This window comes from Lachnoanaerobaculum sp. OBRC5-5, from assembly GCF_000296385.1.
Lineage (GTDB): Bacteria > Bacillota > Clostridia > Lachnospirales > Lachnospiraceae > Lachnoanaerobaculum.
This window is the reverse complement of the sequence record NZ_JH815185.1, coordinates 758,370-950,316: the sequence shown is the minus strand read 5'-3', so window position 1 is coordinate 950,316 and position 191,947 is coordinate 758,370. Positions and strand designations below refer to the sequence as shown.

181 protein-coding genes, 5 tRNA genes, 4 pseudogenes, 3 riboswitches and 1 other annotated feature (1 of these 194 running past the window's edge) are annotated in these 191,947 nt (G+C 36.2%); of the genes and pseudogenes, 169 read left to right on the top strand and 21 right to left on the bottom strand.

What is annotated here, in order from left to right; all coding sequences use genetic code 11:
* The 24 genes from HMPREF1135_RS04375 to HMPREF1135_RS04260 form a co-directional block, all read left to right on the top strand.
* Positions 1 to 2,663: FMN-binding protein (locus HMPREF1135_RS04375; RefSeq protein WP_007592416.1), on the top strand; the 2,663-nt coding region annotated here is incomplete at its 5' end.
* 289 nt (positions 2,664 to 2,952) lie between these two features.
* On the top strand, positions 2,953 to 5,610 hold the full coding sequence (gene alaS / locus HMPREF1135_RS04370; RefSeq protein ID WP_007592413.1) for an alanine--tRNA ligase: 2,658 nt from the start codon (positions 2,953 to 2,955) through the stop codon (positions 5,608 to 5,610).
* A 13-nt stretch (positions 5,611 to 5,623) separates the two neighbouring features.
* Complete coding sequence (gene nagB, locus HMPREF1135_RS04365) at positions 5,624 to 6,349, top strand: glucosamine-6-phosphate deaminase (RefSeq protein ID WP_007592411.1); 726 nt, start codon at positions 5,624 to 5,626, stop codon at positions 6,347 to 6,349.
* On the top strand, positions 6,340 to 7,491 hold the full coding sequence (nagA, locus tag HMPREF1135_RS04360) for an N-acetylglucosamine-6-phosphate deacetylase (protein WP_007592409.1): 1,152 nt from the start codon (positions 6,340 to 6,342) through the stop codon (positions 7,489 to 7,491). Before nagB ends, nagA begins: the two co-directional genes overlap by 10 nt.
* A 254-nt stretch (positions 7,492 to 7,745) precedes the next feature.
* Positions 7,746 to 8,531, top strand: coding sequence for a GTP-sensing pleiotropic transcriptional regulator CodY (codY, locus tag HMPREF1135_RS04355; protein WP_007592407.1), 786 nt, complete (start codon positions 7,746 to 7,748; stop codon positions 8,529 to 8,531).
* Between the two features lie 112 nt (positions 8,532 to 8,643).
* Positions 8,644 to 8,961, top strand: coding sequence for a hypothetical protein (locus HMPREF1135_RS04350; RefSeq protein ID WP_007592404.1), 318 nt, complete (start codon positions 8,644 to 8,646; stop codon positions 8,959 to 8,961).
* Between the two features lie 33 nt (positions 8,962 to 8,994).
* Positions 8,995 to 9,447, top strand: a complete 453-nt coding sequence (locus tag HMPREF1135_RS04345; protein WP_007592402.1) for a hypothetical protein — start codon at positions 8,995 to 8,997, stop codon at positions 9,445 to 9,447.
* Positions 9,448 to 9,463: 16 nt separating this feature from the next.
* A complete protein-coding gene (locus tag HMPREF1135_RS04340; protein ID WP_007592400.1) occupies positions 9,464 to 9,790 on the top strand; it encodes a hypothetical protein in 327 nt (108 codons plus the stop codon).
* Between the two features lie 26 nt (positions 9,791 to 9,816).
* Positions 9,817 to 10,668, top strand: coding sequence for a CbrC family protein (locus tag HMPREF1135_RS04335; RefSeq protein ID WP_007592398.1), 852 nt, complete (start codon positions 9,817 to 9,819; stop codon positions 10,666 to 10,668).
* 54 nt (positions 10,669 to 10,722) lie between these two features.
* Positions 10,723 to 11,172: a hypothetical protein gene (locus HMPREF1135_RS04330; protein ID WP_007592396.1), complete on the top strand. Its 450-nt coding sequence runs from the start codon at positions 10,723 to 10,725 to the stop codon at positions 11,170 to 11,172.
* A 15-nt stretch (positions 11,173 to 11,187) separates the two neighbouring features.
* Positions 11,188 to 11,736 (top strand): hypothetical protein, encoded by a 549-nt coding sequence (locus HMPREF1135_RS04325; protein ID WP_007592395.1) that lies wholly within the window; start codon positions 11,188 to 11,190, stop codon positions 11,734 to 11,736.
* A complete protein-coding gene (locus tag HMPREF1135_RS04320) occupies positions 11,736 to 12,593 on the top strand; it encodes a DUF2262 domain-containing protein (RefSeq protein WP_007592392.1) in 858 nt (285 codons plus the stop codon). Before HMPREF1135_RS04325 ends, HMPREF1135_RS04320 begins: the two co-directional genes overlap by 1 nt.
* Positions 12,594 to 12,611: 18 nt before the next feature.
* Positions 12,612 to 13,046 carry a GNAT family N-acetyltransferase gene (locus HMPREF1135_RS04315; RefSeq protein WP_007592390.1) on the top strand — a complete coding sequence of 145 codons (435 nt, stop codon included), beginning with the start codon at positions 12,612 to 12,614 and terminating at the stop codon, positions 13,044 to 13,046.
* A gap of 20 nt (positions 13,047 to 13,066) precedes the next feature.
* Positions 13,067 to 13,570 carry a YfbM family protein gene (locus HMPREF1135_RS04310; protein WP_007592389.1) on the top strand — a complete coding sequence of 168 codons (504 nt, stop codon included), beginning with the start codon at positions 13,067 to 13,069 and terminating at the stop codon, positions 13,568 to 13,570.
* Positions 13,548 to 14,108, top strand: a complete 561-nt coding sequence (locus HMPREF1135_RS04305; protein ID WP_007592386.1) for a hypothetical protein — start codon at positions 13,548 to 13,550, stop codon at positions 14,106 to 14,108. The genes HMPREF1135_RS04310 and HMPREF1135_RS04305 overlap by 23 nt, the downstream gene beginning before the upstream one ends.
* A gap of 10 nt (positions 14,109 to 14,118) precedes the next feature.
* The gene (locus HMPREF1135_RS04300) at positions 14,119 to 14,472 is read left to right on the top strand and encodes a hypothetical protein (RefSeq protein ID WP_034242906.1); all 354 of its coding nucleotides are present in this window, start codon (positions 14,119 to 14,121) and stop codon (positions 14,470 to 14,472) included.
* 2 nt (positions 14,473 to 14,474) lie between these two features.
* On the top strand, positions 14,475 to 14,714 hold the full coding sequence (locus tag HMPREF1135_RS04295; RefSeq protein ID WP_007592383.1) for a hypothetical protein: 240 nt from the start codon (positions 14,475 to 14,477) through the stop codon (positions 14,712 to 14,714).
* Between the two features lie 12 nt (positions 14,715 to 14,726).
* Positions 14,727 to 15,218, top strand: coding sequence for an SF0329 family protein (locus HMPREF1135_RS04290; RefSeq protein ID WP_007592381.1), 492 nt, complete (start codon positions 14,727 to 14,729; stop codon positions 15,216 to 15,218).
* Between the two features lie 17 nt (positions 15,219 to 15,235).
* Entirely contained in the window at positions 15,236 to 15,661 is a 426-nt protein-coding gene (locus tag HMPREF1135_RS04285) for a hypothetical protein (RefSeq protein ID WP_007592379.1), read from the top strand.
* 280 nt (positions 15,662 to 15,941) lie between these two features.
* Positions 15,942 to 16,781, top strand: coding sequence for a TRAFAC clade GTPase domain-containing protein (locus HMPREF1135_RS04280; RefSeq protein WP_007592377.1), 840 nt, complete (start codon positions 15,942 to 15,944; stop codon positions 16,779 to 16,781).
* Between the two features lie 179 nt (positions 16,782 to 16,960).
* Positions 16,961 to 17,788: a hypothetical protein gene (locus tag HMPREF1135_RS04275; RefSeq protein ID WP_007592374.1), complete on the top strand. Its 828-nt coding sequence runs from the start codon at positions 16,961 to 16,963 to the stop codon at positions 17,786 to 17,788.
* Positions 17,789 to 17,913: 125 nt separating this feature from the next.
* The gene (locus HMPREF1135_RS04270) at positions 17,914 to 18,336 is read left to right on the top strand and encodes a hypothetical protein (RefSeq protein WP_007592371.1); all 423 of its coding nucleotides are present in this window, start codon (positions 17,914 to 17,916) and stop codon (positions 18,334 to 18,336) included.
* Positions 18,314 to 18,790 carry a hypothetical protein gene (locus HMPREF1135_RS04265; RefSeq protein WP_007592369.1) on the top strand — a complete coding sequence of 159 codons (477 nt, stop codon included), beginning with the start codon at positions 18,314 to 18,316 and terminating at the stop codon, positions 18,788 to 18,790. The genes HMPREF1135_RS04270 and HMPREF1135_RS04265 overlap by 23 nt, the downstream gene beginning before the upstream one ends.
* Position 18,791: 1 nt before the next feature.
* Positions 18,792 to 19,529 (top strand): hypothetical protein, encoded by a 738-nt coding sequence (locus HMPREF1135_RS04260; RefSeq protein WP_007592366.1) that lies wholly within the window; start codon positions 18,792 to 18,794, stop codon positions 19,527 to 19,529.
* A 150-nt stretch (positions 19,530 to 19,679) separates the two neighbouring features.
* On the opposite strand, the gene HMPREF1135_RS04255 is transcribed toward HMPREF1135_RS04260, so the two are convergent.
* Complete coding sequence (locus tag HMPREF1135_RS04255) at positions 19,680 to 21,038, bottom strand: MATE family efflux transporter (protein WP_007592365.1); 1,359 nt, start codon at positions 21,036 to 21,038, stop codon at positions 19,680 to 19,682.
* 194 nt (positions 21,039 to 21,232) lie between these two features.
* Between HMPREF1135_RS04255 and HMPREF1135_RS04250 the strand changes: the two genes are divergently transcribed.
* From HMPREF1135_RS04250 to HMPREF1135_RS04135, 24 genes are all read left to right on the top strand, one after another.
* A complete protein-coding gene (locus HMPREF1135_RS04250; protein WP_007592363.1) occupies positions 21,233 to 21,964 on the top strand; it encodes a TraX family protein in 732 nt (243 codons plus the stop codon).
* Between the two features lie 76 nt (positions 21,965 to 22,040).
* Positions 22,041 to 22,114 (top strand) — tRNA-Arg (locus HMPREF1135_RS04245).
* 63 nt (positions 22,115 to 22,177) lie between these two features.
* On the top strand, positions 22,178 to 23,032 hold the full coding sequence (locus HMPREF1135_RS04240; protein ID WP_007592361.1) for an energy-coupling factor transporter ATPase: 855 nt from the start codon (positions 22,178 to 22,180) through the stop codon (positions 23,030 to 23,032).
* 18 nt (positions 23,033 to 23,050) lie between these two features.
* Positions 23,051 to 23,926, top strand: coding sequence for an energy-coupling factor transporter ATPase (locus HMPREF1135_RS04235; protein ID WP_007592359.1), 876 nt, complete (start codon positions 23,051 to 23,053; stop codon positions 23,924 to 23,926).
* Entirely contained in the window at positions 23,919 to 24,725 is an 807-nt protein-coding gene (locus HMPREF1135_RS04230) for an energy-coupling factor transporter transmembrane component T family protein (protein WP_007592358.1), read from the top strand. Before HMPREF1135_RS04235 ends, HMPREF1135_RS04230 begins: the two co-directional genes overlap by 8 nt.
* 4 nt (positions 24,726 to 24,729) lie before the next feature.
* Positions 24,730 to 25,467, top strand: a complete 738-nt coding sequence (gene truA / locus HMPREF1135_RS04225; protein WP_007592355.1) for a tRNA pseudouridine(38-40) synthase TruA — start codon at positions 24,730 to 24,732, stop codon at positions 25,465 to 25,467.
* A gap of 252 nt (positions 25,468 to 25,719) precedes the next feature.
* Complete coding sequence (ahpC, locus tag HMPREF1135_RS04220; RefSeq protein ID WP_007592352.1) at positions 25,720 to 26,283, top strand: alkyl hydroperoxide reductase subunit C; 564 nt, start codon at positions 25,720 to 25,722, stop codon at positions 26,281 to 26,283.
* 14 nt (positions 26,284 to 26,297) lie between these two features.
* Positions 26,298 to 27,908, top strand: a complete 1,611-nt coding sequence (locus HMPREF1135_RS04215; RefSeq protein WP_007592350.1) for an FAD-dependent oxidoreductase — start codon at positions 26,298 to 26,300, stop codon at positions 27,906 to 27,908.
* A gap of 200 nt (positions 27,909 to 28,108) precedes the next feature.
* Complete coding sequence (locus HMPREF1135_RS04210; RefSeq protein ID WP_007592348.1) at positions 28,109 to 29,719, top strand: mannitol dehydrogenase family protein; 1,611 nt, start codon at positions 28,109 to 28,111, stop codon at positions 29,717 to 29,719.
* A gap of 53 nt (positions 29,720 to 29,772) precedes the next feature.
* Positions 29,773 to 30,840 carry a mannonate dehydratase gene (gene uxuA, locus HMPREF1135_RS04205; RefSeq protein WP_007592346.1) on the top strand — a complete coding sequence of 356 codons (1,068 nt, stop codon included), beginning with the start codon at positions 29,773 to 29,775 and terminating at the stop codon, positions 30,838 to 30,840.
* A 243-nt stretch (positions 30,841 to 31,083) separates the two neighbouring features.
* Positions 31,084 to 31,662: a cell wall-binding protein gene (locus HMPREF1135_RS04200; protein ID WP_007592344.1), complete on the top strand. Its 579-nt coding sequence runs from the start codon at positions 31,084 to 31,086 to the stop codon at positions 31,660 to 31,662.
* A 197-nt stretch (positions 31,663 to 31,859) separates the two neighbouring features.
* Entirely contained in the window at positions 31,860 to 33,416 is a 1,557-nt protein-coding gene (locus HMPREF1135_RS04195) for a carbohydrate-binding domain-containing protein (RefSeq protein WP_007592343.1), read from the top strand.
* An 83-nt stretch (positions 33,417 to 33,499) separates the two neighbouring features.
* Positions 33,500 to 34,429 carry a tRNA dihydrouridine synthase gene (locus HMPREF1135_RS04190; RefSeq protein ID WP_007592340.1) on the top strand — a complete coding sequence of 310 codons (930 nt, stop codon included), beginning with the start codon at positions 33,500 to 33,502 and terminating at the stop codon, positions 34,427 to 34,429.
* A gap of 179 nt (positions 34,430 to 34,608) precedes the next feature.
* A complete protein-coding gene (locus HMPREF1135_RS04185; protein WP_007592337.1) occupies positions 34,609 to 35,061 on the top strand; it encodes a DUF5684 domain-containing protein in 453 nt (150 codons plus the stop codon).
* 129 nt (positions 35,062 to 35,190) lie between these two features.
* A complete protein-coding gene (locus HMPREF1135_RS04180; protein WP_007592335.1) occupies positions 35,191 to 35,877 on the top strand; it encodes a GntR family transcriptional regulator in 687 nt (228 codons plus the stop codon).
* A gap of 318 nt (positions 35,878 to 36,195) precedes the next feature.
* Complete coding sequence (locus tag HMPREF1135_RS04175) at positions 36,196 to 36,966, top strand: acyl-CoA dehydratase activase (RefSeq protein WP_007592334.1); 771 nt, start codon at positions 36,196 to 36,198, stop codon at positions 36,964 to 36,966.
* A gap of 30 nt (positions 36,967 to 36,996) precedes the next feature.
* The gene (locus HMPREF1135_RS04170; RefSeq protein WP_007592332.1) at positions 36,997 to 38,226 is read left to right on the top strand and encodes a 2-hydroxyacyl-CoA dehydratase subunit D; all 1,230 of its coding nucleotides are present in this window, start codon (positions 36,997 to 36,999) and stop codon (positions 38,224 to 38,226) included.
* 10 nt (positions 38,227 to 38,236) lie between these two features.
* Positions 38,237 to 39,343 (top strand): 2-hydroxyacyl-CoA dehydratase subunit D, encoded by a 1,107-nt coding sequence (locus HMPREF1135_RS04165; RefSeq protein ID WP_007592330.1) that lies wholly within the window; start codon positions 38,237 to 38,239, stop codon positions 39,341 to 39,343.
* Positions 39,344 to 39,353: 10 nt separating this feature from the next.
* Entirely contained in the window at positions 39,354 to 40,508 is a 1,155-nt protein-coding gene (locus HMPREF1135_RS04160; protein WP_007592327.1) for a YkvI family membrane protein, read from the top strand.
* Between the two features lie 19 nt (positions 40,509 to 40,527).
* On the top strand, positions 40,528 to 41,760 hold the full coding sequence (locus HMPREF1135_RS04155) for a CaiB/BaiF CoA transferase family protein (protein ID WP_007592325.1): 1,233 nt from the start codon (positions 40,528 to 40,530) through the stop codon (positions 41,758 to 41,760).
* A gap of 83 nt (positions 41,761 to 41,843) precedes the next feature.
* On the top strand, positions 41,844 to 43,391 hold the full coding sequence (locus tag HMPREF1135_RS04150) for a class I adenylate-forming enzyme family protein (protein ID WP_007592323.1): 1,548 nt from the start codon (positions 41,844 to 41,846) through the stop codon (positions 43,389 to 43,391).
* Positions 43,355 to 44,503, top strand: coding sequence for an acyl-CoA dehydrogenase family protein (locus HMPREF1135_RS04145; protein ID WP_007592321.1), 1,149 nt, complete (start codon positions 43,355 to 43,357; stop codon positions 44,501 to 44,503). The genes HMPREF1135_RS04150 and HMPREF1135_RS04145 overlap by 37 nt, the downstream gene beginning before the upstream one ends.
* 12 nt (positions 44,504 to 44,515) lie before the next feature.
* Entirely contained in the window at positions 44,516 to 45,304 is a 789-nt protein-coding gene (etfB, locus tag HMPREF1135_RS04140; RefSeq protein ID WP_007592319.1) for an electron transfer flavoprotein subunit beta, read from the top strand.
* A gap of 10 nt (positions 45,305 to 45,314) precedes the next feature.
* Positions 45,315 to 46,496: an electron transfer flavoprotein subunit alpha gene (locus HMPREF1135_RS04135; RefSeq protein ID WP_007592317.1), complete on the top strand. Its 1,182-nt coding sequence runs from the start codon at positions 45,315 to 45,317 to the stop codon at positions 46,494 to 46,496.
* A gap of 439 nt (positions 46,497 to 46,935) precedes the next feature.
* Here the strand turns inward: HMPREF1135_RS04135 and ymfI are convergent, their stop codons facing one another.
* A complete protein-coding gene (gene ymfI, locus HMPREF1135_RS04130; RefSeq protein ID WP_007592315.1) occupies positions 46,936 to 47,655 on the bottom strand; it encodes an elongation factor P 5-aminopentanone reductase in 720 nt (239 codons plus the stop codon).
* Between the two features lie 343 nt (positions 47,656 to 47,998).
* On the opposite strand from ymfI, the pseudogene HMPREF1135_RS14425 reads away from it, so the two are divergent.
* Positions 47,999 to 49,714 (top strand): annotated as a pseudogene (locus tag HMPREF1135_RS14425) (IS1634 family transposase).
* A gap of 708 nt (positions 49,715 to 50,422) precedes the next feature.
* The gene (locus tag HMPREF1135_RS13900; RefSeq protein ID WP_007592308.1) at positions 50,423 to 50,596 is read left to right on the top strand and encodes a hypothetical protein; all 174 of its coding nucleotides are present in this window, start codon (positions 50,423 to 50,425) and stop codon (positions 50,594 to 50,596) included.
* Between the two features lie 21 nt (positions 50,597 to 50,617).
* Here HMPREF1135_RS13900 and HMPREF1135_RS04120 read toward each other — a convergent pair whose 3' ends face one another.
* Entirely contained in the window at positions 50,618 to 51,085 is a 468-nt protein-coding gene (locus tag HMPREF1135_RS04120) for an RrF2 family transcriptional regulator (protein ID WP_007592306.1), read from the bottom strand.
* Positions 51,086 to 51,331: 246 nt separating this feature from the next.
* On the opposite strand from HMPREF1135_RS04120, the gene HMPREF1135_RS04115 reads away from it, so the two are divergent.
* The 9 genes from HMPREF1135_RS04115 (at position 51,332) to rsfS (ending at position 55,952) form a co-directional block, all read left to right on the top strand.
* Complete coding sequence (locus HMPREF1135_RS04115) at positions 51,332 to 51,739, top strand: GerW family sporulation protein (protein ID WP_034213615.1); 408 nt, start codon at positions 51,332 to 51,334, stop codon at positions 51,737 to 51,739.
* A gap of 108 nt (positions 51,740 to 51,847) precedes the next feature.
* Positions 51,848 to 52,156, top strand: coding sequence for a 50S ribosomal protein L21 (gene rplU, locus HMPREF1135_RS04110; RefSeq protein WP_007592302.1), 309 nt, complete (start codon positions 51,848 to 51,850; stop codon positions 52,154 to 52,156).
* A gap of 5 nt (positions 52,157 to 52,161) precedes the next feature.
* Positions 52,162 to 52,479 (top strand): ribosomal-processing cysteine protease Prp, encoded by a 318-nt coding sequence (locus HMPREF1135_RS04105; RefSeq protein WP_007592299.1) that lies wholly within the window; start codon positions 52,162 to 52,164, stop codon positions 52,477 to 52,479.
* A complete protein-coding gene (gene rpmA / locus HMPREF1135_RS04100; RefSeq protein WP_007592297.1) occupies positions 52,480 to 52,770 on the top strand; it encodes a 50S ribosomal protein L27 in 291 nt (96 codons plus the stop codon).
* A 61-nt stretch (positions 52,771 to 52,831) separates the two neighbouring features.
* The gene (gene obgE, locus HMPREF1135_RS04095) at positions 52,832 to 54,109 is read left to right on the top strand and encodes a GTPase ObgE (protein ID WP_007592296.1); all 1,278 of its coding nucleotides are present in this window, start codon (positions 52,832 to 52,834) and stop codon (positions 54,107 to 54,109) included.
* An 11-nt stretch (positions 54,110 to 54,120) separates the two neighbouring features.
* On the top strand, positions 54,121 to 54,417 hold the full coding sequence (gene yhbY, locus HMPREF1135_RS04090) for a ribosome assembly RNA-binding protein YhbY (protein ID WP_007592294.1): 297 nt from the start codon (positions 54,121 to 54,123) through the stop codon (positions 54,415 to 54,417).
* A 1-nt stretch (position 54,418) separates the two neighbouring features.
* Complete coding sequence (nadD, locus tag HMPREF1135_RS04085) at positions 54,419 to 55,027, top strand: nicotinate-nucleotide adenylyltransferase (RefSeq protein ID WP_007592293.1); 609 nt, start codon at positions 54,419 to 54,421, stop codon at positions 55,025 to 55,027.
* Positions 55,020 to 55,613 carry a bis(5'-nucleosyl)-tetraphosphatase (symmetrical) YqeK gene (gene yqeK / locus HMPREF1135_RS04080; protein ID WP_007592291.1) on the top strand — a complete coding sequence of 198 codons (594 nt, stop codon included), beginning with the start codon at positions 55,020 to 55,022 and terminating at the stop codon, positions 55,611 to 55,613. Before nadD ends, yqeK begins: the two co-directional genes overlap by 8 nt.
* Entirely contained in the window at positions 55,614 to 55,952 is a 339-nt protein-coding gene (gene rsfS / locus HMPREF1135_RS04075) for a ribosome silencing factor (RefSeq protein ID WP_007592288.1), read from the top strand.
* A 27-nt stretch (positions 55,953 to 55,979) separates the two neighbouring features.
* Here the strand turns inward: rsfS and HMPREF1135_RS04070 are convergent.
* The 4 genes from HMPREF1135_RS04070 to HMPREF1135_RS04055 form a co-directional block, all read right to left on the bottom strand.
* Positions 55,980 to 56,052, bottom strand: a tRNA-Thr gene (locus HMPREF1135_RS04070).
* A gap of 39 nt (positions 56,053 to 56,091) precedes the next feature.
* A tRNA-Glu gene (locus tag HMPREF1135_RS04065) sits at positions 56,092 to 56,163 on the bottom strand.
* A 7-nt stretch (positions 56,164 to 56,170) separates the two neighbouring features.
* Positions 56,171 to 56,244 (bottom strand) — tRNA-Pro (locus tag HMPREF1135_RS04060).
* 10 nt (positions 56,245 to 56,254) lie between these two features.
* A tRNA-Trp gene (locus tag HMPREF1135_RS04055) sits at positions 56,255 to 56,325 on the bottom strand.
* A gap of 112 nt (positions 56,326 to 56,437) precedes the next feature.
* Positions 56,438 to 56,537, top strand: a riboswitch (TPP riboswitch).
* Positions 56,538 to 56,561: 24 nt separating this feature from the next.
* On the opposite strand from HMPREF1135_RS04055, the gene HMPREF1135_RS04050 reads away from it, so the two are divergent.
* The 4 genes from HMPREF1135_RS04050 to HMPREF1135_RS04035 are packed head-to-tail and all read left to right on the top strand — an operon-like array spanning position 56,562 to position 59,351.
* Entirely contained in the window at positions 56,562 to 56,867 is a 306-nt protein-coding gene (locus tag HMPREF1135_RS04050) for a thiamine-binding protein (RefSeq protein WP_007592285.1), read from the top strand.
* Complete coding sequence (locus HMPREF1135_RS04045; protein ID WP_034242901.1) at positions 56,857 to 57,621, top strand: ABC transporter permease; 765 nt, start codon at positions 56,857 to 56,859, stop codon at positions 57,619 to 57,621. The genes HMPREF1135_RS04050 and HMPREF1135_RS04045 overlap by 11 nt, the downstream gene beginning before the upstream one ends.
* The gene (locus HMPREF1135_RS04040) at positions 57,605 to 58,609 is read left to right on the top strand and encodes an ABC transporter substrate-binding protein (protein ID WP_007592280.1); all 1,005 of its coding nucleotides are present in this window, start codon (positions 57,605 to 57,607) and stop codon (positions 58,607 to 58,609) included. Before HMPREF1135_RS04045 ends, HMPREF1135_RS04040 begins: the two co-directional genes overlap by 17 nt.
* Positions 58,590 to 59,351, top strand: coding sequence for an ABC transporter ATP-binding protein (locus HMPREF1135_RS04035; protein ID WP_007592279.1), 762 nt, complete (start codon positions 58,590 to 58,592; stop codon positions 59,349 to 59,351). Before HMPREF1135_RS04040 ends, HMPREF1135_RS04035 begins: the two co-directional genes overlap by 20 nt.
* Before the next feature lie 52 nt (positions 59,352 to 59,403).
* Here HMPREF1135_RS04035 and HMPREF1135_RS04030 read toward each other — a convergent pair whose 3' ends face one another.
* Positions 59,404 to 60,249, bottom strand: a complete 846-nt coding sequence (locus HMPREF1135_RS04030; RefSeq protein ID WP_007592276.1) for a Rossmann-like domain-containing protein — start codon at positions 60,247 to 60,249, stop codon at positions 59,404 to 59,406.
* Positions 60,250 to 60,494: 245 nt separating this feature from the next.
* On the opposite strand from HMPREF1135_RS04030, the gene ung reads away from it, so the two are divergent.
* The 10 genes from ung (at position 60,495) to HMPREF1135_RS03980 (ending at position 72,850) form a co-directional block, all read left to right on the top strand.
* Positions 60,495 to 61,172, top strand: coding sequence for a uracil-DNA glycosylase (gene ung, locus HMPREF1135_RS04025; RefSeq protein WP_007592274.1), 678 nt, complete (start codon positions 60,495 to 60,497; stop codon positions 61,170 to 61,172).
* A gap of 24 nt (positions 61,173 to 61,196) precedes the next feature.
* Complete coding sequence (locus HMPREF1135_RS04020; protein ID WP_007592272.1) at positions 61,197 to 62,030, top strand: undecaprenyl-diphosphate phosphatase; 834 nt, start codon at positions 61,197 to 61,199, stop codon at positions 62,028 to 62,030.
* Positions 62,031 to 62,145: 115 nt separating this feature from the next.
* Entirely contained in the window at positions 62,146 to 63,870 is a 1,725-nt protein-coding gene (locus HMPREF1135_RS04015; RefSeq protein ID WP_007592269.1) for an ABC transporter ATP-binding protein, read from the top strand.
* 1 nt (position 63,871) lies between these two features.
* Entirely contained in the window at positions 63,872 to 65,602 is a 1,731-nt protein-coding gene (locus tag HMPREF1135_RS04010) for an ABC transporter ATP-binding protein (protein ID WP_007592267.1), read from the top strand.
* Between the two features lie 18 nt (positions 65,603 to 65,620).
* Positions 65,621 to 67,486, top strand: a complete 1,866-nt coding sequence (locus HMPREF1135_RS04005; RefSeq protein WP_007592264.1) for a TIGR03960 family B12-binding radical SAM protein — start codon at positions 65,621 to 65,623, stop codon at positions 67,484 to 67,486.
* Positions 67,470 to 68,195, top strand: coding sequence for a TIGR03936 family radical SAM-associated protein (locus HMPREF1135_RS04000; protein WP_007592261.1), 726 nt, complete (start codon positions 67,470 to 67,472; stop codon positions 68,193 to 68,195). The genes HMPREF1135_RS04005 and HMPREF1135_RS04000 overlap by 17 nt, the downstream gene beginning before the upstream one ends.
* On the top strand, positions 68,170 to 69,249 hold the full coding sequence (locus HMPREF1135_RS03995) for a ribonuclease E/G (RefSeq protein ID WP_007592258.1): 1,080 nt from the start codon (positions 68,170 to 68,172) through the stop codon (positions 69,247 to 69,249). Before HMPREF1135_RS04000 ends, HMPREF1135_RS03995 begins: the two co-directional genes overlap by 26 nt.
* Before the next feature lie 41 nt (positions 69,250 to 69,290).
* Positions 69,291 to 70,889: an MBL fold metallo-hydrolase RNA specificity domain-containing protein gene (locus HMPREF1135_RS03990; RefSeq protein WP_007592256.1), complete on the top strand. Its 1,599-nt coding sequence runs from the start codon at positions 69,291 to 69,293 to the stop codon at positions 70,887 to 70,889.
* A 12-nt stretch (positions 70,890 to 70,901) separates the two neighbouring features.
* Positions 70,902 to 71,969 carry an FAD:protein FMN transferase gene (locus tag HMPREF1135_RS03985; protein ID WP_007592254.1) on the top strand — a complete coding sequence of 356 codons (1,068 nt, stop codon included), beginning with the start codon at positions 70,902 to 70,904 and terminating at the stop codon, positions 71,967 to 71,969.
* Positions 71,970 to 72,055: 86 nt separating this feature from the next.
* Positions 72,056 to 72,850 (top strand): SseB family protein, encoded by a 795-nt coding sequence (locus tag HMPREF1135_RS03980; RefSeq protein WP_007592250.1) that lies wholly within the window; start codon positions 72,056 to 72,058, stop codon positions 72,848 to 72,850.
* Positions 72,851 to 72,903: 53 nt separating this feature from the next.
* On the opposite strand, the gene HMPREF1135_RS03975 is transcribed toward HMPREF1135_RS03980, so the two are convergent.
* Complete coding sequence (locus HMPREF1135_RS03975; protein WP_007592249.1) at positions 72,904 to 74,262, bottom strand: citrate/2-methylcitrate synthase; 1,359 nt, start codon at positions 74,260 to 74,262, stop codon at positions 72,904 to 72,906.
* 360 nt (positions 74,263 to 74,622) lie between these two features.
* On the opposite strand from HMPREF1135_RS03975, the gene HMPREF1135_RS03970 reads away from it, so the two are divergent.
* From HMPREF1135_RS03970 to HMPREF1135_RS03950, 5 genes are all read left to right on the top strand, one after another.
* Positions 74,623 to 75,732 carry a galactose ABC transporter substrate-binding protein gene (locus HMPREF1135_RS03970; protein WP_007592247.1) on the top strand — a complete coding sequence of 370 codons (1,110 nt, stop codon included), beginning with the start codon at positions 74,623 to 74,625 and terminating at the stop codon, positions 75,730 to 75,732.
* 70 nt (positions 75,733 to 75,802) lie between these two features.
* Positions 75,803 to 77,311 carry a sugar ABC transporter ATP-binding protein gene (locus tag HMPREF1135_RS03965; protein WP_007592244.1) on the top strand — a complete coding sequence of 503 codons (1,509 nt, stop codon included), beginning with the start codon at positions 75,803 to 75,805 and terminating at the stop codon, positions 77,309 to 77,311.
* Between the two features lie 11 nt (positions 77,312 to 77,322).
* Complete coding sequence (locus tag HMPREF1135_RS03960; RefSeq protein WP_007592242.1) at positions 77,323 to 78,309, top strand: galactose/methyl galactoside ABC transporter permease MglC; 987 nt, start codon at positions 77,323 to 77,325, stop codon at positions 78,307 to 78,309.
* A gap of 72 nt (positions 78,310 to 78,381) precedes the next feature.
* Positions 78,382 to 78,528, top strand: a complete 147-nt coding sequence (locus HMPREF1135_RS03955) for a type II toxin-antitoxin system Phd/YefM family antitoxin (RefSeq protein WP_242824841.1) — start codon at positions 78,382 to 78,384, stop codon at positions 78,526 to 78,528.
* 8 nt (positions 78,529 to 78,536) lie between these two features.
* On the top strand, positions 78,537 to 78,821 hold the full coding sequence (locus HMPREF1135_RS03950) for a hypothetical protein (protein WP_007592241.1): 285 nt from the start codon (positions 78,537 to 78,539) through the stop codon (positions 78,819 to 78,821).
* A 291-nt stretch (positions 78,822 to 79,112) separates the two neighbouring features.
* Here the strand turns inward: HMPREF1135_RS03950 and HMPREF1135_RS03945 are convergent, their stop codons facing one another.
* Positions 79,113 to 80,060 (bottom strand): AraC family transcriptional regulator, encoded by a 948-nt coding sequence (locus tag HMPREF1135_RS03945; protein WP_007592238.1) that lies wholly within the window; start codon positions 80,058 to 80,060, stop codon positions 79,113 to 79,115.
* A gap of 281 nt (positions 80,061 to 80,341) precedes the next feature.
* Between HMPREF1135_RS03945 and xylA the strand changes: the two genes are divergently transcribed.
* From xylA to HMPREF1135_RS03880, 13 genes are all read left to right on the top strand, one after another.
* On the top strand, positions 80,342 to 81,670 hold the full coding sequence (xylA, locus tag HMPREF1135_RS03940; protein ID WP_007592235.1) for a xylose isomerase: 1,329 nt from the start codon (positions 80,342 to 80,344) through the stop codon (positions 81,668 to 81,670).
* Between the two features lie 49 nt (positions 81,671 to 81,719).
* Positions 81,720 to 82,919 carry a substrate-binding domain-containing protein gene (locus HMPREF1135_RS03935; protein ID WP_007592233.1) on the top strand — a complete coding sequence of 400 codons (1,200 nt, stop codon included), beginning with the start codon at positions 81,720 to 81,722 and terminating at the stop codon, positions 82,917 to 82,919.
* 94 nt (positions 82,920 to 83,013) lie between these two features.
* Positions 83,014 to 84,567, top strand: coding sequence for a sugar ABC transporter ATP-binding protein (locus HMPREF1135_RS03930; protein WP_007592231.1), 1,554 nt, complete (start codon positions 83,014 to 83,016; stop codon positions 84,565 to 84,567).
* 9 nt (positions 84,568 to 84,576) lie between these two features.
* Positions 84,577 to 85,734 (top strand): sugar ABC transporter permease, encoded by a 1,158-nt coding sequence (locus HMPREF1135_RS03925; RefSeq protein ID WP_007592229.1) that lies wholly within the window; start codon positions 84,577 to 84,579, stop codon positions 85,732 to 85,734.
* Positions 85,735 to 85,806: 72 nt separating this feature from the next.
* Positions 85,807 to 86,976, top strand: coding sequence for a MalY/PatB family protein (locus HMPREF1135_RS03920; RefSeq protein ID WP_007592227.1), 1,170 nt, complete (start codon positions 85,807 to 85,809; stop codon positions 86,974 to 86,976).
* Positions 86,969 to 88,387, top strand: a complete 1,419-nt coding sequence (nhaC, locus tag HMPREF1135_RS03915) for a Na+/H+ antiporter NhaC (RefSeq protein WP_007592225.1) — start codon at positions 86,969 to 86,971, stop codon at positions 88,385 to 88,387. Before HMPREF1135_RS03920 ends, nhaC begins: the two co-directional genes overlap by 8 nt.
* Before the next feature lie 151 nt (positions 88,388 to 88,538).
* Complete coding sequence (locus tag HMPREF1135_RS03910) at positions 88,539 to 88,934, top strand: Asp23/Gls24 family envelope stress response protein (protein WP_007592221.1); 396 nt, start codon at positions 88,539 to 88,541, stop codon at positions 88,932 to 88,934.
* A complete protein-coding gene (locus HMPREF1135_RS03905; RefSeq protein WP_007592218.1) occupies positions 88,934 to 89,449 on the top strand; it encodes a Gx transporter family protein in 516 nt (171 codons plus the stop codon). Before HMPREF1135_RS03910 ends, HMPREF1135_RS03905 begins: the two co-directional genes overlap by 1 nt.
* A 117-nt stretch (positions 89,450 to 89,566) precedes the next feature.
* The gene (locus HMPREF1135_RS03900; protein WP_007592217.1) at positions 89,567 to 90,796 is read left to right on the top strand and encodes a CobW family GTP-binding protein; all 1,230 of its coding nucleotides are present in this window, start codon (positions 89,567 to 89,569) and stop codon (positions 90,794 to 90,796) included.
* Positions 90,797 to 90,817: 21 nt separating this feature from the next.
* On the top strand, positions 90,818 to 91,759 hold the full coding sequence (locus HMPREF1135_RS03895) for a TIGR03943 family putative permease subunit (RefSeq protein WP_007592215.1): 942 nt from the start codon (positions 90,818 to 90,820) through the stop codon (positions 91,757 to 91,759).
* Between the two features lie 7 nt (positions 91,760 to 91,766).
* Positions 91,767 to 92,177, top strand: a complete 411-nt coding sequence (gene cdd / locus HMPREF1135_RS03890; RefSeq protein ID WP_007592213.1) for a cytidine deaminase — start codon at positions 91,767 to 91,769, stop codon at positions 92,175 to 92,177.
* A 43-nt stretch (positions 92,178 to 92,220) separates the two neighbouring features.
* Entirely contained in the window at positions 92,221 to 94,158 is a 1,938-nt protein-coding gene (locus tag HMPREF1135_RS03885) for an SH3 domain-containing protein (RefSeq protein WP_007592211.1), read from the top strand.
* 44 nt (positions 94,159 to 94,202) lie between these two features.
* Positions 94,203 to 96,008: a cadherin-like beta sandwich domain-containing protein gene (locus HMPREF1135_RS03880; RefSeq protein WP_007592209.1), complete on the top strand. Its 1,806-nt coding sequence runs from the start codon at positions 94,203 to 94,205 to the stop codon at positions 96,006 to 96,008.
* A 47-nt stretch (positions 96,009 to 96,055) separates the two neighbouring features.
* Here the strand turns inward: HMPREF1135_RS03880 and HMPREF1135_RS03875 are convergent, their stop codons facing one another.
* Entirely contained in the window at positions 96,056 to 97,531 is a 1,476-nt protein-coding gene (locus tag HMPREF1135_RS03875; RefSeq protein WP_007592207.1) for a DUF1846 domain-containing protein, read from the bottom strand.
* Positions 97,532 to 97,772: 241 nt separating this feature from the next.
* Between HMPREF1135_RS03875 and HMPREF1135_RS03870 the strand changes: the two genes are divergently transcribed.
* Positions 97,773 to 98,738, top strand: coding sequence for a DUF4300 family protein (locus HMPREF1135_RS03870; protein ID WP_007592205.1), 966 nt, complete (start codon positions 97,773 to 97,775; stop codon positions 98,736 to 98,738).
* 61 nt (positions 98,739 to 98,799) lie between these two features.
* On the top strand, positions 98,800 to 99,519 hold the full coding sequence (locus HMPREF1135_RS03865) for a DUF6882 domain-containing protein (RefSeq protein WP_007592204.1): 720 nt from the start codon (positions 98,800 to 98,802) through the stop codon (positions 99,517 to 99,519).
* A gap of 36 nt (positions 99,520 to 99,555) precedes the next feature.
* Here the strand turns inward: HMPREF1135_RS03865 and HMPREF1135_RS03860 are convergent, their stop codons facing one another.
* Positions 99,556 to 100,575 (bottom strand): LacI family DNA-binding transcriptional regulator, encoded by a 1,020-nt coding sequence (locus tag HMPREF1135_RS03860; RefSeq protein WP_007592202.1) that lies wholly within the window; start codon positions 100,573 to 100,575, stop codon positions 99,556 to 99,558.
* A 229-nt stretch (positions 100,576 to 100,804) separates the two neighbouring features.
* Between HMPREF1135_RS03860 and HMPREF1135_RS03855 the strand changes: the two genes are divergently transcribed.
* The 24 genes and pseudogenes from HMPREF1135_RS03855 to HMPREF1135_RS14420 form a co-directional block, all read left to right on the top strand.
* Positions 100,805 to 102,250 carry a glycoside hydrolase family 32 protein gene (locus HMPREF1135_RS03855; RefSeq protein ID WP_007592200.1) on the top strand — a complete coding sequence of 482 codons (1,446 nt, stop codon included), beginning with the start codon at positions 100,805 to 100,807 and terminating at the stop codon, positions 102,248 to 102,250.
* 12 nt (positions 102,251 to 102,262) lie between these two features.
* Positions 102,263 to 103,564: an ABC transporter substrate-binding protein gene (locus HMPREF1135_RS03850; RefSeq protein WP_007592198.1), complete on the top strand. Its 1,302-nt coding sequence runs from the start codon at positions 102,263 to 102,265 to the stop codon at positions 103,562 to 103,564.
* Between the two features lie 6 nt (positions 103,565 to 103,570).
* Entirely contained in the window at positions 103,571 to 104,440 is an 870-nt protein-coding gene (locus tag HMPREF1135_RS03845) for a carbohydrate ABC transporter permease (protein ID WP_007592196.1), read from the top strand.
* Positions 104,441 to 104,448: 8 nt separating this feature from the next.
* A complete protein-coding gene (locus HMPREF1135_RS03840) occupies positions 104,449 to 105,276 on the top strand; it encodes a carbohydrate ABC transporter permease (protein WP_007592194.1) in 828 nt (275 codons plus the stop codon).
* Positions 105,273 to 106,685, top strand: a complete 1,413-nt coding sequence (locus HMPREF1135_RS03835) for a glycoside hydrolase family 32 protein (protein WP_007592193.1) — start codon at positions 105,273 to 105,275, stop codon at positions 106,683 to 106,685. Before HMPREF1135_RS03840 ends, HMPREF1135_RS03835 begins: the two co-directional genes overlap by 4 nt.
* A 179-nt stretch (positions 106,686 to 106,864) precedes the next feature.
* On the top strand, positions 106,865 to 107,470 hold the full coding sequence (locus HMPREF1135_RS03830) for an SMI1/KNR4 family protein (protein WP_007592191.1): 606 nt from the start codon (positions 106,865 to 106,867) through the stop codon (positions 107,468 to 107,470).
* A 15-nt stretch (positions 107,471 to 107,485) separates the two neighbouring features.
* Positions 107,486 to 108,028 (top strand): DUF1653 domain-containing protein, encoded by a 543-nt coding sequence (locus HMPREF1135_RS03825; protein ID WP_007592189.1) that lies wholly within the window; start codon positions 107,486 to 107,488, stop codon positions 108,026 to 108,028.
* Positions 108,029 to 108,031: 3 nt separating this feature from the next.
* Positions 108,032 to 109,870 carry an excinuclease ABC subunit UvrC gene (gene uvrC, locus HMPREF1135_RS03820; protein WP_007592187.1) on the top strand — a complete coding sequence of 613 codons (1,839 nt, stop codon included), beginning with the start codon at positions 108,032 to 108,034 and terminating at the stop codon, positions 109,868 to 109,870.
* A gap of 50 nt (positions 109,871 to 109,920) precedes the next feature.
* On the top strand, positions 109,921 to 110,214 hold the full coding sequence (locus HMPREF1135_RS03815; RefSeq protein ID WP_007592185.1) for a Dabb family protein: 294 nt from the start codon (positions 109,921 to 109,923) through the stop codon (positions 110,212 to 110,214).
* Between the two features lie 10 nt (positions 110,215 to 110,224).
* Complete coding sequence (locus HMPREF1135_RS03810; RefSeq protein ID WP_034242895.1) at positions 110,225 to 110,545, top strand: hypothetical protein; 321 nt, start codon at positions 110,225 to 110,227, stop codon at positions 110,543 to 110,545.
* A complete protein-coding gene (locus HMPREF1135_RS14530; protein ID WP_442852202.1) occupies positions 110,463 to 110,798 on the top strand; it encodes a DUF2326 domain-containing protein in 336 nt (111 codons plus the stop codon). Before HMPREF1135_RS03810 ends, HMPREF1135_RS14530 begins: the two co-directional genes overlap by 83 nt.
* Before the next feature lie 6 nt (positions 110,799 to 110,804).
* Positions 110,805 to 110,960, top strand: coding sequence for a helix-turn-helix domain-containing protein (locus HMPREF1135_RS03800; protein WP_007592182.1), 156 nt, complete (start codon positions 110,805 to 110,807; stop codon positions 110,958 to 110,960).
* Between the two features lie 97 nt (positions 110,961 to 111,057).
* The gene (locus tag HMPREF1135_RS03795) at positions 111,058 to 112,344 is read left to right on the top strand and encodes a DNA cytosine methyltransferase (protein ID WP_007592180.1); all 1,287 of its coding nucleotides are present in this window, start codon (positions 111,058 to 111,060) and stop codon (positions 112,342 to 112,344) included.
* Entirely contained in the window at positions 112,334 to 114,952 is a 2,619-nt protein-coding gene (drmD, locus tag HMPREF1135_RS03790; RefSeq protein WP_007592177.1) for a DISARM system SNF2-like helicase DrmD, read from the top strand. The genes HMPREF1135_RS03795 and drmD overlap by 11 nt, the downstream gene beginning before the upstream one ends.
* A gap of 11 nt (positions 114,953 to 114,963) precedes the next feature.
* Positions 114,964 to 116,661 carry a site-specific DNA-methyltransferase gene (locus HMPREF1135_RS03785; protein WP_007592175.1) on the top strand — a complete coding sequence of 566 codons (1,698 nt, stop codon included), beginning with the start codon at positions 114,964 to 114,966 and terminating at the stop codon, positions 116,659 to 116,661.
* Positions 116,661 to 119,303, top strand: coding sequence for a DEAD/DEAH box helicase (locus HMPREF1135_RS03780; RefSeq protein ID WP_007592173.1), 2,643 nt, complete (start codon positions 116,661 to 116,663; stop codon positions 119,301 to 119,303). The genes HMPREF1135_RS03785 and HMPREF1135_RS03780 overlap by 1 nt, the downstream gene beginning before the upstream one ends.
* Before the next feature lie 2 nt (positions 119,304 to 119,305).
* Positions 119,306 to 122,650 (top strand): DISARM system helicase DrmA, encoded by a 3,345-nt coding sequence (drmA, locus tag HMPREF1135_RS03775; protein ID WP_007592171.1) that lies wholly within the window; start codon positions 119,306 to 119,308, stop codon positions 122,648 to 122,650.
* Positions 122,651 to 122,653: 3 nt separating this feature from the next.
* Complete coding sequence (gene drmB, locus HMPREF1135_RS03770) at positions 122,654 to 124,408, top strand: DrmB family protein (protein ID WP_007592167.1); 1,755 nt, start codon at positions 122,654 to 122,656, stop codon at positions 124,406 to 124,408.
* Positions 124,390 to 125,055: a phospholipase D-like domain-containing protein gene (locus HMPREF1135_RS03765; RefSeq protein ID WP_007592165.1), complete on the top strand. Its 666-nt coding sequence runs from the start codon at positions 124,390 to 124,392 to the stop codon at positions 125,053 to 125,055. The genes drmB and HMPREF1135_RS03765 overlap by 19 nt, the downstream gene beginning before the upstream one ends.
* 5 nt (positions 125,056 to 125,060) lie before the next feature.
* Entirely contained in the window at positions 125,061 to 125,255 is a 195-nt protein-coding gene (locus HMPREF1135_RS03760) for a hypothetical protein (protein WP_007592164.1), read from the top strand.
* 3 nt (positions 125,256 to 125,258) lie between these two features.
* Positions 125,259 to 125,576 (top strand): hypothetical protein, encoded by a 318-nt coding sequence (locus HMPREF1135_RS03755; RefSeq protein WP_007592161.1) that lies wholly within the window; start codon positions 125,259 to 125,261, stop codon positions 125,574 to 125,576.
* Positions 125,577 to 125,776: 200 nt separating this feature from the next.
* Entirely contained in the window at positions 125,777 to 126,199 is a 423-nt protein-coding gene (locus HMPREF1135_RS03750; RefSeq protein WP_156804099.1) for a hypothetical protein, read from the top strand.
* A 5-nt stretch (positions 126,200 to 126,204) separates the two neighbouring features.
* Positions 126,205 to 126,525, top strand: coding sequence for a nucleotide pyrophosphohydrolase (locus HMPREF1135_RS03745; protein ID WP_007592156.1), 321 nt, complete (start codon positions 126,205 to 126,207; stop codon positions 126,523 to 126,525).
* A gap of 212 nt (positions 126,526 to 126,737) precedes the next feature.
* Positions 126,738 to 127,428 (top strand): annotated as a pseudogene (locus tag HMPREF1135_RS14420) (putative hydroxymethylpyrimidine transporter CytX); the annotation flags it as partial.
* Positions 127,429 to 127,621: 193 nt separating this feature from the next.
* On the opposite strand, the gene HMPREF1135_RS03735 reads toward HMPREF1135_RS14420, so the two are convergent.
* From HMPREF1135_RS03735 to HMPREF1135_RS14415, 3 genes and pseudogenes are all read right to left on the bottom strand, one after another.
* A complete protein-coding gene (locus tag HMPREF1135_RS03735; RefSeq protein ID WP_007592150.1) occupies positions 127,622 to 128,941 on the bottom strand; it encodes an IS4 family transposase in 1,320 nt (439 codons plus the stop codon).
* Positions 128,942 to 128,958: 17 nt separating this feature from the next.
* Positions 128,959 to 129,156 (bottom strand): hypothetical protein, encoded by a 198-nt coding sequence (locus HMPREF1135_RS03730; RefSeq protein WP_007592148.1) that lies wholly within the window; start codon positions 129,154 to 129,156, stop codon positions 128,959 to 128,961.
* Positions 129,157 to 129,260: 104 nt separating this feature from the next.
* Positions 129,261 to 129,533 (bottom strand): annotated as a pseudogene (locus HMPREF1135_RS14415) (IS1634 family transposase); the annotation flags it as partial.
* Positions 129,534 to 129,617: 84 nt separating this feature from the next.
* A riboswitch (TPP riboswitch) is annotated at positions 129,618 to 129,723 on the top strand.
* 180 nt (positions 129,724 to 129,903) lie between these two features.
* Between HMPREF1135_RS14415 and thiM the strand changes: the two are divergent.
* The 6 genes from thiM to pflA all read left to right on the top strand — a co-directional run bounded on the left by thiM (position 129,904) and on the right by pflA (position 136,565).
* Entirely contained in the window at positions 129,904 to 130,719 is an 816-nt protein-coding gene (thiM, locus tag HMPREF1135_RS03725; protein WP_007592146.1) for a hydroxyethylthiazole kinase, read from the top strand.
* The gene (gene thiE, locus HMPREF1135_RS03720) at positions 130,706 to 131,350 is read left to right on the top strand and encodes a thiamine phosphate synthase (protein ID WP_007592143.1); all 645 of its coding nucleotides are present in this window, start codon (positions 130,706 to 130,708) and stop codon (positions 131,348 to 131,350) included. Before thiM ends, thiE begins: the two co-directional genes overlap by 14 nt.
* Position 131,351: 1 nt before the next feature.
* Positions 131,352 to 132,164 (top strand): bifunctional hydroxymethylpyrimidine kinase/phosphomethylpyrimidine kinase, encoded by an 813-nt coding sequence (gene thiD / locus HMPREF1135_RS03715; protein WP_007592141.1) that lies wholly within the window; start codon positions 131,352 to 131,354, stop codon positions 132,162 to 132,164.
* Positions 132,157 to 133,323, top strand: a complete 1,167-nt coding sequence (cytX, locus tag HMPREF1135_RS03710; protein WP_007592140.1) for a putative hydroxymethylpyrimidine transporter CytX — start codon at positions 132,157 to 132,159, stop codon at positions 133,321 to 133,323. Before thiD ends, cytX begins: the two co-directional genes overlap by 8 nt.
* Positions 133,324 to 133,516: 193 nt before the next feature.
* Positions 133,517 to 135,757 (top strand): formate C-acetyltransferase, encoded by a 2,241-nt coding sequence (gene pflB / locus HMPREF1135_RS03705; protein ID WP_007592138.1) that lies wholly within the window; start codon positions 133,517 to 133,519, stop codon positions 135,755 to 135,757.
* Positions 135,758 to 135,824: 67 nt separating this feature from the next.
* The gene (pflA, locus tag HMPREF1135_RS03700; protein ID WP_007592135.1) at positions 135,825 to 136,565 is read left to right on the top strand and encodes a pyruvate formate-lyase-activating protein; all 741 of its coding nucleotides are present in this window, start codon (positions 135,825 to 135,827) and stop codon (positions 136,563 to 136,565) included.
* 23 nt (positions 136,566 to 136,588) lie between these two features.
* Here pflA and HMPREF1135_RS03695 read toward each other — a convergent pair whose 3' ends face one another.
* Positions 136,589 to 137,611, bottom strand: coding sequence for a LacI family DNA-binding transcriptional regulator (locus HMPREF1135_RS03695; RefSeq protein ID WP_007592133.1), 1,023 nt, complete (start codon positions 137,609 to 137,611; stop codon positions 136,589 to 136,591).
* Between the two features lie 262 nt (positions 137,612 to 137,873).
* Here HMPREF1135_RS03695 and HMPREF1135_RS03690 point away from each other — a divergent pair, with 262 nt between their 5' ends.
* From HMPREF1135_RS03690 to HMPREF1135_RS03640, 11 genes are all read left to right on the top strand, one after another.
* Positions 137,874 to 139,112 carry an extracellular solute-binding protein gene (locus tag HMPREF1135_RS03690; RefSeq protein ID WP_007592131.1) on the top strand — a complete coding sequence of 413 codons (1,239 nt, stop codon included), beginning with the start codon at positions 137,874 to 137,876 and terminating at the stop codon, positions 139,110 to 139,112.
* Positions 139,113 to 139,124: 12 nt separating this feature from the next.
* Positions 139,125 to 140,504 (top strand): carbohydrate ABC transporter permease, encoded by a 1,380-nt coding sequence (locus HMPREF1135_RS03685; protein WP_007592128.1) that lies wholly within the window; start codon positions 139,125 to 139,127, stop codon positions 140,502 to 140,504.
* A 2-nt stretch (positions 140,505 to 140,506) separates the two neighbouring features.
* A complete protein-coding gene (locus HMPREF1135_RS03680; RefSeq protein WP_007592126.1) occupies positions 140,507 to 141,376 on the top strand; it encodes a sugar ABC transporter permease in 870 nt (289 codons plus the stop codon).
* A gap of 2 nt (positions 141,377 to 141,378) precedes the next feature.
* A complete protein-coding gene (gene pulA, locus HMPREF1135_RS03675) occupies positions 141,379 to 143,322 on the top strand; it encodes a type I pullulanase (protein WP_007592123.1) in 1,944 nt (647 codons plus the stop codon).
* Positions 143,322 to 145,076, top strand: coding sequence for a glycoside hydrolase family 13 protein (locus tag HMPREF1135_RS03670; RefSeq protein WP_007592121.1), 1,755 nt, complete (start codon positions 143,322 to 143,324; stop codon positions 145,074 to 145,076). Before pulA ends, HMPREF1135_RS03670 begins: the two co-directional genes overlap by 1 nt.
* A gap of 17 nt (positions 145,077 to 145,093) precedes the next feature.
* Entirely contained in the window at positions 145,094 to 147,352 is a 2,259-nt protein-coding gene (locus tag HMPREF1135_RS03665; protein ID WP_007592120.1) for a glycogen/starch/alpha-glucan phosphorylase, read from the top strand.
* A 12-nt stretch (positions 147,353 to 147,364) separates the two neighbouring features.
* Positions 147,365 to 148,831, top strand: a complete 1,467-nt coding sequence (gene malQ / locus HMPREF1135_RS03660; RefSeq protein ID WP_007592118.1) for a 4-alpha-glucanotransferase — start codon at positions 147,365 to 147,367, stop codon at positions 148,829 to 148,831.
* 81 nt (positions 148,832 to 148,912) lie between these two features.
* On the top strand, positions 148,913 to 149,392 hold the full coding sequence (locus HMPREF1135_RS03655; protein WP_007592116.1) for an NADAR family protein: 480 nt from the start codon (positions 148,913 to 148,915) through the stop codon (positions 149,390 to 149,392).
* Positions 149,393 to 149,418: 26 nt separating this feature from the next.
* Complete coding sequence (locus tag HMPREF1135_RS03650; protein WP_007592114.1) at positions 149,419 to 149,910, top strand: imm68 putative immunity domain-containing protein; 492 nt, start codon at positions 149,419 to 149,421, stop codon at positions 149,908 to 149,910.
* 18 nt (positions 149,911 to 149,928) lie between these two features.
* Entirely contained in the window at positions 149,929 to 150,384 is a 456-nt protein-coding gene (locus HMPREF1135_RS03645; RefSeq protein ID WP_007592112.1) for a GNAT family N-acetyltransferase, read from the top strand.
* 98 nt (positions 150,385 to 150,482) lie between these two features.
* A complete protein-coding gene (locus HMPREF1135_RS03640; RefSeq protein ID WP_007592110.1) occupies positions 150,483 to 150,722 on the top strand; it encodes a hypothetical protein in 240 nt (79 codons plus the stop codon).
* 26 nt (positions 150,723 to 150,748) lie between these two features.
* On the opposite strand, the pseudogene HMPREF1135_RS13655 reads toward HMPREF1135_RS03640, so the two are convergent.
* A pseudogene (locus HMPREF1135_RS13655) lies at positions 150,749 to 150,913 on the bottom strand (type II toxin-antitoxin system YafQ family toxin); the annotation flags it as partial.
* Positions 150,906 to 151,166, bottom strand: coding sequence for a type II toxin-antitoxin system RelB/DinJ family antitoxin (locus HMPREF1135_RS03635; protein ID WP_007592109.1), 261 nt, complete (start codon positions 151,164 to 151,166; stop codon positions 150,906 to 150,908). The gene HMPREF1135_RS03635 and the pseudogene HMPREF1135_RS13655, both read right to left, overlap by 8 nt.
* A 297-nt stretch (positions 151,167 to 151,463) precedes the next feature.
* Between HMPREF1135_RS03635 and HMPREF1135_RS03630 the strand changes: the two genes are divergently transcribed.
* On the top strand, positions 151,464 to 153,221 hold the full coding sequence (locus tag HMPREF1135_RS03630) for an IS1634 family transposase (protein ID WP_007592107.1): 1,758 nt from the start codon (positions 151,464 to 151,466) through the stop codon (positions 153,219 to 153,221).
* 113 nt (positions 153,222 to 153,334) lie between these two features.
* On the opposite strand, the gene HMPREF1135_RS03625 is transcribed toward HMPREF1135_RS03630, so the two are convergent.
* Positions 153,335 to 154,180, bottom strand: coding sequence for a DUF3137 domain-containing protein (locus HMPREF1135_RS03625; RefSeq protein ID WP_007592106.1), 846 nt, complete (start codon positions 154,178 to 154,180; stop codon positions 153,335 to 153,337).
* Between the two features lie 628 nt (positions 154,181 to 154,808).
* On the opposite strand from HMPREF1135_RS03625, the gene HMPREF1135_RS03620 reads away from it, so the two are divergent.
* The 4 genes from HMPREF1135_RS03620 to HMPREF1135_RS03605 all read left to right on the top strand — a co-directional run bounded on the left by HMPREF1135_RS03620 (position 154,809) and on the right by HMPREF1135_RS03605 (position 157,319).
* Positions 154,809 to 155,096, top strand: coding sequence for a BrnT family toxin (locus HMPREF1135_RS03620; protein ID WP_007592104.1), 288 nt, complete (start codon positions 154,809 to 154,811; stop codon positions 155,094 to 155,096).
* Entirely contained in the window at positions 155,093 to 155,329 is a 237-nt protein-coding gene (locus tag HMPREF1135_RS03615; protein ID WP_007592102.1) for a BrnA antitoxin family protein, read from the top strand. The genes HMPREF1135_RS03620 and HMPREF1135_RS03615 overlap by 4 nt, the downstream gene beginning before the upstream one ends.
* 129 nt (positions 155,330 to 155,458) lie before the next feature.
* Positions 155,459 to 155,899, top strand: coding sequence for a hypothetical protein (locus tag HMPREF1135_RS03610; protein ID WP_007592100.1), 441 nt, complete (start codon positions 155,459 to 155,461; stop codon positions 155,897 to 155,899).
* A gap of 79 nt (positions 155,900 to 155,978) precedes the next feature.
* On the top strand, positions 155,979 to 157,319 hold the full coding sequence (locus HMPREF1135_RS03605; RefSeq protein WP_007592096.1) for an FAD-dependent oxidoreductase: 1,341 nt from the start codon (positions 155,979 to 155,981) through the stop codon (positions 157,317 to 157,319).
* 123 nt (positions 157,320 to 157,442) lie between these two features.
* On the opposite strand, the gene HMPREF1135_RS03600 is transcribed toward HMPREF1135_RS03605, so the two are convergent.
* Entirely contained in the window at positions 157,443 to 159,200 is a 1,758-nt protein-coding gene (locus HMPREF1135_RS03600) for an IS1634 family transposase (protein ID WP_007592098.1), read from the bottom strand.
* 298 nt (positions 159,201 to 159,498) lie between these two features.
* Here HMPREF1135_RS03600 and HMPREF1135_RS03595 point away from each other — a divergent pair, with 298 nt between their 5' ends.
* Positions 159,499 to 160,839, top strand: a complete 1,341-nt coding sequence (locus HMPREF1135_RS03595; RefSeq protein ID WP_007592096.1) for an FAD-dependent oxidoreductase — start codon at positions 159,499 to 159,501, stop codon at positions 160,837 to 160,839.
* A gap of 123 nt (positions 160,840 to 160,962) precedes the next feature.
* Here the strand turns inward: HMPREF1135_RS03595 and HMPREF1135_RS03590 are convergent, their stop codons facing one another.
* Positions 160,963 to 162,720 (bottom strand): IS1634 family transposase, encoded by a 1,758-nt coding sequence (locus HMPREF1135_RS03590; protein ID WP_007592098.1) that lies wholly within the window; start codon positions 162,718 to 162,720, stop codon positions 160,963 to 160,965.
* 298 nt (positions 162,721 to 163,018) lie between these two features.
* Between HMPREF1135_RS03590 and HMPREF1135_RS03585 the strand changes: the two genes are divergently transcribed.
* The 29 genes from HMPREF1135_RS03585 to HMPREF1135_RS03450 form a co-directional block, all read left to right on the top strand.
* The gene (locus HMPREF1135_RS03585) at positions 163,019 to 164,359 is read left to right on the top strand and encodes an FAD-dependent oxidoreductase (RefSeq protein ID WP_007592096.1); all 1,341 of its coding nucleotides are present in this window, start codon (positions 163,019 to 163,021) and stop codon (positions 164,357 to 164,359) included.
* An 88-nt stretch (positions 164,360 to 164,447) separates the two neighbouring features.
* A riboswitch (cobalamin riboswitch) is annotated at positions 164,448 to 164,629 on the top strand.
* Between the two features lie 228 nt (positions 164,630 to 164,857).
* The gene (gene cbiQ, locus HMPREF1135_RS03580) at positions 164,858 to 165,658 is read left to right on the top strand and encodes a cobalt ECF transporter T component CbiQ (protein WP_007592092.1); all 801 of its coding nucleotides are present in this window, start codon (positions 164,858 to 164,860) and stop codon (positions 165,656 to 165,658) included.
* 36 nt (positions 165,659 to 165,694) lie between these two features.
* Positions 165,695 to 166,528 (top strand): energy-coupling factor ABC transporter ATP-binding protein, encoded by an 834-nt coding sequence (locus HMPREF1135_RS03575; protein ID WP_007592090.1) that lies wholly within the window; start codon positions 165,695 to 165,697, stop codon positions 166,526 to 166,528.
* Between the two features lie 37 nt (positions 166,529 to 166,565).
* Positions 166,566 to 167,318 carry an energy-coupling factor ABC transporter permease gene (locus HMPREF1135_RS03570; RefSeq protein ID WP_007592088.1) on the top strand — a complete coding sequence of 251 codons (753 nt, stop codon included), beginning with the start codon at positions 166,566 to 166,568 and terminating at the stop codon, positions 167,316 to 167,318.
* The gene (locus HMPREF1135_RS03565) at positions 167,318 to 167,635 is read left to right on the top strand and encodes an energy-coupling factor ABC transporter substrate-binding protein (protein WP_007592086.1); all 318 of its coding nucleotides are present in this window, start codon (positions 167,318 to 167,320) and stop codon (positions 167,633 to 167,635) included. Before HMPREF1135_RS03570 ends, HMPREF1135_RS03565 begins: the two co-directional genes overlap by 1 nt.
* Before the next feature lie 228 nt (positions 167,636 to 167,863).
* Positions 167,864 to 168,847, top strand: coding sequence for a diaminopimelate dehydrogenase (locus HMPREF1135_RS03560; protein WP_034242888.1), 984 nt, complete (start codon positions 167,864 to 167,866; stop codon positions 168,845 to 168,847).
* A gap of 379 nt (positions 168,848 to 169,226) precedes the next feature.
* Positions 169,227 to 169,475: a hypothetical protein gene (locus tag HMPREF1135_RS03555; protein WP_007592083.1), complete on the top strand. Its 249-nt coding sequence runs from the start codon at positions 169,227 to 169,229 to the stop codon at positions 169,473 to 169,475.
* The gene (locus HMPREF1135_RS13525) at positions 169,454 to 170,203 is read left to right on the top strand and encodes an FMN-binding protein (RefSeq protein WP_084761715.1); all 750 of its coding nucleotides are present in this window, start codon (positions 169,454 to 169,456) and stop codon (positions 170,201 to 170,203) included. The genes HMPREF1135_RS03555 and HMPREF1135_RS13525 overlap by 22 nt, the downstream gene beginning before the upstream one ends.
* Before the next feature lie 9 nt (positions 170,204 to 170,212).
* Complete coding sequence (locus tag HMPREF1135_RS13520; RefSeq protein ID WP_007592077.1) at positions 170,213 to 171,487, top strand: bacterial Ig-like domain-containing protein; 1,275 nt, start codon at positions 170,213 to 170,215, stop codon at positions 171,485 to 171,487.
* A gap of 186 nt (positions 171,488 to 171,673) precedes the next feature.
* On the top strand, positions 171,674 to 171,940 hold the full coding sequence (gene rpsO / locus HMPREF1135_RS03545) for a 30S ribosomal protein S15 (protein WP_007592075.1): 267 nt from the start codon (positions 171,674 to 171,676) through the stop codon (positions 171,938 to 171,940).
* Positions 171,941 to 172,112: 172 nt separating this feature from the next.
* Positions 172,113 to 174,215 carry a polyribonucleotide nucleotidyltransferase gene (locus HMPREF1135_RS03540; RefSeq protein WP_007592073.1) on the top strand — a complete coding sequence of 701 codons (2,103 nt, stop codon included), beginning with the start codon at positions 172,113 to 172,115 and terminating at the stop codon, positions 174,213 to 174,215.
* A 29-nt stretch (positions 174,216 to 174,244) separates the two neighbouring features.
* Complete coding sequence (mgtE, locus tag HMPREF1135_RS03535; protein WP_007592070.1) at positions 174,245 to 175,594, top strand: magnesium transporter; 1,350 nt, start codon at positions 174,245 to 174,247, stop codon at positions 175,592 to 175,594.
* 107 nt (positions 175,595 to 175,701) lie between these two features.
* Complete coding sequence (locus HMPREF1135_RS03530; RefSeq protein WP_007592068.1) at positions 175,702 to 176,334, top strand: GTP pyrophosphokinase; 633 nt, start codon at positions 175,702 to 175,704, stop codon at positions 176,332 to 176,334.
* Complete coding sequence (locus tag HMPREF1135_RS03525) at positions 176,315 to 176,986, top strand: response regulator transcription factor (RefSeq protein WP_007592066.1); 672 nt, start codon at positions 176,315 to 176,317, stop codon at positions 176,984 to 176,986. Before HMPREF1135_RS03530 ends, HMPREF1135_RS03525 begins: the two co-directional genes overlap by 20 nt.
* A 1-nt stretch (position 176,987) precedes the next feature.
* Positions 176,988 to 178,247, top strand: coding sequence for a sensor histidine kinase (locus HMPREF1135_RS03520; protein ID WP_007592064.1), 1,260 nt, complete (start codon positions 176,988 to 176,990; stop codon positions 178,245 to 178,247).
* Between the two features lie 108 nt (positions 178,248 to 178,355).
* The gene (locus tag HMPREF1135_RS03515) at positions 178,356 to 178,988 is read left to right on the top strand and encodes a DUF421 domain-containing protein (RefSeq protein WP_007592062.1); all 633 of its coding nucleotides are present in this window, start codon (positions 178,356 to 178,358) and stop codon (positions 178,986 to 178,988) included.
* Between the two features lie 44 nt (positions 178,989 to 179,032).
* Positions 179,033 to 179,413, top strand: coding sequence for a TraX family protein (locus HMPREF1135_RS03510; protein WP_156804098.1), 381 nt, complete (start codon positions 179,033 to 179,035; stop codon positions 179,411 to 179,413).
* 128 nt (positions 179,414 to 179,541) lie between these two features.
* Positions 179,542 to 179,672, top strand: a sequence feature (ribosomal protein L10 leader region).
* A gap of 45 nt (positions 179,673 to 179,717) precedes the next feature.
* Positions 179,718 to 180,206 carry a 50S ribosomal protein L10 gene (rplJ, locus tag HMPREF1135_RS03505; RefSeq protein ID WP_007592058.1) on the top strand — a complete coding sequence of 163 codons (489 nt, stop codon included), beginning with the start codon at positions 179,718 to 179,720 and terminating at the stop codon, positions 180,204 to 180,206.
* Positions 180,207 to 180,233: 27 nt separating this feature from the next.
* The gene (gene rplL, locus HMPREF1135_RS03500) at positions 180,234 to 180,608 is read left to right on the top strand and encodes a 50S ribosomal protein L7/L12 (RefSeq protein WP_007592057.1); all 375 of its coding nucleotides are present in this window, start codon (positions 180,234 to 180,236) and stop codon (positions 180,606 to 180,608) included.
* 137 nt (positions 180,609 to 180,745) lie between these two features.
* Positions 180,746 to 182,044 (top strand): dihydroorotase, encoded by a 1,299-nt coding sequence (locus HMPREF1135_RS03495; RefSeq protein WP_007592054.1) that lies wholly within the window; start codon positions 180,746 to 180,748, stop codon positions 182,042 to 182,044.
* 22 nt (positions 182,045 to 182,066) lie between these two features.
* Entirely contained in the window at positions 182,067 to 182,498 is a 432-nt protein-coding gene (locus tag HMPREF1135_RS03490) for an HIT family protein (RefSeq protein ID WP_007592052.1), read from the top strand.
* A gap of 463 nt (positions 182,499 to 182,961) precedes the next feature.
* Positions 182,962 to 183,351: a GntR family transcriptional regulator gene (locus HMPREF1135_RS03485; RefSeq protein ID WP_007592050.1), complete on the top strand. Its 390-nt coding sequence runs from the start codon at positions 182,962 to 182,964 to the stop codon at positions 183,349 to 183,351.
* An 8-nt stretch (positions 183,352 to 183,359) separates the two neighbouring features.
* Positions 183,360 to 183,929, top strand: a complete 570-nt coding sequence (locus HMPREF1135_RS03480; RefSeq protein WP_007592048.1) for a UvrB/UvrC motif-containing protein — start codon at positions 183,360 to 183,362, stop codon at positions 183,927 to 183,929.
* On the top strand, positions 183,919 to 184,950 hold the full coding sequence (locus HMPREF1135_RS03475; RefSeq protein WP_007592046.1) for an ATP--guanido phosphotransferase: 1,032 nt from the start codon (positions 183,919 to 183,921) through the stop codon (positions 184,948 to 184,950). The genes HMPREF1135_RS03480 and HMPREF1135_RS03475 overlap by 11 nt, the downstream gene beginning before the upstream one ends.
* A gap of 12 nt (positions 184,951 to 184,962) precedes the next feature.
* Complete coding sequence (locus tag HMPREF1135_RS03470; RefSeq protein WP_007592044.1) at positions 184,963 to 187,452, top strand: ATP-dependent Clp protease ATP-binding subunit; 2,490 nt, start codon at positions 184,963 to 184,965, stop codon at positions 187,450 to 187,452.
* Positions 187,453 to 187,607: 155 nt separating this feature from the next.
* The gene (locus tag HMPREF1135_RS03465) at positions 187,608 to 188,285 is read left to right on the top strand and encodes an ABC transporter ATP-binding protein (protein WP_007592042.1); all 678 of its coding nucleotides are present in this window, start codon (positions 187,608 to 187,610) and stop codon (positions 188,283 to 188,285) included.
* 5 nt (positions 188,286 to 188,290) lie between these two features.
* Positions 188,291 to 190,033: a COG1361 S-layer family protein gene (locus HMPREF1135_RS03460; RefSeq protein ID WP_007592039.1), complete on the top strand. Its 1,743-nt coding sequence runs from the start codon at positions 188,291 to 188,293 to the stop codon at positions 190,031 to 190,033.
* Positions 190,034 to 191,395, top strand: coding sequence for an ABC transporter permease (locus HMPREF1135_RS03455; protein ID WP_007592037.1), 1,362 nt, complete (start codon positions 190,034 to 190,036; stop codon positions 191,393 to 191,395).
* Between the two features lie 8 nt (positions 191,396 to 191,403).
* A protein-coding gene (locus HMPREF1135_RS03450; protein ID WP_007592036.1) for an IMP cyclohydrolase crosses the window boundary here: on the top strand, positions 191,404 to 191,947 show its 5' portion. It continues 158 nt past the right edge of the window; only the first 544 of its 702 coding nucleotides appear in the window; the start codon lies at positions 191,404 to 191,406; the stop codon falls past the right edge of the window.

The following is a 191,947-nucleotide window of genomic DNA, read 5'->3' as shown; positions in this document are numbered from 1 at the left end:
CGAAAGAGTATGAAAAGTGGACTAAGGATACCTTCACTGTAAAAGCATACAATGAGGACGGAGTATTACTTGAGAGCAAGGTAGGAAAGAAATACAGCGTACTTACAGTGGATTTTGCCAACTACAGAGCGTTCCATGAAAGCGGCGGCTATGTATGGATAGGCTTTAAATTTGTGGAAACACCACAGAAAGAGCAGGTATTACCGGCTGCAGTTGAATTGTATGATAAGCAGGAACTTATTTACAATAAAACAGGTATTACAAAGCAGGAGTTTGAAGGAAGTAATGCACATTTAGTGCTGGATGTAACAATACCTAAAAAGTATGAGAATAAATGGAATGAGGATACATTTACAGTAAAAGTACTTGATTCCAAAGGCATACAGCTTAATTACAGCCTTACAAAGAGCGACAATATCTTAAATATCAAACTTGTAGATTATCACAGCCCGCAGTTTGGAAACGGAAGTATAGGACTAAGGTTTAAATATGAAGGTGGTGAAAGTGAAGCCGAAACTATAAAGACTGCAAAGGGAGAGGCTCAGATGGAGACTTTCTTCTATAAGGCAAAAGTTTTGGTAACATATAATGAAAAAACAGGAAAAATTATTAAGGTTGAAGATGACGGCACAAATCCGGGAAATACTCATAACAGAGTTTTCTGGAATATGTCGATTGGAATGTTTGATAAACTTGTAGGCAAAACAAAGGACAGCGTGGATACCGTTGATGCCGTTACAGGAGCAACACTTTCATCAAATGCCATTAAAAATGCGGTAAAGGATGCATTCCCTAAGCCACCCGTATCCGAAGAAACCAATATGGATAAATTGGATCTGGTAGTGGACGGAAAGACACATACTTATTATTACAAAAAGTATGATCCTAAAAATACCAATATGACATTTATTGTAAACGGCAAGGATGTAACCAATAAGGCTAATCTGGTAAGAAATCCATATGTGCCTAAGGTATACTACTATGTAGAGGATGATCAAAAACTTACAGGAAATCTATACGGTACTGCCGATTTCCCATACTCATATTTCTATTTAAGAGAGCTTTTAGCTATAAGAACCGCACCTTCATTCGGAGGTGATCCGACTATAGGTCAGGAGCCTACTCCATTGCAGATGATGAGTTTTGGAGGAAGATATGATTCTGTAAGTTCTTCGAAAATAGGAAGCTACGGCAAATTTGCGACAGCGGCTTACACTGATAAAACCGAAACAGGATATAAGATTAAGGGAGTTAAAACACCTGTTCAGGTAGATGCTGATCTGTATGCAAAAGTAAAACTTTTGGCAGCTGTAGGTGCGGAAAATCATACAGCACTTATTCCGGCAATTACAAGTATGACTGCTCCGGATTCCGTTACCGGAATAAGCAGAGAGGTTACAAAAACAGAATTGCCTACCTATAAGGTTATTAATTATGATTCTACAATCTCTGAAATGAAGGCAAGTGAGAATACTCCTGAAATAAGTGCCAATCCTTCAGATGTAAGAGTTTCACTCACAGATCAAAGTGAGTACGGAAATTATCAAATCAACCTTGAAGGTCTGCCTGAGGAAATAAAGACTGATAAGAATGTACTCGGTGTAACATTTGAGGCAGGAAGCAGTAAGAAAAATGCTAAAGTTTTCGGATTGTCACATGTTGACAATATTATTGCTGACGGTGAGCTTGCATTCTCGGTGGAGATGGGTAACTATGGCGGCAATTTAGCACATAAGCGTTTTGCTTCATTACCGGGTGATAAGATTTATAAAATTACATATTTATTAAGTGATCACAAGAAGTTTGAGATAGACGGATTGGAATTATATATTCCTAAGAGACTTCGCAGCAGTCATATACCGGCTATAGCGTCAAAAACCGAGTTCAGTGCGGAAAACGGGGCAGATGTAACATTTGATATGAGAAAGATGCCTTATGAAGGATATGAAATTGGAGATTTATTCTTCGGTTCAAAAGATAATGCTAAAAAACTTGTTGAAGGAACTGATTATACATTTGATAAAACAAATAAAACTCTTTCAATTAAGAGTACGGAAAACACCGGTATGGGAGAGTATACAGTTATCTTAAAAGATGCAAATAAGAAAGACGGATACTGCTCCACAAGCTTTAAGTTTGAACTTGGTGAAGCAAAAGAGAAAGAAGAAGGACAGGACAATATAGTAAAAGATGTTGTAGAGAATGTTACAATGTTCGGATACTATGCCAGCCTCAGAGTAACCTTCAATAAAAAGACCGGAGTTATTGTAAGCGTAGAAGACAATGAAACAAGCCCAGGAAATAATGCCGGATTCTGGTCAAATGCATTAAGGATGTTACCTAATTTTGTCGGAAAGAAGGCATCTGAAATTGATTCTGTAGACAGTATAAGCGGTGCAACAGTTTCATCAGTTGCTATAAAAAAGGCTGTTAAAAAAGCATTTGCAGACCAAAGCGGCTTTAGAATGGCAAATAGAGATATGGCTGCACAGCAGAGACTTGCTACAGACAGTAATGCCACAAAGCCTGTAGAAGAAAAAAGAAATGATGCAGAAAATGATAGGGAAGATTTAACAATTTCTCCAAATCATGCAGGAAGAAAAGGCATTATGAAAAATAAAATCTTGGGACTATATGATCCTAAAAAACTGATTGTTAAATAGTAAATATTTACTTTCAAGAAGGCGATGCTTATATGGGCATCGCTTTTTTAATATTTTACCATTACAATATGGACATTGAGTTTTAGGCATTATTATGATATTATAAAAGCAGTTTTGTCTATAAAAATAGAAGGCATTGCCTAAGAATAAGTGAGGTGTATTATGGCTGTTTTTTTATCATCATTTATAGGAAGTTTAATTAAGGCTATTATTTTTGGAATTTTAGCTTTTATAGGTATAAAGCTGGGCAAAAAAGCAAGAGATATGAGAAAAGGAAAATAACAGATATATGAGTAACAAAAATTTTAACAGTGAAAACGGGGTAAACAAAATAAGGAAGAAATTCCTTGACTTTTTTGAGAGCAAGGGACATTTGGTAATGAAGAGCTTCTCTTTGGTTCCTCATAATGATAATTCACTATTATTGATCAATTCAGGTATGGCACCGCTCAAGCCGTACTTTACAGGTCAGGAGATACCGCCTAGAAGAAGAGTATGTACATGTCAGAAATGTATTCGTACAGGAGATATTGAGAATGTAGGAAAGACTGCAAGACATGGTACATTCTTTGAAATGCTTGGAAACTTCTCTTTCGGAGATTATTTTAAGCATGAGGCTATCGCATGGACTTGGGAATTTTTAACAGAGGTGGCAGGTCTTGATGCAGACAGACTATATCCTTCAGTATATTTAGAGGATGATGAGGCATTTGAGATCTGGAATAAAGAGATAGGTATTCCGGCTGAAAGAATATTTAAGTTCGGAAAAGAGGATAACTTCTGGGAGCATGGAGAGGGACCTTGTGGACCTTGTTCGGAAGTGTACTATGACAGAGGTGAAAAGTACGGTTGCGGAAAGCCAAGCTGTACTGTAGGTTGTGACTGTGACAGATATATGGAAGTATGGAACAATGTATTTTCACAGTTTAACTCGGACGGCAAGGGCAACTATACAGAGCTTATCCAAAAGAATATAGATACAGGTATGGGACTTGAAAGACTTGCGGTAGCGCTTCAGGATGTAGAGTCCATATTTGAGGTTGACACTATAAAGAACCTGCTTGACAGAGTTGCGGATTTGGCAAAGACATCATATAAAGAGGATGCAAAAAAGGATATATCACTCCGTCTTATTACAGACCATATCAGATCATGCACATTTATGATCTCAGACGGTATTATGCCAAGTAATGAGGGTAGAGGATATGTACTCAGAAGACTTTTAAGAAGAGCTGCAAGACATGGAAGAATGCTTGGAATAAAGGATACTTTCTTGGCTTCTCTTGCAAATACGGCAATAGAGCTTTCAAAGGACGGCTATCCTGAGCTTGAAGAAAAGAAAGAGATGATCCTTAAGGTTCTTACCGAGGAAGAGAACAAGTTTGATAAGACCATAGATCAGGGACTTTCAATCCTTGCAGAAATAGAAGAGAATCTTACAAAGAGCGGTGAAAAGGTAATCTCAGGAGAAGATGCATTCAGACTGTATGATACTTACGGTTTTCCTCTCGATCTTACAAAAGAGATAATTGAGGAAAAGGGCTTCACTGTAGATGAGGCGGGCTTTAATAAGGCTATGGAGGCTCAGAGAAATCAGGCAAGAGCGGCCAGAAAAGCTACAAACTATATGGGAGCCGATGTTACCATATATCAGTCACTTGATCCGAAGCTTACTACAGTATTTGAAGGTTATGACAGTCTTCTTGATACAGGTAAGATAACCGCACTTACTACAGAGGATGAAATAGTTGAGGCTATTGCAGAGGGTGATCATGGAACAATTATTCTAGATAAGACTTCATTCTATGCTACCATGGGTGGTCAGAATGCGGATATCGGTGTGATAAAGAAAGATGATGCCGTATTTAATGTAGTGGATGTTATCAAGCTTGCAGGTGATAAGATCGGTCATGTGGGATTTGTAAGTCAGGGAATGTTTAAGCTTGGCGATACTGTGGAAACTGTTGTAGATTCTGAAAACAGAAAGAAAACAGCCGCAAACCACTCTGCAACTCACCTTTTACATAAGGCGCTTAGAGAAGTGCTTGGAAACCATGTGGAACAGGCAGGAAGCTATGTTGCAGCAGACAGACTGAGATTTGACTTTACACATTTTAAGAGCCTTTCAAGAGAAGAGATTGCAGAGGTAGAGGCGCTTGTAAATGCAGAGATAAATAAAGCTCTTCCGGTAGTTACAGATGTAATGGATGTGGAGTCGGCTAAAAAGAGCGGTGCTATGGCACTCTTCGGTGAAAAATATCAGGGCGATGTAAGAGTTGTAAGCATGGGAGACTTCTCAAAGGAGCTTTGTGGCGGTACTCATGTACATAATACATCGGATATAAAGCTTTTCAAGATTCTTTCAGAAAACGGTATTGCTGCAGGTGTAAGAAGAATAGAAGCTCTTACAGGTGACGGTGTTATCGAATTCTATCAGGATATCGAAAACAGAATGCAAAGAGTAGCTGAGCTTTTAAAAACAGGTGAATCTGAACTTGTTGCAAAGGCTGAGAGCTTGCTCGATGAGATGAAAGCTCTTAAGTCTGAGAATGAGAAGCTTAAAGCAAAACTTGCAAGTGAGGCACTTGGAGACAGCACCGAAAATATTGAAACAATAAACGGAATCAAATTCATTGCAATGCAGGTAAGCGGTGTTGAAATGAACGAGCTTAGAAACCTTGGTGACAAGCTTAAGAATGATGTTGATGAAGGTATGGTTGTACTTGCATCAGATGTTGACGGTAAGGTAAATCTTTTATGTATGGCAGGTGATAATGCACTTAAGGCAGGAGCACATGCCGGAAATATTATCAAAGCAATCGCTACACTTGTAGGCGGCGGCGGTGGCGGTAGACCGAATATCGCTCAGGCCGGCGGAAAGAACCCCGCAGGTATCAAGGATGCGCTTGATAAGGCAAAGGAAGAGTTTAAATCACAGTTAGCATAGGGGGGAGTGCAATATGCGAATTATATGCGCAAAAGATTATAAGAAAATGAGTGAAATGGCGGCAGACATAATAGGTGCGCAGGTACTTTTAAAGCCTGATGCCGTAATTGGACTTGCTACAGGTTCAACACCTATAGGTACTTATGAAGAATTGGTAAGAAGATATGAGGCAGGCAGACTTGATTTCAGTAAAATTAAGACTGTAAACCTTGACGAGTACAGAGGTCTTACAAAGGATAATGATCAAAGTTATTATTATTTTATGCATTCACATCTTTTTGACCATATAAATATAAATAAAAATAATACAAAGGTACCTGACGGTATGGAGCCTGATGCACTTAAAGCAGGTCAGGATTATGAAAATATTATAAAAAATTACGGTGGAATAGATTTGCAGCTTCTCGGACTTGGCAATAACGGACATATCGGTTTTAATGAGCCGGGTGATGAATTTATCGACAAGACTCATGTGGTAGATTTGACAGAGAGTACGATAGAGGCCAATAAGAGATTCTTTGCAAGTATAGATGATGTTCCTAAGCAGGCATATACTATGGGTATAGGAAGCATTATGAGAGCAAAGCGTGTGCTGATGGTAGTAAACGGTAAGGGAAAGGCTGAAATTGTAAAAGAAGCATTCTTCGGACCTATTACACCTAAGGTACCTGCTTCTATATTGCAGTTACACAATGATTTTATTCTGATAGGTGATACGGAGGCTTTGTCATGTTTATAAAAAATGCGATAGTGTTTGATCCGGACAGAGTGTTCAGAAACAGAGAGATTCATATCTCGGGTGAGAAGTTTTCAGAAAGCTCATTTATGAATCTAGGATTTTCACCGGAAGATGACAAGAAGCAGGTGGATGCCACAGGACTTTATGCAATACCGGGACTTATAGATATACATTTTCACGGCTGTATGGGTGATGATTTTTGTGATGCAAAGGAAGATACGATAAAGAATATAGCGGAATACGAGGCTAAAGTTGGTGTGACAAGTATTTGTCCTGCCACCATGACCATTTCTAAAGATGAACTTAAAGAAATCATGAAAAAGGCTGCCGCATATGACGGTGATACAGGTGCCAAGCTTGTGGGCATAAATATGGAAGGACCTTTTATAAGTGAGGCAAAAAAAGGTGCTCAGTCATCAAAGTATATATTAAATACCGATATTGAGTTCTTCAATGAATTGAATGAGTTGTCGGGAAATCTTATTAAGCTTGTAGATATCGCTCCTGAGGGTGAAGGTGCTATGGATTTCATAGCAGGTGTAAAGGACAATGTTGTAGTTTCCATTGCACATACTATGGCAAATTATGATACAGCGGTAAAGGCTTTTGAAGAGGGTGCATCTCATGTTACACATCTTTACAATGCTATGCCGCCGTTTACACACAGAGAACCGGGAGTAATAGGTGCGGCTATTGACAATGACAGAGTATGTGTGGAGCTTATTTGCGACGGTATTCATATTCATCCGGCTGTAGTAAGAGCTACATTTAAGATGTTCGGAGACGAGAGGGTTATACTTATAAGTGACAGTATGAGAGCATGCGGACTCAGTGACGGAGAGTATACTCTTGGCGGACAGAAGGTGTTTGTTACCGGAAGAAAAGCTGTACTTGACGATGGAACCATTGCAGGTTCGGTTACAAATCTTTTTGAATGTATGAAGAGGGCTGTACAGGATATGCATATCAGACTTGAGGATGCTATAGCGGCCGCAACGATAAATCCTGCAAAACAAATCGGAATTTACGATAAAGTCGGAAGTATTGAAGAAGGAAAATATGCGGATCTGGTACTGATGGATAAGTCATTAAATATAAAAGCTGTGTATGTACATGGCAAGGAAATATATAGTGAATTATAAATTGTGTGAGGCGAGGTGAAAACTTCGCCTTTTTGAATATTATTATCAGATTATATATAAAATTGACAACTTTATTCAGTTATTTTAAATAAAGTGTTATATTGGAATAATATATCATTTAGATTACATAAGTTTAGATAAGTAAATAATATGAATTATAATATAAAAAAGTTGTACATTTATTCAAATTGTGCTAAAATTTAAGTGTGAGCTTTATTGAAAATACGTTGTTTTCTAAGGGGAGGTTTTCTTGAATGAGTGTACAATTATTGGATAAGACTAGAAAGATTAACAGGTTATTACACAATAATAATTCACAGAAAGTAGTATTTAATGATATATGTGACGTATTATCAGAAATACTCGAGGCAAATAGTCTTGTTATTAGTAAAAAGGGAAAGGTATTAGGAGTTGGAACACATAATGGTACATCTGAGATTACAGAGCTGATTGCTGATAAAGTAGGCGGCTTTATAGATGAAATGCTGAATGAAAGACTACTCTCAATATTGTCCACAAAAGAAAATGTTAATCTTGCAACACTTGGATTTGACGAAGAAAATGTAAACAGATTTCAGGCTATTATCAGCCCGATTGATATTGCAGGTTCAAGATTTGGTACTGTATTCATTTACAAAGAGGAAAAGGGCTTTGATATAGATGACATAATATTAAGTGAATACGGCACAACAGTGGTAGGACTTGAAATGATGAGAAGTGTTAATGAGGAGAATGCGGAGGAGAATAGAAAGATTGCTATTGTAAAGTCTGCTATATCAACATTAAGCTTTTCAGAACTTGAAGCTATAATACATATCTTTGAAGAGCTTAGCGGTAATGAAGGTGTGCTTGTAGCAAGTAAGATAGCTGACAGAGTAGGAATCACCAGATCGGTGATAGTAAATGCACTAAGAAAATTTGAAAGTGCAGGTGTAATAGAAAGCAGGTCATCCGGCATGAAGGGTACTTACATTAAGGTAATAAACGATGTGGTATTTGCAGAGCTGGAAGAGGTAAAGAAGGATCAGGGTATCAAATAAAGTTAACATACTAAGGACCGGCATTTGTCGGTTCTTTTTTTATAAAAAGTACAGTAGATACAGATTGTATATTAGTGATATAGTAGAGTAGATATGTGTGAGGTTAATGTGTATGAAATATGATGAACTTGATTTTTTTGAATTCTTTGAAAGTGAGCCTTCCTACCTTTATGAAAAAGAGGCGGGGTTTTGCAGTTATTCATATGAAAAAGATAATTTTAGAATACATATTTCTTTATCATGTTATGAAGACTATATGAGTATAGATATCTCATATAAAAGGGGTACAGTTTATAGCGGTGAGATAAGAAATATAGAAGAAGTTAAGAAGTTTGATACGGATATACTCAAAGTGGTGACAGATAAAAACTGGATATTTCTGAAAAAGTGGCCATGTATCGGGGTTATTTTTGATGAAAGGTTAGAATAGAAATCATATAATAAATTTAAAAAGGAGTATAAAATGCTTAAGATAGGTGAAAAGTACTGTTTTGAAGATGATTTAAGTGACAGACAGAGCTGCCTTATATTTGATAAAGATAACGGCTCGTGGTCTGTAGATATAGGGTTTAAAGAGGGGGATTTTCGTGGTGAATCAACAGCTCCGTCTATTTGTATAAACAGTATAGATTCAAACAAAAGCAGTGTAAAAGACCTTGTAGGAGAAACTTTTAGTGTAAATACATTGGAAGAATGTGATGAAAGAGAAGATACATTTTATATTTATGAATCGGAACCTATGATTTCATATAAGCTTGAAATTATAGAGATAAAAGATGATAATGCTCATATAAGATGTACCGGATTATTGATTGTTGACGGTTATGCCGACCCTATTGAAAAAGAGTATTTTGAAATTGACAGTCTGATACCGATAATAGAATCAGTTGATGATTGGAAAAAGTTCGAACTATAAAACATGAGGAGATACCATGGATAATATAAATTTTAAACTTCCAAAAATGTATGAAAAGTTTTTAGAGGAAATAAAGGGAAGTGACGAATTTCCGGTAGGCGATACAGGTGTGATACTTTATGAAGAAAAAGATTTGGAGGAAAGAAATCTGACATATGAGGTTTTTGAATATGAGCCTGATTTTTTTATGATAGGACAGGACGGAGATATGGCTTTCTTTATCAAAAAGGACTCTGACGATACCATATATAAAAATGATTTGGGTGCACTCGGATCACTTGAAATGGAAGAGGTATCTTATGACATATATGAATTTATAGAGTATGTAAAAGAACATTATTAGATGCTTTGATTATATAAGGATAAAATATGAACGAATTTTTAAAAGAATATATCAGCTTAAAAGAAAACTTTGTAAAGCAGCATGAAAATGAGACAAGTGTATTGGCATTATATGAATTTGCTGACAGACTGAAAGTTAGAACCGAAAAAGAGGCCATGGAGGTACTGGTTGATATCTATCAACTGCTTTATAAGATGGAAAGTGCATATAAACTGTATGAAAGTATATATGATAAAGCTGACAGAAAACAGATTAAAAAGTTTTTAAGTTTAAAAGATTTAAATGAGAGCCATGGTGACAGATTTGCAACACCAAGGCCGCTAAATAAAGAGGAAAGGCTAAAAAGGGAAGAACGTAAAAAATTATTGCCGAAATTCAGATATCATCCCGATCCTTTGGAGACAGGTTCGTTTATAGAAGGTGAAGCGAAAGTATGTCCTTGCTGCGGTAGAGAAAGCAGTGTTTACTATGTAAAAAGCCCATATGCTGTAGATGATGTGGATTATCTTTGCCCTGTATGTATTTCAACCGGTAAGGCCGCAAAGAAATATGATGCCGATTTCATTCAAGATGTTGATGATGACTTTGTACCGGATAAGGAAAAGAGAGATGAACTCTTTTATAGAACACCGGGGTATTTAAGCTGGCAGGGTGAGTATTGGCTTTATTGTTGTAATGATTACTGTGCATATCTTGGCAGTGTAGGGACAAATGAATTAAAAGAAATGGGAATTGCGGAAGAAGTATTTGAAGAGTACAATAAACGAAATGAATTCCCGGATATTGAAAAATATTTGGTAAAGGACGGATCTGTTTCCGGATATTTATTTAGATGTTTACACTGTGGAAAACATCATTTGTGGGTGGATGTCGACTAATATATTTGTTCGTGAGATTAGAGCAGATTTAATATCATATAAGGAATAATCAAAATGGACAATTTAGAGATTTTTGAAAATGCCTGTAAATACTTTTCGGAAAATATCGTCAAATTTAAGGATATATTGACAGAAAAATTAGCTGCACTGAAGGATAAGGAATGGGTATTTGAAAAGGGAAATATAAAAGTATTTAAGGCTGATGAAACCGGAAGAAAGAAAAGGTGCAAGGTCAGTATCGGATATTGCCTAAAGGTGGAAATTACAAAAGCAGATGCACTAACCGCTTGGGATGAATTTAATAGGTTTTTTACGGAAACATATGTAGCAGATATTGAAAGAATTTCAAATAATGAAGAACTGGGAAGATATGAGTTCATTGCAAAAAATACTTTAGGTGATGAAGTCAGATGCAGCATCTATCTTGCAAATGAATGGAATATAGCTCAGATTTGTATTTTAGGATATGTTTCCGGAAGATATAAAAAAGCGGATTTAAGATAGGAGTAAAAGAAAAATATGGATTTGGATAATATGCGAACCGGACTTGAGGCATTATATTTTCTTGACAATGCCTTGACTGACCCGTCTGAGGAATATCTTAAAATAATTGAAAAAGATGAAAATGAAGCTTATCTAAAGTATATTGTTGATAACGGCTCAGGCGATACTCTATATGTTATTTTTACAGAAGATATTGTCTTAATAAAGGGATTTTCACATGAAAGCAGTTTGAGTCAGTTTGCTAAGGAAAAGTTTGATAGAAGTGTTATACAAAAGATATATGAAGGTGTTGATGAAAAATATATTTCGCTCTTTGATGACCGGGAAATAGATGAAACAACATTTTTCATTTGGTATGACGGAAAAATTTATCAAAATAAATTGTCTGATGATGACGGAAGCAAATGGATGCTTGGATATATATGTGAGACATATGATGATTTCAAGGAATTTGTAACAGATTACTATGAAATGGATTTTGATGAAAATTTGCTTGAAAAGTTATATACTGAAGGTAAGCTTGATGAGAATGAATTATCACAGCTTATAGGGGGTGAATCTTAATGGAACTCATAGATTATATGAGAAAAAGAAACCAAATGACTGAGAACGAATGGGAAAACTCTTTTGATAAAAAAGAGCAGGAAATTCTTGTACTTAGGCATGAAGGTGATGTCACAAGTAAGAGAAACGGATTTTGGGAAGTGTCAATTTGCTGCCTGGCCTATATAGATTGTGAAACCGGAGAGCTACATAAAGAAGAATGTAGATTTGTATTTGCAGCAAGTGAAAAAGAGTATGAAAATCATTTGATACCGGAATTTGATGAAGAAACTGTTTATCATTTAAAGGTACGTAAGAAATTACCTGAGGAACTGCCGGAGATTATGATAAAAAGACTTGATTTTCTTTTAGTGGATGTAATAGAAAAAAATGCACAAAGTCCGGAACTTGAAGAAATCCTTACAGAGTACAAAAAGCCTATAATCATAGAGGATGATATATTGGGTGAGCTTTTGTATGATAGAACTATAAACAGCTTTGAAGGGCATATTCCTTGGCTTGATAAAAATATTGATATTTCCTTGGATGTTGATAAAGACAACAAATCCGGAATCACAAAGGCAAGAAAAGCTATGAAAGAATTGTACTTAAGTGCTGAAAAACGGGATGCTGAAATGAGAACATTTGCAGCTAAAAAACTTGTAGACCTTGCAAGAGATTGGTGCGAATCCGAGGAGGAAGCACTAAAAATCACAGAAGAGAGCTTTGCAAAGAGAATCGGTATTGAATCAATTTCTATGACATCCGGCGGTTTATTTAGTGCATATTTTAGAGATGATGATATTTTTGCAGGACATTGTATCATTGTGAACGGAAGCTTGAAAAAGGGTATTCAGTATGCAAGAATGGGTGGTTGAGAGGATAGTTTAAAATATATGATAAGAGAAATAAATATATCCGATGCAGAAGATATAAAAAAAATATGTAAAACATCATTGGGCTATGATGTTGATATAAGTACAGTTGAGAATCAGATAAAGAAATTGTCATGTGATAATAAAAATCATATTATTGCAGTATATGAAGATGAGAATACAAAAAAGGTTATCGGATTTGTTCATGCACAGGTGTATGAAAGTGTGTATAGTGATACCGGACTTAATATATTGGGGTTGGCTGTTGATCCTGATTTCCGTGGCAATGGAGTCGGCAAAAAATTAATGCGCCATATCGAAAAATATGCTATAGATAACGGTATTTCATTTATCAGACTGAGTTCGGCAAATCATCGTGTAGAAGCACATAAATTTTATGAGAATATAGGATACAAATCCGATAAGTTACAAAAAAGATTTATAAAAATATTTTAATTTTTAAGGAGAAAATAAAAATGGGACTTAGAGCAAACTATCAATATTTAAGTGATGAAGATTTGGAAACACTTAAAAACTTAGACAATGAGGAAGATATCTTTGAAATGGTTGAAGATTGGAATGAGAAGGCGGAAATACTTCTTGATATAGATAAGAACTGGGATCTTCTTCATTATATGTTAACAGGAGTAAGTGCGTCAGATCCTATATGGGAAGATCCTCTCAGTGAAGCGGTGGTAGGTGTAACTTCTATAGAGGAAATAGATGATTTTATAGCCTATACAAAAAAAGACAGGGTTGCTGATATATTAAAAGTACTTGAAGATTTTGATATGGAAACCGCTTTGGAAAGCTTTGCTTTGGAAGAAGGTAAAGAGGCGGAGTTATATCCTAATATTTGGGACTATGAAGAGGAAGAAGATGAAATAAAAGAAGATCTTCTTGACTGTTTTGAAAGAATGAAAGATTTTTATAAGGAAGTTTTGGAGGTAGACGGAAATGTCTTGGTTACAATCTATTAAGGATTTAAAATATTTATTGTTTCTTCTTGTACCTGTGGGAATATATCTGGTGGTTATCGGCATAAAAAAAGTCAGATTATTTGCCAAGGCTAAGATGATATATGAAATGCCCGTAAGCTTAATAGACGGAAGCTTTAGACTTGAGGATGGCGGTAAATATGATATATGGCTTTCGGGAAAAAAGTATTCAGTATCTCCTATATATAATTTAGATATTAAACTAAAAAATAATGCTACAGGAGAGTTTGTAATATTATATCCGGATTTTTTTAGGACTACGACAAGCAGTATTAAGGATGCCAGAGTCAAACTGTATACATTTGATGCGGATAGAGGAAGCTATAATATCTCATTAACGGACAGTGTAGAAGAAAGAGAAAATATTATAAATAACAGGGTTATTGATTATAAGAAGTTCTCCATACAGATTCGTGAAAATGTTAAGGGGCTAACTATATTCGTGGGTTCTTTGTGTATTATATTTGGATTTATGGCTATTGATGTAGGATTGATATTCCCTCTTTTATATAAATTTTAAGGAGAAGAGTATGCAAATAAAAGTCTATATGGGCAGGAGCAGTATGTGCATGGGAGATGATGTAAACGCACCTAATCCCGATACATTTATTTTGCCGGATACCTTGGCAGAGTTTGTCAATATCGTGTATGATAAGTTGCCTTTTGGAAGGTGGGATTGCTATTTGGGAAAATATATAAAGACCGATTCACCTGATTCAGGGCTTGAGGACGGAATATTGGTTTGGAAAATAAAATCCGGAGAGAGTGCACCGATAGTTGCAAGGTGTTATGATGAAAATGGAAAGGTTATAATAAAGCATGATGATAACTGGCATGAAGAGATTGTAAACTACCCATATTTATATTTTTATAAGAGGGACTAGTAATGAAAACAGGCAATACGTATATTGTCAGAAAGAGTATTTTTAACTTTAAGGTTGGTCAGATATTGACTCTAATAAAATACGGCTACCAAGCTTACTTTGGTGAGTATAATTTTGTGTTTGCAGATATGGAAAATAAAAATATTTGTGTGGTTTTAAGAGGCGATGATGAAGAGGATATGAAAATATATCATAATTTAAATGAATATTTTGAGGAGCTTTATGATAACACGAATTTATAGTTTGGAGGGAATATGTCAAGTTGGAGCGGTATTAGAAAAAGAATGGAAAGCGAATATCTGGCGGAAAGTTTAAAGGGACATATCAGCTATTTTGCGACATCTTATAGCAGATCCCCGGATCATGAGGGCAGGGCAGCTATAAGATATAAAGGTAAAGAGATTATAAAGGGTTGTTATTATCATAATTGGACAAAAGCGGAGTCATTTCCCAAAGATGAAAAATATGAAAGACGTATGAGCGAAGAGTTTGCATTTATGGACGATACCGCCATAAAGCTTGGAGTGTTCGATCAAACATGTTTTTATAAGGCATTTGATGAGTTTGACAATCAGAGCATTGAAAAGAGTTTGTATAGCGATAATTTACTCGTGAGGATATTTGCTGTTTTGGATAGAAGAGTCGGAAAAAGGAAACTTATATCCATGAAAGAAAGTATAGAAAATGAACCTGATTCAATTAAAGAGTTCTTTGCCATTCGAATGAATGCGGAGGGGATAGTATAGACTTTGAAAGGAAATATATGGATTTTATAATAGCCGAAGAAGGTGTACCTGTAAGTGTAGGTTGTTACGGGGCAACAATTGCTTATTTTGGAAGTGAGATTGAATTAAACTATGAAACGGAGCCACCGATGGGGGATTTTATTTTCTCTGCAAAGCTTCCACTGTTAGACAGAGAACTTCCGTTTTGGATGTATGGAAGAAATCTTGTATTCTTAGACGCATATTATGTGATTACAGAGAGTGTTAAAAAGAAAACCTGGGATCCTATAACGACTGTAATCATAGATATTCACAGAGGAAAATATGCAAGTCTTAATCATTGGTATACAGATATATCTGTGGAGGATGAAGTTGTACTTAAAAACAGGTATGATGGAAGAATTAGAATTTTAAAAGAAGTAGGTAATTTAAATTGGGTTAGTTTAAATAACAATCTTCTATAAAATAAAGGGTGAAATTTCTAGAAAAGATTTTCACCCTATTTTTATATATTATTTAAAAAAGATTCTTACGATATAGTCAATGAATATAATATGTGATTCTTACCTGGATTTAAGAATAGATTTATTTACAATATATTAAGATAAAACGATATTTGCCTTACAATAAATTACGGTTTACTTAAAATTTTATTGACTATTTATGGATATAAATATACAATATTATGTGAATTTTTATTTTAAAAATTAAATAATTATTTTGTAATAAATGGAAGGAAATGCAATGGCAGATACACAAATTACAATACTGGGAATGTCAGGTTCCGGAAAAACGTGTTATTTATTGGTATTGTACTATAAAATGAGTTCTGGATTAAAAGGTTATACAATTGCAACAGATGATGATGCAGATGTTCAGCTCAGAGATAGATATGCAAGATTATCTGATGTGACTTTAAGTAGAGAAAAGAGATTTCCAGCTGGAACTGACAATATATCAAAATATGTATTTGATTTACAATATGGATACAATACTGTTATGTCTTTTGATTGGGTTGATTATCCCGGTGGATTATTGGACAGAAAAAATTCTGGAAGTCTTGAAGAATATGAGAATGTGAAACAGGCTATAAATAATTCAAGTAGCATATTTATTTGTGTAGATGGAGCATTATTAGTAGGCAATGATACAGAAGAAAAAATTGATAATATAAGAGATAACTGTAGTAATGTAATAAATACATTTTTTTCTGATTATCAAAAGACAAATAAATCTATCCCACCAACTGCAATCATTGTTACAAAATATGATGTTTGTAAAGATGATACAGATGAAGAGGAGTTGTGTGAGATAATAGAAGAGGCATTTAGTCCATTTTTTGTAAAAAATGAAGTTGAAAAAATTGTTACAATTATTCCGGTATCAATTGGTGTAAATATTATGAATGAAGATGGTTCTGGAAGGATGAAGCCAATAAATATTCACTTACCTATTTTTATGGGAATTTGGTTTGCTTTAAGTAAGAAAATTCAAGATTCAGTAGAGAATCTTAGAAAAAGACAAAGTATAACAAATGAATTGAATCAACAAAAGAAGATAGAAGAAAACAAATTAATTTTTTAAAATAGAAAATATATTGATAGACTTACAAATGAATTAAAGATAGAAGCAGACAATAATACCCAAATTAGTAATTTAATAAATGCTATGAATAACAATGGTGGTAAGTTAATTAAAGAGTTGGAGAATATACCTAATGTTTATATTAATGGAGAAAGAACATCATTCAGTGAGGTACTAAAATGAAAATAGCACCAATTATACATACAAGAACTTTTTTTTGTGATTTTAATTCCGAGTTTCTAGTAAGGCCATGTGAATTTATGGATTCAGATATAAAGTGGGCAAGGAAGAGTGTATTAGGATCTACTGTAGATATAGATGGATTAAGTGGATTCCGTTGGGTTGTGTTAGATAATGAAAAGTATCGTATTGCAGGTGTTGTTGGTTTTTTAAAGGACATTTGCTGTAAGTTAGATTTAAATGATACTGATAAAATAAAATCAGAAGAGCTATTTTGTGATAATAAGGGGAGAAGTATCTATGCCTTTATAGGAATTGTTATTGATAAGAGGAATACGGATCATTATCAAAGTGTTTCGCTAGAATATTTGTGGAGTATCTATCTTGATGCTATATATCAAAAATGGAAAAGTTCATATCAAGAAGTATTACTTATGGATTTTAAGGAAGTGGATTTAGCAACAGACAATAATGTAAAGTATGAAACCATTTCATATGAGAAGATTGGTGAGAAAATTTATTATGAGTACAATATTATAACAGACTATAAGCTGTTTTTATACTATTCTTGTTGCCAGGAAAAACAGTACTTTTCATTTTGTAGTAATATTTTAGATTACAATAGTATTAAAAATAGTGAATTTACTATACTTACAACCTCCCAAAATAATATTACAAGGATTTTAAAGGCATACAGTAATAATACCAATGATACTTGTTCTATAGATAATAATGATTATAGACAGAATACAAATAATAATACACTTGATTCAAATGAAGCAAAATATTCAAAAAAAAAAATTGGATACTACTACTCAGTTGCTTAATGATATTAGCACTAATTATTATAATGTGGTTGTTCATAAAGTAAAAAATGGTAAAGCAAAAATTTGTATTAAATGCAATACAGGTGAGAAATGTATATGTATTATTAAAATATTAGGAGATGATAATGAACAAAGAACAGAAAATATATGGGAATTGTTTTAGTGAATTTGAAGATATTGCTACAAAAAAAAGGGACATACCAATTCAAGTACTATATGATTATGAAAAGCATTATATGGAGTTGTTAAAAAAACACTCTACAGAAATAACGATGATTTATAATATGTTGAAGGAATTTAGAGATGAACAAAAGACCTTTTATGGCACAGTACTACCTAATATTATTCAAAAGTTAGAAGAGGATGATGGAATTGATAGTAAGATAAAAAGTATTTGGGTTGAACAACTTACGGCAAATATGGATAGAAGCTTCTCATTAAGTGAATCATTGATAAATGATTTTGCTATAAAAAATATTAATCAATTTAAAAATGCTGTGAATGAAAAATTGGGAAAAGAGTATTATGAAAACATTTCTACAGACTGATACTATATACAATAGGTTACTTCTCAGTATTAAAGATTGCAGAATAAAATGCATCGAAGATACTCTTTATGGTACAAATCCTGATTTATATAATGCTTTATATAGTGATTCTGAAAAACTAATATATAAAACTAAGCTCGAATTATATGAATTAGAGTGGATTGAATTACATTTTAAGAAGATGAATGAAATAATAGATAATAAGTTTTATTTATCATTGGATAGGGAATATATAATTTCAATTATTGCAAAGTTTTATAGTGAATTTATCGAGAAATGGAATAAATCAGATTTTGATATTACAATATTTGAGGAAAAAAAGCGATTACTTAAAGATATTATTAACACAAATTGTAATTGGGATAATGTTATAAAACAGATGGAAGTTGCGTTTGAAAGAGACAGAAAGATGTTAAATAAGAATATAGAAAAATTAAAGTTTAAGGAGAATTAAAATGGAAGCAAAAAATGTATTTAAAATTTTTGGTATGTTTGACAAAGTTGATGACATAATATATGAACCTTTACATTTATTATGTGATGCTATGAGACAGCCGTTAAAACAAATCGATATAAATAATGAAAAAAGACTAGCAGAACATAAGCAAGAACTTGATATAAAACTTAAGCAGTTTGAAGTTGACTTAGAACTGGATAGGAAGGAAAGAGAAATCAAACTTTCACTGGAAGAGCGAAAGGCAGAAGAAGAAATTAATCAAATGATTTTAGATAGTGATTTGCTACGTAAAGAAAAAATGGTGCAGTTAGAGGTTAAATATAGAAAAGAAATGGCAGAAGCTGCTACTCAACTTGCTAATGTTATCGCAAATATCGCCGTAGATACAAGAGGAAGAATAATATCATTATATAATGAAAAGGAAAAAGAATATTTAGACTTACAGAATAAATATAAAATACAAATGTATGATAGTATTAAGAATTTGAAAGAAATATTTCCTGATGGAACAGGTGACGATATTATTAGAGAAGAGGTAACTAATCAATTAATGATTATAACAGAACGTTCAGCTGCATTTTCTAAGTTAATGAATGAAGATATGAAGAATGTTTTTGGAATAATTGATAATGGAATAAGAGAAATTGGAGGAGTTGCAACAAAGTATTTTCAACCAGCTAACCCAAATAGTCCTTCGCTGACGCAAAATGTTATAGGCAAAATTGAAGAGAAGTAAAATATCACCTTACATTGATTTGTGATGAAAGTCATTTAGTTCTATTATGACTTACACCTAATATATTACTGTATAAAAATTAAAATTTAGTGGATTTTAAAAAGAATTTAAGACTTAGTATTGGAATAGATTAATACTAAGTCTTTTATTTTAAAAATCTCTTGTAATATTTTTCAGCCATTTATAACTCTTATAATGCTTATAAACAAAAGGAATCTTTACAAACTCATCAGTACAAATAAGGAAGTATACCCACATCGGCGGAAGCTTAAGAACAAAAGCAGATATAAAGCCAAGCGGAACCGAATAGCACCACATATCTATTATGTCACAGAAAAATCCCCATTTTGAATCACCACCCGATCTGAAAACACCGCAAATCATTGCCGTATTGAATGCCTGGCCTACTATATAATACATATTTATAAAAAGCATTATGCTTAGATAACTCTGTGCAGTAGGAGTTAAATCAGCCATAGTGAAAAATACAGGTCGTAAAAGAAATATAACTATTCCACCTACAACTGCAGACATACTTGTTATTTTAACAAAGTGTGAAGAATCGGACTTTATAGTATCGGTATTTCCGGAACCTATTGATTTTCCAAGGATAATTGCTCCTGCGTCAGCTATACCGAAACAGGCCACAGTACCAAGATTTCTTGCAACCACAACTACTGCATTTGCCGCCACTATATCACTGTCAAGATGCCCCATAATAACAGAGTACATAGAAAAGGCCACTCCCCAAACTATCTCATTTCCGAATGCAGGAAGAGAATATTTCATAAAATCAAAAAATAATATTTTATTTACTTCCAAAATATTCTTTATATGAAAATGAATGGCTTTCGGTATAAAATTATCTATAACACATATTGTAAACTCAACACCTCTTGCAATTACGGTTGCCAGTGCAACACCAAGTATTCCAAGCTTTGGTGCACCGAACAGTCCGAAAATAAAAACTGCATTAAAGATAATATTTAAAATCAGTGCAACTGCATTTGTAACAGTCGAGAAATGAACTCTTTCTATACTTCTCATTGCACATAGATATACTTGAGAAAAACTCATAAAAAGATATGAGAAACTTACCATTCTAAGATAAGGTATGCCTGAAGTAATCAAGTTGATATCATTTGTAAAAATCCTCATTAAAATATGTGGAAAAAAGAATGCCATAATAAAAAACATACTTGATATAAACATGGACAGCTGCATACCTATGCCCATTATATGTTCGATTGTCTTTGTATCCTTTTTCCCCCAGTATTGTGCGGCAAGCATTATGACACCGGATGAAATACCTGTATATACAAGGTTTAATATAAACATAACCTGATTTGCCAGTGATCCGGCTGAAAGTGCGTCTTGTCCTACAAAGCCCAGCATTATTACGTCAGCAGAATTTACAGCGGTTGTAACAATATTTTGTAAAACTATCGGAACGGCAAGCCTTAAAATATCTTTATTAAAAGATGAGCTGCCTTTTGTAGCGGTGTACATAATAATCCTCCATACTGATAAATCTCTTATTTAAGAGCGTGATTTTACCATTATATGTGCAGTGTACTTACAAGTCAAATGATTACAAAGAATATGTTAAAATTCATTTTATAAAATATTTCTTTTAATATGATATAATAAAATTCCATTAAGTATAATTTGATTTATAAATATATAAAAATATGAGGGAAACTATGGAATTAAATAAACGATTTGAATCTGATAAATTAAAAAAAATTCAAATCTTTTCAGGAGCAAAGCTAAAATACATAGCATTTATTTCAATGCTTATTGATCATGTAAACAATGCTCTTATAACACCTTTACTTGACGGAAGCGGATTTTTATTGTACTTGTCAAATATATTCTCGGTATTGGGAAGAATTGCTTTCCCTATTTTTGTGTTTTTTATAGTGGAAGGATTTTATAAAACAAAAAACAGGAAGAAATATCTGCTTACTTTGACAGTGTTCGGAGTGATATCTGAAGTACCATTTGATATGTTTACATCGAAAACATTCTTTAATCCGTATTGGAACAATATGATGTTTACTCTGGCACTATGTCTAATAACTATATGGATAATAGATACCTTAAAAGGGAAGATTAAGAGTAAAGTTTTATGGTATACAGTTTCTATTATAATAGTTATATTTTCAGGACTGTCGGCAATGGAACTTAGCCTTGACTATGATTACCACGCGGTAGTAGCGGCGTATATTTTCTATATTTTTTATGATAAACCTTTACTTGGAGCAGGGCTTGGGTATTTATCTATTATAAAAGAGTTATATTCATGCCTGGGATTTTTTATGACTCTAACCTATAACGGAAAAAGAGGTAAACAATATAAGTGGTTCAATTATCTTTTTTATCCTGTACATATACTCATTTTGGGTATTTTACGTTTTTATTTAAATATTTAAATCCTATAGTTTTTATTTAAATATTTAAATCCTATTGACAAACACAAAACACTAATGTAGAATATGTACTTGCAATGTGTGTGTAGCTCAGCTGGATAGAGCACTTGGCTACGGACCAAGGTGTCGGGAGTTCGAATCTTCTCACGCACGTTATTAGAACCTCAGCAACCTTGCTGAGGTTTTTGTTTTATAAAAAGTAAGTAAAAGGAAAATATGGGAATAGTAAAAGCAACAAAGCTTATATTTGATTATATAACAAGAGATGAAGCGGACAATGTAGAGGATGTAAAAAGAGCTATCAATAATTTAAATATTGATATTACACAAGGCGATTTTGTGGCGATTTTAGGACATAACGGCTCGGGAAAATCTACATTTGCAAAACATTTAAACGGTATATTATTACCTACAGAAGGTACTGTATTTATCTCTGATTTGGATACGGCAAATGATGAAACACTTCTTGATTTGAGGAAGATGGTAGGAATGGTATTCCAAAATCCGGATAATCAGATCATAGGAAATGTAGTGGAAGAAGATGTGGCATTCGGGCCTGAAAATATCGGTATTCCGACAGATGATATGTGGAAGAGAGTGGATGCCGCACTTGAGGCGGTAGGAATGACCGCTTACAGATATAAATCTCCGAATAAACTTTCAGGCGGACAAAAGCAAAGAGTGGCTATAGCGGGTATTATGGCAATGAAGCCTAAATGTATTGTACTTGACGAGCCTACCGCGATGCTTGATCCGAACGGAAGAAAAGAAGTTATAAAGACGGTTCTTGAATTAAATAAAAAAGAAAATATCACGGTAATACTGATTACTCACTATATGGAAGAGGTTATAGAAGCCGACAGAGTTATAGTTATGGATGAGGGTAAGATAGTTATGGACGGCACACCGAAAGAGGTTTTCTCACATGTGGAGGAATTAAAGAAACTTCGACTTGACGTACCAAGTACTACAGAGCTTGCATTTGAACTGAAACAATCAGGACTTGATTTACCGGACGGCATACTTACATTGGATGAGCTTGTAGACAGCCTTTTACCGATATTAAAATAAACACATTTGGAGATAATAATGCAAGATAATGTGCAAATAGAAGCAAAGAAATTAAACTTTATATATGGAGAAGGAACTGCATTTGAACAGTACGCCATAAAGGATGTATCATTTACCATCAAAAAGGGTGAGTTTGTGGGTATTATCGGACATACCGGATCCGGAAAATCTACTTTGATACAGCACTTGAACGGACTGATAAAGGCTACTTCAGGTGAGCTTTTTTTTAACGGAGAAAATATATATACAGCAAAGTATGATATGAAACTTTTAAGACAAAAGGTAGGTTTGGTTTTCCAATATCCCGAGCATCAGCTCTTTGAGGTGGATGTACTTTCAGATGTGGAATTTGGTCCGAGAAATCAAAAGCTTCCTGAAGATGTGGTGGAAGCAAGAGCAAAGGAAAGCCTTGCTTTGGTTGGCCTTGATGAAAGTTATTATAAAAAATCACCTTTTGAACTTTCCGGAGGACAAAAAAGAAGAGTAGCCATAGCCGGAGTTTTAGCTATGAATCCGGAAGTGCTTATCTTAGATGAGCCTACAGCAGGACTTGATCCTAAGGGAAGAGATGAGCTCTTTGACGAAATTATAGAATTGAAAAAATCAAGGGATATGACAGTCATTTTAGTTTCACACAGTATGGAGGACGTAGCAAAGTATGTCGACAGATTGCTTGTTATGAATGCCGGTGAGCTTGTTTTAGACGGAACGCCTAAGGAAGTTTTCAAGAAGTATAAATATCTTGAGAGCATAGGACTTAGTGCGCCGGGAATAACTTATATAGTGGAGAGACTTAAAAAAGAAGGTGTAGACTTGGGAGACGATATTACCACAATAGAAGAAGCCAGGGATAAAATATTAGAATATATTAAGAGGAAGGATAAAAATGCTTAGAGATATTACATTGGGACAATATTACCCAATAGATTCTGTAATACATAGACTTGATCCGAGAACAAAGCTTTTTGGAACCATGATTTTTATTATTTCTCTGTTCATAGCAAATTCATGGCCGGGATACGCTTTGGCAACACTCTTTTTAGTAGTTGCTATTTCGCTTTCAAAGGTTCCTGTAAAATTCATGATAAAGGGGCTGAAAGCTGTCCTAATACTTTTGATTATCAGTGTTAGCTTTAATTTATTTTTGACTGACGGAGAAGTAGTATTCAAACTGTGGATAATTAAAATAACAAAAGAAGGTATCAGAGTTTCAATATTCATGGGACTGAGATTGATTTTCCTTATAGTGGGATCATCTGTAATGACATTGACTACAACTCCTAATGCACTTACAGACGGTCTTGAAAAAAGCATGGGATTTTTGAAAGTTATAAAGATACCTGTACATGAGATATCAATGATGATGTCGATTGCACTTAGATTTATTCCAATATTGATAGAGGAAACAGATAAAATAATGAAGGCTCAGATGGCAAGAGGTGCCGATTTTGAGTCGGGAAATATAATACAAAAAGCAAAGGCAATGGTACCTCTTCTTGTACCGCTTTTCATTTCAGCAATGAGAAGAGCTACAGATCTTGCTATGGCGATGGAAGCCAGATGCTATCACGGAGGTGAGGGCAGAACCAAGCTGAAACCTTTAAAATATAAGAAGATTGATATAATTGCATATTTATATTATTTGATATATATGCTTATTTGTATTGCTTTGGTTTTTGTTTTTAGGAAGTAGGGTAATGAGAAGAATAAGACTTATAGTATCCTATGACGGTACAAACTATTGCGGCTGGCAAAAGCAGCCTAACGGAATAACTATAGAAGAAGTATTAAATAATGCCATTTCAAAACTTACAGGTGAAGAAATAGAGATAATAGGTGCCTCCAGAACAGACTCGGGAGTACATGCCTATGGAAATGTGGCCGTATTTGATACCAATGCTAGAATGGCGGCAGATAAGTTTGCATTTGCCATAAATCAAAGACTTCCGGATGATATCAGAATACAATATTCCGACGAGGTTGAAGCAGGTTGGCATCCGAGAAAGAATGACTGTATAAAGACATATACCTATAGAATTTTGAATCGAAAGATTGATATACCTACAGAAAGACTTTATGCACATTTTTGCTATTTCAATCTGGATGTTGAGAAGATGAGAGAGGCAAGCGGATACTTTATAGGAACACATGATTTTACAAGCTTTTGCTCACAGAAATCTCAGGCCTCATCACCTGTAAGAACCATCTTTTCTTTGGAAGTGTTACAGGATGAAGATATGATCACTGTTGTAATAAGAGGTGACGGTTTCCTCTACAATATGATTCGTATTATAGCAGGTACTCTGATAAAGGTAGGTATGGGCGTTTATCCGCCAAGTTATATCACAGAGATAATGAAAGTAAAAAACAGAAAACTTGCAGGGCAGACAATGCCTGCAAAGGGACTGACTTTGGTTGAAATTGAATATATTTAAGCAGGATGCGAGATGATCGCATCCTTTTTTATAATAAAGATATTGTTTGCTTTTTAGTGTAAAATAATTCATAATAATAGGAATTATTATTAGTTAAAACGCCGAAATTACAAAAATGCTATTGTGTATACAATAATTTTATGGTAAATATAATAACAACAGGTTAGGAAAACCTATCATTTACCTTTTGAGTAAAGATATTTCCTATACTGATTTAGAAAAAAAATATTTTATTTATATAAGGAGGCAGTTATGTCATTAATTAACAAAGAAGTTGGAGAGTTTAGCGTACAGGGATTTCATAAGGGAGATTTCGTTGAAGTATCTAAGAAGGATATCTTAGGAAAGTGGAGTGTATTCTTCTTCTATCCTGCAGATTTCACATTTGTATGTCCTACAGAGTTGGAGGATTTACAGAAGAATTATAAGGAGTTTAAAGAGGCAGGATGTGAGATCTATTCAGTTTCAACAGATACACATTTCACACATAAGGCATGGCATGATCATTCAGAGCGTATCTCAAAGATTGAGTATCCGATGCTTGCAGATCCTACACATGTACTTTCAAGAGATTTTGAAGTATATATCGAGGAGAACGGTTTGGCAGAGAGAGGTTCTTTCATCATCAATCCTGACGGAAAGATCGTTTCTTATGAAGTAAACGCAGGTGGCGTAGGAAGAAACGCTGAAGAGCTTTTAAGAAAGCTTCGTGCTTGCCAGTTCGTTCATGAGCATGGCGATCAGGTTTGCCCTGCTAAGTGGCAGCCGGGTGCTGAGACATTAAAGCCAAGTCTTGATCTTGTAGGTCAGTTATAATATTAGGGGACATTATGAGTAAAAACATGTATGATGCAGTCATTGTGGGCGGAGGTCCTGCAGGTCTGACAGCGGCTATTTATTTAGCCAGAGCATATTATCGTGTACTTGTTATAGAAAAAGAAAAATTTGGCGGTCAGATAACTCTGACCGCTGAAGTTGTAAATTATCCGGGTATAGAGCATATCTCAGGAGCCAAGCTTGGAGAGCAGATGAGAAAACAGGCGGAAAACTTCGGTGCCGAATTCTTACTTGCTACAGTGGACTCCATCGATATGGACGGTGATATCAAGAAGGTCCATACATCAAAGGGAGATATCGAGTGCTTTGGAGTAGTACTTGCAACAGGTGCATCACCAAGAATGATCGGATTTGAAGGTGAGGCAAAGTTTAAGGGTCATGGTGTTGCATATTGTGCTACATGTGACGGAGAATTCTTTAAAGGAAAGGAAGTCTTTGTTGTAGGAGGAGGCTTTGCGGCTGCGGAAGAAAGCGTATTCCTGACAAAGTATGCAAAGCATGTAACCATTCTTATCAGAGAGCCTGACTTTACCTGTGCAAAAACAACAGCACAACATGCATATGATAATGAGAAAATTACCGTACTTACACATACCGAGGTGGTGAAAGTTGAAGGTGGAGACGTACTTGAGAGAATTGTTTATAAGAACAATGAAACAGGTAAAGAAGAAGTATTTGAAGACAAGGAAGGTTTCGGTGTATTCGTATTTGCAGGATATGAGCCGGCAACCTCTTTGGTAAAGGACTTCGGAATACTTGATGAAAGAGGATATGTAATTACAGACGCCTCAAAGAAAACTGCAATTGACGGATTGTATGCGGCCGGAGATGTTTGTATAAAGCCGCTTAGACAGGTTGTAACAACTGTCGGAGATGCAGGTATTGCAGCAACGGAACTTGAAAAGTATATCTCTGTAATGCATAAAAAGACAGGTATCAAGCCGGTAGTTCCTATAAGGCAATCAGGAGCCGGAAAGGGAAGTTTGCCGAAAGAAGAAGTCAAGGAAGAAGGATTATTCTCATCTGATATGCTTGCACAGTTAAATACCGTATTCGGTAAGATGGAAAAAGATATCTTACTTAAGGTATTTGTGAAGGATGATGATGTATCAAAAGAATTGCTTTCATATATGACCGAGCTTGGTAAACTTACAGACAAGATATCTGTTGAAGAGGTAAAAGATGAAGCAAAGGCGCCTGTTGTAGAAATACATAGAGACGGAGAGTTCAGCGGTTTAGCTTTCCACGGCGTTCCGGGAGGACATGAATTTACTTCATTTATTCTGGGTATATACAATGTATCAGGTCCGGGACAGGGATTAAGTGATGATATAAGAGAAAAGATACTAGAAATAAAGGATAAAGTGTCATTTAAGATTTTAGTATCACTTAGTTGTACAATGTGTCCTGACCTTGTTGTAGCGGTACAAAGAATTGCTTCTCTAAATCCGAATATTGATGCACAAGTTTATGATATAAATCATTTCGGGGATCTCAGAGAAAAATATCATGTAATGAGTGTGCCATGTTTGGTAATGAATGAAGACAAGGTATTCTTCGGTAAGAAGAGCATAGAAGAAGTCCTTGAGTATATAAACAATTAAACATTAAAACTATTGAATTAAGTAGGCTGAACAGTGTTATAAAAGTGAAGTTTTGTAACGGTTCAGCCTTGCTTTTTATATGGAAAAAATGATAAAATATTGAATGTCTGGCAACGTAAATTGTAATATATTTTAAGGTCGGAGTCGTGGCTTATAAATATCGTTTATAAGCTTTTTAGGTCAAAATGAGGAGAAGAATAATGAAACTCAATCAAAGAAGTATTTTAGAAAATGCAGCAGCTTGGGAAAAACTCGGATACTCTCTACCAAAGTATGACAGAGAGCAGGTGAAAAAGAATACACTTGCAAATCCGAATTGGATACATTTCGGTGCAGGAAACATTTTCAGAGCATTTCAGGCAAATGTTTTAAACAATCTTTTAAATGAAAAGAAAACCGATATAGGTCTTGTTGTTGCTGAGGGATTTGATTATGAAATAATAGATAAGGCATTCAATTCATTTGACGATCTGACAATATATATGAAACTTTGCTGTAACGGAACGGTTGAGAAGAATATTGTAGGCTCTGTAGTAGAGTCTTTGAGAGTGGATCCTCAAAATTCAGACTACGAAACTTTAAAGGAGCTGTTTAGAAAGCCTTCACTTCAAATGGTAAGTTTTACAATAACCGAAAAAGGTTATGCGGTAGTTGACGGAAACGGAAATACTCCTGCAGGTATAGAGGCGGACTTTAAGGTGGGTCCTGATAAAGCCACAAGTTACATGGGTAAGGTATGTGCCATGCTTTACGAGAGATTTAAGGCAGGTGCTCTTCCTGTAGCTATGGTGAGTATGGATAACTGTTCACATAACGGTGACAAACTTAAGGCTGCTGTGGTAGCATTTGCAAAGAACTGGTGTGATAATAATGTCTGCGATAAAGGCTTTTTAGAATATGTGGAAGATGAAAAAAAGGTAAGTTTCCCTTGGTCTATGATTGATAAAATAACACCGAGACCTGCCGACTCCGTAATGGATATGCTTGTTAAAGACGGTATAGAGGATGTAGACTTTGTAAAGACAAGTAAGAACACATTCGTGGCACCTTTTGTAAATGCGGAAGAGGCGGAGTACCTTGTAATAGAGGACAGCTTCCCAAACGGCAGACCGAAGCTTGAAGAAGGGGGAGTAATGTTTACAAAGCGTGAAGTTGTAGATATGGTGGAGAGAATGAAGGTATGCACCTGTCTTAATCCTCTTCATACTGCACTTGCAATATACGGTTGTCTCTTGGGATATGAAAAAATCAGCGATGAGATGAAGGACAGTGAGCTTACAAAACTTATAAAAACTATAGGGTATAAAGAGGGGCTTCCGGTAGTTACAGATCCGGGAATCATCAATCCTAAAGATTTCATAGATACTGTAGTAGAAGTAAGACTTCCAAATCCTTTTATGCCGGATACACCGCAAAGAATTGCCTGTGATACATCACAAAAGCTTGCAATAAGATTCGGTGAGACAATAAAGGCATATGAAAAAAACGATAGTTTAAATGTTTCGGATCTTAAGCTTATACCTCTTGTATTTGCAGGTTGGGCAAGATATCTGATGGGAACAGATGATAATTTAAATAAATTTGAACTCAGTCCGGATCCTTTACTTGAAAAGGTGGTTCCGATGGTGGAAGATATAAATATTGGAGACAGCGATGTACATTCAAAGCTTGAGAAGTTGTTTGGCGATGCTTCCATATTCGGAGTAAACTTATATGAAGCAGGACTTGGTGAGCTTGCAGAAAAATACTTTGTGGAACTTATAGCAGGAAAGGGAGCTGTAAGGGAGACATTGAAGAAATATGTGGGATAATATCAGTGACTTAGGTTACTTATATTTATAGATACTATAGTAAGGAGAAATTTATGCAAATGACTTGGCGATGGTACGGAGAAGGAAATGACTCCGTTACTTTAAAGCAAATCAAGCAGATTCCCGGTGTTGAAGGTATTGTTTGGGCCTTGCACAACAAGGCAGCAGGAGAAGTTTGGGAAGTGGCCGAAATCGAAGAAGTAAGAAAGCAACTGGAACCATATGGCTTTAATATGGATGTGGTTGAATCTGTAAATGTTCACGATGATATAAAGATAGGTTTACCTACAAGAGATGCACTTATAGAAAACTATAAAACAACTCTAAGAAATCTTGCAAAATTCGGTGTAAAGGTTGTATGTTACAACTTTATGCCGGTATTTGACTGGACCAGAACTGATTTACATCATGAGTTGCCTGACGGGTCAAATGCACTTTTCTATGAAAAGAAAGTTATCAGAGAAGATCCTATTGAGATGGCAAGATATATCATAGAAGGATCAAAGGGATATACAATGCCGGGTTGGGAGCCTGAAAGACTTGAGCATCTGAAGGAACTTTTCGAGGCATATAAGCCTGTTACAAAAGAAAAACTTTGGGAGAACTTAAAGTATTTCCTTGAGGCGATTATGCCGACTTGTGAGGAATGTAATATCAAGATGGCTATTCATCAGGACGATCCGCCATGGGATATTTTCGGACTTCCAAGACTTTTGGTTGATGAAGCCGCAATAGACAAGTTTTTAAAGCTTGTAGACAATCCTTATTCAGGACTTACACTTTGTTCAGGTTCATTGGGAGCAAATGAGAAAAACAGAGTTGCAAATATAGTAAGAAAGCACTGTGACAGAATCTACTTTGCACATATAAGAAATGTAAAGCACTATGAGGGAGGAGATTTCTCGGAAGTTTCACATAGAGATTGTGACGGAGATGTAGGAATCCTTGATATTATAAAGGCTTATCACGACTGTGGATATACAGGATATATTCGTCCTGACCACGGAAGACATATATGGGATGAGAAGTGTAGACCGGGATACGGTTTGTATGATAGAGCACTTGGTGTAATGTATATACTAGGTGTATGGGATGCACTTGAAAAATTTGATAATAAATAAGGTTTTAAGGGGAGGTTATGCCTTCCCTTTTATGTTATGTTAAAACTATTTAAACAATAGAATTTAACATATGTTAATTAATTGTATCAGTAAATATATGTGTTTCACAGATTACATTTGATTATGTAAGAAAGTTGTAATTTTTTAGAAAGGTAATTTGCATTGCATTATTTGCTGAATGATGTTATTATCCTAAATGTTTCGTTAAGAAATATTAAATTAATTTGATATATGGAGGGATATATGAAACGTTTAATAGCGACACTTACATTAGGATTAGGTTTAACATTTGGAGCGGTTTTTGCAGCTAATGCAGCTCCATCAACAATTATTATACCGTCAAGAAGTACTGCTGCAGTAGTGGCAACATCATCAACAGCAACACCTTCAACACCATCTGTAGCAACACCTTCAAGTTCAGGAAGAGGAAGAGGCGGTTCTTCATCATCAGGCGGTTCAGGTTCAAGTAACAGAAGAAGCAGCTCAGTATCTACTTTAAGTTCTTCAGCAGGCACATGGGTAAAGGATGCTAACGGCTGGTGGTTAAACTATGGTGCAGGAAATTATGCAAAGAATACTTGGGTATTCAAGGATTCTAAATGGTATTATTTCAATGCAGACGGTTATATGTATACTTCATGGTTACATATCAATAACAACTGGTACTACTTACATGATGACGGACATATGAACATCGGTTGGTTACTCACAGAGAATACACATCTTTGGTACTATTTCGATGCTAATGGTGCTATGTGGTACAATGCAACAACTCCTGACGGTTACTATGTAAATAATGACGGAGTTTATGTAGCAAAATAATTCAAGAATTATTCAAGCGGACAGGGATATTGCCTGTCTGCTTTTTTAGTATAATGCTCGCAGAAAACTTTACGTATTCCGTTATGGAAAAGTAAGAAAAACACAAACTTTACACTTGAAGCACACATTTTGAACATATCTTTTGTAGATAATACAGAGCATAAACAACAAACCCCATTTTAGAAACGAGGTACAATATGAAAAAGAATAAAAAGAAAATGTGTGCTTGGCTTATAACTATTGCACTTGGATTAGCAATAGTAGGTTGTTCAAATAACAAGACAACAACTACAACAGAAACTACAATGCAGCAGAGCGAAACTACTGCAACCGATACTTCAAGTATAACAACAGTTGGTGAGTACTCGGATGAAGATCTGGATACTTCATATTCAGACTCAGATACGAAGATTGAACTCAGTGCAGGTAGTGCCAATATAACAGGTGACGGTGCTACATTTGAAGACGGAAATATTAAAATAACAAAGGCGGGTACATATGTTCTCAGCGGAGACTTTGACGGACAGATAATAACTGAAGTCGTTGATGAGGATGTGGTACACCTGGTATTCAACGGTGTAAATATTACAAATACCACATCGTCAGCTATTAATGCAGCTACAGGAAAGAAAGTTGTAATTACACTTGTAGACGGAACAACAAATATACTCAGTGACGGAACAAGCTATGAGTATGCAGACGGTGAAGATGAGCCTGATGCAACACTTTTTGTTAAAAACAATTTAACTATTAACGGAAACGGAAGCCTAAACATTGATTCTAATTATGCAGCGGCAATAAAATCCAAAGACAACCTTATTATACTTGGAGGAAATATCACTATTGATTCTGTAGATAAGGCTATAAAGGGTAAAGACTCTGTTACTATTGAAAATGCAAATATAACTATAAATGCGGAAGATGACGGAATCACAACAGACGGAGCGCTGGTAATAAACATCGGAAATATTAATATAGAGAAGGCCGGTGAAGGTCTTGAGGCTGTTACTATTGATATTAACGGTGGAAATATTGATATTGTTGCAACAGATGACGGTCTTAATGCAAGAGGTCTTCTGGATGACAGTGCCTCAGATGAAGAAAAGGAAGCATATGGAGAGGAGAACCAGGCTGATACGTACTTAAAGATCGCAGGCGGTGTGGTGAATGTAGATGCAGGAGCAGACGGTATTGATTCAAACGGTCAGGTATATATTGAAGGAGGAACTGTATATATATCAGGAGCTACTTCAGGTCCGGACGTTGCACTTGATTACAATGGTGAAGCAACTATTTCAAGCGGTACATTTGTAAGTACAGGTGTTCAGGAGATGTCACAGACATTTTCAAGCAATTCAACACAGAACTTTATAACGGCTTACTATTCAAGTACGCTTGAGGCAGGAACGGAGATAAAGGTAACCGATAAGAGCGGTAATGTCGTTGTAAGTTATACGGCAGCCAAGTCATTCAGTTTTGCGGTTATATCTTCAGATAAGTTAACCACAGGAGAAACATATACGGTAACTGCAGGAGATAACAGTGATGAGGTAACTATAACAGCAGGTGGAAATACTATCGGTGAAAGTACCGGTGGAGGCATGGGAGGTCAAGGTGGACCGGATGGAAACGGAGGTCCGGGAGGAAATCCTCCTACAGGAGAGCCGCCACAAAAGCCTACCGATGCAAACGGCAATGAACTTGAAATGCCGGAGCCGCCAAGCAGTGATTCATCACAGACAGAAAATAATTAAAAATTATATTTGATAAATGCATATAAAATGATAAACTTAGATAGAGGGTTGTTTGCCCTCTATTTTTTGATTTGAGGAGATTTATGGAGATATACATGGCACCTATGGAGGGTGTGACAAATTATGTTTTCAGAAAGGTATATATAAAGCATTTTAGCGGAGTGGACAAATTTTTTACACCTTTCATTACACCGCATATGAAAAAAGGGTTTTCAAAATCCGAATTAATGGAATTAAATACAGAGTACAATAAGGGACAATATTTGATACCGCAAATCCTTACAAACAGTGCAGAAGATTTTTTAAAGCTGGTAGATGAAATAGAAGAGATGGGTTATAGTGAATTTAATATAAATCTCGGCTGCCCGTCAGGCACTGTAACATCAAAGGGACGCGGCTCAGGTTTTTTACAGAACCCTGAAGCGTTAGACAGATTCTTTTATGAAATATTTGAAAAGAAAAACAATATAACAATTTCTGTAAAAACAAGAATAGGTTTTTCGGATTATGGAGAGTGGGATGATTTACTGAAAGTATATGAAAAATATGATTTTAATGAAATAATAATTCATCCGAGACTACGAAGTGATTTTTATAAAAATAATATACACTTACCTTCATTTACACAAGCGTGTAATACTTTGGAACAGAATATTATATATAACGGTGATATAAAGATATTAGACGATATCAATGTTTTGAAAACAAAAATTTTTGATGAGAAGGTTACAGGAATTATGATTGGAAGAGGTTTGGTAAGAAATCCTCTACTGTCCGAGTCCATAAAGGAAAATAAAGAAAACATCTGTATTGAAAGGACGGTAGCATTTTTGGATGATATAGTTGAAGAGTATATGTCTTTGGATTTCGGAGAAAGAAATACTTTGTTTAAACTCAAAGAAATCTGGGGAATGATACTTGGTGATGATGACAGATATGCTAAAATACTGAAAAAGATAAGAAAATCCGGTGGACTGAAAGAATATAAGATGGCTGTAAATGAATTATATTAAAGTAAAGCCGGAATTTAAAATAAAATTATTTATGAATAAGGATAATGTTATAAAAAAGTAAGAAAATTTAGAATATAAATTTGTTGCGGAATAATAAAAATTACTATATACTTTAAAAAGTATTGATAAAAATTTAATGCGTTTTATCACTACAAGAAACTGTTTTAGGAGGCAAAATTATGGGTGTATTGCAGTTCTTTGTTAATTGTTTTTCGTTTATTCTCTACGCACTTGCAGTTGTAGGAATGTTCAAGGTCTTTGAGAAGATGAATATTGAAGGATGGAAATCAATTATTCCATTTTATAATGATTATCTTTACGCAGGAAAGACATGGGATCAGAAGTATATTATTTACTTCTGGTGTGCATTCATTCTTTCAAGAATAGTAGCATTGATAGCAGGTGTAGGCGGATTTATCGGTTTCTTATTCGGTTTGGTAAGCTTTGCATTCTTGGTACTCTTCATTGTTGCAAGAGCAAGATTCTGCTATTGGAAAGCAAAAGCTTTCGGATATGATGTAGGATTCGCAATAGGCTTATTCTTTTTACCGTTCGTATGTGAGATTATTCTCGGCTTCGGTGATGCACAGTATCAGGGAAATGTATTCACAGAGAGTGGATCACAGTATTAATAAGTTTATTGATTATAAAGAAAGACTTCGGTCTTTCTTTTTTTGTTTGAGAAAAAAATGATTTTTGTAGTATAATTTACTTAGAAACTTAATCAATCGGTTAGAAAATAGTTTTAAGGAATAAATGTAATGACAGAAGAGAAAAAAGTATATACAGCAGAAGAAGTTTATAAGAGTATTTTAAAAAGAATAATTCGACTTGAACTTGAACCGGGACAGCTTATCAGTGAAAATCAAATGTGTATAGATTACGGTGTATCAAGATCAATAATAAGAAATGCTTTTACAAAGTTGGCACAACTGAAATTTGTAGAAGTAAGACCTCAGAGAGGTACCTATGTAACACAAATTGATTTAAATTATATATCAGATCTGTTAATGCTTAGAACAGCGGTAGAAAAAGAAGTTATATATGAGATGTTTACCAAGTTGGATGAGTCTGCGAGATTGGAATTGGTAAAAAAGCTTGAGAAGAATATTGAAGAAGAAGAGAAGTATATAGATGAGAAGACATATTCGCGTAGATTTGGAATACTTGATAGTGAATTTCATAAAACGATGATAGACAGTGTGAACAGATACGCGTTAGTTGTAATTCTGAGTGATATCATGCTTCACATTTCCAGGTGGAGAAACTTTGATGTTAAGTTTGCAGATCGTATACATGAGCTTGTAGAGGAACATAAGAATATAGTAAAAGGGATAAAGAGTAACGACCTTTATAAAGCACAGGAGTGCATGGCTGCACACTTAGAAACAATTACAGATATATATGAAAGTGCAATAAAGCAATATCCCAAATATTTCATATCATAAAAAATGCAAAAAAAACTTAAGTTTTGCAATCTTTATCAATATAGTAAAGTTTACTACATGGATCTGAAGTGTATTAATATTATAGTGCAATATTATAATGAAAAATTATAATAATATGCTAAACATACAAAAAATAAGATGAAATAATAAATAGATGAAAAAATAAATGAAAATTCACATGTAAATATAGTAAAAATGCATATTTACAAAAATATTAAGAATTGATAATATTATAACATAGATGTTGGTTATATTATTAACACATTTATTTTTTGGGATTACTTGTATACTAGTAGACAAGATATAAAGGAGAAATTTATGTACACATTAGGTGTTGATATCGGATCAACCACTTCAAAGGCTGTAATATTGGAGGATGGAGAAAACATAGTAGCTTCTTCAATAGTTGTAGCAACTGTGGGAACAGCCGGTGTAGAAGAAGCTGTAAATAATGTACTAAACTCTTCAAAACTGGAATTAAAAGATATTAAGTCGGTAGTTGCTACAGGTTATGGAAGAATGAACTACGATTTGGCTGATTATAAAGTCAGTGAGTTGACGTGCCACGCGCTTGGAGTACATAAAGAGTTTACTAATGTCAGAACGGTAATAGATATCGGTGGACAGGATGCGAAAGTAATATCACTTGCAGCTAACGGTAAAATGACAAATTTTGTTATGAATGATAAGTGCGCTGCAGGAACCGGAAGATTTCTTGATGTGATGGCTAATATTCTTAATCTTCAAATAGATGAGTTGGAGATTGAGGCGTCAAAATCTGATAATCCTGCAAATATATCAAGTACATGTACAGTTTTTGCGGAGTCGGAGGTTATATCTCAGCTTGCTACAGGAAGGAATATCCCGGACTTGGTAGCCGGAATATGTAAATCTGTTGCGATAAGAGTTGCCGCTTTAGCTAAGAGAGTCGGAATAGTTGAAGAAGTATGTATGAGTGGCGGTGTAGCTAAAAACTCAGGTGTTAGAAATGCTATGAGTAAAGAACTTGGTGTAGATATAGTGTTTAGTAAGAACGCTCAACTTATGGGAGCACTTGGAGCCGCAATATACGGCTTTAAAAAGTCATAAATTTTTATATTAAAAAGTAGGAGGAAACCAGTGGAAGAAGCTAAAAAACAAAAGCCTATTATAGATCCAAACAGTGCAAAAGCCAGATTGGGTAAGATAGCAGCAAAGGCATACAGTGACTGCGTAGAGGCTAAAAAGCGAGGCGAATTGGTAGGATGGTGCGCAAGTAACTTTCCGGTAGAGATTCCTGAAACATTAGGATTGTATGTATGTTATCCTGAAAATCAGGCAGCCGGAATTGCAGCCAGAGGTGGTGGAGAACGAATGTGTAGTGAGAGTGAAGGCGATGGATATTCTAATGATATATGTGCATATGCCAGAATATCTCTTGCATATATGAAGCTTAAGGAAGCACCGGAACAAGATATGCCACAACCGGATTTCGTTCTATGTTGTAATAATATATGTAACTGTATGATTAAATGGTATGAGAACATTGCTAAAGAATTGAATATTCCTATGATTATGATAGATATTCCTTTTAATCCTGATTATGAAGTTTCAGAGGCAATGACAGCTTATATCAGAAATCAATTCTGGGATGCAATACATCAATTAGAGGAGATTACAGGTAAAAAGTGGAGTAATGAAAGATACGAAGAGGTAAGAAAGATATCAGGCAGAAGCTCCAGAGCATGGCTTGAGGCAACTGCTACAGCTAAGTATTCACCGTCACCATTTAACGGATTTGATTTATTAAATCATATGGCTGTTATGGTTACAGCCAGAGGAAAGCTTGAAGCGGCGGAGGCAATGGAGACTTTGCTTAAAGAGTATAAAGAAAATCATGAAAAAGGTGAGTCTACATTTAAAGGTGAAGAAAAATACAGAATTATGTTTGAAGGTATAGCATGTTGGCCATGGCTTCGTGCTACAGCTACCGGACTTAAGAGTCGTGGAATAAATATGGTTACAACTATATATGCTGATGCTTTCGGATTTATTTATGATGACTTTGACGGAATGTGCAGGGCATATGCAAATGTTCCTAATTGTATGAATATAGAACATGCAAGAGATAAGAGAACAAAGCTTTGTAAAGATAACAGTGTTGAAGGACTTCTTGTACATACAAACAGATCTTGTAAACTTTGGTCGGGATTTATGTCTGAGATGAGCAGACAAATCGGTGAGGAGTGTGGAATTCCCGTTGTAAGTTTTGACGGAGATCAGGCTGATCCAAGAAACTTCTCTGAAGCTCAATATGATACAAGAGTTCAAGGTCTGACAGAAATTATGGAAGTAAATAAGGAAATTTAAGGGGGAGACTATGTGGCATTGTTTAGAAACTTTAAAAAAGGTTAGTGTGTCTCCAAAGGAACAGCTCGATAAATACCTCTCAGAAGGAAAGAAAGTTATAGCTGTTGCACCTGTATATACACCTGAGGAGATAATTCATGCTTTTGGATTTGTACCGATGGGAGTATGGGGAGCAGATATTGAAATAAACGAGTCAAAGAAATATTATCCTGCATTTATTTGCTCAATAATGCAGACTATATTGGAGCTTGGAATAAAGGGAAATTATTCCGGAGTAAGTGCAATAGTAGTTCCGTCACTTTGTGATTCGCTTAAAACTTTAGGTCAGAACTGGAAATATGCCGTAAAAGATATTCCGTTTATACCGATGACTTATCCACAAAACAGAAAACCTGATTATGCGGTTGATTTTACTGTTGAAATGTATAAGAGAGTAATAAATGACCTGGAGAATATCACAGGTGAAAAGTTTGATGAGAGTAAACTTAAAAAAACATATGAAATCTATAATGAACATAATAGGGTAATGAGAGAATTCTCAAAGATTTCAGAAGATTATGAAGTATCTGCAGCAGACAGAAGTGCAGTATTTAAGAGTGCATGGTTTATGCTTAAAGAAGAGCATACAGAACTTGTTAAGGAACTTATCGAGCTTATTAAAAAAGAAGGAAAGATTTCTAAGAAGCTGAGAGTTTATACAACAGGAATATTGGCTGATGCACCGGATTTACTTAATATATTTGACAGTAATAATCTGCAGATAGTAGGTGATGATATAGCTTATGAATCAAGACAATATAGAACAGACATTACAAGCGGAAATGATTTATATGCTTTAGCAAAGAAATTCTCGGAAATGGATAATTGCTCACTACTGTATGACAGAGATAAAAAAAGAGTAAGCTTTATAATTGAAGAAGCAAAGAAGAAAAAAGCAGATGGTATAGTTGTTCTTATGACTAAATTCTGCGATCCTGAGGAGTTTGATTATGTGCCGATAAAGAGAGCGGCAGACGAGGCAGGTATTCCACATATAAATATAGAAGTGGACAGACAAATGAAAAATTATCAGCAAGCAAATACTATGTTACAAACATTTGCAGATATGTTGATTTAGGAGGAACATCATGATTAATAAGGACAAAATGCCTGTGGTGATAGGCGTAGCATTCGTATGGTTTACAACTCAGTTTGGTGGCGGTTTTGCATCAGGAAACCAGTTGAGAGCGTTCTTTTTGAACTTCGGAATATGGGCATTTGTAACCTGTATTCTTACTCAAGCAATCGGTGCATTCTATCAGTGGTATGCACTTAAATATGCTAAGAAACATGAATTATACAACTATGCAAGTTTCAATAAGAGCTTCTATAGATTTAATGATAAGTTCGGAAAAAAGGCCGGAGATGTTTTGGCTGTAGTTTTCAGTACATTATATGAGTTGGTTTATTTAGTAACTATTTGTGTGGCACCTGCAGCAGCTTTTGCAACCGGTGTGGCTACAATGGAAAAATCATTTGGAATTAATCATTGGATCGGAACAATATTTACAGGCTTATTTATCTTTATTGTTGCTGTTTACGGTACAAATGTTGTTAGAAAAGTGGCATCAACACTTTCAGTTTTAATAGTTGCAGGATTATTCCTTGTTTATATACCAAATATTGTTATGCAGTGGGGAGACATTATGTCAAATCTTTCAGCAGAGATTGCAAATCCTGCACCTGTAGGTCCTGCTTTAATAAAGGGTATTGTATATGCCGCATTCCAGTTGGGTGCAATAGGCTTACTTGTACAGCATGCTAAACCTTTTGATTCTCCTGATATGGCAAAGTCATCAATGGTATATGGATTTTTTGTAAACGGTTTTATATGTTTACTTGCAGTTCTTGGACTTACAGCTATTATAAATGAGCCTGATTTTGCGAAGGAATCTATTCCACTTATTATACTTGTAAATAAAGGATTTGCACCTGACATCTTAAGACCTATGATTTCAATACTTATTGTTTTAGGTTCTGTATCAACTGCAGTAAATATGATTGCCGGAATGAGCAACAGAATTTGTTCATCTATTGATAAGAATTTTGATCCTAATAATAAACCGGGCGTAAATGTTATTGTTGTTACATTAGTATGTACATTACTTGCATTCTTTATTGCACAGTTAGGTTTAAACAAGATCGTTGCAGTTGGATATAAGTATTTAGGTTATCTTACAATACCTGTAATCATGATACCTTATCTTATTCATATGGCTGTTACAAAGTTTGACAAAGAATAAATTAAAAGGGAGAAGAGATATGAGTAAACCTTTAGAGGGCGTAAAAGTAGTTGAGTTGGCAACATTTATTGCTGCTTCTACATCGGGAAGATTTATGGCTGATTTGGGTGCTGATGTTATAAAAATCGAATCAGCAAAGGGAGATCCGCTAAGATATACAGCACCAAGTGAGGGCAGACCTCTTGATATGTATGAGAATACAACATGGGATCTTGAAAATGGAAATAAAAGATGTATTTCTTTGGACATGAGAAATCCTGAGGCAAAGGAAGCATTCTTTAAACTTCTTGATACTGCCGATGTACTTATAACAAACTGGAGAGTACAGGCACTTGAGAGAGCCGGTTTAGACTATGAAACACTTAAGAAGAGATATCCTAAGCTTGTATATGCTATTTGTACAGGATATGGAGAATTCGGACCGGATAAGGATCTTCCGGGATTTGACTTCACAGCATTTTTTGCAAGAGGCGGATACCTTGATTCCTTAAGACAAAAGGGAAGTGTTCCTATGAATGTTGTACCGGGACTTGGAGACCATAATGTCGGAATGAACCTGGTTGCAGGAATTCTTGCAGCACTGTATCAGGCAAAAGTTAAAGGTGTTGGTGAAAAAGTAGAGACATCATTATTTGAGAGTGCAATATTCAATTTCGGAATGATGATTCAAGCATCGAACTATGAAGGAATAGCACAAAACTATCCTATAGATGTAAGGGAAAGTGCGAATCCTTTTAATGCAGCCTGGAGAACAAAGGATGAAAGATTTATCCAAACATGTATGCCTGACTACAATACTTACTATAAGAAATTTATGGCAGCTATCGGCAGAGAAGATCTGGTAGAAAGTGATAAGTATTTCCCGGTTCAAAGCTTACAGGCTAATAAACTTGGAACAGAAGTATATGATATTGTAATGGAAGCTATCAATAAGAAAGATATGGAGTATTGGAGAACAGTATTTACAGAGGCTGATATTCCGTTTGCTTTAGCACAAAACTGGATGGAAATCAGAAATGATAAGCAGGCTGAGGCAAACAATTGTTTCTATGATATGACATATGAAAATGGAAATACAAGACGATTGGTTAGACTTCCTGTAAAGTTTACAGAGATGGGAGTACCTGATTATAAGAGAGGTCCGCTTATCGGTGAGAACGGAAGAGAGGTACTGAAAGAAATAGGCTATAGCGATTCTGATGTGGATAAGCTCATAGATACTAATGCTCTGTACATCTGGGGAAAAAAGTAAAAAAGCAAAAAAGGACTTTATAGTCCTTTTTTAGCTCAATTTAACTTGTATACAAGTATCTCATTGATTTTAAAGGTAGGAAAATGTTTGTAAATATTATTGAAGTATTAAAAAATAATGCGATTAAATATGCTGATAATGTAGCACTCGAGGATGAGAATAAGAGTTTATCCTGGAAAGAATTGGATAAAAGTTCAGATAGCATTGCACAAATTTTTCTGAAAATGGGATATGAAAAAGGCTGTCACATTGGTGTATCCGGTAAGAACAGTATTGAATGGGCTGAGATTTTTCTGGGGATTTTAAAGTTTGGCGGTATACCTGTATTATTAAATACTCAATGGAAAACATGTGAACTTAAAAAAATTGTAGAACACTGTGATATTGAATGTATTATATATGATAGTAATATCACTACTATGAATAAATTATGTAGTGACAAGGTTAAGTGTATTTGTTTCAGTGAAGTTAAGGATAATATAATATTTCCAAGTGATATTAAGGCTTGTAATGCTGATATTAATGCAAAAGATACTGCATGTATAATTTTCACATCAGGTTCTACGTCCATGCCAAAGGCGGTTATGTTAAGTCATGAGAATATATTGAGCAACTCAAGCTCTATTGTTAAGGCATTGCATTGGAACAGTGAAGATAAGATGTGTATATGTGTACCTATGTTTCACTGCTTTGGGCTTACAGCAGGATTAATCTCAGGAATAGTAAGTAAGGCCGGTGTATATATAATTGGTGATTTTAGAAATAAAAAGGTATTTGAAGCAATAACAACTAAAAAGTGTAATATTCTCAGTGGTGTTCCAAGTATGTTTCTAATTTTCTATGAAAAATATGGAGACAGAAAATTTTTCGGTTTGAAGAGCGGGATTATTGCCGGATCACCTATACTATTGAATGATTACAGAAAAATTCTTGCTATGTTTCCAAAGATGAAACTGTTAACTTCATACGGTCAGTCTGAGACATCACCATGTGTAACAGTATCTGATTGGGATACTGATATAGAAAATATGCCTATTCATTGTGGAAAAGCGATAGAGGGTGTAAGCGTAAAAATTGACAGTGATTTCGTTCTTAAAGAGGGAGAAAATATACTCTGTGGCGAGGTATTGGTCAAAGGTGTCAATGTTATGCAGGGATATTATAATAATCCTATTGAAAACGAAAAGATATTTACGAATGACGGATGGCTAAGGACCGGAGATTTGGGATATTTAGACAGTGACGGTAATCTATACATAAAGGCCAGAAAAAAGGATGTTATTATAAAACTTGGTGAAAAAATATCACCAATGGAAATAGAAGAAGTTGTATACAAGATAGACGGCATAAAACATGCAAAGGTATGTGGTATTCCTGAAAAAATAGTGCAGGAAGAGGTAGCTCTTTGTATTGTTACAGACAGGGAGATTTCAGATGAATATATTATTGATTATTTGAAACAATATTTATCGGAATATAAATTACCAAAAAAAATTTTTAGATTTGATAGTTTCCCTTCTACCTCAAATGGAAAGATAGATATTGCCGCATTAAAAAATAAGATTAATAGAATATTAGACAAAGGAGAAAATCAATGTCAGAATGCTATTTTACAGAACAACATGAATTGATTAGAAAGCTTGCAAAAGATTTTGCTGAGAAAGAACTTACGAAGGAATTACTCGATAAAGTGGAAGAGACAGGAGTATTTCCGGAGGAAGTATTGCAGAAGATGGCTAAGGCTGGATTCTTTGGAATAAAGATTCCGAAAGAACTTGGTGGACAAGGAGCGGATGCAAGAAGCTATGTCCTTGTAATGTCGGAAATAGCAAAGGCATCAGGTGTTGCCAGCATATATGTATCAAGCCCTAATTCGCTCTCAGGTGGGCCGTTGTTGATAGCAGGAAATGATGAGCAAAAGAAAAAGTATCTAACTCCGGTTGTTAAAGGTGAAAAGAAACTTGCGTTTGCTTTAACTGAGCCTGGTGCAGGATCTGATGCTGCAGGTATGACTACAACAGCGGTAAAAGACGGAGATTATTATATCTTAAACGGAAGAAAATGCTTTATAACAATGGCTCCTTTATCAGATTATGCAGTTGTTTTTGCAAAAACAGATATGACAAAGGGAACAAGAGGTGTAAGTGCATTTGTAATTGATATGAAACAGGAAGGTGTCAGTTGCGGAAAGCACGAAGACAAGATGGGACTTATAGGATGTGCAACATCTGATATCGTTATGGAAAATGTCAGAGTGCATAAATCAGACATGCTTGGAGAAGAGGGCAAAGGATTTAATCTTGCTATGGCTACACTTGATACAGGTAGACTTGGTGTTGCATCACAGGCAATCGGTGTTGCTGAAGCATGTTTGGAAGAGGCGTGTAAATACGCAAAAGAAAGAAAACAGTTCGGAAAGAACATAGGCGCATTCCAGGCTATAGGATTTACAATAGCGGATATGGCAACAAAACTTGAAGCGGCAAAGCAATTGACATATAGAGCTGCATATATGATGGATACAAAGCAGGATTCGGGTATGGCTGCCAGTATGGCAAAACTCTATGCAACAGAAATTTGTAATGAAATAGCTGCAAAGGCTGTACAGATACATGGTGGATATGGATATATCAAAGATTATAAGGTTGAAAGAATGTATCGTGATTGTAGAGTATTTACTATATATGAAGGAACAAGTCAGGTTCAACAGATTGTTATCAGCTCAAAACTACTAAGGAAATAATGGAGGATACAAATGAAAATATGTGTATGTGCTAAACAGGTTCCTGATACAAATGAAGTAAGAATTGATCCTGTTAAGGGAACATTGATAAGAGAAGGAGTGCCTTCAATATTAAATCCGGATGATGCAAATGCTTTGGAAGCCGCACTTCAACTAAAAGATGAATATAAAGATACTACAATATCAGTTATAAGCATGGGCCCCCCACAAGCAACATATATGCTGAGAGAATGTCTTGCTATGGGTGCGGATGAAGCAGTTCTTTTGAGTGACAGAGCATTTGGTGGTGCCGATACATGTGCTACATCTACAACAATTGCAGCAGGTATTAAGATGCTTGGTGATGTGGATATTATATTTGGAGGTAGACAGGCCATTGACGGAGATACTGCTCAAGTTGGACCACAGGTTGCTATGAGACTTGGAATTCCTGTAGTTACATATGTACAGAAAATTGTAGAATACACAGGAGATAAAATAAAAGTACAAAGACAATTGGAAGACGGTTATGAAGTTATAGAAGTGAAATTACCTTGCTTCCTTACTTGCGTAAAAGAATTAAATGAGCCAAGATATATGAGTGTCGGTGCGATTGTTGATGCTTATAAAAAAGATATTAAAATATATAATCATGATGATGTAAAACTTGATCCTAAGGATTGTGGACTGAATGCTTCTCCAACACAGGTATTTAGATCTTTTACACCCCCTGTTAAGGGAAAAGGTGAAATGCTTCAAGGAAGTAATAAAGATATGGCAAAGCAGCTCGTTGTTAAACTTAAGGAAAAACATTTGATTTAAGGGGGAGAATATGTCAGTTGTAGTTATCGAAAAAGATTGTCGAGGATGTACTAAATGTGTTAAATCTTGTCCATTTGATGCTATTACTATGGAAAATAAAAAGGCAGTTATCGGAATCGCATGTACAAGCTGTGGAACATGTATAGAAGTATGCCCGTTTGATGCTATAGTAAAAGATGAAGTTGAAAAAGAAGAGCATGATTTATCATTATATCATGACATTTGGGTATTTGCTGAACAAAGACAGGGACAATTACAGGATGTAGCTTTAGAACTTTTGGGAGAAGGAAAAAAGCTGGCAGATGCAAGAGGTTGTCAGTTATGTGCTGTTGTTTGCGGATTGAATCTTACAAATATTGTTGATGAGCTCTTTGCACATGGTGCTCAAAAAGTATATTATATTGAGGATGAAAGACTGAACCAATATACTACAGACGGATATTCAATAGCAATAGGTGATGCTATAGAACAATATAAGCCGGAAATAGTTTTACTCGGCGCGACTCATATCGGTAGAGACTTAGGTCCATGCTTGGCTGTAAACTGTAATACAGGTCTTACAGCAGACTGCACAAAGCTTGAAATAAATGAAGAAACTAAAGGAATTATGCAGACAAGACCGGCATTCGGCGGTAATTTGATGGCAACTATAGTTTGCCCTAATCATAGACCGCAAATGTCTACAGTAAGACCGGGAGTAATGGAAAAGGCTGAAAGAGTAGATGGTGCAAAGGGAGAACTTATAAGAGTACAGATAAAGTTAAAAGACGAAGATATTAGAACAAAGGTATTGGAAGTAATAAAAACTGTACAGAAAAAAGTTTCACTTACAGATGCGAAGGTAATTGTTTCGGGTGGAATGGGCCTTGGAAATGCTGAAGGATTCAAGTTACTGGAAAGACTGGCAAAAGCTTTCGGTGGTACTGTTGCTGCTTCAAGAGCTGCGGTAGATGCAGGTTGGATTGATCATGCTTACCAGGTTGGTCAGACAGGAACTACAGTAAAGCCAAGTATATATTTTGCATGTGGAATTTCAGGTGCTATACAGCATGTGGCCGGTATGCAAAATTCGGATCTTATTATAGCAATAAATACTAATGAGAATGCTCCTATTTTTGATATTGCAGATATAGGAATGACAGGAGATTTATATAAAATTATTCCTGATATATTAGAAGAGATGGGAATGTAATATATACTAAGGGGGATTATCACATAATAATATGGTGATAATCCTTTTTAATAATATAAATAGTTAATTATTTGATAGATTAGCAAGATAAAGTGCGCCGAAACTTATCAAGAAAAACTCTCGAATTAATGTTTCTATTGACATATTATCAACAGAAAGAACACATATATTTGTGAGAGATTAATATAATAAAAAATATTATAAGGTCAATGTTCACAAAGTTATAAAGGGGATATTGACATAAAATTAGTTGCTATTTATAATTAAATCATTAAAAGATTGTTGAAGCAACTATGAATATATCGGTAGTATTTGATATATTCAAATATTGATATAAAGATATTATATCTTTATATATAAAGGGCTATCATAAATACTACAGGAAAGACTTGATTTGAATGACTTATAATTAATTCTGCAGTGTATGATAGCCTTCATTTTATGTCCATCCGCCGTCTATTGTGATTATTTGTCCTGTAAGATATTTGGATGTTGCAATTTTGTATACAAGATCGGCAACTTCATCGGTTTCGCCGCCTCTTCCAAGCGGTATTTCTTCAAATATAGAGTTTAATTCATCATTATCAAAGCATTTATTCATTTCAGTATTGATAAATCCGGGAGAAATCGCATTTACCAAAATATTACTTGGTGCAAGCTCTTTTGCCAGTGCTTTTGTAAAACTGTTTAGACCGCCCTTAGATGCTGAATAAGCTGCTTCCATAGATGCACCTATATTTCCCCAGACAGACGAAATATTTATAATATGCCCTTTTTGTTCCTTTAACATATATGGAATTATATGCTTTGACATTAAAAATACTGATGTGAGATTGCTATTAATTACATTGTTCCACTCATCTATTGACATATCCTGTATCAAACCGATAAAGGATATACCTGCATTATTTACCAGTATTTCTGTAGGTCCTATTTCTTTTGTTGAAGATGATATAAAATCTATTACAGCTTTTTCATTCGTGATATCACAGAGTTCTGTATAACATTTTACACCTGTATCTTCAATTATCTTTTTTGTTTCTTCAAGTCCTTTGGCGTTTGTTTTTGCACAGCCGATTATATTACATTTATGTTTTGCGAATTCTATTGCGACGGCTCTGCCGATACCGCCGGAAGCACCTGTTATAAGTACATTCATAATGTTCCTCTTTTTGTATATTTTATTTTACATTAAGGTAAAGAAAAAGATATAATTAAAATGAATAATGCAGTTTATACCTTAAAAACCGTATTTTATACCTTTCATGTAGATTATATAGAAATTCATGTATAATGGCAATTGTTAGAGAAATCAGATGTTAAAGAGTGATACGGGAGTTCCATCCGGGTCTTTGACAGTTTGTTTACATAAATAAGCCTTAAAAAAGTCTCACAACCCGCATATAGCCTACATTTCTTAGTTGAAAAATTTGTCAAAATTTTCGTTTTATTGTATAGTATTTTATAGTATTGTATGGTATAATGGGGGTTGGAGGTTCCCTATGAAAGTTACTACATCAAAATCAAAAAATGCTGAGTCATTCTATATTTCTAAAAGTTTCATCAATGACAAAGGTGTTAGCACCTCTGTTAATGTACGCAAACTTGGTACGCTTGCTGATTTATTAAAAAAGCACGGACCTACCAGAGATGATGTAATGGAATGGGCTCGTGCTGAGGCGAAACTTGAGACACAAAAATATAAAGAAGAAAAAACAGTAAATATTTCTTTTAACTACAATAAAAGACTTCAACCTCAACAACAAGTCTTCTATCGTGGGGGCTACCTGTTTTTGCAATACTTTTATTATAAACTTGGCTTGGATAAAGTTTGCAGAAAGATAAGGGATAAATATAGCTTCAAGTTTGATATTAACTCGATTTTATCAGATTTGATTTACTCAAGAATACTTGAACCTTCCGGTAAACGCTCAAGTTATAAATGTACACTGGACTTATTGGAACCACCGTCTTACCAATTACATGACGTGTACCGTTCTTTAAATATACTTGCTAAAGAATGTGACCTTATACAATCTGAAACTTATAAAAACAGCCACTTATTAGGAAAACGCAATGATAAGATTCTTTTTTATGATTGCACCAATTATTATTTTGAGATTGAAGATGAAGACGGAATTAAGAAATATGGCAAAAGTAAGGAACACAGACCAAACCCTATAGTACAAATGGGGATGTTTATGGATGGTGACGGCATTCCTCTTGCTTTTTCTCTATTTCCGGGTAATGCTAATGAGCAAACATCTATTAAACCTCTTGAAGAAAAGATTTTAAACGAGTTTGACTGTCAAAAGTTTATTTACTGTAGCGATGCAGGACTCGGTTCGGAAAAAATAAGAAAATACAATCATATGGGCGAAAGAGCCTTTGTCGTTATACAATCTATAAAAAAGCTTAATGCACAGGATAGACAATGGGCTTTAGATACTAAAGGATTTAAAAGTTTGTCTGATGATAAAGTAGTAGATTTAGCAGAAATATAAAAGGATGATGAGGCTATATATTACAAAGATGCTCCGTATACACCTAAGGATTTATCTCAGAGGCTTATCATCACATACTCACCTAAATATGCCAAATACCAAAAAACTATTAGAGAAAAACAAGTTGACAGAGCTAAGCTGATGCTTGAAAAAGGTAGTATCAAAAAAGAAAGAAGAAATCCTAATGACCCTGCCTGGTTTATTAGCAGCCTTGCAGTGACTGATGATGGAGAAAAGGCAAATGTACATAACTTTCTTAATACATACAAGATAGATGAAGAAACTAAGTATGACGGTATGTATGCCGTCTCCACAGACCTACTTGACGATAATGTAAGTGAAATACTAAGTATAAGTGAAAAGCGATGGCAAATCGAAGAGTGCTTTAGAATTATGAAAACCGAGTTTGAAGCAAGGCCTGTTTACTTACAAAGAGTTGACAGAATTACAGCTCACTCCTTAACTTGTTTTTTAGCATTGATTATTTACAGATACCTTGAGGAAGCTTTAGAACACAAATATACATGTGAAGAGATTCTAAAAACTCTAAAAGATTTTAATTTTTCATATGTAAAAGAGCAAGGTTTTATACCGCTGTATAAAAGAACGGAGCTTACAGATAAGCTACATGAGATTTGTCATTTTAATACAGATTTTGAATTTATAACAAAAAGTCAAATGAGAACAATTAAAAAACAAAGTAAGGGAAAATAAAATACTATTTTTTTAGTTTTAAAACGAAATGTAAATACCCTCCAAAGCCGCTAAAACACAGGGCTTGAAGGGTATTTTATATTTCAAAACTGTCAAAGACAGGATTTTATACCTTTCATGTAGATTATATAGAAATTCATGTATAATGGCAATTGTTAGAGAAATCAGATGTTAAAGAGTGATACGGGAGTTCCATCCAATCTTGAGTGAATTTGTTTGGAGTATATAGGAGATCACAGTAAAAAAGTTATCATTTAGATAGCTTTTTTACGTTAAAAATTAAAACAAATATATTTACTGCAGTTTGTACCTTAAAAACCGCAGTTTATACTTTTTTTATAAAAAGTATATTTTTGCTGCTATAATCATAATTGTCAAAGCCAAGAAATGTTTGAGAAGTCAAACTTTTCATAAATATTAATGTTTTATTTTAGAGTGATTGTTACAGTGATATAGCAAAGGCTGAGTGATAATAGGAGTGTTTTAAGGGTGATTGTAGAGTGTGTTATATAGTTAGAGCGATATAACATAGTTAGAGTGATTCTTAGAGTGATATATTTACGCAAGGGTTAGAGTGATATAAAAATGTTAGAGTAAAATAAAAGGCATGGTGATGTAAGACACCATGCCTTTTATTTTACACTGTCAAAGGTAGAATATGAGATATATAAATGGTATAATAGAACCGTACATAATTAAGGAGAAGATATGAAGAAGATATTGTCTTATATATTTGTAGCGGTTTGGTGTATTTGCATTATATTGCTTGCATTAAACAGCTCTACCGATATTGTTAAATTAAGTGATAAAGCTTTTGAATTCATTATTTTCATGATGGTGTTTGGAATATTCGGGACAATGGTATTTTCAAATATAAACTGAAACGGTTGCTATATATCACCTTTATGTGATTTTTTGGCAACCGTTTTTATCATTTAATTCAAGTTCTTTTTCTCTTTTTCGTATATCAAGCTCATCGTCTACCAGATCCTGAAGAGATATATTGTCTACTACATTGTTGATGGCATCTTCAACTTTTTTGAAAAGGTTCTGTGTTACACAAAAGTCTGAATGCACACAGGAACCGTTGCCGTCAAGACAGTCAACCGGAGAGAGTGAGCCTTCGGTAAGTCTCAGTATTTCACCAACAGTATATTCTTCTACAGGTTTGATGAGTAAATATCCGCCTTGAGCACCACGAATACTTTTTACAAGCTTTGCCTTTGAAAGGATGGAAACTATCTGCTCCAAGTATTTTTCTGAAATTCCGTAGGATTTGGAAACCTGATTTATTTTTGTGGGTGTATCGGAGTTTATTGCAAACTCGACCATCATTTTTAAAGCATATCTACCTCTAGTAGAAATTTTCATTTGATTCCTCTTTTCTATATAATCTGATGAATTATTTCAGCCGAGAGCCTTTGGAGTTTGAGCGAAATCATCAGTTTGATTTAATTTAATACCTAGTACATAACTAGGAATTGATACTATCATATCAAATATGGAAATAAATGTAAACTAAGTATGGTGATATTATTATAAATATGTGGTATAATGAAGACTTTAAGAGAGCTTATTAATTTACATATATTATGTTTTACGATAGAAAGGGAGAAGATGGAGAAGAACAGTCGATTTTTTGATAATGCCGAAGCTATATTTAACGGTATGAATACTTTTCTTACAACAAAGACTGTAGTGGGAGAACCTATTGTTGTAGGTGATACTACAATAATACCATTGGTGGATGTAAGTTGCGGAATGGCAACGGGTACATTTGAAGAAACCTCAAAGTCAAAGGGTGGCGGCGGAATGAGTGCCAAGATAACACCGAGTGCAATGCTTATTATTCAAGACGGAAGAACCAAGGTTGTGAATATAAAAAATCAGGATGCATTCACTAAAATCCTTGATATGATTCCTGAGCTTATAAATAAGGTTACAAATAAGTCTGATGTAGACAAGGATGCTACAAAGCAGGCTGAGACAATATTAAATGAAAGTGAAAGTAAATATATTGATTGACAATCACTATATTTTTAGTGTATACTTAATAGGTATGCCGCTCAATGTTGGTTTCAAGCCTGTTTCAGGCACCAATTTTGGCGAGTAATGATAATAGGAGGTATCCTTATGTACGCAATTATTGCTACAGGTGGTAAGCAGTATAAGGTTTCTGAAGGAGATATCATTAGAGTAGAGAAACTTGGAAAAGCAGACGGTGAGGCTGTTACATTCGATCAGGTTCTTGCACTAAACGATGGAGAACTTAAAGTTGGAACACCTACTGTAACAGGAGCAAGTGTTAGTGCATCTGTTCTTAAAGAGGGCAAGGCTAAGAAGGTTATTGTATACAAGTACAAGCCTAAAAAAGGTCACCACAAGAAGAACGGTCACAGACAGCAGTTTACAGAAGTTAAGATTGAAAAGATTAATGCATAATCTTTATGATTGACGTTATTGCATTTGCTAAAGATGGCAAATACACCGGTTTGAAAGTTTCAGGACATGCAAACTTTGATGAAGAAGGCAAGGATATAGTATGTGCGGCGGTTTCGGTGCTTACACTGAATCTGGCAAATTCTATTGAACATTTTTGTGATGACGACTTTACGGTCGATTCTGATGACGGCTTCTTTTCGTTTGTTTTGCATGATAGAAGTGAAAAATCGGGACTATTACTGGATTCATGTATTCTTGGTCTTATGGATATAGGAGAAGAGTACGGAGATTTTATCAATATTAATTTACAGGAGGTCAAGTAAATGTTAAAAATGAACCTTCAGCTTTTCGCTCATAAAAAGGGAGTTGGATCTACAAAGAACGGTCGTGACTCTGAGTCAAAAAGACTTGGTGCTAAGAGAGCAGACGGACAGTTTGTTTTAGCTGGAAATATACTATACAGACAGAGAGGTACAAAGATTCATCCGGGACTTAATGTAGGTCGTGGTGGTGATGATACTTTGTTCGCTACAGTTGACGGTGTAGTTCGTTTTGAAAGAAAGGGCAGAGACAAAAAGCAGGTTTCTGTTTACCCAAGAGCTATTGCTGAATAAGAGTTGAGACGGGAGGCTTCATACAGATGTATGAGGCCTTCTTTAATACAAAGAGGTATATATGTTTGCTGACAGTGCAAAAATTTTTATAAAATCGGGCAAGGGCGGAGATGGACATGTAAGCTTTAGAAGAGAGCTTTTTGTGGCAGCCGGCGGTCCGGACGGTGGTGACGGTGGAAAAGGCGGAGATATCATCTTTGAAGTGGATGAAGGTCTGAATACACTCACCGATTTTAGAATGAAGAGAAAATATGTGGCGGGAGACGGTGAGCCGGGTGGTAAGAGAAAATGCCATGGTGCGGATGCCAAGAGTCTGACGCTTAAAGTACCTGAGGGTACGGTAATAAAGGACTTTGAAACAGGCAAAGTAATTGCCGATATGTCCGGAGAAAATAAGAGAGAGGTTATTCTTAGGGGCGGTAAAGGCGGTTTCGGAAATATGAATTTTGCCACCGCTACCATGCAGGTACCTAAGTTTGCAAAGCCCGGTCAGCCCGGAAAAGAGATGTTTGTTCTCTTGGAGCTGAAGGTTATAGCTGATGTAGGTCTTGTAGGATTCCCTAATGTAGGTAAGTCAACACTGCTCTCCAGAGTAAGTAATGCAAAGCCTAAGATTGCTAATTATCACTTTACAACACTTGATCCTCATCTGGGAGTGGTGGATGTAAAGGGAGCAGGCGGTTTTGTTATGGCGGATATTCCGGGACTTATAGAGGGTGCCAGTGAAGGTGTAGGCCTTGGGCATGATTTCCTAAGGCATATTGAAAGAACCAAGGTACTTGTACATGTGGTAGATGCGGCTTCTACTGAAGGCAGAGATCCTGTAGAGGATATAAAAACCATCATGAATGAGCTTAAGAGTTATGATGAGAGCCTGCTTGAAAGACCGCAGATTATTGCCGCAAATAAAATAGATGCAATCTATGACGAAGAGAACAGTCAAATAGAGAGAATAAAGGAGGCTTTTCCCGACATTAAGGTATTCCCTATATCGGGAGTAAGCGGAAAAGGTATACAGGAGCTTCTTTATGAATTGGTAAATGTTCTCAGTACAATCGACAGAACTGTTAAAGTTTTTGAGAAAGAGTTTGAAGTAGATTATTCAAGTGATAAGAATCTTCCGTTTACAGTTGAAATTGATGAGGACGGAGTATTTGTGGTAGAAGGTCCAAGAATTGAAAAGATGCTTGGATATACAAATCTTGATTCTGAGAAGGGATTTGATTTCTTCCAGAAATTCTTAAAGACTTCAGGTGTTTTGGAAAAGCTGGAAGAGGCAGGAATAGTTGATGGAAATACTGTTCGTATGTATGGCCATGAGTTTGACTATTATAAGTAAATAGGAGAAAAATGAATAGTAGACAAAGAGCATATTTAAAGGGACTGGCTATGAGCCTTGACCCTATAATGCAAATAGGTAAAGCTTCTCTTACAGAGGAGAATGCTGCAGCTATTGCAGAGGCTATGGAGCCCAGAGAGTTAATAAAGATATCTGTTTTGAAAAACTGTGCCGACGATCCTAAGATAATTGCAGCCGAAATTGCAAAGCTTACAAGAAGTGAGGTTGTGCAGGTTATAGGAAAGAAGATAGTGCTTTATAAACAGGCTGATGAGCCTAAGAACAGAAAGATAAACCTTCCGAAATAATATGAAAAGAATCGGTATTCTTGGCGGTACATTCGATCCGATACATTTCGGACATTTGATACTGGCAGAGGAAGCAAAAGAGTTGTGTAATCTTGATGAAGTATGGTTTATGCCAGCAAAGACACCGCCACATAAGCTAGGTAAAAAGATCAGTGAATTCTCTGTCAGAAAATCCATGATTGAATTGGCGATACAGGGGCATGGCGGACTTTATTGTTCGGATTTTGAAAATACTTTAGAAGGTAATTCCTACACTTTCAATACTTTGGAAAAACTTCAGAGTAAGTATATTGACGAAGAGTTTTACTTTATTATGGGTGCGGATTCGTTTTATGAGATAGAAACCTGGAAAAATCCTGATATCATATTAAAGATAGTAAAATTGATAGTGGCATCAAGGGATTACAGCAATGAAAATCTTACCTTAAAAAATCATTTTGAGCATCTGAAAAGTAAATATGAAATTAAAGGTATTTACTTTTTGGATACTATGGATATTGATATTTCTTCAACTCAGATAAGGGAATTGACCGGAGGCGGAGAAAGTATTACAAAGTATGTTCCTGAGAGTGTTTGCAGATATATAGAAGAGAATAAAATATATGTTTGATTTTAGTCGAGAAAATATAGACCTTATAAAGGCTGATTTGAAAGATAAATTGCCGAAAAAAAGATATGAGCATACTCTTGGAGTGGCTTATACATCGGCTGCTTTGGCTATGCGCTATGGAGAGGATATTGTAAAGGCGGAACTTGCAGGTATTTTGCATGATGTTGCAAAAGGAGAGAAGGTTTCAAAACTCAAAGAGGATATGAAAGGATTTGACGATCCTTATACCGATAAAACTTATGTTGCATTGGTGGCAGATAAAGCGCCTCAAATTCTTCATGCAATATACGCACCTTACTTGGCAAGAAAAAACTACAATATTAAAGATAAAGATATCTTGTCGGCTATAAGATGGCATACAACAGGTAAAAAAGATATGAGTATGTTGGAAAAAATTGTATTTGTTGCAGACTATATAGAACCTAACAGAAAACAATTACCGGGCCTTGATGAGATAAGAAAACTTGCATTTGAGGATATAACTAAAGCGATAGGAAGAATTGCAAATTCAACTATTGAGTATTTGAGCAGTCAGGATATGTATATAGATAAATTTACATATGAATTGAGAGATGAAGAGGTGTAGATGGAAATAAAAGAAATTGTAAAAAAGATTTATAATATAATTGATGACAAAAAAGGCGAAGATATCAAGGTTATTGATATAACAAAAGTAAGTTCCGTAGCGGATTATTTTATAATAGCCAGTGCAAATAATGTAAATCAGGTTCAGGCTATATCTGATGAGATTGATTTTATTTTAGGTAGAGAAGGAATTGTTCCGCATGCTATAGAAGGAAATAAGAATGCAACATGGATGTTGCTGGATTACAGAGATATTGTTGTTCATATTTTCCTTAGAGAAGACAGAGCTTTCTATGATCTTGACAGAATCTGGAGAGACGGAATAGAAGTGGAGATGTAAAAAAGCTGCCGAAAGGCAGCTTTTTTAAGCTCGCGATCGGACTCGAACCGACGACCTACTCATTACGAATGAGTTGCACTACCAACTGTGCTACACAAGCATATATATGAATAAAGGAAGAGTTTCACTCTTCCTTTAATGACCAATCCGGGAATCGAACCCGGGTTTGCGCCGTGAGAGGGCGCCGTCTTAGCCGCTTGACCAATTGGCCTTATAAATCGAGGTGACAAGATTCGAACTTGCGACCTCAGCGTCCCGAACGCTGCACTCCACCAAACTGAGCCACACCTCGAGATTTAAAGCAGGGGAAGAGGGGCTCGAACCCCCATTTACGGTTTTGGAGACCGTTGCTCTACCATTGAACTATTCCCCTCTGTAAGGTACTTTGATACTATACCAGTTAAGCTCTAATCTGTCAACTAAAAGTTTTTATTTTTTATAAAAAATTTGATTGAATTTTTTTGGATTCGTATTATAATCAAAGTAAATATTTGAAGGGGTGCTAATACGGCTGAGAGAGGTTTTTACCTTAACCCATAACCTGATCCGGGTAATGCCGGCGTAGGAAAGAAAAAGACTGCCGTAGAGCAGTCTTTTTTGGAGGTAAATATGAATGCGAGTGTAGCTATACAGACATTACCTGAAGTATATGACAATGAAGAAATAGTAAGAATTGTAGATGAGGTAATAGCATATATAAAGAGTACAGGTTTGAAATATTATGTCGGTCCTTTTGAAACAACCATTGAGGGCGAATATGACGAACTTATGGATATTGTAAAGGAATGCCAACATGTGGCGATAAGAGCAGGTGCACCGGGGGTAATGGCTTATATTAAAGTAAGCTTTAAACCTGACGGAGACTTGCTTACAATAGACAGAAAGGTGACAAAACACCATACAGATGAAAAATAAAAGAGACAGTATATACCCGATCGGATTTGGTGTTTTATTTTTGTTGATCTGGCAGATGCTTTGCAGCCTACAAATAATACCGGGATATCTTATGCCTTCACCTGTGCAGATAGTAAGTGCATTGGTAGAAGATTTTTCATTACTCATGTATCATCTTTTGTATACGCTGCTTGAAAGTATGCTTGGACTGACAGTAGGAGTGCTACTGGGACTTTTATTTGCATTGTTAATGGACAGATTTTCAAAACTTTATAAAACCTTTTATCCGATTATTATTATCAGCCAAACGATTCCTACAATAGCAATTGCACCGCTTTTGGTATTATGGTTCGGATATGATCTTTTGCCTAAAATTATACTGATAGTACTTGTGACTTTTTTCCCTATTACGATAGGTGTACTTGAAAGTTTTAAGAGTACGGACAAAGATGAGATAAACCTTTTAAAGTCTATGGGTGCAAGCGAAATTGATATTTATAAATTTATAAAGCTGCCTTCATCTATGGGAAAATTTTTTGCGGCATTGAAGATTTCAGCTTCATACTCTGTAGTAGGAGGTGTAATATCTGAATGGCTTGGTGGATTTAGAGGTCTTGGCGTATATATGACAAGGGTAAGAAAGGCATATGCCTTTGACAAGATGTTTGCAGTTATAATTATTATATCTATACTTAGTTTATTATTATTAAAGGCGGTGGATATTTTGGAGAAGATATCCATGCCATGGGAGGAGAAACATGAAAAAAGTAATTAAGAATTTATTTGTCGCATTAAGCGTAGGTGCTTTGGTTTTGGGAAGTACTGCCTGTGGGAGTAAAAAGAATACAGAAACCGGCAGTAAAAAGCTGACTTTGGTACTTGATTGGACGCCGAATACAAATCATACAGGATTTTATGTTGCAATGGAGAAGGGATACTATAAGGATGCAGGAATTGAACTTGAAATAGTTCAACCGCCTGAGGACGGTGCGGAAGTACTTGTTGCAAGCGGTAAGGCAAACTTTGGCGTATCCTTTCAGGATACTATGGCAGGAGCACTTTCAGGAGACAATGCGCTTCCTATAAAGGCGGTTGCAGCTATAACACAGCATAATACTTCAGGAATAATGTCAAGAAAAGATGACGGAATTACATCACCTAAGGGACTTGAAGGTAAAAATTATGCGACATGGGATATGCCTATAGAAAAAGCTATGTTAAAAAATGTAGTTGAAAAGGACGGTGGAGATTTCAGCAAGGTAAATCTTATACCCTCAACAGTTACAGATGAGGTATCTGCACTTAGCAGCAAACAGGTAGACGCTATCTGGGTATATTATGGATGGGCAGGTATTGCAGCAAATGTCAAAGGATTTGAATTTGATTATTTTGCTTTTAAAGATATAAATCCAACATTTGACTATTATACACCTGTAATTTTTACAAATGATGATATGATAAAAAATGATAAGGACACGGTTAAGAGCTTTCTTGAGGCTACAAAAAAAGGATACGAGTTTGCTGCAGGAAATCCGAAGGAGTCTGCGGAAATACTGTTAAAATATGCACCTGAGATAGATAAAAATCTTGCTATGGCATCTCAGGAGTATTTATCAGCTCAATACATCGATGAAGGTACTCCATGGGGGTATATTGATGCCGACAGATGGGGAGAATTTTATAAATGGCTAAATGAGAACAACCTTTTAGAAAACCCTATAGACGAGGGAGCGGGACTTGATAATGAATTCATCACAAAATAGTGAGGTTATTTTAGAAGTAAGAAATGTAAGCTTCGGATATGATGAAAGACAGATTATTTCAAATGTAGATATCGAACTTAAAGATAATGAGTTGGTTTCACTTCTTGGAGTAAGCGGAAGCGGAAAGAGTACATTATTCAATATAATAGCAGGACTGTTAAAGCCCGATGCAGGAAAGGTAATATATAGAGGAGAGGATATCACAGGTAAATCAGGGATTATAAGCTATTCATTTCAAAAAGACCTTTTGCTGCCTTATATGACGATAGAAGAGAATGTGGCACTTCCTCTTTTGATAAAAAAGGAAAAGAAAGCGGATGCATTGGTAAAGGCAAATGAAATGTTAAAAGAGTTTAAGCTGGATGCCTATGCAAAGAAATATCCTAAAGAACTCTCAGGAGGTATGAGGCAAAGAATTGCACTTTTAAGGACATATCTTTTTTCAAAAGATGTTTCTTTACTTGATGAGCCATTTTCCGCACTGGATGCCATTACAAAGGATGAGATGCATGACTGGTATATGAATATGAGAAGAAAATATAAAACTTCTACCATATTTATAACCCATGATGTGGACGAGGCGATACTTCTGTCGGACAGAATTTATATTCTTGGAGACGGAGGTATAAAAACGGAGATAAAAATAGAAACCTCGGTAAGAGATAATTCTTTTAAGCTTACAAAAGAGTTTTTGGACTATAAAAAGTCTGTAATAGGTTGCCTTGAAAGCGGTAATACATAAAACCGGATATAAAAACACCCCGAATATTAAGTTATCCGGGGCGTTTTCAGGTTTAATTTATCTTTTTCAATTCATAAAGATCCATAACTTCAAATGTTTCAAAGTTAGGAATAGCTGCAAATGAGCAGTCAAGATATGTTTTAGAGTCTTTTGCATTCATACTGAAAATATAATTATAACCTGCTTCAAAAAGGTAGTCAGGTGAAAGCTCACTGCTTGGACCGTATATTCCTTTTATTTTTGCATTGGTACAGGCATTTAATATATCAAGGTATGAGTTATTTACAAGAGTGGAACCTGACATAATAATTATATCAAGATCCTTAAGCACGTCCTTATGCCTCAGAGCATCTTCTCCAAGGTGGAAATAAATATTTTTAGGATAAACTTCCGTACTGTCCTTTGATATATGATAGCTTAGAATCTGCTTTTCAGGAAGTAGATCAAATGCATGGAATTCCTTACATTTGTTAAGGAAAAATCTGATATAAACACCATATCCTATAAGTCCTACCTTCATATCCTTTACATCATATTTAAAATTAAGACCTTCGCTACGCTCAATACCTCTGTCTTTTAGAAGCTCAACGGTGTTTAAAGGTTTGCTCATCAAATTGCTAAGTACAACAAGTATAGTACGAAGTGTTTCATCTTCTTTAAGTAAAAGTTCAACAATACATTGATCTAAAGGCTTGCCTATAAGCTCTCTTATGATAGACTCATATTCAGCTATAGGCTTTTCATTACCTATTCTGAGTGCAAAACTTATTTTTTGATTATTATCAATAGCCATTGCCCATTTGAATCCGAAGACAAATTCTTCCAAATTGGCTATGGGAATATCATATTTCTTATACAGAGCAAGATTGAGCTCCAGTATTCTTTTAATATCCTTCATAATTCTCCTTTATTAAAAGTAAATACATTAATATTAAAATGCATACAATTTACTGCTGCAAAATAATTATAAGGCAAAGTATATTGCTTGTAAATAGGTAAGACTAACTTAATAGAAGTTAATAAATTTTATTTGTTTAACATTAAATTAGCATAATTGACATTATTTAAAACCTTGTATAGGACAATTAGCTATGATAGAATAAACTATATACTTTAAAAAACGAAGTAATCGGGGTATTATATATGAGTGAATTGACCGGAGAGTGGAAGGAAGTACTTAGCGGAGAGTTTAAAAAACCATACTACAGAAGTTTGTATGAATTTGTAAAAGAGGAGTACAGTACACATACGGTATTTCCGCCGGCATATAAGATATTTGAGGCATTACATCTTACACCTTTATCAAATATTAAAGTTGTGATTTTGGGACAGGACCCTTATCATGGAGAAAATCAGGCACATGGTTTATCTTTTTCAGTACCTAAGTCTCAAAAGAAAATTCCGCCATCTCTTGTAAATATATATAAAGAGCTTCATGACGATGTAGGTACATATATACCTAATAACGGAAATTTGTTAAAATGGACTGAACAGGGCGTGCTTTTACTTAATACCATACTGACAGTAAGAGCTCATAAAGCCTTTTCACATCAGGGAAAGGGCTGGGAGAATTTTACAGATGCGATAATAAATATTATAAATGAGACGGACAGACCTATTGTGTTTATGTTATGGGGAAGTGCCGCAATATCAAAAGCTAAGATGCTGAATAACCCTAAGCATTTGGTATTAAAGACTGTGCATCCAAGTCCGCTTTCCGCATATAGAGGTTTTTTCGGATGTAAACATTTTTCAAAAGCAAATGAATTTTTGATAAAAAATAATATATCGCCGATTGATTGGCAGATAGAGAATATTTAGAAGATAAATATGGAAAGGATTAGTATGAATATACTGGAGATACTCAAGGTCATAATTATCGGTATTGTAGAGGGTATAACGGAATGGTTGCCTATAAGTTCCACAGGTCATATGATTTTGATTGATGAGCTTATCAGACTTAATGCAAGCACAGAATTCAAATCAATGTTTATGGTGGTTATACAGCTTGGTGCTATTTTGGCTGTTGTGGTTTTATATTTTAAAAAGCTGAATCCGTTCAGCAGGGGTAAAAGTTCAAAGATGAGAAGACTTACCATTGAATTGTGGAAGAAGATTATTATTGCATGTTTGCCGGCTGCTATGCTTGGGTTTTTAATTGATGACTGGCTGGATGCACATCTTTATAACGGATTTGTGGTATCTATGGCACTGATTATCTATGGAATTTTATTTATTATGATAGAAAATTCCAATAAAAAGAGGATTGACAGTATCAAAAGCGTTCATGCAATAGATTATCAGACCGCTTTATTTATCGGATTCTTTCAGGTGCTTGCACTTATACCGGGAACATCAAGGTCAGGGGCGACTATTATAGGCGGCATGATTTTAGGAGCTTCAAGAGCCGTATCGGCTGAGTTTTCTTTTTTCTTAAGTATACCGATAATGTTCGGTGCAAGCCTTTTGAAACTGGTTAAATTCGGTTTCCACTATACTGCAGCGGAAGTTGTATATCTTTTACTTGGAATGATAGTTGCATTTGTGGTATCTGTTTTCTCTATAAGTTTCTTATTGAACTGGATAAAGAAAAATGATTTTAAATTCTTCGGTTACTACAGAATCGGTCTTGGACTTGTAGTGCTTGTATGGTATTTTGTATCATCTTTGATGGGATAAATTTCAGGCATATATTTATAATGAAAAACACATTATAAATATATGCCTTTTACTTTGACAATCTGTTAAAAAAGCATTATCATAAAGAAATTGTACGCAAACAGATAGGAGGATTATGCTTAGACTGGTTAGATATTTAAAAGATTATAAAGTTGAGTCTGTTCTTGCACCATTATTTAAATTTTTGGAGGCGGCATTTGAACTTTTGGTACCGCTTGTTATAGCAAAAATTATTGATATCGGAATAGGAAATAAAGATTCAAATTATATTATAAAGATGGGAATCCTGCTTGTGACATTAGCTGTAATAGGGCTTACATCAGCTATAGTTGCACAGTATTTCAGTGCAAAGGCTGCAACCGGTTTCGGAACAAAACTTAGAGATGATTTGTTTGCTCATATTTTACAGTTTTCACATGCAGAGACTGATATACTTGGAAGAGAAACTTTGGTAACCAGAATAACAAATGACAGTGATCAGGTACAAAACGGTGTAAACAGATTTTTCAGGTTGGTTTTGAGGTCGCCATTTATAGTTGCAGGTGCATTTATAATGTCTTTTAATATAGATGCTAAAATGTCACTGATTGCATTTATTGTAATATTAATATTATCAATAATAGTTGCACTCATAATGTCCAAGAGTATAGGACTCTATAGAAATGTACAAAGAAAGCTTGATAAGGTACTTGGAAAAACAGGAGAAAATCTTACAGGTATCAGAGTGATTCGCGCCTTTTCAAAAGAAAGAAGTGAAATCGGTGAATATGATATTGCGACAGAGGATCTCTACAAAGATCAGGTAAGGGTGGGAAATATATCCGCACTTTTAAATCCTCTTACTTATGTTATAGTTAACTTAGGTATAGTAGCCATACTTCAGGCAGGAGGTATACAGGTAAATATAGGTAATCTCACTACCGGTCAGGTAGTTGCTCTTATAAATTATATGTCACAGATACTTGTTGAGCTTGTAAAGTTTGCAAATCTCATAATACTTTTAGCAAAGGCTAGTGCCTGTGCCAAGAGAATAAATGAGATATTTGATATAAAGTCTTCTATAAATGGTGGTAACAGTGAACTTGTCTTAAATGATTTTGACGGAGATATAATAACTTTTGAAAACGTGGGATTCGCATATCCAAAATCAAAAGAAGAGGCGATTTCAGATATAACATTCTCTGTAAGAAAGGGAGAAACCATAGGTATAATCGGCGGTACGGGTTCAGGAAAGAGCTCTCTTATAAATCTAATTCCAAGATTTTATGATATAAGCAGAGGCAGTATAAAAATTGCGGGTAGAGATATAAAAGAGTACACTTTAGATTCTCTAAGAAAAAATGTGGCTTTGGTTGAGCAAAAGTCAAGACTTTTTAGAGGAAATATAAGAAACAATCTGCTTTGGGGAGATGAGAGTGCAACTGATGAAGAATTGTATAAAGCCGCGGATATTGCTCAGGCAACAGATGTAATAAACTCAAAAGAAGGCAAGCTTGATTCTGAAGTAGCAATGTATGGAAATAATTTTTCCGGAGGTCAAAAACAGAGGCTTTCCATTGCAAGAAGTCTTGTAAAAAGAGCGGGAATACTTATACTTGACGATTCATCTTCAGCACTTGACTATGCCACTGATTCAAGACTCAGAAGGGCAATTAAAGAGATAAAAAATATTACAACTTTTATAGTCAGCCAAAGAATAGTTTCAATAAAAAGTGCCGACAGAATAATAGTACTGGATGACGGAAAAATTGTAGGTATCGGTACTCATGAAGAACTTTTGAAGAATAATCCTATCTACAGGGAAATATACAGTTCACAGATAATGACGGAGGCGGATTAAAATGAATAAAAATAAAAATACTTTAAAAAGAATTTTAAGCCTGTTGCATCCGTACAGATTCAGGATGTTTGTCAGTCTGATACTTGCTGTGGTTATCGTGCTTACAACTCTATATCTTCCGATATTTACAGGTAGAGCTGTGGATACAATTGTTTCAAAGGGAAATGTAGACTTTGAAAAGCTTATAAAAATTATTTTTACAATGATAATTATAATGTGTATTACAGCTGTAGCTCAGTGGTGTATGACCGCTATAAATAACGTAGTTGCATATCATATGGTAAGAGATATCAGAAATCAGGCATTTGCCAAGATAATGAAACTTCCTATATCATATGTGGATTCTACAAGTCATGGTGAGATAATAAACAGAGTTATAAATGATGTGGATCAGTTTTCCGAAGGACTTTTGATGGGTTTTGCCCAGTTTTTTACAGGCATACTGACTATTATACTGACTATTATCATATTGTTTAAAATAAATGTATATGTTACATTGGTAGTTCTTCTTGTTACACCGCTTGCAATGTTGGTTGCAGGGCTTATTGCAAAGAATACTTACAAGCATTTCAAGTCACAATCGGAAAGAAGAGCAAGAATGACAGGAATAGTTGATGAAATGATTGCAGGACTTGGAACTGTGAAAAACTTCAACATGGAAAAGGAAATAGAAAACGAGTTTAGAGAATCTGATGAGGCGCTCAGGGTTGCAAGTCAAAATGCTATATTTATTTCGGCTATAGCATTTCCTGCTACAAGATTTGTAAACTCTTTGGTGTATGCAGGTGTTGCAATCTCAGGAGCATTGCTTGCAATTACCGGAAAAATGAGTGTTGGACAGCTTACTTCCGTACTCAGTTATGCAACACAGTATACAAAGCCTTTTAATGAAATATCGGGAGTGGTTACCGAACTGCAAAATTCATTTGCCTGTGCCGCAAGGGTATTTGCACTTATAGATGAAGAAGAGATACTTCCTGATAAGGATGTGAATAATAAGATTGAAAATGTAGACGGAAATGTGGAAATATCACATGTTTACTTTTCGTATGATAAATCAAAGAAACTTATCGAGGATCTTAACCTTGATGTAAAAGCCGGACAGAGAATTGCAATAGTGGGACCGACGGGAAGCGGAAAATCCACTATTATAAATCTTTTAATGCGCTTTTATGACATAGACAGCGGCTCTATTAAGATAGAGGGCAAGAATATCAATGATATTACAAGAAAATCAATCAGAGAAAACTTCGGTATGGTTTTACAGGAGACATGGTTAAAAAATGCTTCAATAAGGGATAATATTGCATTCGGAAAACCTGATGCTACATTTGAAGAGATAGAGGCGGCAGCCAAGGAAGCGTATGCAGACAGCTTTATAAAAAGATTACCTGACGGATATGATACAATAGTAACCGAAGGTGGTGAAAACCTTTCGGCCGGACAAAGGCAGCTTCTATGTATTGCAAGAATTATGCTTGTACTTCCACCTATGCTTATACTTGATGAGGCTACCTCAAGTATAGATACAATGACTGAAGCAAGAATAAGTAAGGCATTTGATAAGATGATGACAGGTAGAACAAGTTTTGTAGTTGCTCACAGACTTTCAACCATAAAAAATGCCGATGTAATACTTGTACTTAAAGACGGTCATATAATAGAACAGGGAAATCATAATGAGCTTATGGAGATGAAGGGCTTTTATTATGAATTAAATAATGCAGTTTAAAATTAGAAAGAGGAATATATGAGAAAATTGGCACTAAGCGATGATATACTGCTTAGCGTAGACAAGCCGGCAAGATATATCGGCGGTGAGTTAAATTCAAGAGATAAAAGATTAGAGGATGTAGATATCAGATTTGTTATGTGTTTTCCTGATGTCTATGAGATAGGAATGAGTCATATAGGAATGCAGATCATATATGATATGTTAAATAAAAGAGAAGATACATTCTGTGAGAGATTATTTTCACCATGGGTAGACCTTGATAAGATACTCAGAGAAAAGAATATACCGCTGTTTTCTCTGGAGAGTCAGGAAAATGTAAAGGATGCCGATATTTTAGGTATTACATTACAGTATGAGATGTGCTATACAAATATTTTACAGGTTTTAGAGCTTTCACAGATTCCGATGTATTCAAAAGACAGAGGAGAGGAATATCCTATAGTAATAGGTGGCGGACCATGTTCTTATAATCCTGAACCTTTGGCACCTTTCTTTGATATATTCTATATAGGTGAGGGCGAAGTGGTTTATGACAAGCTGCTTGACCTTTATAAGGAGTGCAAAAGTGAAAATCTTTCAAAGCATGAGTTTTTAAGAAAAGCGGCAAAACTTGAAGGTATGTATGTACCTGAGTTCTATGATGTGAGTTATAAAGAAGACGGTACTATAGCTTCATTTACACCTAAATATGAGGATGTTCCAAGTGTTGTACATCGAGTTGTTGTTCAAAATATGGATACCGTATCATATCTTTCAAAGCCTGTAGTTCCTTTTATTAAGGTCACACAAGACAGAGTGGTACTTGAGATAATGAGAGGATGTATCAGAGGCTGCAGATTCTGTCAGGCGGGAAATGTATACAGACCGCAAAGAGAACATTCCCTTGATTACCTTATAAATTATGCAAAAACAATGCTTGATATTACAGGAGCGGAAGAAATTTCACTCAGTTCACTCAGCTCAAGTGATTACAGTCAGCTTGATAAACTTCTTGATTTCCTTTTGGAATATACAAAGGATAGAGGAATCAATATATCTTTGCCTTCTTTGCGTATTGATGCGTTTTCACTTGATGTAATGAGTAAGGTTCAGGATGTAAAAAAGAGTTCTTTGACATTTGCGCCTGAGGCCGGAACACAAAGACTGAGAGATGTTATAAATAAGGGAATTACAGAGGAAGATATATTAAGCGGTTCTATGGAGGCATTTAAAGGAGGATGGAATAAAGTAAAGCTTTATTTTATGCTTGGACTTCCTACAGAGACTGATGAGGATATTAAAGGAATACCTTTGCTTTGTGAAAAAATAGCTGAAAATTATTACTCTATTCCAAAGGATCAAAGAATCGGTAAGGTATCTATTACCGCAAGTTCATCTTTCTTCGTGCCTAAGCCTTTTACACCTTTCCAGTGGGCGAAGATGGAAACTGAGGAGGAGTACCTTAGAAGAGCACATCTTGTAAAGGATACTTTCAGAGAGCAGTTAAACCAAAAGAGTATGAAGTATCAGTACCATGATGCCGAGGTAACACTTCTTGAGGGACTTATGGCAAGAGGTGACAGAAAAATTGCGGATGTCATAGTTAATGCTTATAAAAACGGTGCAATGTATGATTCATGGTCGGATCAGTTTAATATGGAATATTGGATTAAAGCATACGAGCAAAGCGGTATAGATCCAAGCTTTTATACATTAAGAGAAAGAGATCTTGATGAGCTGTTCCCTTGGGATTTTATAGATTCCGGAGTTACAAAGGAATTCCTTATCAGAGAGTGGAAAACAGCACATGAAGATAAGATCTCACCAAACTGCAGACAGCAGTGTTTAGGTTGCGGTGCAAGAAAATATAATGGAGGTGTTTGCTTTGAAGGTAAGAATTAAGTTTGAAAAAACCGAGCAAATGCGTTTTATAGGCCATTTGGATATAATGAGATATTTTCAAAAAGCTATGAGAAGGGCGGACATTCCTATAAAATACAGTGAAGGATTTTCACCTCATCAGATAATGTCATTTGGTGCTCCCCTTAGTATGGGTGTATCGGGACTTGGTGAATATATGGATATAGAGTTAAAGGAAGGTAGTCATATTTCATCTAAAGAAGCAATAAAAAGGCTCAATGAGATGATGTGCACCGGAATGAAAGTTACCAAGTTTTTACAGATTCCCGATAATTCCAAACCGGCTATGGCTTTGATGGATACAGCCGATTTCAAGGCGGAATTTAAAACCGAAGTAAAAGAAACAGACATTAATGCCGCTATAGAAAAGCTTATGTCAAAAGAGTCTATATTACTGACCAAGGTATCAAAAAAGAAAAAGAAAAATCAGTTTGGAAAGTTTGTAGAGGTGGAAACAACTTCAGTTGTGGATATAAAGCCTTTTATATATAAGCTTGAAGCTATAAAAAATGGTGTATACATGCATCTATCACAGGGAAGTACAAATAATATAAAGCCTGCCGCAGTTATGGAATTTTTATATGAAGAAGGATTATCGGCAGCTAAAAGGAATGAATATTATTTATATAGATTAGATATGTATACGGATGAAGGGAAGGCCCTTGATGAATACGGCTGTGAAATTATCTAAGCTTCTTATCACAAGCTATAAGAATAAAAATTTTGCAATATCATATGATGAGAATAGGGCAAACGAGATAGAGTATATCGAGGATACTTCTTTACTTGGCAGTATTCATATAGGTAAGGTAAAAAAAATTGCTAAAAACATAAATGCCGCCTTTGTAGAGATTGAGTACAATTCAGAACGCCAAACTGTATATTTTGATATGGCTGAACTTAAGTATCTTATATTTGCCGATGAAAAAGTATTTGCCGATGAAAAAGAGCATACGGTTTTACACGAGGGCGATGATATTGTAATAAAGATTTCAAAGCTTCCTATAAAGAATAAATTGGCAGGTGCTACTGCAAATCTTTCCGGCTGTGAAGTACTTGATCAAATTCTTGCAAAGAAAAACTATATAAAGGCACCTGCAATGCTTTATGCGGGTTCCAAAGACTATATAGATATTGTTAAAGACAGACTAAAATATGCCGATTTTGATATAGTAACGGATATCAAGGATATATACGAAGAAATAGTTGATTTTTTTAAAGAAGAGCGTGAAGATATGCTTTGCAGAGTCAGATTCTATGACGATAATATGATAAGTTTAAATAAGCTTTACTCCATAGATACTCTTTTTAGTGAATCATTAAGCAAAAAAGTATGGTTAAAGGATGGAGGCTATCTATGCATAGAATCTACGGAAGCTCTTACAGTTGTTGATGTAAATACCGGGAAAAATGTCCGGAAAAAAGAAGACGGAATAATTAAATTAAACACAAATCTTGAAGCAATAAAAGAGACTGCAAGACAGTTAAGGCTTAGAAATATCTCAGGTATTATAATTATAGATTTAATAAATACCACGGATAAATCCGAAATAGATTTGATATATCATACGATGAAAGATTATCTTAAAGAGGACAGATTAAATACAGTGGCAATAGATATCACAAAATTATGCCTGTTTGAGATAACCAGAAGAAAAAGAAAGCCAAGTCTTGAAGAGGTTATATATAATAATTTTAAGTTGACGAAAAATATTTTGTATAGTTATAATAGAGTTAGTCTCTAATAACTCACATGCTCAGTTGTTTGATTAAAAAGGGGAAAAATATGAAACTGGAATTTATAGGTGCAGATCATGAGGTTACAGGAAGTTGTCATTATGTTGAAGTCGGAGATAAAAAGTTTTTAGTGGACTACGGTATGGAGCAGGGAATTAATGTGTATGAAAATGCTCCGCTGCCTGTTTCACCGGCAGAGATAGATTATCTTTTTGTGACACATGCTCATATCGATCATACAGGTATGATTCCACAGCTTGTTGCAAGAGGATTTAAGGGAGAAATATATTCATCAAATGCCACAATGGAGCTTTGTACCATAATGCTTCGAGACTGTGCGCATATACAGGCTGAAGAGTTAAAGTGGAAAAACAGAAAAGCTGAAAGAGCAGGCAGACAAAAGGAAGCGGCGGTATATGAACTTTCCGATGTTGAAGCAAGTATTAAACTCTTTAGAGGTATTGAATATAATAAAAAAATAGATATTGATGAAAATATAAGTATCAGATTTATAGATGCAGGACATATTCTGGGTTCGGCGTCTATAGAGGTTTGGCTTAAAGAAGGAAATGAGAGCAGAAAAATAGTATTTTCAGGTGATATCGGTAATTTCAATAAGCCTCTAATCAGAGATCCGGAGTATATAAAGGACGCTGATTATGTTTTGATGGAATCAACCTATGGTGACAGATATCATGAAGAAGGCGCAGATCATGTGTCAGATCTGGCAAGAATTCTTGAAGAAACATTTGAGAGGGGCGGAAATGTGGTAATACCTGCATTTGCAGTCGGAAGAACACAGGAGCTGCTTTATTTTATGAGACAGATAAAGCAGAACAAGCTTGTAAAAAACCTTCCGAACTTCCCTGTATATGTAGACAGTCCTCTGGCAATAGAAGCAACCAATGTATTTAAAGATAACTTGCTTGAATGTTATGATGAGGAAACTAAGGAGCTTGTTGAAAACGGTATAAATCCGATAGCTTTCCCTAATCTGAAAATGACTGTAAGCAGTGATGAGTCAATGGCAATAAATATTGATAAATCACCAAAAGTTATAATATCAGCTTCGGGAATGTGTGATGCGGGTCGAATCAGACATCATTTAAAGCACAATCTTTGGAGAAGTGAATGCAGCGTGGTATTTGCCGGATATCAGGCTTTTGGAACTCTTGGAAGAACTCTGCAGGACAATGTTTCAGAGGTAAGACTTTTTGGAGAAAATATTTCTGTAAACGCACATATTGAAACTTTAAAGAGTATAAGTTCACATGCCGATAAAAACGGACTTATAAAATGGGTCACAGCTTTTGAAGAAAAGCCGAAGCAAGTGTTTATAGTGCATGGTGATGATAAAGTTTGCGAAAGCTTTTCAAATGAACTTAAGAGTAAATACGGAATAAATTCATCCGCACCTTTTTCAGGCTCTGTTTTTGACCTGATAAGCGGAGAATGGATAAAGCAGACTAAGGGAGTTGCTGTTGCTGTTAAGGAAGTAAAGGAACCGGAAAGCAGTGTTTATTTAAGACTTCTTGGTGCAGGAGAGAGACTCCTAAAAATCATAAAAGAAAATAAACATGGAGCCAACAAGGATTTGGCTAAATTTGCAGATCAGATAAATGATTTGGCAAAAAAATGGGAAATTTAGTAGGAGTATATTTTGAAACAATTTAATAAAAAAAATATAATAGCTATTGTAATGGTTGTGTTTGTGCTGCTGATAATTGCAATTTTAGGAAAACGCACAAACTCTAAGGCTATAGCCAATAATTTTGATTTTTCAATGGATAAGAACAAAAATGACGAACCTTTGACAGATACGACATTTGCACTTGATACATTTATTACAGTATCCATATATAATGGTGGTGATGAGAATGTTTTAAAAGAGTCAATGCAGTTTATAAGAAATTATGAGAGTATATTTTCGGCAACAAGCGAATCTGCGGAATTGTATAAATTAAATCATAGAGAAAAAGGGACTATGAGTGTGGAAGTAAGTGATGAACTTGCCTATCTTATAGATAAGGCATTGTATTACAGTAAAGTTTCACATGGTGCATTTGATATTACGACAGAACCGTTAAAGGAATTATGGGATTTTAATGCAGAGGAACCTGAGCTTCCAAGTGATGAAAGTATTAAAGAGGCACTTCCTAAAGTGGATTATACAAGAGTAAGTGTGGAAGGAAATACAGTAAAGTTTACTTTAGATGACACAAGAATAGATCTCGGTGCTATTGCAAAGGGATATATAGCGGATAAGACAAAGGAATATCTTCTGAGTAAAGGTGTTGACAGTGCGATTATTAATCTTGGAGGCAATGTTTTATGCGTGGGTAAAAAGCCAAATGGGGACAACTTTACAATAGGACTTCAAAAACCTTATGCGGATAGAAATGAAACGGTCGCTTTACTTACGGTGGATGATGAATCGGTTGTTTCATCAGGTGTTTATGAGAGACATTTTGTTATAGACGGTAAAAACTATCATCATATTCTGGACCCGAAAACAGGTTATCCTTATGATAACGGGCTTGTGGAAGTAAGTATACTTACAAAATCATCAACAGAAGCGGACGCACTTTCAACTACATGCTTTTCGCTGGGAGTTGAAGAGGGTGTAAAGCTTCTTGACAGTATACCTGATACCTATGGTTATTTTATCCTTTCAGATTACTCCATAGTTTATTCTGAAGGTGCAAAAGAGCAGCTTGTGCAACCATAAATTTTTGTAAAGATATTATTAATTTGACTTTGATAGTCAAAGAGTATATAGTAGTTTCATAACAAATAAAATTTTTGGAGATAAAAATGGAGAGAAGAGAAGTACTTGCAAGTATTCCAAAGGCAGTAAATCTATATTTAATTCAGTCAGACTTTACCAGACTGCCATTTGTTTATTGTGATGATGAGAGTTTTGATGATGTGGCGTTTTTGTTTGATGAAAAAGAAAATGCTTTGAAGAAATCGGCGGAGTTGGCAGCCAATAAGCAGAAGAATACTGTATTGGAACTTAATCAGGAAGGTATTTTAAGAGCCTTTACACATATGGCAATAGCCGGTGTGAATGCTGTTAAGTACAATTATCAGGGTAATGAATTTACAATTCAGCTTGAAGAAATAGTGAAACTCTCGGATTTCAGCGAGTTACCACCTGAAAAAAGACCTGTGGAGAACAGATCATTACAGCTTACAATGCTCTATTTCGGACAGGAGATAAGAGCAAACCTTGACAATCCTAATACACCTGAGATTCGTGAATTGGAAGAGGAGATGCTTGTAAATATTTTAAAGGCAAGATTCCTTGTACCGGTTAGAGAGGCACAGGTAGACGGAGAAACACAGATGCAGATGCTTATGTTAAGGATAAGTGATAACGGAGGAAATATGATACCTATATTTACAGACAATATAGAGTTTGACAAAATGCCGGGTGATGCAACTGTAAAGAAAACAATAATAGAGGCTAAGCATCTTATAAACTTCCCTATGACACCTGAGTGTGACGGATTCCTTATAAATCCTATGGGTGTAAGTATTCCGCTTAATGCCACTATATTAAATAATCTCAGAAATATGGAAATAACACCTGCAAATAAAGAATAAAAAAAAGTGTGAAAGATGAGAATTCATTTTTCACACTTTTTTTTATATAAAAATTATCTGTTCTTCATTTCGATATAGTTTTCGTGCTCCTTAACAGCCATATAAGCAGGTCTTATAATCTTATCGGTATTGATAAGCTCTTCAATTCTGTGAGCGCTCCATCCGACAATTCTTGAACAGGCAAATATAGGGGTATAAAGCTCGGTAGGTAAATCAAGCATTCCGTAAACAAAACCGCTGTAGAAGTCAATATTTGCACTTACACCTTTATATATATGCCTTTCAGCTCCTATTACTTCGGGTGCAAGCCTTTCAACTGCACTGTAAAGTTTAAAGTCATTATTTTTATGCTTTGCATTTGCAAGCTGTTCAACATATTTTTTAAATATATTGGCACGTGGATCTGAAAGCGAATATACCGCATGTCCCATACCATATATTAATCCGGCTTTATCAAAGGCCTCTTTTCTTAACAGCTTTAAAAGGTAAGTTTTTATTTCTTCATCATCATTGATATCCTTTATATGTTTTTTCATATCCTTAAACATTTCAACAACTTTTATATTGGCGCCGCCATGTTTCGGACCTTTCAAAGAGCCGAGAGCTGCCGCTATAGCCGAATAGGTATCTGTGCCTGAGGATGTTACCACATGAGTAGTAAAAGTGGAATTGTTACCGCCGCCATGTTCCATATGTAAGACCATGGCAAGGTCAAGCACTTTGGCTTCAAGGTCTGAGTATTTCTTATCCTCTCTAAGCATCAGTAAAATATTCTCGGCAGTAGAAAGCTCGTTTGACGGACGATGAATATACATACTTTTATCTCTGATATAGTGATTGTAGGCATGGTAACCGTATACGCACATCATAGGGAAGGTAGCTATAAGATTTATACACTGGCGTAATACATTTGGAAGAGAGGTATCATCAGCCTTTGAGTCATATGCATACAATGTAAGTACAGATCTGGAAAGCGTGTTCATCATATCCTTACTTGGTGCTTTCATAATGATATCTCTTGTAAAGTTTTTGGGCAGAGATCTCTGTTCACCAAGTAAACTTTTGAAATCGTTAAGCTCATTTGAAGTAGGCAGATTGCCGAAAAGCATTAAATATGCTACCTCTTCAAATCCGAATCTGTTTTCTTTTAAAAATCCGTCTGTGAGTTCATGTATATCAATACCTTGATATCTAAGCTCACCGTCACATGGTATCTTCTCACCGTTTTCCCTTCTAAATGAGGTTATCTCTGAAATGCGGGTAAGGCCGGCTCTTACACCTTCACCTTGAAGATTGCGAAGGCCCCTCTGCACATCAAATTCTTTATACAAGGATTGGTTTATAGTTAAATTAGTAAGGCATTTTGAGGTCAAATCCTCTATTTCTTTTGTAATCTTTTGGTTGTAGCTCATATATTCCTCCTTTAAAAAATCATACATGTACAAAGTTACTTATATTAATTATACAGTTGTAATAATTATACATTATTTTATAGCATATTTAAATTAAGAAATTATGTACAGTTAGTGAATAAATAATGATTTTAGACAGCGTAACATAAGTTAAAGTGTGTTAATCTACACAATTAATTATTAATATACATTTGTAAGGTAAGAAATATATAGAAAAATTTAAATTATATAGAAAATTTTCCTGTTTACAGCTGTGAAAAAAATTCAATAAAAAGAGTAAAAATATTCTCTGTAAAATAATCGTAAGTAATATTAAAATAAGCTTACAAATAAACGAACAAACCTAAGGGAGGAAAAACAATGAAATTGTTCAAAAAAGTTTTAGCAGTATCAGTAGCATCTGTGTGTGCTCTTTCATTAGCAGCATGTGGAGGTGGAAGCAAGCCGGCAGAGACAACTGCAGCAGCTACAGAGTCAAAGGAAGAAAGCAAGGCGGCTGAGAGTGTTTCAGAGGCAGTTGCAGCTACAGGTAAGGATGCAAAGGATATCAAAGTAGGTATCTCAATTTATAAGTTTGATGATAACTTCATGACATTATATCGTAACGAGCTTGTTAGATATCTTACAGAGGAAGTTGGTATTCCAAAAGAGAACGTAGTAGTTCAGGACGGTAAGAACGATCAGGCTGAGCAGACAAACCAGATTAACAACTTTATCGCAACTAAGGTTGACGTTATGATTCTTAACCTTGTACAGTCATCTTCAGCCCCAACAGTTACAGATCTTGCTAAGGAAGCAGGAATCCCTGTAGTATACATCAACCGTGAGCCTGATGAGGCAGAGGAGTCAAGATGGGCAGCAGACGGTATCAGCGCAACATATGTAGGTGCAGATGCTCGTCAGTCAGGAACATTCCAGGGTGAGGAAATCGCAGAACTTGAGAATAAGGGTGACATCAACGGTGACGGAACAGTTAAGTACATCATGATCCAGGGTGACCCTGAGAACATCGACGCACAGTACAGAACAGAGTATTCAGTTAAGGCTCTTACAGAGAAGAGCGGATTAAAGGCTGAGCAGCTCTTAATTCAGAGAGGTGACTGGGATCAGGCTAAGGGACAGCAGATTGCACAGGATGCTCTTACACAGTATGGAAACGATATCGAAGTTATCTTCTGTAACAATGACGCTATGGCACTTGGCGCACTTCAGGCTATCAATGCAGCAGGAAGAAAAGTTGGTGAAGATATCTATATCGTAGGTGTTGATGCACTTGCAGAGGCAGTTCAGAACGTATCAGAAGGCAAGATGACAGGTACAGTATTTAACGATTTCATCAGCCAGGCACAGGCAGCAGCAAAGGCAGCTGTATCATTTGCCGGTGGTGAGAAGGTTGATACAAAGATTCCTGTAGACTATGTAAAGGTTACAAAGGATAACGCAGCAGAGATCTTAGAGCTTGTAAAATAATCAAAAATTAACTTAAGTAAACATCTTTCGGGTGTGCCGGTGCACACCCGATTTTTGAAAGGAGCAATGGATGTCAGAGTACAGATTGGAAATGAAAGGGGTTTCTAAAAGTTTCCCCGGTGTAAAAGCACTGGACAATATCCATCTTAATGTCAGACCGGGCAGCGTACATGCTCTTATGGGTGAAAACGGAGCAGGCAAGTCTACACTTATGAAATGTCTGTTCGGAATATATACAATGGATACCGGTGAGGTCTATGTAGACGGAGAAAAAATGAATATATTAAACCCTGATGATGCACTTCATAAGGGATTGGCAATGGTTCATCAGGAGTTACAGCCTGTACCTGCAAGATCTATTGCCGAAAATATGTTTTTGGGCAGATATCCTACAATAAATATAGGCCCTCTAAAAGTAATAGACCATAAGAAGATGGAAAATGAAGCTACCAAATGGCTAAAAGAAGTAAAACTTAATGTAAATCCCAATGCATTATTGCAGACATTATCTATATCACAGATGCAGTCTGTAGAAATAGCAAAAGCTGTTTCGATGGGAGCAAAGATCATCATTTTGGATGAGCCTACATCATCACTTACTGAAAATGAAGTAAGCGGATTATTTAAAATAATAAGAGAATTAAAAGAAAAAGGTGTATCTCTTATATATATCTCACATAAGATGGCCGAGATAAGAGAGATTGCCGATGATATCACCATAATGAGAGACGGAACCTATGTTGGTACATGGGAAGTAAAAGATATCAGCGACGGTGAAATCATAAGACAAATGGTTGGTAGAGAGCTTTCAAATATCTATCCGCCAAAAGATAACATAGAAAAAGGTGAAGTTATACTTAAGGTCGACGGCCTTACAAGTATACATGAAAATATATTCAGAAACTGCTCATTTGAACTTAGAAAAGGTGAGATACTCGGATTTGGCGGACTTGTGGGTGCAGGTAGAAGCGAACTTATGGAAGCCATATTTGGACTTAGAAGTGTAAAATCCGGAAAAGTGTACATGAAGGGCAAAGAGCAAAATATAGCAAGACCGAGAGATGCTATAAAAGACGGACTTGGAATGATTACAGAGGACAGAAGAGGAACAGGAATTCTCGGATGCCTTTCAATAGCGGACAATGTGGCTATTTCTTCACTCAATAATTATCTTGTAGCAGGTATTGCATTGGATGACGGTAAAATTAAACAGGTCGTAGATGAAAATGTAAGCAAGCTAAGTATAAAGACTCCAAGTAATAAGACATTGATTCAGTCTTTGTCAGGAGGTAATCAGCAAAAGGTTATTATAGCAAGATGGCTTGCAAACAACCCGGATGTATTGATAATGGATGAGCCTACAAGAGGTATTGACGTAGGTGCAAAGTATGAAATATACCAGATAATGATAAACCTGGCAAAGCAGGGAAAGGGCATCATAATGATTTCTTCCGAGATGCCTGAACTTATTGGAATGTCTGACAGAATAATCGTTATGTGCAATGGTGAGATCACCGGTGAAGTATCAAAAGATGATGCTACACAGGAAAATATCATGGCATTGGCTACAAAATTTTAGGAGGGATACTTATGAATACAAAATCTTTAGATATAAAGAAATTGTTACTGGATAACGGTATCATAATAGTTTTACTTTTGCTTGTACTGTTTACAGGTATAATGAAGGACAATTTCTTTTCGGCAAGTAACTTAAGAAATGTTTTGGTAAATGTGGCACCAAGAGTAATCATTGCCTTCGGTGTATCGGCATGTCTTATAACAAAGGGTACCGATCTTTCAGCAGGTCGTTTGGTAGGTTTATCAGCTTGTATAGCAGGTACACTTTTACAGAATAAAGACTATGCAGGTAAGATGTTCCCAAATCTTGGTGATATGAATATCCTGGGAGTACTTTTAATAGCTATAGCTATTTGTGCTGTATTCGGATGTATCAACGGTATTGTTATAGCTCATTTGAATGTTCCTGCATTTATCGGAACACTTGGAATGCAGCTTATAGTATATGGTGTATGTCTTGTTTATACAAAGGCAGAGCCTATCGGTGGATACAGAACAGCATATACAACAGTTGCTACAGGAAACTTCTTAAAGATTCCGTATCTTTTCATCTATGCACTTGTTATCGGACTCATCATGTGGTTTGTTTTCAATAAAACAAGACATGGTAAGTATATGTATGCAATTGGTGGAAATGAGGCGGCAGCAGAAGTATCAGGTGTAAATGTAAAGAAGACAAAGATACTTATCTACACATCAGCAGCAGTTCTTTATGCAATTGCAGGTTTCCTTTTGGGAGCAAAATCAGGTGGTTCATCTGTAAACATGGGTGCATCATACGAGCTGGAGGCTATTGCAGCTTGTACAATCGGTGGTGTATCTGTAAACGGTGGTATCGGTAGAATATCAGGTTGTGTAATCGGTGTTTTGGTGTTCGAGTTATTGAAATCCTCAATGCAATTCCTCGGAATCAAGCCGGACTTCCAGTTCATAGTACAGGGTATCATCATTGTAGTTGCTATTGCACTCGATATCAGAAAGTATATACAGAAGAAGTAATTGATTAAATATAAAACTCCATTTACACCCCCTATATGTATGATATAATAATACATATAGGGGGTGATTTTTTTGATTGATATGGAAGACTATAGCGGATTGGTGGAAACATTATACTTGTTATCAATTCCCGGTATGAAAGAAAAGATTGTTGAAGGATTGAATACCTCTTTAGAAGATTGTATACCGGAAGATCAGGTGGATGCATTATTTGTATAGGAGAAAGCATGGACATAAATCCAATTGATAAAAAGAATGAAATATGTAAATTATTAGATGATTTAGAGGCTGAATATGAAATTCATACTTTTGGTGAAATGAGTGAAGAGTATGATTATTTAGAAGAAGGTAATATCTGCATAACTGTCCTTAACCCTACTTGTCAGTATAAATTATACATAGATTTAGAGTATTATGGTGAGTTTACATTGAGCTATTATAGGTGGCACTCGCATTATTTTCCGGACGAAATGGATTATGAAGTTTTTTACAATGATTTGACGGCATACTAAATAATACTAAATGTACTGAAAATGTAAGTAGCAAAAAAAGATGGATATATAATACTTTAAAGGAGATAAAGGATATTGATTCTTACAATTTTAAAGTGGCTGAAAGTCTTCCGGTTGAATTTATTAAGGAATTAAAGAAAGTCGGAGGAAGTGTAGAGCTGTTCTTTTGGGATTGTAATAAGAATATAACAGTCGATATATCAATATAAAAACACACAAAAAAGCCACTGATGCCTTACTGCATTGGTGGCTTTCTTGTACACAAAGACTTATTTTAGCTTAAGAATGATATCATTGTTTAAAATTCTCTTCATAATATTTTTCAAGCTCAAACATAAATTTGCTCTGTGAGATATGATTTTGAACAGTCATATAGGGTTGATCTGTTAGCGGTAGTTCTATTTTATCTATGTTCTTTCGGTATGATTGTATATCTATTCCCATTTTTTGTTTAAATATCCTGTTTAAATATCTGCTGTCCGAAAAGCCGGCCTCACAGCAAATATCGCTTATTCTTAAGTTTGTTTTATTAAGTAATGAAAATGCATGGTCAAATCTTATATTATTTAAATATTCTGTAAATGTAGTACCGGTCATTTTCTTTATAAAGTGAGATATATAATAAGTAGACAGTGACTCAAGATTTGCGATATCTTCCAAAGTAATATTTTCCGAATGATGCTCAAACATATATTCAGTTATTCTTTGTAAACGTTTACCTTTTGAGCGACTTTGTTTTGTACTTTGTTCATCAATGAAAGGATCGGCTATCTTACTGAGCTTATAAATGAGGTCAAGAGCCTTTGCACCGGCTCCAAGTTCTGTAAACGCAACCTCGCTTGCATAACACATAGCACATTCAAATATTGTCTTATACAAATCAGAATTCTTATCATCAAAAACTATATGATTTCTATTATATATAATATCCGGACCAATGTTTTTATACAGTGCGTGATTTATCAAAAATATAACTATTTTATTATGATGTTTATTGCTGTAGAAAGAGTGTGGCTGGTATCTGTTCACAATATAAATATCATTTTTCTTCAGTTTAAATACTTCATTATCTATTACAAGATCTATATTTCCGTCAAGAATCATGCCTATTTCAAGATCGGAGTGGCAATGTACACTTCTTGAGAGAATTTCAATCATAAGCATAGCAAGGGAGTTTGTCTTTGTATGTCTTATTATCTCATATTCGGTTTTATTAGTTTTGATTGAGTTCAAGTCCATAGCATACATTCCTTTATATAAATAGAATAAATTAAGTCTTAAATATAGTTAAAAAATAGACAAATAAATGTATAATCAGTATCTATTTTGTTTTCAAATTCAGTATATTCTATACTATATATTATTTTAACATAGAAATAGCAATATTAACATACATCAATAACAAGATTATCGACATTTGGCCTAATATATCAGTTATTATAATAATTACGTGGAAAGTCGTTTATAAACTATATAGCAATATTATCTTTATTATTGCAGATTTGAAAGGAGACGTATTTATGAAAGAATTTTTCCCAAGCATTTCACCTATTAAGTTTGAAGGAAGTGAGAGCAAGAATCCACTCAGCTTCAAATATTATGATGCTAAAAGAGTAATAATGGGTAAGACAATGGAGGAACATTTATCATTTGCTATGGCATGGTGGCATAATCTTTGTGCAAGCGGTGTGGATATGTTCGGACAGGGTACAGCAGATAAAGGTTTTGGTGAAAATCCGGGAACAATGGAGCATGCAAAAGCTAAGGTTGATGCAGGTATTGAATTCATGCAAAAGCTTGGAATAAAATATTATTGCTTTCATGATACAGATATCGTTCCTGAGGATCAGGAAGACATCAATGTTACAAATGCACGTTTGGATGAAATAACAGATTATATTCTTGAAAAGACAAAGGGAACAGATATCAAATGTCTTTGGGCAACATGCAATATGTTCAGTAATCCAAGATTTATGAACGGTGCAGGAAGCTCAAACAGTGCTGATGTATTTTGTTTTGCAGCCGCACAGGCTAAGAAAGGTCTTGAAAATGCTGTAAAGCTTGGAGCAAAGGGATTTGTATTCTGGGGTGGACGTGAAGGATATGAGACTCTTCTTAATACAGATATGAAGCTTGAAGAAGAGAATATTGCCACATTATTTACAATGTGCAGAGATTATGGACGCAGTATCGGATTTAAGGGTGATTTCTATATCGAGCCGAAGCCGAAGGAGCCAATGAAACATCAGTATGATTTTGATGCGGCAACAGCAATAGGATTCTTGAGAAAATATGGACTTGATAAGGATTTTAAGATGAATATTGAGGCAAATCACGCTACATTGGCAGGACATACATTCCAGCATGAACTCAGAGTATCTGCAATTAACGGTATGCTTGGCTCTGTAGATGCAAACCAAGGTGATACATTACTTGGATGGGATACAGACCAGTTCCCTACAAATGTATATGATACAACTCTTGCTATGTATGAAATATTAAAGGCAGGCGGTTTAAGTGGTGGATTAAACTTTGATTCAAAGAACCGTAGACCAAGTAATACAGCTGAAGATATGTTCTATGGATTTATAGCAGGTATGGATACATTTGCACTTGGCCTTATCAAAGCCGCACAAATAATTGAAGACGGTAGAATAGATGAATTTGTTAAGGAAAGATATTCAAGCTACAACTCGGGAATTGGAGAGAAGATAAGAAACAGATCTGTTACATTAGTAGAATGTGCGGAATATGCGCTAAAGATGAAAAAGCCTGAGTTACCTGAGTCAGGAAGACAGGAATATCTGGAGACTATAGTAAATAATATATTTTTTAATTCAAAGTTATAAAAACACCTGATTGGGGACGTGAAAATCAGGTTTATATAAGGAGGATAATATGAAAATGAAGAAATTATGTGCGTTTGTAGCAGCCGGGATGTTAGCTTTATCACTGGTGGCATGTACCGATGGAAATGAGCCTGCAAAGACAGCAACAGAACAGACTCAGGCAGAGAGTACAAAGGCTGAAGGAAGCTCTGAAACTACAGAGTCAAAGGGTGGGAAAATAGGTATATCAATGCCTACGAAGACTCTGGAGAGATGGAACCGAGACGGTTCTTACCTTGAAAAAGAGTTTGAAAAAGCAGGCTATGAGGTTTCACTTACTTACTCAGATAATAAAATCGATCAACAGGTAAAAGATATCGAGGGTCTTATTGCCGATAAGGTTGATTTATTGGTAGTTGCCGCAATAGACGGTGAATCACTTGCACAGGTACTTGCCGAAGCAAAGAGTCAAAATATTCCTGTTATTGCATATGACAGACTTATCATGAATACAGATGCAATATCATACTATGTTTCATTTGATAACTATACTGTAGGAAAACTTCATGGTGAATTTGTAGCACAAAAACTTGACCTTGCAAACGCAGGTGATAAGAAGTTTAATATTGAGTTTACAGGTGGAGATCCTGCCGACAATAATGCAAAGTTTTTCTTTAACGGCGCAATGGATGTTATAAAGCCATATATTGAAAACGGTACAGTTGTTGTTCCTTCAGGACAGACATCATTTGAGCAGGTCGGTACGGCACAATGGGATACATCAAAGGCATTATCAAGATTCCAGAATATCCTCGGATCATACTACTCAAACGGTACACAACTTGATGCTGCAGTATGTTCAAATGATTCAACCGCTTTAGGTGTTACACAGGCTATACAGTCAGACTATGCCGGTAGTAATGAGATAATTATAACAGGTCAGGACGGAGATGAAGCAAACCTTGCAAATATCATTGACGGTAAGCAGACAATGACAGTTTATAAGGCTGTTGCAAACGAGGCTGTTGCGACACTTAATCTTGGTGAAGCTATACTTAATAATGAAAAACCTGATGCATCACTTATTGAAAAAGCAGGATGGAGCTTTGATTGTACATACGATACATCATCATATGATAATGGAGCGGCTGTAATCCCTTCATATCTTTTAGTTCCTGTAACAGTAACAAAAGATAATATTCAAAAGGAACTTGTTGATACAGGATATTACACAATGGGAAGTGACGGATATCCACATCCTGTACAGTAAATTACCGCAGACTCCGGGGAATCTTTGCGGAATATTATCGTAGATAACGATATAAGACTATAATATTGCTTTATATAGCGGAAAGGCGGATGTATTGAAAGATTATATTTTAGAAATGAATAATATTACTAAGGAATACCCCGGAGTAAAAGCTTTAAACAATGTAAACCTTAAGATAGAAAGAGCAAGTATACATGCATTGGTAGGAGAGAATGGAGCCGGAAAATCAACATTGATGAATATTCTCTCCGGAACCATTGCACATAATGAGTATACAGGTCAGATTCTCTACAACAATGATGAATGTAAATTTCAAAAGATACATGACAGTGAAAAGCTGGGTATAGTGATAATACATCAAGAACTGGCCCTTATACCGGAGCTTACGATTGCCGAAAACATGTTTCTTGGTAATGAAAGAAAAAACAGATTCGGTATTATAGACTGGAATGAAACTTTTCACCAAGCCGATCAGGCTATGAAAGCGGTAGGACTTAATGAAAATACACAGTCTTTAATAAAGGATATCGGAACAGGAAAGCAACAACTTGTAGAGATAGCTAAGGCTATATCAAAGGATGTAAATCTTTTAATTCTTGACGAGCCGACATCTTCACTTAATGATGAAGACTCAAGGATGTTACTTGATATGCTCATACGTTTCAAAAAAGAAAAAGGAATTACATCAATTATTATTACACATAAACTGCAAGAAGTTGCATATGTGGCTGATGAAATAACAGTAATAAGAGACGGAATGACTATTGAGACCATTGATAATTCAGATCATTGTATAAATGAAGAACGTATTATCAAGGGAATGGTTGGGCGTGAGCTGGAAGACAGGTATCCCGCAAGAGAACATGTTATAAGCGACGAAATAATGTTTGAAGCAAAAGACTGGTCGGTATATCATCCTATATATACTGAAAAATGTGTTGTAAATAATATCAGTTTTCATGTAAAGAAAGGTGAGGTTGTAGGCTTTTCAGGTCTGCAAGGTGCAGGAAGAACAGAGTTGGCCAAATCACTTTTTGGAAAGAGCTATGGAAGTCATATTTCAGGTAAGGAATTTATTGCAGGTAAAGAGGTCTTCTTAAACAGCTCCAGAGATGCAATAGTAAACGGTCTGGCTTATGTTACAGAGGATAGAAAAACCGACGGATTGATACTTTCAGAAACAATTGCAAGAAACACTACTTTAGCAAGAATGGAAAAAATAGCAGATAAAAGAGGTGTTGTAGATGTTTCAAAAGAAAATATGGTGGCAAAAGAGTATGTAAAAGCCATGAAAACAAAAACACCGTCTATTTTACAAAAGGTGGGAAACCTTTCAGGTGGAAATCAGCAAAAGGTTCTTTTATCAAAATGGATGTTTGCAGGACCTGAAGTTTTATTCCTTGATGAACCTACCAGAGGAATAGATGTAGGCGCAAAATATGAGATTTATTCTATTATCAACGATATGGTAAGTCAGGGTAAATCTGTGGTAATGATTTCATCAGATCTTACTGAGCTTTTAGGTATGTGCGATAGAATTTATGTTATGAATGACGGTAAGATCACCGGAGAATTTAGTGCCGAGGAAGCTACACAGGAAAAAATAATGAGTACGATTTTAAAATCAGATCGTACTGCAGTAAATTAGGAGGTAAAAATGAATGCAAATAAATTTGTAAAAAAATATACAATGGTACTTGCGCTGCTTGTAGTTTTTGTATTCTTTACATATCTTACCGGGGGTAGACTTCTTTTAGCACAGAATATTTCAAATCTGCTACTGCAGAATGCATATGTTCTTATAATGGCATGTGGTATGCTTTTATGTATACTTACCGGCGGAAACGTTGATTTATCTGTCGGATCAACACTATGTTTGTCAGCGGCACTTTCTGCTAAACTGTTGAGTATGGGTATAAGTCCGCTTGTTGCAATTCTTGTTTCACTTGCAGTTGCATGTGTCATAGGTGTATGGCAGGGATGGCTTATAGGATATATTCATATTCCGCCTTTTATCTGTACATTGGCAGGTATGTTCCTGTTTAGAGGTATTGCAAGAGTTATTTTGGATTCCAAGACTGTAGCAATAATGGATAAAAGATTCTTAAGTTTATTTACATCATATATTCAAATTCCGGGACTTGATGTTAACCAGAGAGTTATTTCATCAATGGTAGTCGGTATTGTGGTTGCAGCGGCAATTACAGTATATACTTTCATGGCTGAAAGAAAAAAGGTTAAAAAAGGATATGAAACCGCAGGTTTCGGATTAACCGCTGCTAGAGTTTGTATATTTGATCTTGTGATATTATTCTATGCATATAAGCTTATGAGTTATAAGGGTATTCCTATAATGCTTATTTGGATTCTTGTAGTAGTTGCCATTTTTGCATTTATTACAAGTTCAACAGTATTTGGAAGATATTTTTATGCTGTGGGCGGTAATGAAAAAGCTACAAGGCTTTCAGGTATAGATCCAAGAAAAGTATATTTTTGGGCATATTTTCTTATGAGTCTTTTAGCAGGACTTTCAGGACTTTTGGTAGTAGCACGTATAGGATCTGTAGACGGAAACATGGGTAGTTCCTATGAGATGGATGCTATTGCATCATGCTTCATAGGTGGAGCATCCGCCTATGGTGGTTCAGGAACAGTCCAGGGTATAATGATAGGTGCAATACTCTTAGGCGTTATAAATCAAGGTATGTCAATTCTCGGACTTCCGGATCAGTATCAATACATTGTAAAAGGTGCTGTTCTTTTGGGAGCGGTAGTATTTGATGTGGTATCAAACCATAAAACAGGAAAATCATAATAAACAGGGCTATTGCCATACCGTTATATAGCCCTTATTTTGCTATAAAAATATTAAGAGAGGAGGAAGCAGGTGTTTGACAATATAGTTTCCAGAAAAAATACGAATTGTGCTAAATGGGATGAAATAATAGCTGAATGTGGAGTTGATGATCTGATACCACTTACAGTTGCGGACATGGATTACAGAGTAGCTCCGGAAATAATGACAGCAGTTATAGAAGCTGCAAATCATGGAATATACGGATATACAAATGTCAGTGATAAATATATTGAACTTTCAAGGAAATGGGCACAAAATAATTACGGATTCAGTCCCGAAAATGAATGGATAGTTTACTGCCCAAGAATAATTCAGGCGATATCTTTAATAATACAAAACTATACTAAAAAAGACGACAAAGTTCTGGTCTTTACACCACTTTACGATCCTATTCAAAACGCGGTAAGAATCAATGAAAGAGAACTTGTAGAATGTTCTTTGCAATTAAAAGAAGGGCATTATGAAATTGATTTTGATGATTTTGAAGAAAAGATAAAAAACGGAGTGAAAATATTTATCACCGTATCTCCACATAATCCTGTGGGAAGAGTGTGGACAGAAGATGAAATAAAAAAGACAGTTGAAATATGTAAGCGATACAATGTATTGATTATATCCGATGAAACTCATGCGGACTTTATATGGAAGGGAAGATTTATATCTTATGCATCTTTCTATGATATGTATGAGAATATAATAATAGGATTATCAACTTCTAAAAACTTTAATATTGCGGGACTTGAGGCAAGCAATATAATTATCAAAAATGAAGAGCTCAGAAGTTTTTTCAAAAAACTTTTGAGGCAGGGTGGAATACATAATCCAGGCTATTTTTGTATACCGGCTGTTATAGCCGCTTATGAATATGGCGAAGAATGGCTTACTATTGCAAAAGAGAAGATAAAAGAAAACATGGATATCATAAAGAATTTCTTTGAAAATGACATGAGTGGATTTAAGGTAATTGATTCTGAAGGAACTTTCCTTTCATGGGTCGATTACAGAGCACTTAATATTTCAGAAGACAAATTAAAAGAGCTTATGATAGAAAAAGCACATATAGCATTTTCACCCGGTAGCGGATATGGTGAAGACGGAAGAGGATTTTTCAGAGTAAATGCCGCATTGCCTAAGTGTTTATTGGAAGAAGCTTTATTCAGATTTAAAAATAATATAAATTGGGAGATATTTTATGAGTAAGACAAAAAGAAAACCTACAGTGCTTCAAGCATTGTTTCCTATACTTTCAATGCTTATAATTCTCGGAGTTGGAATTGCATTTTTATCATTGCCGGCAGAGCCTTTGATTGTTTTGGCAGCCGTAGTATCAGGTATACAGGCAATATTCCTCGGATATTCATATGATGATATAATGAATGAGATAGCAACCAAAATTTCAAAGGTTTGGGGAGCGCTGTTAATTTTGATTATAGTAGGGTTTATGATTGGTTCATGGATGCTTGGCGGTACTATACCAATGCTTATCTATTATGGATTAAAGCTTATAAGTCCTAAATATCTTGCACTTACAGCATTTATACTTACAGCAATAGTGTCGGTTCTTACAGGTACATCATGGGGTTCAGCCGGAACTATAGGTGTAGCATTTATGGGCGTTGCTATAGGAATGGATGTAAACCTTGCATTGGTAGCCGGTGCAGTGGTATCAGGAGCGTATTTCGGTGATAAACTCTCACCTTTATCAGATACTACCAACCTTTCATCTGCAGTTTGCGGTGTAGATCTATATGAGCATGTTTATAATCAGATGTGGACTACGGGAAGTGCAGCAGTTTTATCTGTAATATTTTACTTTATAATGGGACAGGTAGGTGCAGTAAAAAATGTTGTAGTACCTGAAACTATAAATATACTTACAGGCACTCTTGATCAAATGTTTAATTGGAATATTTTGCTACTTGTTCCTCTTGTAATAGTACTTGCAGGATCAATCACAAAGAAACCTACAATTCCTGTTATGCTTTTGGCATCAGCTATTGCTCTTATAAATGCTGCAGTATTCCAGGAAGCTGATTTAAAGAGTATTGTAGATGTTACATTAAACGGATTTAATGTAGAGATGATTGGAATGACCAAGGATGAGGTTGCACCGGAGCTTGTACGACTCCTCCATAGAGGTGGAATGATGTCGATGATGAATACACTTCTCATTGCGGTTTGTGCTATTTCATTTGCAGGAACCATGAGTGTAACAGGCGCTTTGGAAGTCGTAATTTCCAAGATGCTTGAAAAGATTAACTCAACATTTAAACTCGTAGCTTCAACAATAGTTACTTGTCTTATAATCACAGGTGTTACAAGTAACGGTCAGGTATCTATTTTGATGCCGGGAGAAGCTTTTAAGGATGCTTATATTAAGATGGGTCTGCATCCGAAGGTATTATCAAGAACACTTGAGGACTCTGTTACATGTACGGAATGTCTTATTCCGTGGACAGCGGCAGGTGCATATATGGCAAGTACACTTGGTGTAGATACTCTTCATTATCTGCCATATGCAATATTAAATTATTCAGGTATGATTTTTGCACTTGTATTGGCACTTACAGGAATCGGTATCACGAGATTAGATAAGAATAAAAGAAAATAGTCTGATATGTAAATAATCTAAAGAGTCGGACATGTATATAGTGTCCGACTTTTTTCTTAAGAATCAACTTAATCCCTATTTTTTCCTCCTCTCTTTTAATTTTACACAATATTTGATATAATCAATAATTATAGAAAATAAGGAGGCTTTTATGGCTGATACAATGAATATAAAAGATAATTACGAAGTAGAGACAAATGAAAACGGAAGACTTGGCGAAGTAAAGATTGCCGATGAGGTTGTAGCCGTTATTGCAGGTATTGCAGCTACAGAGGTAGAAGGTGTAGATTCAATGGCAGGGAATCCTACAAAAGAAATAGTAGGTAAACTTTCAGGAAGTAAGACTGCAAAGAGTATGAGAGGAGTTAAGGTAGAGGTAAATGATGATAAGGTTTGTGTTGACCTTGCAATCAATGTAAGCTACAACTACAATATTCCTGAAGTGAGTGAGAAAGTACAGGAGAGAGTCAAGAATGCTATCGAGAATATGACAGGGCTTACAGTGCTTGAAGTAAATATTAAGATAGCATATGTTGTAGCAAATTAATGAGAACATTTTCGAGTACTTATATTAGAAAGATAGCAACTTTAGGAATGCTGACGGCTTTGGCAATGGTACTTGGCTTTGTTGAAACATTAATACCTATAAATTTAGGTATACCGGGTATGAAGTTAGGCCTTGCAAATCTGATTGTGATTATTGCTTTTTATTTATTTGATATAAAAACAGGGGTAATAGTTTCACTGCTTAGAATTGTTTTGATAGCTATGACATTCGGAAATATTTCAATGATGTTTTATTCTATATCAGGAGCAGCACTCAGTTTGCTTTGTATGATTTTAGCAAAACAAATCAAAGGCTTTTCTATGGTGGGAATAAGTATCATAGGTGGTATAATGCACAATGTGGGACAGATAATCTGTGCGGCATTTGTGGTAAGAACAAACGGAGTATTCACATACTTGCCTGTACTGATGATTGCAGGAGTGGTCAGCGGAATGCTTATAGGAATAGCGGCATCACTTGTTATAGTGAGAGTAAAACCCTATATACGCAAGTAAATTATAATAGATAACCATAAAGTGTTTATTATTTAAATATATTATTAAACAGAGATTCATTGCAAGTTTGATTTTATAATCAGGCTTGCTTTTTAGAGATTTTAGAATGGAGATAAAATGGCAAATACAAAGATTGATGTAGTATCAGGTTTTTTAGGTGCAGGAAAAACCACTTTTATAAAGAGACTTGTTGAAGGAAATAAGGACAAGGGAAAAACAATAATAATAGAAAATGAGTTCGGTGAGATCGGTATAGACGGAGGATTTTTAAAGAATTCAGGCATTGAAATCAAAGAGATGAACTCAGGATGCATTTGTTGTTCTTTGGCAGGAGATTTTGAGGCATCTTTAAGAGAACTTTTATCAACTTATGAGCCGAACAGAGTTATTATAGAACCGAGTGGCGTAGGAAAGCTTTCAGATGTATTAAAGGCTGTTTCGGATGTTGAAAAAGATTTGCCTGTAGAGTCAAATTCTGCCGTAACGGTTGTTGATGTTAAAAAGTGCAAGATGTATATGAAGAATTTCGGTGAGTTCTTTAACAACCAGATTCAATTTGCTAATACTATAATCTTATCAAGAACGGATTTGGTGGATAATACTAAAATTGAGGAAGCCGTTGCACTTATTAAAAATGTAAATCCTGATGCGACAATAGTTACAACACCTCTTGATAAATTAAGCAATGAAAAAATAGAAGAGCTTTTATCAAGTCCTATAGATTTAAAGGCTGAATTGCTTGATGAATTGGCAAGAGAGCATGAACATCATCATGAGCATGATCATCACCACGATCACGACCATCACCATGAACATGATGAGGATTGCGGATGCCATGAACATGAGCACCATCACGAACATGACGAGCACTGCGGATGCCATGATCACGATCACGAGCATCACCACGATCACGACTATCACCATGAGCATGACGAGCACTGCGGATGTCATGATCACGACCACGAGCATCACCATGAACACGAGCATGATCACGAACACCATCACGATCACGAACATCACCATGATCACTGTGGATGTGGGCATGACCATCATGATCACCATCATGCAGATGATGTATTTGACAGTTGGGGAATGGAGCAGGTACCTGCAATAAGCGAAGAAAAGTTAAAGAGTGTACTTGATAGCTTTGCTGATGAGGAAAGATTCGGAGTGGTTCTTAGAGCTAAGGGAATGTTAAAGGATGCAAACAGTGATGATTGGTTCTACTTTGACCTTGTTCCGGGAGAGAGCGACATCAGAAGAGGTGATGCGGAGTATACAGGTAAGGTATGTGTAATCGGCGCAGGATTAAAGACTGAAGAAATAGAGAAGTGTTTTAGAGCTTAAAGCTTATTGATTGGAGAAGTTATGGAAAGATTACCTATTTTTGTCATCAATGGTTTTTTGGAAGCCGGTAAAACACAATTTATGAAGTTCACAATGCAGCAGGAGTATTTTCAAACTGAAGGCAACACCTTGTTGATTGTATGTGAAGAAGGTGAGGAGGAATACGATAAGGAATTATTGGAATCTACTCACACAACTGTAAAGTACATAGATGATATATCGGATTTTACAAAAGAAAAGATGATAGAGTTTACCAAAGAGGTAGATCCTGAGAGAATTCTTATAGAATGGAACGGGTTGTGGGAACAGGACAAGATACAAATACCTGATATCTGGTATGTAAATCAGATGATTACAATTTATGATACATCTACATTGGACCTCTATATAAAAAACAAGGATTTAAAGGCATATATGGGTAAGATGCTGAAGGATTCAGAACTTGTTATATGTAACAGAGCCGATGATATTGATGAGGAGATTTTAAGTACATATCATCTTCAAATAAAGGCTATGGCACCAAATGCGGAAATCATTTTTGAGGGCGAAGAAGGAGAGATTACCGGAGATTTCAGTATAAATCTCCCATATAATCTTGATGATCCGAAGCTTATTATTAAGCCTGAGGAATACGGTATCTTCTATGTGGATGCTATGGACAGAACCGAAAAGTATGACGGAAAAGAAGTTGAGTTTGTTGCTCAGGTGGTAAGACCTGACGGAATCGGTGATGACATTTTGATTCCGGGTAGAAGAGCAATGACTTGTTGTGAGGCGGATATTCAGTTCCTTGGCTTCGTGTGTCATTACAAAGGTGCAAAGAATTTTAAGAACAAGGACTGGGTAAAAGTTAAGGGCAAAATAAAGTATGAGATGAGCCCACAATACCGCGCTAAAGGACCTGTAATATATGCAAATGATATTTTACTTACAGGACCTATAGACGGATTAGTACAGTTTTAGGAGAAATATGTCTGATTTAGAATTACTGGAAGAAGCAAAAAAGGCCAGAAAAATGGCCTATGTTCCATATTCAAAATATAAAGTAGGTGCTGCACTTATGACCAAATCGGGAAAGATTATACATGGTTGTAATATAGAGAATGCGGCATATACTCCGTGTAATTGTGCGGAGAGAACAGCTTTTTTTAAAGCGGTATCTGAAGGAATATATGATTTTTGTAAGATAGCCGTTGTCGGAGGCTTTGAAGACTCTGATGCGGATGCTTTATGTACTCCATGTGGAGTTTGCAGACAGGTCATGCAGGAGTTTTGTAACCCTAAGGAATTTGAAATCGTAATGTCTGACGGTGCAAAGGTAAAAACCATGAAATTGGAAGAGTTGCTACCGTTCGGATTTGGACCTGATAATCTAAAATGACAGTTAAAAATGTACATATAAAAAACAGATATAGGAAGGTTTAATGAAGAAAACATTATTAAATAAATTTATTCTGGTAACGACAATGGGTACGATACTTGTCACAGGTGTTGGAAGAAATATTTTTATAAAAGATATCAATGCGTTTACTACAAAGAAGGGTACGGTAGATGTAAGTGCACTTAATGTAAGATCAAATGCCGGTACCGGAAATAATACTATTGCCACACTGGAAAGAGATACAAGTGTTACAGTACTTGATGAAGTAAACAGTGACGGAATGTATTGGTATAAAATAAGTTTTAATACCGGTTCAGGTGACAGAGAAGGCTATGTTGCAAAGAATTATATAAAGACGGAAAGTACTGCGAAGTATACAACAGACAAGACTTTTGAGTCTGAGATAGCGGGATTTCCTGAGAGTTATAAGAACAGATTAAGGGCTTTACATGCCGAGTATCCCAACTGGAAGTTTGTTGTACAAAATGTAGATATTTCATGGGATGAAGTTATAAGGAATGAATCGATAGTCGGAGTTAATCTTGTAAAAAAGAATGCAAAGTCATCTTGGAAATCAACTGCAAGAGGTGCGTATAACTGGAGTAACGGAACTTGGCCGGGATTTGACTCAAATGAATGGGTTGCCGCAAGTGAAAGTATTATAAGATACTATATGGATCCAAGAAACTTTTTGGATTCAACCAATATATTTCAGTTTTTAAACCATGGATATACTACAGGTGAACAGACTGAAGAAGGTGTTGAGAAGATGCTTAAAGGTACTTTCATGGAAAGTAAATCAAGTGTTAAGAGCACTGTACCGTCTGCAACATCGGCACCGACAACTTTAGCTACAACAACGGCAACTACAGCAGCTTCTACAACACAAGCGCAGAATGCCGGACCGGTTGCAGACCTGAATGAGAAGATAGAACTTGTAGGACCGACAGGAGAAAGTTTAACCGCCGCAACACTACCTAAAGAAGAACTTCCTACGGTGGAAGATAAAGATAACGGTCCGGGATATACCGAACCTGCACCTGCGCCGATTTTTGAATCAACTACGGAGTTCAATGATACGGAGCACGGACCGGGAGTGGTAAACAGTGACAGTATTAAAGAGAGTGTAAGTGCTTCAAACAGCACATATGCATCAACATCAGCAAGTTCAGCCGGTGAAAATGCAAATGCACTTTCAAACGGTACTACATATGTTGATATGATTATGGATGCCGCCAAGAGTTCAGGTGTTAATCCATATGTTATAGCCGCAATGCTTATACAGGAACAGGGAGTTAAAGGCACATCAGGGCTTATAAGCGGAGCAACAGGTATTTATAATTTCTTCAATATAGAGGCTTATCAGTCGGGAAACCAGAGTGCAACAAGCAGAGGTTTGGCGTGGGCAGGAAGCGGAAATACATATCTTCGTCCATGGAATACAAAGGCTAAAGCAATAATAGGCGGTGCCATGTTCTATGGAAGTACTTATTCAAAAGCCGGACAGAACACATTCTACTTAAAGAAGTTTAATGTTCTTGGTGAAAACAAATATAAGCACCAATATATGACAAATATTGAAGGCGCAAAGAATGAGGGAGCTATGCTCTCAAGAGCATATTCCGAGGAGGACAAAAAGGGAGTTTTCACATTCCATATACCTGTTTATAAAGATATGCCTGAGGTACCTGAAGCAATGCCGACAGGAGACGGTAGTCCGAATAACAGATTGTCATCACTAAGTATAAGCGGATATAATATTACACCCGGCTTTAGTAGTGACAATTATTCTTATACGGTTGAATTGCCATCCAATGTAAATAATGTTAATATTAAAGCAAACGCGGCCGATGCAAGTGCAACTGTATCAGGAAGCGGTGATATTGAACTGAACTCTTCCAACTCCGCAGTTGACATAATTGTTACAGCTCAAAACGGAACTAAAGAGAAGTACAGCATAAATATAAAGAGAGGAAATTAATACTGTTTCTACATTTTATGTAGGGTTAATGTCAGAGGATTAAGATGAAATATTTAAAAAAGCCTAATGTAAATATCGTCATACCTTCATTTATACTTACATTGATATTTTCAGCAGTAATAGCTTTTAATGCTTTTGCTATGGGTATCAGTATAAGCTTTGCAGATGTCAATGCAACAGTGGGTGATGAAGTAAATTTGGTAATGAGTTTATCGTCAACAGACGGAAACATTGACAGCGCAAATATAATGCTCAGTTATGATGACAGCATTTTGGATTTTGTCGGAGGAACAAATGCACAGGGTGGGGCAGGTAGTATAAAAGTCACATCCAATACAGGAAGCAGCAGCAACAATCAAAACTATTCCCTGAAATTTAAAGCCAAGACAGCCGGGGAAACTACAGTCGTTGTAAGTACATGGGAAGTATATGATACAAACTCAAAGATGGCTACAATGCAGTCTCAAGGCAGCGGAAGAATAAAGATAAAATCTGCAGAACAGACTACTGCCGAAGAGTCTACTGTTGAAAAGAATAAGGAAGCGGCAACTACAGTTGTGGTAGATAAAAAGGATGCAATGCTTTCTTCTTTGAAAGTCAGTCCGGGTAAGCTTTCACCTGATTTTAGCAGTACTGTGAAAAATTACGACATGAATGTAGCAGGAAATATATCCAACATTGCAGTCAACGCAAAGGCAAGACAGGATGGGGCAAAAGTAGTTATAACAGGAAATGATAATCTTGTGGTCGGAGTGAATGCTATTAATGTAAAGGTAACATCACCTGACGGTTCGGCTGTAGAAAGTTATATTATAAATGTAAATAAAAGTGCGGTAAAAAAAGAGGAAGCCTCAGAGTCTTCTTCGGAAACTTCAGCAGAAGAAGTTATCGAAGAGAGCGAGAGCAGTGCAGATGTTTTGGATCTGGTTTCCACAGATAACGGGCTTACCTTAGGCGGAATTGATTATCAGGTATCGGATTCATTTGATAAAAATATCCTGCCTGAAGGTTTTGAAGAGTCTACATTCACATATAAAGGTAGAGATGTCAAGGCCGGAAAAATGAAGGGTCAGGATGTATATATCCTTTATCTTGTAGGCAATGACGGCTCAGGAGATTTCTACATATATGATGATGCTGCGGATACATGGGCTGTATATACACAGCTTACCACAAATACCAAGAGCATTACCGTAATGCCTATTGATAAAGGTGTAGAGGTACCTAAGGGATTTATTGAAAGTATTATAAATATAAACGGTAAAAAGATTCGTGGATGGATTTGGGGCAGTGACAATGAAAAGAGATATTGTGTTGTTTATGCCATGAATTTGGAAGGTAAAAAAGACTTCTACAGATATGATATGGAAGAGCATACAATACAAAGGTACTTTGACGATCCCAATGTAGACACAGGTGTATCGACTGAAGAATATAATGCACTTGAAAAGAAATATGAGAAGAGTAATGAGTGGGTAAGAAATTTAATTGCACTTGCGGTTATATTGATTATTTTTATAATAATTTTACTTTTGTCAAGAGCTTCAAATAAAAAGAAGGCTGCAAAGACGGCACAAAAACCTGCCAAGAAGAAGAACAAGAGTAACATTACTTCAAAAGTGGATTTGATACCTGAAGAAGAGATGAATGATGAAACTACTCTTGAATATATGCCTTTAAGTAAGAAAAAGGAAGAAGAGCCTGTAAAGTCGGAAGATGAATCGGATGATTTTGATGTAATAGACCTATCAAACGGTGAAGTTATAGAAGAAGAGGATTTTGAAGTAGTAGAAGAACTTAAAAACGATTCTGATGATGAAGATGATGATTTTGAAGATTTAGATATTTAAAAAATAACCACCCGGTAAGTCGGGTGGTATTTTTTATGGATTATAATTTAGAACTTCTTTTTCTTACCGTATTTCGGCTCGGCGGTAAGTCCTATTCCGAGTTTGTTTAGAGTCTTTACATCTGCTTCTGAAAGCATTACGGAAGAATGCATTTGTAAACCTTTAAGTTTCGGAATGGCATTTAAGGCTTTTCTTGCATTCTCATCGGTAGCGGCTGAAATAGAGAGAGCTATAAGAGCTTCATCTGTATGAAGTCTCGGATTATTACCACCAAGATATGTGGTTTTTAATTCCTGTACAGGTGCAATAACTGTAGGTGAAATAAGCTTTATTTCATCATCCACACCGCTGAGAGCTTTTAATGCATTTAAAATAAGTGCGGCACTTGCACCGAGAAGCTCGGAAGTCTTACCTGTAATAAGTTCACCGGTTTCAAGTTCAATGGCTGCTGCAGGGGTATTTGTGGCTTCAGCTTTTAAAAGTGCTGCAGAAACAGCTTTTCTGTCATTAATACTTGTTTTTGCCTGCTGCATTATAAGCTCAAGTTTATAAATTTCATCAGCTTTGCATTCTCCTTTAACAAATCTGGCAAGAGAATTATAGTATCTTCTTATGATTTCCTGTTTACTTGCCTCCCTGCATACCTCATCGTCTATAATACAGTTACCGGCCATATTTACTCCCATATCTGTAGGAGATTTATATGGGCATTCTCCAAATATTCCCTCAAAAATTGCCATCAAAACAGGATATATCTCTATATCTCTGTTGTAGTTTACAGTGGTTGTTCCATATGCTTCCAAATGGAAAGGATCAATCATATTTACATCGTTTAAGTCAGCTGTAGCAGCCTCGTATGCGAGGTTTACAGGGTGCTTTAGCGGCAAATTCCAAATGGGAAATGTCTCAAATTTTGCATAACCTGCTTTAATTCCTCTTTTATTCTCATGGTAGAGCTGAGAAAGACATGTAGCCATCTTTCCGGATCCGGGTCCCGGAGCGGTAACTATTACAAGAGGTCTTGATGTGACGATATAATCATTTTTCCCATAACCTTCTTCACTCACGATATGTGCCACATTGCTTGGATATCCGTCAATCAAATAAAGTTTGTATACTTTTATACCCAGATTTTCAAGTCTTTCCTTAAATTTGTCCGCACTCTTTTGCCCCGAATACTGTGTAATACATACACTGCCTACAAACAATCCTTTTCTTCGAAATTCATCTATAAGTCTGATTACATCGGCATCATAGGTTATACCATGATCTTCTCTAATCTTGTTTTTTTCAATATCCGATGCAGAGATTGAGATAATTATTTCGGCCTGATCTTTTAGTTGAAGAAGCATTCTAAGCTTTGAATCAGGTTCAAAGCCCGGAAGTACTCTGGATGCATGGTAATCATCAAAGAGCTTTCCGCCAAATTCAAGATAGAGTTTATCACCAAAACTTGCTATTCTTTCTCTTATATGCTCAGATTGTGTTTTTAAATACATCTGATTATCGAAACCGATTTTCATAATACGCCTTCCTTCTTTAGTATGAACTGTTATATAAAATTAAAATAGAATTATATCACTTTTTAAAACCGTATTAAAGGGGGGAACAACATAGTTTATTAATTAAATTAATTTTCAAATATTTGAACACGATTATAATATTTTTTCATTTATTATTAAAAAAGAAATCTGCAAACTTATATATTATAAATATAATTAAAGTGATATACTAAAGCGACTAAAAAAGAAAGCAGGTTTTTATATGAAAAAGCAATTTTTAATAACAGTTATGGGTGCAGCTATTGTTTTGGCGGCATGTGGAAGTAAAGGAACAGATAAAAATGAAGACACTACGGTGACTATAGAACACAATGAGACAAGTGTTGAAGCCGTTGAAGACACTGAAAGTGTGGCAGATGAGCCAAGCACAGCGGTAAGTAAGGCGGATATAAAATTAAAGTATTCAAATCTTGTAGATGAAGATACCAGAAACAGAGTAAAAAATGCTCTAAAGAATGCAGGTCTTAGTGATGAAAAGATAAAGAACTTTTTTGACGCGGTAGATGAGTATAATAATGCGGTAGGCACTAAGAATCTGGTTCAGAGTATGACAACCATAGATGCCGCCTTCCCAACATTCGATCAGGATAAGCTTATAGATGCATGGCTTGCCAAGGGAGGATATGTAGGCAGAAACTGCAGAATCACATCATATTCTTTGATGGGAGATTTTATAAAAGTCGGAAATCCTACACCGGGTGATACAACAATGCTTTTCAACGATTTTGATTCTATAAAAGATAAAAATATTTTTGAAGGTGAAGATAAGAAAAAATTTGATACATTATTTTCATATATTGATGTAACAAATACACATGATACAAATGTTTTGTCAGATGAAATAGTAAAATCATGGGAAGATAAGCAGATTTCGTTTAACAATGATAAGATGCATATGATTTCAGTATTTATGACCATGGACGACGGTATGAATAAGGTACAGGAGTTCATAGGGCATACAGGTATTTTGGTAGAAGACGGAGATAAATATCTCTTTATTGAGAAGCTGGCATTTGAGTTACCGTATCAGGTAGAAGAGTTTGACAATTTACAGGATGCAAATGATTATCTGATGGGATACTATGACAATGAAGCTGAGGGACTTACTGCAAAGCCTGTTATTTTTGAAGACGGAAAAGTAATGAATGAGTACAGAGTCTTAAAATAATGCTTGCATTTTTTGCTCATTTTTGGTTGAATTATAGTATCAAAAACAGGAAAGAAGTATTATGGCAGAGAGAGTTAATATATTAAAAACAGATTATGAAATGAATCGTACAGACTGGACAGAGGTAGTATCGGCAGTATTTGGAGGTATGCTTCGTGTACAGGAGGCTATTGAGATGTATGTAGCCAAAGGACAGGCTTGGAATGTGGATTTTCATACAAAGAAAATCAAAATCGGAAAGAGCACATATCCGATACAATACATAGGAAGCGAAGCAATCGAATCAAATGACTGGCTATGGGGCTGGGAGAATATAAACGGATTTGATGAGAGCTTACTTGAACTTGTTGGAGAAGCAAGAGAATTTGGAGAAAAGGTAGGCTTTGCAGCCTTAACAAATCCAAATCTTCCTTTGACAGAGAAAGTAACCGGATATATACTTTCAATGATTTCATGTGGCATAAGTGAAAAGAACTACGGATATTATCCATGTAAACATTCGGGCGGTATTGCATTTGTGGCACTTTACGATTTACCTGAGAAGTTTTTTGCACCTGTAGATACAAAGTTATTTATCAGAACTATAATGAGTGCTATCAGTCAGTATGAGCTGGACCATAAAATTTTGGTAGAAGGTTTCCTTGCATGTAACGGTACAGATTATCATTGGGAAAACAATAATATCTATGCTAAATTTGCAGATGATGACGGACAACTTTTGATAAGATTTGAGGATATCGGAGATAAAAAAAGAATAGAGTCAATCGACGGATTGAAATAAAGATAAGGACTTCCCAAAAGGGGAGTCCTATTTATATTATAGATGCTTTACACTCTGTCTGCGTAAAAGCTGATACGGCATTTTAAATGCGCTCCCTTTAAAAGTGCTTGATGAGAAATATTCAAGTAAAAGCTGTGCAGATTTTACTCCCGTATCAAAAGTAGCATGACGTATTGTAGTAAGCGATGGCCTGATAGCAGTTGCAAGATTACTGTCATCCACACCTGTTACTGAAATATGCCCCGGTACTTGTATATTATTATCATACATAAAATCTATCGCTCCTACAGCGATATTGTCGCAGGCACAAAGAACTGCTGTTGGAAGGATAGACGCTTTTTCATATATTTGATTCATTCCGGCATAGCCGTCTTCTATAGTAAAAGAATCCTGTAGACTTATAAGGTCTTGGGAAGTATTTAACGAACATTCCCTGATTCCTTTCATATAGCCTTCATATCTTTTCTTTCCGGCTGATAAATCATGAAGTGGGCCTCCAATAAATGCGATATTCCTATGCCCCATATTATAAAGAAAATGCACCATATCACAGATGGCCTGTTGATTATCCATATTTACAGAACTGACAGGGATTTTCAGCTCAAAATCAGGAATATCCTGACATACATATATAACAGGCTTATTGTTTCTATGTATCCACATCATATGTTCTTGCGGTATATGAACGTTTGCCATAATAATACCTTCAACTTGCTTATTTTTTAAGACATCCAAAAAGTGTATTTCTTTATCGAGTTCACCATTTGTTTCACATATAACAGTATTATATCCAAGAGGTGTTACCACACTGTTGATGCCCTGTAATATTCTACCGAAGACATTGTTAGATATATCGGGAAAAAGAACACCGATTAATTTATTTGATTTACGATTTTCTCTTTTTAATGTCGGACCGGGTGAATAACCAAGTTCTCTTATAACTTCCATAACTTTGTTTTTTGTAGAAACAGATACAGTATTACTTTGGTTTATAACTCTTGAAACCGTTGAAATAGATACACCGGCTGTATTTGCAACATCATTAATAGTAACCATATAAGACCTCCTTTATGAAAATGATTATGAAAAGACAAGAGTATATCTTGAAAAACCATGAAAACAATAGCATATTTGCATGAAAAATGCAAGAAAACATACACTTGCATAATCATTTATAAAAACTTTGGAGCATTTGCGAATAGGATATTTATATAAAATAGTATAGTATAAAAACAAGATTTTAAAAGCATTCAAAAAAATAGTTATATCAGATAAGAGGTTATATATGAAAAATATTTTTTATAAACCGACAGACGGTTGGGTTGGAGATACTATTCCATTTGCGCATGATGGTAAATTTTATATTTATTATCTTCATGATGAAAGAAAAGGAAATACACAGGATGAGTATGGATATCGTACAAGCTGGAATCTGTTGATAACGGAAGACGGGGTTAATATAAAAGATTGTAAGGTTGTATTACCTGTCGGGGAGTATGACGATGCGGACTATGCCTGTTATACAGGGTCTGTAATAGAAGGTAATGACGGTCAATTTCATATGTTTTATACCGCACAGAATAATTATAATCCCAAGTATCACAGGGACGGAAAACCTTTACAATATGTTGCACATGCAATAAGTACAGATCTGATAAATTGGGAAAAACTGCCTGAGCTTACATTCGGTGCAGATGAAAGTATTTACGAGCCTTTTGATTGGCGTGATCCGTTTGTTTTTTATAATGAAGATGAGAAATGTTTTGATATGCTTTTGGCTGCAAGATTGCGGGGAGCAAGTGAAAAGAACGGAGGATGTGTAGGCTTATGCAGATCTTATGATTTAATTCACTGGGAGGCGAAAGAGCCGTTTTATAATCCTGAATCTTATATGACACATGAATGTCCGGATTTGTTTAAACTTGGAAACAAATGGTATCTTGTGTATTCAACTTTTTCAGAAAAATTTGTAACTCATTATAGGATGTCTGATAAGCTGAGCGGACCGTGGACCTCTCCTATAGAAGATACCTTTGACGGAAGAGCGTTTTATGCTGCAAAAACAGCACAGGTCGGTGATAAAAGAATGGCGTTTGCTTGGGTTCCTACTAAGCGTGGTGAAAGTGATTTCGGACAGTATGAATGGGGCGGAAATTTTATTGCACATGAGATTGACCAAACAACTGATAATAAGCTTACTGTAAAACCTGCTGACGGATTGATCAATATGTTTAATAAGGAAGCCGTAAATGAAAAAATAAATAAAGTTGAAATAGAAAATTTTGAGGGGGAGAAGTCATATGTAATCAACGGAATGAAAGAAACATGTATGATAGAAGCGGTAATAGAATTCAGTGAAGGAGTTAGATCTTTCGGAATAGGTTTGAGACAGGATTCAGCCCTGGCAAACGGCTATTACCTTAGATTTGAGCCTTTTTATAACAGAATTGTGGCAGATATGTGGCCAAGACGTATAAGTGGCGTAAATCAGTGGTATGTTGACGGGGACAAGCCCTTTATGATTGAACTTGAAAGACCTTTTGATTATAAAAGTTTAAAGGATAATAAAGTACATATAAGGGTTGTGGCAGACGGAAGTATAATATGTCTTTATGTGAATAATACTACCGCTCTGACAATGAGAGCCTATAACATGAAAAGAACAAATTGGGGATTTTTTGTAAAAGACGGAAGTATCAGGGTTTCTGATATTCATTTGTATGAAGTTTAAAAGGAGATTATTATGTACAAGAAGATAGGAACTATATGCCTTATAGCCGGAATGGTATTAATGGGTTGCGGAAATAAAGCACAAACCAACACAAATTCTACAGATGCTGAAAACAAAGACGGTAACGTAAGAGAGATTCATTATTTTTCTTCAAGATCCGCATCGGATGATACAATGGTAACATTGCAGGAGATAACAAAAAAATATAATGAGCAGGGTGGAAATATAAAGCTTGTTATTGACAGTAATGCAGACAGAACGTCGTATGATCAGAAACTTAGAACAATGATTGCAGGTGGGCAGATGCCTGATATGTTTGACCTTGATGCGACACCGTATGCTACAGAACTTGGAGAACAGGGTATGCTCACAGATATGGATGCCTTTCTTGATGAAATAGGTGAAAAAGACAGCTATATTCCATTGGCATTAAACTATGGAAGGACTTCTGACGGTAAGTTGTATACATTACCTTTAGAGCTTTCAACAGAAATGATCTGGTATAATGTTGATATGTTTAAAGATGCCGGAATCGAAGCACCAAAGACATTGGATGAGCTTTTAGAAGATTGCAAGGTTTTAAAAGAAAAAGGGTATACTGCATTTGGAATCGGTGGAGGAGACGGATGGCCATTGCTTCGACTTCTTGCAACATATCCGTTCAGAATGACAGGTAATGAGTATTTAAATAAATTATCTTTAGGAGAAGCTAAGATGTCTGATGAACCGGGCGTTAAGGCTGCAACTTTTATGTCTGAAATAGGACAGTATTTCCAGCCGGGATTTTCAACAACCGATGTAGCTACAGGATTAAATTTATTTCTTAGTGGAAAGAGTGCAATGTATCCGACAGGTACTTGGGAGTTGAATTATTTTACAGATAAGAATAGACCGGAAGGATTGAATGTCGATTATTTTTATATGCCTACAATAAAGGACGGAAAAACAAATGAAAATGACTACTGGGCATTTGGTGGCATAGGTTTAGCAGTTAATCCTAAGACTTTTGATGATCAGTACAAAGATTACCTGACATTTATAGTTAAAAACTACAGCCCTGCATATTTTGCACATGAGCATTTGGCACCGCAAAAGGTGGATATGAGTGACAACAGCAGCTTTGATCCGTTGTTTTTAAAGGTAATGGAAGATACAAATAATATAGGTTCAACTGCAGCAAGGCCTTGGGATGTAGTATTGAATGAAGATGTAATAGCAACAATTAATGATAATCTACCGGGACTTTGTATGGGTGAAGAAACAACGGATGACTTTATAAAGGCGGTGGATGAGGCCTTGGAGGCAAATAAATAGAATTTTATGAAAATTTTGAGAGATAAGAAAGCGATTGCTGTATTTTTGCTACCTGCTTTTATTGTCTATTCTGTTATAGTTATGGTTCCTATACTCGTTTCAATTTATTATAGCTGTTTAGATTGGAACGGTATAGGGAAAAAGAGTTTTGTAGGTTTTAATAACTACATAAAACTTTTTGGAGACAGCGTATTCAGACAAGCGTTTGGAAACAATATAATATATATAGTTATTGTAATGGTACTGCAGCTTGGTTTCGGTTTTAGCATTGCAGTTTTACTTACATATCTTAAAAAAGGAAGAGGCTTTATACAAACTGTATATTACATACCTTCTGTTATTACGGTTATTGCAATATCACAATTGTTTACAGGATTTTATTCGTATGAGCCTTTGGGTTTATTCAATATCTTCAGAAAAATGCTTGGTATGGAGCCTATTGCATTTTTAAGTGATTATAAAACTGTTTTATGGGCGGTTGCTTCTGTGGAAGGCTGGCAATATATAGGTATTTATATGATTATTTTCTATTCTGCGTTGGTTTCAGTATCACCTGATATATTGGAAGCGGCAAGAATAGACGGAGCTACGGAGTTGCAGATTCTGGTAAAAATCAGAATACCTGCTATAGCAAATGTAATTATGCTTTCATGTATATTGAGTCTGGTGGGTGCGCTTAGAGGTTTTGCGGCACCTATGAATATGACTAAGGGAGGTCCGAATCACAGATCTGAAATACTTGCAACATATATGTATAAAAAAGCTTTTACGAGCAGAGACTACGGATATGGAAGTGCAATTGCTGTAATAATTGTAATACTCAGTATTATTGGAGTTTTATTAATCAGTAAATATATGGATGGCGAAAACGAATAGGAGGATATATGAAAAGAAATATCAGAAAAATAATATATTGGTCTGTTATGATTCTGTTCCTTATAATTCAGGGCTATCCTGTTATATGGCTTATTGTAGCCGGATTTAGACCGAATATAGAGTTGTTGACAGAACCGTTCAGCTTTCCAAAGAGCTTTACTTTAGAGAATTTTATTAGAATATTTACTGAAAGCAATATAGTTACCTATATAAAAAACAGTGCTATAATTTCTGTAGTGTCATTAGTGTTTATTGTATTGCTCAGTTCAATGGCATCATTTGCTATTGCCAAGATGAAATTCTCGGGGAGGAAGAAGATATACAGATATTTTCTTATAGGACTTACAATCCCATATGCAGTTACATTGATACCCTTATTTACAATGTTTGCAAAAATTGGACTTATAAATACAAGGATAAGTGTTATATTGCCTCTGTTGGCATTTCAATTACCTGTATCGATAATGTTGTTTGTAAATTTTTATTCATTTATTTCTGATGAAATTATAGAGGCTGCAGTGATTGACGGGGCAAGTATCTACGGTATTTATACAAAAGTAATTATACCGTTGTCGTTAAATACAATAATGACAGTGCTTGCTATGAATTTTATAACAGTGTGGAATGACTATACATTCAGTCTTGTATTTATAAACAGTACAGAACTTAAAACGATATCTATAGGTCTCGCCGACTTTATAGGGCCGAGAGGATTAAAGGATTGGGGTGCAACCTATGCGGCTATTGCAATGTCCGTATTACCAACACTGGTTATATATTTTTCATTAAATAAAAAGATGACAGCAGGAATGACGTTGGGGGCAGTAAAGTCATGAGTATGAAGCAAAATATTTTCAGACCGAGATATCATTTCGCTTTAAAAAGAGGGTGGATAAATGATCCTAACGGTATTGTGTGGTTTCAAGGTAAATATCATCTGTACTTTCAATGTAATCCATACAGCAATAACTGGGATAAAATGCATTGGGGTCATGCCGTGAGCCCTGATTTAATACATTGGGAAGAGTGTAGTCCTGTTCTTATTCCGGAAGAGGAATATGAGGATTATATCAAAGGTGGATGCTTTTCAGGCTCTGTAGTTGTTAATGAAGATAAAATATATGCTTTTTATACAGCTGTTTCATCGGTAGAAGGTGAAGTTTGTCAAAGACAATGTATGGCATATTCTTTTGACGGATATAATTTTATAAAATATGAGAAAAATCCGATTATTGAATCTATCGGAAAAGACTTTAGAGACCCTAAAGTAATTTTTCATGATGGGACATGGCAAATGGTAGTTGGAGGATCTGACAAAAACGCGTCTGATCTTGAAAGCCATGGAAGAATTTATCTTTTTCATTCTAAGAATTTGTTTGACTGGAGCTATAGCGGAATACTTTATGAAGCAAAAGCCGGTGAAGGGACAATGTTTGAATGTCCTGATATATTTGAAATAGGTGGAAAGTGGGTTATAACAGCATCACCTATGAATCGAACCGATTTTCTACCTACTGTATACATGGTTGGAAATATTAACTTTAAAAATTGTATTTTCTTCCATGAGTATAGCGGAACATTGGATTTTGGTCCTCATTATTACGCATCACAAACATATAAGGATAAGTATGGAAAAAATATTTCAATGGCCTGGCTTGGAGGTTGGGAATGGATGCCATGGATTAATGATCATGGTCCGGCGGAAGAAGGCGGGTATCGTGGAATAATGTCATATCCAAGACTAATTGATATGGAAGAAAACATTTTGAAAATGCTACCTTACAGTCATGACTTAGATTTAAAAAGTGACGTTGAATACAGCCAAAAGACTAAAGGAAACGACAAAAATATATCAAATATATTGGATAAAATGTGTGAAAGGATTTATATATCAGGTGTAATAACAAGAGATAAAAACAGTTCGGAATTAAAGCTTGAGTTTTTTGACAGTGAAGAGAAAAAAATAATAATAAAACTTGATTTTCTCTTTGGTAATATTATTACGGATTTTACGGAAGCTGATAATAATATACGAAGTGGAATAAGAATATATAAGGCAAATATACAAAAAGAGTACGATATAGATTTCAGTATAATAAAAGACGGAAATGTTCTGGAAGTTTATTTGCTTGGAGGTAAGTATAACTTTACCTCTATGATTTATCCATATGAAGGAAAAGTTGGTATTGGAATAAGGTCAAAAGATGCCATTATAAGGTATAGAAAAATAAATATTGAAGGATAATAAAACAGACGAGTTAAATTATAAATTTTCACTCGTCTGTTTTATGGTAAAAATATTATATTCATTTTTGAAATATATAATTTTATAATATTCATCTTTTCATCTTATCAGTGGCAACTACCCTTCAATGTGATATAATAAAGCTATTCTAAATGAACTTAATAAGAAGGTGGCTGTCAATGGGGAAGACAATAAAAGAAAAGTTAAAAGAAGCTGAAAAATATATCTGCGAGAATTTTGAGGAATTGGGAATAGATGATCCTGTAGAAGAAGGGTACTTTGAAGAGTATGAACAAATAGGCGGCGCAAGTGAAAGTGAGTTTGAAGATTTTGAAAAAACTTTCGGAATAAAATTGCCTGAGGATTTTAAAGAACTTTATTCATACAAAAACGGCAGCGGATATTTTGAATTGTTGCAATGTGACATAGATGACAGAGAAATCAACTTTACATTATTCAGCCTTGAAGAGATGAAAAAGGTAAAGAGCTATTTTCAAGACAGGGATGCTCTTTTAACAGATTATCCTGACTATTTTACAAATGATGTTATAGAACAAATGAGAGACAACAGAATAAAACCATATCTATTCCATAAAGATTGGTTTGCTTTTGCGACATATCTCAATTGCGGATATCTGATGCTTGATTTTGATCCGGATAAGGAAGGAAAAGTCGGTCAAGTTATTTTTTATATACATGATCCGGATGAAATAATCTATACAGCATCAAGTATAGATGAACTTATAGATAATGTATGGAAATTTTTAAAAGAAAATTTTGACTAAAAAGAGGGTGATATAATGAGAGAGAATCCAAGACCTGGAGAGTTTTACAGACATTTTAAAAATAAGCTTTATCAGATAATTGCTGTTGCCACACATTCTGAAAGTAAGGAACAGCTGGTAATATATCAGGCACTTTACGGAGATTTCGGAGTATATGCAAGACCGCTTGATATGTTCTTAAGTGAAGTGGACAGAGAAAAATATCCTGAGACAGAACAAAAGTATCGCTTTGAAAAGGTAGAAAATATATCTGAGACATCTAAACAAATTACAGATATAAATAGTGAAATTAATATAGAGACAATTAACAAAACGCTGAAGGAAGAAAGTGAAGATGAGCCTAAAAATTTCTTTATAGACTTTCTGGATGCAGATGATTATTATACAAAAAAGAAAATAATCTTAGCCAACAAGGAAAATATAACAGATAAGCAGTTGGATGCTATATTTGATATTTACGGATTAAAGAGAAAAGGCATTGATAAGACAATAGATATTGCAGATTTTATTGCATATCTTGATATGCAAATACATTTTGAGGGGAAAAGACTAAGGTAACAGATGACATTTGTAATAGAAGATGAATTAAAGAAGCTGCCACGCCAGCCCGGTGTTTATATAATGCATGACAAAAAGGATGATATTATATATGTCGGCAAGGCTATTTCATTGAGAAACAGAGTAAGGCAATATTTTCAATCAAGTAAGGATAAGAGTCCTAAGATAAAACAAATGGTCTCAAAGATTGAAAGATTTGAATATATTGTAACCGATTCCGAGCTTGAGGCATTGGTACTTGAGAATAATCTGATAAAAGAACATAGACCAAGATATAATACAATGCTTAGGGATGATAAAACCTATCCCTATATAAAACTTACAGTGAAAGAGGAATACCCAAGACTGCAGATGGTAAGGCAGATAAAGAAGGACAAAAACAGATATTTCGGGCCTTTTTCAAGCGGTAATGCGGTACGAGATACGATAAATCTTTTAAACAGAGTCTATAAGCTAAGGACTTGCAGTAGAAATCTCCCAAAGGATATAGGAGCGGAGCGTCCATGTCTGGATTATTTTATACATCAGTGTGATGCTCCATGCCAAAATTATATATCAAAAGATGAATATAATAAAAATGCGGCCGAAGCACTTCGCTTTTTAAGTGGAGATTTTGATCCTATTATAAATAAAATAAGAACTGAAATGGAAAGGCTTTCAGCTGAGCTGAAATTTGAAGATGCGGCAAAGCAAAGAGATTTATTAAACTCCGTACTTCATATTACACAAAAACAGAAAATTACTTCGGATGATTCCAAAGACAGGGATATTATTGCAATGGCAAGAGATGAGAGAGATGCCGTTGTACAGGTATTCTTTATCAGGGAAGGAAAGATGGTCGGTAGAGAACATCATTATATACAAGTGGCAATAGATGATGAAAAAGTGGATATTCTGGAAAGTTTCATAAAGCAGTTTTATGCAGGAACACCTTTTGTACCGAGTCAAATCATGTCACAGTATGAGTTAAAGGATGAAAACCTTATTTCGGAATGGCTCTCAGCTAAAAGAGGTTCAAAGGTAAATATAATTGTTCCAAAGAAAGGCTCTAAGGAAAAGCTGGTAGAACTTGCAAAGAAAAATGCTGAAATTGTTCTCACCAAAGACAGAGAAAAGCTTCAAAGACAGGAAGCAAGAAGTGTGGGAGCTGTAAAGGAAATTGAAGAGCTATTATCATTGCCTAATTTAAAAAGAATGGAGGCCTATGATATTTCCAATATTTCAGGTGTTCAATCTGTAGGTTCTATGGTGGTTTATGAGAATGGAATGCCGAAAAAAAGTGATTACAGAAAATTCAAAATAAAAACAGTAATAGGTCCAAACGACTACGCTTCAATGAAGGAAGTACTTACGAGAAGATTTGACCGCGGTGTTGATGAAAAGGATACCGGATTTAATAAACTGCCTGATATAATTCTTATGGACGGTGGAAGAGGTCAGGTAAACATCTGCTTACAGGTTTTGGAGGAATTTGGACTTAATATTCCGGTGTGTGGAATGGTAAAGGATGATAACCACAGGACCAGAGGATTGTATTACAACAATGTAGAAATTCCTATAGATACTCATTCTCAAGGATTTTTGCTGATTACAAGAATACAGGATGAGGCGCACAGATTTGCAATAGAGTATCACAGAAGCCTAAGATCAAAAACTCAGGTAAAGTCGATACTTGATGATATAGAGGGAATAGGAGTTGTAAGGCGAAAAGCACTTATGAAGCATTTTAAAGAAATTGAAAATATTAAAAATGCAAGTTTTGAAGAACTTATGTCGGTGGAAGGAATGAATAAAAAGTCCGCTACGGCAGTATGTAATTTTTTTCAAATTAAAAAAGAGTAATATGTTTGACTTAAAAGTTTGACACCGATAATATATGAAAAGGAGAATTTATGTTAAGACATATCGTAATGTGGAAGTTTAATGAAGGTGTGGATAAGCAAAGTATAGGTGAAGAGATAAAAAGCAGTCTACTTGAACTATGTAAAAGTATGGATGAAGTAATCATGGCGGATATTGTTTATAATGTTTTGCCGACAAGTACACATGATATTATTTTGATATTGGATGTAAAGGACAAGGCTGCACTTGATAAATATGCATCATCCGAAGAGCATATAGCTATTGTTGACAGTCTGATAAAGCCAAATACAAATTCCAGAGTAGCAATTGACTATTTTATTTAATAAAATTTGAATGATTTATATAAACAGGATGGATGCTCCAGCATTCAAAGAAAAAGGAAAAGAGCGTCTTCCTGTCAGATTTCATGAGGGATTAAATGTTGTCCTTGGAAAAGAAGACGGTGCCATGTCCATTGGTAAATCATCTTCGCTACTGGCTCTCGATTTTGTTTTCGGAGACAATACCTATGTGAAGAGTGACGGTGTTAAGCAAGAAGGTCACCATACGATATTCTTTACATTCCGCTTTGATGGAAAGGATTATCACTTTGCCAGAAATGTCGGCGATCCAGATGCAGTATTTATCTGCGACGATAAAGATGATTGTGTATGACCTTGCAGTTCTTTTTACCACAGCATTACTGGCAATCGCTCACGACTCACTTTTCTTCAGTGATCTGAGTAAGGATGCCATTGATGGAATCATAAAAATATATACAAGTACCAAGAAACAGATATTTATCGCATACGATAAGCAAGAAGATTGTAGACCTGGGACAAAGAAGATACTGGAAGACAGATGCGTTTTACGGCTTTCGAACGAGAACTGTGAACTATATGGTAGGTCTTGGGACACAAAGGAGTAATCCAAAATGAAGATGAGCTACAACAAACTTTGGAAGTTATTGATTAATAAACAGATGAAGAAATCTGATCTCCGTAAAAAAGCAGGAATCAGTTCTTCATCCTTAGCAAAGCTTACGAAGGATGAAAATGTTACAACTGAAGTCCTCGCTAAGATTTACTAGGAGCTTCAGTACAATGTTGCAGATATCATGGAGTTCATACCAGATGAGCCACAGGAGACTGAATCCGAAGCTGGGGAGTAAATGAAGGGGAATTTGTATGCCACAGCAGATCAAACAGGAAAGCTACAATTTCATAGACCTCTTCGCGGGAGCGGGTGGCCTTTCAGAAGGCTTCCTTCAGGCCGGCTTCAAACCTGTTGCTCATGTGGAGATGAATGAATTTGCGGCAAAAACGCTCGAGACGAGGAGTGCCTATTACTACCTCAAAGGCACCAATAATCTCGATGTGTATAAAAAGTATTTAAACGGAAAGCTGACGCGTGAGAAGCTCATGCAGCACGTTCCGGCATCCATTACAAAGACCATCATCAATGAGGCCATGTCAGATGATACACTGCCGGGGATTTTCAAAAAGATTGATGGTATCATGAAAATAAGAGGCATCGAAAAGATAGATGTCATAGTAGGTGGCCCTCCTTGCCAAGCGTATTCGCTTGTCGGAAGAGCCCAGAGCAGCCATATGGAAGTTCCGATGGCAGACGATCCGAGGAACTACCTTTATAAGTTGTACGCAAGATTCCTGAAAAGGTATCAGCCGAGAATGTTTGTTTTTGAGAATGTGACGGGCATTGAGTCGGCCAATGGCGGGACAACCTGGAAGAATATAAAGAAATATCTCAAACGGGTCGGTTATGAAATTGAATGCCGCGAGCAGAATGCCAAAACCTTCGGTGTGCTGCAGAACAGGCGGAGAATGATTATTGTCGGCTGGCTAAAGCAGAGCGGTCTGTCATATCCTGAATTTGCAGAAATCACTCCGGATGCCATAGTAAATGATCTCTTTAGAGACCTGCCGAAACTGCATCCTGGGGAAAGCTCCGAAAAGTATGGTCGTGCAAAAGCATCGAAGTATGTAACACAATATGGAATCAGAGCGGATGGAGATATCCTGACACATCATAACTGCAGGCCGAACATTGATAGAGACATAAAAATATACAGAAGAGCCATAGAACTGTGGAATGATGGTCATAAGAGACTGAATTACAACGATCTTCCGGATGAGTTGAAGACGCATAAAAACAGGCATTCCTTCACCGACCGCTTTAAGGTCGTGGAGGGAGATGAGCCATGCTGCCACACCATACTGGCGCACCTTTCAAAGGATGGACATTATTTTATTCATCCGGATATTAACCAGTGCCGGTCTATTACCGTGAGAGAAGCGGCCAGAATACAGTCGTTCCCGGACAGCTACTTCTTTGAAGGACCGAGGACGTCACAATTTGTGCAGATAGGCAACGCCGTTCCGCCGCTGATGGCAAAGGGGATAGCGATGGGTATCTTTGCACAGTTGCACAAAGGAGAAGTCGATGGAGAGTAACCTGCTACTTGAACAATACAGCAGATACAAGAAGTTGGAGCTGGAATCTTCACCGTTCCATTTTCTGCTGGACGCAAATATAGAACCGAATCCTCACCAGATCAATGCTTTCTGTGCGGCTATTGGCGCGTTAAAAACCGGAGGTATTGTTCTGGCAGATGAGGTCGGTCTTGGAAAGACAATCGAGGCAGGCCTTGTTCTGAAATATGTTTTAGAAACAGGTGCGAAAAGAGTACTGATTGCCCTTCCGGCCTCATTGAGAAAACAGTGGGAATTGGAACTTGAGGACAAGTTCGGACTTGAGGCGGATATTCTTGACAGACTTACAGTAGAGAGCGATGCATCAGGCTGGAAAAAGCGACTGACGGACACCAAGGACGTGCGTATCGTTATAACATCCTATGACTATTCATCGAAACTGATGAAGCGTTTTCTGGAGGTAAGGTGGGACTTCATTATCATTGATGAGGCACATAATTTCAGGAATGTATTCCACGGGACAAAGAGAGCTAAGAACCTCTTCGATATGTCAAAGGGGATTCCCAAGATTCTCCTGACAGCTACTCCGCTCCAGAACAATCTTTTGGATCTGCATGGTCTCGTATCGTTCATCGATCCGAGGGTTTTCGGAAGCGAGAAGGTGTTCAGTAAGCGATACATTAAAGACGAGGATTACACTGATTTGAAGCGGGAGCTTCAGCCGGTTTTATATAGGACACTTCGTAAAGATGTGGCCAAGTACATGAATTTCAAGAAAAGAACTTGCAAGACGGTAGACTTCACTTTAACTCCAGATGAAATCGAACTCTACCAGCGGGTAAATGACTTCTTGAAAAGAGATGTATTGTATTCAATCCCGACATCAAACCGGGCATTAATTATTCTTGTTATCAGAAAACTGCTGGCCTCATCGAGCTTTGCGCTGGTTGAAACCTTTGAGGTTTTAGAGAAAAGGCTTGAAAAGCTAAAAGAAGGCACTAAGTCGGCAAGTGCCCAGGAGGGATTCGATCTGTTCTGGAGCTATGTTGAGGACGAGATAGACGAATCGGACTTTGAGGAGACGGAGGATGAGGACACACTCGTTCAGAAGCAGTTTATTCAGGCAGAGCTGGATGAGGTAAAGAGCATAATTCATGTTGCAAAGAGGATAAAAACCAATGCCAAGGTTGATGCGCTTAAAACCGCTATTGGAATTGCTTTTCAATACCAGCTGGAATCTGGAATTCCTCAAAAGGTTGTTGTATTTACCGAGTCAAAGCGTACGCAGAAATATGTGGCCGGTGAACTGCGTAAGTCCAGTTATGCCGAGGAAGATATCCTTCTGTTTAATGGGGATTTCGATGATGTCATGACCAAGGACATCTACAATGCATGGGTCGTTAAGAATTACGGAAAGGCTAATCACGGAAGAAGCGTCGAGTACAAGCATGCCATTGTGGATTACTTCAAGAACAATGCAAAGATCCTTATTTGTACAGATGCCGGTTCCGAGGGCTTGAACCTTCAGTTCTGCAACACGGTCATCAATTACGATCTTCCTTGGAATCCGATGAAGATTGAACAGAGGATTGGTAGATGCCATCGCTACGGTCAGGAAAATGATGTTGTCGCAATTAATCTGCTGAACACACAGAATGTCGCAGACCAGAGAGTGTATGACATCCTTTCAAAGAAGTTTGAACTGTTTGAAGGTGTGTTTGGAGCATCAGATATAGCTCTTGGCATACTTGACTCCGGAACAAATTTTGAAAAGCAGATTCTGGAGATATACCAGACTTGCAATACTGCTGCGGAGATTAAGCGGGAGTTTGATAAACTCGACCGGAAGCTGAATGCCAAGCGCAATAAGAAGGCAAGAGAACTCCGCACACTGCTGATTACGGAAAGCGGTACGGCCAAGGCACAGGCTTTGGATGGAACGAAAGCGGATTTGGATAAATACTTCCGTGAAGTGGAATACTGGGATGCTTTTGGAGAACCGGAGGTAGACGGTGGACTCCATTACTGGAAAGTAGATAACTGGGGTGAAAAAGTTCTCAGTTCACACGGAACGCTGTTTGTAGGAGCATTCTGTAATAATGCGGATTTACTGTTCCCGGTATTGTTGCTCTGCGATGAGCATGGGGACTACATAGATTTTGACGAAGAAGACTTGGTCGCAGCATTGGAACAGATTGATGACATGGATGTAAAGTATTTTACTCCGACCGATGCCGAGCAGAAACTGTATCAAAAACTATATGATGACCTGACAGCGGAGATGCTGCAGAAGCATTTAGAGCAGGCGAAACCCATTATGGAGTACAACCGCCGAAAGATAGAAAACTGGGAGCGAATCCAGATGGAGCAGCTCGTTGTCACCTATCAGGAAATGAATAATGAGATCGAGGAGTTAAAAACACAGGAACATGCCTCCGATAATTTCTACGAGAAGATAGACATAAGGAAGAAGATTGATGAGAAGTCCAAAGCCTTGGAGAAGTTCCAAGAGTCCTTTCATGAACGAGGCTCCAAGTTCAAGGCTGATGGTGAGAGGGAAATAGAAGCATTTAACAAGCAGTTTGATATTAATCCGCTCCTGATGGTTAATATTGTGCTGAAGTTTTAGGAGAGATGGGTATGCAGAAAACAGGAAGATTAGAACTGACCTGGGTCGGGAAATATGATGAGAAGATTATAGAGCCAAGAATATTACTGGAGGATAAGGAAAAATCCTACGGTGACCCTGCGAGTGAAAATATGCTGATTCGCGGGGATAACCTTATAGCACTCCAGGCTCTGCAACAAGAATATTCGGAAAGAGTAAAATGTATCTATATAGACCCACCTTATAATACGGGAAGTGCATTCGATTATTATGATGATAATCTTGAACATAGTATATGGCTTTCTCTTATGAAGCAACGTCTGATCCTACTTAGAGAGTTGCTTTCTGAAGACGGAACAATTTGGATTCAGATAGATGATGAGGAACAGGCCTACCTGAAGGTTTTATGTGATGAAGTCTTCGGAAGAGGAAACTTTATCAATATGATCTCTGTGAACATGAAAAATATTGCAGGTGTTTCCGGTGGAGGTGAAGACAAACGATTAAAGAAAAATTGTGAGTATATACTTGTCTACGCTAAAGAATACTCCTTGCTTCCCTTATTTAATGGCCCGTATTCCTACACTGAAATGTCAGAATTAGTACAGCAGTACATAGACGAAGGCAAAAGCTGGAAATACACAACAGTGCTATTAAATCCAGGTGAGAAAGAATACTATGGATCTACTGTGGATGGCGATGGAAACGAGATAAAAGTTTATTTAAGAAAAAATCCAGAGATGCTTTCAATTAAGCAGGTTGCGAACAGAGATGGCATTACAGAGAAAGAGGCATATAAAAAATATGGAGTAAGTATTTTCCAGACAACTAATGCCCAAAGCTCTATTAGAACACGAGTGATGGATTATCGTATTGAGGAAGGCATCAAGGAAGATTTAATTTCCATCGAATATGTACCCAAAACAGGGAAAAATCGTGGAAAAGTCTATGAACAGTTTTACAAAGGTGATAAATGTAGGCTGTTTGTATGGTTAAGAGATACATCGAAAGTAATTGACGGTGAGCTTTACAAGAAAGATTTGCAAGGCACATATTGGGATATGAACGCTTGGATGAAGAACTTAACAAAGGAAGGTTCGGTTGAGTTTGGAAGCGGTAAAAAGCCCGAGCAACTTGTGCGTCAAATTATAGAAATGACTACATCAGAAGGAGAGTGGGTGCTGGATTCTTTCTTGGGGTCTGGAACTACGGCAGCTGTAGCTACTAAGTTAAAAAGAAAATGGATTGGCGTAGAACTTGGAGAACAGGCATATTCACACTGTAAGCCTCGTTTAGATAGAGTCATTGATGGCGCAGATATGGGAGGAGTCACAAAACTCGTAAATTGGCAAGGCGGAGGCGGATATCACTTCTATGAGCTTGCTCCGAGCCTTCTTGTGAAGAACGATAAACTCCCGATTTACCAGATTAACCCGGAGTACAACTTCGACATGATATGCGAGGCAATATGCAAAATCGAGGGATTCAAGTACAAGCCGAAAGATGTATTCCACGGCTATTCTTCGGAGAAGAGATATATTCATGTGACGATGGAGCTTGTGAATGCGGCATACATCACTTCATTGTCAGCACACCTCGCAGAGGGGGAATCGCTGCTCATTTACGGTACAAAGGTGCAGTCGGACATGGTATTGCCCGATAACATCGAGGTCAAGAAGATTCCGAAAGACCTTCTCGAAAAATGTGTGTTTGAAAGTGAGGTGCGGTAATGTCTGAGATAGTAAATAAAATCAAATATGCTATGAGCTTGAGAACTCCACAGGAGGAGGCTCTCTCTTATCTTGATGCTATCAGCACCCATTGTGATTACAAGAAAGACTCAAAGGAAGTGGTCGAGGCTGCTGCAACGGAATACTGCGAGAATCAGCGGAAGGTAAATACAAAGTTTGATTTCCCGTCCTTCTGTTATGCGATGGCCACGGGTATTGGTAAGACACGTCTGATGGGTGCAAGCATTTATTACCTGTATAAGACCAAGGGCTACAAGCATTTCTTTATCCTGGCACCTGGAAACACCATCTACGATAAACTTCGTAAGGAAACTAATCCGAATCATCCGAAGTATATCTTCAAGGGGCTGGAAGCAGAAATGGGTAGGCCGAAAGTCTACGATGGAGAAAACTATGATACTTACCCGATAAAGTATCACCAGCAAACGCTTTTTGTTGAGAAGACTTCGGAGATACAGCTGTTTATCTTCAACATCGGTAAGATTTTTAACAGCAAGACGGATACCCAGTTCAACTTCCATAAATTTAAGGAAACGCTGGGAGCCTCCTTTGCTGATGTTTTGGCTCAGTTTGATGACCTTGTTATCTGTATGGATGAGGCGCATCGCTATTATGCACTTGCGTCCATGAAGGCCATCAACTATCTGAAGCCGGTGCTGGGGCTGGAATTTACGGCAACACCGAAGTCTACAACCAATGTCATTTATGCGTATGATCTTGCCCGTGGAGCCGTAGAGGGATACCTGAAGATTCCCGTTGTTATGGGTCGTTCCAACATGGCCGGATACAGCCAGGATGATATTGATGAAATGAAGATAAGGGACGGTCTGACTCTGCATGAACATAGAAAGACCGTCCTTCGGGAATATTGCAGCGATAATGATCTGGACTATGTGAAGCCTATTGTTTTGATTGCCTGCAAAGATACAGAACACGCAAAGAAAATCCGTGCCTTGATAGATAACAATTTGTTTTTGAACGGCAAGTATAAAGGAAAGGTTATCGAGATACATTCTAAGCAGACCGGCGAGGAATCTGAAGAGAATATCAGGCTCTTGCTTTCCATTGAGAGTGCTTCGAATCCGATTGAAATTGTACTGCATGTATATAAACTTAAGGAAGGATGGGATGTAAATAACCTCTTTACCATTATTCCTCTGAATGCTGCGAAGAGCGATATTCTGGCCATGCAGACCATCGGACGAGGACTTCGTCTGCCGTTTGGCGAGCAGACCGGAAACGAAGACCTCGATTCTCTCGATATCGTTGCCCATGACCATTACCGTGAACTGGTAGATGAGATTAAGAGCAGTGATATTTTTAAATATCGAGACTTGGATAATACAACGGTTGAGCCGATGGAGTCTGTGGATGTCTCCGGTGTTGCAGATGAAGGTCAGATGAATCACTTTGATCTTGCCTTTGTAGATGCCGGTGTAAAGTCATTTGCTGAAGTGCAGAATCCAAAGACTCAGCTTGAAATCTACCAGGAATACCTGAAGAACTTTGTGGTTATACAGAACAAGAAAAAAACGGAAGACACAAACCAGATGTCGATTTTTGACTATCAGCCTGATATAGCCGAGGGTACAGGAAACAGTAGTTCTGCCAAACCGGAGACACAGCCGGTTGTCTCTTCGAAAAACGGAAAGCAGCCGCTTAGCAAAGAGGAGTTCGTAAAGGCGGTGATGGAGTATTCTGCAAAGGCTATCTCAGTTCCGAAGATACTGGTTCAGACGACTTCTGAAGTGAAGTTCAACCGCTTTGAGGTGAAGCGTACCATAGCAGACTTTGAAATGGCGATGGCAAAGATTGAGAGGTTTGATGCTGTGAATCAGCAGCTTCTTTCTCTCGTGGATGCACAAATTCTGGAAGTAAACGATGCTATGAACACTTTGGCATGTATGCTGTTGGATGCGATTAGTGAGCTCTCCTATGATGATGCAGACTTTGTCATTGAAGTGGTGAAACAATATTTGAGCCAGATACCTGGGGATGAGGAGAACAAGAGAAGAATTGTCCGTCGGTATGCGACGCTGATTGTTTCAGATATCCGCAAACAGGTATATGAGCATATGGACAGAAAGACAGAGGATATTCACATCGTACAGAAGGATCTGATTCTTTTCCGCAAGTTCGTGAAGAATGTTAAGGATGAGGGGAAGGTTAAATTCGACAAGACATTCTCGGATAAGAGCAATATAAAGAAATATCTGTTCACCGGATACAAGAAGTCCTATTATCCGGCAAATGCCTTTGATAGCGACACTGAAAGGATTTTCTCTGTCATTTTGGAGGAAGACCCGGATGTTATCCGCTGGATTAAACCGCCGCTGAACCAGCTTGGGCTGTTCTGGAAAGCCGGTCAGCAGTATAACCCCGATTTCCTCGTGGAAACATCCACTGGGAAGTTTATGGTCGAGGTTAGGGCGGCAAATGAAGTTACACAGGAAGAGGTGGTTTCTAAAGCCAGAAAAGGTATCAAGTGGTGTGAATTTGCGTCTACCGCTGATCCGGATCATAAGAAGTGGGAGTATAAGCTGATTTCCGATGACAATATTCATCTTGGAAATACTTGCAAATATATTCTGGGAACCGCTCATAAAGTTTCGGAGGAATAAATATGGAGGATCGCTTTAGATATTCCGCTGTGCGTCAGCGAATTATTGACGCAATGAAGACAGACCTTATGGGGCCTCTTATGGAAGAGGAGGTCTTGGATGAGAATCCAAGGCATGCCTATGTCATAGGTCTGCTTGCACCACAAACAGATTTGTCAAAAGGTTCAGAGGACGATACTTCTGAACAGGAAATTGAATCTATCATCACCTATGAAGATGGAGAAGACTATACCGCCGGTGAGGATGATGACAATGAGCCGGTAACCACGACACATTTTCAGCTTCCGTCTTCCATTGGTATAAGCTTCTACATAAGAAGTGACACTGACAAAATCAGCTTAGACCTTTCCTGGGGAGATTACGCCAAGTCTACCGAAAAGGTAACGAATAAAGATGGCAAGGAGGTCGAAAGAGCCTCTTACGCAAGGATTCCGATGAAAGAGACGCTGGAGGTAGACTTCGCAACTTTCGGAAGATCCGATGAGTATAGCCTTGCCTGTGATTCCAATGTACGCATTCATGTCTCGAGGATTCCTTTGAAAGAGGGATACTCGTTAGTGACTGCATACATCATGAACAGAAGGAAAAATCCGGAGAATAATCTGGAAGCACTTATGTTCCAAGTGAGCATAAAAGCTTATGATCCTTCCAATGCCAATATTTTTATAGCCGAGCATTTGTGCCGCAAGGTACTGGCAGCGGATGAGTTCTATTTCGAGCAGAGACCGATTATGGGAAGAGGTCGTGGATGTGCTGCCACATGGGGATCGGTTGAAGACGGCACAACAAATTATGTGCAGTCTGACTTCATACCTCAATATGAGTTTCCGGGAGTAAGTGCTGCATTGCCAGGGTTTGATCCGTTCTTCTTCTCTATGCGCGGTCTCTCCGTGAGGCAGAAAAAGGAAGACATCATTGACAAGTTGAATGTACTTGCTGATGCTTATGAAAACTGGATTCACGAGAAACTGGATGGCGATTACAAGATGACTGATTCGGAGTTTGCTTTCGAGGTCGGTAATCATGTGATTTCAGAATGTAAAAAGGCACTTGATAGAATCAGGAAAGGTATCACCTTACTTGTACAAAACGATTCTGCTTTTGAAGCCTTCTGTTTTATGAATCGTGCGATGCTGCTTCAGAGGAATATCATGAATTATTCCAAGAAGCATGGCAGCGGAATCACTTGTAACTTCGGAGATTTTGTCAATCCGAAAGATCCTAAGAATGACTTCGCATGGAGACCTTTCCAGATTGCCTTCATCCTGATGAACCTGTCGGGAATCGTAGATCCTGAACACAGCGACCGCAATATTGTTGATTTACTTTATTTCCCTACAGGCGGTGGTAAAACAGAAGCATACCTTGGCCTTATGGCTTTCACTATTTCCAACAGAAGGCTAAACAAGACTGATGATGGATATAATCGTGACGGCGGTGTGACAGCCATATTGCGATATACTCTCAGGCTCCTTACGACGCAGCAGAGAGACCGTATAACAAAAATGGTTGTGGCAGCTGAGATGATTCGTCAGAGAGAGCCGGAAAAGTACGGAAACGAACCCATCAGTATTGGCTTCTGGGTTGGAGGTGGCGTTACTCCAAATAAATTTGACGATCTGAAAGAAAATCCAGACAAGCCATATGAAGCAAGGAGACAGAAAAATCTTATCTATAAACAACTGTTGACTTGTCCATTCTGCGCAAAGCCGCTGTCGGAGGACGAGTTCTACATCGATACTGAAAAGAAGTCGGTAGAGATTTATTGTGCAGATGATACTTGCATGTTCTATAAGTACAAGCAGAACAGAATGCAGATTCCTGTTTATCTTGTAGATGAACAGATTTATTCCAAGTGTCCGACTATTATCCTGTCGACAGTAGATAAATTCGCAAGACTGCCATGGGACCCAAAAACAAATGCAATATTCGGACGTGTAGACCGCTTGTGCAGTCGGGATGGATATGTTGCTATCGGGGAAGACCATAAAGCTCACAGAAAAACAGATAAGCTGCCAGCGGCAACACTTACCTCGATAAAACCGTTCCTCCCTCCGGAACTGATTATTCAAGATGAGCTGCACCTTATTACGGGGCCTCTTGGTACGGTGTATGGAGCCTACGAAACCATAATCGAAGATTTGTGCAGCTATAAGAAAAACGGAAAGAAAATCAAGCCAAAGTACGTGGTATCTACAGCAACCATCAAGAATGCTGCGGAACAGACAGAGTGCTTGTATGCTCGTAAGGAGACAGCCCAATTCCCACCGAATGGATTTGAGATTGGAGACAGTTTCTTTATCAAGGAGATTCCGGTTGAAAGTGATCCTTTCCGTAAATATGTTGGCGTCTGCGCACCTGGGCAGTCTGTAAAGACCACATTGTTGCGCACCTATGCGGTTATTTTGCAGACTGCATTTGAACTTTCAAAGCAGGAAGAGTTTAAGGATATTATTGATCCGTACTACACATTGGTGGGCTATTACAACAGTATCCGAGAACTTGGCGGTGCTGTGCGTCTTCTTCAAGACGACATTCCAAAGAGAATGTGGCGTTTGACCAAGAAGTATGGATACGATAAGCAGAGGTTCCTAGACAGGAATAAGAATATCGAGATTACGTCTCGTATGACTTCTTTTGAAATACCAAAGAAGCTCAAACAGCTGGAAACAAAATACACGGAATCAGGATGCTTGGATACTGCGGTGGCCACAAATATGATCGCTGTCGGTATGGATGTAGACAGGCTTGGACTGATGGTAGTGACGGGTCAGCCGAAGCAAAATTCTGAGTATATTCAGGCGACGAGCCGTATTGGACGTGCTTTCCCTGGTCTGGTTGTTGCGCTTTACAATCCATACAGACCGCGAGATTTATCACATTATGAGAATTTTACGGGTTATCATTCTCAGCTGTACAGATTCGTAGAGGGTACAACGGTAACACCGTTTTCTGCGAGAGCAAGAGATCGGGTGCTTCATGCGCTTGTCATTTCTGCCATAAGACTAAAGTATCCTGACTTTGCCGGAAACGAGACTGCAGCAAATATCGAAGACTTGTCAGATGCGCAGCTGAAGGAAGTGAAGGATGTAATTCTGGACAGACTGAATATTATCAAGCCTGCCGTAAGAGCGGATGCTGAGAATGAGATAGATCAGTTCATTGACTGGTGGAAGGTGCTTACTCATGACCAGAAATCCCTTCGTTACTATGTCTATGGGACAGACAGATATAACCGACTGATGAACTATTACAGTGAAAACTGTACAGATATTGAGAAAGCTACCTTAAGCTCTATGCGTGAGGTAGAAAATGCTGCAAATATGTATTATTACACGGAGGACTGATAGATGGCATTTGATAATAATAAGTTAGGTGAACTTAGACCTAACCAGATCATTACAACATTCGGGCCAGGGGCTATCGTGGATGCCGTGAAAGACTCTGTGACCGTACTAGATACGAACTTCTGGAAAGAGAAAGGTAAGAAAATCATAGATGGCAGGCTGGCATCCTACCTTGGAGTTGACTGCTTCTATATGCCTCGGACTTCCTATATGGGAGATGTCCCGGTGGTTACTTTTCCGTACGCTCATGTCTGCTCCAATTTGCAGTGCGGCAGACTGTTTGATGCCAGGGAAAACTTTGACTTGGATAAGTATTTGAAATTCGGTGTTACATGTCCTGACTGTCACAGGTCTGCTTATCCTGCCCGTTTTATTACGATATGTGAGAACGGACATATGGACGATTTTCCTTGGCAGTGGTGGGTGCATCGTGGCGACACAAGCTGTAATGGTAAGCTTAGAATGTATTCTACAGGTAATACTTCCACACTGGCTGATATGTGGGTTGAGTGCAAGACCTGTGGTGCCAAGAGGAGCATGAGCGGTGCAACACAGAAAGAAAACTTCGAGGGGCTTTCCTGTACCGGTCATCATGCTTTCAGACCAAGCACGAGAAATAAGAAATGCACAAAGCCAATTATCCCGTCACAGCGTGGTGCATCGAATGTGTACTTTGCCGTGACCAGAAGTGCTATTTCTATACCGCCATGGATTAACCCGCTTTACAATCTGATTGATGAGCATCTGCATGACATTGAGCTTGCCAAACAGATTATGGGTGATGACGGCGTTACCAAAATATATGAAATGTATTTTGGTTCATATCCTCGCCAGGAATTCGATGAAGCTTTACAACGAAGATTGGATAATATCACAGAGTTCAAGGAAATCAAGCAGATGGAGTATGATGCGATTACCCATCATAACGATCCTAAGTACGCCTCGAACAAGAAGCATTTCAAGGCCGAGGAAGATGATCTTCCTGACTACTTAAAGCCGTACTTTAGCAGGGTGATTCGTGTGACTAGACTTCGTGAAGTCCGGGTTCTTATGGGATTTACCAGAGTGGAAGCTCCTGATCCAGACGCTGATGCAGATGAGCAGACTAATATTGTCCTTCTCAATAAGAGCAGAACGGAACGCTGGCTTCCGGCTGCTGAAGTTCATGGTGAAGGCATCTTTATCGAGTTTAACAAGGATGCCATTGACAGATGGATAAATGGAACGGTCAAGAAACTTTCAAATAAATATGAGGAGTGCTACAGGGATTTTTGTGAGGCAAAGGGCTGGAAGGTAACAACGCTCAGGAATGCGGTATATGTGTTGATGCACACCTTCTCTCACTTGATGATTAAGCAAATGTCTATGTCGTCCGGTTATTCATCTTCCGCAATCAGGGAGAGAATATATTTTAGCGATAAGATGACAGGCATTCTGCTATATACCGGAAGTGCTGATAAGGAGGGCTCTCTCGGAGGGCTTGTAGAGCTCGGAAATATCAATAAGCTGGTCAAGTTGATGGCAGACGCATTCCAGGAAGCTCTGCTGTGCACGAATGATCCTGAGTGTATGAACAATATGCCAGCCGGAAACAACTCGAACGGAGCCGCATGTCATTCCTGCTGCATGATCTCAGAAACGGCTTGTGAGAACGGAAATAGGATGCTTGATAGAGGTTTGGTTGTTCCTATTGGAGGACGGGAGCAGGAAGCATATTTTAAGGAGTTGGTGGCAGACTTATGTCAACTGGAAATATAAGCTTAGATATCCTACTTGACGAACTAAAGGATTCTGTCCTCGCAGGAAATAGCTCGGATGACAACGTAAGGGCAATAAAAAAACGCTTCCAATCTGTGACAGATAAGGAAGCGAAGGATATTTATGCTTTGGTAGCTGGGGCAATTAAGATTGCACCAAAAGAGAATGCTTCGCTGGTGCTGACAGCTCCTGCCGGGTTTTCCTTTAAAGCCAAGGCCACAAAGAACACCGTTGAAAGCCTTCTTGAAGGAGCAACGAAAAGCATATTGATAACGGGATACTCGCTCTCGGATTACTTTAAGGATATGGTAGACTTGATCATTAATAAGAGTCAGAAGGGTGTGTTCGTCAAGTTTTATGTGAACCATATAGAGAGCCAAGGAACCTTTGATAAGCTCTGTAGGTACAAAGGCAGATTCTTGAAGATTTACAACTATCCAAAGGCAGAGGATGCAATGGCAGCTCTTCATGCCAAGGTGATATCCGTGGATGGAGAAAAGACTCTGATTACATCCGCAAACCTTTCATACCACGGACAACAGGGAAATATTGAGATGGGTACGGTTATAGACTCAAAAGCCATAGCGAAACAGGTGGACGATGTATTTACCCAACTGGTGTTTAAGAAGGTATTTGTGGAAGTTTAGAGTCTATGAAACACAAGATAAAGGTTCAGATTTCTGTCAAAAAACGAGAACTCCTCGGATTCAAGAAAACCGTTATAGAGACTCGTACCATCGAGGTGGATGACAAGACCTATAAGAAAATGATTAAGGAACAGAACAATCGTCCTTATACTGTGAAAGAGATGATGTTCTACGATGAGATTTTTGATGATTGGAATTAGCCTATGTTTGGTTTCGGTAAGAAGAAAAAGGTAGATAAGGCTGCATTGGTGTTTTCAGTGCCTCTGAAGAATCCGGAGAAATTGTCGGAAGAGCAGCTTTCCGAACTCACCACAGGAATGCTGATGCAGCATGCGAGGATTATCAACGACAGCGTCCGGCTGGTTTGGACTACAAAGAATTCGGACACCAGGCAAGGACGCACCGAATTGTACTTGAAACATTACGACGGGATGCTGAAACTGAAGCCGTTCTGTAACGAAGAGCAGCTGGCAATGATACAGGCAGTGGAGCAGGCTATGAGAGGTGCAAAGAGACTATGACGTGGGAAGATTTCTATGACAAATTCTATGAATGGGCTGACAGTACGCAGGTCAGGAAGATTTCGGAACTGACCACGTTTGGAAGCCATGAGCAGGTCGCAGAAGTCATCCTAATGTATGTAGATGAGAAGGCGGCATCACGTCTTGCAAAGAAGGCTCTAGCATTAGGTGTAAGGTTTACTCCAGCAGAGATTGTTGAGATGGATGGCTCGGTCAGCAAGGACTGCCTTAATGAGATGGTAAAAACTACTCTGGGAGACTTCACGCAGGAGCAGGTAGAGAGTCTGACATACAGCATAGATGATGAACTGCAGGCAGACCTCGAAAAGCGTTATTGCCATTATGAGTTTGATGACGATATGGTGGTCGAGGAACCAGAGCCTGCAAGACGGCAGAAAAAGCCGGGTAAGCTGTTCGGACTTTTCGCTCTTGCAGGTATGGCAGTGGAAGCCGGAGGACAGAAGAAGGCTCCGCGGTTCAGAGTAGGTGACCATGTAAGAGTTCGCTGGCGTGGTCAGGAAGGAACGATTATTGACATTAATGGCGGATTGTATATGGTCTCGCTGAATGACGGAAGGACGGTCGATACCTTCTCAGAGTCAGATTTGGAGAGAGTGTTGTAAAGGATATGAAACAGGAAACCATAGACAGAATACGAAAATTTACGGATGACCGGGACTGGGATCAGTTCTATACACCAGCCAATCTTGCCAAGTCCATATCTATTGAAGCGAACGAACTTCTGGAGTGCTTCCAGTGGAGCGACACAGATTATGACCTTGAGCATGTGAAAGAGGAGCTGGCGGATATAATCGTTTACTGCCATAACATACTGGATAAGCTGGAGCTGGATGTGGACGAGATCGTTAAGAGCAAGATGGCGAAGAATGAAGCCAAGTATCCGGTGGAGAAAACCAAAGGCAGCTCTGTAAAGTATGATAAGCTATAGCACCTTTTAAATATCTTCCACCTTTTAATTATCACGAGTGTGAGTAAGAAAGGAGGCTCTGTTTTTGGATGAATGTAGCAACAGAATACAGAACACAAAGCCTAGCAGGATGACTGTCGGGCAATAGAGCATATCGCAGAAATGCCGTAAACACGGGCTTTCACGGCACTATAGGCAGGGATAACTACAGAAGCCGCCGTATCAAAGACAGCGTCTTGTTAGATGGGGCCTTGGCTACACAGGGAATACTGGCTGTGGGACATATAATATGGTGTCTTGTTATAGGCGGACTGATACTGGTTTGGATAATTATAGGTGTGAAAAACCTTGGCAAGGTAAATATAATAGCTATGTCGGCCTTGTTCATTATGACTATAATACTTAGCTTTATTATTTTTAGAGGTGAAATAGCTTTTGGCAGTAGTGATGGAAGTATAAGCTTTGGTGCAGCTCTTGAATTATCTGTTGCAATGCCGCTTTCTTGGCTTCCGCTTATAAGTGATTATACAAAAGAAGCAAAGGAACCTGTGAAGGCAACTGCTGCAAGTACTATAACATGGTCTTGTCAGTGTTTGGATGTATGTTATAGGAATGAGTGCCGCATTATTTACAATGGAGTCTGATATATCACAGATTTTATTAAAGGCCAGACTGGGTATAATGGGACTTTTTATAGTTGTATTTTCTACTGTAACCACTACATTTTTGGATGTATATTCTGCCGGAGTATCTACAGAGTCTATATTTGCAAATATATCATCAAAGTGGATTGCTGTAGCTGTTACAATAATAGGAACTTTGGGAGCAATAATATTACCTATGGATGATATTACAGGATTTTTATATCTTATAGGTTCGGTGTTTGCCCCAATGATAGCAATACAAATATCGGATTTCTTTATATTCCTGTCTTTGACAGTTTCAAAACTTAAAATGCCCATGAACCCCAGTGTTTTACTCAATGTCATTAACTTAACGTTTGGAGCATACTCTTGCAAATAAGGGTATGCTCTTTTTCTTTCACTGTTACTATTATTAGCTTAAAAAGAGCATAGTTCACCAGTTTGAATCGAAATACTTATTCAGTTTAGAAACTTCACTTATGTGTATTCGAGAAATTTGCTGCAAGCTGTCCTTTAGTTCTGTGATAATGTCTATCATGCCTTATTGGCACTACATTTTTGCTTATTTCATCATACAATGCCTGTAGTAGCGCTACTTTTTTATTTCCATCTTTTTCTATAAGAATGTATATTAGGTCATTTTTCAGAAGTCCGATACTTAGGTTTCGGTTTAACTGCATTGTATGTTTATAATCATTCTTTAGGTGCTCCTGGCTACTTTCTTCTATATCACAGATTATATCTTCTGCAAGATTGCTAACATAAATAGTGCTGGTAATGTCCTGCTCAATAAGCACTGATTTTATCCCTGTGAAATTTTCGATTTTTAATCTGTCTTTCAAAACTTCATAGGCCGTCTCTATACCCCAGCGCATATGATACAGTTCTGCAAAGCATTCCTCTGGAAATTTATCTCGTGGAAGATTAGTAGCAAAAATTTCTGACTTTCCATTATCTAAACACACCTTTACAAATCTCATTGAAAAGGAATCTCTGCTCATCATGATAGTTTCTTCTTTTTTGCCAATATAATTTCTCCTTCTAGCCTTTGTTAATGTTATGTTGACATCCTCATCATTTGATTTTAATTCTTTCTGTTCAGCCTTATAGTCACTTGTTTTTAGTCTTGCTACAAAATACACTCCATCATCTATAAAATTCAAAAATGCCGGTGTCGAAGGATAACCTCTATCCATAACAACAAGATAGTGATATCTGTTTCCAATTGTATCCTTTATTCCTTTTAACTGTTCCTGGGCTACTAGCATCTCATCAAACCTTACGGTATTAATACTGCTTTCCAGAATAAAGCGATTAAGAACGTCGTAAATACATCCCAGCCCAATCTGAGCACATGGTTTTCCCCCTCTCACTGAGGCACTTCCGTATTTCTCGATGGTTTCATCAGTTGTAGGAATATTTATATCAGATCCATCTGCAGCTAAAATAAGGAATCCTTTATAGGTATATGGTTCTACCTCTTTATCCTGGTAAAAATTTTTATTATGTTCCTGATAAAGGAACTTAAATGCGTTTGGATTTAATTTCATCCTTTGCTTTAGATAACCTGGTTTAGATATTTCTGTTCCCGGATGTGTTGTTTTCATATAATTTCGCAGCTCCATTTTGAGAGTAAGACCTTTGCGATTAATCATAGAATACACTAAATCTTCTAGTGGCATCTTTCTACGTCTGACAAGAGTGTTTGTTTTGCCACCACGACATACCTCAAGAAATACATCTGAAAGAATATTATTCTGATCTTTTAATAGTCTATTCTGTGATTTTCTCACTACAGCCCTCCTATTATTTAATCCTCATCATAAACAAGACGAGGTTTCTTCTTAGCATAGGCTGCCTTCAAATATGGAATCTGCTCCTCAGTAACTGCACCCAGATTCGCTTTCACTGTCTGCACAACCTTGCAATCAATACGTTTGTTTTCAACAAGGCTGGCATAATAATACTTTTCACCTCTATATTCTTTTGTAAGTATTTTTATAAACATGCTACACCTAGTGATTTTTCTAACTACTCTTAAGTTAATGACATTGGTGTTTTACCGGCTTTCAGGGCATTTTTATTTCGTTTTAAAACTTAAAAAATAGTATTTTATTTTCCTTTACTTTGTTTTTGTATTGTCATCATTTGACTTTTTGTTATAAATTCAAAATCTGTATTAAAGTGACAAATCTCATGCAGTTTATCTGTGAGCTCTGTTCGTTTATATAGAGGTATGAAACCTTGCTATTTTATATATGCAAAATTAAAATCTTTTAAGGTCTTTAGAATCTCTTCACATGTATACTTGTGTTCTAAAAATTTTTCAAGATATCTGTAAATAATCAAGGCTAAAAAGCAGGTTAAGAAGTGAGACGTAATTCTATCAGTTCTTTGCTGCCAAATACAAATTCCAGAGTAGCAATTGACTATTTTATTTTATAGTGCTATACTTTTTGTAAATTATAACTATATAAATGAGGGAGCTTATATATAGGCTGAGAGGGAAGTGTGACTTTCGACCGTTTACCTGATTTGGATAATGCCAACGTAGGGAGATGTTTTTTTGACTTTCTTTTCAGGAGATACAGGTTCTTGTATCTCATTTTTTATTGCAAAAATTTACCTGAATATAAGTATATAAGTTTTATGGTTAAAACTTTAATTTAGGAGGGTTACTTATGAGTAAAAGTAATGTCAAAAAGACGGTTGTTTCAGATTTGTTGTTTAAAATTGTGGGAAGAGAGGTGAGAATATGATAAAAGAAATGCTTGAAAATGTCAAAAGAAAATCACCTCTGGTACATAATATAACAAATTATGTGACTGTAAATGATTGTGCAAATATACTGCTTGCATGTGGGGCAAGTCCTATAATGGCTGACGAGTTGGATGAAGTTGCAGAGATAACATCAATATGTTCAGGCCTTAATATAAATATAGGTACATTAAATAAACGAACGATTCTTTCAATGATTACGGCAGGTGAAAAGGCAAATGAATTGAATCATCCTATAGTACTTGATCCTGTGGGAGCAGGAGCATCCAAATTAAGAACGGATACTGCAAAAAAACTGCTTGAAAAGGTAAAATTCAGCGTTGTACGTGGGAATTTATCAGAGATAAAATGCCTTGCCGCAGGAAAAGGTAATACGAGGGGTGTTGATTCCGTTGATTTTATCAATGAAAAAAATCTTGATAATGTTGTTGAGTTCGCAAAGGATTTTGCATTGAAAAACTCCTGTGTAACAGTTATCACATCTGCTATTGATATAGTTACGGACGGTAAAATTGCATATTGTGTATATAACGGCGACAGTATAATGAGCAAAATTACCGGAAGCGGATGTCAGCTTTCAGCTATGACGGCAGCATATATAAGTGCAAATCCTGACAACATTTTAGAAGCCGCTTTTGCCTGTGTAAGTGCAATGGGATTATGTGGAGAAATAGCAAAGAAGCGTATGACAGATAAAGACGGTAACAGCAGCTACAGAAATTATTTAATAGATGCGGTTTATAATCTTACTCCTGATGAACTTGAAAAAGGAGCGAGGTATGAGATTAGATAAGAAATATATGCATCTTTATGCAGTTACAGACAGAGCATGGACAGAGAATAAAACTTTATATGAGCAACTAAAAGAGGCACTTGAAAGCGGTGTAACCTGTGTGCAGCTTAGAGAAAAAAGCTTGGATGAAGACAGCTTTATAGAGGAGGCAAAAAAGATATCGCAACTGTGTAAACAGTATAATATTCCATTTATTGTAAATGACAATCTGAATGTGGCTATTGCCTCAAATGCCGACGGAATACATATAGGGCAGGATGATATGGAACTTAAAGATGTCCGCAGGATTGTAGGAGAAGATATGATAATAGGAGTTTCAGTACATACGGTAGATGAGGCTGTCTCGGCACAAAGAAACGGTGCAGATTATATAGGTTTAGGTGCGGTATTTGAAACTTCTACAAAAAATGATGTAGGTATTCTCTCATATGAAACATTAAAATCAATATGTGAAGCTGTAAATATACCTAAAGTGGCAATAGGCGGAATAAATTCTAAAAACATATTAAAACTTAAAGGAAGCGGTATAGACGGTGTTGCAGTAGTCTCTGCAATATTTGGAGCCGCCGATATAAAAAAAGCGACAAAAGAACTTTACAATTTGGCAAGTGAATTAATCGAGGGGACATGATATGAAAAAAGTATTGACAATAGCCGGAAGTGATTCAAGCGGAGGGGCAGGTATACAGGCTGATATAAAAACAATGACTGCAAACAATGTATATGCAATGAGTGCCATAACGGCACTTACAGCACAGAATACTACAGGGGTAAAGGGAATTCTAAATATTGCTCCTGAATTTATAAAGAGCCAGTTGGAGATGATTTTTGATGATATTTTTCCTGATGCCATAAAAATAGGCATGGTATCTTCGCCGGAAATAGTGGAAGCTATTGAATATGAACTTCTAAAATATAAGGCGAAAAATATTGTACTTGACCCTGTAATGGTAGCTACAAGCGGATCAAATCTTGTGGAGAACAGTGCAATAAAATCAATAAAAGAAAAACTTTTTCCTCTTGCAAGAGTGATAACGCCGAATATACCTGAGGCGGAAGTACTTTCCGGTATAAGTATTAGAGATGAAAAAGACATGTTGGAGGCGGCAAAAATAATTTATGAAAATCATCATTGTGCGGTACTGTTAAAGGGGGGACACAGTATAAATGATGCCAATGATTTATTGTATGAGAATAAAAAAGCAAAGTGGTTCTTAGGAAAACGTATAGATAATAAAAATACTCACGGTACCGGATGTAGCCTTTCATCGGCAATAGCATCAAATCTTGCAAAGGGATATACACTTGAAGAATCCGTTGAAAGGGCAAAGAACTATATATCCGATGCTTTACTTGCTATGCTTGATATAGGAAAGGGGAGCGGCCCTCTAAATCATGCATTTAATATAAACGGAGAGTATGCAAAGGAGGCAGATAATGAATAAGAAAACATCAGTATTTGAAAACGGTTTGATCTGGTTTGGAGCCGCAGTATCCATAGCAGAGATTTTAACAGGTACATACTTTGCATCTTTAGGATTTTTAAAAGGCTTATTTGCCATAGTGCTTGGACATATAGTGGGTTGTATTTTACTTTTTTTGGCAGGAATGATAGGTGCAAAGACTCAAAAAAGCGCAATGGACACCGTAAAGATAAGTTTCGGAACAAAAGGTGGGATTTTCTTTGCAATATTGAACATCTTACAGCTTTTCGGTTGGACAGGTATAATGATTTATGACGGAGCCTCAGCTACTCAAGGTATACTGCCTATAGGTCATTTTATATGGTGTATTGTTATCGGAGGACTGATTTTGGTGTGGATACTTATAGGGGTTAAAAATTTAGGTAAGTTAAATGTAATTGCCATGTCGGCATTATTTTTAATGACAATAATTTTAAGCTTTATCATATTTAAAGGTGGGACAGCATTCGGTAAAGGAGATAACAGTATGAGTTTCGGTGCCGCAATGGAGCTTTCAATAGCTATGCCTCTGTCATGGTTGCCTCTTATCAGTGATTATACAAAAGAGGCAAAAGAGCCTGTTAAAGCAACTGCTGCAAGCAGTATTGTTTACGGCTTTGTAAGTATCTGGATGTACATTATAGGAATGAGTGCGGCCTTATTTACAATGGAGTCGGATATAGCCAAGATTTTACTGAAAGCCGGACTTGGCATAATGGGACTTTTTATAGTGGTACTCTCGACAGTGACTACAACATTTTTAGATGTATATTCGGCAGGAGTATCTACAGAATCAATATTCTCAAAAATAAAGTCAAAGTGGGTGGCGGTAGCTGTTACCGTAATAGGAACTTTGGGAGCAATTGTATTACCTATGGATGATATTACAGGATTTTTATATCTTATAGGGTCGGTGTTTGCACCGATGATTGCAATACAAATAGCGGATTTCTTTATATTGAAAATAAGTAATGATAAAAAAATGTTTTCAATAAAAAATATTATTATCTGGGTGACAGGCTTTATAATATACAGAATCTTGATGAAGTTTGATACACCGATAGGAAGTACAATACCAAGCATGCTTATCACAATTTTTATATCGGTTGCAGTTAGTAATGTCTTTAAAATAGATAAATAAAGATAAAAGTATAATAGAATAATGTATAAATATCAGAACAATTCCCAGTAAACAGCTAGGAATTGTTTTTTATTGGAAACATGAGAAAAATTTAACAAATATGGCTTGAATAATAAATTTAATGGTGATATTATCAGGATATAAAGAGGTTAGTAAAGCCTAACTAATTTGTTTATTTTAAAAGGAGGTACTTATGTGCTGGGATGGTTTTAAGGGAAGAAAATGGCGTGACGATATAGATGTACGTGATTTTATACAAAATAATTATACAATATACGATGGAGACGAGAGTTTCCTGGAGGGTCCTACAGAAGCTACAAACAAGCTTTGGGGTGAGCTTTCAAGACTCCAAAAAGAGGAAAGAGCTAAAGGCGGAGTTCTTGATATGGAGACTGAAGTTGTTTCGACTCTAACTGCCTATGGACCGGGATATATCAATAAAGATTTGAAAGATCTTGAAAAGGTTGTAGGACTTCAAACAGATAAACCTTTAAAGAGAGCTTTTATGCCTTTTGGTGGTATCAAGATGGCAGAGCAGGCTGCAAGTACTTACGGCTATCAGACAAATGAGAAGTTCCATAAGATATTTACAGAATATCACAGGACTCATAATCAGGCAGTGTTTGAGGCTTATACACCTGAAATGCATGCGGCAAGGCATAATAAGATAATTACAGGACTTCCTGATACATACGGTAGGGGAAGAATTGTAGGAGATTACAGAAGGGTTGCCCTCTATGGAATAGATTTTCTTATAGAAAAGAAACAGGAAGATTTGGAAAATTGTGGCGACGGTACAATGTTTGATGAAATAATCCGTCAAAGAGACGAACTTGGAATGCAGATAGAGGCTCTTAAACAGATGAAGGAAATGGCTGCAGCATACGGATTTGATATTTCAAAACCTGCAAAGGATGCAAGAGAGGCTGTACAGTGGTTATACTTCGGATACCTTTCGGCTATAAAGACACAAAACGGTGCGGCAATGAGTGTCGGAAGAATTTCAACATTTCTTGATATTTACATTGAAAGAGATTTAAAGGCAGGAAAACTTACAGAAAGTGAAGCACAGGAGTTGATAGATCACCTTGTAATGAAGTTCAGAATGGTAAAATTTGCCAGAATTCCTTCTTACAATCAGCTTTTCTCAGGCGATCCGGTTTGGGCTACACTTGAGATGGCAGGACTCGGTATGGACGGAAGGTCGATGGTTACAAAGAATGATTTCAGGTTCTTACATACACTTGAGAATATGGGACCTTCACCGGAGCCGAACCTTACCGTACTTTATTCAAGCAGACTTCCAAAGGCATTTAAAGAGTATGCATCAGCTATTTCTATAAGAACAAGCTCTGTACAGTATGAAAATGATGATGTAATGCGTCCGGTATGGGGTGATGATTATTCTATATGTTGCTGTGTATCGGCGACAGAAACAGGAAAGGAAATGCAGTTCTTCGGAGCAAGAGCAAATCTTGCAAAATGCCTACTTTATTCTATAAACGGCGGTGTGGATGCAAAGTCAAAAGAGCAGGTCGGACCGGCTTACAGACCTATAACATCTGAATACCTTGATTATGATGAGGTAATGGAGAAATATGATGTAATGATGGACTGGCTGGCAGGACTTTATGTAAATACATTAAATCTTATTCAATATATGCATGATAAGTATTATTATGAGGCTGCCGAGATGGCACTTATAGATACCGATGTCAGAAGAACATTTGCAACAGGTATTGCAGGATTTTCACATGTAGTAGATTCACTTTGTGCAATCAAATATGCCAAGGTAAAGACAATACGTGATGAAAACGGAATAGTGGTTGACTATGAGACAACAGGTGATTTCCCAAGATACGGAAATGATGATGACAGAGCCGATGATATTGCGGTATGGCTTTTAAAGACTTTCCTTAAAAAGATTAAGAAAAGACATACATACAGAAATTCGGAAGCAACAACATCCATACTTACAATTACTTCAAATGTAGTATACGGTAAGGCGACAGGAAGCATGCCTGACGGAAGAAAGGCGGGAGAGCCACTGGCTCCCGGAGCAAATCCAAGCTACGGTGCAGAAAAAAACGGCCTTTTAGCTTCACTTAATTCACTTACAAAGCTTCCGTATGAGTATGCACTTGACGGTATTTCAAATACTCAGACTATTAATCCGTCAGCTCTCGGACATGGTGAGGATGAACAAAAGAAAAACCTTACTCAGGTAATGGACGGATATTTTGATCAGGGAGCGCATCACCTCAATGTAAATGTTTTCGGTACTGAAAAACTTATAGATGCTATGGAACATCCTGAGAAGGAGGAGTATGCAAACTTCACAATAAGAGTTTCAGGATATGCCGTTAAGTTTATCGACCTCACAAGAGAGCAGCAGCTTGACGTTATCGCCAGAACATGCCACGATAAGCTATAATATAAACTGATTTGATATTTGGCTATGTGAAGTTTACTTTGCATAGCCTTTAGCTTTTGGAGGAAATATGGAAGTAAGAGGAAATATACACTCATTTGAGACATTCGGGCTGGTGGACGGTCCGGGGGTCAGATTTGTTGTATTTGTACAAGGCTGTCCTATGAGGTGTCAGTTCTGTCACAATCCGGACACCTGGTCTACAAAGGAAAATCAGATATTCAGTGCTCAGGAAGTGTTTGACAAGGCAATAAGATATAAGCCGTATTGGAAGGACAACGGCGGGATTACCGTAAGTGGTGGAGAACCCTTACTACAGATAGATTTTGTAATAGAGCTTTTTAAACTGTGTAAAGAAAATGGAGTAAATACCTGTCTTGATACTGCCGGAGGACCTTTCAGTAAAGATTCAAAGTTTTTTGAAAAGTTCAAGATTTTAATGCAATATACGGATCTTATTATGCTTGATATAAAGGAGATAAATAACAAAAGACATGAAATTATAACAGGTATGAAAAACGATCATATTCTTGAAATGGCAAAAACAATGGACGAAATGGGAAAAAGGATGTGGATTCGTCATGTTTTGGTACCTGAAAGAAGTGATTATGATGAGGATCTTATTAAACTTAAGGAATTTATTTCTTCTTTAAAAAATTTGGAGAAGGTGGAAGTATTGCCATACCACACATTGGGAAGACATAAATGGGATAATCTGGGAATTGAGTATAAGCTTGAAGGTATTGATCCGCCTACGAAGGAAAGGATAGAAAATGCCAACAGGATACTTGATACGAAAAAATATAACTAAATAAAAAGCGACTTTCCGCGTTATCACAGATCGTCGCTTTTTTTGCCTGTACAGACTTTTGATGTTGTTTTTCTTTCAATAAGCTTTGCATGAAGTAAAAAAGTACTGATTGGTATATTGCTTAAAAGACTTGAGAGGGCAAAGAATCCGCTTTTTCCAAGCTCTATTCTGTCCTGTTTTATTGTAGTAAGGGGCGGTGATGTGTACGCCGCTATAGGCAAATCATCAAATCCGATAATACTTATATCTTCAGGAACTTTATAGCCAAGCTGCTCGCACTGAGTTATTGATGCGGCTGCAATATTATCATGGCTGCAGATTATAGCAGTCATTCCGGCTTCCAAAAATCTTGGTAGATGCTTTTCTATACACTCAGACAGATAGTAAGAACAGCCTGTGTTTTCAGGTGTAGTTTTATAACCATGACTATGCATAGCATGTAAAAAAGCCGCATGTCTCATTTGAAGTACATAGGATCCGAGTGAACCGCTAAGATAAGCTATTTTTTTATGACCGAGATTTGTAAGATGATCAAGAATCAGCTCCATTCCTTCACTATTGTCAATGCCGACATAGGCGGTAGACGGATTACCGGTAACATAGTTGTCAAAAAGTACGGCAGGAGTATGACTGTCTTTAAAATCATTAATCCAAGGATCATGTAGTGAGAATCCCAGTACAAATGAACCTGCATAATCATGTTCAAGCATAAAGATATCATATGTCGTATTTTTTTGAAAATCGGTATCAACAGGCACTGTTTCCACCTCAAAGCCTGCAGGCTCTGCAAGCTGACGAAAACCGATGATAATATCATAAGCAAAGTGATGTGGTTCCAAATACTCTATATTTTCTCTTTCTATTAAAATACAGATTTTTTTAATCGGCTTTTTATATCGCCTCAATTTTGTATAATCCAATGCAACAGCAGTTTCAAGAACTTGTTTGCGTAAAGTTTCGCTAACATCAGGTGCATCATTTAATGCCTTTGACACAGTACTCTTGGAAATGCCTAATTTATCAGCAATATCCTGTATTGTGGTCATAATTTAATATCCTTTCATATAAAAGAAAATCATTTTTATATTATTATATAGAATAAAATGGTAAAAAGCAACAAAGAACATAATATGGCATTTTTCAAGAATTTTGGAAACAAAACGAAATTTCTTGAATACTGTATACAGCTTTATTTTCGGGCTTTAAAAACATAAAGAAAATATGAAAATTTATTGACTGGGAATTAAAAAAGATATATATTTACATTAACGAAACAATACGAAAATTCAATCAGGAGGTAGTAAGATTATGGTAGGAAGTCTTAAAAGATTTCTAACAGGAATCATGGCTTTGACTCTGGGAGTAGGGCTGACCGCATGTGCCGGCAGTAAAAGCTCAGCCGGAGTAGAGAAAGTCAGACTGATGGTATGGTCACCGTCTGAAGATCAGTCAAAAGACAGTGGTGAGTGGCTTCAGACAATGTGCAAAAAATTTGCAAGCGAACATCCGGAGTGGGATATAACATTTGTCTATGGTGTTGCGGATGAGGCCACAGCTACAGACCAGGTGTCACAGGACCCGGAAGCAAGTGCAGATGTATTTATGTATGCAAACGATCATTTGACTAATCTTATAGATGCAAAAGCTATAGTAAAGTTTGGCGGTAAGTATAAAGAAGAAATAGAGTCAACAAATTCAAAAGAGCTTTTGAATTCACTGACAGTAGATAATGAGATCTACGGTGTACCTTTTACAACAAATACATGGTATATGTTCTATGACAAATCGGTATTTTCTGATGATGATGTAAAAAATCTTGATACAATGTTAAATAAAGGAACGGTGTCTTTTCCTTTAGGAAATTCGTGGTATCTCCCTGCATTCTATCTTGGAAACGGATGTACATTGTTCGGAAATGAAAACGATGAGTCAAAGGGTGTTGACTTCGGAGGCGACAAGGCTGTAGATGTTACAAATTATGTTATAGATCTTGCAGCAAATCCTAATTTCAAAATTGATGCTGACGGTTCGGCACTTGCGGGACTACGTGACGGCAGCGTAAGTGCAATGTTTACAGGTTCATGGGATGCAAATGCCATCAAAGAAGCACTTGGAGATAAGATGGGTGTTACTTCACTTCCTACCTTCAATATAAACGGTGAACAAAAGCAGATGCTTGCATATGCAGGTTCAAAAGCAATAGGTGTAAATGCACACAGTGAACATATGGAACAGGCGGTTGCACTTGCAGTATATCTTGGAAGTGAGGAAGCGCAAAAATCTCACTATGAGCTTAGAAACGTTATCCCATGTAATACAGAACTTTTAAAAGAACCTGAGATTGCCGCAGATGCACTTGTTGAGGCACAGAATAATACTTTTAACAGTACTTCAATACTTCAGCCTTTCGTAGCGGCTATGAGCAATTGTTGGAGTCCGGTTGAGAACATGGGTAAGGGAATAAGAAATAAGAGCGTGACACATGATAATGCCAAAGAACAGACAGAAGCAATGAATGCTGCAATGAACAGTAACGGATTAAATTAAGGGGTAAATGTTATGGGTTTATTTAAAAAAAGAGTTAATGAATTTCCGACTCCATACACTTGCACCAATGCAATAAAAGAGGGCGGATTATCAACGAAGCTTTCCATGATCCTTATGGGATTCGGAAATATAGTAAACGGACAGGTTATAAAAGGACTTATATATCTTTTTATAGAGATCGCATATCTTGTCTTTATGTTTGTAAACGGAATCGGCTTTATAGCGGGTCTACGAACACTTGGAAGCGTAGAGCAGCAGGAAGTATGGGATGAGGCAAAGCAGATTTACACCTATACAAAGGGCGACCAGTCCATACTTATATTGCTGTACGGTGTGGCCGCAATTTTGATTACCGTTCTTATGGTAGTTATCTGGAGAGGTACATTAAAGAGCGCATACAAAGCTGAATGTCTTCGCAAAGAGGGTAAACATGTAAATAACTTTGCAGAGGATCTGAAAACACTTTTAAATGAAAATTTGTATCGTTTGTTTATGACTCCGCCTACAGCATTTGTATTTATATTTACAATACTTCCTTTAGTATTTATGATCTGTATGGCATTTACAAACTACAGCCGTATAGACAACCATTTAATGCTGTTTGATTGGGTTGGACTTGATAATTTCAAGACTTTGTTTGATTCAAAAAGTATTCTTGGAAGTACATTCTGGTCGGTGCTTGCATGGACAGTTATCTGGGCATTCTTTGCAACATTCAGTAACTATATTTTCGGAATGATTTTATCACTACTTATAAACAGAAAAGGAACAAGAGCAAAGGGATTTTGGAGATTTTGCTTCGTGCTTTCATGTGCGGTTCCTATGTTCGTATCACTTCTTATCATGCGTACAATGTTACAGCCTGAAGGTGCACTAAATGTACTTCTCAGAAACTTGGGACTTATAGCAAGTGATAAGAGTCTTCCTTTCTTTACTGATCCTACTTGGGCAAGAGTGACCGTTATCATCATAAATATCTGGGTAGGCGTACCGTATACCTTACTTCAGCTTACAGGTGTATTGCAAAATATCCCTGAGGATCTTTATGAGGCGGCAAGAGTTGACGGGGCAAATGCAATACAGACATTTACAAAGATTACATTACCTTACATGCTCTATGTTACAACACCTTATTTGATAGTTACATTTACAGGTAATATCAACAACTTCAATGTTATCTATCTCTTGTCGGGAGGAGATCCTGTTACAGACCTCTCTTCAACAGCAGGTAAGACAGACCTTTTGGTTACATGGCTTTATAAGTTGACAATTGACAAACAGTATTACAATATCGGTGCGGTTATCGGTATTATGACATTTGTTATTTTGGCAATCGGTGCACTGTTCACTTACAGAAACAGTAAATCATATAAGGAAGAGGGAGGATTCTAATTATGGCAAAGCAATTTCAATCTGCAAAGAAAAAGAGAATGATAAACAATACTGTTGTACATATCGTTCTTGCTATATTGGCAGTTATTTGGCTTTTCCCTATATTCTGGGTAGTTTTAACAAGCTTCAGAGCGGAAAAGGGATCATATGTATCAACCTTCTTGCCAAAGGCGTTTACACTTGACAACTATGCAAAGCTGTTTAGTGATACAACTATATTAAACTTCCCGCAGATGTTTATGAACACCTTGTTTATCGCAATATGTTCATGTATATTGTCGGCATTTTATGTACTTGCAGTTTCATACTGCCTTTCAAGAATAAAGTTTAAACTCAGAAAGCCTTATATGAACATGGCAATGGTACTAGGACTCTTCCCGGGATTCATGTCAATGATTGCTGTGTACTTTATATTAAAGGCAATGGGACTTACTGAGGGAAATCTTATTAAATTGGCACTTATTCTATGTTACTCCGGAGGTGCAGGGCTTGGATTCCAGATTGCAAAGGGATTTTTTGATACAATTCCTGCAGCGATAGATGAGGCGGCACTTTTGGACGGATGTACCAGATGGCAGATTTTTTATAAGATTACATTACCGCTTAGTAAACCTATTATTGTATATACTGTCTTAACATCATTTATGGGACCATGGCTTGACTTTATCTTTGCGAGAGTTATATGCAGAGCAAACTCCGATCAGTATACGATAGCTATAGGACTTTGGAAGATGCTTGAAAAAGAATATATCGACAGCTGGTACACAAGCTTTGCTGCCGGAGCGGTGCTTATTTCCATTCCGATTGCACTCTTATTCTTATTCATGCAGAAGTACTATGTAGACGGTATTTCAGGTGCTGTTAAGGGATAATAATGGAAAATATAATTGAACTTAAAAAATATTACTCATCAAAGGAGTTTCTTGATAACTATATTTATGAGGGAAACGACATTGGTGTGGAATGTAATGAAAACGGGACCACATTTAAACTGTGGTCACCGGGTGCAAAGAGTGTAGTACTAAATCTTTATGAAGACGGTGACGGCGGCAAGGCGTATGAGCAGATTCCTATGGAAAAAGGGGATAAGGGAGTTTGGAGCTTTCACTCACACAAAGAACTTCATAAAGTGTACTATGATTATTTGATAAAAAGAGACTCTAAAGACGTTTTAACTGCCGACCCGTATGCAAAAGCCTGCGGAGTCAATGGTATCAGAAGTATGGCGGTAAACCTAAAAAAAACCGACCCTAAAGATTGGAGAAATGATAAGGCACCGAAAAAAGATAAAGAACGAGTTGTATATGAGCTTCATGTAAAAGAGTTTTCTTATGATAAGTCGGGAGGTTTCCCTTTAGAGTACCGCGGAAAGTATAAAGCTTTTACCTGCAAGCATACAACATTAAATAATGACGGTATTCATCCTACAGGACTTGATTATCTGAAAGAACTCGGTGTGACACATATTCAAATAATGCCGATGTATGATTACGGTTCTGTGGATGAAACTAAAGATGAGGGCTTCAACTGGGGATATGACCCTGTAAATTATAATGTACCTGAGGGCTCATATTCTACAGATGCTTTTCACGGTGAGGTTCGTATCACCGAAATAAAGGAGATGATACAATCGATCCACGAAGCCGGATTTGGCGTGATTATGGATGTTGTATACAATCATACTTACTCTCTTGATTCGTGGTTTCAAAGAACTTTGCCTTGGTATTTTTACAGAGCATTCAGTGACGGTAAGGTATCTGACGGCTCTGCCTGCGGCAATGATGTGGCAAGTGAAAGAGCCATGTGTTCAAAATATATCTTGGAGTCCGTACTTTATTGGGCAAGAGAATATCATATTGACGGATTTCGCTTTGATTTGATGGGACTTCTGGATACCGATTTGATGAACAATATCAGGAAAGAACTTGATATCATATATGGTAAGGGCGAAAAGATAATCTATGGTGAGCCTTGGTCTGCAACGGACACCGCCATAGAGTACAATAAAAAGGTTGCCAACAAAGACAATATAGCTCTTTTAGATGAAAATATAGGAGCATTTTGTGACAACACAAGAGATTCTATAAAGGGCTCGGCACTCAGACCTAAGGAAGCCGGATTTGTAAATGGCGGCATGGGTAAAGAGGACGATATACTCGCAAGTGTAAGTGCATGGTGTGACCCGAAGTACAATAAAGAGTTTGAAGGTGTGAAATCACCTTCGCAGATAGTTTCATATGTTTCGGCACATGACAATCAGACACTGTGGGATAAACTGAGTGATACAGCCGGTAAAGACGAGGTGATGAGATTAAACAAGCTGGCAGCCGCAATTTATATGACTTGTCAGGGTACTTTGTTTTTCTTATCGGGCGAGGAATTCGGCAGAACAAAGGGCGGACTTGACAACACCTACAATATGCCTATTGAGATAAACAAACTTGACTGGGAACTTGCATATAAGAATAAGAACCTTGTCGACTACTATAAAGGTCTGATTGAACTCAGAAAACAAATTTCGGGGCTTTGTGATAAGTCTGAAAACAGCTACAAGCACATTACCGATATGTGGAAGCAAAAGCAGGTTGTAGGATTTAGTGTAAACAATGATAAGGATTCTTTGTGGAGTCAGGTCAAAGTAATTTATAATGCTTCAAATAAGGACTTTGAAGTTGAGTCTTTGGATAAAGGCTTTGAAGTACTTTGTGACGGCAATGACAGTATGCTTTGGAAAAAGAATATAAATGTAAAGGCTCCTATAAAAGTAGGAAAACAAAGTGTATTGATACTTGGTAAGAAAAACATAAAGGAGATATAATGGAATTTACCGGTGTATACCATAGAACATCAGAACAGATGAGTTATCCTCTTGATAAGGACAGACTCATTATAAATTTAAAAACAGGATATGATGTTAAGCAGGTCTTTATCCACTATGGTGATCCGTTTGAAGCCGGAATACTTGGCGGAAACGAGAAGTGGACCGGAAAAAGAGAAGAGATAGTCTATAAAAAGCGATTGTCAAATCATTTGTGGTGGACTACAACTCTTACTCCGATATACAAAAGATGTAAGTATTTTTTTGAACTGCATACAAATGACAGTGTCTGGTATTATTTTGAAGACGGATTTTTAACTAAGGAACAGTTCCATATGGACGGAAGAATGCTGCAATGCTTCATTATGCCGTGGATGAATCCGTCGGATATAAATGTTACACCTGCATGGGTAAATGACACTATTTGGTATCAGATATTCCCTGACAGATTTTGTAACGGTACTCCTGAGAAAAATACAGAAGATATTCTGCCTTGGAGAGATCATGGAAGTGTTACCAATTATGAGAAATTCGGTGGAAATTTGGAAGGAATCAGGAGTAAACTTGATTACCTGCAAAACCTTGGAATAACAGGTATTTATCTGAATCCTATAATGGAAGCCGAATCTAATCATAAGTACGATACAACAGATTATACAAAGATAGATCCTTCTTTTGGAGATATTGATACCATGAAAGCACTTTGCAAAGAGGCTCATAATAAGGGTATTCGTATTATGGTGGATGCGGTATTTAATCACTCCGGAAGAAAATTTAAGCCATGGATTGATGTGCTTGAAAACGGGAAATCTTCAAAGTATGCAGACTGGTTCATGGTGGAAAACTGGGCAGACATTGCAAAAAGAGGAGATACAAGGGATAAAAGGTATTACACTTTTGCTTTTACGGACGGTATGCCGAAACTTAACACCAACAATGATGAGGTTATAAACTATTTTTGTAAAATCTGTGAAGATTGGATAAGAGAGTTTGATATAGACGGTATTCGTTTTGATGTTGGTAATGAGGTATCACACAGGTTTTTGAAAAAAATCAGAGAGCATCTAAAGGCTATAAAGCCTGGTATTTACCTGCTTGGAGAAATCTGGCATGATGCAATACAGTGGCTTCAGGGAGATGAATACGACTCTGTGATGAATTATCCTCTGCTTAGCGGAATTCATGATTTTTTCCTTGATAAGACAATGAAAAAGCATGAGTTTGAGTATATGGTCAACCGCTGTTATACAATGTATATGCAGCAGAGTAATAATGTATTATTCAATCTGCTTGATTCGCATGACACGGAAAGACTTATAAACAGATTCCATGATTTGGATAAGTTTTATCAGCAGCTTGCAATTCTTTTCACACTTCCGGGAAGTCCTTGTATCTACTACGGTACGGAGATAGCCATGGAAGGTGCACATGATCCGGATTGCAGGAGATGTATGCCGTGGAGTGAGATTGACAGCATTGAAAATGTAGAAAAAATTGCTACAATGAGAAGTCTTATAATGTTAAGGCGTAATGAGAAAATGTGTAGGATTCCACATTTCCACTTTCCACATAACTATGATAATGACAGATGTGTGGAATATATCAAGATTGATGAAGACGGAAACAGTATGGAAGTCTTAATAAATGCTTCGGAAAGTCCGATCAAAATAGATATGGGGAAAGAGATTTTATTTTCACGAAAGTTTGACGGAGAAGTACTTGAAGCAAACGGAACTTTAATCCGTAGGATTTGAAAAAAGGAGAAAAAGGTATGTCATTAGAAGAAATTTTAAAGAACAAACTTGGTAAGGAAATTTCAGCAGCTTCAGATGCGGAAATTTACACAGCACTCTTGAACATTACAAAAGAGAAGATGGAAGGCATGGAGCATAATACAGGAAACAGAAAGCTATATTACATCTCAGCAGAGTTCCTTATCGGAAAGCTTCTGTCAAACAATCTTATAAACCTTGGAATGTTTGACGAGGTAAGAGAAATACTTTCAAAGAACGGCCACGATATAACAGCGGTTGAAGAGGTGGAGCCTGAGCCTTCACTTGGAAACGGTGGTCTTGGACGTTTGGCTGCATGCTTCCTTGATTCTATCGCAACACTCGGATTAAACGGTGACGGTGTAGGATTAAACTATCATGACGGACTTTTCTTACAAAAGTTTGTAGACAATAAGCAGTATGAAGAGAAGAATCCATGGATTACAGACAACAGTTGGCTTACAAGAACTGATGTGAGTTTTGAAGTTCCTTTCAAAGATTTTACATTAAAGTCCACAATGTATGATATTGATGTTCCGGGATATCATCAGAGCAAATGTAATAAATTACATCTTTTTGATATTGACAGTGTGGATGAGTCTATTATAGGAGACGGCATAAATTTTGATAAACATGACATAGGAAAGAACCTTACATTGTTCTTATATCCTGATGACAGTGATGAGGCAGGACATCTACTTAGAATTTATCAGCAGTACTTTATGGTAAGCAATGCTGCACAACTGATTATAAGAGAAGCGCAGGAAAGAGGTGTAGATCTTTACAGACTTCATGAGCATGTATGTGTTCAGATTAATGATACTCATCCAACTATGGTTATCCCTGAGCTTATCCGTATCCTGACCCAGCAAAAGGGCTTCAACATGGATACAGCTATTGATGTTGTAAGAAAGACATGTGCTTATACAAATCATACAATACTTGCCGAGGCACTTGAGAAGTGGCCGATCAGCTACTTGGAGAAGGTAGTTCCACAGTTATTGCCTATTATCTATGAGCTTGATGCAAGAGTAAGAAGAGAGTTCAGTGATGAGAGAGTATATATCATAGACAATCAGAACCGTGTACATATGGCACATATTGATATTCACTTCGGATATGCAGTAAACGGAGTTGCGGCTCTTCATACAGAGATTTTGAAAAACTCCGAGCTTAAGCATTTTTATGATATCTACCCTGAGAAGTTTAATAACAAGACAAACGGTATTACATTCCGTAGATGGCTTGTTCACTGCAATCATGAGCTTTCAGAGTATCTAAACGAGCTTATAGGACCTGAGTATATGGATAATGCCGAAAATCTTGAAAAGCTTTTAGCTTATAAAGATGATGAGAAGGTGTTAAAGAAGCTTAGAGAAATCAAAAAGGATGCCAAATTAGAGCTTAAGAAGTATTTAAAGCAGACTCAGAATATTGATATTGACGAGAACTCCGTATTTGATATTCAGATAAAGCGTTTGCATGAGTATAAGAGACAGCAGATGAATGCACTCTATGCTATTTACAAATATAAAGAGATCAAGAAGGGACATCTACCGAAGCGTCCGATTACTATGATCTTCGGAGCAAAAGCGGCACCTGCTTACACTATTGCAAAGGATATAATTCATTTGATTCTTTGCCTGCAGCAGTTGGTGGAGAATGATCCGGCTGTAAGTCCATATCTTAAGATAGTTATGGTGGAAAACTACAATGTTACAAAGGCTGAAAAGCTTATCCCTGCTTGTGATATTTCAGAGCAGATCTCACTTGCATCAAAGGAAGCTTCAGGAACAGGAAATATGAAGTTCATGTTAAACGGTGCTGTAACACTCGGTACGGAAGACGGTGCCAATGTAGAGATTCATGAGCTTGTAGGTGATGAAAATATCTATATCTTCGGTAAGAAGTCTGAAGATGTAATAAAGCTTTATGAAACAGCTTCATATCGTTCTGCCGATATCTATGACAACGACCCTGAGGTGGAGGAGTTGGTAGACTTCATTATCAGCAAAGAACTTATCCGTATCGGAGATCCGATGAATCTGTGCAGACTTTATAAGGAAATTGTAGGTAAAGACTGGTTTATGGCACTCCTTGATGTAAAGGATTATATAAAGACAAAAGAGCAGATGTTAAATGACTATGAGGACGAGATGTCTTGGTCAAAGAAGGCACTTGTAAATATAGCAAAGGCCGGATTCTTCTCATCAGACAGAACCATTGCGGAGTATAACAAGGATATCTGGCATTTATAAGGAGATATTTCAATGAAGAAAACAGGAATTTTAATGCCGGTTTCAGCTCTCCCTTCTACTACAGGCGTTGGGGAGCTTGGATGGGCTTCCTATCAGTGGATTGATATAATGAAGGAGAATGGAATAAAGATCTGGCAGATTTTACCTCTAAATCCTGTAGGATACGGAAACTCTCCTTATCAACCATACTCTTCATGTGCAGGTGATGAGCTTTATATCAGCCTTGACTTGCTTTTTGAAGCAGGGTTACTTGATAAGAAACCTGATAAATTTAGAGAAAATGCCAAAAGAGTTGATTATACAGCTGTAAGAGCTTTTAAAGAGAGTTACCTAAGAGAAGCTTTTGAAAAGTTTGTAGCCGGAGACGGACAAAAAGATCCTGCATATGTAGACTTTATGTCACAGGATTGGGTATATACCTATGCTGTATTTCGTGCCCTAAAGCTTGACAACAACGGTGATTGCTGGAATGATTGGAAGGCTGATTACAAGAATTGGTCTGGAGATAAGAGTGCACTTTCTGAAAATGTACAAAAAGAAGCCGAATATCAATGCTTTATTCAATATATTTTCTACACACAGTGGATGGATGTAAAAAGATATGCCAATGAAGCAGGCATCGAAGTTATGGGCGATGTGCCTTTCTATGTCGGACTTGACTCTGTAGATGTTTGGTCTGGTAAAGACAATTTCTTACTTGATACCGACGGAAGACCGCTGTTTATTGCAGGAGTTCCTCCTGATTATTTCAGTGCTACAGGGCAGAGATGGGGAAATCCTATCTATGACTGGGACTATTTAAAGAAAAACAAATATAAGTTCTGGGTGGACAGAATAGGATATAGCAATAAATTGTTTGATATTATCCGTATCGACCACTTCCGTGCATTTGATACCTTCTGGAAGATACCTGCATCATGTCCTACAGCTATTGACGGAGAGTGGATTGAGGCTCCGGGATATGAAGTAATAGATACCTTAAATAAGGAGTTGCCCGGTGTAAATCTTGTGGCTGAGGATTTGGGAGAATTGCGTCCTGAGGTATTGGAGCTTAAGGATCACTATCACTTAAAGGGAATGAGAATACTTCTATTCTCCATTGATACAAAAGGAAAGTATGCAAAAGATATATCAAATGATATAGAGAATGTCATTTTCTATACAGGAACTCATGACAATGATACTCTAATGCAGTGGTATGACGGTTTGACTGTGGCTTCAAAGAGAAAGGTCAGAGAGTTTTTAAAGAAGCAGGATATAAAGTCAGGAAGTATAAAGGACAGACTTTTGACCTATGTGCTAAAGAGTAAGGCAGAGTATGCCATTATACCTTTAGCGGATATAATAGGACTTGGTAAAGAAGGTCATATCAATACACCGGGAACAGTCGGCAGCCCGAACTGGGAATGGCATATGGTAGACTTCGCTAATGCAAAAGTAGAACTGGCAAGATATAAAAATTTGATAATGAACAGATAATAGAAAGTGTCAAGGCTCTTTAATGTAAAAGGGTTTTGACACTTTTTTATATAAGTATAAAATGGTTATAGGAGGTATGATATGAATATAAGATGTTTTCATAATCCTGACGAGGAAAATGGATATTTAAGTAACTGGTATCTTTCAGACTTTGAAATAGATTCGATAAAGTTCTCTTCAATGGAACAGTATATGATGTATAAAAAGGCAATTGTTTTTGATGATACTGAAATTGCAAAGGAAATTTTAGAAACTACAGATGTTTCAAGAATAAAAGCTCTTGGAAGACAGGTTTCAAAATATAATGATACACATTGGAACGGAGTAAGGCAGATTATTATATACAAAGGCTTGCTTGAGAAGTTTTCTCAGAATGAAGATTTAAAGAAAAGACTTCTGAATACAGGTAATGACATACTTGCAGAATGTGCCGTACAGGATAAAATCTGGGGAATAGGTCTTTCCATGAAAGATGTAAACAGATGGGACATGGAAAAGTGGAGAGGTGAAAATCTTTTGGGATTTGCATTGATGATGGTGAGAGAAGAACTACAGATTTGAAAATAAAAATCGAAGAGAGGTGAAATATGTATATTACAAAATATTGGGGAGACTTTATCGGTGGTTCTGATGACAGCTTGAGTCTCATAGAGTTTTTAGAAGGCCTGAATAAAGAAGAAATTACTCTTAAAGAAATATTTACAGGTATAGGACTTGATAGGCAGAATATGGATTTTAGGCAAACAGTCGATAATCTCAAGTTTACCAATTCGATTAGACTGGAAATATACTTTAATTATGCGATAGATATTGTTACAGACCTTGCTGCCATTTTGTTGGAATGTAAAAATAACGGACACGTAAACATTGGAGAATTATATGGCAATGAAGATGAACAAAATCGATTCATACGAGTTGTTGCAACAGAGGAAGAATATACAGCTATAAAAGTTGCGTTGGAAGACTTTGTAAAAGATCCGAAGTCATATGATTTATATGAAATGATAGGTGATGATATCATAGAGATGGCGGAAATTGTAAAAGAGCTGTGGAAAGAACTGCTGCAATATGAGTTATAATATGTTTTGGAGATTGCTATGAGCATTGGATTTGTAAAAGGTATCGATAAAGATAATATTTTACTTTTATGCAAGTGGTCAAATGAAAGAGGAGCGATGTTTCAAGAGCAATGGATGGGAACGGAAGTTTCTTTTCCTCTAACTAATGAAAAAATAGAAAATCTGGAAAACAAATTTTCTATTTTTAATGGTGAAGAGTTTATCGGAATGATACAAGAAGTGCGAATACAAGAAGATAATATTCATATAGGAAGATTTGTATTAAATCCTACAAAAACAGGAGCCGGTCTTGGAACAAAGGCTTTGAAAGAATTTATAGATTTTATCTTTAAAGATGAGAATATTCAAAGTATCTCTTTGACTGTATTTGACTTTAATAAAAGTGCAAAGAGAGTTTATTATAAGCTTGGCTTTGAGATTTATGAAGTGATTGAAACTCCAAAGTTAAAGTATATTATGAAAAAGTTCAGGTAATATAAGGAACTTATCAAAGATAAGATAGTGGCATTAACTCAAGTATTTTAAGAACACTTAGAATACGGTATGAAAATAAAGAATTTACGGAGATAAAATTGAAAGGTATAGATGTTATATACAAGAAACAGATTTTAACACTCACAAGATTTTGGGGTGATAACAGATTATGTTTATTCGCGAAAAACCCAAGCCAAATTCATATTCCCAAAATGGAATTTGTCGGTGGATATCCTAATGAATGGTGTATTTTTATTGATAGCCTTACTGATGATGAAAAGGCTGAGATTACAGATTTAAATGGAAGACATATCAGCTTACAGGGAATAGGCATATAAATCCTGAGTTTATAAATATTATAAAACTACATACCGAAAAGGTCGGAATGAGTACCGGTTTCAGTCGCAATGATAATAAGTCTATCATCTTCAATACGATATACCAGTAGCCAATCCGGTTCTATGTGACATTCTCTAAAGTCTGACATATTACCGGAAAGTTGATGGTCTCTATATTTAGATTCAAGTGGTTATATCCGAAACAGCTTCCTTAGCAGATTTATATGGCCCATTTAAGTTTCTATTTAATCTTGCATCTTGAATTGTTGTAAAACTTTCATTATATTGCTTATTATGTGCGACCGGAAACGGTAATCCATTGTGCTCAAGTGAAGCATTTAAGAAAATTCTTATTGCTGTAGATGTATCCAAACCCAGACTTGAAAATAGTGAGTCGGCGTCTTTCTTTAGTTGATCGTCTATACGAATTTGTAGTGTTGACATATTACACCTCCAATAATCATGTAATTAGCTGTATTGCAATTATAGTATAAATACAGAATATATGCAATGTTGATAAATATAAATTATTGTTATGTATTTATTCCCGTCTTCCGTCGAAGTACTATGAAAGTTCCGACGCTTTAAATTTCTAATAGCCTATTTAATTTTACACAATTCTTTTAAACCCTTTATTTTAAAGGCTTTTCTTGCACAAAAAATATTTTAAAAAATTTGATTAAATTTTTAAAGTATGTTATAATCATAGTACTTCATAGTACTTTTGTTTTGGAGGTGATTATGGCTTATTTTTTGAGAAAAGAAAAGAAGAAAAAAGGGACTTATCTTCAGATGTATGAATCATTTTGGGATAAGGATAAAAAGCAACCAAGAACAAGAAATGTAAAATCTTTTGGTTATGTTGAAGATTTGATTTCAGATGAGATTCCGGATCCTATTAAATTTTACAGCAACTACATAAAAGAGCAAAATGAGAATAGAACAAAAGCTCTTTCTGAAGAGTCACGTCCTCGTGCATTTTCCTCCCCTGTCGAACTTAATATAGGACACTTTTTGCTATCCTCTATAATTGATGAGCTTGATGTTAAGGATACTATTGATATACTTGCTTCTCAAATGCGTTTTCAGTTTTCTGTATTTGATTTAATTACACAACTTATTTATGCAAGGGTTATATCACCATGCTCTAAGTCAAAGACAGCCTCTCATGTATTTCCATACCTTTATGGCAGTTCAACCATCTCTGAAGACCAAGTATATGACGGATGTTCTTTCATAGGAGAGTCTTATAAGAAGTACATTGATTTGTTTAATCACTCTTATGAAAGGTATTATAAAAGAGACTTAAGCAATGTATTTTTCGATTGCACTAATTATTACTTTGAAATTGATCTTCCTAGCGATGACAAGCAAAAGGGACCTTCTAAAGAGAATAGGCACTCTCCGATAATAGGGCAAGCTTTACTTTTAGACGCCGACCTTGTACCTGTCTCCATGCAAATGTATCCCGGAAATGAATCGGAAAAACCATATATCAGAAAAGTTATTGAAGAAATGAAGCAACGACATAATGTATCAGGTAAAACTATTCAGGTGGCTGATAAAGGCCTTAATTGTGCAAGAAATATTTATTCTGCCGTTAAAGAAGCTAATGACGGATATATATTTTCAAAGTCAATACATGGTAAGAATCTAAGTGAAAAGGAAAAGAAATGGGTTCTACTTGAGAATGATACAAATGTCTTTTCTAATTATACTGATGAAAGAGGTAATATATCTTTTCGTCTTAAATCATGTATTGACAGTTTTGATTATAGTTTTAAAGAGATTGATCCGGAAACAGGAAAAGAGAGTGTTACAAGGTTCTCTGTAAAAGAAAAGCGTATCGTCTCTTATAATCCTAATCTTGCAAAAAAACAAAGGCTTGAAATAATGAAGATGGTTGATAAAGCTTCAAAGTTTTCAACGTACAAAAATATCGCTAAAGATGAACTTGGAGATTGCGCTAAATATATAGACATCATAACAAAAGATAGTGCAGGCAATACTATAAAGCCTATAATAGATTTAAATAAATCTAAGATTGATGAAGACCTTAAATATGCAGGATATAATCTTTTAGTTACATCTGAGATAGATATGGAGCCTGTACAGGTATATAAGACATACCATAGCCTATGGAAGATCGAGGAATCTTTTAGACTTACAAAATCATACCTGGATGCAAGACCTGTTTATTTACAGAAAAAAGAAACAATCTATGGGCATTTTTTGATATGCTACCTTAGCTTGTTTCTTTTAAGAGTATTAGAAATCAAGTGTTTCAAGAATAAAATAAACTCTTATGACTTGATCAACTTTATGCGTGATTTTAGGGTGGTAAATAAAGGTGATAATACATATATCAATATATCAAGAGATCAGGCCATTAACGAAAGGGTTAAAAAACTGGTTGGTTTTAGTAACCTTGATGCCTTCTATTTAACCAAAGCTGAAGTCGACAATTTCTTTCAAAACTGCATGCTCTTGGACACCTAGAGTACTAGGTTTTGAGAGAAACGACGGAAGTCAGATATTACAATTATAGTATAAATACAGAATATATGCAATGTTGATAAATATAAATTATTGTTATGTATTTATTTTAATGCTTACATAATCTCGGCTATTTTGTCTGAAAAATCAAAAGCATATTTTATATTCATTGCAGCTTTTTCTATACTCCATGAGCGAAGGCTATCTTTGTTTCTTGGTGATGCAAAAAGACGTTTATTATTATAAGCTGCAATATAAATGCGAGATTCGGTGCTGTATAGAGAAAGTACGCAGTCCGAAATACTGTTGTTAAACAGGTCAATAACAGCAGGAGTTAATAACATCCTTGCTGATTGTTCGTCAGTACAGTAGGTGTTGTAGTGCTCGCCTTGCCATAAATCATCTACATTAATCTTCTTTCCGCCTGACATATTACCAAGATATCCCCCTTGAGTCTTGAGATTAAGGAAATGCTTTGTCGGAATAATTCGCAAATTTCCTTTTAAAGAGTGTGTATTTTTAATAGAGTAAACTTGTCCGATAAAGCCCGTAATCTCACGAAGGTTCTTTATCTCATCCTTTCCTGTTGCCAATCCTTTTGTGACAGTATATGCATATAAATCCACTATTTCAATATCTTTTTCATTGTTTAGCTTAAATATCCCTGATTGGATATAGTATTTTGCAGCAGGGACTACCTCTTCTACATTACTTGGTGAAATATCATGTTCAGTATCAATTTTGGCCAAAGGATAAAGTGCTTGCAGTATCGGTTCAAGAATTTCACTTTCGTAAACTACGCGCAGTTTGCTTCTTTGCTTTTCTTCAAAGCCCGGACCCAATAGGCTATAAACCAGAACACTTATAATTTGTAGTGCTATAAGAAATAGAATCAGTCTTGCGATAAACTTCATAAGTTTATCTATCAAAACACTGTCCGGAAGAATGCCTTGTTCTTCCAAAAAGAAAAAGCCTCTACCGACAATAATGCTTATAAATATCAGAATAATATTTCGAACAAAATAATTCGTAACACTATCTTTACAATTTACTATATTTTGTACGGCTCTCCAACTACGCTGAAATCGTGAGGTTTTCCATAGATTATTTATTTTATTTTTTTCCTCAGGACTTAAATCTATTTCCGTTATTCTCTCCCTATTTTATAAACTATTTTCAAGTAATCCGTTCGTTCCCCTTATACAGTAATATCTTCCAATTAGTACAAGTTTTATAGGGTATTGAAATTCAGTTTTTCAATACTTTGAACATAGAAGAAAACAGATTTTTTAACTTTTTAAGTATACCATAAGTAAGTTATAAAGTGTAAAGTACATAAAAAAATATATAACTCGAAATAAAACAGTGGAAATCCAATTAAATTATTCTCGGGAGGTAGTAATATGATAATTAAACAAGATTATTATCTAAAGAAAACCAAATTATATAAATTCAAGTATACCACATTATAATTAATGAAATTCAATTATCTGTTGCTGTAAGCATATTGAAAGAAAGAAGACATACTTTAAGCATAGACAATATAAAGTAAATATAATATAATTATTTTATAAAAAAGGGAGTAAAGTAATGTATTCATTTGAATGGGATGATAATAAAAATACTATAAATAAAGCAAAACATGGTATCAGTTTTGAAGAGGTGAAAACAGTATTTTATGACGAAGAGGCACTTGTAGAATATGATGATCTACATTCAGATGTGGAAGAAAGATTTCGTATCCTAGGATGTAGTAATATAGGAAATATTTTAGTTGTTGTTCATTGTATTCGGAAAGAGTCGGTTATAATAATAATATCTTCAAGAAAAGCGACTTCATACGAAAGAAAAAATTATGAGAGGAGTATTTTATCATGAGTGAATCTATGAGAGATGAATTTCTTGAAAAGGAATTTGATTTTAGTAAAGCTATAAAAAATCCATACATTAAAGAGCTTAAGAAGCAGGTAACTATTAAGATATCGCCAACAGTTATAGATTATTTTAAAGAAGAAGCTGTAGAAACAGGTATTCCGTATCAAACATTGATTAACTTATATTTGACAGAGTGTGTAAAAGAGAAGAAGAAACTTGATATCAGTTGGAAATAGTTGTTTGATTTTATATCATTATAAAAATCTAAAATTTTGACAACTGAGCAGCTATATTAGAATCCCTTTTAAACGGTCAAAATATTATTAGCATAATTCTGCTGCTATAGATTTATTCAGGAGTAAATCATGGACAAAAATATAAATAAATTTATATATGACAGGCACAGCAATATCATTTGCAGCCTTAACGGCAGCAGAGTAAAGGAACTTAAATTCCATAATAAAATGCTTACTCTAAAGGTTGATTCATTATTTCAATATGTAAATAATGAAGAAGTAGAACACGAGGGTGAAGTCTGTTTTAAAGATTGCGATTTAAGACTTTGTAGTATGTTGATTTTTAATAAAATCTTAGGTAAAGGTCATTTTATCGGAGATGCTATTTCTTTAGAGGAATTTATGGATGTTCATAAAAATTGTGGGTTTGAGATTATTACAGAAGGCTACTTTGGAAATTCAACTACTTACTCAGGATGGCTTTGGGAAGAAGGGAAAAATCCTGTATCAGCCATTATGTTTATTTGGAACAGTGGGGATATGGAGTATTGTGTTTATGAAGAATTTTAATTATTTAATTTTAAGTATTTCAATTGTATAAAATCAGGTGTATAATAATATAAAATCAATTTGAAAGGAAGTAAAGCTTATGAAAGCTAATTATGATATAGTTGTTATCGGTTTCGGTAAAGCAGGAAAGACACTTGCTGCGAAGTTTAGTAAATCCGGTAAAAGTGTTGCTTTAATTGAGAAAGATAAAAATATGTATGGAGGTACCTGCATTAATGTAGGTTGTATTCCTTCAAAAAGGCTTATAACTGATGCGTTAAGAACTCCAAAAGGAGGGTTTGAGGAAAAAGCACAGCATTATAAGGAGACGGTTGCTGAAAAGAAGAAACTTACAGCAGCTCTAAATAAGGCAAATTACGATAAGATAGCAAGCGCGGGTGTGGAGATAATTGACGGAACAGCATCATTTAAGGATAATCATCATATTATTGTTTCAACTAAAGACGGAAATGTGGAAATTGAGGCTGAGAAGTTTATTATCAATACAGGTTCTGTTACTGTAATACCGAAGATTGAAGGAGTCGACAGTAAAGGCGTATATACATCAGAGTCTATTATGAATCTTGAGGAGTTACCGAAAAGACTTACTATAGTAGGTGGTGGTTATATAGGGCTTGAGTTTGCATCTATGTATGCAGATTTCGGAAGCAAGGTAACTGTAGTTCAAGACGGTGATGTATTCTTACCTAGAGAAGACGAGGATATTGCTAAGGCAATCCGTGAAGTATTGGAGGCGAAGTCTGTAGAGATAGTTACGGGCGCAAAGGTGACCAAATCCGAAGAAGGAAAATTATATTATGAGGTTGTAGGAGAGGTAAAGACTTTGGAATCTGATGCAATTTTACTTGCTGTAGGTCGTAGACCGAATACAGACGGCCTTGGATGCGAAAATGCCGGAGTTAAGCTTACTGACAGAGGTGGCGTAGTTACAGATGAGCATTTAAAAACAAGTGCGGATAATATCTGGGCGGCAGGAGATGTCTGCGGTAAGCTTCAGTTTACATATATTTCACTTGATGACAGCAGAATCATATGGGATGAAATAATGGGAGAGGATAAGAGAACTACTGAGAACAGAGGAGCATTCTCTTATTCTGTATTTATAAATCCTCCGTTCTCAAGAGTGGGAATGAGTGAAAGAGATGCAAAGGCTGCCGGAATTGAATACAAAGTTTTAAGCCTCAGTGCCAATGCAATTCCTAAGGCTAAGGTTTTAAGAAAGACCGACGGACTGTTAAAAGCTTTAGTTACTGCTGACGGCACAATTTTGGGTGCTGAGCTTTTCTGTGAAGAGTCTTATGAGATGATTAACTTTATAAAACTGGCAATGGATCATGGTATCAAAGCAAAGGACATTGCAAACTTTATATTTACACATCCTACAATGTCAGAGAGTCTAAACGACTTATTTGCAATGTAAAATAATAAAACGGTATCAAGTTGACACTTTTTTTACTTGCTGCCGTTTTTTTATTTAAAAATCTTGATTTTAATAAAATCTTATGATACCTGACTTCCGTCGTTTCTCTCAAAACCTAGTACTCTAGGCATCCAAGAGCATGCAGTTTTGAAAGAAATTGTCGACTTCAGCTTTGGTTAAATAGAGGGCATCAAGGTTACTAAAACCAACCAGTTTTTTAACCTTTTCGTTAACGGACTGGTATCTTGATATATTGATATATGTATTATCACCTTTATTTACCACTCTAAAATCACGCATAAAGTTAATCAAGTCATAAGAGTTTATTTTATTCTTGAAGCACTTGATTTCTAATACTCTTAAAAGAAACAAACTAAGGTAGCATATCAAAAAATGCCCGTAGATTGTTTCTTTTTTCTGTAAATAAACAGGCCTGGCATCCAGGTATGATTTTGTAAGTCTAAAAGATTCCTCGATTTTCCATAGGCTATGGTATGTCTTATATACCTGTAATGGCTCCATGTCTATCTCAGATGTCACTAAAAGGTTATATCCTGCATATTTAAGATCTTCATCAATCTTAGATTTATTTAAATCTATTATAGGCTTTATTGTCTTGCCTGTACTATCTTTAGTTATGATGTCTAAATATTTAGCGCAATCTCCAAGTTCATCTTTAGCGATATTTTTGTATGTAGAAAACTTTGAAGCTTTATCGACCATTTTCATTATTTCAAGTCTTTGTTTCTTTGCAAGGTTAGGATTATAAGAGACGATACGCTTTTCTTTTACAGAGAACTTTGTAACACTCTCTTTTCCTGTTTCCGGATCGATCTCTTTAAAGCTGTAGTCAAAGCTGTCAATACAGGATTTAAGACGAAAAGATATATTACCTCTTTCATCAGTGTAATTAGAAAAGACATTTGTATCATTCTCAAGTAGAACCCATTTCTTTTCCTTTTCACTTAGATTCTTACCATGTATTGATTTTGAGAATATATAGCCGTCATTATCTTCTTTAACGGCAGCATAAATATTTCTTGCACAATTAAGTCCTTTATCAGCCACCTGAATTGTCTTACCTGATACGCTGTGTCGTTGCTTCATTTCTTCAATAACTTTTCTAATATACGGCTTTTCCGATTCATTTCCGGGATACATTTGCATGGAGACAGGTACGAGATCAGCATCTAAAAGTAAAGCTTGCCCTATTATCGGGGAGTGCCTATTCTCTTTTGAAGGTCCCTTTTGCTTATCATCACTAGGGATATCAATTTCAAAGTAATAATTAGTGCAATCAAAAAATACATTGCTTAGATCCCTTTTATAATACCTTTCATAAGAGTGATTAAATAAATCAATATACTTTTTATAAGACTCTCCTATGAAAGAACACCCGTCATATACTTGGTCTTCAGAGATTGTAGAGCTGCCATAAAGGTATGGAAATATATGAGAGGCTGTCTTTGACTTAGAGCATGGAGATATAACTCTTGCATAAATAAGTTGTGTAATTAAGTCAAATACAGAGAACTGAAAACGCATTTGAGAAGCAAGTATATCAATAGTTTCTTTAACATCAAGCTCATCAATTAATGAGTAGAGTAAGAAGTGCCCTATATTAAGTTCAACAGGGGAGGAAAATGCACGAGGACGTGACTCTTCAGAAAGAGCTTTTGTTCTATTCTCATTTTGCTCTTTTACATAGTCACTGTAAAATTTAACAGGATCAGGAATCTCACCTGAAATCAAATCCTCAACATAACCAAAAGATTTTACATTTTTTGTTCTTGGTTGCTTTTTATCCTTATCCCAAAATGATTCATACATCTGAAGATAAGTACCTTTTTTCTTCTTTTCTTTTCTCAAAAAATAAGCCATAAACACCTCTAAAAGTAAAGTACTATGAAGTACTATGATTATAACATACTCAAAAAAAATTTTCAACTTTTTTTAAATATTTTTTATGGCAGAAAAGCCTTTAAAATAAGGGGTCTAAAAGAATTGCGTAAAATCAAATAGCTTATTAGAAATTTAAAACGTCGGAACTTTCATAGTACTTCGACGGAAGACGGGTATTGTGTTTATGAAGAATTTTAATTATTTAATTTTAAGTATTTCAATTGTATAAAATCAGGTGTATAATAATATAAAATCAATTTGAAAGGAAGTAAAGCTTATGAAAGCTAATTATGATATAGTTGTTATCGGTTTCGGTAAAGCAGGAAAGACACTTGCTGCGAAGTTTAGTAAATCCGGTAAAAGTGTTGCTTTAATTGAGAAAGATAAAAATATGTATGGAGGTACCTGCATTAATGTAGGTTGTATTCCTTCAAAAAGGCTTATAACTGATGCGTTAAGAACTCCAAAAGGAGGGTTTGAGGAAAAAGCACAGCATTATAAGGAGACGGTTGCTGAAAAGAAGAAACTTACAGCAGCTCTAAATAAGGCAAATTACGATAAGATAGCAAGCGCGGGTGTGGAGATAATTGACGGAACAGCATCATTTAAGGATAATCATCATATTATTGTTTCAACTAAAGACGGAAATGTGGAAATTGAGGCTGAGAAGTTTATTATCAATACAGGTTCTGTTACTGTAATACCGAAGATTGAAGGAGTCGACAGTAAAGGCGTATATACATCAGAGTCTATTATGAATCTTGAGGAGTTACCGAAAAGACTTACTATAGTAGGTGGTGGTTATATAGGGCTTGAGTTTGCATCTATGTATGCAGATTTCGGAAGCAAGGTAACTGTAGTTCAAGACGGTGATGTATTCTTACCTAGAGAAGACGAGGATATTGCTAAGGCAATCCGTGAAGTATTGGAGGCGAAGTCTGTAGAGATAGTTACGGGCGCAAAGGTGACCAAATCCGAAGAAGGAAAATTATATTATGAGGTTGTAGGAGAGGTAAAGACTTTGGAATCTGATGCAATTTTACTTGCTGTAGGTCGTAGACCGAATACAGACGGCCTTGGATGCGAAAATGCCGGAGTTAAGCTTACTGACAGAGGTGGCGTAGTTACAGATGAGCATTTAAAAACAAGTGCGGATAATATCTGGGCGGCAGGAGATGTCTGCGGTAAGCTTCAGTTTACATATATTTCACTTGATGACAGCAGAATCATATGGGATGAAATAATGGGAGAGGATAAGAGAACTACTGAGAACAGAGGAGCATTCTCTTATTCTGTATTTATAAATCCTCCGTTCTCAAGAGTGGGAATGAGTGAAAGAGATGCAAAGGCTGCCGGAATTGAATACAAAGTTTTAAGCCTCAGTGCCAATGCAATTCCTAAGGCTAAGGTTTTAAGAAAGACCGACGGACTGTTAAAAGCTTTAGTTACTGCTGACGGCACAATTTTGGGTGCTGAGCTTTTCTGTGAAGAGTCTTATGAGATGATTAACTTTATAAAACTGGCAATGGATCATGGTATCAAAGCAAAGGACATTGCAAACTTTATATTTACACATCCTACAATGTCAGAGAGTCTAAACGACTTATTTGCAATGTAAAATAATAAAACGGTATCAAGTTGACACTTTTTTTACTTGCTGCCGTTTTTTTATTTAAAAATCTTGATTTTAATAAAATCTTATGATACCTGACTTCCGTCGTTTCTCTCAAAACCTAGTACTCTAGGCATCCAAGAGCATGCAGTTTTGAAAGAAATTGTCGACTTCAGCTTTGGTTAAATAGAGGGCATCAAGGTTACTAAAACCAACCAGTTTTTTAACCTTTTCGTTAACGGACTGGTATCTTGATATATTGATATATGTATTATCACCTTTATTTACCACTCTAAAATCACGCATAAAGTTAATCAAGTCATAAGAGTTTATTTTATTCTTGAAGCACTTGATTTCTAATACTCTTAAAAGAAACAAACTAAGGTAGCATATCAAAAAATGCCCGTAGATTGTTTCTTTTTTCTGTAAATAAACAGGCCTGGCATCCAGGTATGATTTTGTAAGTCTAAAAGATTCCTCGATTTTCCATAGGCTATGGTATGTCTTATATACCTGTAATGGCTCCATGTCTATCTCAGATGTCACTAAAAGGTTATATCCTGCATATTTAAGATCTTCATCAATCTTAGATTTATTTAAATCTATTATAGGCTTTATTGTCTTGCCTGTACTATCTTTAGTTATGATGTCTAAATATTTAGCGCAATCTCCAAGTTCATCTTTAGCGATATTTTTGTATGTAGAAAACTTTGAAGCTTTATCGACCATTTTCATTATTTCAAGTCTTTGTTTCTTTGCAAGGTTAGGATTATAAGAGACGATACGCTTTTCTTTTACAGAGAACTTTGTAACACTCTCTTTTCCTGTTTCCGGATCGATCTCTTTAAAGCTGTAGTCAAAGCTGTCAATACAGGATTTAAGACGAAAAGATATATTACCTCTTTCATCAGTGTAATTAGAAAAGACATTTGTATCATTCTCAAGTAGAACCCATTTCTTTTCCTTTTCACTTAGATTCTTACCATGTATTGATTTTGAGAATATATAGCCGTCATTATCTTCTTTAACGGCAGCATAAATATTTCTTGCACAATTAAGTCCTTTATCAGCCACCTGAATTGTCTTACCTGATACGCTGTGTCGTTGCTTCATTTCTTCAATAACTTTTCTAATATACGGCTTTTCCGATTCATTTCCGGGATACATTTGCATGGAGACAGGTACGAGATCAGCATCTAAAAGTAAAGCTTGCCCTATTATCGGGGAGTGCCTATTCTCTTTTGAAGGTCCCTTTTGCTTATCATCACTAGGGATATCAATTTCAAAGTAATAATTAGTGCAATCAAAAAATACATTGCTTAGATCCCTTTTATAATACCTTTCATAAGAGTGATTAAATAAATCAATATACTTTTTATAAGACTCTCCTATGAAAGAACACCCGTCATATACTTGGTCTTCAGAGATTGTAGAGCTGCCATAAAGGTATGGAAATATATGAGAGGCTGTCTTTGACTTAGAGCATGGAGATATAACTCTTGCATAAATAAGTTGTGTAATTAAGTCAAATACAGAGAACTGAAAACGCATTTGAGAAGCAAGTATATCAATAGTTTCTTTAACATCAAGCTCATCAATTAATGAGTAGAGTAAGAAGTGCCCTATATTAAGTTCAACAGGGGAGGAAAATGCACGAGGACGTGACTCTTCAGAAAGAGCTTTTGTTCTATTCTCATTTTGCTCTTTTACATAGTCACTGTAAAATTTAACAGGATCAGGAATCTCACCTGAAATCAAATCCTCAACATAACCAAAAGATTTTACATTTTTTGTTCTTGGTTGCTTTTTATCCTTATCCCAAAATGATTCATACATCTGAAGATAAGTACCTTTTTTCTTCTTTTCTTTTCTCAAAAAATAAGCCATAAACACCTCTAAAAGTAAAGTACTATGAAGTACTATGATTATAACATACTCAAAAAAAATTTTCAACTTTTTTTAAATATTTTTTATGGCAGAAAAGCCTTTAAAATAAGGGGTCTAAAAGAATTGCGTAAAATCAAATAGCTTATTAGAAATTTAAAACGTCGGAACTTTCATAGTACTTCGACGGAAGACGGGTATTGTGTTTATGAAGAATTTTAATTATTTAATTTTAAGTATTTCAATTGTATAAAATCAGGTGTATAATAATATAAAATCAATTTGAAAGGAAGTAAAGCTTATGAAAGCTAATTATGATATAGTTGTTATCGGTTTCGGTAAAGCAGGAAAGACACTTGCTGCGAAGTTTAGTAAATCCGGTAAAAGTGTTGCTTTAATTGAGAAAGATAAAAATATGTATGGAGGTACCTGCATTAATGTAGGTTGTATTCCTTCAAAAAGGCTTATAACTGATGCGTTAAGAACTCCAAAAGGAGGGTTTGAGGAAAAAGCACAGCATTATAAGGAGACGGTTGCTGAAAAGAAGAAACTTACAGCAGCTCTAAATAAGGCAAATTACGATAAGATAGCAAGCGCGGGTGTGGAGATAATTGACGGAACAGCATCATTTAAGGATAATCATCATATTATTGTTTCAACTAAAGACGGAAATGTGGAAATTGAGGCTGAGAAGTTTATTATCAATACAGGTTCTGTTACTGTAATACCGAAGATTGAAGGAGTCGACAGTAAAGGCGTATATACATCAGAGTCTATTATGAATCTTGAGGAGTTACCGAAAAGACTTACTATAGTAGGTGGTGGTTATATAGGGCTTGAGTTTGCATCTATGTATGCAGATTTCGGAAGCAAGGTAACTGTAGTTCAAGACGGTGATGTATTCTTACCTAGAGAAGACGAGGATATTGCTAAGGCAATCCGTGAAGTATTGGAGGCGAAGTCTGTAGAGATAGTTACGGGCGCAAAGGTGACCAAATCCGAAGAAGGAAAATTATATTATGAGGTTGTAGGAGAGGTAAAGACTTTGGAATCTGATGCAATTTTACTTGCTGTAGGTCGTAGACCGAATACAGACGGCCTTGGATGCGAAAATGCCGGAGTTAAGCTTACTGACAGAGGTGGCGTAGTTACAGATGAGCATTTAAAAACAAGTGCGGATAATATCTGGGCGGCAGGAGATGTCTGCGGTAAGCTTCAGTTTACATATATTTCACTTGATGACAGCAGAATCATATGGGATGAAATAATGGGAGAGGATAAGAGAACTACTGAGAACAGAGGAGCATTCTCTTATTCTGTATTTATAAATCCTCCGTTCTCAAGAGTGGGAATGAGTGAAAGAGATGCAAAGGCTGCCGGAATTGAATACAAAGTTTTAAGCCTCAGTGCCAATGCAATTCCTAAGGCTAAGGTTTTAAGAAAGACCGACGGACTGTTAAAAGCTTTAGTTACTGCTGACGGCACAATTTTGGGTGCTGAGCTTTTCTGTGAAGAGTCTTATGAGATGATTAACTTTATAAAACTGGCAATGGATCATGGTATCAAAGCAAAGGACATTGCAAACTTTATATTTACACATCCTACAATGTCAGAGAGTCTAAACGACTTATTTGCAATGTAAAATAATAAAACGGTATCAAGTTGACACTTTTTTTACTTGCTGCCGTTTTTTTATTTAAAAATCTTGATTTTAATAAAATCTTATGATAATCTTTTAAAAGTACATAGATTTTATGCTTTGCATAGGAAGTCGGGTGAAAATCCCGCACAGGGACGCTACTGTAATAATTAAAAGACTTTTTTGCCACTGTTTTATAAATGGGAAGGCCGGTCTACTAATAAATTTTTTATTAGAATTTAAGTCAGGATACATCTATGTAACATATGCTTATTTTTATAAGTAATGAACGGTTTTACGATCCCAAAAGCCTTCATCTATAATGATTTATTATTTAGGACACCATTTTACTTGTTTTATTACTTTTTTATGTTTACTTGTATTTTGATTTTCTAAAAATGTAGTTAATTTATTTATATTAGCTGCTTACAAGGGATCAACAGGTTTATTTAGAGCGGAACCTGTTATCTCATGTAGGCGGCTTTTTTTGAGGAAAATTATATGGCACATCAACATGGCGGATATTTCTCAATAGATTTATATGCTTTTAAATCTAAGCTTAGAAGTATCAATCCGGAGTTTAAACTTATATCTGCTTTATTAACTCTTATTTTAACAATAATATTCAATAATATTTTTGTATCCGGATATGTACTGTTTTTAATGTTTTTTATAAGTGTAAATCTTGGAGGAATGGATTTTAAAGAATATATTTCAATACTTCTTACACCTCTAAGTTTTATTATCTTGGCGAGTATAGGAATTGCCTTGGGGATTTCATCTGAATATATGGGAGAATTCTATATAAAGATAGGTGTTTTCTATATTTATACTTCAAAGGATCAGCTGATTGAAACTGCCAAACTGATTATAAAAGTTTTAGCATGTGTAAGTGTTATGCAAGGGTTGATTCTTTCAACCATGCCATATGAAATAATTAATGCTCTGAGAAAACTTCATGTTCCGAAGCTTATAATTGAGCTTATGAATCTTATATACAGATTTATTTTTATACTTATTGAAAGCTATTCAAATATGAAAAACTCCGCAATGTCCAGGATGGGATATCATAATTTTAAGACCTCAATATCTACATTCGGAAATATAGCAAGCAATATTTTGGTAGTATCGTTAAAAAAGGCTAATGCTTACTATACCGCAATGGAAGCCAGATGCTTTGACGGTGATTTGAAATTTCTTGAAGATAAGAAGAGTTTGAATATAAATCATATTTTTGTAGTTTCTATAAGTATTTTATTTATATTTGTTATATGGCTTTTTACATCAGGAATCAATATTTAATAAGATATATTTATTTACAGATTTGGAGATTTTTATATGAATAAAGTTATTTTAAGGGCTCAAAACCTCCACTATTCATATACAGAAGAACATGAGGTATTAAAAGGTGTGTCTTTAGATGTATATGAAGGTGAAAGACTCGCAATTCTTGGTGCCAACGGGTCGGGAAAGTCTACTTTCTTTTTGAATATAAACGGTGTTTTAAAGCCTGAAAGTGGAGCACTGTATTACAGAGATAAACTTATAAATAAATCTTCGGTAAAAGAGCTTAGAAAAAATGTTGGAATTGTTTTTCAAGACGCCGATAATCAAATAATTGCCTCAACTGTAAGAGCGGAGGTAAGCTTCGGGCCTATGAATCTTGGCTTAAGCAGGGATGAGGTTGAAAAAAGAGTTAAAAATTCTTTGAATTATATGGATATTATGCATCTTATAGACAGGCCGCCACATTATTTAAGCGGTGGTGAGAAAAAAAGAGTAAGCATAGCGGATATCATAGCAATGGATTCCGAAATAATAATATTTGATGAACCGACAGCTTCACTTGATCCGCAAAATATATCTATTTTTGAAGATGTCTTGGACAAATTAAGTGTGGATGGAAAGACTTTGGTGATTTCCACTCATGATTTGGAGTTTGCTTTTCGATGGGCGGACAGAATAGTAGTATTTTGTGACGGAAATATAATTGCCGATTCGGATCCTGTCAGAGTACTCAGTGATGAAGCGGTTTTAAGAAAAGCTAATCTTAAAAAGCCTATACTTTTGGAAGTTTTTGAATCACTTGTAGAAAACAAGGTTCTAAAGTCAGGTGATAAACCTGCAAGAAATATAGATGAGTTTAAAAAGTTGTTTATTCCTCAAGTTTAAAGCTTGAGTAAATAAAAAATATTTTTAGGAGGATTTCATGAGAAAACAAGAGAAAATTTTAATGACATTGGCAATAATGTTTGCGTTCAGTTTTGCACTGCCGTTTACAGCCAATGCCATGCACATTATGGAGGGGTATTTACCTGTAGGACATGTAATAGCCTGGAGCCTTATTTCGTTGCCGTTTTTAATTGCAGGTTATATGTCAATTAAAAAGACGGTGGCTAAGGACAGGAAGGCAATTACACTTTTGGCAATGTCGGGTGCGTTTGTATTTGTACTTTCATCACTTAAGATTCCTTCAGTAACGGGATCTTGCTCACATATGACAGGTACAGGTCTTGCGGCTATTTTATTCGGACCAAGTGCTGTAAGTATACTTGGTATTATAGTACTTATATTCCAGGCACTGCTTTTGGCACATGGCGGCTTTACTACACTTGGCGCAAATACTTTTTCAATGGCAATTGCCGGACCTTTTGTATCATTTATAGTTTATAAGATTTGTAAAAAAACTAAGGTAAATGACAATGTTTCTATTTTTCTTGCCGCATTTATAGGAGATTTGCTTACCTATGTTGTTACAGCATTCCAGCTTGCATTTGCTTATCCTATGAAAGACGGTGGAGTTATGGCTTCTGCGGGTAAGTTCTTGTTGGTATTTGCGCCTACACAGGTACCGCTTGCGATAATAGAAGGTATGCTTACAGTTATTATAGTAATCGGACTTAAGACATATGCACAACCGGAGCTTAAGGAAATCGGATTTATTGAAGGAGGTAATAAGTAATGTCAAAGAATAAGAAAATTGTTATAAGTTTGCTTGTAATAGTTGTATTGATGGCTGTTGTACCTTTGTTTATGTTAAAGAATGCCGAGTTCGGAGGTTCTGATGATGCCGGAAGTGAAGTTGTATCGGAGATACAGGGCGGAGAATATGAGCCTTGGTTTAATCCTATTATAGAAACGGCACTGGGAAAGGAGCTTCCGGGTGAGGTTGAAAGCCTGCTTTTTTGTGTTCAGACCGGTATAGGTGTAGGAATAATTGCATTCTATATGGGAAGGCTTGTGGAAAGGAAAAAACACGAAGATAAAAGCAAAGAATAATACAGATAACAGAATGATTTGAAAAAGTTCTTGCAATTTTTTAAAAAAGTATTATTATATATACAGCAAACAACATAGTTCGTTGTGAATGATTTACATATTTAGGATAGAATGCTCAAAGTGGAGTCTTAGAGTAGTTCTATCCTTTTTCATTACGATCTATGTATATTAAAGCAATAAAGAAAGGATTTGCCCGGTTGATTAATTTAGCTGATGGCTGGTGAGAAAATGATAAGAATAGGTATTTTGGGATATGGTAACCTTGGAAGAGGAATTGAGTGTGCTATCAAACATACAAAGGACATGAAGCTTGTCGCAGTATTTACAAGAAGAGATCCTTCAAGTGTAAAGATTCTTACATCTGATGCTAAAGTTGAAAATATTGAAAATGTTTTGGAATATCAAGATAAAATTGATGTAATGATACTTTGCGGAGGAAGTGCTACAGACTTACCTAAGCAAACCCCTGAGTATGCTAAGTATTTCAATGTTGTTGACAGCTTTGATACTCATGCAAATATTCCTGAGCATTTTGAAAAGGTCGATGATGCCGCAAAGGTAAGTCATCATTTCGGACTTATATCTGCAGGATGGGATCCGGGTATGTTTTCATTAAACAGAGTTTATGCAAATGCCGTTCTTCCTACAGGGGCAGATTATACTTTCTGGGGTAAGGGTGTAAGTCAGGGACATTCAGATGCCATAAGAAGAATTGAAGGCGTTGTTGATGCAAGACAGTATACAGTTCCTGTTGAGGCCGCACTTGAAGCTGTAAGAAGCGGCAGCAATCCTGAACTTTCTACAAGACAGAAGCATACAAGAGAATGCTATGTGGTTGCAAAGGAAGGTGCGAATAAGGCAAAAATTGAAAATGAAATAAAGACAATGCCGAATTACTTCGCGGATTATGATACAACAGTACACTTTATTTCTATGGAAGAGATGAAGAAAAATCATTCAAAACTTCCACATGGAGGATTTGTTATAAGAACAGGTAAGACCGGTTGGGATAATGAGAACAATCATGTGATTGAGTACAGTTTAAAACTTGATTCAAATCCTGAGTTCACAGCGTCTGTAATTGTTGCATATTCAAGAGCTGTATATCGTATGCATAAAGAAGGTAAAATAGGAGCTCATACAGTATTTGATGTTCCACCTGCATATCTTCTTGATATGTCTGCCGAAGAGATGAGAGCACATCTTTTATAAAGTAATAAATGATAAATTTTCCCTATAGGTTGATTATGTATCAACTTATAGGGATTTTTTATATTATTAGGCATAACTAACGGTTAAGGTATATAACGTATATTTGTGAAAAATTGTCATATATTATAAACAGGTTAGGGATTGCTAACAAAATAACATAATGATATAATAGCAAGCATTAAGAAATATGTAAATTTTTAATATATTTTTATATTTAGATTTATAAAGTTAAGCACTAATTTATAAATATAGTTAGTACTTTTATTTTTTATACCAAAAATCGGAAAATATGTTGAAATCAATTCATAAATTGAGGAGGGAGGTGACAGTATTTTCAACTGTATTCCGTTAATATAAATTATAAATTGGGGGAAAAATTGTGATTAATAAAATAAATAAAGCATATTTATTATTGCTTGCCGGTGTAATGACGGTATTTTTTGGAAACTTCAGTTCTTTCGCCGCAGTTACGACAGGTAATTGGGAACTGATTGATGGAAATTGGAAGTTTTATGATGAAAGTCAAAATGAAGTCAGAGGTTGGATCAATACCGAAAACAGTTCATATTATATAGATCCTGACAACGGTATGATGGTAACTATAGTATTCAGAGAGGTCCTAATGTAGTTAAGGTAACTATTAAGGACGGTAAAATAGAAAAAGTTGATTCGGTCGTTTATACTGATGATGATAAGCAGGCCGGTTCTTATGAAATAAAGAGAGACCGTATTTTAAAGATGTTGGAAGGACTTAACAGTACCAAGGAGATTGCAAAGCAACTTCAAAACAGTACAGGAGAGGCCTACGATGCGGTAAGCGGTGCAACGGAAACTGCAAAAGGACATGTAAGTGCTGTAGAAAATGCACTTGAAAGGTCAAGAAAGTTTAAAAAAGAGGGTAAGAAATCAGATATAGATTATATTGAGTTTGTAAAGAGACCTGATGGAGTTGCAAAGGGTAAGACTCTTGATTTAACACATACGGTATTAAGACTTCATATGTCAGGTGAGACAAAGGATATAAGCTTTGACGAGTTTGTAAACTATGGAATAGTTGCAGATCCGGCAAACGGTACAGAACTTCCAAAAGAAGGTGAGTTCAGACGTGTTACATTCAGACAGAATGCGGCTCTTATTGAGCTTGAAACTGATATACAGACTGAAAAGAAGATAACCAAAAAGTATGCGAGCCATATTTTGGTTAATTATGAGTCCGGAGAAACAAAGAAAATAGAACTGAGCAATGACGAGTACCGTTATAAGATTGAGGCTGCAGGCAAAAGCGTAGGTATGTCTATTTTTGACGGAGAAAACAAACTTACGGATGGTGTATATGACAGCCATATTTCACAGTGACAGTTTAATTTGAAGAATATAAGTCATGAGGGTTATAATTTCTGGGGATTTGAAACCTATGCCGTAGTACTTGATTCTTCCAAGGATTCTTCAGATATAGCTTCTTTTGAAATAATATCAGATAATGTAAAGAAAAACTTCTATGTAGGAGATGTACTGAATTTAGATGAGATTGCCATAAAGGCTGTAACTAAGAACGGAAATAATAAGACATTTACTACATTCGAAGTTGTAAGGGAAAATAAGTTCAGTTTCAGCCCTGACAATAAGTATATCTTTACAACTGCGGATATCGGCACAAAAAAGATAAGTGTAAGCTGTGAGATAGACGGAAAGACTGTAACAGAAAACTTTGATGTAAATGTTTCGGATCCGCATAATGATGCTCCTGCCAAGGTTGAGATTTACGATAAAGATAAGCTTGTAGTAACAAAAAACATCGGTTTTGAAGAGTTTACAAACAATAGTGGCTATATGAGATTCTACAATACTGAAATACCGAAAAAATATGAGGGCAAATGGGATAAGGACACATTTACTGTAAAGGTATATAACGCATCAGGTAATCTTTTGAATATTAATGTGAAAAAAAGAAAAGCACTTTTCAATATTGAATTACCTGATTATATGGCTCTTCATGGTAGTGGCGGTTATATTATGTTTTCTTTCAAATATGTAGACAATGAGCCTAAAACAGAACCTAAGACAGAACCTAAGACAGAGGCTGCAGATATCCTTTCAGAGAACACCCCTTCTGCTGTAGAGCTTTATGACGGAAGTGAACTGCTAAAAAAGGAGACTATAACAAAAGAACAGTTTGAAAACAGCAATGCACATTATATGATATACAATGTGATGATTCCAAAGAAATATGAAAACTGGACAAAGTCTACATTCACTGTAAAAGTATTGAACTCAAAGGGTGGTGAAATTGAAAATACTATTACCAAGAGTGATAATACGCTTGGCATAAATCTTACTAAATATAAGAGTCCACGTTATGGTAAAGGTTATGTGGTACTAAGGCTTAAATATAAGGATGAAATAGTTACAAAGACCGTCACCGCAAGTGCACCTGTAGATTTATATGATTATGATGCCAGAGTAAAAGTCGTTTACAATGCAAAAACAGGTCAAATAATAATTGTGGAAGATGATGAAACCTATTCAGGTTCAAATCAGCCTTTCTGGAGAAAAGCTCAGAAAATATTTGAAAAACTTGTCGGAAGGACAAAAGCAAATGTTGACGGTGTGGATGCTATAAGTCATGCCACTCTTTCATAGGATGCTATTAAAGAGGCTGTTAAAAAAGCTCTTTCAGAGTAGATTTTTTAGCTGCAAATAGAATTTGGCCATTGACATTGCCTGCCTGTTTTGGTATTATTTTTGGGTAGTAACGCCTATACATGAGATTTGGATACTCCAACCTTACCTTATGTATATGGTAAGATTTTTAAAAGGAGAAATAATATGATTACAAAAGAGAAAAAGACAGCTATCATGGAAGAGTATGCAAGAAAAGCAGGCGATACAGGTTCACCTGAGGTTCAGGTAGCAGTTCTTACAGCAAGAATCACTGAGTTAACAGAGCATTTAAAGGCAAATCCTAAGGATCATCACTCAAGAAGAGGTCTTTTAAAGATGGTTGGTAAGAGAAGAAACCTTTTACAGTATCTTAAGAATAAGGATCTTGAGGGTTATCGTGCACTTATAGAGAAGCTTGGACTTAGAAAATAATAAAAGTCTTTGGTGGAGAGTTTTTCTCCACCTTTTTTATAATTAATAATATGGCTTGTTGCCGAAGCTAGTGATAAGCACTAAAGCACTGTTTTAGTTTTTATCACTAGTTCATATTTTTATGTTTCAAGAAGAAATCTTCTCGAATATCGGCAAGCCAAAAGGAGATGAAATGAGTAAGGAATTTAAAAGTTATTCAATGGAACTTGCAGGTCGTACTCTCAGAGTTGATATCGGGAGAGTGGCTGCACAGGCTAACGGTGCCGCATTTATGCACTATGGTGATACAACGGTTTTATCTACAGCTACAGCATCGGATAAGCCAAGAGACGGTATTGATTTCTTCCCTCTTTCGGTAGAATATGAGGAGAAGATGTATGCGGTAGGTAAAATGCCGGGAGGATTTAATAAGAGAGAAGGAAAGGCAAGTGAAAATGCTATACTTACATCAAGAGTTATAGACAGACCTATGAGACCGCTTTTCCCTAAGGATTACAGAAACGATGTTACATTAAACAATCTTGTAATGTCGGTAGATCCCGATTGTTCACCTGAGCTTACGGCTATGCTCGGTTCTGCAATAGCAACAGCTATTTCAGATATACCTTTTGACGGACCTTGTGCTACTACACAGATCGGTATGGTAGGCGGTTTCTTTGTTGTAAACCCTAATGAAGAGCAGATGGCTGTATCGGATCTTAAGCTTACGGTAGCATCTACAAGAGATAAGGTAATAATGATTGAAGCGGGTGCAAACGAGATACCTGATGAGAAGATGATCGAGGCTATATATAAGGCCGATTCCGTAAATAAGGAGATTATTGCATTTATCGATAAGATTGTGGAGGAAGTAGGTAAGGAAAAACATTCTTACACAGCATTTGTCATTCCTGAGGAGCTTACAGCAGCTATTAAGGAAATCGTACATCCACAGGAGATGGAAGTAGCGGTTTTCACAGATGAAAAGCAGGTCAGAGAAGAAAATATAAAGGCAATCACACAAAGACTTGAAGAGGCATTTGCAGACAAGGAAGAGTGGTTACCTTTACTTGGTGAGGCTATTTATCAGTATCAGAAGAAGACTGTAAGAAAGATGATTCTAAAGGATCAGAAGAGACCTGACGGCAGAGCTATGAATCAGATTCGTACACTTGCGGCTGAGACGGATATTATACCGAGAGTACACGGTTCAGCTATGTTTACAAGAGGACAGACCCAGATTTGTAATATAGTTACACTTGCACCTTTAGCAGAGGCACAAAAGATTGACGGACTTAATCTTTTGGAAACTACAAAGAGATATATTCACCAGTACAATTTCCCTTCATATTCTGTAGGTGAGACAAGACCTTCAAGAGGTCCGGGAAGAAGAGAAATAGGACATGGAGCATTGGCTGAGCGTGCACTTATACCTGTACTTCCTACTCCTGAGGAGTTCCCATATGCTATAAGATCCGTATCAGAGACTTTTGAGTCAAACGGTTCAACTTCTATGGCATCTACATGTTCTTCATGTATGGCACTTATGGCTGCAGGAGTACCGATAAAGAAGATGGTGGCAGGTATATCATGCGGACTTGTAACAGGTGATTCTGATGATGACTATGTTCTTCTTACAGATATTCAGGGACTTGAAGATTTCTTCGGAGATATGGACTTTAAGGTAACAGGAACCGATGCGGGTATTACAGCTATTCAGATGGATATCAAGATTCACGGACTTACAAAGGATATTGTAAAGGGTGCTATTGCAAGATGCCATGAAGCAAGAGATTTCATTATGGATACATGTATGAAGCCGTGTATCTCAGAGCCTAGAAAAGAACTCAGTCCATATGCACCTAAGATTTCACAGATTCAGATTAATCCTACAAAGATCGGTGATGTTGTAGGTAAGCAGGGTAAGACCATTAATAAGATTATTGAGGATACAGGAGTAAAAATCGACATAAGCGAAGAAGGACTTGTTTCTGTTGCAGGTACGGATCAGGCTATGATTGATAAAGCTATTGATATAATCAGAGGCATAACAATAGAAATTGAAACCGGAATGATTATGAGGGGTACGGTTGTTCGTATGCTTGAGTTCGGTGCTTTTGTAGAGCTTGCACCGGGTAAGGACGGTATGGTTCATATTTCAAAGCTTTCAGACAAGAGAGTGGAGAAAGTTGAAGATGTTGTAAAAATAGGAGATGAGGTTACTGTAAAGGTAGTTAAGGTTGATCCTATAAAGGGAAGAATCGATCTTTCTATGAAGACTTCAGACCTTGAATAAAAATATTTTTTGCAGAGAAAGGTGGGACTATGGAAGAGAATGTAAAAGAAGTATTATTTGATCTTGTATCAAGAAAACAGTTCCGACAATTAAAAGATGAGCTCTGCGAGATGAATGAGTTTGATATTGCATCTTTCTTAGAGGAGCTTGATTCCGAAAAGCAGATTATTATTTTCAGAATGCTCCCTAAGGAGCTTGCAAGTGATGTATTTGCTTGTTTAGAGGTAGAGACTCAGGAACATATAATAAACAGTATTACAGATAAAGAGCTGGCATATATTATTGAAGAATTATATGTGGATGACGCTGTAGATATGCTTGAGGAGCTTCCGGCATCCGTTGTAAAGAGAGTTTTACAAAATGCCGCTCCAAGTACAAGATTACAGATAAATGAGTTTCTTAAGTATCCTGAAAATTCCGCAGGATCTATAATGACTGCAGAGTATATAGGTTTAAAGAAGAGTATGACCGTGCAGGAGGCCTTTGCCTATATCAGAAAGCATGGTTATGATAAGGAAACCATATATACCTGCTATGTTATGGATGCGAAGCGAATGCTTGAAGGAGTTGTTACGGTTAAGGATCTTTTAATGAATGACTATGAAGTCAAAATTGAAGATATAATGGATACAAATGTTATCAAAGCCGTAACTACAGACGATAAAGAAGAGATTGCGGATTTATTCAATAAATACGATTTGTTATCTTTGCCGGTTGTCGACCATGAAAACAGACTTGTAGGTATTGTTACCATTGACGATGCTGTGGATGTCATGGAAGAAGAGGCGACAGAGGACTTTGAGAAGATGGCGGCTATGCTTCCGTCCGAGAAGCCTTACTTAAAAACAAGTGTATTGGAGCTTGCAAAGAACAGAATCACATGGCTTTTGGTACTCATGATAAGTTCAATGCTTACAGGTGGTATACTTACAAGATATGAGGATGCATTCCAGGTAATGCCGCTGCTTGTTTCGTTTGTTCCAATGCTTACGGATACCGGAGGTAATGCAGGTTCACAGTCTTCTACCATGATTATCCGTGGTATGACTATAGGTGAAGTTGCAAGTTCGGATATATTTAAAGTTATTTGGAAAGAGGCGAGAGTATCCGTTATTGTCGGTCTGATACTCGGTCTTGTAAACTTTATAAGACTTATTATTCAGTATCCGGGACAGCCTCTTGTGGCACTTACAGTTGTTTTGGCATTGTTTGCCACAGTATTTTTAGCTAAAGTTATAGGTGGAATACTTCCTATACTTGCAAAGAGACTGAAGCTTGATCCGGCTATTATGGCGGCTCCGCTTATTACAACAATAGTTGATGCGGTGTCTTTGGTTATTTACTTCCAGATTGCTGTAGAGCTTTTACATATCAAATAAATATGAATATTTTCTTAGGCTAAACTTGAAAAAAGTTTAGCCTTTTTTCATTCTTTATACACTTATTTATGCTAAACTATATATAAAAGATAAAAGGATTTTACTTGATGAATATATATGGTGACTATGAAAAATACCTTGAACTGATTTTAGAAACATTATCAAAAGAGGTATATAAACTGAATGATGAGTATAAGAATAAAACGGGATACAAACTCTTTGAGCATTTTATTTCAAGGATAAAGACAAATGAAAGTATGATTGAAAAATGTAAGAGAAGAGAGTTTGAGCCTACAACATATAATGCTTTAAAGGAAATTAAAGATGCCATAGGTGTAAGAATAGTATGCGGATTTGTGGATGATATATATGCTCTGGTGGGCATGTTTAAGAAAATGCCAAATATAAATGTGGTTGAAGAAAAGGACTATATTCTTAATGTGAAGCCTAACGGATACCGCTCTTATCATATGATACTTGAAATTGTTACAAATTTTCCCGATTGTGAGGGGAATGAAAACGGAAAGTATTATATAGAGGTTCAGTTAAGAACTATAGCTATGGATTCATGGGCATCACTTGAGCATCAAATGAAGTATAAGAAAAATATAAGAAATCATGAAAGAATCACAAAGGAGCTTAAAAGATGCGCGGATGAGTTGGCATCCTGTGATTTGAATATGCAAACCATAAAGAATTTGATTGAGGAGTCGGACAATAATGAGAATATTATTAGCTGAAGATGAAATAGCGCTTTCAAGAGCATATGCCACAGCACTGGAAATGCAAGGATATGAAGTGAAACAGGCATTTGACGGAGAAAGAGCACTTGAACTTGCAAATAGTGAAATATTTGATATGATGATTTTAGATATAATGATGCCGAAAAGATCCGGCCTTGAGGTTTTAAAAGAACTCAGATCATCAGGTAATACAACATATGTTATTATGCTTACAGCCATGAGTGAGGTTGACGATAAGATATCGGGACTTGATATGGGTGCTGATGAATATCTTACAAAGCCTATTTTGCTAAAAGAACTTGTAGCCAGAATTCGTTCTTTGGAAAGAAGAATTGATACAAGTTTTAATGAAAATGTACTTACATTCGGAAGTGTTAAGTTAAATGTTGCAGAGCAGGAGCTTTCAGCAAAGAATTCTATTATTCTGGCCGGTAAGGAAACCAAACTTATGGAAGTCCTTATGAAAAATAAGAATAAAAAGTTGTCAACCGAGTATATATACAATCATGTATGGTCAAAAGATGATGAATGTGATGCCGGTTATGTATGGATTTATATATCATATTTAAAGCAAAAGCTGAAAGCAATCAATGCCAATATAGAAATAACGGGAGAAGAAAATCGTGAGTTTGAATTAGTTGAGGTGTGATTTGTTTAGGAGACTTCGTATACAATTTATCGTAGTTGCTACAGTTGCAGTCGTTGTAATGCTTATTTCAATAATAGGTATTTTGAATGCATCAAAATATGCAACAAGTGAAAACAGAATAAATAAAATATTGGATTTATTATCTGATAATGACGGAGTCCTCCCGGATGAAGATATTGTGGAGAAAATTCTCGGCAGAAAAACAAACTCGGATATTATAATTCAATACAGATATTTCAGCGCTCAGGTTGACAGCAGTAATAAGGTAATTACTATGAACACCGAGCATATTGCAAATTTATCCGATACCGATGTTGTCTTTTATGTAAAGAAAATTCTTTCCGGAGGCAAAACGTATGGAAGTTTTACTACTACAGAAGGACAAAAGTTTGCATATAAATTTAATATTAATGAAAAAGATAACAGCAAGCTTATAGTGGTTTTGGATACTACAAGGTATTCGGAAGACAGAGCGGATTTGATAGAGACATCGGTTTTTATTTTCTTTTCAAATCTTGTCTTCTTTATAATAATATTTGTTATATTCTCGGGTAAGGTAATGATGCCTTTTATGGAAAACTATAGAAATCAAAGGGCTTTTATTACAAATGCAAGTCACGAGCTGAAAACACCCATAGCTATTATATCGGCAAATAATGAGCTTTGTGAAATGCTATACGGTGAAAATGAATGGACGCAAAGCAGTAAAGAACAGATACAGCGTCTGACTGAACTTATCAACAGACTTGTAGTACTTGCAAGATTTGAGGAGCAGGCAAATGTGACCGCTGTAAATATAGATTTTTCAAATATTGTTGAAAAGTCTTCAAAGTCTTTTAAATCTATTGCAATAAAGGGAGGAAAAAACTTTGAATCGGATATACAAAAAGATATATTTATATCCGGAGATGAAGGTGCATTGTATGAACTTATAAATATACTTATAGATAATGCAAATAAGTACTGTGATGAAGGTGGCACTATAGGCGTTAGGTTGTCACAGCATGGTATTACATTTAAAAAGGCGAAACTTGTTATATATAATACCTATAAAGAAGGAAAAAATATAGATTATTCGAAGTTTTTTGAAAGATTTTACAGAGAAGATCAGTCACATAACAGCAGTATTTCGGGTTATGGGGTAGGACTCTCCATTGCAAGAAATATTATAAACAGGCACAAGGGTAAAATACATGTCACATATAAGAATGATATTATTTATTTTAATGTATATTTTAATATGGTAACGAATACAGAATAAAATTTACTAATCATTTAAAGAGTATATTGTTTAGACTTTTGAATTGATTTTATAAAATGTATATAATATAATACAGCTTTATGATTTATTTTCAAACAGGAGGTTTTTATGAATCCGTTTTTGTTGGTAGCTGTAAAGCTTTTAATAGGCTTTTTTGCATTGGTAATAATAATAAACATATCAGGTAAGGGTAACTTGGCACCTTCATCAGCAAGTGACCAGATTGTAAATTATGTGCTTGGTGGCATTATCGGTGGTGTTATATATAACAGCAGTGTACGTATACTTGATTTTATTGCAATATTATGTATATGGTGCATTCTGGTGCTGGGCTTAAAATGGATAAAGACACATAATGTAAAGGCTAAACAGTTAATAGACGGTAAGGCCTTAACAATAATAGATGGCGGAAAAATAATTGTTGAAAATTGTAAAAAGGCAGGCTTATCCGCTCATGATGTTTCTTTTAAATTGCGTACAAACGGAATTTATTCAACAAAGGATGTAAAGAGGGCCGTACTTGAGCAAAACGGACAATTGATTTTAATTCAGTCAGGTGAGGAAAACCCTAAGTTCCCTGTTATTACAGACGGTCAGGTACAATCTGATATACTCGAGGTAATAGGTAAGGACGAGGATTGGCTTCTTGAAGAGCTGAAAAAGCAAGGTATAGAAAAATACAGTGATGTATTTTTAGGAGAATATGTTAATAATTCTCTAATACTTACAATTGACAAATAAAAGCATTTTTTATAGGGCTCGGAATTATTATTTTACCGGTTATATTGTCAATACCGGTATTACTTTTAGGCACAATGCTTGGAGGTGAAGGTGAAATATCACCTGTACTTACTCAGGTGTTTGCAATTGTAATGTTGATGATTCCAAATTTATTCACAGTAGAAGGCGGAATCTTTATGGTTCTGCTCGGTTTGATTTTTTATATTTTCAGAACAAACAGAAAAGTACAATTTTTAGTATTGATAATTCTAAGTTTTCTTGCTTTTTATACCAATCGTACAGGAGTACAGTGGATGATGGTATTTGCAATTATTCCGATATATTTTTATAACGGAGAAAAGGGAAGAGGAGATAAAAATTTCTTTTATATATTCTATCCTGTACATATTTATATATTGTATATAGTAGCAAGCTTATTACATTAGGAAACTGCTTATAAAAGTACAGCCGGAAAACGGATGAAATGATATAAAATATTTTAATAAAAAGTAAAAAGTAAATATTTTAATAAAAAGTAAAAAGTCGCTTGACAAATGTTTTTTTATTTGGTATCCTAGGCAAGGTAAAACGACCGTAGACAGTAGGTGCTTATGGCTTAAAGTAATGCCTACCGAGGAAGTGACTAAGTACGTTGATGTATTCTCACTCTCTGTCTGCATGTCAGAGAGTTTTTTAGATTTACACTTATTGCTTTTACGGGTTTTACTGAAACTATAAAGGAGGTTAGAAATGGCAAAAATCGAATTAAAACAGCCTATAGTTAAGGAAATTGCCGAGCTTTTAGATGGCGCACAGGCAGCCGTAGTCGTTGACTACCGTGGTCTTACAGCCGATCAGGATACAAAGCTTCGTAAGGAACTTAGAGAAGCAGGTGTAACTTATAAAGTTTATAAGAACACAATGATTCGTTTAGCAGCTAAGGGAACTGCATTTGAGACACTTGACAGCTCACTTGAAGGACCTACAGCGATTGCAGTTTCAAAGGAAGATGCAACTGCACCTGCTAGAATCTTACACAATTTCTCTAAGACTGCTCCAAAGCTTGAGTTAAAGGCAGGAGTAGTAGACGGTGTAACATATGACCAGGATGGAATCAAGCTTATAGCTACAATACCATCAAGAGACGAGTTGATTGGAAAGCTCCTTGGAAGCATTCAGTCACCTATTACAAACTTCGCTCGTGTGCTTAATCAGATTGCTGAAAGCAAAGAAGCGTAAATAAAACAAATAATGGAGGATTATTAAATGGCAAAGTTAACAACTGCAGAGTTTATCGATGCAATTAAGGAATTATCAGTTCTTGAATTAAATGAGCTTGTAAAGGCTTGTGAGGAAGAGTTTGGCGTATCAGCAGCAGCAGGTGTTGTAGTTGCAGCAGCAGGTGCAGGCGCAGCAGCAGCTGAGGAGAAGACAGAGTTCGACGTAGAGCTTACAGCAGCAGGAGACCAGAAGGTTAAGGTTATCAAGGTTGTTCGTGAGGTTACAGGACTTGGACTTAAGGAAGCAAAGGATCTTGTTGACGGAGCTCCTAAGGTTCTTAAGGCAGAGGTTTCTAAGGAAGAGGCTGAGGGTATCAAGAAGCAGCTTGAAGAAGTTGGAGCACAGGTTACTCTTAAGTAATTTAATTAAACTTTTCGTAGGTGATTGTGAAAGCAGTCACCTTTTTTAATACAAATTTCTATATAAAATTTCCATCAAAATCTTTTATATGATATAATATAGCCCGATATAAGTATTACAGAAAGGAATATATTTATATGATAATGTTGAAAAATGTCAGATTGTTGGATCCCTGCACAAGGACTGACGATATAAGAGATATACTCATATCAGAGGGTAGAATTACGAAGATAGATAAGGATTTATACCTGGATGCGACCCTTATGGCAAGAGCCAACGGAGAGAGACTGAAAGTTTATGATTGTACAGGACTTTGTGCGGCACCCGGATTTGTAGATGTACATGTACATTTAAGAGAGCCGGGATTTGAATATAAGGAAGATATATCAAGCGGTGCAAGAGCTGCAGCCAAAGGAGGATTTACCACAATAGTTGCTATGGCAAATACCAAGCCTGCAATCGACAGTCCTGAACTTATTTTTGAAGTACTCAAAAAGGGAAGAAATACACCGATAAATGTGAAAACATGTGCCTGCATCACAAAGGGTATGAAGGGTGAAGAGCTTGCAGATTTAAAAGAACTTAGAGAGGCCGGTGCGGTAGGCTTTACAGATGACGGAAGACCTTTACTTGATGAAAATCTGGCACGAGAAGCTATGAAGCTTGCAAGAAATATTAAAATGCCGCTTTCATTTCATGAAGAGGATCCTAAGTTTATTAAAGAAAACGGAATCAACCACGGTTCTTCATCGGATGAGTTACATATTTACGGCTCAGACAGACAGGCTGAGATATCTATGGTTGCAAGAGATTGTAAACTTGCAAGGGAAACGGGAGCAACAATCAGCATACAGCATATCAGCGCCAAGGAAAGCGTTGAACTTGTAAGAAAAGCTAAAAGAGCCGGACTTCGAGTATTTGCCGAGGCTACTCCACATCACTTTGCGCTTACGGATAAGGATGTAATAAAATACGGTACACTTGCTAAGATGAATCCTCCGTTGAGAGAAGAAGAGGACAGACTCGCAATAATTGAAGGATTAAAGGACGGTACAATAGATATCATTGCAACTGATCATGCACCTCACAGTGTTGAAGAGAAAAATAAGAATTTTGTAGATGCACCAAGCGGTATAATCGGGCTTGAAACTAGTTTTTCTCTTGGATATATGTACCTTGTTAAACCGGGACACCTTACTTTAATGGAGCTTATGAACAGAATGAGCTATCAACCTGCAAGGCTTTACAATATGGACAGAGGAGTATTACGAGAGGATGAAATTGCAGATATTGTAGTATTTGATATAAATAAAGAATGGAAATACGATAAGAGTGAGAGTAAATCAAGTAACTCACCATGGCTTGGAGATACATTACAGGGGAAGATAGTATATACTATTTGTGAAGGAAATGTAGTTTATGAGAATGTTGATTAAAAATAAAGTTTAAGGAGTAAAGATGAAAGATAATAATTGTGCTTACTGTGTACAGGGAGATTTACTTGATAAATTCGGATATCCTGTAGGACAGATGGAGAGCGGATATTTATATATATTTAAAGAGCAGACAAAGATGGGCAGAGTAATACTGGCTTATAAAGACCATGTAAGTGAAATAGTGGATATTTCCGATGAAGAAAGAAATCTGTTCTTTGCGGATGTAAACAAAATAGCAAAAGTGGTACACAAGGTTTTTGCACCAAGCAAAGTAAATTATGGTATGTATGGAGATACAGGTTGCCACTTACATATGCATATAGTTCCAAAATATGAGGGTGGAGATGAATGGGGTTCCACATTTACTATGAATCCTGACAAAAAGTATTTGAAAGACAGCGACTATGAGGAGATGGCTAAGATCTTCAGAAGAGATTTAAACATAGAAAAATAAATATTGATACAACGAGAAACAGCAGCCTCGCGGCTGCTGTTTCCCTGTTAGAGTGATATAGGAGTGCATAATGCACATTTTGTAGTGAGAGGTCAACGCAAGAAAACTCTCAACTACGTAGAGTATAATACCATAATCGGAGCATATATGCAATAGGAAAAAAGTTAATAAATTATGAACTTTAGTAACGATAAGTACATAAATATAGATATAATGGCGAAAATTTTATGCAATTCAACTGGACTTAATATAAACTGAAAATTATATTCAGCTTTTAGTGTGAAGTGTGTCTGATAAAGGGTGTATCTGTTCAAACTATAAAATATTGTTTTTCATATAGCATTGTGTTATACTGTCACTATAACATTTATAACTTACTTAAACAGCAAACCTATATTCTTATCAATATAGGATGCGTAAAACATAAATTAGACAAATTTTTATATTATATTGGAGTGTGGGTATGGATGTAATAATAGATTTTCATAGTGAAGAAGCTATATATGTACAACTTTGTAATCAAATAATATTTGGAATTGCAACAAACAAATACCATGAAGGAGACATTTTACCTTCTGTTAGACAATTGGCTGAAGAAATAGGTATCAATATGCATACTGTGAACAAAGCTTACGCTACATTAAAAAGAGAAGGCTTTGTACAGCTTGACAGAAGAAAAGGTGCAGTCATAAAAGTGGATGCCGACAAACTGCGGGTGCTTGATAATATGAGAAAAGAGTTCGGAGTAGTTGTGGCAAGGGGAATATGCAACGGTGTTACGAGGAGAGAAGCGCATGAACTTATAGATGAACTTTATAATGAGTTTGAAGTACAAGAATTTGAGGAGATGTAATAACAAAGATGTTATGTGAAAAATGTAAAATTAGAGAAGCAAATGTCTTTTACACTGAAATAATAGACGGAGATCAAAAAAATGAACATCATTTATGTTCTAAATGTGCCGGAGAGATAGATCAATATTCAAGTTTGTTTGATAAAGACTTCAGCTTTTCAAAGCTGCTTTCAGGAATACTTGGAGATGTATTTGAAAAGGAAGAGAACAATGAATATAGACAGATTGTATGTCCGACATGTAATACGAGATATGATGATTTTATTAAAAACTCAATGTTCGGATGTAAAGACTGCTTTGAAGTTTTTAATCTTTTGATAAATGACAATATAAAGCAAATTCATGGAAATGATACTCATGTAGGTAAAGTTCCTAAGAACTATCATAAAAATGACAAGATACTTCCAAAATCAATAGTTACAGACAGTATTGATAATATCTTCAACAATGAGGATAAAAAAATCGAAAACTTGAAACATAAACTTGAAGATGCGATTAAAAAAGAGGATTTTGCACAGGCGGCTATACTTAGAGACAAAATAAAGACTATCAAAGAGGACAAAGAAGATGTGGTATGATAATGTATCTTTGAATACAGATTATAATTATATAAGTAGTAGAATAAGACTTGCAAGAAACTTTAACAATGCATTGTTTCCGAGTAAACTCTCAGATACGGAAGCAAAAAAACTTATTGATAATACCATAGGAGAATTGTCAAATATATCTACAGACTTAGGAATACATACGAATGCCGATATACTTGACAGGATTTCAGAAATAGAAAGAATGTCAATGTATGACAGAAAAGTATTGAATTTGACACTGGCAAAGAAGAAGACACCTACAGGTATTATATTAAATGATAATGAAGATATTAGCATTGTAATAAACGGTGATGATCATATAAGATTACAAACACTTTCCGTAGGGATATCTTTATATGAACTACTTGAAAAGGCAAACAGAATAGATGATTATATAAATGAGCATTTTGAATATGCTTTTAATGAAAAGTACGGTTATTTGACAACTTATCCGACAAATATCGGCACAGGAATGCGTGCTGCAATAGTACTTCATTTACCTGCATCCACACAGAGCAAAGGTTTTTCAAAACTGATTTCAAGTGTAGGAAGATTTGGAGTGGCTATAAAGGGCTTACACGGTGAAGGCAGAGAAAATCACGGTGCATTGTTTGAAATAAGCAATCCTAAAACTTTGGGAATTTCAGAAAGAGAGATTTTAGACACTGTAATTAAGGTGGCAAATCAACTGAATGCAAATGAAAGGAAACTCAGGGAATCACTAATCATTGAAAAAAGACTTGAGAAGCAGGATGAAGCATATAAATCATTCGGTGTTTTAAAATATGCAAGAAAGCTTTCTTTAAAGGACGCACTGAGCTTTTTAAGTTCACTTATGGCAGGCAGTGCTGACGGATTGATTGATCTTACTAATGAAAGTAAATTATATTCAATGATGATAGGCGTTCAGTCTTCAAATCTTTTGAAGATGGCAGGCAGACCTTTAAGTGAAGATGAAATAGATGAAATAAGAGCAAAATATATAAGGGACAATATAGGAGAATTACTATAGAAAGGGAAATTAATGGCTGAAAGATATACATCTCAAGCAAAGGAGGCGATTAAGTATGCCGAAATGGCTGCTAAAGAATTATCGCAAAATTATGTCGGCACCGAACATCTCCTTCTTGGTCTGGTACAAGAAGGAAGCGGTGTTGCAGCTAAAATACTTGAGAAAAACGGAATAACGGAAGAAAAAATATTAAATTTAATAGATCAACTTATAGTTTCAAATTATAATGTGGCTATAGAGAGCAGGCAAAATTATTCACCGCTTGCAATCGGTGTATTACAAAATGCATACAGAGAAGCCACAAGATATAAATCCGCACTTATCGGTACGGAACATATTTTGATTGCAATAATAAAGGACAGTGCATGTATTGCACATAAGCTCCTTTTGACAATGAATATAAATATTCAAAAACTTTATATGGAAATTTTATCTGCAATGGGTGAAGAGACTGAGCGAAGGGAAAACTATGAAAGGACAAGCAATAAGTCAAATTCACTTGCAACCCCTACACTTGATAAATATTCCAGAGATCTTACAGAATTTGCAAGAGTAGGAAAACTTGATCCGGTTATCGGAAGAGATAATGAGACAAACAGAGTTATGCAGATTTTATCAAGACGAACCAAGAACAATCCGGTACTTATAGGTGAGCCGGGAGTCGGTAAGACTGCTGTAGTTGAAGGACTGGCATCACGTATTATATCAAAGGAAGTGCCTGACACATTGCTTGATAAAAGACTTGTGACACTTGATCTTCCTGCTATGATTGCAGGTTCAAAATATCGTGGTGAATTTGAAGAAAGAATAAAGAAAGTAATAAATGAAGTGGTAAGTGCCGGAAATGTATTACTTTTCCTTGATGAGCTTCATACTATTATCGGTGCAGGAGGCGCCGAAGGAGCGGTGGACGCTTCAAATATTTTAAAGCCTTTACTTGCCAGAGGTGAGTTGCAACTTATAGGTGCAACCACTATAGACGAGTACAGAAAGCATATAGAAAAGGACTCAGCATTGGAGAGAAGATTCCAGCCTATAATAGTTGAAGAGCCTTCTTTGGAAGATGCAACTAAGATACTTCTGGGTCTTAAACACAAGTATGAAGAACATCATGCGGTATCCATTACAGACAGAGCAATTGAAAGTGCCGTAAAGTTGTCAAAGAGATATATCTCAGACAGATTTTTGCCGGATAAGGCAATAGATCTTGTAGATGAGGCGGCTTCAAAGACAAGAATCAGCAATTATATGGAGCCTGAAAAGATAAAGGAAATAAAAGCTGAAATTGAAAAAATGGAAAAAGAAAAAGAGGATGCCGTAAGTGCCGAAGAGTTTGAAAGAGCCGGTGAAATAAAAGAAAAGCAGGAAAAACTCAGAGAAAAGCAAAATAAACTGCGTGACAAATGGATTGAAGACAAGAGAAATAAAAAGCTTGTTGTAGACGAGGATGAAATTGCGGATGTTGTTGCACTTTGGACAAAAATTCCTGTAAAGAAGATTACAGAAAACGATTCTCAAAGACTCAATAATCTTGAGAAGGTTTTACATGAAAGGGTTGTAGGACAGGAAGAAGCGGTTAATGCAGTAGCAAGAGCTATAAGAAGAGGCAGAGTAGGTCTTAAAGATCCGAAAAGACCTATAGGTTCATTTTTGTTCTTAGGACCTACAGGTGTCGGTAAGACTGAACTTTCAAAAGCTCTTGCATACAGCATGTTCGGGTCTGAAAGTGCACTTATTCGTGTTGATATGAGTGAGTACATGGAAAAGCATTCGGTTTCAAAGATGGTAGGATCACCTCCCGGATATGTAGGATATGATGAAGGTGGACAGCTCTCAGAGAAGGTAAGAAGAAATCCATATTCGGTAATACTCTTTGATGAGATTGAAAAGGCTCATCCTGATGTGTTCAATATACTTTTACAGGTGCTTGATGACGGACATATTACAGATTCAAGCGGCAGAACTGTTGATTTTAAGAATACGGTTATTATTCTAACTTCAAATGCAGGAGCGCAGAGAATAGTAGAGCCGAAACATCTCGGATTTGCTTCAAACTCCGATGATGAAAAAGACTATTCAGCAATGAAAAGTAATGTTATGGATGAAGTGAAGCAGATGTTTAAACCTGAATTTTTAAACAGAATTGATGAAACTATAGTATTCCATCAACTTACACGTGATAACTTAAAAGAAATTTTGGACATATTGCTTAAGGAGATTAACAACAGACTTTCCGAGCAGATGCAGATGAATCTGAAACTTACAGAAAAGGCAAAGGAATTCCTTATTGATAAGGGTTATGATAAGAAATACGGTGCAAGGCCGTTAAAGCGAGCTCTGCAAAATGAGATAGAGGATAAGATGGCTGAGCAGATACTTCTTGGAAATGTAAAGCAGGGAGACTCTCTTAAGGTGGATTGCAAAGGTGAGGATAAAAACAGAGAACTTGTATTTAAACCGATTGTTAAGAAAAATAAAGTAAAAGAGCTTGTAAATCAATAAATAGAGCTGACTGATATTTGTAGAACACATTTATCAGTCGGCTTTTTTATATTTAATAAAAACATAAAAAATTCAAAAATAAAAAGATAAATACACAAAATATATGCTATGATAGAATGTACATAGAAGTATATCGTATTTATAAAAGGGTGAGTATGATGGATGATATAATAATTGAAGTAAAAGGACTTTATAAGTTCTATAAAGCGGGAGAAAATATAGTACATGCCCTTGACGGCTTGGATTTTACTATAAATAAGGGAGAGTTCGTGGCGATAGTAGGTCCTTCAGGTTCCGGAAAATCTACACTCCTTAATATGCTGGCAGGACTTGAAAAACCGACTAAGGGAGAGATAATAATCGGCAAAACTCATCTTGAAAAGCTTAAAGAAAACCAATTGGTGGCATTCAGACGAAACAATGTAGGATTTATTTTTCAATCATATAATCTGTTACCGACGATGAATGCACTCGACAATGTGGCTTTACCGCTGGTATTCAGAGGTGTTGATGTAAAGAAAAGGATTGAAACGGCTAAGAAATATCTGACTTTGGTGGGTCTTGAAAAACAGATATATCAAAACGGAAATGCTATGAGCGGAGGTCAGCAACAAAGAGTAGGAATAGCAAGAGCACTAGCTATGCAGCCGAAAATAATTTTTGCAGATGAACCGACAGGAAATCTGGATACAAAGACTACGGCTGAAGTACTTGAGCTGATGAAGCGGATTGTAAAAGAGGAAAATCAAACTCTTATTATGGTTACACATGATAATGATATAGCTAATGTTGCAGACAGACAAATCAGAATAGTAGATGGAAAGGCGGTATAGTTAAGATGAACGGTGTAAAGAAAATTTTTGGAATTGTGATGATTCTTTTGATGGTCATTATTCCGCAGGTAGAATCATTTGCAAAGTTAAGAAACATAGAAAGCAATAATGTATTTCATCAGGATAAGATACCTGTCGGAAAAACAGGTAAAATGATGAGTGTAACATTTTATGTTGAAACAGGTTCCGACTATGCGGATGCATGGGCAGGTATAGCTTATGATGATGAAGAGGATGAAAATATAGAATTTCCTTTTGAACTTACATCCGAGACTACAGACAGAAAGCATGTAGGAAAGATAAGTAAGGGTAAGAAAAAAAGTATTACTATTTCAGCAAGAGTAAGAAGAGATATTCCTGAAGGTTACTACGGTATTCCTGTTTATCTGGCAGATGACAAAGAAGGTGGAAGAGGTATACAGGAATATATAAATGTTTATATTCAAAAATCCGCCACAACCGACAGCAGTGAATCGGAAGCGGTAAAGGATGTGGAGTTTACTTTAGGTGAAGGACAGTCAACACCCAGAGGCAAATATCCTGATGTATTAAACTTCGGTCTTAATCTTGCAAATACAGGTAAGCTTACAGCCTTTGATGTTACTGCTCATATGGTGATGGATAAGGACAATACGGTTTTTCCGTTTGAAATAAATGATGCCAACTATGACAGACATTTTGATAAGATTGAGAGCGGAGGAGTTACAAGCCTTGATTACAGTTTTGCAATACAAAAAAATACCTATACAGGTTATTATCCGATAAAGCTTGAAATCACATACCGTAATTCTACAGAAGGTGAAATAAAAAAGACTGAAGAGCAATTCTTTGTGCATATACAAAATAAAGAAAAGGATGAAACAACCACTTCACCGGGAGAATTTAATCCGAATGACAGAACAAAGGCAAGAATAGTAGTAGACAGTTACAGAACGGAGCCCAAGGATGTATTTGCCGGTGAAACTTTCGATTTGATTATTGTAATGAAAAATGCTTCTGCAAGTGTAGCTGCCAGCAATATTTTATTCACATTGGAATCTGAAAAGGCGAGTGACAGTGCGGTATTCAGTATGGAGGAGGGATCAAGTTCTCATGCAGTGAATTCTCTGCCTGCAAATCAAACCACCGAGCTTAGACTTAAGATGAGTGCAAGGGCAGGTGTGGATCAAAGGTCATATTCCATTACAATAAATGAGCAGTATGATTCACCGGAGTATAAAAATGCAACTGATAAGGTCAGTATAGATATACCTGTAAGACAGGTTGCAAGGATGAATATCGGAAGCTTTGAAATCAACCCTGACAGTATAAGCGTCGGTGATGATGCAAATATTACATTTCAGATAAATAATACCGGAAAGGTAATTCTTTATAATCTTATGGCAAAGTTTAAGGCGGATTCAATAAAGGAGAATGAAGCCTATATAGGAAATGTCAAGCCTGGTGAGAGCGGAAATGTGGATGTAAATTTGACAGGTAAAGCAGTAACTGCAGATGACGGTAAGATAAACCTTACTATAAGCTATGAAGATGAAAACGGAAATATTACAGAGGAAACAAGAGATTTTATCCTGAATGTAAACGAAGAGGCGGAAACTGATTTTGATATAACAGATCAGCAAATACCCGAAGAAGAAAACAGGGAATTTAATCCTTTACCTGTTATAATCGGAGGAGGTTTATCGTCTGTTATTATAGCAAGTGCTTTGATATTGAAGAAAAGAAAATCAAAAAAGGAGCAGATGTAAATGAAATTGCTTGATTTACTTAAATTAAGTATTTCAAACCTGAAAAGAAGAAAGCTTAGAACTGTACTTACCGTACTGGGTGTACTTATAGGTACGGCTTCCGTTGTGACTATGCTCTCACTCGGTATCGGACTGGATGAATTGAATAAAGAGAGCATCGCACAGTCGGGGTCACTAAAAGCTATAGATGTTACCGTTCCATACAACAGACAAGATGATTCATCAAACAAAAAGACGGAACCCTTGCGTATAAAGGATGATACTATTGAAACTTTTTCAAAGATAGAGCATGTGGAAGGAGTATCTCCGGTGCTGTCAACTTATGTAATTATCATGCAGGGACCTTATATGCAAAACACTCAAATAAACGGAGTAAATGAAGAATATATGGCTGAAATAAAACTTGAAAGCGGTCATATTCCTACAGATAAGAAAAACCTTGAATTTGTATATGGAAATTTTGTTATTAAAGATTTTCAGAATCCTAAAAAGCCCAATGAATCATTTTATCAGACTAACAAGCTTCCAAATGTGGACTACAACAAGCCCATGTTTGTTATCTTTGACACTGAAGCCTATGATAAGGCAAATGCCGGAGGGGAGAATGCACCTAAGCCGCCAAAGAAGTATATTATAGATACTGCAGGTGTGGTAAAGGGAGGTGCTTTATTGGATGATTATGACAGTTACAATAATTTCAGTTTCGGAATATATTGTAATATAGACGCTTTAAAGGCAATGCTTAAGAAAGTCTATAAAAACAAACCTATTCCCAATCAACCTACAACAAAGAAAGGTAAGCCGTTAAAGTATCTGGTATATGATTCCGCCAAGATATATGTGGATGATATGAAAAATGTTTTGACAGTTCAAAAGCAAATCACAGATATGGGTTTTCAGGCCGAGTCTCAAATGGAGTGGATTGAACAAAGTAAAGCCTCTACAAATATGATTCAGATGGTACTTGGCGGTATCGGAGCCGTGTCATTGTTTGTTGCTTCTATAGGTATTGCAAATACTATGATGATGAGTATATATGAAAGAACCAAAGAAATCGGAATTATGAAGGTCTTAGGCTGTGATATGAATCGTATACGAGATATGTTTCTTATAGAATCGGGTGCTATCGGACTTATAGGAGGCTTTACCGGAGTTATTTTTAGTTTTATTATTTCAATTGTAATCAATGCTCTTGGAGTGGCGGTGGCTGTTTCCGGAGTAGACGGAAATATATCAAGAATACCGCCGTGGCTTGTAATATCAGCAATTATTTTTGCGGTTATTATAGGAATGCTGGCAGGTTTCTTCCCTTCTTTAAGAGCGATGAAGTTAAGTCCGCTAACTGCACTTAGAAACGATTAGGAGGTTTTATGTTTGAGTATCTGTCAAAATTAGAGTACCCGGGTAGAGGAATTGTACTTGGAAAGTCGGATGACGGTAAGAATGCCGTCTTTGCCTATTTCATCATGGGGAGAAGTGTAAATTCAAGAAACAGAATATTTGAAGTACATGGTGATGATATAAGTACAAAGGCTTTTGATGAAAGTCTGCTTGGCGATCCGTCTTTAATTATCTATTCTCCTGTAAGAGTATGTGATAAAAGTGTAATAGTAACAAACGGTGATCAAACGGACACGGTTTATGAATATTTAAAGACCGGTAAAAGCTTTGAAGATGCACTGTATACAAGAACTTTTGAACCTGATGCACCGAATTTTACACCGAGAATATCAGGACTTATTGAATTAAAAGACAGACTTAAACTTAAACTTTCTATATTAAAGAGTGATGAAGGGGATGAAAACCGGACTTTAAGATTTTTCTATAATTATGACAATGTAAAAGCAGGTGAGGGATTTTTGATTCATACCTATAAAGAAAATTTGGATCCTCTAAAAAGTTTTGAAGGTGAAC

Coding starts and splice junctions, on each gene's coding strand:
- HMPREF1135_RS04020 (WP_007592272.1), top strand. CDS start 61,197: ATGAATATACTGGAGATACTCAAGGTCATAATTATCGGTATTGTAGAG.
- HMPREF1135_RS03815 (WP_007592185.1), top strand. CDS start 109,921: ATGTTAAGACATATCGTAATGTGGAAGTTTAATGAAGGTGTGGATAAG.
- pulA (WP_007592123.1), top strand. CDS start 141,379: ATGGAAAATATAATTGAACTTAAAAAATATTACTCATCAAAGGAGTTT.
- HMPREF1135_RS03750 (WP_156804099.1), top strand. CDS start 125,777: ATGGATGGCTCGGTCAGCAAGGACTGCCTTAATGAGATGGTAAAAACT.
- HMPREF1135_RS04335 (WP_007592398.1), top strand. CDS start 9,817: ATGAACGAATTTTTAAAAGAATATATCAGCTTAAAAGAAAACTTTGTA.
- yqeK (WP_007592291.1), top strand. CDS start 55,020: ATGTTTGATTTTAGTCGAGAAAATATAGACCTTATAAAGGCTGATTTG.
- nadD (WP_007592293.1), top strand. CDS start 54,419: ATGAAAAGAATCGGTATTCTTGGCGGTACATTCGATCCGATACATTTC.
- HMPREF1135_RS03990 (WP_007592256.1), top strand. CDS start 69,291: ATGAAACTGGAATTTATAGGTGCAGATCATGAGGTTACAGGAAGTTGT.
- HMPREF1135_RS04145 (WP_007592321.1), top strand. CDS start 43,355: ATGTCAGAATGCTATTTTACAGAACAACATGAATTGATTAGAAAGCTT.
- HMPREF1135_RS04345 (WP_007592402.1), top strand. CDS start 8,995: ATGCTTAAGATAGGTGAAAAGTACTGTTTTGAAGATGATTTAAGTGAC.
- HMPREF1135_RS03650 (WP_007592114.1), top strand. CDS start 149,419: ATGTATATTACAAAATATTGGGGAGACTTTATCGGTGGTTCTGATGAC.
- HMPREF1135_RS03905 (WP_007592218.1), top strand. CDS start 88,934: ATGAGAACATTTTCGAGTACTTATATTAGAAAGATAGCAACTTTAGGA.
- HMPREF1135_RS04135 (WP_007592317.1), top strand. CDS start 45,315: ATGTCAGTTGTAGTTATCGAAAAAGATTGTCGAGGATGTACTAAATGT.
- rpsO (WP_007592075.1), top strand. CDS start 171,674: ATGATTACAAAAGAGAAAAAGACAGCTATCATGGAAGAGTATGCAAGA.
- cbiQ (WP_007592092.1), top strand. CDS start 164,858: ATGGCACATCAACATGGCGGATATTTCTCAATAGATTTATATGCTTTT.
- HMPREF1135_RS03595 (WP_007592096.1), top strand. CDS start 159,499: ATGAAAGCTAATTATGATATAGTTGTTATCGGTTTCGGTAAAGCAGGA.
- HMPREF1135_RS04155 (WP_007592325.1), top strand. CDS start 40,528: ATGAGTAAACCTTTAGAGGGCGTAAAAGTAGTTGAGTTGGCAACATTT.
- yhbY (WP_007592294.1), top strand. CDS start 54,121: ATGAATAGTAGACAAAGAGCATATTTAAAGGGACTGGCTATGAGCCTT.
- HMPREF1135_RS03480 (WP_007592048.1), top strand. CDS start 183,360: ATGTTATGTGAAAAATGTAAAATTAGAGAAGCAAATGTCTTTTACACT.
- HMPREF1135_RS03690 (WP_007592131.1), top strand. CDS start 137,874: ATGGTAGGAAGTCTTAAAAGATTTCTAACAGGAATCATGGCTTTGACT.
- HMPREF1135_RS03455 (WP_007592037.1), top strand. CDS start 190,034: ATGAAATTGCTTGATTTACTTAAATTAAGTATTTCAAACCTGAAAAGA.
- etfB (WP_007592319.1), top strand. CDS start 44,516: ATGAAAATATGTGTATGTGCTAAACAGGTTCCTGATACAAATGAAGTA.
- HMPREF1135_RS04160 (WP_007592327.1), top strand. CDS start 39,354: ATGATTAATAAGGACAAAATGCCTGTGGTGATAGGCGTAGCATTCGTA.
- nagB (WP_007592411.1), top strand. CDS start 5,624: ATGCGAATTATATGCGCAAAAGATTATAAGAAAATGAGTGAAATGGCG.
- HMPREF1135_RS03560 (WP_034242888.1), top strand. CDS start 167,864: ATGATAAGAATAGGTATTTTGGGATATGGTAACCTTGGAAGAGGAATT.
- HMPREF1135_RS03760 (WP_007592164.1), top strand. CDS start 125,061: ATGAAACACAAGATAAAGGTTCAGATTTCTGTCAAAAAACGAGAACTC.
- HMPREF1135_RS03460 (WP_007592039.1), top strand. CDS start 188,291: ATGAACGGTGTAAAGAAAATTTTTGGAATTGTGATGATTCTTTTGATG.
- HMPREF1135_RS04240 (WP_007592361.1), top strand. CDS start 22,178: ATGGGAATAGTAAAAGCAACAAAGCTTATATTTGATTATATAACAAGA.
- HMPREF1135_RS04115 (WP_034213615.1), top strand. CDS start 51,332: ATGGAGAAGAACAGTCGATTTTTTGATAATGCCGAAGCTATATTTAAC.
- rplL (WP_007592057.1), top strand. CDS start 180,234: ATGGCAAAGTTAACAACTGCAGAGTTTATCGATGCAATTAAGGAATTA.
- HMPREF1135_RS03605 (WP_007592096.1), top strand. CDS start 155,979: ATGAAAGCTAATTATGATATAGTTGTTATCGGTTTCGGTAAAGCAGGA.
- HMPREF1135_RS04250 (WP_007592363.1), top strand. CDS start 21,233: ATGGAATTAAATAAACGATTTGAATCTGATAAATTAAAAAAAATTCAA.
- HMPREF1135_RS04325 (WP_007592395.1), top strand. CDS start 11,188: ATGGATTTGGATAATATGCGAACCGGACTTGAGGCATTATATTTTCTT.
- pflA (WP_007592135.1), top strand. CDS start 135,825: ATGGAAGTAAGAGGAAATATACACTCATTTGAGACATTCGGGCTGGTG.
- nagA (WP_007592409.1), top strand. CDS start 6,340: ATGTTTATAAAAAATGCGATAGTGTTTGATCCGGACAGAGTGTTCAGA.
- HMPREF1135_RS04230 (WP_007592358.1), top strand. CDS start 23,919: ATGCTTAGAGATATTACATTGGGACAATATTACCCAATAGATTCTGTA.
- HMPREF1135_RS03875 (WP_007592207.1), bottom strand. CDS start 97,531: ATGAAAATCGGTTTCGATAATCAGATGTATTTAAAAACACAATCTGAG.
- HMPREF1135_RS03475 (WP_007592046.1), top strand. CDS start 183,919: ATGTGGTATGATAATGTATCTTTGAATACAGATTATAATTATATAAGT.
- HMPREF1135_RS03745 (WP_007592156.1), top strand. CDS start 126,205: ATGAAACAGGAAACCATAGACAGAATACGAAAATTTACGGATGACCGG.
- HMPREF1135_RS03925 (WP_007592229.1), top strand. CDS start 84,577: ATGAATGCAAATAAATTTGTAAAAAAATATACAATGGTACTTGCGCTG.
- HMPREF1135_RS03960 (WP_007592242.1), top strand. CDS start 77,323: ATGAATACAAAATCTTTAGATATAAAGAAATTGTTACTGGATAACGGT.
- HMPREF1135_RS14530 (WP_442852202.1), top strand. CDS start 110,463: ATGGAAAGGATTATCACTTTGCCAGAAATGTCGGCGATCCAGATGCAG.
- HMPREF1135_RS03830 (WP_007592191.1), top strand. CDS start 106,865: ATGGGGAAGACAATAAAAGAAAAGTTAAAAGAAGCTGAAAAATATATC.
- HMPREF1135_RS03600 (WP_007592098.1), bottom strand. CDS start 159,200: ATGGCTTATTTTTTGAGAAAAGAAAAGAAGAAAAAAGGTACTTATCTT.
- HMPREF1135_RS03765 (WP_007592165.1), top strand. CDS start 124,390: ATGTCAACTGGAAATATAAGCTTAGATATCCTACTTGACGAACTAAAG.
- rplJ (WP_007592058.1), top strand. CDS start 179,718: ATGGCAAAAATCGAATTAAAACAGCCTATAGTTAAGGAAATTGCCGAG.
- HMPREF1135_RS03870 (WP_007592205.1), top strand. CDS start 97,773: ATGAAAAAGCAATTTTTAATAACAGTTATGGGTGCAGCTATTGTTTTG.
- thiE (WP_007592143.1), top strand. CDS start 130,706: ATGAGATTAGATAAGAAATATATGCATCTTTATGCAGTTACAGACAGA.
- HMPREF1135_RS04150 (WP_007592323.1), top strand. CDS start 41,844: ATGTTTGTAAATATTATTGAAGTATTAAAAAATAATGCGATTAAATAT.
- HMPREF1135_RS04035 (WP_007592279.1), top strand. CDS start 58,590: ATGAATTCATCACAAAATAGTGAGGTTATTTTAGAAGTAAGAAATGTA.
- HMPREF1135_RS04010 (WP_007592267.1), top strand. CDS start 63,872: ATGAATAAAAATAAAAATACTTTAAAAAGAATTTTAAGCCTGTTGCAT.
- codY (WP_007592407.1), top strand. CDS start 7,746: ATGAGTGTACAATTATTGGATAAGACTAGAAAGATTAACAGGTTATTA.
- HMPREF1135_RS03610 (WP_007592100.1), top strand. CDS start 155,459: ATGGACAAAAATATAAATAAATTTATATATGACAGGCACAGCAATATC.
- HMPREF1135_RS03575 (WP_007592090.1), top strand. CDS start 165,695: ATGAATAAAGTTATTTTAAGGGCTCAAAACCTCCACTATTCATATACA.
- thiD (WP_007592141.1), top strand. CDS start 131,352: ATGAAAAAAGTATTGACAATAGCCGGAAGTGATTCAAGCGGAGGGGCA.
- cdd (WP_007592213.1), top strand. CDS start 91,767: ATGTCTGATTTAGAATTACTGGAAGAAGCAAAAAAGGCCAGAAAAATG.
- ahpC (WP_007592352.1), top strand. CDS start 25,720: ATGTCATTAATTAACAAAGAAGTTGGAGAGTTTAGCGTACAGGGATTT.
- HMPREF1135_RS03885 (WP_007592211.1), top strand. CDS start 92,221: ATGAAGAAAACATTATTAAATAAATTTATTCTGGTAACGACAATGGGT.
- HMPREF1135_RS03795 (WP_007592180.1), top strand. CDS start 111,058: ATGCCACAGCAGATCAAACAGGAAAGCTACAATTTCATAGACCTCTTC.
- HMPREF1135_RS04180 (WP_007592335.1), top strand. CDS start 35,191: ATGACAGAAGAGAAAAAAGTATATACAGCAGAAGAAGTTTATAAGAGT.
- thiM (WP_007592146.1), top strand. CDS start 129,904: ATGATAAAAGAAATGCTTGAAAATGTCAAAAGAAAATCACCTCTGGTA.
- malQ (WP_007592118.1), top strand. CDS start 147,365: ATGAAGAAAACAGGAATTTTAATGCCGGTTTCAGCTCTCCCTTCTACT.
- HMPREF1135_RS04190 (WP_007592340.1), top strand. CDS start 33,500: ATGGAGATATACATGGCACCTATGGAGGGTGTGACAAATTATGTTTTC.
- HMPREF1135_RS03825 (WP_007592189.1), top strand. CDS start 107,486: ATGAGAGAGAATCCAAGACCTGGAGAGTTTTACAGACATTTTAAAAAT.
- HMPREF1135_RS03495 (WP_007592054.1), top strand. CDS start 180,746: ATGATAATGTTGAAAAATGTCAGATTGTTGGATCCCTGCACAAGGACT.
- HMPREF1135_RS04320 (WP_007592392.1), top strand. CDS start 11,736: ATGGAACTCATAGATTATATGAGAAAAAGAAACCAAATGACTGAGAAC.
- HMPREF1135_RS04215 (WP_007592350.1), top strand. CDS start 26,298: ATGAGTAAAAACATGTATGATGCAGTCATTGTGGGCGGAGGTCCTGCA.
- HMPREF1135_RS04165 (WP_007592330.1), top strand. CDS start 38,237: ATGTGGCATTGTTTAGAAACTTTAAAAAAGGTTAGTGTGTCTCCAAAG.
- drmA (WP_007592171.1), top strand. CDS start 119,306: ATGGAGGATCGCTTTAGATATTCCGCTGTGCGTCAGCGAATTATTGAC.
- alaS (WP_007592413.1), top strand. CDS start 2,953: ATGAGTAACAAAAATTTTAACAGTGAAAACGGGGTAAACAAAATAAGG.
- HMPREF1135_RS04290 (WP_007592381.1), top strand. CDS start 14,727: ATGTCAAGTTGGAGCGGTATTAGAAAAAGAATGGAAAGCGAATATCTG.
- HMPREF1135_RS03755 (WP_007592161.1), top strand. CDS start 125,259: ATGTTTGGTTTCGGTAAGAAGAAAAAGGTAGATAAGGCTGCATTGGTG.
- HMPREF1135_RS04015 (WP_007592269.1), top strand. CDS start 62,146: ATGCTTAGACTGGTTAGATATTTAAAAGATTATAAAGTTGAGTCTGTT.
- HMPREF1135_RS13900 (WP_007592308.1), top strand. CDS start 50,423: ATGAAGAAGATATTGTCTTATATATTTGTAGCGGTTTGGTGTATTTGC.
- HMPREF1135_RS04305 (WP_007592386.1), top strand. CDS start 13,548: ATGTCTTGGTTACAATCTATTAAGGATTTAAAATATTTATTGTTTCTT.
- HMPREF1135_RS03565 (WP_007592086.1), top strand. CDS start 167,318: ATGTCAAAGAATAAGAAAATTGTTATAAGTTTGCTTGTAATAGTTGTA.
- HMPREF1135_RS04210 (WP_007592348.1), top strand. CDS start 28,109: ATGAAACTCAATCAAAGAAGTATTTTAGAAAATGCAGCAGCTTGGGAA.
- HMPREF1135_RS03835 (WP_007592193.1), top strand. CDS start 105,273: ATGAGTATGAAGCAAAATATTTTCAGACCGAGATATCATTTCGCTTTA.
- HMPREF1135_RS03860 (WP_007592202.1), bottom strand. CDS start 100,575: ATGGTTACTATTAATGATGTTGCAAATACAGCCGGTGTATCTATTTCA.
- HMPREF1135_RS04120 (WP_007592306.1), bottom strand. CDS start 51,085: ATGAAAATTTCTACTAGAGGTAGATATGCTTTAAAAATGATGGTCGAG.
- rpmA (WP_007592297.1), top strand. CDS start 52,480: ATGTTAAAAATGAACCTTCAGCTTTTCGCTCATAAAAAGGGAGTTGGA.
- HMPREF1135_RS04285 (WP_007592379.1), top strand. CDS start 15,236: ATGGATTTTATAATAGCCGAAGAAGGTGTACCTGTAAGTGTAGGTTGT.
- HMPREF1135_RS04350 (WP_007592404.1), top strand. CDS start 8,644: ATGAAATATGATGAACTTGATTTTTTTGAATTCTTTGAAAGTGAGCCT.
- HMPREF1135_RS04175 (WP_007592334.1), top strand. CDS start 36,196: ATGTACACATTAGGTGTTGATATCGGATCAACCACTTCAAAGGCTGTA.
- obgE (WP_007592296.1), top strand. CDS start 52,832: ATGTTTGCTGACAGTGCAAAAATTTTTATAAAATCGGGCAAGGGCGGA.
- HMPREF1135_RS03680 (WP_007592126.1), top strand. CDS start 140,507: ATGGCAAAGCAATTTCAATCTGCAAAGAAAAAGAGAATGATAAACAAT.
- HMPREF1135_RS03695 (WP_007592133.1), bottom strand. CDS start 137,611: ATGACCACAATACAGGATATTGCTGATAAATTAGGCATTTCCAAGAGT.
- HMPREF1135_RS03995 (WP_007592258.1), top strand. CDS start 68,170: ATGAATACGGCTGTGAAATTATCTAAGCTTCTTATCACAAGCTATAAG.
- HMPREF1135_RS03895 (WP_007592215.1), top strand. CDS start 90,818: ATGGAAAGATTACCTATTTTTGTCATCAATGGTTTTTTGGAAGCCGGT.
- HMPREF1135_RS04200 (WP_007592344.1), top strand. CDS start 31,084: ATGAAACGTTTAATAGCGACACTTACATTAGGATTAGGTTTAACATTT.
- HMPREF1135_RS03670 (WP_007592121.1), top strand. CDS start 143,322: ATGGAATTTACCGGTGTATACCATAGAACATCAGAACAGATGAGTTAT.
- HMPREF1135_RS03570 (WP_007592088.1), top strand. CDS start 166,566: ATGAGAAAACAAGAGAAAATTTTAATGACATTGGCAATAATGTTTGCG.
- HMPREF1135_RS03485 (WP_007592050.1), top strand. CDS start 182,962: ATGGATGTAATAATAGATTTTCATAGTGAAGAAGCTATATATGTACAA.
- HMPREF1135_RS03980 (WP_007592250.1), top strand. CDS start 72,056: ATGGAGAGAAGAGAAGTACTTGCAAGTATTCCAAAGGCAGTAAATCTA.
- HMPREF1135_RS03530 (WP_007592068.1), top strand. CDS start 175,702: ATGAATATATATGGTGACTATGAAAAATACCTTGAACTGATTTTAGAA.
- HMPREF1135_RS04260 (WP_007592366.1), top strand. CDS start 18,792: ATGGAAGCAAAAAATGTATTTAAAATTTTTGGTATGTTTGACAAAGTT.
- HMPREF1135_RS03950 (WP_007592241.1), top strand. CDS start 78,537: ATGGACATAAATCCAATTGATAAAAAGAATGAAATATGTAAATTATTA.
- HMPREF1135_RS04040 (WP_007592280.1), top strand. CDS start 57,605: ATGAAAAAAGTAATTAAGAATTTATTTGTCGCATTAAGCGTAGGTGCT.
- HMPREF1135_RS03685 (WP_007592128.1), top strand. CDS start 139,125: ATGGGTTTATTTAAAAAAAGAGTTAATGAATTTCCGACTCCATACACT.
- HMPREF1135_RS04265 (WP_007592369.1), top strand. CDS start 18,314: ATGAAAACATTTCTACAGACTGATACTATATACAATAGGTTACTTCTC.
- pflB (WP_007592138.1), top strand. CDS start 133,517: ATGTGCTGGGATGGTTTTAAGGGAAGAAAATGGCGTGACGATATAGAT.
- mgtE (WP_007592070.1), top strand. CDS start 174,245: ATGGAAGAGAATGTAAAAGAAGTATTATTTGATCTTGTATCAAGAAAA.
- HMPREF1135_RS03975 (WP_007592249.1), bottom strand. CDS start 74,262: ATGAGCTACAACCAAAAGATTACAAAAGAAATAGAGGATTTGACCTCA.
- HMPREF1135_RS03540 (WP_007592073.1), top strand. CDS start 172,113: ATGAGTAAGGAATTTAAAAGTTATTCAATGGAACTTGCAGGTCGTACT.
- xylA (WP_007592235.1), top strand. CDS start 80,342: ATGAAAGAATTTTTCCCAAGCATTTCACCTATTAAGTTTGAAGGAAGT.
- drmB (WP_007592167.1), top strand. CDS start 122,654: ATGGCATTTGATAATAATAAGTTAGGTGAACTTAGACCTAACCAGATC.
- HMPREF1135_RS03780 (WP_007592173.1), top strand. CDS start 116,661: ATGTCTGAGATAGTAAATAAAATCAAATATGCTATGAGCTTGAGAACT.
- HMPREF1135_RS03585 (WP_007592096.1), top strand. CDS start 163,019: ATGAAAGCTAATTATGATATAGTTGTTATCGGTTTCGGTAAAGCAGGA.
- HMPREF1135_RS04310 (WP_007592389.1), top strand. CDS start 13,067: ATGGGACTTAGAGCAAACTATCAATATTTAAGTGATGAAGATTTGGAA.
- HMPREF1135_RS03810 (WP_034242895.1), top strand. CDS start 110,225: ATGATTTATATAAACAGGATGGATGCTCCAGCATTCAAAGAAAAAGGA.
- HMPREF1135_RS04195 (WP_007592343.1), top strand. CDS start 31,860: ATGAAAAAGAATAAAAAGAAAATGTGTGCTTGGCTTATAACTATTGCA.
- HMPREF1135_RS03665 (WP_007592120.1), top strand. CDS start 145,094: ATGTCATTAGAAGAAATTTTAAAGAACAAACTTGGTAAGGAAATTTCA.
- truA (WP_007592355.1), top strand. CDS start 24,730: ATGAGAAGAATAAGACTTATAGTATCCTATGACGGTACAAACTATTGC.
- HMPREF1135_RS03525 (WP_007592066.1), top strand. CDS start 176,315: ATGAGAATATTATTAGCTGAAGATGAAATAGCGCTTTCAAGAGCATAT.
- HMPREF1135_RS03935 (WP_007592233.1), top strand. CDS start 81,720: ATGAAAATGAAGAAATTATGTGCGTTTGTAGCAGCCGGGATGTTAGCT.
- HMPREF1135_RS04050 (WP_007592285.1), top strand. CDS start 56,562: ATGAATGCGAGTGTAGCTATACAGACATTACCTGAAGTATATGACAAT.
- HMPREF1135_RS04280 (WP_007592377.1), top strand. CDS start 15,942: ATGGCAGATACACAAATTACAATACTGGGAATGTCAGGTTCCGGAAAA.
- HMPREF1135_RS03465 (WP_007592042.1), top strand. CDS start 187,608: ATGATGGATGATATAATAATTGAAGTAAAAGGACTTTATAAGTTCTAT.
- HMPREF1135_RS03730 (WP_007592148.1), bottom strand. CDS start 129,156: ATGTTTATAAAAATACTTACAAAAGAATATAGAGGTGAAAAGTATTAT.
- HMPREF1135_RS03470 (WP_007592044.1), top strand. CDS start 184,963: ATGGCTGAAAGATATACATCTCAAGCAAAGGAGGCGATTAAGTATGCC.
- rplU (WP_007592302.1), top strand. CDS start 51,848: ATGTACGCAATTATTGCTACAGGTGGTAAGCAGTATAAGGTTTCTGAA.
- HMPREF1135_RS04255 (WP_007592365.1), bottom strand. CDS start 21,038: ATGTACACCGCTACAAAAGGCAGCTCATCTTTTAATAAAGATATTTTA.
- ymfI (WP_007592315.1), bottom strand. CDS start 47,655: ATGAATGTACTTATAACAGGTGCTTCCGGCGGTATCGGCAGAGCCGTC.
- HMPREF1135_RS03865 (WP_007592204.1), top strand. CDS start 98,800: ATGGCAGAGAGAGTTAATATATTAAAAACAGATTATGAAATGAATCGT.
- HMPREF1135_RS03945 (WP_007592238.1), bottom strand. CDS start 80,060: ATGGACTTGAACTCAATCAAAACTAATAAAACCGAATATGAGATAATA.
- cytX (WP_007592140.1), top strand. CDS start 132,157: ATGAATAAGAAAACATCAGTATTTGAAAACGGTTTGATCTGGTTTGGA.
- rsfS (WP_007592288.1), top strand. CDS start 55,614: ATGGAAATAAAAGAAATTGTAAAAAAGATTTATAATATAATTGATGAC.
- HMPREF1135_RS03615 (WP_007592102.1), top strand. CDS start 155,093: ATGAGTGAATCTATGAGAGATGAATTTCTTGAAAAGGAATTTGATTTT.
- HMPREF1135_RS04300 (WP_034242906.1), top strand. CDS start 14,119: ATGCAAATAAAAGTCTATATGGGCAGGAGCAGTATGTGCATGGGAGAT.
- HMPREF1135_RS03850 (WP_007592198.1), top strand. CDS start 102,263: ATGTACAAGAAGATAGGAACTATATGCCTTATAGCCGGAATGGTATTA.
- HMPREF1135_RS03645 (WP_007592112.1), top strand. CDS start 149,929: ATGAGCATTGGATTTGTAAAAGGTATCGATAAAGATAATATTTTACTT.
- HMPREF1135_RS03965 (WP_007592244.1), top strand. CDS start 75,803: ATGTCAGAGTACAGATTGGAAATGAAAGGGGTTTCTAAAAGTTTCCCC.
- HMPREF1135_RS04330 (WP_007592396.1), top strand. CDS start 10,723: ATGGACAATTTAGAGATTTTTGAAAATGCCTGTAAATACTTTTCGGAA.
- HMPREF1135_RS04185 (WP_007592337.1), top strand. CDS start 34,609: ATGGGTGTATTGCAGTTCTTTGTTAATTGTTTTTCGTTTATTCTCTAC.
- HMPREF1135_RS03620 (WP_007592104.1), top strand. CDS start 154,809: ATGTATTCATTTGAATGGGATGATAATAAAAATACTATAAATAAAGCA.
- HMPREF1135_RS03630 (WP_007592107.1), top strand. CDS start 151,464: ATGGCTTATTTTTTGAGAAAAGAAAAGAAGAAAAAAGGGACTTATCTT.
- uvrC (WP_007592187.1), top strand. CDS start 108,032: ATGACATTTGTAATAGAAGATGAATTAAAGAAGCTGCCACGCCAGCCC.
- HMPREF1135_RS03590 (WP_007592098.1), bottom strand. CDS start 162,720: ATGGCTTATTTTTTGAGAAAAGAAAAGAAGAAAAAAGGTACTTATCTT.
- HMPREF1135_RS04005 (WP_007592264.1), top strand. CDS start 65,621: ATGAGAAAATTGGCACTAAGCGATGATATACTGCTTAGCGTAGACAAG.
- HMPREF1135_RS04030 (WP_007592276.1), bottom strand. CDS start 60,249: ATGAAGGATATTAAAAGAATACTGGAGCTCAATCTTGCTCTGTATAAG.
- HMPREF1135_RS04235 (WP_007592359.1), top strand. CDS start 23,051: ATGCAAGATAATGTGCAAATAGAAGCAAAGAAATTAAACTTTATATAT.
- HMPREF1135_RS03800 (WP_007592182.1), top strand. CDS start 110,805: ATGAAGATGAGCTACAACAAACTTTGGAAGTTATTGATTAATAAACAG.
- HMPREF1135_RS03515 (WP_007592062.1), top strand. CDS start 178,356: ATGAATCCGTTTTTGTTGGTAGCTGTAAAGCTTTTAATAGGCTTTTTT.
- HMPREF1135_RS03880 (WP_007592209.1), top strand. CDS start 94,203: ATGAAATATTTAAAAAAGCCTAATGTAAATATCGTCATACCTTCATTT.
- HMPREF1135_RS04275 (WP_007592374.1), top strand. CDS start 16,961: ATGAAAATAGCACCAATTATACATACAAGAACTTTTTTTTGTGATTTT.
- HMPREF1135_RS04315 (WP_007592390.1), top strand. CDS start 12,612: ATGATAAGAGAAATAAATATATCCGATGCAGAAGATATAAAAAAAATA.
- HMPREF1135_RS03900 (WP_007592217.1), top strand. CDS start 89,567: ATGGCAAATACAAAGATTGATGTAGTATCAGGTTTTTTAGGTGCAGGA.
- HMPREF1135_RS03845 (WP_007592196.1), top strand. CDS start 103,571: ATGAAAATTTTGAGAGATAAGAAAGCGATTGCTGTATTTTTGCTACCT.
- HMPREF1135_RS03855 (WP_007592200.1), top strand. CDS start 100,805: ATGAAAAATATTTTTTATAAACCGACAGACGGTTGGGTTGGAGATACT.
- HMPREF1135_RS04045 (WP_034242901.1), top strand. CDS start 56,857: ATGAAAAATAAAAGAGACAGTATATACCCGATCGGATTTGGTGTTTTA.
- nhaC (WP_007592225.1), top strand. CDS start 86,969: ATGAGTAAGACAAAAAGAAAACCTACAGTGCTTCAAGCATTGTTTCCT.
- HMPREF1135_RS03910 (WP_007592221.1), top strand. CDS start 88,539: ATGGCTGATACAATGAATATAAAAGATAATTACGAAGTAGAGACAAAT.
- HMPREF1135_RS03840 (WP_007592194.1), top strand. CDS start 104,449: ATGAAAAGAAATATCAGAAAAATAATATATTGGTCTGTTATGATTCTG.
- HMPREF1135_RS03635 (WP_007592109.1), bottom strand. CDS start 151,166: ATGTCAACACTACAAATTCGTATAGACGATCAACTAAAGAAAGACGCC.
- HMPREF1135_RS04270 (WP_007592371.1), top strand. CDS start 17,914: ATGAACAAAGAACAGAAAATATATGGGAATTGTTTTAGTGAATTTGAA.
- HMPREF1135_RS04295 (WP_007592383.1), top strand. CDS start 14,475: ATGAAAACAGGCAATACGTATATTGTCAGAAAGAGTATTTTTAACTTT.
- HMPREF1135_RS03970 (WP_007592247.1), top strand. CDS start 74,623: ATGAAATTGTTCAAAAAAGTTTTAGCAGTATCAGTAGCATCTGTGTGT.
- uxuA (WP_007592346.1), top strand. CDS start 29,773: ATGCAAATGACTTGGCGATGGTACGGAGAAGGAAATGACTCCGTTACT.
- drmD (WP_007592177.1), top strand. CDS start 112,334: ATGGAGAGTAACCTGCTACTTGAACAATACAGCAGATACAAGAAGTTG.
- HMPREF1135_RS03490 (WP_007592052.1), top strand. CDS start 182,067: ATGAAAGATAATAATTGTGCTTACTGTGTACAGGGAGATTTACTTGAT.
- HMPREF1135_RS04105 (WP_007592299.1), top strand. CDS start 52,162: ATGATTGACGTTATTGCATTTGCTAAAGATGGCAAATACACCGGTTTG.
- HMPREF1135_RS03785 (WP_007592175.1), top strand. CDS start 114,964: ATGCAGAAAACAGGAAGATTAGAACTGACCTGGGTCGGGAAATATGAT.
- HMPREF1135_RS03655 (WP_007592116.1), top strand. CDS start 148,913: ATGAATATAAGATGTTTTCATAATCCTGACGAGGAAAATGGATATTTA.
- ung (WP_007592274.1), top strand. CDS start 60,495: ATGAGTGAATTGACCGGAGAGTGGAAGGAAGTACTTAGCGGAGAGTTT.
- HMPREF1135_RS04340 (WP_007592400.1), top strand. CDS start 9,464: ATGGATAATATAAATTTTAAACTTCCAAAAATGTATGAAAAGTTTTTA.